The sequence below is a fragment of the Streptomyces sp. SP18CS02 genome (assembly GCF_036322365.1).
GTDB lineage: Bacteria > Actinomycetota > Actinomycetes > Streptomycetales > Streptomycetaceae > Streptomyces.
Window position 1 is genome coordinate 224374 of record NZ_JAQYXC010000295.1, and the last position, 227867, is coordinate 452240.

Annotated in this window: 207 protein-coding genes and 1 pseudogene (2 of these 208 only partly in view); 112 read left to right on the forward strand and 96 right to left on the reverse strand. The window is 72.0% G+C overall.

What is annotated here, in order from left to right:
- From PUR26_RS27755 to afsQ1, 4 genes are all read right to left on the reverse strand, one after another.
- Window positions 1–464: the 5' portion of a VanZ family protein gene (locus PUR26_RS27755; RefSeq protein WP_329876314.1), read on the reverse strand. It extends 118 nt beyond the left edge of the window; 464 of the gene's 582 nt are visible here — the first part of the coding sequence; its start codon is at window positions 462–464; its stop codon lies off the left edge, out of view.
- Window positions 465–527: 63 nt separating this feature from the next.
- The gene (locus PUR26_RS27760) at window positions 528–1148 is read right to left on the reverse strand and encodes a hypothetical protein (protein ID WP_329876316.1); all 621 of its coding nucleotides are present in this window, start codon (window positions 1146–1148) and stop codon (window positions 528–530) included.
- On the reverse strand, window positions 1145–2674 hold the full coding sequence (locus PUR26_RS27765; RefSeq protein WP_329876318.1) for a HAMP domain-containing sensor histidine kinase: 1530 nt from the start codon (window positions 2672–2674) through the stop codon (window positions 1145–1147). Before PUR26_RS27765 ends, PUR26_RS27760 begins: the two co-directional genes overlap by 4 nt.
- Window positions 2671–3351 (reverse strand): two-component system response regulator AfsQ1, encoded by a 681-nt coding sequence (afsQ1, locus tag PUR26_RS27770; protein WP_329876735.1) that lies wholly within the window; start codon window positions 3349–3351, stop codon window positions 2671–2673. The genes PUR26_RS27765 and afsQ1 overlap by 4 nt, the downstream gene beginning before the upstream one ends.
- Window positions 3352–3545: 194 nt before the next feature.
- Here afsQ1 and PUR26_RS27775 point away from each other — a divergent pair, with 194 nt between their 5' ends.
- Window positions 3546–4268, forward strand: coding sequence for a SigE family RNA polymerase sigma factor (locus PUR26_RS27775; protein ID WP_329876320.1), 723 nt, complete (start codon window positions 3546–3548; stop codon window positions 4266–4268).
- 146 nt (window positions 4269–4414) lie between these two features.
- Here the strand turns inward: PUR26_RS27775 and PUR26_RS27780 are convergent, their stop codons facing one another.
- The gene (locus tag PUR26_RS27780) at window positions 4415–5131 is read right to left on the reverse strand and encodes a uridine kinase (protein WP_329876322.1); all 717 of its coding nucleotides are present in this window, start codon (window positions 5129–5131) and stop codon (window positions 4415–4417) included.
- A gap of 54 nt (window positions 5132–5185) precedes the next feature.
- Here PUR26_RS27780 and PUR26_RS27785 point away from each other — a divergent pair, with 54 nt between their 5' ends.
- Complete coding sequence (locus PUR26_RS27785) at window positions 5186–5527, forward strand: hypothetical protein (RefSeq protein ID WP_329876324.1); 342 nt, start codon at window positions 5186–5188, stop codon at window positions 5525–5527.
- Window positions 5528–5622: 95 nt separating this feature from the next.
- Here the strand turns inward: PUR26_RS27785 and PUR26_RS27790 are convergent, their stop codons facing one another.
- From PUR26_RS27790 to deoC, 3 genes are read right to left on the reverse strand one after another with little or no spacing between them, the layout of a single operon-like run.
- Entirely contained in the window at window positions 5623–6531 is a 909-nt protein-coding gene (locus PUR26_RS27790) for an aldehyde dehydrogenase family protein (protein WP_329876326.1), read from the reverse strand.
- Complete coding sequence (locus PUR26_RS27795) at window positions 6524–7960, reverse strand: aldehyde dehydrogenase family protein (protein ID WP_329876328.1); 1437 nt, start codon at window positions 7958–7960, stop codon at window positions 6524–6526. The genes PUR26_RS27790 and PUR26_RS27795 overlap by 8 nt, the downstream gene beginning before the upstream one ends.
- 5 nt (window positions 7961–7965) lie before the next feature.
- Window positions 7966–8913: a deoxyribose-phosphate aldolase gene (deoC, locus tag PUR26_RS27800; protein WP_329876330.1), complete on the reverse strand. Its 948-nt coding sequence runs from the start codon at window positions 8911–8913 to the stop codon at window positions 7966–7968.
- A 278-nt stretch (window positions 8914–9191) separates the two neighbouring features.
- Here deoC and PUR26_RS27805 point away from each other — a divergent pair, with 278 nt between their 5' ends.
- The 3 genes from PUR26_RS27805 to PUR26_RS27815 all read left to right on the forward strand — a co-directional run bounded on the left by PUR26_RS27805 (window position 9192) and on the right by PUR26_RS27815 (window position 12219).
- Window positions 9192–10616, forward strand: coding sequence for a hypothetical protein (locus PUR26_RS27805; RefSeq protein ID WP_329876332.1), 1425 nt, complete (start codon window positions 9192–9194; stop codon window positions 10614–10616).
- Window positions 10617–10950: 334 nt separating this feature from the next.
- Entirely contained in the window at window positions 10951–11571 is a 621-nt protein-coding gene (locus PUR26_RS27810; protein ID WP_329876334.1) for a class F sortase, read from the forward strand.
- 15 nt (window positions 11572–11586) lie between these two features.
- Entirely contained in the window at window positions 11587–12219 is a 633-nt protein-coding gene (locus tag PUR26_RS27815; RefSeq protein ID WP_329876336.1) for a PH domain-containing protein, read from the forward strand.
- A 75-nt stretch (window positions 12220–12294) separates the two neighbouring features.
- Here the strand turns inward: PUR26_RS27815 and PUR26_RS27820 are convergent, their stop codons facing one another.
- From PUR26_RS27820 to PUR26_RS27835, 4 genes are all read right to left on the reverse strand, one after another.
- Window positions 12295–13491, reverse strand: coding sequence for a hypothetical protein (locus PUR26_RS27820; protein ID WP_443077188.1), 1197 nt, complete (start codon window positions 13489–13491; stop codon window positions 12295–12297).
- Between the two features lie 246 nt (window positions 13492–13737).
- Window positions 13738–15402 (reverse strand): phospho-sugar mutase, encoded by a 1665-nt coding sequence (locus PUR26_RS27825; protein ID WP_329876338.1) that lies wholly within the window; start codon window positions 15400–15402, stop codon window positions 13738–13740.
- A 236-nt stretch (window positions 15403–15638) separates the two neighbouring features.
- A complete protein-coding gene (locus PUR26_RS27830; protein WP_329876340.1) occupies window positions 15639–16472 on the reverse strand; it encodes a purine-nucleoside phosphorylase in 834 nt (277 codons plus the stop codon).
- Window positions 16473–16879: 407 nt separating this feature from the next.
- The gene (locus PUR26_RS27835; protein ID WP_329876342.1) at window positions 16880–17317 is read right to left on the reverse strand and encodes a gamma-glutamylcyclotransferase; all 438 of its coding nucleotides are present in this window, start codon (window positions 17315–17317) and stop codon (window positions 16880–16882) included.
- A gap of 183 nt (window positions 17318–17500) precedes the next feature.
- Between PUR26_RS27835 and PUR26_RS27840 the strand changes: the two genes are divergently transcribed.
- Complete coding sequence (locus PUR26_RS27840; protein ID WP_329876344.1) at window positions 17501–18940, forward strand: NAD(P)H-quinone dehydrogenase; 1440 nt, start codon at window positions 17501–17503, stop codon at window positions 18938–18940.
- Between the two features lie 254 nt (window positions 18941–19194).
- Window positions 19195–20148 carry a DeoR/GlpR family DNA-binding transcription regulator gene (locus PUR26_RS27845; RefSeq protein WP_329876346.1) on the forward strand — a complete coding sequence of 318 codons (954 nt, stop codon included), beginning with the start codon at window positions 19195–19197 and terminating at the stop codon, window positions 20146–20148.
- Window positions 20149–20440: 292 nt separating this feature from the next.
- Here the strand turns inward: PUR26_RS27845 and PUR26_RS27850 are convergent, their stop codons facing one another.
- Window positions 20441–21025 carry a TetR/AcrR family transcriptional regulator gene (locus PUR26_RS27850; RefSeq protein WP_329876348.1) on the reverse strand — a complete coding sequence of 195 codons (585 nt, stop codon included), beginning with the start codon at window positions 21023–21025 and terminating at the stop codon, window positions 20441–20443.
- Window positions 21026–21138: 113 nt separating this feature from the next.
- Window positions 21139–22893, reverse strand: coding sequence for an acetyl/propionyl/methylcrotonyl-CoA carboxylase subunit alpha (locus PUR26_RS27855; RefSeq protein WP_329876350.1), 1755 nt, complete (start codon window positions 22891–22893; stop codon window positions 21139–21141).
- Window positions 22894–23352: 459 nt separating this feature from the next.
- Between PUR26_RS27855 and PUR26_RS27860 the strand changes: the two genes are divergently transcribed.
- Window positions 23353–23856: a hypothetical protein gene (locus tag PUR26_RS27860; protein WP_329876352.1), complete on the forward strand. Its 504-nt coding sequence runs from the start codon at window positions 23353–23355 to the stop codon at window positions 23854–23856.
- Between the two features lie 7 nt (window positions 23857–23863).
- On the opposite strand, the gene PUR26_RS27865 is transcribed toward PUR26_RS27860, so the two are convergent.
- From PUR26_RS27865 to PUR26_RS27875, 3 genes are all read right to left on the reverse strand, one after another.
- Window positions 23864–24478 (reverse strand): Maf family protein, encoded by a 615-nt coding sequence (locus tag PUR26_RS27865; RefSeq protein WP_329876354.1) that lies wholly within the window; start codon window positions 24476–24478, stop codon window positions 23864–23866.
- 204 nt (window positions 24479–24682) lie between these two features.
- Complete coding sequence (mmpB, locus tag PUR26_RS27870; RefSeq protein WP_329876356.1) at window positions 24683–24811, reverse strand: morphogenic membrane protein MmpB; 129 nt, start codon at window positions 24809–24811, stop codon at window positions 24683–24685.
- Window positions 24812–24875: 64 nt separating this feature from the next.
- Window positions 24876–25517, reverse strand: a complete 642-nt coding sequence (locus tag PUR26_RS27875) for a TetR/AcrR family transcriptional regulator (protein WP_329876358.1) — start codon at window positions 25515–25517, stop codon at window positions 24876–24878.
- A gap of 100 nt (window positions 25518–25617) precedes the next feature.
- Here PUR26_RS27875 and PUR26_RS27880 point away from each other — a divergent pair, with 100 nt between their 5' ends.
- Window positions 25618–26859: an SGNH/GDSL hydrolase family protein gene (locus tag PUR26_RS27880; RefSeq protein ID WP_329876360.1), complete on the forward strand. Its 1242-nt coding sequence runs from the start codon at window positions 25618–25620 to the stop codon at window positions 26857–26859.
- Between the two features lie 160 nt (window positions 26860–27019).
- Here PUR26_RS27880 and PUR26_RS27885 read toward each other — a convergent pair whose 3' ends face one another.
- Both PUR26_RS27885 and PUR26_RS27890 read right to left on the reverse strand, forming a co-directional pair.
- The gene (locus PUR26_RS27885; RefSeq protein WP_329876362.1) at window positions 27020–27229 is read right to left on the reverse strand and encodes an acyl-CoA carboxylase epsilon subunit; all 210 of its coding nucleotides are present in this window, start codon (window positions 27227–27229) and stop codon (window positions 27020–27022) included.
- 23 nt (window positions 27230–27252) lie between these two features.
- Complete coding sequence (locus PUR26_RS27890; RefSeq protein WP_329876364.1) at window positions 27253–28854, reverse strand: acyl-CoA carboxylase subunit beta; 1602 nt, start codon at window positions 28852–28854, stop codon at window positions 27253–27255.
- 109 nt (window positions 28855–28963) lie between these two features.
- Here PUR26_RS27890 and PUR26_RS27895 point away from each other — a divergent pair, with 109 nt between their 5' ends.
- The 5 genes from PUR26_RS27895 (at window position 28964) to hutH (ending at window position 34887) form a co-directional block, all read left to right on the forward strand.
- Window positions 28964–29830, forward strand: coding sequence for a biotin--[acetyl-CoA-carboxylase] ligase (locus PUR26_RS27895; protein WP_329876367.1), 867 nt, complete (start codon window positions 28964–28966; stop codon window positions 29828–29830).
- Between the two features lie 109 nt (window positions 29831–29939).
- Complete coding sequence (locus PUR26_RS27900; RefSeq protein WP_329876369.1) at window positions 29940–31088, forward strand: adenylate/guanylate cyclase domain-containing protein; 1149 nt, start codon at window positions 29940–29942, stop codon at window positions 31086–31088.
- A gap of 63 nt (window positions 31089–31151) precedes the next feature.
- Window positions 31152–31940: an enoyl-CoA hydratase/isomerase family protein gene (locus PUR26_RS27905; protein ID WP_329876739.1), complete on the forward strand. Its 789-nt coding sequence runs from the start codon at window positions 31152–31154 to the stop codon at window positions 31938–31940.
- A 107-nt stretch (window positions 31941–32047) separates the two neighbouring features.
- Window positions 32048–33181: a GGDEF domain-containing protein gene (locus PUR26_RS27910; protein ID WP_329876371.1), complete on the forward strand. Its 1134-nt coding sequence runs from the start codon at window positions 32048–32050 to the stop codon at window positions 33179–33181.
- 164 nt (window positions 33182–33345) lie between these two features.
- Entirely contained in the window at window positions 33346–34887 is a 1542-nt protein-coding gene (gene hutH, locus PUR26_RS27915) for a histidine ammonia-lyase (RefSeq protein WP_329876741.1), read from the forward strand.
- Between the two features lie 151 nt (window positions 34888–35038).
- Here hutH and PUR26_RS27920 read toward each other — a convergent pair whose 3' ends face one another.
- Window positions 35039–35320, reverse strand: a complete 282-nt coding sequence (locus PUR26_RS27920; protein ID WP_329876373.1) for a hypothetical protein — start codon at window positions 35318–35320, stop codon at window positions 35039–35041.
- A 107-nt stretch (window positions 35321–35427) separates the two neighbouring features.
- Here PUR26_RS27920 and PUR26_RS27925 point away from each other — a divergent pair, with 107 nt between their 5' ends.
- Both PUR26_RS27925 and PUR26_RS27930 read left to right on the forward strand, forming a co-directional pair.
- On the forward strand, window positions 35428–35814 hold the full coding sequence (locus PUR26_RS27925) for a hypothetical protein (protein ID WP_329876375.1): 387 nt from the start codon (window positions 35428–35430) through the stop codon (window positions 35812–35814).
- Between the two features lie 199 nt (window positions 35815–36013).
- Window positions 36014–37282, forward strand: a complete 1269-nt coding sequence (locus PUR26_RS27930) for a L,D-transpeptidase (RefSeq protein WP_329876376.1) — start codon at window positions 36014–36016, stop codon at window positions 37280–37282.
- A gap of 105 nt (window positions 37283–37387) precedes the next feature.
- Here PUR26_RS27930 and PUR26_RS27935 read toward each other — a convergent pair whose 3' ends face one another.
- Window positions 37388–38245, reverse strand: coding sequence for a helix-turn-helix transcriptional regulator (locus PUR26_RS27935; RefSeq protein ID WP_329876377.1), 858 nt, complete (start codon window positions 38243–38245; stop codon window positions 37388–37390).
- Between the two features lie 128 nt (window positions 38246–38373).
- Between PUR26_RS27935 and PUR26_RS27940 the strand changes: the two genes are divergently transcribed.
- The gene (locus PUR26_RS27940) at window positions 38374–39417 is read left to right on the forward strand and encodes an NAD(P)-dependent alcohol dehydrogenase (protein WP_329876743.1); all 1044 of its coding nucleotides are present in this window, start codon (window positions 38374–38376) and stop codon (window positions 39415–39417) included.
- A gap of 83 nt (window positions 39418–39500) precedes the next feature.
- Here the strand turns inward: PUR26_RS27940 and PUR26_RS27945 are convergent, their stop codons facing one another.
- The 3 genes from PUR26_RS27945 to PUR26_RS27955 form a co-directional block, all read right to left on the reverse strand.
- Window positions 39501–41132 carry an ABC-F family ATP-binding cassette domain-containing protein gene (locus tag PUR26_RS27945; RefSeq protein ID WP_329876378.1) on the reverse strand — a complete coding sequence of 544 codons (1632 nt, stop codon included), beginning with the start codon at window positions 41130–41132 and terminating at the stop codon, window positions 39501–39503.
- Window positions 41133–41499: 367 nt separating this feature from the next.
- A complete protein-coding gene (gene msrA / locus PUR26_RS27950; RefSeq protein WP_329876379.1) occupies window positions 41500–42162 on the reverse strand; it encodes a peptide-methionine (S)-S-oxide reductase MsrA in 663 nt (220 codons plus the stop codon).
- Between the two features lie 99 nt (window positions 42163–42261).
- On the reverse strand, window positions 42262–43365 hold the full coding sequence (locus PUR26_RS27955; RefSeq protein WP_329876380.1) for a hypothetical protein: 1104 nt from the start codon (window positions 43363–43365) through the stop codon (window positions 42262–42264).
- Between the two features lie 70 nt (window positions 43366–43435).
- On the opposite strand from PUR26_RS27955, the gene PUR26_RS27960 reads away from it, so the two are divergent.
- Window positions 43436–44590 carry a cystathionine gamma-synthase gene (locus tag PUR26_RS27960; protein ID WP_329876382.1) on the forward strand — a complete coding sequence of 385 codons (1155 nt, stop codon included), beginning with the start codon at window positions 43436–43438 and terminating at the stop codon, window positions 44588–44590.
- A 141-nt stretch (window positions 44591–44731) separates the two neighbouring features.
- On the opposite strand, the gene PUR26_RS27965 is transcribed toward PUR26_RS27960, so the two are convergent.
- Genes PUR26_RS27965 through PUR26_RS27980 form a run of 4 tightly spaced genes read right to left on the reverse strand, consistent with a single transcriptional unit; the run spans window position 44732 to window position 46251 of the window.
- Window positions 44732–44923 (reverse strand): DUF1059 domain-containing protein, encoded by a 192-nt coding sequence (locus PUR26_RS27965; RefSeq protein WP_329876384.1) that lies wholly within the window; start codon window positions 44921–44923, stop codon window positions 44732–44734.
- A gap of 52 nt (window positions 44924–44975) precedes the next feature.
- Window positions 44976–45227 (reverse strand): hypothetical protein, encoded by a 252-nt coding sequence (locus PUR26_RS27970; protein WP_329876386.1) that lies wholly within the window; start codon window positions 45225–45227, stop codon window positions 44976–44978.
- Entirely contained in the window at window positions 45224–45703 is a 480-nt protein-coding gene (locus tag PUR26_RS27975; protein WP_329876388.1) for a sigma factor-like helix-turn-helix DNA-binding protein, read from the reverse strand. The genes PUR26_RS27970 and PUR26_RS27975 overlap by 4 nt, the downstream gene beginning before the upstream one ends.
- A gap of 35 nt (window positions 45704–45738) precedes the next feature.
- Window positions 45739–46251, reverse strand: a complete 513-nt coding sequence (locus PUR26_RS27980) for a MarR family winged helix-turn-helix transcriptional regulator (RefSeq protein WP_329876389.1) — start codon at window positions 46249–46251, stop codon at window positions 45739–45741.
- Window positions 46252–46397: 146 nt separating this feature from the next.
- Here PUR26_RS27980 and ilvA point away from each other — a divergent pair, with 146 nt between their 5' ends.
- Window positions 46398–47627, forward strand: coding sequence for a threonine ammonia-lyase (gene ilvA, locus PUR26_RS27985; RefSeq protein ID WP_329876391.1), 1230 nt, complete (start codon window positions 46398–46400; stop codon window positions 47625–47627).
- A gap of 215 nt (window positions 47628–47842) precedes the next feature.
- On the opposite strand, the gene greA is transcribed toward ilvA, so the two are convergent.
- The gene (gene greA, locus PUR26_RS27990; RefSeq protein WP_329876393.1) at window positions 47843–48340 is read right to left on the reverse strand and encodes a transcription elongation factor GreA; all 498 of its coding nucleotides are present in this window, start codon (window positions 48338–48340) and stop codon (window positions 47843–47845) included.
- 226 nt (window positions 48341–48566) lie between these two features.
- Window positions 48567–48968 carry a DUF4307 domain-containing protein gene (locus tag PUR26_RS27995; protein WP_329876395.1) on the reverse strand — a complete coding sequence of 134 codons (402 nt, stop codon included), beginning with the start codon at window positions 48966–48968 and terminating at the stop codon, window positions 48567–48569.
- A gap of 97 nt (window positions 48969–49065) precedes the next feature.
- Here PUR26_RS27995 and mca point away from each other — a divergent pair, with 97 nt between their 5' ends.
- Both mca and PUR26_RS28005 read left to right on the forward strand, forming a co-directional pair.
- Complete coding sequence (gene mca, locus PUR26_RS28000; RefSeq protein ID WP_329876397.1) at window positions 49066–49947, forward strand: mycothiol conjugate amidase Mca; 882 nt, start codon at window positions 49066–49068, stop codon at window positions 49945–49947.
- Window positions 49940–50173 carry a hypothetical protein gene (locus PUR26_RS28005; RefSeq protein ID WP_329876399.1) on the forward strand — a complete coding sequence of 78 codons (234 nt, stop codon included), beginning with the start codon at window positions 49940–49942 and terminating at the stop codon, window positions 50171–50173. The genes mca and PUR26_RS28005 overlap by 8 nt, the downstream gene beginning before the upstream one ends.
- 112 nt (window positions 50174–50285) lie before the next feature.
- On the opposite strand, the gene PUR26_RS28010 is transcribed toward PUR26_RS28005, so the two are convergent.
- A complete protein-coding gene (locus tag PUR26_RS28010; protein WP_329876401.1) occupies window positions 50286–50852 on the reverse strand; it encodes a Uma2 family endonuclease in 567 nt (188 codons plus the stop codon).
- A gap of 196 nt (window positions 50853–51048) precedes the next feature.
- Between PUR26_RS28010 and PUR26_RS28015 the strand changes: the two genes are divergently transcribed.
- From PUR26_RS28015 to PUR26_RS28035, 5 genes are all read left to right on the forward strand, one after another.
- Window positions 51049–53088 (forward strand): thioredoxin domain-containing protein, encoded by a 2040-nt coding sequence (locus tag PUR26_RS28015; protein ID WP_329876403.1) that lies wholly within the window; start codon window positions 51049–51051, stop codon window positions 53086–53088.
- A 268-nt stretch (window positions 53089–53356) separates the two neighbouring features.
- Window positions 53357–54613: a glycosyltransferase gene (locus tag PUR26_RS28020; RefSeq protein WP_329876405.1), complete on the forward strand. Its 1257-nt coding sequence runs from the start codon at window positions 53357–53359 to the stop codon at window positions 54611–54613.
- Window positions 54610–56229: an ArnT family glycosyltransferase gene (locus PUR26_RS28025; RefSeq protein WP_329876407.1), complete on the forward strand. Its 1620-nt coding sequence runs from the start codon at window positions 54610–54612 to the stop codon at window positions 56227–56229. Before PUR26_RS28020 ends, PUR26_RS28025 begins: the two co-directional genes overlap by 4 nt.
- Complete coding sequence (locus tag PUR26_RS28030; RefSeq protein WP_329876409.1) at window positions 56226–57512, forward strand: glycosyltransferase family 2 protein; 1287 nt, start codon at window positions 56226–56228, stop codon at window positions 57510–57512. The genes PUR26_RS28025 and PUR26_RS28030 overlap by 4 nt, the downstream gene beginning before the upstream one ends.
- Window positions 57509–59956 carry a galactose oxidase early set domain-containing protein gene (locus tag PUR26_RS28035; RefSeq protein WP_329876411.1) on the forward strand — a complete coding sequence of 816 codons (2448 nt, stop codon included), beginning with the start codon at window positions 57509–57511 and terminating at the stop codon, window positions 59954–59956. The genes PUR26_RS28030 and PUR26_RS28035 overlap by 4 nt, the downstream gene beginning before the upstream one ends.
- 47 nt (window positions 59957–60003) lie before the next feature.
- Here PUR26_RS28035 and PUR26_RS28040 read toward each other — a convergent pair whose 3' ends face one another.
- Both PUR26_RS28040 and trhA read right to left on the reverse strand, forming a co-directional pair.
- Window positions 60004–60660 (reverse strand): acyl-CoA-like ligand-binding transcription factor, encoded by a 657-nt coding sequence (locus tag PUR26_RS28040; protein WP_329876413.1) that lies wholly within the window; start codon window positions 60658–60660, stop codon window positions 60004–60006.
- Window positions 60661–60680: 20 nt separating this feature from the next.
- Window positions 60681–61358 carry a PAQR family membrane homeostasis protein TrhA gene (trhA, locus tag PUR26_RS28045; RefSeq protein ID WP_329876416.1) on the reverse strand — a complete coding sequence of 226 codons (678 nt, stop codon included), beginning with the start codon at window positions 61356–61358 and terminating at the stop codon, window positions 60681–60683.
- Between the two features lie 194 nt (window positions 61359–61552).
- Here trhA and PUR26_RS28050 point away from each other — a divergent pair, with 194 nt between their 5' ends.
- Window positions 61553–63376 (forward strand): phosphoenolpyruvate carboxykinase (GTP), encoded by a 1824-nt coding sequence (locus PUR26_RS28050; protein ID WP_329876418.1) that lies wholly within the window; start codon window positions 61553–61555, stop codon window positions 63374–63376.
- Between the two features lie 295 nt (window positions 63377–63671).
- Here PUR26_RS28050 and PUR26_RS28055 read toward each other — a convergent pair whose 3' ends face one another.
- Together PUR26_RS28055 and PUR26_RS28060 are read right to left on the reverse strand one after the other, a co-directional pair.
- The gene (locus PUR26_RS28055) at window positions 63672–64061 is read right to left on the reverse strand and encodes an SCO4983 family protein (protein WP_329876420.1); all 390 of its coding nucleotides are present in this window, start codon (window positions 64059–64061) and stop codon (window positions 63672–63674) included.
- A gap of 104 nt (window positions 64062–64165) precedes the next feature.
- Complete coding sequence (locus tag PUR26_RS28060) at window positions 64166–65377, reverse strand: pyridoxal phosphate-dependent aminotransferase (RefSeq protein ID WP_329876422.1); 1212 nt, start codon at window positions 65375–65377, stop codon at window positions 64166–64168.
- Window positions 65378–65537: 160 nt separating this feature from the next.
- Here PUR26_RS28060 and PUR26_RS28065 point away from each other — a divergent pair, with 160 nt between their 5' ends.
- The 3 genes from PUR26_RS28065 to mptB all read left to right on the forward strand — a co-directional run bounded on the left by PUR26_RS28065 (window position 65538) and on the right by mptB (window position 68858).
- Window positions 65538–66317 (forward strand): SDR family NAD(P)-dependent oxidoreductase, encoded by a 780-nt coding sequence (locus PUR26_RS28065; RefSeq protein WP_329876424.1) that lies wholly within the window; start codon window positions 65538–65540, stop codon window positions 66315–66317.
- A gap of 139 nt (window positions 66318–66456) precedes the next feature.
- On the forward strand, window positions 66457–67296 hold the full coding sequence (locus PUR26_RS28070; RefSeq protein WP_329876426.1) for a S1 family peptidase: 840 nt from the start codon (window positions 66457–66459) through the stop codon (window positions 67294–67296).
- A 47-nt stretch (window positions 67297–67343) separates the two neighbouring features.
- A complete protein-coding gene (gene mptB / locus PUR26_RS28075; protein ID WP_329876428.1) occupies window positions 67344–68858 on the forward strand; it encodes a polyprenol phosphomannose-dependent alpha 1,6 mannosyltransferase MptB in 1515 nt (504 codons plus the stop codon).
- Here mptB and PUR26_RS28080 read toward each other — a convergent pair.
- Window positions 68848–70470, reverse strand: coding sequence for an N-acyl-D-amino-acid deacylase family protein (locus PUR26_RS28080; RefSeq protein WP_329876429.1), 1623 nt, complete (start codon window positions 70468–70470; stop codon window positions 68848–68850). The genes mptB and PUR26_RS28080 overlap by 11 nt on opposite strands.
- An 11-nt stretch (window positions 70471–70481) precedes the next feature.
- Window positions 70482–71747, reverse strand: a complete 1266-nt coding sequence (locus PUR26_RS28085; RefSeq protein ID WP_329876430.1) for an amino acid deaminase — start codon at window positions 71745–71747, stop codon at window positions 70482–70484.
- A gap of 92 nt (window positions 71748–71839) precedes the next feature.
- Between PUR26_RS28085 and PUR26_RS28090 the strand changes: the two genes are divergently transcribed.
- The 5 genes from PUR26_RS28090 to PUR26_RS28110 all read left to right on the forward strand — a co-directional run bounded on the left by PUR26_RS28090 (window position 71840) and on the right by PUR26_RS28110 (window position 76821).
- A complete protein-coding gene (locus PUR26_RS28090) occupies window positions 71840–72973 on the forward strand; it encodes a sugar kinase (RefSeq protein ID WP_443077192.1) in 1134 nt (377 codons plus the stop codon).
- Window positions 72970–73737 carry an IclR family transcriptional regulator gene (locus PUR26_RS28095; protein ID WP_329876434.1) on the forward strand — a complete coding sequence of 256 codons (768 nt, stop codon included), beginning with the start codon at window positions 72970–72972 and terminating at the stop codon, window positions 73735–73737. Before PUR26_RS28090 ends, PUR26_RS28095 begins: the two co-directional genes overlap by 4 nt.
- Window positions 73734–74144 (forward strand): RidA family protein, encoded by a 411-nt coding sequence (locus PUR26_RS28100; protein ID WP_329876436.1) that lies wholly within the window; start codon window positions 73734–73736, stop codon window positions 74142–74144. The genes PUR26_RS28095 and PUR26_RS28100 overlap by 4 nt, the downstream gene beginning before the upstream one ends.
- A 110-nt stretch (window positions 74145–74254) precedes the next feature.
- The gene (locus tag PUR26_RS28105) at window positions 74255–75733 is read left to right on the forward strand and encodes a GntP family permease (RefSeq protein WP_329876438.1); all 1479 of its coding nucleotides are present in this window, start codon (window positions 74255–74257) and stop codon (window positions 75731–75733) included.
- Window positions 75734–75801: 68 nt separating this feature from the next.
- The gene (locus PUR26_RS28110) at window positions 75802–76821 is read left to right on the forward strand and encodes a hypothetical protein (protein ID WP_329876440.1); all 1020 of its coding nucleotides are present in this window, start codon (window positions 75802–75804) and stop codon (window positions 76819–76821) included.
- Window positions 76822–76898: 77 nt separating this feature from the next.
- Here PUR26_RS28110 and PUR26_RS28115 read toward each other — a convergent pair whose 3' ends face one another.
- Entirely contained in the window at window positions 76899–78242 is a 1344-nt protein-coding gene (locus tag PUR26_RS28115) for a M14 family metallopeptidase (protein ID WP_329876442.1), read from the reverse strand.
- 182 nt (window positions 78243–78424) lie between these two features.
- Between PUR26_RS28115 and PUR26_RS28120 the strand changes: the two genes are divergently transcribed.
- Window positions 78425–79873 (forward strand): Nramp family divalent metal transporter, encoded by a 1449-nt coding sequence (locus tag PUR26_RS28120; protein WP_329876443.1) that lies wholly within the window; start codon window positions 78425–78427, stop codon window positions 79871–79873.
- A 190-nt stretch (window positions 79874–80063) separates the two neighbouring features.
- Here PUR26_RS28120 and PUR26_RS28125 read toward each other — a convergent pair whose 3' ends face one another.
- On the reverse strand, window positions 80064–81773 hold the full coding sequence (locus PUR26_RS28125) for a chitinase (protein ID WP_329876445.1): 1710 nt from the start codon (window positions 81771–81773) through the stop codon (window positions 80064–80066).
- A gap of 321 nt (window positions 81774–82094) precedes the next feature.
- Between PUR26_RS28125 and PUR26_RS28130 the strand changes: the two genes are divergently transcribed.
- From PUR26_RS28130 to PUR26_RS28215, 18 genes are all read left to right on the forward strand, one after another.
- Window positions 82095–82976, forward strand: a complete 882-nt coding sequence (locus tag PUR26_RS28130) for a hypothetical protein (protein WP_329876447.1) — start codon at window positions 82095–82097, stop codon at window positions 82974–82976.
- 106 nt (window positions 82977–83082) lie between these two features.
- Window positions 83083–83805 (forward strand): Flp pilus assembly protein CpaB, encoded by a 723-nt coding sequence (gene cpaB, locus PUR26_RS28135; protein ID WP_329876449.1) that lies wholly within the window; start codon window positions 83083–83085, stop codon window positions 83803–83805.
- 7 nt (window positions 83806–83812) lie between these two features.
- The gene (locus PUR26_RS28140; RefSeq protein ID WP_329876451.1) at window positions 83813–85060 is read left to right on the forward strand and encodes an AAA family ATPase; all 1248 of its coding nucleotides are present in this window, start codon (window positions 83813–83815) and stop codon (window positions 85058–85060) included.
- A 129-nt stretch (window positions 85061–85189) separates the two neighbouring features.
- A complete protein-coding gene (locus PUR26_RS28145; RefSeq protein WP_329876453.1) occupies window positions 85190–85579 on the forward strand; it encodes a TadE/TadG family type IV pilus assembly protein in 390 nt (129 codons plus the stop codon).
- A 3-nt stretch (window positions 85580–85582) separates the two neighbouring features.
- Window positions 85583–85951, forward strand: coding sequence for a TadE family protein (locus PUR26_RS28150; protein WP_329876455.1), 369 nt, complete (start codon window positions 85583–85585; stop codon window positions 85949–85951).
- A 199-nt stretch (window positions 85952–86150) separates the two neighbouring features.
- On the forward strand, window positions 86151–87491 hold the full coding sequence (locus PUR26_RS28155; protein WP_329876457.1) for a CpaF family protein: 1341 nt from the start codon (window positions 86151–86153) through the stop codon (window positions 87489–87491).
- Window positions 87492–87625: 134 nt separating this feature from the next.
- The gene (locus PUR26_RS28160; RefSeq protein ID WP_329876459.1) at window positions 87626–88564 is read left to right on the forward strand and encodes a type II secretion system F family protein; all 939 of its coding nucleotides are present in this window, start codon (window positions 87626–87628) and stop codon (window positions 88562–88564) included.
- Window positions 88565–88578: 14 nt separating this feature from the next.
- Window positions 88579–89466 carry a DUF5936 domain-containing protein gene (locus PUR26_RS28165; protein WP_329876461.1) on the forward strand — a complete coding sequence of 296 codons (888 nt, stop codon included), beginning with the start codon at window positions 88579–88581 and terminating at the stop codon, window positions 89464–89466.
- A gap of 12 nt (window positions 89467–89478) precedes the next feature.
- Entirely contained in the window at window positions 89479–90816 is a 1338-nt protein-coding gene (locus tag PUR26_RS28170; protein WP_329876463.1) for a sensor histidine kinase, read from the forward strand.
- Window positions 90817–90838: 22 nt separating this feature from the next.
- Window positions 90839–91795, forward strand: a complete 957-nt coding sequence (locus tag PUR26_RS28175; protein ID WP_329876464.1) for a response regulator transcription factor — start codon at window positions 90839–90841, stop codon at window positions 91793–91795.
- Window positions 91796–92001: 206 nt separating this feature from the next.
- Window positions 92002–92238, forward strand: coding sequence for a hypothetical protein (locus PUR26_RS28180; RefSeq protein WP_329876466.1), 237 nt, complete (start codon window positions 92002–92004; stop codon window positions 92236–92238).
- The gene (locus PUR26_RS28185) at window positions 92235–92822 is read left to right on the forward strand and encodes a pilus assembly protein TadG-related protein (RefSeq protein ID WP_329876745.1); all 588 of its coding nucleotides are present in this window, start codon (window positions 92235–92237) and stop codon (window positions 92820–92822) included. Before PUR26_RS28180 ends, PUR26_RS28185 begins: the two co-directional genes overlap by 4 nt.
- Window positions 92823–92851: 29 nt before the next feature.
- Window positions 92852–93454: a hypothetical protein gene (locus tag PUR26_RS28190; protein WP_329876468.1), complete on the forward strand. Its 603-nt coding sequence runs from the start codon at window positions 92852–92854 to the stop codon at window positions 93452–93454.
- On the forward strand, window positions 93454–94128 hold the full coding sequence (locus PUR26_RS28195) for an OmpA family protein (RefSeq protein WP_329876470.1): 675 nt from the start codon (window positions 93454–93456) through the stop codon (window positions 94126–94128). The genes PUR26_RS28190 and PUR26_RS28195 overlap by 1 nt, the downstream gene beginning before the upstream one ends.
- A 148-nt stretch (window positions 94129–94276) precedes the next feature.
- On the forward strand, window positions 94277–96550 hold the full coding sequence (locus PUR26_RS28200; protein ID WP_329876472.1) for a Tox-REase-5 domain-containing protein: 2274 nt from the start codon (window positions 94277–94279) through the stop codon (window positions 96548–96550).
- Between the two features lie 277 nt (window positions 96551–96827).
- The gene (locus PUR26_RS28205) at window positions 96828–97511 is read left to right on the forward strand and encodes an Imm52 family immunity protein (RefSeq protein WP_329876474.1); all 684 of its coding nucleotides are present in this window, start codon (window positions 96828–96830) and stop codon (window positions 97509–97511) included.
- Window positions 97508–98026 carry a hypothetical protein gene (locus PUR26_RS28210; RefSeq protein WP_329876476.1) on the forward strand — a complete coding sequence of 173 codons (519 nt, stop codon included), beginning with the start codon at window positions 97508–97510 and terminating at the stop codon, window positions 98024–98026. Before PUR26_RS28205 ends, PUR26_RS28210 begins: the two co-directional genes overlap by 4 nt.
- A 16-nt stretch (window positions 98027–98042) precedes the next feature.
- Window positions 98043–99188 carry a hypothetical protein gene (locus PUR26_RS28215; protein WP_329876478.1) on the forward strand — a complete coding sequence of 382 codons (1146 nt, stop codon included), beginning with the start codon at window positions 98043–98045 and terminating at the stop codon, window positions 99186–99188.
- Here PUR26_RS28215 and PUR26_RS28220 read toward each other — a convergent pair.
- Window positions 99160–99531 (reverse strand): DUF192 domain-containing protein, encoded by a 372-nt coding sequence (locus PUR26_RS28220; RefSeq protein WP_329876480.1) that lies wholly within the window; start codon window positions 99529–99531, stop codon window positions 99160–99162. The genes PUR26_RS28215 and PUR26_RS28220 overlap by 29 nt on opposite strands.
- A 138-nt stretch (window positions 99532–99669) precedes the next feature.
- Here PUR26_RS28220 and PUR26_RS28225 point away from each other — a divergent pair, with 138 nt between their 5' ends.
- Both PUR26_RS28225 and PUR26_RS28230 read left to right on the forward strand, forming a co-directional pair.
- On the forward strand, window positions 99670–100452 hold the full coding sequence (locus tag PUR26_RS28225; RefSeq protein WP_329876482.1) for a prepilin peptidase: 783 nt from the start codon (window positions 99670–99672) through the stop codon (window positions 100450–100452).
- A 140-nt stretch (window positions 100453–100592) separates the two neighbouring features.
- Complete coding sequence (locus PUR26_RS28230; RefSeq protein ID WP_329876484.1) at window positions 100593–102161, forward strand: DUF2079 domain-containing protein; 1569 nt, start codon at window positions 100593–100595, stop codon at window positions 102159–102161.
- Here the strand turns inward: PUR26_RS28230 and PUR26_RS28235 are convergent.
- Both PUR26_RS28235 and mgrA read right to left on the reverse strand, forming a co-directional pair.
- Window positions 102139–103293 (reverse strand): winged helix DNA-binding domain-containing protein, encoded by a 1155-nt coding sequence (locus PUR26_RS28235; protein ID WP_329876486.1) that lies wholly within the window; start codon window positions 103291–103293, stop codon window positions 102139–102141. The genes PUR26_RS28230 and PUR26_RS28235 overlap by 23 nt on opposite strands.
- 631 nt (window positions 103294–103924) lie before the next feature.
- Entirely contained in the window at window positions 103925–104962 is a 1038-nt protein-coding gene (mgrA, locus tag PUR26_RS28240) for an L-glyceraldehyde 3-phosphate reductase (protein ID WP_329876488.1), read from the reverse strand.
- Window positions 104963–105149: 187 nt separating this feature from the next.
- Between mgrA and PUR26_RS28245 the strand changes: the two genes are divergently transcribed.
- From PUR26_RS28245 to PUR26_RS28265, 5 genes are all read left to right on the forward strand, one after another.
- Window positions 105150–105911, forward strand: a complete 762-nt coding sequence (locus tag PUR26_RS28245) for an isoprenyl transferase (protein ID WP_329876490.1) — start codon at window positions 105150–105152, stop codon at window positions 105909–105911.
- A 309-nt stretch (window positions 105912–106220) separates the two neighbouring features.
- Window positions 106221–107543 carry a PhoH family protein gene (locus tag PUR26_RS28250; RefSeq protein WP_329876492.1) on the forward strand — a complete coding sequence of 441 codons (1323 nt, stop codon included), beginning with the start codon at window positions 106221–106223 and terminating at the stop codon, window positions 107541–107543.
- 394 nt (window positions 107544–107937) lie between these two features.
- Window positions 107938–108645 carry a transglycosylase SLT domain-containing protein gene (locus PUR26_RS28255; protein WP_329876494.1) on the forward strand — a complete coding sequence of 236 codons (708 nt, stop codon included), beginning with the start codon at window positions 107938–107940 and terminating at the stop codon, window positions 108643–108645.
- 141 nt (window positions 108646–108786) lie between these two features.
- Entirely contained in the window at window positions 108787–110100 is a 1314-nt protein-coding gene (locus PUR26_RS28260; protein ID WP_329876496.1) for an AI-2E family transporter, read from the forward strand.
- Window positions 110097–110807 carry a hypothetical protein gene (locus tag PUR26_RS28265; protein ID WP_329876498.1) on the forward strand — a complete coding sequence of 237 codons (711 nt, stop codon included), beginning with the start codon at window positions 110097–110099 and terminating at the stop codon, window positions 110805–110807. Before PUR26_RS28260 ends, PUR26_RS28265 begins: the two co-directional genes overlap by 4 nt.
- Window positions 110808–110874: 67 nt before the next feature.
- Here PUR26_RS28265 and PUR26_RS28270 read toward each other — a convergent pair whose 3' ends face one another.
- Both PUR26_RS28270 and PUR26_RS28275 read right to left on the reverse strand, forming a co-directional pair.
- A complete protein-coding gene (locus tag PUR26_RS28270) occupies window positions 110875–111408 on the reverse strand; it encodes an alkyl hydroperoxide reductase (protein WP_329876747.1) in 534 nt (177 codons plus the stop codon).
- A 1-nt stretch (window position 111409) separates the two neighbouring features.
- Window positions 111410–111964: a peroxiredoxin gene (locus tag PUR26_RS28275; RefSeq protein WP_329876499.1), complete on the reverse strand. Its 555-nt coding sequence runs from the start codon at window positions 111962–111964 to the stop codon at window positions 111410–111412.
- 129 nt (window positions 111965–112093) lie between these two features.
- Here PUR26_RS28275 and PUR26_RS28280 point away from each other — a divergent pair, with 129 nt between their 5' ends.
- Window positions 112094–113056: a LysR substrate-binding domain-containing protein gene (locus PUR26_RS28280; protein WP_329876501.1), complete on the forward strand. Its 963-nt coding sequence runs from the start codon at window positions 112094–112096 to the stop codon at window positions 113054–113056.
- Between the two features lie 51 nt (window positions 113057–113107).
- Here PUR26_RS28280 and PUR26_RS28285 read toward each other — a convergent pair whose 3' ends face one another.
- From PUR26_RS28285 to PUR26_RS28305, 5 genes are all read right to left on the reverse strand, one after another.
- A complete protein-coding gene (locus PUR26_RS28285) occupies window positions 113108–115456 on the reverse strand; it encodes an FtsX-like permease family protein (protein WP_329876503.1) in 2349 nt (782 codons plus the stop codon).
- Window positions 115453–116142 carry an ABC transporter ATP-binding protein gene (locus PUR26_RS28290; RefSeq protein WP_329876505.1) on the reverse strand — a complete coding sequence of 230 codons (690 nt, stop codon included), beginning with the start codon at window positions 116140–116142 and terminating at the stop codon, window positions 115453–115455. The genes PUR26_RS28285 and PUR26_RS28290 overlap by 4 nt, the downstream gene beginning before the upstream one ends.
- A complete protein-coding gene (locus PUR26_RS28295) occupies window positions 116139–116663 on the reverse strand; it encodes a PadR family transcriptional regulator (protein ID WP_329876507.1) in 525 nt (174 codons plus the stop codon). The genes PUR26_RS28290 and PUR26_RS28295 overlap by 4 nt, the downstream gene beginning before the upstream one ends.
- 160 nt (window positions 116664–116823) lie before the next feature.
- Window positions 116824–117138, reverse strand: coding sequence for a hypothetical protein (locus PUR26_RS28300; RefSeq protein WP_329876509.1), 315 nt, complete (start codon window positions 117136–117138; stop codon window positions 116824–116826).
- Entirely contained in the window at window positions 117135–118079 is a 945-nt protein-coding gene (locus PUR26_RS28305) for an SPFH domain-containing protein (RefSeq protein ID WP_329876511.1), read from the reverse strand. The genes PUR26_RS28300 and PUR26_RS28305 overlap by 4 nt, the downstream gene beginning before the upstream one ends.
- Before the next feature lie 236 nt (window positions 118080–118315).
- On the opposite strand from PUR26_RS28305, the gene PUR26_RS28310 reads away from it, so the two are divergent.
- On the forward strand, window positions 118316–120550 hold the full coding sequence (locus PUR26_RS28310; protein ID WP_329876513.1) for a transglycosylase domain-containing protein: 2235 nt from the start codon (window positions 118316–118318) through the stop codon (window positions 120548–120550).
- Window positions 120551–120766: 216 nt separating this feature from the next.
- Here the strand turns inward: PUR26_RS28310 and PUR26_RS28315 are convergent, their stop codons facing one another.
- The 3 genes from PUR26_RS28315 to PUR26_RS28325 all read right to left on the reverse strand — a co-directional run bounded on the left by PUR26_RS28315 (window position 120767) and on the right by PUR26_RS28325 (window position 125267).
- Complete coding sequence (locus tag PUR26_RS28315) at window positions 120767–122857, reverse strand: SpoIIE family protein phosphatase (RefSeq protein WP_443077196.1); 2091 nt, start codon at window positions 122855–122857, stop codon at window positions 120767–120769.
- Between the two features lie 234 nt (window positions 122858–123091).
- Window positions 123092–123778, reverse strand: coding sequence for a cytidylyl-2-hydroxypropylphosphonate hydrolase (gene fomD, locus PUR26_RS28320; RefSeq protein WP_329876516.1), 687 nt, complete (start codon window positions 123776–123778; stop codon window positions 123092–123094).
- 94 nt (window positions 123779–123872) lie between these two features.
- The gene (locus PUR26_RS28325; protein ID WP_329876518.1) at window positions 123873–125267 is read right to left on the reverse strand and encodes a class II fumarate hydratase; all 1395 of its coding nucleotides are present in this window, start codon (window positions 125265–125267) and stop codon (window positions 123873–123875) included.
- 107 nt (window positions 125268–125374) lie between these two features.
- Here PUR26_RS28325 and PUR26_RS28330 point away from each other — a divergent pair, with 107 nt between their 5' ends.
- Complete coding sequence (locus PUR26_RS28330) at window positions 125375–126934, forward strand: ricin-type beta-trefoil lectin domain protein (protein ID WP_329876520.1); 1560 nt, start codon at window positions 125375–125377, stop codon at window positions 126932–126934.
- A 128-nt stretch (window positions 126935–127062) separates the two neighbouring features.
- Here the strand turns inward: PUR26_RS28330 and PUR26_RS28335 are convergent, their stop codons facing one another.
- Window positions 127063–128754, reverse strand: a complete 1692-nt coding sequence (locus tag PUR26_RS28335; protein ID WP_329876522.1) for a fumarate hydratase — start codon at window positions 128752–128754, stop codon at window positions 127063–127065.
- Window positions 128755–128931: 177 nt separating this feature from the next.
- On the opposite strand from PUR26_RS28335, the gene PUR26_RS28340 reads away from it, so the two are divergent.
- Both PUR26_RS28340 and PUR26_RS28345 read left to right on the forward strand, forming a co-directional pair.
- Complete coding sequence (locus PUR26_RS28340; RefSeq protein WP_443077198.1) at window positions 128932–129693, forward strand: DUF1707 SHOCT-like domain-containing protein; 762 nt, start codon at window positions 128932–128934, stop codon at window positions 129691–129693.
- A gap of 163 nt (window positions 129694–129856) precedes the next feature.
- Window positions 129857–130231: a WhiB family transcriptional regulator gene (locus tag PUR26_RS28345; RefSeq protein ID WP_329876524.1), complete on the forward strand. Its 375-nt coding sequence runs from the start codon at window positions 129857–129859 to the stop codon at window positions 130229–130231.
- Between the two features lie 139 nt (window positions 130232–130370).
- Here the strand turns inward: PUR26_RS28345 and glpX are convergent, their stop codons facing one another.
- Entirely contained in the window at window positions 130371–131402 is a 1032-nt protein-coding gene (gene glpX, locus PUR26_RS28350) for a class II fructose-bisphosphatase (RefSeq protein WP_329876526.1), read from the reverse strand.
- Between the two features lie 135 nt (window positions 131403–131537).
- On the opposite strand from glpX, the gene PUR26_RS28355 reads away from it, so the two are divergent.
- On the forward strand, window positions 131538–132071 hold the full coding sequence (locus tag PUR26_RS28355) for a DUF4245 domain-containing protein (protein WP_329876751.1): 534 nt from the start codon (window positions 131538–131540) through the stop codon (window positions 132069–132071).
- 230 nt (window positions 132072–132301) lie between these two features.
- Here the strand turns inward: PUR26_RS28355 and PUR26_RS28360 are convergent, their stop codons facing one another.
- The 4 genes from PUR26_RS28360 to PUR26_RS28375 all read right to left on the reverse strand — a co-directional run bounded on the left by PUR26_RS28360 (window position 132302) and on the right by PUR26_RS28375 (window position 136271).
- The gene (locus tag PUR26_RS28360; RefSeq protein WP_329876528.1) at window positions 132302–132892 is read right to left on the reverse strand and encodes a malonic semialdehyde reductase; all 591 of its coding nucleotides are present in this window, start codon (window positions 132890–132892) and stop codon (window positions 132302–132304) included.
- Between the two features lie 181 nt (window positions 132893–133073).
- Complete coding sequence (locus tag PUR26_RS28365) at window positions 133074–133304, reverse strand: exodeoxyribonuclease VII small subunit (RefSeq protein WP_329876753.1); 231 nt, start codon at window positions 133302–133304, stop codon at window positions 133074–133076.
- Window positions 133305–133506: 202 nt separating this feature from the next.
- Entirely contained in the window at window positions 133507–134712 is a 1206-nt protein-coding gene (xseA, locus tag PUR26_RS28370) for an exodeoxyribonuclease VII large subunit (RefSeq protein ID WP_329876530.1), read from the reverse strand.
- Window positions 134713–134837: 125 nt separating this feature from the next.
- Entirely contained in the window at window positions 134838–136271 is a 1434-nt protein-coding gene (locus PUR26_RS28375; protein ID WP_329876532.1) for an APC family permease, read from the reverse strand.
- Between the two features lie 64 nt (window positions 136272–136335).
- On the opposite strand from PUR26_RS28375, the gene PUR26_RS28380 reads away from it, so the two are divergent.
- Together PUR26_RS28380 and ppgK are read left to right on the forward strand one after the other, a co-directional pair.
- The gene (locus PUR26_RS28380) at window positions 136336–137325 is read left to right on the forward strand and encodes a 4-hydroxy-3-methylbut-2-enyl diphosphate reductase (protein ID WP_329876534.1); all 990 of its coding nucleotides are present in this window, start codon (window positions 136336–136338) and stop codon (window positions 137323–137325) included.
- Window positions 137326–137366: 41 nt separating this feature from the next.
- Window positions 137367–138107 (forward strand): polyphosphate--glucose phosphotransferase, encoded by a 741-nt coding sequence (gene ppgK, locus PUR26_RS28385; protein ID WP_329876536.1) that lies wholly within the window; start codon window positions 137367–137369, stop codon window positions 138105–138107.
- Window positions 138108–138188: 81 nt separating this feature from the next.
- Here the strand turns inward: ppgK and PUR26_RS28390 are convergent, their stop codons facing one another.
- Window positions 138189–138620 carry a DUF6542 domain-containing protein gene (locus PUR26_RS28390; protein WP_329876755.1) on the reverse strand — a complete coding sequence of 144 codons (432 nt, stop codon included), beginning with the start codon at window positions 138618–138620 and terminating at the stop codon, window positions 138189–138191.
- A gap of 426 nt (window positions 138621–139046) precedes the next feature.
- Here PUR26_RS28390 and ychF point away from each other — a divergent pair, with 426 nt between their 5' ends.
- Window positions 139047–140135, forward strand: coding sequence for a redox-regulated ATPase YchF (ychF, locus tag PUR26_RS28395; RefSeq protein WP_329876538.1), 1089 nt, complete (start codon window positions 139047–139049; stop codon window positions 140133–140135).
- 108 nt (window positions 140136–140243) lie between these two features.
- Here ychF and PUR26_RS28400 read toward each other — a convergent pair whose 3' ends face one another.
- From PUR26_RS28400 to PUR26_RS28430, 7 genes and pseudogenes are all read right to left on the reverse strand, one after another.
- A complete protein-coding gene (locus PUR26_RS28400; RefSeq protein ID WP_329876540.1) occupies window positions 140244–141047 on the reverse strand; it encodes a tyrosine-type recombinase/integrase in 804 nt (267 codons plus the stop codon).
- Complete coding sequence (locus PUR26_RS28405; protein WP_329876542.1) at window positions 141023–141361, reverse strand: hypothetical protein; 339 nt, start codon at window positions 141359–141361, stop codon at window positions 141023–141025. Before PUR26_RS28405 ends, PUR26_RS28400 begins: the two co-directional genes overlap by 25 nt.
- Window positions 141362–141385: 24 nt before the next feature.
- Window positions 141386–141871: pseudogene (locus tag PUR26_RS28410) on the reverse strand (helix-turn-helix transcriptional regulator).
- A complete protein-coding gene (locus tag PUR26_RS28415) occupies window positions 141868–142413 on the reverse strand; it encodes an HAD domain-containing protein (RefSeq protein ID WP_329876544.1) in 546 nt (181 codons plus the stop codon). Before PUR26_RS28415 ends, PUR26_RS28410 begins: the two are co-directional and overlap by 4 nt.
- 36 nt (window positions 142414–142449) lie before the next feature.
- Window positions 142450–143142, reverse strand: a complete 693-nt coding sequence (locus tag PUR26_RS28420) for a class I SAM-dependent methyltransferase (protein ID WP_329876546.1) — start codon at window positions 143140–143142, stop codon at window positions 142450–142452.
- A gap of 1 nt (window position 143143) precedes the next feature.
- Window positions 143144–144055, reverse strand: a complete 912-nt coding sequence (locus PUR26_RS28425) for a phosphotransferase family protein (RefSeq protein WP_329876548.1) — start codon at window positions 144053–144055, stop codon at window positions 143144–143146.
- 79 nt (window positions 144056–144134) lie between these two features.
- Entirely contained in the window at window positions 144135–144884 is a 750-nt protein-coding gene (locus tag PUR26_RS28430) for a hypothetical protein (RefSeq protein ID WP_329876550.1), read from the reverse strand.
- 223 nt (window positions 144885–145107) lie between these two features.
- On the opposite strand from PUR26_RS28430, the gene PUR26_RS28435 reads away from it, so the two are divergent.
- From PUR26_RS28435 to PUR26_RS28445, 3 genes are read left to right on the forward strand one after another with little or no spacing between them, the layout of a single operon-like run.
- A complete protein-coding gene (locus PUR26_RS28435; RefSeq protein ID WP_329876552.1) occupies window positions 145108–146463 on the forward strand; it encodes a tetratricopeptide repeat protein in 1356 nt (451 codons plus the stop codon).
- 1 nt (window position 146464) lies between these two features.
- Window positions 146465–147001, forward strand: coding sequence for an NUDIX domain-containing protein (locus PUR26_RS28440; protein WP_329876554.1), 537 nt, complete (start codon window positions 146465–146467; stop codon window positions 146999–147001).
- Entirely contained in the window at window positions 146998–147459 is a 462-nt protein-coding gene (locus tag PUR26_RS28445; protein ID WP_329876556.1) for a hypothetical protein, read from the forward strand. The genes PUR26_RS28440 and PUR26_RS28445 overlap by 4 nt, the downstream gene beginning before the upstream one ends.
- A gap of 18 nt (window positions 147460–147477) precedes the next feature.
- Here PUR26_RS28445 and PUR26_RS28450 read toward each other — a convergent pair whose 3' ends face one another.
- The 5 genes from PUR26_RS28450 to PUR26_RS28470 all read right to left on the reverse strand — a co-directional run bounded on the left by PUR26_RS28450 (window position 147478) and on the right by PUR26_RS28470 (window position 150930).
- Window positions 147478–147873, reverse strand: coding sequence for a hypothetical protein (locus PUR26_RS28450; protein WP_329876558.1), 396 nt, complete (start codon window positions 147871–147873; stop codon window positions 147478–147480).
- A 119-nt stretch (window positions 147874–147992) separates the two neighbouring features.
- The gene (locus PUR26_RS28455) at window positions 147993–148529 is read right to left on the reverse strand and encodes a hypothetical protein (RefSeq protein ID WP_329876560.1); all 537 of its coding nucleotides are present in this window, start codon (window positions 148527–148529) and stop codon (window positions 147993–147995) included.
- A gap of 389 nt (window positions 148530–148918) precedes the next feature.
- Window positions 148919–149650 carry a HEAT repeat domain-containing protein gene (locus PUR26_RS28460; protein ID WP_329876562.1) on the reverse strand — a complete coding sequence of 244 codons (732 nt, stop codon included), beginning with the start codon at window positions 149648–149650 and terminating at the stop codon, window positions 148919–148921.
- A 112-nt stretch (window positions 149651–149762) separates the two neighbouring features.
- Window positions 149763–150029, reverse strand: a complete 267-nt coding sequence (locus tag PUR26_RS28465) for a CPCC family cysteine-rich protein (RefSeq protein ID WP_329876564.1) — start codon at window positions 150027–150029, stop codon at window positions 149763–149765.
- A gap of 319 nt (window positions 150030–150348) precedes the next feature.
- Window positions 150349–150930, reverse strand: coding sequence for a Uma2 family endonuclease (locus tag PUR26_RS28470; protein ID WP_329876566.1), 582 nt, complete (start codon window positions 150928–150930; stop codon window positions 150349–150351).
- Between the two features lie 536 nt (window positions 150931–151466).
- Between PUR26_RS28470 and PUR26_RS28475 the strand changes: the two genes are divergently transcribed.
- Together PUR26_RS28475 and PUR26_RS28480 are read left to right on the forward strand one after the other, a co-directional pair.
- A complete protein-coding gene (locus tag PUR26_RS28475) occupies window positions 151467–153041 on the forward strand; it encodes a S8 family peptidase (protein WP_329876568.1) in 1575 nt (524 codons plus the stop codon).
- 389 nt (window positions 153042–153430) lie between these two features.
- Complete coding sequence (locus PUR26_RS28480) at window positions 153431–154465, forward strand: DUF4190 domain-containing protein (RefSeq protein WP_329876570.1); 1035 nt, start codon at window positions 153431–153433, stop codon at window positions 154463–154465.
- 34 nt (window positions 154466–154499) lie between these two features.
- Here PUR26_RS28480 and PUR26_RS28485 read toward each other — a convergent pair whose 3' ends face one another.
- Window positions 154500–155870, reverse strand: coding sequence for a glycoside hydrolase family 18 protein (locus PUR26_RS28485; RefSeq protein ID WP_329876572.1), 1371 nt, complete (start codon window positions 155868–155870; stop codon window positions 154500–154502).
- A gap of 472 nt (window positions 155871–156342) precedes the next feature.
- Here PUR26_RS28485 and PUR26_RS28490 point away from each other — a divergent pair, with 472 nt between their 5' ends.
- The 5 genes from PUR26_RS28490 (at window position 156343) to PUR26_RS28510 (ending at window position 161687) form a co-directional block, all read left to right on the forward strand.
- Window positions 156343–157095: a GntR family transcriptional regulator gene (locus PUR26_RS28490; protein WP_329876573.1), complete on the forward strand. Its 753-nt coding sequence runs from the start codon at window positions 156343–156345 to the stop codon at window positions 157093–157095.
- A 452-nt stretch (window positions 157096–157547) separates the two neighbouring features.
- Entirely contained in the window at window positions 157548–157727 is a 180-nt protein-coding gene (locus tag PUR26_RS28495) for an SPOR domain-containing protein (RefSeq protein WP_329876575.1), read from the forward strand.
- A 61-nt stretch (window positions 157728–157788) separates the two neighbouring features.
- Entirely contained in the window at window positions 157789–158214 is a 426-nt protein-coding gene (locus PUR26_RS28500; protein WP_329876577.1) for a (deoxy)nucleoside triphosphate pyrophosphohydrolase, read from the forward strand.
- Between the two features lie 355 nt (window positions 158215–158569).
- A complete protein-coding gene (locus PUR26_RS28505; RefSeq protein WP_329876757.1) occupies window positions 158570–158998 on the forward strand; it encodes an ATP-binding protein in 429 nt (142 codons plus the stop codon).
- A gap of 148 nt (window positions 158999–159146) precedes the next feature.
- The gene (locus tag PUR26_RS28510; protein WP_329876579.1) at window positions 159147–161687 is read left to right on the forward strand and encodes a SpoIIE family protein phosphatase; all 2541 of its coding nucleotides are present in this window, start codon (window positions 159147–159149) and stop codon (window positions 161685–161687) included.
- 165 nt (window positions 161688–161852) lie between these two features.
- On the opposite strand, the gene PUR26_RS28515 is transcribed toward PUR26_RS28510, so the two are convergent.
- The 6 genes from PUR26_RS28515 to PUR26_RS28540 form a co-directional block, all read right to left on the reverse strand.
- Window positions 161853–162563: a PspA/IM30 family protein gene (locus PUR26_RS28515; RefSeq protein WP_329876581.1), complete on the reverse strand. Its 711-nt coding sequence runs from the start codon at window positions 162561–162563 to the stop codon at window positions 161853–161855.
- 96 nt (window positions 162564–162659) lie between these two features.
- Window positions 162660–164837 (reverse strand): TPM domain-containing protein, encoded by a 2178-nt coding sequence (locus PUR26_RS28520; RefSeq protein WP_329876759.1) that lies wholly within the window; start codon window positions 164835–164837, stop codon window positions 162660–162662.
- A 399-nt stretch (window positions 164838–165236) separates the two neighbouring features.
- The gene (locus PUR26_RS28525) at window positions 165237–166010 is read right to left on the reverse strand and encodes a succinate dehydrogenase/fumarate reductase iron-sulfur subunit (RefSeq protein WP_329876583.1); all 774 of its coding nucleotides are present in this window, start codon (window positions 166008–166010) and stop codon (window positions 165237–165239) included.
- Entirely contained in the window at window positions 166007–167935 is a 1929-nt protein-coding gene (locus tag PUR26_RS28530) for a fumarate reductase/succinate dehydrogenase flavoprotein subunit (RefSeq protein ID WP_329876585.1), read from the reverse strand. The genes PUR26_RS28525 and PUR26_RS28530 overlap by 4 nt, the downstream gene beginning before the upstream one ends.
- 15 nt (window positions 167936–167950) lie before the next feature.
- Complete coding sequence (locus tag PUR26_RS28535; RefSeq protein WP_329876587.1) at window positions 167951–168784, reverse strand: hypothetical protein; 834 nt, start codon at window positions 168782–168784, stop codon at window positions 167951–167953.
- Between the two features lie 459 nt (window positions 168785–169243).
- Complete coding sequence (locus PUR26_RS28540) at window positions 169244–169477, reverse strand: hypothetical protein (RefSeq protein ID WP_329876589.1); 234 nt, start codon at window positions 169475–169477, stop codon at window positions 169244–169246.
- Between the two features lie 329 nt (window positions 169478–169806).
- Between PUR26_RS28540 and PUR26_RS28545 the strand changes: the two genes are divergently transcribed.
- The 12 genes from PUR26_RS28545 (at window position 169807) to PUR26_RS28600 (ending at window position 187312) form a co-directional block, all read left to right on the forward strand.
- Window positions 169807–172269 (forward strand): ABC transporter family substrate-binding protein, encoded by a 2463-nt coding sequence (locus PUR26_RS28545; RefSeq protein WP_329876591.1) that lies wholly within the window; start codon window positions 169807–169809, stop codon window positions 172267–172269.
- A 386-nt stretch (window positions 172270–172655) separates the two neighbouring features.
- A complete protein-coding gene (gene typA / locus PUR26_RS28550; RefSeq protein WP_329876593.1) occupies window positions 172656–174557 on the forward strand; it encodes a translational GTPase TypA in 1902 nt (633 codons plus the stop codon).
- 701 nt (window positions 174558–175258) lie between these two features.
- Entirely contained in the window at window positions 175259–176878 is a 1620-nt protein-coding gene (locus tag PUR26_RS28555) for a peptide ABC transporter substrate-binding protein (RefSeq protein ID WP_329876595.1), read from the forward strand.
- 174 nt (window positions 176879–177052) lie between these two features.
- Window positions 177053–177976: an ABC transporter permease gene (locus tag PUR26_RS28560; RefSeq protein ID WP_329876597.1), complete on the forward strand. Its 924-nt coding sequence runs from the start codon at window positions 177053–177055 to the stop codon at window positions 177974–177976.
- Window positions 177969–178922 (forward strand): ABC transporter permease, encoded by a 954-nt coding sequence (locus PUR26_RS28565; protein WP_329876599.1) that lies wholly within the window; start codon window positions 177969–177971, stop codon window positions 178920–178922. Before PUR26_RS28560 ends, PUR26_RS28565 begins: the two co-directional genes overlap by 8 nt.
- Window positions 178923–178933: 11 nt before the next feature.
- Window positions 178934–179992, forward strand: a complete 1059-nt coding sequence (locus PUR26_RS28570; protein ID WP_329876601.1) for an ABC transporter ATP-binding protein — start codon at window positions 178934–178936, stop codon at window positions 179990–179992.
- Window positions 179985–181145 carry an ABC transporter ATP-binding protein gene (locus tag PUR26_RS28575; RefSeq protein WP_329876603.1) on the forward strand — a complete coding sequence of 387 codons (1161 nt, stop codon included), beginning with the start codon at window positions 179985–179987 and terminating at the stop codon, window positions 181143–181145. Before PUR26_RS28570 ends, PUR26_RS28575 begins: the two co-directional genes overlap by 8 nt.
- Window positions 181146–181461: 316 nt before the next feature.
- Window positions 181462–183087, forward strand: a complete 1626-nt coding sequence (locus PUR26_RS28580; RefSeq protein ID WP_329876605.1) for a peptide ABC transporter substrate-binding protein — start codon at window positions 181462–181464, stop codon at window positions 183085–183087.
- Window positions 183088–183112: 25 nt separating this feature from the next.
- A complete protein-coding gene (locus PUR26_RS28585) occupies window positions 183113–184036 on the forward strand; it encodes an ABC transporter permease (RefSeq protein WP_329876607.1) in 924 nt (307 codons plus the stop codon).
- Window positions 184029–185057: an ABC transporter permease gene (locus tag PUR26_RS28590; protein WP_329876609.1), complete on the forward strand. Its 1029-nt coding sequence runs from the start codon at window positions 184029–184031 to the stop codon at window positions 185055–185057. Before PUR26_RS28585 ends, PUR26_RS28590 begins: the two co-directional genes overlap by 8 nt.
- A gap of 241 nt (window positions 185058–185298) precedes the next feature.
- Window positions 185299–186279, forward strand: a complete 981-nt coding sequence (locus PUR26_RS28595) for an ABC transporter ATP-binding protein (protein ID WP_329876611.1) — start codon at window positions 185299–185301, stop codon at window positions 186277–186279.
- The gene (locus PUR26_RS28600; RefSeq protein WP_329876613.1) at window positions 186266–187312 is read left to right on the forward strand and encodes an ABC transporter ATP-binding protein; all 1047 of its coding nucleotides are present in this window, start codon (window positions 186266–186268) and stop codon (window positions 187310–187312) included. Before PUR26_RS28595 ends, PUR26_RS28600 begins: the two co-directional genes overlap by 14 nt.
- Before the next feature lie 184 nt (window positions 187313–187496).
- Here PUR26_RS28600 and PUR26_RS28605 read toward each other — a convergent pair whose 3' ends face one another.
- Window positions 187497–189623, reverse strand: coding sequence for a prolyl oligopeptidase family serine peptidase (locus PUR26_RS28605; RefSeq protein WP_329876615.1), 2127 nt, complete (start codon window positions 189621–189623; stop codon window positions 187497–187499).
- Window positions 189624–189799: 176 nt separating this feature from the next.
- On the opposite strand from PUR26_RS28605, the gene PUR26_RS28610 reads away from it, so the two are divergent.
- The 4 genes from PUR26_RS28610 (at window position 189800) to PUR26_RS28625 (ending at window position 193536) form a co-directional block, all read left to right on the forward strand.
- Window positions 189800–189994, forward strand: a complete 195-nt coding sequence (locus PUR26_RS28610; protein WP_329876617.1) for a hypothetical protein — start codon at window positions 189800–189802, stop codon at window positions 189992–189994.
- Between the two features lie 98 nt (window positions 189995–190092).
- Window positions 190093–190983, forward strand: coding sequence for an N-acetyl-1-D-myo-inositol-2-amino-2-deoxy-alpha-D-glucopyranoside deacetylase (gene mshB, locus PUR26_RS28615; RefSeq protein ID WP_329876619.1), 891 nt, complete (start codon window positions 190093–190095; stop codon window positions 190981–190983).
- Complete coding sequence (locus tag PUR26_RS28620; RefSeq protein ID WP_329876621.1) at window positions 190980–191363, forward strand: DUF6113 family protein; 384 nt, start codon at window positions 190980–190982, stop codon at window positions 191361–191363. Before mshB ends, PUR26_RS28620 begins: the two co-directional genes overlap by 4 nt.
- A 160-nt stretch (window positions 191364–191523) precedes the next feature.
- Window positions 191524–193536 carry a hypothetical protein gene (locus PUR26_RS28625; RefSeq protein WP_329876623.1) on the forward strand — a complete coding sequence of 671 codons (2013 nt, stop codon included), beginning with the start codon at window positions 191524–191526 and terminating at the stop codon, window positions 193534–193536.
- 86 nt (window positions 193537–193622) lie between these two features.
- On the opposite strand, the gene PUR26_RS28630 is transcribed toward PUR26_RS28625, so the two are convergent.
- The 5 genes from PUR26_RS28630 to PUR26_RS28650 form a co-directional block, all read right to left on the reverse strand.
- Window positions 193623–193991 carry a DUF6193 family natural product biosynthesis protein gene (locus PUR26_RS28630; protein ID WP_329876625.1) on the reverse strand — a complete coding sequence of 123 codons (369 nt, stop codon included), beginning with the start codon at window positions 193989–193991 and terminating at the stop codon, window positions 193623–193625.
- A gap of 56 nt (window positions 193992–194047) precedes the next feature.
- The gene (locus PUR26_RS28635; RefSeq protein WP_329876627.1) at window positions 194048–194425 is read right to left on the reverse strand and encodes a DUF6193 family natural product biosynthesis protein; all 378 of its coding nucleotides are present in this window, start codon (window positions 194423–194425) and stop codon (window positions 194048–194050) included.
- An 8-nt stretch (window positions 194426–194433) separates the two neighbouring features.
- On the reverse strand, window positions 194434–199263 hold the full coding sequence (locus PUR26_RS28640) for an RHS repeat-associated core domain-containing protein (protein WP_329876629.1): 4830 nt from the start codon (window positions 199261–199263) through the stop codon (window positions 194434–194436).
- Between the two features lie 327 nt (window positions 199264–199590).
- Complete coding sequence (locus tag PUR26_RS28645; RefSeq protein ID WP_329876631.1) at window positions 199591–200610, reverse strand: MBL fold metallo-hydrolase; 1020 nt, start codon at window positions 200608–200610, stop codon at window positions 199591–199593.
- A gap of 84 nt (window positions 200611–200694) precedes the next feature.
- On the reverse strand, window positions 200695–201654 hold the full coding sequence (locus PUR26_RS28650) for a serine hydrolase (RefSeq protein WP_329876633.1): 960 nt from the start codon (window positions 201652–201654) through the stop codon (window positions 200695–200697).
- 262 nt (window positions 201655–201916) lie between these two features.
- Between PUR26_RS28650 and PUR26_RS28655 the strand changes: the two genes are divergently transcribed.
- The gene (locus PUR26_RS28655) at window positions 201917–202984 is read left to right on the forward strand and encodes a LysR family transcriptional regulator (protein ID WP_443077204.1); all 1068 of its coding nucleotides are present in this window, start codon (window positions 201917–201919) and stop codon (window positions 202982–202984) included.
- Between the two features lie 81 nt (window positions 202985–203065).
- Complete coding sequence (locus PUR26_RS28660) at window positions 203066–203869, forward strand: PepSY domain-containing protein (protein WP_329876637.1); 804 nt, start codon at window positions 203066–203068, stop codon at window positions 203867–203869.
- A 229-nt stretch (window positions 203870–204098) separates the two neighbouring features.
- On the opposite strand, the gene PUR26_RS28665 is transcribed toward PUR26_RS28660, so the two are convergent.
- Complete coding sequence (locus PUR26_RS28665; protein ID WP_329876639.1) at window positions 204099–204938, reverse strand: transglutaminase-like domain-containing protein; 840 nt, start codon at window positions 204936–204938, stop codon at window positions 204099–204101.
- A 5-nt stretch (window positions 204939–204943) separates the two neighbouring features.
- Window positions 204944–205951, reverse strand: coding sequence for a GNAT family N-acetyltransferase (locus tag PUR26_RS28670; RefSeq protein ID WP_329876641.1), 1008 nt, complete (start codon window positions 205949–205951; stop codon window positions 204944–204946).
- Window positions 205952–206064: 113 nt separating this feature from the next.
- On the opposite strand from PUR26_RS28670, the gene fdxA reads away from it, so the two are divergent.
- Together fdxA and PUR26_RS28680 are read left to right on the forward strand one after the other, a co-directional pair.
- Entirely contained in the window at window positions 206065–206385 is a 321-nt protein-coding gene (gene fdxA / locus PUR26_RS28675) for a ferredoxin (RefSeq protein WP_010474859.1), read from the forward strand.
- Between the two features lie 113 nt (window positions 206386–206498).
- Complete coding sequence (locus PUR26_RS28680; RefSeq protein ID WP_329876647.1) at window positions 206499–207593, forward strand: bifunctional succinyldiaminopimelate transaminase/glutamate-prephenate aminotransferase; 1095 nt, start codon at window positions 206499–206501, stop codon at window positions 207591–207593.
- A gap of 86 nt (window positions 207594–207679) precedes the next feature.
- On the opposite strand, the gene PUR26_RS28685 is transcribed toward PUR26_RS28680, so the two are convergent.
- Entirely contained in the window at window positions 207680–208102 is a 423-nt protein-coding gene (locus PUR26_RS28685; RefSeq protein WP_329876649.1) for an ATP-binding protein, read from the reverse strand.
- A 393-nt stretch (window positions 208103–208495) separates the two neighbouring features.
- Entirely contained in the window at window positions 208496–209425 is a 930-nt protein-coding gene (locus PUR26_RS28690; protein WP_329876651.1) for a hypothetical protein, read from the reverse strand.
- 39 nt (window positions 209426–209464) lie between these two features.
- Here PUR26_RS28690 and dapE point away from each other — a divergent pair, with 39 nt between their 5' ends.
- The gene (dapE, locus tag PUR26_RS28695; RefSeq protein ID WP_329876653.1) at window positions 209465–210544 is read left to right on the forward strand and encodes a succinyl-diaminopimelate desuccinylase; all 1080 of its coding nucleotides are present in this window, start codon (window positions 209465–209467) and stop codon (window positions 210542–210544) included.
- Window positions 210545–210623: 79 nt separating this feature from the next.
- On the forward strand, window positions 210624–211379 hold the full coding sequence (locus PUR26_RS28700; RefSeq protein ID WP_329876655.1) for a TIGR00730 family Rossman fold protein: 756 nt from the start codon (window positions 210624–210626) through the stop codon (window positions 211377–211379).
- 93 nt (window positions 211380–211472) lie between these two features.
- On the opposite strand, the gene folP is transcribed toward PUR26_RS28700, so the two are convergent.
- Window positions 211473–212333 (reverse strand): dihydropteroate synthase, encoded by an 861-nt coding sequence (gene folP, locus PUR26_RS28705; protein ID WP_329876657.1) that lies wholly within the window; start codon window positions 212331–212333, stop codon window positions 211473–211475.
- A 102-nt stretch (window positions 212334–212435) separates the two neighbouring features.
- On the opposite strand from folP, the gene PUR26_RS28710 reads away from it, so the two are divergent.
- Complete coding sequence (locus tag PUR26_RS28710) at window positions 212436–212912, forward strand: hypothetical protein (RefSeq protein WP_329876659.1); 477 nt, start codon at window positions 212436–212438, stop codon at window positions 212910–212912.
- Window positions 212909–213499: a DNA-3-methyladenine glycosylase I gene (locus tag PUR26_RS28715; RefSeq protein ID WP_329876661.1), complete on the forward strand. Its 591-nt coding sequence runs from the start codon at window positions 212909–212911 to the stop codon at window positions 213497–213499. Before PUR26_RS28710 ends, PUR26_RS28715 begins: the two co-directional genes overlap by 4 nt.
- An 89-nt stretch (window positions 213500–213588) precedes the next feature.
- Here PUR26_RS28715 and PUR26_RS28720 read toward each other — a convergent pair whose 3' ends face one another.
- Window positions 213589–214389 carry an enoyl-CoA hydratase/isomerase family protein gene (locus tag PUR26_RS28720; RefSeq protein ID WP_329876663.1) on the reverse strand — a complete coding sequence of 267 codons (801 nt, stop codon included), beginning with the start codon at window positions 214387–214389 and terminating at the stop codon, window positions 213589–213591.
- Window positions 214390–214701: 312 nt separating this feature from the next.
- Between PUR26_RS28720 and PUR26_RS28725 the strand changes: the two genes are divergently transcribed.
- The gene (locus PUR26_RS28725) at window positions 214702–214869 is read left to right on the forward strand and encodes a DUF3117 domain-containing protein (protein WP_003966491.1); all 168 of its coding nucleotides are present in this window, start codon (window positions 214702–214704) and stop codon (window positions 214867–214869) included.
- 283 nt (window positions 214870–215152) lie between these two features.
- On the opposite strand, the gene PUR26_RS28730 is transcribed toward PUR26_RS28725, so the two are convergent.
- Complete coding sequence (locus tag PUR26_RS28730; protein WP_329876666.1) at window positions 215153–215818, reverse strand: O-methyltransferase; 666 nt, start codon at window positions 215816–215818, stop codon at window positions 215153–215155.
- 143 nt (window positions 215819–215961) lie between these two features.
- Between PUR26_RS28730 and sigE the strand changes: the two genes are divergently transcribed.
- The 5 genes from sigE (at window position 215962) to PUR26_RS28755 (ending at window position 220924) form a co-directional block, all read left to right on the forward strand.
- Window positions 215962–216723, forward strand: a complete 762-nt coding sequence (gene sigE / locus PUR26_RS28735) for an RNA polymerase sigma factor SigE (protein WP_329876668.1) — start codon at window positions 215962–215964, stop codon at window positions 216721–216723.
- On the forward strand, window positions 216720–217694 hold the full coding sequence (locus PUR26_RS28740; RefSeq protein ID WP_329876670.1) for an anti-sigma factor family protein: 975 nt from the start codon (window positions 216720–216722) through the stop codon (window positions 217692–217694). The genes sigE and PUR26_RS28740 overlap by 4 nt, the downstream gene beginning before the upstream one ends.
- A 91-nt stretch (window positions 217695–217785) precedes the next feature.
- The gene (locus tag PUR26_RS28745) at window positions 217786–219522 is read left to right on the forward strand and encodes a S1C family serine protease (RefSeq protein WP_329876672.1); all 1737 of its coding nucleotides are present in this window, start codon (window positions 217786–217788) and stop codon (window positions 219520–219522) included.
- Between the two features lie 162 nt (window positions 219523–219684).
- Complete coding sequence (locus PUR26_RS28750; RefSeq protein WP_329876674.1) at window positions 219685–220140, forward strand: sec-independent translocase; 456 nt, start codon at window positions 219685–219687, stop codon at window positions 220138–220140.
- 115 nt (window positions 220141–220255) lie between these two features.
- Entirely contained in the window at window positions 220256–220924 is a 669-nt protein-coding gene (locus tag PUR26_RS28755) for a hypothetical protein (RefSeq protein WP_329876676.1), read from the forward strand.
- A gap of 245 nt (window positions 220925–221169) precedes the next feature.
- Here the strand turns inward: PUR26_RS28755 and PUR26_RS28760 are convergent, their stop codons facing one another.
- The 3 genes from PUR26_RS28760 to PUR26_RS28770 are packed head-to-tail and all read right to left on the reverse strand — an operon-like array spanning window position 221170 to window position 224169.
- Window positions 221170–222303, reverse strand: coding sequence for an Mrp/NBP35 family ATP-binding protein (locus PUR26_RS28760; RefSeq protein WP_329876678.1), 1134 nt, complete (start codon window positions 222301–222303; stop codon window positions 221170–221172).
- A gap of 44 nt (window positions 222304–222347) precedes the next feature.
- Window positions 222348–222893, reverse strand: coding sequence for a DUF1003 domain-containing protein (locus tag PUR26_RS28765; RefSeq protein WP_329876680.1), 546 nt, complete (start codon window positions 222891–222893; stop codon window positions 222348–222350).
- Window positions 222883–224169 carry a magnesium transporter MgtE N-terminal domain-containing protein gene (locus tag PUR26_RS28770; RefSeq protein WP_329876682.1) on the reverse strand — a complete coding sequence of 429 codons (1287 nt, stop codon included), beginning with the start codon at window positions 224167–224169 and terminating at the stop codon, window positions 222883–222885. The genes PUR26_RS28765 and PUR26_RS28770 overlap by 11 nt, the downstream gene beginning before the upstream one ends.
- Before the next feature lie 173 nt (window positions 224170–224342).
- Here PUR26_RS28770 and PUR26_RS28775 point away from each other — a divergent pair, with 173 nt between their 5' ends.
- Window positions 224343–225104: a hypothetical protein gene (locus PUR26_RS28775; RefSeq protein WP_329876684.1), complete on the forward strand. Its 762-nt coding sequence runs from the start codon at window positions 224343–224345 to the stop codon at window positions 225102–225104.
- 28 nt (window positions 225105–225132) lie between these two features.
- Here the strand turns inward: PUR26_RS28775 and PUR26_RS28780 are convergent, their stop codons facing one another.
- Window positions 225133–225642, reverse strand: a complete 510-nt coding sequence (locus tag PUR26_RS28780) for a hypothetical protein (protein ID WP_329876686.1) — start codon at window positions 225640–225642, stop codon at window positions 225133–225135.
- 61 nt (window positions 225643–225703) lie between these two features.
- Entirely contained in the window at window positions 225704–226846 is a 1143-nt protein-coding gene (locus tag PUR26_RS28785) for a magnesium and cobalt transport protein CorA (protein WP_329876688.1), read from the reverse strand.
- Window positions 226847–227282: 436 nt separating this feature from the next.
- Here PUR26_RS28785 and PUR26_RS28790 point away from each other — a divergent pair, with 436 nt between their 5' ends.
- Window positions 227283–227867 carry the 5' portion of a suppressor of fused domain protein gene (locus tag PUR26_RS28790; RefSeq protein ID WP_329876690.1) on the forward strand. 12 nt of this gene lie beyond the right edge of the window, so only the first 585 of its 597 coding nucleotides appear in the window; it begins with the start codon at window positions 227283–227285; its stop codon lies off the right edge, out of view.

A 227867-nucleotide genomic window follows, 5' to 3' on the forward strand; every position in this document is an offset into this window, starting at 1 on the left:
TGCTGCCTGCGGCGCAGCCGCGCCCGCCAGGCGGGAACCACGGCCAGATGGACGAGCGCCACACCGGCCGTGTTCAGCACCAGCGCGTCCACGTCCACGACCCGTCCCGGGACCACGGTCTGCAGGAGCTCGATCCCCAGCGACAGCAGCGCACCGGCCGAGACCGTACGGGCCAGCGACCCCCACGGGGACACATCCAGCCGGCCACCCGCCATCGGCAGCAGCACACCCAGCGGCGCCAGCAGCAGCACGCCCTCCCCGAGCCGTCTCGCGGCCTCGGCCGGACCGAGCGCGAGGTCGGCCTTGATCCCGGCGAACAGCTCCATGTTGGCGGCCGTCACCCACATCACATCCAGTGGCCGGAGCGTCAGCCACCCCACGAGCACCAGATGCACGAGGAGGAGGACGAGACCCGTCGAACGGAAGCAGAGGGCGGCACTGCCGCCCGAACCTTGACGCTGCACGCCCCCCAAGACGTCGTCGGCGGCAGGATCGGTTCCGCTCGTGCCCATGAGTGCCGGAACGGCTCAGGGGGCCTGCGTCGGCGCACCCGACTCCGGGCGCTCCTTGATGTCCCCCGTGCACCGGTAGGCGCGCGCCGCATAGGGGCCCGGGCCGCCCAGCACCGCCGTCCCGGCACTGGCCGTGGTGCTGTTCTCCGCGTACGTGCAGACGATCTGCGACAGCGCGGCGGGCGGCAGGTCCTCCGGCTGGCGGCTGAGCCGCAGCGTGTCCGCGGGATCGCCCTCGCGCGCCGCCGCCACGGTCAGCGGCCCCTGCACGTACGTGGTGAAGCCCGCCTCGCGCTCCGTCTGCGACAGCTCGGCCCCGAGCTGGTCGAGCAGCTCCTGGGCCACCTCGACCCGGCCGGCCCGCCCCTTGTCGCCGGGGGCGGGCGCCGACCGGTTCACCGCCTCCAGGCCGGAGGCGCACACCAGATAGACCCGCACCGGCACCTGAGGCACCTGGGGAGCCCGGGTGACCACCTCGTCGTCCGACAGGCTGCACGGCATCCGCGAGGGTGCCGCGCCCGCGTCGACCGGCACCGTCGGCCTGATCCCGCAGCCCGTGGCGAGCGCGGCGACCGCGGCGACACCCGCCAGTGCGGCCGCGCCCCGACGGTCACGGCGCCGATTGCGCACCCTCACTGTCCGCCACCCTCCCGGCCCAGGCCGTTCTCCTCGCCCTGACCGCCGCTGCCCGACGGGTCGCGCGGCAGCCTCAGCACGAACACCGCGCCGTCCCCGTCCGGCGAGTTGGCCGCGGTGATGCCACCGCCGTGGATCAGGGCGTTCTCCATCGCGATCGACAGACCGAGCCCGCTGCCCTCCGAGCGCGGCCGGGACGCGCTCGCCTTGTAGAACCGGTCGAAGACGTGCGGCAGCACCTCCTCGGGGATACCCGGGCCGTGGTCGCGGACCTCGATGACCAGGTCGTCCTCCACCATCCGCACGGAGACCCGCACCGGGGAGCCGCCGTGCTTCAGCGCGTTGCCGATCAGGTTCGCGAGGATCACGTCGAGGCGGCGCGGATCGAGCCGCGTCACGATGCCGCGCTCGGCGTCCAGGTCGACCGCGTCCAGCCACGCCCGCGCGTCGATACAGGCCGTGACCTGGTCGGCGACATCGACGTCGTCGAGGACCAGCCGGGCCGTGCCCGCGTCGAAACGCGTGACCTCCATCAGGTTCTCGACCAGGGTGTTCAGCCGCCGGGTCTCGCTCACCACCAGCGTGACGGCCGGCGCGATCATCGGATCGAGGCTCTCCACCTCCTCCTCCAGCACCTCCGTCACGGCGGTCAGGGCGGTCAGCGGGGTACGCAGTTCGTGCGACATGTCCGCGACGAAACGGCGGCTCGACTCCTCGCGGGCGCTCATGTCGGCGACCTTCTTCTGGAGGTTCTCCGCGGCGCTGTTGAACGTCCTGGACAGCTCGGCCAGTTCATCGGTGCCGGAGACCCGCAGCCGGGTGTCCAGCTCGCCCTCACCGAGCCGCCGCGCCGCCTCCCCGAGGCGGTGCACCGGCTTCAGGACGGTGGTGGCCGCCGCGTGCGCGAGCAGCGCGGAGCCCAGCAGGGCGAGCAGCGTGGCGACGCCCAGCGACCAGGCGAGCGAGTTGAGGTCCTGCCGCTCCTGGTCGAGCGACTTGAACATGTAACCGGTCGGCCCGCCGCCGGCGATCCGCGTCCCCGCCACCAGGTACGGCGTCCTGCCGTGCGTCGTGCGCTGCCAGAACAGGTGGTACGCGTGGCCGTTGCCGGGCGATATCTCCTGCTGCTCGTTGACCGCGACCCGCAGCGACTCCGGTACGTCGTCCAGGGTGAAGCGGTCGGGGTCCGACGCCCCCGCGATCGGCTTGCCCTCGTCCCGCTCGCCCAGCAGCAGCACGCCGTACCCGGCGCTGCCCGCCGCCATCTGCTCGGCGGTCCGGCGCAGCTCCTCCTCGGTGGGCCGCAGCGGCAGCGTGGCCGCGCGGTTCTGCATCTCCTGCCGGAAGTCGCCCAGCGCCGCGTCCTGGGTACGGGTCAGCACGGCCTCACGGTTGAGCCAGTACGCGATCGCGGACGCGGAGACGGCGGCGGTGAGCGCCACGAGGGCGAAGACCACGACGAGACGCAGCCTCAGGCTCGTCCACCGCAGCCCCGCGACGAGCGAGTTCTTGGCGGCACGGGTCACGGGGTCGGCACGTCCAGCCGGTAGCCCACGCCCCGTACGGTGCGGATCAGCGTCGGCGAGGACGGCACGTCCTCCACCTTGGCCCGCAGCCGCTGCACGCACGCGTCCACCAGACGCGAGTCGCCCAGGTAGTCGTGCTCCCACACCAGCCGCAGCAACTGCTGCCGTGACAGCGCCTGGCCCGGCCTGCGGCTCAGCTCCAGCAGCAGCCGCAGCTCGGTGGGCGTGAGCTGGAGGTCCTCGCCGTTCTTCGTCACGGTCATCGCCGACCGGTCGATGACCAGCGAGCCGAACGTCGCGGAGTCCGTCGACTCCCGCTCGCCCCGCCGCAGCACGGCGCGGATCCTGGCGTCCAGCACCCGCCCCTGGACCGGCTTGACGACATAGTCGTCCGCGCCGGACTCCAGCCCGACCACCACGTCGATGTCATCGCTGCGCGCGGTCAGCAGGATGATCGGCAACTGGTCCGTACGCCTGATCCGCCGGCACACCTCGAAACCGTCGATGCCGGGCAGCATCACATCCAGCACGATCAGGTCGGGCCGCTGCTCCCGCAGCAGTTTCAGGCCGTCCTCGCCCGTCGCCGCGGTGGCCACACGGTGGCCCTGGCGGGACAGGGAGAGTTCGAGGGCCGTGCGGATGGCGTCGTCGTCCTCGATCAGCAACAGGAAAGGCACGGACGTCATTCTGTCCCATGGTGGAAGGGAGTTCGACCTCCCCGTGGGCCCGGTGCGGGCGCGGCCCCGGCCGCCCCGGCCCCGCCGGCCCCTGTGACAGGTCTGTGACAGTCGGCGGACACCGCTATGAACTCCCCCGGGCAAGCTTTTTGCACACGGACCGAAGCAGACTCCACACCGACGGGGGGCGCGAGATGAACGCACTGCACAGCACCACGACAAGCGCAGTTGTCACGCGTCTCCATGACGTCACGAGGAGCACCGAGAAGTCCGGCGCGGTGAACGGGCGGGGGTGCGTTCGCAGCGCCGGGCGTCAGCACAAGGCGCCTTGCATGGTGGCCGTGACTGACGGGGGAGCGGCGTACAGGGAGGCCCCGGGGGAGCGGGCGAGCCTGTCGGAGGCGGAGTTCACCGCCTACGTACGGGAGCGACGTGCCTCCCTGTACGCCACCGCCTACCACCTGACCGGTGACCGCTTCGAGGCGGAGGACCTGCTCCAGAGCGCGCTGTTCTCCACGTACCGCGCCTGGGACCGCATCAGCGACAAGGCGGCGGTCGGCGGCTATCTGCGCCGCACCATGACGAACCTGCACATCAGCGCCTGGCGGCGCCGCAAGCTGAACGAGTACCCGACGGAGGAGCTGCCGGAGACGGCGGGCGACACCGACGCGATGCGCGGCACGGAGCTGCGCGCGGTGCTCTGGCAGGCGCTCGCCCGGCTGCCCGAAACGCAGCGCACGATGCTGGTCCTGCGCTACTACGAGGGCCGTACGGATCCGGAGATCGCGGAGATCCTGGACATCAGTGTCGGCACGGTGAAGTCGAGCATCTGGCGGTCGCTCCGCCGGCTGCGCGAGGACGACGTCCTCAGCTTCGGCCGTGACGAGGAAGAGTCCTTCGGCCAGTTGGTGGCCTGAGGGCGACGGGGGGCGGCCGCGCGTTTCGGGGGAGACGGCGGCCGGCACGGGGGAAAGCGGGATACGGGGAAGGCGCGGGGCCGGACAGGCCGGGGGGACCTGTCCGGCCCCGCGCCCGTTTCCGCGCCCGGAACCTCGCCGCCGGATCAGGCGGCCGGTTCCGGCGCGGGAGCGGCCGTCGGTGCCTGGCGGCGGCCCGCCGCCGCGGCGGCCAGGCGGCCCAGTGCCTCGGCCTTGCCGCACGGGTGGGCGCCCAGCGCGCTCTGGCGGGCGACGATGGAGCGTTCCGCGCGCATCAGGCGCCACCCCCTGCGCAGCAGGAACGGAACCGACTTGCGGCCCTCGCGGAGGTCGCGCAGCAGCCGGCGGCGGAAGGTCGTCGCGGGACTGCCGCGCAGGCACAGGGCGTCGGCCAGGACGCCGAGCTCCCGGCAGCGCGCGACGATGTCCGCCGCGAAGATGCCCTCCGCCACGAAGAGCGGGGTGCGCTCGATGTCGAGGGTCCTCGCGTCGACGCGCGAGCTGGTGGCGAGGTCGTAGACCGGGACGTCCGTCCGGCCCGTCGCGCACAGCTCGACGATCGCGGCCACCGCCGCGTCCGCGTCCCAGGACAGCGGTGAGTCCCAGTCGATGTCCTCACTGGCGGGGACCAGCGGAAGGGTCGGGTCGTCGGCCTCCTTGTAGAAGTCGTCCAGGCGCAGCACGGGCAGATCCGTGCGGGCGGCGAGGGAGGACTTGCCGGAACCGGAGGGGCCCGCGAGCAGCACGACGCGGGTCGGTATGGGTTGGGAACTCACGGGACACCAGTGTGAGGCATTGACCCGGTCGGGGGACCCCCTCCGGGGTCCGTTGGTATCGAGCATCACATGTCAAATACGCTGCGTGTCCGATCGATCACCTTCCCCGCAGGAGTCCCCATGGCACGTCGTACCTTGCTGAAGGCCGGGCTGACCGTCTCGGCCCTCGGGGCCGCCCTCGCCGCCGGCGGCGGCACGGCGCAGGCCGCCGGCGCGCCGGACGTCGACGCCGCTTCCGCCGTACGGGCCACCACGGGCGCCGTTCCGCACGCGGTCGGCGCGGTCAAGCACCTGAAGATCAACCCGCTCGCGCAGACCGGGGTCGACCCGCTGGACAACGGCGTCGGTACGCAGGTGGCCGACTTCCGGCCGGTCGACACGACCATGGTGACCGGCTCGCTGACCAGCGCGCCGAACCTGCCGGTGGCCGGGCCGCTGCTGGGCGGACTGCTTCCCGGCTGAACCCTCGCGCCGTGACCGGCGGTCGTGCCGGTACGGGAACGGCCCCGCTTCCCCCGGACGGAGGGGAGGCGGGGCCGTTCGGCGTGCGGGACCCGTCAGTACGCGGAACCCGAGGCGCCCAGGGAGCCGGTCGGGTGCCAGACCGTCTTGGTCTCCAGGAACGCCGTCATGCGGTGCGTGCCCGGGTCGGCGCGGAAGTCCACAGGCTGTGGACGCAGAACGCGCTTCAGGTTGTCCGCTGCGGCGACCTCCAGGTCGCGGGCGAGCTCCGCGTCCGCGCCCGTCAGGTCGATCGCGTTGACGTCCTGGTGGGCGGCGAGCGGCGCCGCGATCTCGGCCGTCCGGCCGGAGAGGATGTTGACCACGCCGCCGGGCAGGTCGGAGGTGGCCAGCACCTCGCCCAGGGACAGCGCGGGCAGCGGGGCCTTCTCGGAGGCGATGACGACCGCCGTGTTGCCGGTGGCGATCACCGGGGCGACGACGGAGACCAGGCCCAGGAAGGACGACTCCTGCGGCGCGACGACGGCCACGACGCCGGTCGGCTCGGGGGCCGAGAGGTTGAAGTACGGGCCCGCGACCGGGTTCGCCCCGCCCACGACCTGGCTGATCTTGTCCGTCCAGCCCGCGTACCAGACCCAGCGGTCGACGGCGGCCTCGACTACCTCCGCCGCCTTGGACTTGGACAGCCCCTCCGCGTGCGCCACCTCGTGCGCGAACTGGTTCTTGCGGCCCTCCAGCATCTCGGCGACGCGGTAGAGGATCTGGCCCCGGTTGTACGCCGTCGCGCCCGACCAGCCGCCGAACGCCTTGCGGGCCGCGACGACCGCGTCCCGCGCGTCCTTGCGGGAGGAGAGCGGGGCGTTGGCCAGCCACTTGCCCTTGCCCGCCGCGTCAGCGGCTGATGTCGCTGTGGTCACCTCGTACACCCGGCCGCTCTCGCTGCGGGGGAACTTGCCCCCGACGTACAGCTTGTAGGTCTTGAGCACACTCAAACGGTCAGACATCGAGGTATGCCTCCAGGCCGTGACGGCCGCCCTCGCGGCCGAAGCCCGACTCCTTGTAGCCGCCGAACGGCGAGGTCGGGTCGAACTTGTTGAACGTGTTGGCCCAGACGACGCCCGCGCGGAGCTTGTTCGCCACCGCGAGGATGCGGGAGCCCTTCTCCGTCCAGATGCCGGCGGACAGGCCGTACTGGCTGTTGTTGGCCTTGGCGACGGCCTCGTCGGGCGTACGGAAGGACAGCACCGACAGCACCGGGCCGAAGATCTCGTCGCGGGCGATCCGGTGCGCCTGGGTGACGTTGGTGAACAGCGTCGGGGCGAACCAGTAGCCCGAGGAGGGCAGCTCGCACGCCGGCGACCAGCGCTCGGCCCCCTCCGCCTCGCCCGTGTCGGCCAGCGCCGTGATCCGGGCCAGCTGCTCGGCGGAGTTGATCGCGCCGATGTCGGTGTTCTTGTCCAGCGGGTCGCCCAGGCGCAGCGTCGACAGGCGGCGCTTCAGCGCGTCCAGCAGCTCGTCCTGGATCGACTCCTGGACCAGCAGGCGGGAGCCCGCGCAGCAGACCTGGCCCTGGTTGAAGAAGATGCCGGTGACGATGCCCTCGACGGCCTGGTCGATCGGGGCGTCGTCGAACACGATGTTCGCGCCCTTGCCGCCCAGCTCCAGGGTGACCTTCTTGTCCGTACCGGCGACCTGGCGCGCGATGGCCTTGCCGACGGCGGTCGAACCGGTGAAGGCGACCTTGTTCACGTCCTCGTGCTCGACGAGCGCGGCGCCGGCGTCCCCGTAACCGGGCAGGATGTTGACGACGCCCTTCGGCAGGCCCGCCTGGCGGCAGATGTCAGCGAAGAACAGCGCGCTCAGCGGGGTCGTCTCGGCCGGCTTGAGCACCACCGTGTTGCCGGTGGCGAGCGCCGGGGCGATCTTCCACGCCAGCATCAGGAGCGGGAAGTTCCAGGGGATGACCTGGCCCGCGACGCCCAGCGGACGCGGGTCGGCGCCGTAGCCCGCGTGGTCGAGCTTGTCCGCCCAGCCCGCGTAGTAGAAGAAGTGCGCGGCGACCAGCGGGAGGTCCGCGTCGCGCGTCTCCTTGATCGGCTTGCCGTTGTCCAGGGTCTCCAGGACGGCCAGCTCGCGCGACCGCTCCTGGATGATCCGGGCGATCCGGAAGAGGTACTTGGCGCGCTCGGAGCCCGGCAGGGCCGACCACGGGGCGAACGCCCTGCGGGCGGCCCGCACGGCCCGGTCCACGTCCTCGGCACCGGCCCGGGCGATCTCCGACAGCACCTCTTCGGTGGCGGGGGAGACGGTCTTGAAGACCTTGCCGTCGGCGGCCTCGGTGAACTCACCGTCGATGAACAGGCCGTAGGACGGCGCGATGTCGACGACCGAGCGGGACTCGGGAGCGGGTGCGTACTCGAATGCAGATGCCATGATGATCAGTCCACCGTCACGTAGTCGGGACCGGAGTAACGTCCGGTGGCCAGCTTCTGACGCTGCATCAGCAGGTCGTTGAGCAGGCTCGACGCGCCGAACCGGAACCAGTGGTTGTCCAGCCAGTCGGCGCCGGCGGTCTCGTTGACCAGGACCAGGAACTTGATCGCGTCCTTGGTGGTGCGGATGCCGCCCGCGGGCTTCACCCCGACCTGTACCCCGGTCTGGGCGCGGAAGTCGCGCACGGCCTCCAGCATGAGCAGCGTGTTGGCCGGAGTGGCGTTGACCGCGACCTTGCCGGTCGAGGTCTTGATGAAGTCCGCGCCGCCGATCATGCCCAGCCAGGACGCGCGGCGGATGTTGTCGTACGTGGAGAGCTCGCCGGTCTCGAAGATCACCTTCAGGCGTGCGGCGCCCGAGGCCTCCTTCACCGCGCGGATCTCGTCCAGGACCTTCAGGTAGTCACCCGCGAGGAACGCCCCGCGGTCGATCACCATGTCGATCTCGTCCGCCCCCGCCGCCACCGCGTCGCGGACGTCCGCCAGCTTGACGGCGAGCGCGGCGCGGCCGGCCGGGAAGGCGGTCGCGACGGAGGCGACCTTGACGTCCGTGCCGGCGAGGGCCGCCTTCGCGGTGGCCACCATGTCGGGGTAGACGCAGACCGCGGCCGTGCGGGGGGTGGTGCGGTCGGTCGGGTCGGGATGGACGGCCTTGGCGGCGAGCGCCCGGACCTTGCCCGGGGTGTCCGCGCCTTCCAGCGTCGTCAGGTCGATCATCGAGATGGCCAGGTCGATGGCGTACGCCTTGGCCGTCGTCTTGATCGAGCGGGTACCGAGGGACGCGGCGCGCGCTTCCAGGCCGACGGAATCCACACCGGGCAGCCCGTGGAGGAAGCGGCGCAGTGTGCTGTCGGACGCGGTCACGTCAGCAAATGCAGTTGCAGTGGTGGGCATGGTCACCAGGGGAGCATATCTACGCGCGTAGCTGCCTGTACACCCCCGCTTCGCGAACCGGGGCGAAACCGCTGGTGGCCGGTGGGCCGTGATTGCTGTCACATGCCTGTGACGTGGAGCGGATCGCTCCTCCATACAAGATCCATACGTTGGTCCGTACAGCCCCGCCGACACTCACCGGCCCCACCCCCTCCCCACCGCCCTCGGCGGGGGAGGGGGCTCAGCGCAGGCGGCAAGCGGCTCTTCCCGTCCCACCTGTCCACACCACAGGAGTCGTTATGCGTACCGCCCTCCGCACCGCCGTCGCGACCGCCGCCCTCGCCGGTGCCGCCCTCGCGCCGGCCCTCACCGCGGGCACCGCCTTCGCGTCGGACGCCGCCCGGCCGGCCGCCGCGGAGGGTGGGGCCGCCGGGGCCGGCACCTCTGGTACCTCCGGGACCTCCGGCACCTCTGACACGGGCGGCGCCGGGACCACCGTCGAACGCGAACTGCTCCGTACCGAGAAGCTCGTCGACGGCCTGACCGGGAAGGTCTACCGGACCGGCGACGCGGCCTACGCGGCCGAGATCCTGCGCGGGGGGAAGCCGCTCGGCACCCTCACGATCGACAAGGCGAGCGGCAGGAAGCCCGTCCGGGGCCAGTACGGGCGGGTGAGCGTCCAGCTCCTCGCCAACGGTGACCTGGTCACCGCCCTCACCGGCGACGACGGCCCCCAGGGCCAGATCGTCGGCCGGTACGAGATGACGAACGGAGTGAGCGCCCTGGTCCACGGGGCCGGTGAAGGCGTCTTCACCGCCCAGGTCCTCAAGAAGGGCGCCGTGATCGGCACGCTCTCCGTCGACCCCGCGAAGGGCAGGACGTACGACCAGGGGAGCTTCGACGTCGTCCACGTCCAGCTCTTCCAGGACGGCAAACTCCTCTGGGTGCACGGCGGCGACGACGAGGACGGGAAGGGCAGGCTCGTCCGGACGGAGACGCTCTCCGACGGAACCCTGGTCAAGATCTACAAGGTCGGCTCCGGCCACTACCGCGCCGAGTCGTTCGTGGACGGCTACTCCATCGGTGTCCTGGACGCCGACGGACGCGCCGTCGCCGGCCAGAACAACGGCAGCTTCCTGGTCCTCCACCCGGACGGCACCATCCTCCACTGGATCGGCAACTCCACGTCCGACCGCAGGCCCGGCACCTACCGCCTGCCCGGCGGCCGTCTGGTCGAGCTGCACAAGAAGGACGGCCGCTACGGCCTGGAGCTGACCAAGGACGGTCACTCGCTCGGCATCGTCTACGCCGATGGCCCGCGGGTGGTCCTCCAGGAGGACGACACCGTGCTCGTGCTGGAGCAGGACGGTTCCTTCTCCCACCACATCGTCGGAGCCGCGAAGCAGACCCCGGCCGTCCTCGTCGACGGGGCCGGTGCCGGTCCCGGCACCGGGGCCGGTGCCGGTGCCGGGACCGGGACCGGTGGCACCACGCCGCAGGGGGGCTCCACCGGCACGGCGGCGCGGACGTCCGCCCAGACCACCGTCGTCCCCCGGGGCGGTGTGGCCGCCGGTGCCGAGATCGCCGGCACCGCCGAGACCGCCGAGACCGCCGAGGCCAACGAGAACGCCCTGGTCGCCGCAGGCGCGGGTGCCGCCGCCGTCACCGCCGCCGGACTCGGCTTCGTCGCGCTGCGCCGCCGTACCGCCGGCGACCGCGGCTAGGGGGTGTCTCGCCGATCTGGCCGGATCCGTGAGCGCGCCCCGCACCGCCGGCACCACGCTTGACCCGCACCGCCGGCCCCACGCTTGACCTGCACCGACCCGAGCAGGAGCACCACCCCACCCCAACGGGCGGGCCGCCGCGCCTTCCCGCGGCGGCCCGCTCACCCGCACCGTCACTCCCGTCACTCCCGTCACTCCCGTCACTCCCGTCACTCCTGTCACTCCCGAGCCGGCGCCCCGCCACCCCCGAATCCCGCCCTCCGCCGTAAGCCCCGTCGTCCCCGTACTCCGTACTCCCGCAGTCCCCGTATCTCCCGTCCCCTGGAGCCACGCCATGCCCGCCGCCCACCGCGCCGCCGCCACGCTGCTCGCCCTGGTCGCCGCGGCCGGACTCGCCGGATGCGGTGCCGGTGCCGAGGCGCCGGCCACCCCGCCCGCCCACGTCGAGCCCGCCTCCGCCGCGCCGAGGGCCGGCGCCCCGGCCGCCGCCCCCATGCCCAGGTCCGAGCCGGTGCGCGTGCGGGTGCCGGCCGCGGGCGTCGACACCGGCCCCGTGCTCGCCCTCGGCCTGGCCGCCGACGGCACCGTCGAGGTGCCCTCCGTCGCCGAGGCGGACCGGATCGGCTGGTACGACAAGGGCGTCACGCCCGGCGAGACCGGCCCCGCCGTCCTGATCGGCCACTTCGACACGGCGAAGGGCCCCGCCGTGCTCAAGGACGTCGCCAGGGTGAGGACCGGCGACGAGATCAGCGTCGATCGCGCCGACGGCACCACGGCCGTCTTCCGGGTGCGCGAGCTGGAACAGATCGGCAAGAACACCTTCCCGACGCGGAAGGTGTACGGCGACACCACCCGCCCCGAACTGCGTCTCGTCACCTGCGGCGGCGATCTGGTGAACGGTCACCGACCCGACAACATCATCCTGTACGCGGATCTCGTCGCCCGAGTCCCGTGAGGCAGAATCGGCCCCATGACGACCCCCCAGCCCTCCGAGCCGTCACAGCCGGGCTACGCCGACCGGGCCTTCCGCTCACCCCTCGGGATCGCGGGCGGTGTGCTGCTCCTCGGCTTCGCCGCCTGGATCGGCGGTGACGCGCTGATCCGGGGCGAGGGCCGGGTCCCCTGGATGGCCCTGGCCGGGCTGCTGTGCGTGGTGCCGCTCGTCGTCGCCTTCACCTTCCGGCCCGCGGTGTACGCGGGTGACGACCGGTTGCGGGTGCGCAACCCCTTCCGCACGATCGACCTGCCCTGGGCGTCCGTCGCGGACGTACGGGCCGGGTACTCCAGCGAGGTCATCACCCGGGAAGGCACCAAGTACCAGCTCTGGGCGGTCCCCGTCTCGCTGCGCGAGCGCAAGCGCGCGGCCCGCCGCGACTCCCGCGCCGCCCGGCACGGCCACACCCCCGCGCAGTCCGGCTCCGACGGCACGGGGGCCCGGCTGGCCGGCGCCGACCAGGCCATGGCCGACCTGCGGGAACTGGCCGAGCGCGGCGCGGCGCGCCCCACGGCCCAGGGCGACCCGCGGGTGCGCTGGGCGTACGAGATCATCGCGCCCGCACTGGCCGGTCTGATCGCCCTCGCGGTGCTCGTCGTCACCGGCTGAACCGGCGGTACGCGCCCCTCACCGGACGGGGCCCCCCTCCCCCGGGCCCCTTCGCCCCCCGGTCCTCCGCACCCGTCACGGCGGCCCGGGCCACACCAGCAGCATGTACGCGCCCAGCCACGCCGACGACAGGGCCGCCGCCCCCAGCACCAGCGCCGCCGCGCGGAGCCGGGCCCGGCACACCGCCAGGGCGATCGGCAGCAGCAGCGGGAAGCCGGGCAGCAGGAACCGGGCGCGCGGGAAGTAGACGCCGCCGCTGCCCAGGACCACCAGCAGCAGCACCCCCGTGAAGACCAGCAGCGCCACCGGCTGCCGGTCGGCCACGCTCAGGACGAACAACCCCGCCGACACCACCAGCACCAGCGACACCACCACCAGGAACAGGTGCGGCGTCCGGTCGTACGCCAGGTGCTGGCGCAGCTGGCGCAGGGTCACCGGTCCGCCGTCCCAGGCGTTGCGCCACAGCCGCTGCACGGCGAAGTAGCCGTCCCAGCGCCCGAGCCGCAGCCCCACCCATCCGACGTACCCCAGCCAGCCCAGCGGCGCGGCCAGCGCCGCCCAGAGCGCGGTCCGGTCCCGGCCGCGCCCCCGCGCCGCGAAGGCCAGCAGCCCGCTCACCGTGACCGCCGCCGCGAGCGCGACCCCCGTGGGACGGGTCAGACCGGCCAGGATCGCGAGGCCCGCGGCCCATGCCCAGCGCCTGGTCAGCACCGCGTACAGCGCCCAGGCGCAGAGGGCGGTGAACAGCGACTCGGTGTAGCCCATCCACTGGACCACCGCGACCGGCAGGGCGCCCCACAGCACGGCCAGCACGGTGCCGGCCGGACGGCCGTGGAGCCGGTCGCCCACCGCGAACACGCCCCACGCGGCGGCCAGCGAGCAGCAGACGGCGATGACCAGCCCCACGGAGGCGCGCGAGCCGGGCGTCACGGCGGCCACGGCCTTGATCAGAGCCGGATAGAGCGGGAAGAACGCCAGGTCGTTGGAGTCCATCGTGGTGCCGAGGGCGTCCTGGTAGCCGCGGTCCGCGATCCGCAGGTACCAGCGGGAATCCCATGAGGCGGCCAGCGTCGGCCAGACGCCGTGGTCCTTGAGGTGTGCCCAGCGGGCCAGGACCAGCAGCCCGACGAGCCGTACCGCGAGATAGCCGAGGAGCGCGGGCGCGGCGTGCCGCAGGGAGCGGGCCGTCCGGTCCCGTACCCGGCCGGCCACCGGGGATCGCGGCCGCCGGGAGGCGGGGACGGTCGGGCGCGTGGTGGTCACCGGCGGCACGGGGGCGCTCCTCGGCACTCGGCGTCGATCTACCGGGTTGACCCTGCTCGCAGGCCCGTGGAATCAACCGGAACGCTGCGTCAGGTGCCGTACGGGAATCACCCGCGCGAGGGAATCGCGCGGTCGTTCCCCTGCCCGCCCGCCCGCCCGACGGCCGGCGCGGGGCCGGAACGGCGCGTGGCCGGAAACACCGCGTGCCCGCACGGAGGGTTCCGTACGGGCACGCGGACCGCTGTCCGGGCCGGCTCAGATTCCGGCCGCGGCCGCCAGGTCCGTCTTGAGGGCGGCCAGGATCTCCGCGCCCCGGGCGCGCGCGTCGGCCAGGCCGGTCGCGTCGCCGACCGGCACGACGACCTCCAGGTAGCACTTGAGCTTCGGCTCCGTGCCACTGGGCCGGACGATCACCCGGGCCTTGAAGTCGCCCTCCAGGTAGTACCGCAGGCCGTCCGTCGGCGGCAGCGTGCCGGTGCCCCGCGTCAGGTCCTCGGCCACCGTGACGGTGAGGCCGGCGAGCGACGTGGGCGGCTGTTCGCGCAGCCGGCGCATGGCGTTCGCGATGACGCTCAGGTCCTCGACCCGCACCGACAGCTGGTCGGTGGCGTGCAGCCCGTGCTCGACGGCCAGGTCGTCGAGCAGGTCCTGGAGCGTACGGCCCCGCTCCTTGAGGTCGGAGGCAAGCTCGGTGACGAGCAGGGCCGCCGTCACGCCGTCCTTGTCGCGCACGCCCTCGGGGTCGACGCAGTAACCGAGCGCCTCCTCGTACCCGTACCGCAGGCCGTCCACGCGCGCGATCCACTTGAAGCCGGTCAGCGTCTCCTCGTACGCGACCCCGGCCGCCTCGGCGATCCGGCCGAGCAGCGAGGACGACACGATCGACTCGGCGAAGGTGCTGTTCCTCCCCTGACGCGACACCCCCTTGTGCACCAGGTGGGCGGCGAGCAGCGCGCCGACCTCGTCGCCGCGCAGCATCCGCCAGCCGCCGTCCACGGAGCCGTCGGGGACCGCCACGGCGCACCGGTCGGCGTCCGGGTCGTTGGCGATGACGAGGTCGGGCCGGGCCTCGCGGGCCGTGGCGAACGCCAGGTCCATCGCGCCCGGCTCCTCCGGGTTGGGGAAGGCGACCGTGGGGAACGCCGGGTCCGGCTCGGCCTGCTCGGCCACCAGGACGGGAGCGGGGAACCCGGCCCGCTCGAACGCGGCGAGCACCACGTCCTTGCCGACGCCGTGCAGGGCCGTGTAGACGACGTTCGCGGTCCGGGGCGAACCGGCGGTCAGGACGGCGTCCGTACGCGCCAGGTACGCCTCCAGGACCTCGTCCCCGAGCGTCTCCCAGCCGTCCGACGGGCGCGGCACGTCGGCCAGGGCCCGCACGGCGGCGATCCCGGCGGCGATCTCGCCGTCCGCGGGCGGGACGATCTGCGAGCCGTCGCCGAGATAGACCTTGTAGCCGTTGTCGCGCGGCGGGTTGTGACTGGCGGTGACCTCGACGCCGGCGACGGCACCCAGGTGCCTTATCGCGAACGCGAGGACCGGCGTCGGGAGCGGACGCGGCAGCAGGGCGGCGCGCAGTCCCGCGCCCACCATCACGGCCGCCGTGTCACGCGCGAAGTCCGCCGACTTGTAGCGCGCGTCGTACCCGATCACGACCGGACCGCCGGTCAGGCCCTTCGCCTTCAGGTACGCGGCGAGACCGGCGGCGGCCCGGATGACCACCGAACGGTTCATCCGCATCGGCCCCGCGCCCAGCTCGCCGCGCAGCCCGGCCGTACCGAACTGGAGCGTGCCCCCGAACCGGTCGGCGAGCTCGTCGAGGTCGCGCGACTCGATGAGCTTGGCGAGCTCCTCCCGGGTCTCGCCGTCCGGGTCCTCGGCCAGCCACGCCTGCGCCTGGGCGATGAGGTTCTGCTGCACGGTGGTCTCTGCCTCTCTGGATGTCGTACGTGTGTCCGGGTGTCCGGGTGTCCGGGCTGTCGAGCACCGGTGTACCGGTGTACCGGTGTGCCGGTGCACGGGTGCGCCGGTACACACCATGCCGGTGTCCTTCCCGGGACGTCCGCTCCCGGGCCGGATCGCCCGAGCGCCCCGCGCCGGCCGGCCGGGGCTGTCGCCCGGGGCCGGTGCCGTGCGCGGGGCGCGTCGGGGGTGGGTCAGATCCGCTCCAGGACGCGGGTGAGCAGCTCACCCATACGGGCGGCCGAGTCCCGGCCCGCCTGGAGGACCTCCTCGTGGTTCAGCGGCTCGCCCGACAGGCCGGCGGCGAGGTTGGTGACCAGTGAGATGCCCAGTACCTCGGCGCCCGCCTCACGGGCCGCGATGGCCTCCAGGACGGTGGACATGCCGACCAGGTCGCCACCGAGCACGCGGACCATGTTGATCTCGGCCGGGGTCTCGTAGTGCGGGCCGGGGAACTGGACGTAGACACCCTCTTCGAGGGTCTCGTCGACCTCCTGGCACAGCGCGCGCAGCCGCGGCGAGTACAGGTCGGTCAGGTCCACGAAGTTGGCGCCGACGATCGGGGAGGCGGCCGTCAGGTTGATGTGGTCGCTGATCAGGACCGGCTGGCCGGGGCGCATGCCCTCGCGCAGGCCGCCGCAGCCGTTGGTCAGTACGACCGTCTTGCAGCCGGCGGCGACGGCGGTGCGCACGCCGTGGGCGACGGAGGCGACGCCCCGGCCCTCGTAGAAGTGGGTGCGGCCGAGGAAGACCAGAGCGCGCTTCTCGCCGATCCGGTACGACCGGATCTTGCCGCCGTGGCCCTCGACGGCCGGGGGCGGGAAGCCGGGAAGCTCGGTGACCGGGAACTCGGCCTCGGGCGCGCCGAGCGCGTCGACGGCCGGCGCCCAGCCGGAGCCCATCACGAGGGCGACGTCGTGGGTCTCGGTGCCGGTCAGCTCGCGCAGGCGCGCGGCGGCGGCGTCGGCGGCGGCCAAGGGGTCGACAAGGGCGCCCTGGGAGTGGTCCGGGGTGGCAGTTGCGTTCACAGAGTCTCTCGCCTCGCGAAGGAACGTCGCCCCGGCCACGTCTGTCCGGCCGGGGGTCCGGGGGTCGCCCCGGATGAAAAGCAGTGACGTCCAGAGCGTAGCCCGAGAATTCCTACGCGCGTAGATGACGACGCGGACGGACATGCGATCGTTGTCTTGTCGTTTCCGACGAGAAGCCCCCCACACGTCGCGCGGGACCCGCCCAGCGGGGGGCGTCGCCGCAGGTGGGAGCCGTGGCGGTCGCAGGGCGACCGGTGGGCGCGCGGCCCGGGCGGAGGGCGCCGCGGCAGGCCGGGACCGGCCGGCGCGGCTGCGGGATGCCGTACGGGGCCGGGTCGGCGCGCGACAGCACCGCGGCGAGCGTGCGCGCGGGGCGTCGCGAGCCCGGCAGGACCGGCGGGACGCCCCTAGCAGGGACGCTTGCGGAGCTCCATCACGTAGTCGTGCGGGGCGCCCGCCGACTCGGCCGCGTCCGCGATCTCCCCCAGGTAGCGCGCGGAGGGCAGACCGCCCTCGTACCCGTTGAGCACGTACACCCAGGCGGGCTCCTCGCCGTCGAGGGTGTCGACCCTCACCCGCATGCGCCGGTAGATGTCGAGCCCGACGCCCTCCCAGCGGTCCATGGAGTCCTCGTCCATCGGGGCGATGTCGTAGAGCGCGACGAACACCTGGGAACGCGGTGCCTCCACGATGGTGGCCAGCGCCCCTTCCCAGCCCATCTGCTCGCCGCCGAAGGTGAGCCGCCAGCCGTTGAGCCAGCCGGTGCCGCGCAGCGGGGAGTGCGGGGCGCGGCGCGTCATCAGCCGCGCGTCGAGGTTGCCGGCGTACGCGGCGTAGAGCGACATGGGATCGAGGGTACGGGAGGGTCGCGGGTGAGCGCTGTTCCGCCGTTGGAGGGCCCCGGGGCGAACCACTTCCCGCGGTGCGGGACAATGGAGTACGTACTCCATCCATCGGGGGCCACCCCCGAACCCCCGGCCCACCAGTCCGCGGGGTTGCCGTGACGAGAGCGCGAGGCGTAAACCCCTGTGACCCGGATCGTGATCATCGGAGGCGGACCCGGCGGATACGAGGCGGCCTTGGTCGGCGCCCAGCTCGGCGCGGAGGTGACCGTCGTGGACTGCGACGGCCTCGGCGGAGCGTCCGTCCTCACCGACTGCGTCCCCTCGAAGACCCTCATCGCGACCGCCGAGGTGATGACGACCTTCGACTCCTCGTACGAGGAACTGGGCATCATCGTCGCCGACGACACCCCGCACGTCGAGCAGGCCGCCCGGGTCGTCGGGGTCGACCTCGGCAAGGTCAACCGCCGGGTGAAGCGACTCGCCCTCGCCCAGTCGCACGACATCACCGCCTCCGTCACCCGGGCCGGCGCCCGCGTCCTGCGCGGCCGCGGCCGGCTCGACGGCCGCCAGGCCATGGACGGCTCGCGCCAGGTGATCGTCACCGCCGCCGACGGCACCGAGGAGACGCTCACCGCCGACGCCGTGCTGATCGCGACCGGCGGCCACCCGCGCGAGATCCCGGACGCCCTGCCCGACGGCGAGCGCATCCTCAACTGGACGCAGGTGTACGACCTGGACGAGCTCCCCGAGGAGCTCATCGTGGTCGGTTCCGGCGTCACCGGTGCCGAGTTCGCGGGCGCCTACCAGGCCCTCGGCTCGCGCGTCACCCTCGTCTCCTCGCGCGACCGGGTGCTGCCCGGCGAGGACCCGGACGCGGCCGCCGTCCTGGAGGACGTCTTCCGCCGCCGGGGCATGAACGTCATGGCCCGCTCGCGCGCCCAGTCCGCCAAACGGGTGGGCGACCGGGTCGAGGTCACCCTCGCCGACGGCCGGGTCATCTCCGGTTCGCACTGCCTGATGGCGGTGGGCGCCATCCCGAACAGCGCGGGGATGGGCCTGGAGGAGGCGGGCGTACGGCTCAGGGAGTCCGGCCACATCTGGACGGACAAGGTGTCGCGCACCACGGCGCCCGGCGTCTACGCGGCAGGTGACGTCACCGGGGTCTTCGCGCTCGCGTCGGTCGCGGCCATGCAGGGCCGGATCGCGATGTACCACTTCCTCGGCGACGCGGTGACCCCGCTGAACCTCAAGACGGTCTCCTCCAACGTCTTCACCGACCCGGAGATCGCCACCGTCGGTTACACGCAGGCCGACATCGACGCCGGCAAGATCGACGCCAAGTCCGTCAAGCTGCCGCTGCTGCGCAACCCGCGTGCCAAGATGCAGGGCATCCGCGACGGCTTCGTGAAGATCTTCTGCCGCCCGGGCACGGGCATCGTGGTCGGCGGCTGTGTCGTCGCGCCGCGCGCCAGCGAGCTGATCCACCCGATCTCGATCGCGGTCGACAACAACCTGACGGTCGAGCAGATCGCGAACGCGTTCACCGTGTACCCGTCGCTGTCCGGCTCGATCGCCGAGGTGGCCCGGCAGTTGCACACCCGCAAGACGTCCGCCGAGGGTTGAGCCCCTCCGGGGGCGGTCGCGGGCAGCGCCCCGAACGCCCCCAAGTGGCGGAAAGCGGCGGGGAGTCGGGGCCGGCGGCGTCGGCCCGGCCGTCCGGAGCGGGCCCGTGCGAGCGGGCCGGGCGGCGGTCGCGAAGGGTCCCCGTACACTCGAACAGGGTCGTCCATACCACTGGGCGGCCCTGTTTGTTCGCATCTTCTCGAATTCGGCCCATAGCGCTGCAAGGAATCGTCACTCAGGTTACTGTCAGTTTCGTGTTCGCTGCAGAACGTCGTCAGTTGATCCTCGAAATGGTGCGCGCCAACGGAGCCGTGTCGCTCCGTGAGCTCGCCCGCGTAGTCCAGACCTCCGAAGTGACCGTACGGCGGGACGTGCGGGCGCTGGAGGCAGAAGGACTCCTCGACCGCCGGCATGGCGGTGCGGTACTGCCGGGCGGCTTTACGCGAGAGTCCGGCTTCCCGCAGAAATCCCATCTCGCGACCGCGGAGAAGACGGCCATCGCCGACGTCGCCGCGAGCCTCGTCGAAGAGGGCGAGGCCATCGTGGTCGGCGCCGGTACGACCACCCAGGAACTGGCCCGCCGGCTGGCCCGGGTGCCCGGGCTGACCGTGGTCACCAACTCCCTGCTGGTGGCCCAGGCACTGGCCCACGCCAACCGCGTCGAAGTCGTCATGACCGGCGGGACCCTGCGCGGCTCCAACTACGCCCTCGTGGGCAGCGGAGCCGAGCAGTCCCTCCAGGGGCTCAGGGTCTCGCGGGCCTTCCTCTCCGGAAGCGGCCTGACCGCCGAGCGCGGCCTGTCCACCTCCAACATGCTGTCCGCCAGCGTGGACCGCGCGCTGGTCCAGGCGGCCGCGGAGGTCGTGGTTCTCGCCGACCACACCAAGCTCGGCACCGACACCATGTTCCAGACCGTCCCCACGGACGTGATCACCCGTCTGGTCACCGACGAGCCGCCGGTGCACGACGACCGGGCGGGTACGGAGCTGCAGGCGCTGGCCGACCAGGGCGTGCAGATCACGGTGGCGGGCGCGGGCCCGGCGGCCGCGAGCGGCGACGGCGCGGCCCCCGGGCGGCAGTCCCGCCGGGACGTGCCGCTCCCCGGCCAGCGCGGCCGCCACCCGGGAGCCCCGCTGCGCAGCGCGGCCTCGCTGGCCGGGGAGGGGCCGGCGGACCGCCCCAGGGTCGCCGACCTCCGCCGGCGCTGACCCCGCGCGGCGGAGGCCCGTCCGACCGCGGCGGCCGGGAAGGGCGTACGCCGTGGAGCCCCGGGCGGTGCCGCCACGGGACGTGCCGACGGCCGGGAGCGGTGCCGGGCCCCTCGACGGCCCGTGCCGACGGCCGAGCGGTGCGGGGGCCTCACGGGCGTGCCGGGCGGGTCCGTGTCGCCCGGTGTGTCTCGGCGCGTCCTGGTGCATCTCGGCGCGTTTCGGCGGCGCGTTCCTGGTGCGCGCGGCCCCCGCCGGTGTCACCCGCGGTGCCGCCCGGCGGGCGGGGCGGTCAGGGCTTCAGGCCGCGTACCGTCAGGGTGAGCAGACGGTCGGCCAGCTCCGGGTCGTCCGGGGACTGTTCGGCGGCCAGCGCGATGGCGTTCGTCAGCTGCATGAGGTCGCCCATCGACACGTCCTCCCGGACCGCGCCCGCCTCCTGGGCCCGGCCCAGCAGCACCTGCCCGGCCGCGCGCAGCGGCACGCTGCACCCGGACAGTGCCGAACTGCGGTCGTGGGAGGCCGACATGAGGGCCCGCGCCAGCCCCCGGTACTCCCCGGCATGGGTCACATTGGCGCGCAGCCACATGACCAGGGCCGTACACGGCTCCTCCGATTCCGCCAGCTCGCGCGAGCGGTCGAGGAGCGCCGTCAGCGCCTCCTGGAAGACGGCGTTCATCAGCGCCTGCCGGTTCGGGAAGTGCCGGTACAGCGTCCCGATCCCCACCCCCGCCCGCCGTGCGATGTCCTCCAGCGACGCGTCGGTGCCGTGCTCGGCGAAGGCACCCCTGGCCTCGGCCAGCAGCCTTCCGTAATTGCGGCGGGCATCCGCGCGCATGGGGCGCGCCGCACCCTGTGCCGTACCGGTCGTCGCCATCGCGCTGTCCTCCCTCTGCCGCCCCCCGGGCCTCCAGGATGCCATCGAGGACGGACGAAGGGGCCCGCCGGGCATCATGCCGACGGGCCCCACGCTCGCGAAGAGCCTCCGCGTCAGTCCTTGATCTCGCAGATCGCGGCACCGGAGGTGATGGACGCGCCGACCTCGGCGGCGAGGCCCTTGACCGTGCCCGCGCGGTGCGCGTTCAGCGGCTGCTCCATCTTCATCGCCTCCAGGACGACGATGAGGTCGCCCTCCTTGACCTCCTGGCCCTCCTCGACGGCCACCTTCACGATGGTGCCCTGCATCGGGGAGGCGAGGGTGTCGCCCGAGGCGGCCGAACCGGCCTTCTTGGCGGCGCGGCGCTTCGGCTTGGCCCCGGCGGCCAGACCCGTCCGGGCCAGGCTCATGCCCAGCGAGGACGGCAGCGAGACCTCCAGACGCTTGCCGCCGACCTCCACGACGACCGTCTCGCGGCCCGCCTCGTCCTCGGCGTCGGCGTCGGCCGGGGCGGCGAAGGGCTTGATCTCGTTGACGAACTCCGTCTCGATCCACCGGGTGTGGATCCGGAAGGGGTCGCTGGTGAACGCCGGGTCGGCGACGACCGCACGGTGGAACGGAATGGCGGTGGCCATGCCCTCCACGGTGAACTCCGCCAGCGCACGCGCGGCACGCTGGAGGGCCTGCTCACGGGTCGCGCCGGTGACGATCAGCTTGGCGAGCAGCGAGTCCCAGGCCGGGCCGATCACGCTGCCGGACTCCACGCCCGCGTCCAGACGGACACCGGGGCCGGTGGGCGGCGCGAAGGTGGTGACGGTGCCGGGCGCCGGAAGGAAGTTGCGGCCCGGGTCCTCACCGTTGATGCGGAACTCGAACGAGTGACCTCGCACGGCGGGGTCGCCGTAACCGAGCTCCTCGCCGTCGGCGATGCGGAACATCTCGCGCACGAGGTCGATACCGGTGACCTCCTCGGTGACCGGGTGCTCGACCTGGAGACGGGTGTTGACCTCCAGGAAGGAGATCGTGCCGTCCACGCCGACCAGGAACTCGACGGTGCCGGCACCGACGTACCCGGCCTCCTTGAGGATGGCCTTGGAGGCGGCGTACAGCTCGGCGTTCTGCTCCTCCGAGAGGAACGGCGCCGGGGCCTCCTCCACGAGCTTCTGGTGGCGGCGCTGGAGCGAGCAGTCACGGGTCGAGACCACGACCACGTTGCCGTGCTGGTCGGCCAGGCACTGCGTCTCCACGTGCCGCGGCTTGTCCAGGTAACGCTCGACGAAGCACTCCCCGCGCCCGAACGCGGCCACGGCCTCGCGGACCGCCGAGTCGTAGAGCTCGGGCACCTCCTCCAGCGTGCGGGCGACCTTCAGGCCCCGCCCGCCACCACCGAAGGCGGCCTTGATCGCGATCGGCAGGCCGTGCTCCTCGGCGAACGCGACGACCTCGTCCGCACCCGAGACCGGGTCCGGCGTGCCGGCCACGAGCGGCGCGCCGGCGCGCTGCGCGATGTGACGGGCCGCCACCTTGTCACCCAGGTCGCGGATCGCCTGCGGCGGCGGGCCGATCCAGGTGAGCCCGGCGTCCAGGACGGCCTGGGCGAATTCGGCGTTCTCCGAGAGGAATCCGTAGCCCGGGTGGATGGCGTCCGCCCCCGAGTCCTTGGCGGCCTGGAGCACCTTGGCCATGTCCAGATAGCTGGCGGCCGGTGTGTCACCGCCCAGGGCGAACGCCTCGTCGGCCGCGCGGACGTGCAGGGCGTCCCGGTCCGGGTCGGCGTAGACGGCTACGCTCGCGATCCCGGCGTCCCGGCAGGCACGGGCGACACGGACAGCGATTTCGCCACGGTTGGCGATGAGCACCTTGCGCACGATGGCTCCCTCCTTGCTGATTTCCCGGGAGACGCTGCCCCCGATGAGCGGCTGCGCCGCGGGCCGGGCCCCCGACCGGATCCGCCCGGCCCCGGGTGCTCGACGGGTCACCGCGCCGAAGACTTCCCAAAACACGCTGAGTTTAGGGACTGCCGACACGGCCTTTCGACCCATCCCCAATGGTGAGCTTGCCCACACGGAGCGTGATACGGATCTTGGCCAAGTGGGAAAATCCCTTGTCGCACCACGTTACGCAGGATTTCTCCACCGCACAGTAACCCCATGATGTGGTCAAGGTCTCTGTCTGCCGGACCAGTGCCCCATGCCGTTTCTTTGTGGAGTCCCTACGAATGGGCGAATGATTCTTTGCGGCGGTGTCAGGAGTCTTGCCGAGAGGTTTACCGGTTAGTAACGTTCCCGCTGTCGTCATACCGCTGGTAACAGGCAGGGGGACCCGTGGTGGCCCGCAGACCGATAGCCCTGACGGCCGCGCTCGTGCTGCTCGGCGAGGCGGTGGGGATCGCGCTGATCCACCTCGTGCTCGCCACGGTGGTCGACAGCCAGCGCATGTCCCTGGCCGGTGTCGACCCGGGCCTCATGATCACCGGTACCTGGGTGATGGGCGGCGTCTTCGCCCTCTTCCTCGTGCTGTGCGCGGCGGCGCTGGTGCGCGCCGCCTGGCGCGACCGCGCACCCGGCCGGCCGGGCCGGGTGCTGCTGATCTCCTGCGCGATCGTCCACGGCGTGCTGGGGGCGCTGGCGGTGGGACTGGTGGGCTGGCCCGCGTTCGCCTTCATGATGGCGGTGCTGGCGCTGCTCGTGCTGGCGCTGCTGGTGTACGCGCCGGAGACGGGCACGGAGGCCGCGCCTCCCGAAGGCGGCGTTCCGGCCGGGCCCGCGGCCGGTTCCGTGTCCGCCGCCCCGTACGGCCGCCCGGCCGGGGAGGGCGCGACGCCCGTGTGACGGGCGGTCAGGAGGCGCCGGGCGTCCACAGGTCGGTGATGGAGACCCCCAGCTCGGCCAGCAGGCGGCGCAGCAGCGGGAGCGAGAGCCCGATGACGTTGCCCGGGTCGCCGTCGATGCCGTCGACGAACGGGGCCGAACGTCCGTCCAGCGTGAAGGCGCCCGCCACGTGCAGCGGTTCGCCGCTCGCGACGTACGCGGCGATCTCGTCGTCCGTCGGCTCTCCGAAGCGCACGACGGTGGAGGCGGTCGCGGAGGCGTACCGCTTGGCCGCCGTGTCGTACACGCAGTGCCCCGTCTGGAGGACGCCCACGCGGCCGCGCATCGCCTTCCAGCGGGCGGTGGCCTCCTCGGCGTCGGCCGGCTTGCCGAGGGCCTGCTTGTCGAGTTCCAGGACCGAGTCGCAGCCGATCACCAGGGCGCCCGCGACCTCGGGGCGGGCGGCCACCCTGGAGGCCTTCGCCTCGGCGAGGGAGAGGGCCAGTTCGGCCGGGGTGGGGGCGGTGACCTTGTCCTCGTCGACACCGCTGACGATCACCTCGGGCGCGAGTCCGGCCTGGCGGAGCAGGTTGAGTCGGGCGGGCGAGGCGGAGGCGAGGACGAGCCGGCGCTGAGCAGTCATGGGCGCCATCGTACGGAAGGGCGGGGAGCCGGCGGGGCGGTGCGCGCCCTGCCCCCGGGCCCCGTCCCCGCGCCCCGCCGCCGGGACTTCTTCCCCGCGCCCCGCCGCCGGGCTCCGCCGAGGTCCGCCCGGGCCGGGACGGGCCGCCCGGCGTGGCGGCGGTACGCGTCCGCCGCGACGGCGGCGGGCGGGGCCGGTGTCCGCTCAGTGCAGGCCCGTGACGAACATCGCCAGCACCATGGCGAGCGCCAGCAGGATCCCCGCGCGGCGGAGCATGGCCTGCATGTCCCGCATCTCCTTGGGGGGCTCGTTCTCGGGGTCGGACCACAGCATGCCTTCGATCCTGCTGTTCGCGGGGGCGCGGCGCCTGAGTACGCGTACTCAGGCCCCCTCCTGCCTACGGACTAGGCGTGTACCCCTCTTCCGCGCCGCGGGTGTACGCGCCCGCCGCCGTCGCGGCCAGCGCCGCCGTCACCGCCCGCTCCGCGTCCTCGGCGGCGAGGGGTTCACGGCTGACCGCGAAGCGGTAGTACAGCGGCGCGGAGACCGCGCGCAGCACCTCGGCGGGGTCGGTGCCGGCCGGCGCCTCGCCCCGGCCGGCCGCGCGCTCCACGACCGGCGCCCACTCCCGCAGACGGGTCGTGTAGAAGCCGTTCAGCGCGGTGGCGCACTGCTCGTCGCAGGCCGCCGCCGCGATGACGGCCCGGAAGACGGGGCCCATGCGCGGGTCGGTGAGGGTCGTGAGGACGAGTGCGGCGTTGGCGCGCAGATCGCCCTCCAGGGACCCGGTGTCGGAGCAGGGCAGGGACTGTTCGGCCATGTCCCGCAGGAGGTCGGCGATCAGGCCGACCGGGGAGCCCCAGCGGCGGTACACGGTGGTCCTGCCGACGCCCGCGCTCGCGGCGATCCGGTCCAGGTTCAGGGCGTGGAAGCCCTGGAACCCCTCTGCCGACAGGGCTTCCTGGGTGGCTTCGAGGACGGCGGCGCGGACCTTGGCGGTACGGCCGCCGGGGCGCACGGTGCCCGGCGTGGCTTCCAAATGGGCCTCCAGTTCCGTTAATGGCGGGGACTCTGCTACGGTCTGCCCATCTTAACGGAACCGGAAGCCCATTAGTGCTTCGGGAGCAGGGAGTCATGCCATGAACAAGCTCGTCAGCCGTGCCGCCGCCCCGCTCGCCGCAGGCGCGCTGGGGCTCACGCTCCTCACCGGCACCGAGTCCCACGCCCACCGCGCCGCCTGGACGGCCGCCTGGGCCGCCTCTCCGCAGCTTCCCGCCACCGGGTTCACCCCGAACTGGTCCCAGGAGGGCTTCTCCGGCCAGACCGTCCGCCAGGTCGTACGGCTCACCGGCGGCGGCGACCGCGCCCGCATCCGGCTCTCCAACGCCTACGGCACCTCCCCGCTCGACATCACGGGGGCCACCATCGCCCGTACGGACAAGGGGGCGGCCGTCCGGCCCGGCTCGGTCCGCCACCTCACCTTCGGCGGCCGGCGGTCCGTGACGATCCCCGCCCACGGGCAGCTCTCCAGCGACGCGGCCGCCCTGTCCCTGGCCAGACTCGACTCGGTGACGGTCACCCTCCACCTGGCCGGGACCACCGGTCCCGCGACCTTCCACTCCCAGGCGTGGGCCGACAGCTACCGGGCCGAAGGCGACCACCGGGCCGACACCGGCGGCGCGGCGTTCCAGGACAGGAGCCGGTCCTGGTACTACCTGTCCGGGGTGGACGTCAGCGGTACGCGTCCCGCCGGACGGGACGGAGTGGTGCTCTTCGGCGACTCCATCACCGACGGCTTCGGCTCCACCCCGAACGCGAACCGCCGCTACTCCGACGCCCTGGCCGAACGCGTCGACCGTCCCGTGCTCAACGCCGGCATCGGCGGCAACCTGCTCCTCAACGACTCCGCCTGGTACGGCGAGCGCTCCTCCGCCCGGTTCCGCCGCGACGCCCTCGACCTGCCCGGCGTCTCGACCGTCGTCCTCCTCCAGGGGGTCAACGACATCGGCTTCAGCGAGGCGCGTGACCAGCCCACCTACAAGCCGTCCCCGGTCCTCTCCGCCGCCGAGCTCATCGCCGGCTACCGCGAACTGATCCGTGCCGCCCACGAGCGGGACGTGGAGATCATCGGCTCCACGCTGCTGCCCTTCAAGGGCACCACCCACTGGGGCGCGCGCGCCGAGAAGGTCAGCGCCGAGGTCAACGACTGGATCCGGCACTCCGGCGAGTTCGACGCGGTCGTCGACTTCGACCGGCTGCTCGCCGACCCCGAGGACCCGCAGCGACTGAACCCCGCGTACGCGTACGAGGACGGCCTGCACCCCGACGACGACGGCTACCGCAGGATGGCCGAAATCCTGGCGCCCCTGCTGAGGGCCTGACTCCGGGGCCGGCACCCGGGGCCCGGCACTCCGAAGACCCCTCGACCCCCGGAGATCCCCCCGGGCCGGCGCCCGGCCCGGGACGCGCGGAGGCCGGGCTCTTCCCCGAAGAGCCCGGCCTCCGCGCGTGTGCGTTCCCGATCGCGTCCCGGGGGGCCTCCTAGAGCGGCCAGTAGGAGCGTGCCCACGACCGCGGACCGGGCTGCGGTCGCCTGGTTCGCGCGATCCGCGCGGGGTCCGACCAGCCCTCGGGCGGCAGCGGCGCGCCGTCCGTCCCGGCGGAAGCCGTCGCGGCGGCGCGCGCCCGGACCACCGCCAGTGCGGCGGCCAACTCCTCCGGAGTCGGGTTTCCTCGTACGACCTTGATCATCGCCAGGTCCCTTCCCAGACGTCCTACAGGGGGATGTTTCCGTGCTTCTTCGGAGGCAGACTTTCCCGCTTCGTGCGCAGCTGACGCAGGCCCTTGACGATCTGGACCCGGGTGTCGGAGGGCATGACCACGGCGTCGATGTAACCGCGCTCGGCCGCGGTGTAGGGGTTGAGCAGGGCGTCCTCGTACTCCTGGATCAGCCGGGCGCGGGTGGCCTCCGCCTCGTCCGCGTCCTTCGCCGCCTCGATGGCGCGCCGGTGCAGGATGTTGACCGCGCCCTGGGCGCCCATGACGGCGATCTGGGCGGTGGGCCAGGCCAGATTGAGGTCGGCGCCCAGGTGCTTGGAGCCCATGACGTCGTACGCGCCGCCGAACGCCTTGCGGGTGATGACGGTGATGAGCGGGACGGTGGCCTCGGCGTAGGCGTAGATCAGCTTGGCGCCGCGCCGGATGATGCCGCCGTACTCCTGGTCGACGCCGGGCAGGAAGCCCGGCACGTCGACGAAGGTGATCACCGGGATGTTGAACGCGTCGCAGGTGCGCACGAAGCGTGCGGCCTTCTCGGAGGCGTTGATGTCCAGGCAGCCCGCGAACTGCATGGGCTGGTTGGCCACGATGCCGACGGGGAAGCCCTCGACCCGGCCGTAGCCGGTCACGATGTTCGGCGCGAACAGGGCCTGGGTCTCCAGGAACTCCGCGTCGTCCAGCACGTGCTCGATCACGGTGCGGATGTCGTAGGGCTGGTTCGCCGAGTCCGGGATGAGGGTGTCCAGCTCCCGGTCCTCGTCGGTGAGCTCCAGGTCCGCCTCCTCGGGGAAGGCGGGGGGCTCGGAGAGGTTGTTCGAGGGCAGGTACGCCAGGAGGGACTTGACGTACTCGATGGCGTCCTTCTCGTCGCCCGCCATGTGGTGGGCCACACCGGAGGTGGTGTTGTGGGTGCGGGCGCCGCCCAGCTCCTCGAAGCCCACGTCCTCGCCGGTGACCGTCTTGATGACGTCGGGGCCGGTGATGAACATGTGGGAGGTCTGGTCGACCATGACGGTGAAGTCGGTGATGGCGGGCGAGTAGACCGCGCCGCCCGCGCAGGGGCCGACGACCAGGCTGATCTGGGGGATGACGCCCGAGGCGTGGGTGTTGCGGCGGAAGATCTCGCCGTACATCCCCAGCGCGCTGACGCCCTCCTGGATGCGGGCGCCGCCGGAGTCGTTGATGCCGACGACCGGGCAGCCGGTCTTCAGCGCGAAGTCCATCACCTTGATGATCTTCTGTCCGTAGACCTCGCCCAGGGCGCCGCCGAAGACCGTGAAGTCCTGCGAGAACACGGCGACCGGGCGGCCGTCGACCGTCCCGTACCCGGTGACCACGCCGTCACCGTAGGGGCGGTTGTTCTCCAGGCCGAAATTGGTCGAGCGGTGCCGGGCGAACTCGTCCAGTTCGACGAACGACCCCTCGTCCAGCAGCAGAGCGATCCGCTCCCGGGCCGTCAGCTTGCCTTTCGCGTGTTGCTTCTCCACCGCGCGCTCGGAACCCGCGTGTGTCGCCTGCTCGATACGGCGCTGCAGATCCGCGATCTTTCCCGCGGTGGTGTGAATGTCGATCTCGTGGGGCTTTGCCGGCTCGGACATCGGGATGCGGCTCCCTGACTGGTCACGGGGTCGTTGGCTACTGCCCCGTAGAGTATCGGCGGGAATACCGTTCGGCAGTGCGGTGTTTACCACACCTAGGCTGGCTTGCATGACGCCCTCACATGGTCCATCGCACGGTTCCGCCGGCCGCTGGAGCGACCTCGACCGCCCCCCGCTGAACGCGACCGCCCTGCGCCGGGCCCTGCTGCTCCCCGACGGCCTGTGGACCTCGCTGGAGATCGTGCCCGAGACCGGGTCCACCAACTCCGACCTGGCCGCCCGCGCCGGGTCCCTGCCCGAGGGCGCGGTGCTGATCGCCGAGGAGCAGACCTCCGGCCGGGGACGGCTCGACCGCTCCTGGTCCGCGCCCGCCCGGTCCGGGCTGTTCCTCTCCGTCCTGCTCAAGCCCGAGGACGTGCCGGTCGGGCGCTGGGGGTGGCTGCCGCTGCTCACCGGAGTCGCCGCCGCGACCGGTCTGGCCCGCGCGGGCGGGGTCGACCTTTCGCTGAAATGGCCCAACGACCTGCTGGTGACCGTGGCGGGCGCGGAGCGCAAGACCGGCGGCATCCTCGCCGAGCGGGCCGGGGACGACGGCATCGTCGTCGGGCTCGGGATCAACGTGACCCTGCGCGAGGACGAGCTGCCCGTCCCCACGGCCGGATCGCTCGCCCTGGCGAACGCCGTCTCCACCGACCGGGACACCCTGCTGCGGGCCGTCCTGCGCTCCCTGGAGCAGTGGTACCGCAGGTGGACCGCGGCAGGCGGCGACCCCATGCTCTGCGGGCTCCAGGAGGCCTACGCGGCGGGCTGTGCGACGCTGGGCCGGAGCGTACGGGCGGAGCTCCCGGGCGACCGCGCGCTCACCGGCGAGGCCGTCGCCATCGACGGCGACGGACGGCTGGTCGTCGCCGGCGCGAACGGCGGACGCGAGGCGGTGGGGGCGGGCGACATCGTCCATCTGCGCCCGGTGGACTGAACGCGCTGGCCCACCGGGACGTGAGCTAGGGCACACCTGCCGTATCGTTGAGGCGATCCAGGCGACAGATCGGCAGGACAGTGGGCAGGGAACGGGCAGGAGGCGGCCGGTGACCGTCGACGACGCGACTTCTGGCGGGGCGGAGCCGCCCTCGCATCCCACCCCCCACCATGTCGTCGACCATACGGTGGAGCCGACGGACGACCCGCTCGCCATCCGGCTGGAGCAGCTGATCCTGGGCGCGGAGCGGCGCTACACGCCCTTCCAGGCCGCCCGCACCGCCGGCGTCTCCATGGACCTCGCCTCCCGCTTCTGGCGCGCCATGGGCTTCGCCGACATCGGACAGGCCAAGGCGCTCACCGAGGCGGACGTGCTGGCGCTGCGCCGGCTGGCCGGCCTCGTCGAGGCGGGACTGCTCAGCGAACCGATGGCGGTGCAGGTGGCGCGCTCCACCGGCCAGACCACCGCCCGTCTGGCGGAATGGCAGATCGATTCCTTCCTGGAGGGGCTGACCGAGCCCCCCGAGCCCGGCATGACCCGCACCGAGGTCACCTACCCGCTGGTGGAGCTGCTCCTGCCGGAGCTGGAGGAGTTCCTGGTGTACGTGTGGCGGCGGCAGCTGGCCGCGGCCACCGGCCGGGTCGTCCAGGCCGCCGACGACGAGGAGATGGTCGACCGCCGGCTGGCCGTCGGCTTCGCCGACCTGGTCGGCTTCACCCGGCTGACCCGGCGGCTGGAGGAGGAGGAGCTGGGCGAGCTCGTGGAGGCGTTCGAGACCACCTGCGCGGACCTGGTCGCCGCGCACGGCGGCCGGCTCATCAAGACGCTCGGTGACGAGGTCCTCTACGCGGCCGACGACGCGGGCACGGCGGCGGAGATCGCGCTGCGGCTGATCGAGACGCTCACCCACGACGAGACGATGCCGGCGCTGCGCGTGGGCATCGCCTTCGGCACGGTCACGACCCGGATGGGCGATGTCTTCGGTACGACGGTGAACCTGGCGAGCCGGCTCACCTCGATAGCGCCGAAGGACGCGGTCCTGGTGGACGGGGCGTTCGCCGAGGAGCTGTCGCGTACGGGCGAGGCACCGGTCTCCGAGACGCAGGCGGCGGAGGAGGCCGCCCGCGCCGAGAAGGAGGGCGAGGAGCCCCCGTCGTACCGCTTCGCCCTCCAGCCCATGTGGCAGCGGCCGGTCCGCGGTCTCGGTGTCATCGAGCCCTGGCAACTGCGGCGGCGGGAACCTAGGATCCCCGGATAACGTTCGTTAACCGGGAGGGTGTCAGGCATGTCGGAGCAGGTGTCCGATCAGGTGTCCGGTCAGGTGGCGGAGCGGCGTTTCGGGGAGTTCGTCGCCGTGCGCCGTCACGGGCACGTCGCCGAGCTGGTGCTCGACCGGCCCAAGGCCATGAACGCCGTCTCCTCGGAGATGGCCCGCTCCATCGGCGCCGCCTGCGAGGCGCTCGCCGCCGACCGCTCGGTCCGGGTGACCGTGCTGACCTCGTCCCACGACAAGGCGTTCTGCGTCGGCGCCGATCTGAAGGAGCGCAACTCCTTCACCGACGCCGAGCTGGTGCGCCAGCGGCCCGTCGCGCGCGGCGCGTACACCGGTGTCCTGGAACTGCCCATGCCCACCATCGCCGCCGTGCACGGCTACGCGCTGGGCGGCGGGTTCGAGCTGGCGCTCGCCTGCGATGTGATCGTGGCCGACCCGACGGCCGTCGTCGGCCTGCCCGAGGTGTCCGTGGGCGTCATCCCGGGCGGCGGCGGTACGCAGCTGCTGCCGCGCCGGGTCGGGGCGGCCCGCGCCGCGGAGCTGGTGTTCTCCGCCCGGCGCGTGGAGCACGAGGAGGCTCGGCGGCTGGGACTGGTGGATCTGGTGGCCGAGGACGCCCGGACGGGCGCGCTGGAGATGGCCGGGCGGATGGCCGCCAACTCGCCCGTCGGGCTGCGGGCCGCCAAGCGGGCCATGCGGCTCGGGCAGGGCCTGGACCTGCGGGCCGGGCTCGAGGTCGAGGACGCGGCGTGGCGCTCGGTGGCGTTCTCCGGCGACCGGGCCGAGGGAGTGGCGGCCTTCAACGAGAAGCGCACGCCGCAGTGGCCGGGTGAGTAGCGGGCGGCGGGCCCCGGCGGCGGGCGTGTTCCGGGCGGCCGTCGCCGGGTGAGGTTCCCGGGCCATCCGATGGGTGGAAAGTCCGGAGAATTCCCTAAGCTTATGGGATGGGAGAGGATGTCCGGCTACGGGCGGTAGTGGCGCTGGCACAGGCGATGGCTTCGGCGCACACCCCCCGCGAGACCTGGCGGGCGGCCGCGCTGGGCGCGCGCGACGCGCTCGGCGGGACGTTCGCCGCGCTCTCGATGTGGGAGCGGGACCTCGGCCGGCTGAAGGTCCTGGTGAACGCGGGGGAACGGGCCCCGGGCGAGGAGGAGTTCCCCGACGCGGAGACGTACCCGGTGCACCAGTTCTCGGAGATCACGGAGTTCCTCCACGAGAAGTGGGCGGGGGGCGGTGAGCCCAACGCCTGGGTGGAGACGGCCCGGGGCCCGGACGCCGACGCGGCCCCGCACGGGCGGGTGGCCGCGCTGCGGCGGCGCGGGCGGGGCTGCTGCGTGGTCGCCCCGATCGTGCTGCACGGGCGGGCCTGGGGCGAGCTGTACGTGGCCCGCCCGGCCGGGGCGCCGGTCTTCGACCGGGCCGACGCCGATTTCGCGACCGTGCTGGCGTCCGTCGTCGCGGCCGGCATCGCGCAGACCGAGCGGCTGGAGGAGGTCCGCAAGCTCGCGTTCACCGACCCCCTGACCGGGCTCGCCAACCGGCGGGCGGTGGACATGCGGCTGGACGAGGCCGTCGAGCGCTTCCTGTCGGACGGCTCGGTGGTCAGTCTCGTCGTCTGCGACCTCAACGGTCTGAAGCGGGTCAACGACACCCTCGGGCACGCCGTCGGCGACCGGCTGCTGGAACGCTTCGGCTCCGTCCTGTCCTACTGCGGCGCGATACTGCCGGGTGCGCTGGCCGCGCGCCTGGGCGGGGACGAGTTCTGCCTGCTGTCCGTGGGGCCGACGGCGGACGAGGTGGTGGCGGCGGCCGACGAACTGTGCAGGCGGTCGGCCGAGTTGGAGCTGGGTGAGGGCGTGGCGTGCGGCGTGGCGTCGACCGGCGACCCGATCGGACCGCTCCGGTCGGCCCGGCGGCTGTTCCGGCTGGCGGACGCGGCGCAGTACCGCGCCAAGGCGGCGCGCTCGCCCAAACCGGTGGTCGCCGGGCGGGACGGCGCGGTGATCCGGCTGGCGGACGCGCCGCCGAAGGGCGCCCGCGACCGCCGCCGCTTCCGCGACGCCAGCCCCGGCCCCTGAGCCGCGCCGGCCCGGTGCCGGTTCCGCCGGCGATCCGTTGGGGGCCGTGTCTGGTCCGGGGCGAGTCGGCCCGGGGCCGGTGCGGCGGAACCGCGGGTAAGGGGCCGGTGCCGGGCGGGGTAGTGACACGTTGGGATTCAATCCGTACGCTGCTGAATATGGATATGCACACAGTCGTGGTGGGGACGTCCGGTACCACCGCACAGGACGTCATCGCCGTGGCCCGGGGCAAGGCCCGCGTCGAACTGTCGCAGGACGCGCTCGACGCGCTCGCCAGGGCCCGCGCGATCGTCGATGCCCTCGCCGCCAAGCCCGAGCCCGTGTACGGAGTGTCGACCGGGTTCGGGGCGCTCGCCACGCGGCACATCAGCCAGGAACTGCGCGCCCAGCTCCAGCGCAACATCGTCCGGTCGCACGCGGCCGGCATGGGCCCCCGCGTGGAGCGCGAGGTCGTGCGCGCCCTGATGTTCCTGCGGCTCAAGACCGTGGCCTCGGGCCGTACCGGGGTGCGCCCGCATGTCGCGCGGACCATGGCGGACGTACTCAACGCCGGGATCACCCCGGTCGTCCACGAGTACGGCTCGCTGGGCTGTTCCGGCGACCTGGCGCCGCTGAGCCACTGTGCGCTGACCCTCATGGGCGAGGGTGACGCCGAGGGCCCCGACGGCGTCGTCCGGCCCGCCGGCGAGCTCCTGGCCGCCCACGGCATCGAGCCCGTCGAGCTGCGCGAGAAGGAGGGCCTCGCCCTCCTCAACGGCACCGACGGCATGCTCGGCATGCTGATCATGGCCCTGGCCGACCTGGACAAGCTCTACACCTCGGCGGACATCACCGCGGCCCTCTCGCTCGAAGGGCTGCTCGGCACCGAGAAGGTGCTCGCCCCCGAGCTGCACGCCATCCGCCCCCACCCCGGCCAGGGCGCCGCCGCCGCGAACATGCTCGCCGTCCTCCACGGCTCCGGCCTCACCGGCCACTTCCAGGAGGACGAGGCGCCCCGCGTCCAGGACGCCTACTCGGTGCGCTGCGCCCCCCAGGTCGCGGGCGCCGGACGCGACACCCTGGCCCACGCCCGGCTCGTCGCCGAGCGGGAGCTGGCCTCGGCCGTCGACAACCCGGTGGTGCTGCCCGACGGCCGCGTCGAGTCCAACGGCAACTTCCACGGGGCGCCCGTCGCGTACGTCCTCGACTTCCTGGCGATCGCCGCCGCGGACCTGGGCTCCATCGCCGAGCGCCGCACCGACCGGCTGCTCGACAAGAACCGCAGCCACGGCCTGCCGCCGTTCCTCGCGGACGACGCCGGCGTCGACTCGGGCCTCATGATCGCCCAGTACACCCAGGCCGCCCTGGTCAGCGAGATGAAGCGGCTGGCCGTACCGGCCTCCGCCGACTCCATCCCCTCCTCGGCCATGCAGGAGGACCACGTCTCCATGGGCTGGTCGGCCGCGCGCAAGCTGCGGACCGCCGTCGGCAACCTCAACCGGATCATCGCCATCGAGCTGTACGCCGCGACCCGCGCCATCGAACTGCGCGCCGGTCTCACCCCGGCGCCCGCCTCGCGCGCCGCCATCGACGCCCTGCGCGCGGCAGGCGTCCAGGGGCCGGGGCCGGATCGTTTCCTCGCCCCCGACCTGGAGGCGGCCGACGCCTTCGTACGCGACGGAGAGCTGGTCGCGGCCGTCGAGCGGGTCACCGGCCCGCTGGCGTGACCGCCTGAGCGCAGGACATGTCGAGGGCCGTCCCCCGCCGGGGGCGGCCCTCGGCGTTTCCGGGGCGTGCTCACCGGGGGTGCCCGGGGCTCCCGGCCCGGAGCCCCCGCTCCGGAATCCGGGCGGGGCCGCGGACCGGCCGGCGGCGCGCTCAGAGCGCGGCGCGCGCCCCTCGCCGGACCGCGAAGGTCACCAGTCCCGCACCGATCCCGAGGAACGCCGAGCCACCCAGCAGATACGGGGTGGTGTCCACGCTGCCGGTGGCGGCCAGCACGAGGTCCTCACCGGGCCGCGCGGGCTCGGCGGCCGCTCTGGCCTGCTGCTTCGCCGCCGGCTGTTCACCGGTGGCATTCGCCGAGGGGACGAACCACAGCGCACAGAGCAGGGTGCCCGCGGCGGTGGCGGTCAGGAGCGGTCGGCGTGCGACGGACACAGATTCAGATCCCCTTGCGGCAACCGAGAATTGACGTGTGCACCGATGCTAATGAACACAGCGGGTCGTGGGAAAGTCGCGGGGTCCGGCAGCTTACGCTCCGTCATATGGGCACTTCTGAGACAGCACGGTATGTACGACTTCGAGTGGACCTGGTGGTGGAGATCACCGACACCGACGACCTGACGGGCGCCGCGCTGGAGCGGATCGACGCCGACGAGTTCATGCCGGACGAGGAACGCGCGCACGCCCGGTCCGCGGTGCGCGAGGACGAGGCGGAGGCCCTTGCCTACCTCGTCGAGCCGTTCGACCTGCTGGGCGAGGTGCCGGGGATCGATCTCGCCCAGGCGTCCTGGAGCAGCGAGCAGGTCGACTACGACCCCGACGCGGACGAGTGGGACCTCGACGAGGAGGATGATGAGGAGCTCGGCGGCATCGACGGCGCCGGCGCGCAGACCGCCGGCCGGGCCGGCGACGGTGCCGCGAGGCCGTAGCGCGCACCTGTGAAACGCTTCGGGCCCCAAGCCTGCGCGCGCGACCGCGCGGAGGCCCGGGGCCCCTCCGTGCGGGCGGGGAACCGGAGCCCGCCCGGGAGCGTCGATGATCAGTGTTGTTCCCCACATCCTCTTCGTATGGGGAACCGGACGGGCTGTTATGGGTGTTGTTGCAATTGTTGGCAGGGAATCGGCGACGATGGAGAAGCGTGTGATGACGGACAGCAAGCGGCGCAGGGGCCTCATGGCCGCGTCCGCACTGCTCGGCGGCGTGCTGGTGCTCACGGGCTGCACCGATGGCGACAGCCAGGCGGCCGAGAACGCCGACGGTGCCAAGAAGTCACAGGCGCAGGTGGACGCGGCGGCGGCGAAGGACGCCTCCCAGGCCCGAATAGCGATCTCGCCGAAGAACGGCGCGCAGAACGCGGGCATCAACAAGGACACCAAGGTCACCGTCAGCGACGGCACGCTCACCGAGGTGACGATGGCCACCGCGGACGGCAAGAGCGTCAAGGGCGAGATCTCCGCCGACGGCAAGAGCTGGGCGCCCTCCGAGCAGCTCGACCGGGCGACCACCTACAAGATCGCCGTCTCCGCCAAGGACTCCGAGGGCCGCGAGGCCCACGAGAACTCCTCGTTCACCACCGTCTCGCCCTCCAACAGCTTCATCGGCAACTTCACCCCCGAGGACGGCTCCACCGTCGGCGTCGGCATGCCGGTCTCGATCAACTTCAACAAGGCGATCACCGACCGCAAGGCCGTCCAGTCCGGGATCACCGTGACGTCCAGCACCGGCCAGGAGGTCGTCGGCCACTGGTTCAACGGGCAGCGCCTGGACTTCCGGCCCGACCAGTACTGGACCGAGGGCTCGACGGTCACCCTGAAGCTGAACCTCGACGGCGTCGAGGGCGCGAAGGGCGTCTTCGGCGTCCAGCAGAAGACCGTCACCTTCAAGATCGGCCGCAACCAGGTCTCGACCGTCGACGTCGCCACCAAGACCATGAAGGTCACCCAGGACGGCAAGACGATCAGGACCATCCCGATCTCCGCCGGCTCGCCCGACAACCCGACCTACAACGGTCAGATGGTGATCTCCGAGAAGTTCAAGGAGACCCGGATGAACGGTGCCACGGTCGGCTTCACGGACGACGACGGCAAGGGCGAGTACGACATCAAGGACGTGCCGCACGCCATGCGGCTGTCCACCTCGGGCACCTTCATCCACGGCAACTACTGGGGCTCCGACTCGATCTTCGGCAGCACCAACACCAGCCACGGCTGCGTGGGTCTCAACGACGCCAAGGGCGCGAACGACCCGAGCCAGCCCGGTGCCTGGTTCTACGACAACTCGATCGTCGGAGACGTGGTCGTCGTCAAGAACTCCAAGGACACCACCATCAAGCCGGACAACGGTCTGAACGGCTGGAACATGAGCTGGTCGGAGTGGAAGGCCGGCTCGGCGGTCTGAGCCACGGACGAGGCGGCGGTACCCCCACGGGGTGCCGCCGCCTTCGCGTGTCCGGGACGGCCGCACGTTTGGGCCGCCCGGGGGTCCGGGCCGCCGGCCCGCCGGTCACCGCCTCCCGACGACCTCGTCCACACCCCAGTTGGCCAGCAGCCGCAGCGACTCGGCCGACGCCGACCCCGGCTCCGCCGTGTACGTCACCATGCTCACGTCGTGCTCGTCCGCCACCCGCAGCGTCTCGTACGTCAGGGACATCTCGCCCACCAGCGGATGGTGCAGCCGCTTGGCGCCGTGGCCCTTGTCCTGCACCGTGTGCGCCGCCCACAACGAGCGGAACTCGGGGCTGTGCACCGACAGTTCGCCGACGAGCGCCGAAAGCCGGGGATCGTCCGCCGAGCACCCCGCGTACAGCCGCAACAGGCTCACCACGTCGGTCGCCTTCGTCTCCCAGTCGACATACAGATCACGGGCGCCGGGGGAGAGGAAGACCTGCCAGGCCATGTTCCGCTCGCCCGGCGGCATCGCCTCGAAGTCGCCCAGCAGCACCCGCGCCATCCTGTTCCAGCCGATGATGTCCAGCCGCCGGCCCACGAGGTACGCGGGCACCCCGTCCATGGCGTCCAGCAGATGCTGGAGCGCGGGCCGCACCGTCTGCGGGCGCAGCGGCGACGTCCGCTTCTTCTTCTTGGTCGGCTTGGCGAGGTGCGTCAGATGGGCGTGCTCCGCGTCGGTCAGCCGCAGCGCCCGCGCGATCGCGTCGAGCACCTCGGAGGAGACGTTCTGGCCGTTTCCCTGCTCCAGACGCGTGTAGTAGGCCACGGACACCCCGGCGAGCTGCGACAGCTCCTCGCGCCGCAGCCCCGGGACGCGGCGACGGCGGCCGAACTCGGGCAGACCGACGTCCTCCGGCTTCAGCCGGGCCCTGCGTGAGCGGAGGAATTCGCTGAGTTCGGCGCGCTGGTCCATACGATGAATTATTCCTGGTCCTCCGCCCGAACCCCCGGACCTGCCTGTCCCTGCCAGTGGTACGCACGCTGGGCGTACGCAGAACAGAGGCCTGGGTGAACCGCGCGAACGACGGCAGGGTGGAGACCATGACCACCAACGTCCACGCCTACGCAGCCCCCGCCGCCCACGCTCCCCTGGAGCGCACCACCGTCCCGCGCCGGGCGGTCGGAGAGCACGACGTGCTCATCGAGATCAAGTACGCGGGCATCTGCCACTCCGACATCCACCAGGCGAAGAACGGCTGGGGCGAGGGCATCTTCCCGATGGTCCCCGGCCACGAGATCGCCGGAATCGTCACCGAGGTGGGCTCCGGCGTCACCCGGCACAAGGCCGGCGACCGGGTCGGCGTCGGCTGCTTCGTCGACTCCTGCCGCCAGTGCGAGTACTGCCTCCAGGGCCTGGAGCAGTACTGCACCCAGGGCATGACCGGCACGTACAACGCCCTCGGCAAGGACGGCGAGCCGACCTACGGCGGCTACTCCACCCACATCGTCGTCGACGAGAACTACACCCTCCGCATCCCCGAGGGTCTGCCCCTCGACACCGCCGCGCCGCTGCTCTGCGCCGGCATCACCCTGTACTCGCCGCTCGCCCACTGGAAGGCGGGCCCGGGCAAGAACGTCGCCATCGTCGGCCTCGGCGGCCTCGGCCACATGGGCGTCAAGATCGCCCACGCGCTGGGCGCCGAGGTCACCGTCCTCAGCCAGTCCCTGCGCAAGCAGGAGGACGGCTTCAGGCTGGGTGCCGACCACTTCCACGCGACCGGCGACCCGGAGACCTTCGAGAAGCTGGCGGGCACCTTCGACCTGATCGTCTCCACGGTCTCGGCCCCGCTGGACCTCGGCGCCTACCTGGGCCTGCTCAGGACCGACGGCGCACTGGTGAACGTGGGCGCCCCCGAGGAGCCCGTCTCGCTGAACCTCTTCTCGGTGATCGGGGGCCGCAAGACCCTCGCCGGCTCGATGATCGGCGGGATCGCCGAGACCCAGGAGATGCTCGACTTCTGCGCCGAGCACGGGCTGGGCGCGGAGATAGAGCTGATCCGCGCCGACCAGATCAACGAGGCGTACGAACGGGTGCTGAAGAGCGACGTCCGCTACCGCTTCGTGATCGACGCCGCCACGATCTGAGCCGCGCCGCGCCCCGGCCGCCTGCGGACATCCGTCACCGGATCCGCCGCGACCGGGGCGCCCGCGCGTCCGGCCGGGGCCGCTCAGGCCGCCCGGCCCCCGCGCAGTTCGAGACGCCGGCCCCTGAAGGCGCTCCGGAAACGCCGGTCGTGCGAGACCACCACGACCGCGCCCTCGTACACCGCCAGAGCGGCCTCCAGGTCCTCCACCAGACCGGGTGCCACATGGTTCGTCGGTTCGTCGAGGACGAGCAGATCGGCCGGGAGCGTCACCAGCCGCGCGAGCTCCAGACGCCGCCGCTGGCCGGCCGAGAGCGCCGCGACCGGCACCGCCAGATCCTCCTCGCGGAACAGCCCCAGGCCCAGCAGCTCGTCCGCGTGCTCCTCGGGCGCTCCCGGCCGGCCCGCCGCGTACGCCGAGAGCAGCGGCCGCCGGGAGGGCCGTACCGGCAGCTCCTGCGGCAGATAGCCGACCCGCCCCGGCCGGTGCACCGTCCCCGCGTCGGGCCGCAGGTCCCCGGCGACGACCCGGAGCAGCGTCGTCTTCCCCGCCCCGTTCGGCCCGGTCACCAGCAGCCGGTCGCCCGCCTCCACCCGCAGGGCCGCCAGCCGCAGCCGGTCGCCGACCGCCACGTCCGTCAGCTCCGCCAGCACGGCCGGACCCGCCGGGTCCCGCCGGCCTTCCGCCGTCACGGACAGCCGGGCCGTGAACCGCAGCGGCACCGGGGGCGCGGCCACCGGCTCGCGCTCCAGCCGCTCCAGCCGCCGGCGCGCCGCCCTGATCCGCCCCGAGAGCTTCGCCTCGTGCGACCGCCGGTGCTTGCCCCAGCCCTCGCGCGGATCCTTCCCGCCGGCCGCCAGCCGCTGCCCCGCGCCGGCGAGCTCCAGGCGGGTACGCGCCAGGTCGTCCAGCCACTCCTGATGGTCCAGCGCCCAGCGCCGCCGGGCGGCTGCCTTCGCCGCCCGGTAGCCCGCCCAGCCGTCCCCGTACCGGGTCACCGCACGCGTGTCCCGGTCGACCTCCAGGATCGCCGTCGCGAACGACTCCAGGAACTGCCGGTCGTGGGTGACCGCCAGGACCGTGCCCCGGTGGTCCCGCAGCTCCCGCTCCAGCCACTCGGTTGCCTGCCGGTCGAGATGGTTCGTCGGTTCGTCGAGGAGCAGCAGCTCCGCCCCGGAGGCCAGGACGCAGGCCAGCGCCAGCCGGGAGCGCTCCCCGCCGGACAGCGAGCCGAGCGTCCGCTCCCTGCCGATCCGGCCGATCCCCAGGCCCTGGAGGGCGGCGTCGACGCGGGCGCCGGCCACGTAGCCGCCGCGCTCCTCGAAGACGGACAACAGATCGCCGTAGGCGTCGAGTTCGGCCGGGGAGGCGTCCGCCAGGCACTCCTCGGCCGCCCGCAGCCGCCGCTCCATGGCGCGCAGCTCCGCGAGCGCCGCGTCGACCGCGTCCCGCACGGTCGCCGACGGTTCGAGGTCCAGCGTCTGGCCGAGGTGGGCGATGCCACCGGGGAAGCGGACGCCGACCTCCCCGCCGTCCGGCCGCTCGGCCCCGGCCAGCAGCCGCAGCAGCGTCGACTTGCCGGAGCCGTTCTCCCCGATGACGCCGGTCTTCTCGCCGGGCCGGACGGTGAAGGTGACCTGGTCCAGTACGGACCTGTCGCCGTACGCCTTGGACACGTCCTTGAAGGTCAATTGGGCATGGGTGCGTTCGCGCATGGTTCTTTCCCTGGGATGCGGGTTCGATCCGGACCGTGCGGAAGGGACGCCGAGGCCCGCCCACGCGCCGGTGCGTCAGTGGGCCGGGCCGCGTCCACGGCCGGTATCAGAGAAAGAAGTAGTGCAGGTGCGAACCCATGCGGTCGAGTGTAGGACCGCACCCCGGTGACGGCGCGGTCCTTTTCCGCCGCCGTCCGCGTGAGGGCCGCGCGGCCCCGGCACGCGAAAGCGCCGCCCGCCGGGCCTTCGGCCGGCGGGCGGCGCTGCTACGGGCGCTGGGGCGTCCGGTCGTCTCCACGGGCGTCCCACCGGGCGGGCGGCGCCCCGGCCGGCGATCTCGCGCCGGCCGGCCCCGGGCCGGGGAGGGTCAGCCGTCGGCCTTCGCGACACCGATCGGGCAGCTCACGCCCGTGCCGCCGATGCCGCAGTAGCCGCCCGGATTCTTGTCCAGGTACTGCTGGTGGTACGGCTCCGCCACGAAGAAGGCGCGGCCCTCGGCCGGGAGGATCTCCGTCGTGATCGTGCCGTACCCCGAGCCCTCCAGGACCCGCTGGTACGCCACCCGGGAGGCGTCGGCGCGCTCCGCCTGCTCGGGGGAGTGGGTGTAGATCGCCGAGCGGTACTGGGTGCCCACGTCATTGCCCTGGCGGAAGCCCTGCGTCGGGTCGTGGGACTCCCAGAAGAGCTTCAGCAGGGACTCGTACGGGACGACGGACGGGTCGAAGACCACGCGGACCGCCTCGGTGTGGCCCGTCATGCCCGAGCAGACCTCCTCGTAGGAGGGGTTCTCGGTGTGACCGCCCTGGTAGCCGACGAGCGTGGTCCACACGCCCTCGGTCTCCCAGAACTTGCGCTCGGCGCCCCAGAAGCAGCCCAGCGCGAAGTCGGCGACCTCGAACCCGGCGGGATAGGGACCGACGAGGGGGTTGCCCAGGACGGTGTGGCGGTCGGGGACGGGGAACCCCGGCTCCGGGCGGCCCCGCAGCGCCTGGTCGGGGGTGGGCAGAACCGGCGTACGGCCGAACAGCATGACTCGGTCTCCTTCGCGGTGGCAGCACCCGGCACAACGCTCGGGGACCGCCGCGCATTCCGCCGCCCGCGCCCCGCCGGGCCGCCCTGCGGCAGCCGCTCAGTGCGGCAGGGTCGCCGGGCTGCCGCCGTTCGCCTCGTACCCCGCCACCGCCAGGGCCCGGTACACCGCGTACTCCGCCGCCGGGTCCTCGCTCATCGTCCACGGCAGCGCGCCGATGTGACCGTCCACGCGGACCAGCTGGTGCATCGCCTCGGTCCAGCGCTCGGCGCGCACCAGGAAGTGGACCAGCAGATGCCGCACGTGCGCGAGCATCGGGTCGTCGGGGCGGGCGGCGTGCACCGCGAACAGGGCGCCCTCCATGGCCCTGGATACCACTTCGGTGCCGTAGAAGTCGCGTACCAGCGCGATGTCGGGCAGGTGCTCCCAGACCGCGAACAGCGGCAGCGCGGCCAGCAGCGACCCCTGAGGGGCGCGTGCGGCGGCGCTCATGGCGAACCGGTCCGCGTCCCGGCGCGAGCCGTGCCACTTCTCGCACCAGTAGTGCAGCGCGGCGAGATGCGCCCCCATGTGCTGCGGCGCACGGTCGATGATCTTCGCCCACACCTGGTCGAACTGCTCGTGCGAGTAGCCGAGCCCGCGCGCCACGGCCAGCTCGATCACGTACGGGACCGGGTCGCCCGGGGCGAGCAGGGCCGCCTCGCCGCACACCGTACGGGCCTCTTCGAGGATGATCCGGAAGTCGTCGGTCCCGGCCGACGACGAACGCCACGCCTGCTGCACCAGGAACTCGGCGTGCACGGCCGCCCCGCCCGCGTCCTTCGGCTTCTCCGCCCGCCAGGCCCGCAGCCAGGCCCCCCCGACACCGGGCCGCTGCTGGAGCTCCAGCGACGCCGCGCCCGCGAACGCCTGCACCCGCTGCCAGCGCACCTCGCCGTCCTTGTCGGTGCCGGCGAGCAGCTGCGACGCGGCCCGCCAGTCCTGGGTGCGCTGCACCACGTCGAGGACGTCGAGCAGGTCCTGGTCGGGGCCGGGCATCCGGACGTCGAGCTGTTCCTGGCGCACGAATCCGTACGCGCCGGGGTCGGCGGCGTCCGGCGAACCGGGCTCGGCCAGACGGATACCGGAACGGCGGCGCAGCAGCCACGGCGCGACGACAGCCGCGATCACGCCGACCGCGAACAGGATCCAGAGAATCTCCATTGAGCCATTGTCCCGGATGCCCCGGCCGGGCAACCTCCCGCCGGTCCCACCCGGACTACGCTCGGGCCTCATGAACGCTCAGCACACCCATGAGAACTTCGAGACCCGCGCCATCCACGCGGGCAACACCGCCGACCCGCTGACCGGCGCGGTCGTCCCGCCCATCTATCAGGTGTCCACGTACAAGCAGGACGGCGTGGGCGGCCTGCGCGGGGGCTACGAGTACAGCCGCAGCGCCAACCCGACCCGCACCGCGCTGGAGGAGAACCTCGCGGCGCTGGAGGGCGGCCGTCGTGGCCTCGCCTTCGCCTCCGGCCTGGCGGCCGAGGACTGCCTGCTGCGTGCGCTGCTGTCGCCGGGCGACCACGTCGTCATCCCGAACGACGCCTACGGCGGCACCTTCCGGCTGTTCGCGAAGGTCGCCTCCCGGTGGGGTGTCGAGTGGTCCGTGGCGGACACCTCCGACCCGGCCGCCGTGCGGGACGCGGTCACCGACCGTACGAAGGCGATCTGGGTCGAGACCCCGTCGAACCCGCTGCTCGGCATCACCGACATCGCGGCCGTGGCGGACGTGGCGCGGTCGGCGGGCGCGAAGCTGGTCGTCGACAACACCTTCGCGAGCCCCTACCTCCAGCAGCCGCTGGCGCTGGGCGCGGACGTCGTCGTGCACTCGCTCACCAAGTACATGGGCGGTCACTCGGACGTCGTGGGCGGCGCGCTGGTGACGGCCGACGAGGCGCTGGGCGAGGAACTGGCCTACCACCAGAACGCCATGGGCGCGGTGGCCGGTCCGTTCGACTCGTGGATCGTGCTGCGCGGGATCAAGACGCTGGCCGTGCGGATGGACCGGCACAGCGAGAACGCGACCCGGGTCGCGGAGATGCTGAGCGGGCACCCGAAGGTCACGCAGGTCCTCTACCCGGGGCTGCCCGAGCACCCGGGCCACGAGATCGCGGCCAAGCAGATGAAGAGCTTCGGCGGCATGATCTCGTTCCGCGTCGAGGGCGGCGAGGAGGCGGCGGTCGAGGTCTGCAACCGCGCCAGGCTCTTCACGCTGGGCGAGTCCCTCGGCGGCGTCGAGTCGCTGATCGAGCACCCGGGGCGGATGACGCACGCCAGCACGGCCGGTTCGCTGCTGGAGGTGCCGGGGGACCTGGTGCGTCTGTCGGTCGGCATCGAGAACGTCGAGGACCTGCTGGCGGACCTCCGCCAGGCGCTGGGCTGACCGGGGCGGCCCGCCCCGCCGGACGTCGGGCCGGCGCCGGACGGGCCACCACCGGGCGGGGCCGGCCGGGCGGGCCCGGTGTCGGCCCGCCCGGTGGGGACCCTGCCCGGCCGGGCGGGGCGCTGCCCGGCCACCGCCCGGTCAGGCGGGAATCCTCTCGTCCTCCAGGAACGCGCGGACCTGGGCGCGCAGCTCGGGGGTGTCCTCGTGCTGGTGGACCGAGACGGCGTGCTCCGTGGCGGCCCGGACCACTTCCTCTTCCTCACCCGTGATGGTGAGCGTGCAGTTCATCTCGCTCGGGTACTTGCGGCAGTCGGCGACTTTCCTGGTCATGGCGGCCTCCTCGACGTGCGCGTTACGCCGCTTCCTCCAGCGTAGGCCGCTCTCACCACCCCTCGAACGGTGGCGTGAGACCGGACGGCGGGGCCTGCCAGGGCTGTGCCACCGACGCCCACACCACGAAAGCGAGCATCCCGGCGGCCAGCGTCAGCCACATCAGCCGACGCCGTGCGCGGGCCCGGAGGAGCGCGCGGGTGCCGCGGGCGAGCGCCCGGGGCAGCAGGTCCGGCGGCACCTGCGGCCGGGGCGTGTCCAGCATCCGCCGGACCTCGTCCTCCTTGCGGTCATGGCGGCTCACGGGGTCACCGGCCCGGCGGGGGCGGCCGGTGCGGGCCGGCGCCGGCCGCCGCGCAGCGCCGCGACCGACCGGGTGCAGATCGCGCGCACCCGGTCCACCGGCAGCCCGAGGAGCGCCGCCACCTGCTCCTCGGCGACCCCCTCGTACAGGCGCCACACCACGACGAGCCGTTCCCGGGGGGTGAGCGGGGACAGGACGCCGCCCCGGCCCCGGCGGAAGCGCCAGGCGGAGCGGGCGAACCGGGCGGCCAGCTCCTGGCGGGCGCGGTCGTACGGATCCTCGCCGGGCGGCCGGTCCCAGCGCGCGTACGCCGCGGCCAGGGCGTGGCACAGCAGCCGCTGCGCGGCCGGGGCGCGCCCCGGGTGCTCGGTGGTCAGCAGTGTCGCGGCATGCAGCAGTCGGCCCGCCGCGCCCGTGACGAACACCTCGAAGTCCCGGTCGCGGTGGCGCTGCCGCACCGGTTGCCGCTGACGCACCACGTCCTCATATGAGGCCAGACACGCGGCCCGGGTCAAGAGGCCGGCGTGGCCTCCGTGTCCGCGGGCGGCAGACCCGCCTGCCGGGCGGAGAGCGCGGTGTTGAAGCGGGTCAGCAGGGAGCAGAACGACTCGCGCTCGTCCTCCGTCCAGCCGTCCGTCACCTGCGCCATCAGATCGCGGCGCGAGGAGCGGACCTCCTCCAGCCTGGCCTGGCCCCGTGGCGACAGCTGGAGGACGACCGCGCGGCCGTCCTCGGGGTGCGAGGTCCGCTTGACCAGGCCGGTGTCGACGAGCGGGGCGACCTGGCGGGTGACGGTGGAGGAGTCGATGCCCATCCCCGCCGCCAGCGCCTTCACGCCCATCGGCCCTTCCTGGTCGAGCCGGTTGAGCAGCAGGTAGGCGGCTCGGTCCATCGAGTTGCGCAGCTGACCGGTGCCGCCGAGGCGGGTCTGCTCCGCCCGCCGGGCGAAGACGGCCACCTGGTGCTGGAGGGCATCGAGGAGACCGGCATCAAGATCAGTCGTCATGTCCTGTGATGTGGGCATGGCTACAGGGGCTCTCTCGTGCGGTGGTCGGTTGGTGGGGGACAGAGTACGCGGACCTGTGCGGGTCCGTACCGGCCCTGCGCAAACGTGACGGGCGTCCACGACGCCCGGCGGCCCCGCCCCGGTGAGCTGCGAGACTTGCCGTCATGAGCTTCCGTACGCATCACCCCTTGCACCCGCTCATCCTCGATGACGTCCGCGGGGCGCAGAAGATGCTGTCCGGGGTCGCCCGGATGACCGCGATGGAGGGCAGCCGGCACCTGTCGCAGCTGGTCGGCGCGCCGGTGCACCTCAAGTGCGAGAACCTCCAGCGGACCGGCTCGTTCAAGCTGCGCGGGGCGTACGTGCGGATCTCCTGCCTGCGCCCGGAGGAGCGGGCGGCCGGTGTCGTCGCCGCGTCCGCGGGCAACCACGCGCAGGGCGTCGCGCTGGCGTCCTCGCTGCTCGGGGTGCGTTCCACGGTGTTCATGCCGGTCGGCGCCCCGCTGCCGAAGGTCGCCGCGACCCGCGAATACGGCGCCGAGGTGCGGCTGCACGGGCACGTGGTCGACGAGACGCTGGCCGCCGCGCAGGAGTACGCGGAACGGACGGGCGCGGTCTTCATCCACCCCTTCGACCACCCGGACGTCATCGCGGGGCAGGGCACGGTGGGCCTGGAGATCCTCGAACAGTGCCCGGAGGTCCGCACGATCGTCGTCGGTGTCGGCGGGGGCGGCCTGGCCGCCGGCATCGCCGTCGCGGTGAAGGCGCTGCGGCCCGATGTGAAGGTGATCGGCGTGCAGGCCGGGGCCGCCGCGGCCTATCCGCCCTCGCTGGCGGCCGGCCGGCCGGTCACCGTCGACTCCGCCGCGACCATGGCCGACGGCATCAAGGTGGGCCGCCCCGGCGACGTGCCGTTCGGGATCGTCCGGGACCTCGTCGACGAGGTGCGCACGGTCTCCGAGGACGCCCTGTCCTCGGCGCTGCTGCTCTGCCTGGAGCGGGCGAAGCTGGTGGTGGAGCCGGCCGGGGCGAGCCCGGTGGCCGCGCTGCTGAGCGCGCCGGAGTCGTTCGAGGGGCCGGTGGTGGCGGTCCTGTCCGGCGGGAACGTGGATCCGCTGCTGACGCAGCGCATCCTGCGCCACGGCATGGCGGCGGCCGGCCGGTACCTGAGCCTGCGGCTGCGGCTGACGGACCGGCCCGGGGCGCTCGCGACGATGCTCGCGGTGCTGTCGGTGGCCGACGCCAACGTGCTCGACGTGGGCCACGTACGGACCGATCCGCGTCTGGGACTCACGGAGGCGGAGGTGGAGCTCCACCTGGAGACCAAGGGCCCCGAGCACTGCCGTGAGGTGGAGGCGGCGCTGCGCGACGCGGGGTACACGGTCATCCCCTGAGCCCCTGGGCCTCCGGCCGGGCTGTGCCCCTGTGCCCCTGATCCCGGCGCGCCGGTGGCCGCGCGGGCGGTGCGAGCACGGTACGGGAAGCACGAAGGGCCGGGTCGCGTGGTGCGACCCGGCCCCTGGGCCGTGGGACCGTGCGCAGGCGGCCCGGCGCGGCGCCGGGCGTCCGGCCGGGGCCCGCGGCTCACGTCCGCGGCCCCCGCCAGGTCTCAGCCCTGGTACGGCTTGGCGTCGAGGATCCGCACGGAGGCCTTCTTGCCGTTCGGCAGTTCGTACTCGGCGTCCTCACCGGTCTTCTTGCCGCTGACGCCCACGCCGAGCGGGGACTGGGGCGAGTACGTCTCGATGTCGGAGCTCGCGTACTCGCGGGAGGCGAGCAGGAACGTCATGGTGTCGTCCTCATCACCGTCGAAGGCGATGGTCACCACCATGCCCGGCGCCACGACACCGCTCTCGGTGGGCGCCTCGCCCACCTTGGCGTGCTCCAGCAGCTGGGTCAGCTGCCGGACGCGCAGCTCCTGCTTGCCCTGTTCCTCCTTGGCCGCGTGGTACCCGCCGTTCTCCCGCAGGTCGCCCTCCTCGCGCGCCGCTGCGATCTTCGCGGCGATCTCGGTTCGCGCGGGACCAGACAGGTACTCCAGCTCGGCCCTGAGCTGGTTGTACGCCTCCTGGGTGAGCCAGGTGACGTTTTCGCTGGTCTGGGTCACAGGTGCTCCTCGTCGGTACTGGGAATACAAAGCATCGCCCTACCCAGAAGGATGTGCCTTCCTGGATGGGCGAAACCACGAGCCTAACAATTACGGGGCGGAAGGGGGAGGACGAAAGCCATGGAATTTCCGTCTCCGCAGGTCAGCGCCGCGCGGAGAGGCGCGGCCGGGCGCGGCCGTATGTCGCGCGCGGCGCCGCGCGCGCCCACCGCGGGCGGCCGCCCGGTTACTCCGAGGTGCAGCCCATCAGCTCGCTGCTGGTCGCCTTCTGCGTGACGCGGACGGTGACGACCTGGTCGATCCGGTCCACGGGCTGGTCGAAGCGGACGTCCTTGCGGCCCACCTCGGCACCGTCCTCCGCCAGGGCGCGCAGGGTGCAGTACCCCTTGGCGTCCTCGTCCTTGCGGACCTCCAGGTGCACCTTCACCTGGTCCTCCGCGGAGACGTCGAACTTGATCATCTCGGCGCTGACCTTCTGGCCGGCGATGTAGTCGTAGCCGAACCAGCCGACCATCGCGACCAGCCCGACGCCCAGCACGGCCCCGACAACCTTGAGCCTGCGGTCGGCACGCTCGTCCTCGGAGCGGCCGTACCGGCCCTCTGGGAGCTGCTCGCGCACCGCGCTCATGATCGTTCCTTTCCCGCGCCGGACGGCGGAATTTTCCGCGCACCGATTCCGTCACTATAGAAGCCGCACGACGCGACGAATCATTGAGGATCGAGTCTTGACTGAGCAGCTTCGACTGATGGCCGTTCACGCCCACCCCGACGACGAGTCGAGCAAGGGCGCGGCCACGATGGCCAAGTATGTGTCCGAGGGGGTGGACGTGCTGGTCGTGACCTGCACGGGGGGCGAGCGTGGCTCCATCCTCAATCCGAAGCTCCAGGGCGACGCGTACATCGAGGAGAACATCCACGAGGTCCGCCGCAAGGAGATGGACGAGGCGCGCGAGATCCTCGGGGTGGGACAGGAGTGGCTCGGCTTCGTCGACTCCGGGCTGCCGGAGGGCGACCCGCTGCCGCCGCTGCCCGAGGGCTGCTTCGCCCTGGAGGACGTCGACAAGGCGGCCGGTCGCCTGGTGCGCTCCATCCGCGCGTTCCGTCCGCAGGTCATCACGACCTACGACGAGAACGGGGGGTACCCGCACCCCGACCACATCATGACCCACAAGATCACCATGGTGGCCTTCGAGGGCGCGACCGACGCCGAGAAGTACCCGGAGTCGGAGTTCGGCCCGGTCTGGCAGCCGCTGAAGGTCTACTACAACCAGGGCTTCAACCGTCCGCGCACGGTCGCGCTCCACGAGGCGCTGCTGAGCCGTGGACTGGAGTCCCCGTACGGCGAGTGGCTGGAGCGCTGGGAGGAGTTCGAGCGCGCCGAGCGCACGCTGACCACGCATGTTCCGTGCGCGGACTTCTTCGAGACCCGCGACAAGGCCCTGATCGCGCACGCCACGCAGATCGACCCGGACGGCGGCTGGTTCCGCGTCCCGATGGAGCTCCAGAAGGAGGTGTGGCCGACCGAGGACTACGAGCTCGCCAAGTCCGTGGTCGGAACCTCCCTCCCCGAGAGCGACCTGTTCGCGGGCATCCGCGACAATGCCTGATATGAGCGCACACCAGGCACTGACCCAGCTCGCCCCTCTCGCCAAAGAGCTCGACGAGAACAAGGTGACCCCCGGCGTCCTCGGTTTCGTCGTCTTCGCGGTGATGGCCGTGGGCGTTTGGCTGCTGATGAAGTCGATGAACCGCCACATGGGCAAGGTCGACTTCGAGGAGGCCCCGGAGCCGGCCCCGGCGGGAGCCTCGCCCAAGGGCGCGCCCCGGGAGTAGGCAGGGCTCTCCCTCCCCTACGGGCTCTCCGCCGGGGAGGGAGGGAACGCCGCGGCGGGCAGCCGGCCGGACGTCTCCGGCCGGCCCCCCGGGCTGACGTCTCCCAGCGCTGTCAGACGGCTCCCAGGTCGACAGTGACGGGGAAGGGCGCGGCAGTCTTGATCACGCCGGTGAACATTTCGCCGTCCCTGTACGCCTTGGTGGCGGGGTCGGGGACGTAGGTGTGGATGATGGGGACACCGGTGGTGGCCTGCTCGACCCGCCAGTAGAAGGGGATGCCGGCCTTGGCGTACTGGTCGACCTTCACGATCCGGTCTGTGGTCTCCGAGCCGGGCGACACCACCTCGACGACCAGGAGTACGTGCTCGGGGCGGGTAGGCGTGAGGTCGATGGTTTCCGTCCGGTAGACGATGACGTCAGGACGGCGGTTGGTGAGTGGAACGTCCTGCAGGCGGACGTCGAAGTCCGTGTCCGCGTTCCAGTCCGCGCCCGCGGCGGCGTCCAGGGCGTTGGCCAGGATTCGGGTCAGCCGGTTGTGGCGCTTGGAGGCGCTCGGCCTCACGACGACCATCCCGTCGACGATCTCGATACCGGCGCACTGCTCCTCGGACCAGGAGTCGTACTGCTCCGCGCTGATCTGCGTACGCATCCACGCGGGCGCCACCATCCCGGCGGTCATGGTGTACCTCCTTCGAGAGGCCTCGGCAGGTCCGGCGCTGCTGCGCCAAGCCCACTGTTTCGAGGTGCCGGGCTGCCCGACTCGGAAGGGAAGGAGCCGCCCGCGACGTGATGGCTCACAAGCGCAATTCGGCCGGGCGGGCAGGGCCCGTGAGGGTTCCGCCGGACGGGCCGGGCGCTGTGAGAGGCTGGGGTGTATGAACCGGTTGGCTGATGTGACCTCGCCTTATTTGCTTCAGCACGCTGATAATCCGGTCGACTGGTGGCCGTGGGGACGTGAGGCGTTCGAGGAAGCGAAACGGCGCGATGTGCCCGTTCTGCTATCGGTCGGATACTCTGCGTGCCACTGGTGTCATGTCATGGCGCACGAGTCCTTCGAGGACGGGGCCACCGCCGCGTACCTCAACGAGCACTTCGTGTCCGTCAAGGTCGACCGCGAGGAGCGGCCGGACGTCGACGCCGTCTACATGGAGGCCGTCCAGGCGGCGACCGGACAGGGCGGCTGGCCCATGACCGTCTTCCTGACGTCCGAGGCCGAGCCCTTCTACTTCGGAACCTACTTCCCGCCCGAGCCCCGGCACGGCATGCCCTCCTTCCGCCAGGTGCTCCAGGGCGTGGCGTCCGCCTGGACCGACCGGCGCGACGAGGTCGGCGAGGTCGCCGCCAACATCGTCCGGGAGCTGTCCGGACGCTCCCTCGCCCACGGCGGCGAGGGTCCTCCCGGTGACCAGGAGCAGGCGCAGGCGCTGCTCGGGCTGACCCGCGACTACGACGAGCGGTACGGCGGCTTCGGCGGGGCGCCCAAGTTCCCCCCGTCCATGGTGATCGAGTTCCTGCTGCGCCACCACGCCCGCACCGGGGCCGAGGGCGCCCTGCAGATGGCCGCCGACACCTGCGAGGCGATGGCGCGCGGAGGGATCTACGACCAGCTCGGCGGCGGGTTCGCCCGCTACTCGGTGGACCGCGAGTGGGTCGTGCCGCACTTCGAGAAGATGCTCTATGACAACGCCCTGCTGTGCCGTGTCCACGTCCATCTGTGGCGGGCCACCGGCAGCGACCTGGCCCGCCGGGTAGCCCTGGAGACGGCCGACTTCATGGTGCGTGAACTGCGCACCTCCGAGGGAGGGTTCGCCTCGGCCCTGGACGCCGACTCCGACGACGGTACGGGCAGGCACGTCGAGGGCGCCTACTACGTGTGGACGCCCGGTCAGCTGCGGGACGTCCTGGGCGAGGACGCCGCGTACGCCGCGCGGTACTACGGCGTCACCGAGGAGGGCACCTTCGAGGAGGGCGCCTCCGTGCTGCGACTGCCGCGGGACACCGGGCCGGGGACACCGGACACCCCGGACGCCGAGCGCGTCGAGCGGATCCGCCGCCGGCTGCTCGCCGCCCGCGACGAGCGCCCCCGCCCCGGCCGCGACGACAAGATCGTCGCCGCCTGGAACGGGCTCGCCATCGCGGCGCTCGCCGAGACCGGCGCCTGCTTCGACCGGCCCGACCTGGTGGAGCGTGCCACCGAGGCGGCCGACCTGCTGGTCCGGGTGCACATGGACAGCGGGGCGCGGCTGGCGCGTACGTCCAAGGACGGGCACGCCGGTGCCAACGCCGGGGTGCTGGAGGACTACGCCGACGTCGCCGAGGGGTTCCTGGCGCTCGCGGGCGTCACCGGCGAGGGCGTGTGGCTGGAGTTCGCCGGATTCCTGCTCGACATCGTCCTCGACCAGTTCACCGGTGAGGGCGGGTCGCTGTACGACACGGCGCACGACGCCGAGCCGCTCATCCGCAGGCCCCAGGACCCCACGGACAACGCCACCCCCTCCGGCTGGTCGGCCGCCGCCGGAGCGCTCCTGTCGTACGCGGCGCACACCGGCTCCGAGGCCCACCGCACCGCCGCCGAGGGTGCCCTCGGCGTGGTGAAGGCCCTCGGTCCGCGCGCCCCGCGCTTCATCGGCTGGGGCCTGGCCGCCGCCGAGGCGCTGCTCGACGGGCCGCGCGAGATCGCCGTGGTCGGGGACCAGGCCGATCCGGTGGCCGCGGAACTGCACCGCACCGCGCTGCTCGGCACGGCTCCCGGGGCGGTCGTCGCCTTCGGCGAGCCGGACAGCGGCGAGGAGTTCCCGCTGCTCAGGGACCGGCCGCTGGTGGACGGGCGGCCCGCGGCCTACGTCTGCCGCCACTTCGCCTGCGACGCGCCTACCACGGACGCATCCGAGCTTGCCCGGAAACTGTCCAACTGACTCGGGAAACACACTTTTTATCGGGACAGCTCCTGACTGTCACCTTCCCCCTCTATTCTCTTCGAACGAAGGAGTGGGAGCGCCGCACACGTTCTGGGGAGGGGTGCGCGGCGTTGACCGAGGGCGTCGTCGGCCAGGGGGGTCCTGCCGCGGTCCGCCCCTGATGTGCCTTTCGCTTTTGGGGAACGATCCGTGCTGCGGCGGTGTGTCGCGTTCGTGGGTTCGTGCGTGTCCGCTCCGCCGCGGCAGGTCCGAGGGGGGACCTTCCGTGTTCGTATCGGTGTTCATCGCCGCCGTTTCACTGGCGCTTTTCTGGATGGCCGCGTTCACGCTGTGGTGGCAGATGCACGCCTGGCGAACGCCCGAGGTATACGCGTCCACCCGTTTCGCGCGCCCGGACGGCACGCAGGGACGGTCCTTCTCCCTGCTGCTGCCCGCCCGGCACGAGCAGCTCGTGCTGGAGCACACGATCGACCGGCTGCTGGAGTCGACCCACCGCGACTTCGAGATCATCGTGATCGTCGGGCACGACGACCCGGAGACCGCCGAGGTCGCCGAGCGGGCCGCCGCCCGTGACCCCGCGCGGGTGCGGGTCGTCGTGGACACCCACGAGACCAAGAACAAGCCCAAGGCGCTCAACACCGCCCTGCCGCACTGCCGCGGCGACATCGTCGGGGTCTTCGACGCCGAGGACCAGGTCCATCCGGAACTGCTCGCCCACGTCGACCACGCGTTCACCGCCAGCGGCGCCGATGTCGTGCAGGGCGGCGTCCAGCTGATCAACTTCCACTCCAGCTGGTACTCCCTGCGCAACTGCCTGGAGTACTTCTTCTGGTTCCGCAGCCGCCTCCACCTGCACGCCGCCAAGGGCTTCATACCGCTCGGCGGCAACACCGTCTTCGTCCGCACCGACGTGCTGCGCGACGCGGGCGGCTGGGACGAGAACTGCCTGGCCGAGGACTGCGACCTGGGCGTGCGCCTGTCCTCCGCCGGCAAGAAGGTCGTCGTCTCCTACGACGCCGACATGGTCACCCGGGAGGAGACCCCCGGCTCGCTGGTCAGCCTGCTCAAGCAGCGCACCCGCTGGAACCAGGGGTTCCTCCAGGTCTACCGCAAGCAGGACTGGCGCCGGCTGCCCACCCTGGGCCAGCGGATGCTCGCCCGTCACACCCTGATGACGCCCTATATGCAGGCGTTCACCGGGCTGATCATCCCGGTGAACGTGGCGATCGCGCTCTTCCTCGACGTCGGCGTCGGCGTCGCGGTGATCACCTTCCTGCCGATGCTCACCGCGATGGTCACCTTCGTCTTCGAGCTGGTGGGGCTGCACGACTTCGGCAAGCAGTACGGCCTGCGGGTGCGGCTCGTCCACTATCTGAAGCTCATCGTCGGCGGCCCCTTCTACCAGGTGCTCCTGGCGGGCGCGGCGGTCCGGGCCGTCTGGCGCGAGCAGCGCGGGCGCAACGAGTGGGAGCTCACCAGCCACGTCGGCGCGCACCTCGTCGAGAAGGCGGCCACCCGATGACCTCCACGCTGACCCCGCCCGAGCGGACCGCCCCCGCGTCCGGCCCCGCCACGCGCAGGCCGCCCGTCCCGCAGGGGCCGCTGCGGCTGCGGTCCTCCCGGCCCGACCAACTGGTGTGCCTGGCCCTGCTGCTCGCCATCGGCGTCGTCCAGGGCGTCAACATCGCCGGTTTCCCGTCCTTCAGCGACGACGAGGGCACCTACCTCGCCCAGGCGTGGGCCGTCCAGCAGGGCGAGGGCCTCGCCCACTACACGTACTGGTACGACCATCCGCCGCTCGGCTGGATCCAGCTGGCCCTGCTGACCTGGATACCGGCGTGGATCGCCCCCGAGTCGATGACCGTCGGCGCGATGCGCTCGGTGATGCTGCTGGTCACCCTGGTCACCGCGGTCCTGCTGTACGTCCTGGCCCGCCGCCTGGCGCTGCCCCGCTGGACGGCCGCCCTGGCCGTCGGCCTGTTCGGGCTCTCCCCGCTCTCCGTGGAGCTGCACCGGGAGATCTTCCTCGACAACATCGCGGTCGCCTGGATCCTGGCCGCCTTCGTCCTCGCCGCCTCGCCCAGCCGTCATCTGTGGCACCACTTCGCGGCCGGGATGTGCGCGGCCGTCGCCGTGCTGTCGAAGGAGACGATGCTGCTGGTGCTGCCCGCCGTCCTGTTCACCCTGTGGCGGCACAGCCACCGGGACACCCGCAAGTTCGCCGTGAGCGGCGCGCTGACCTCCTGTGCCCTGATCGGTCTGCTGTATCCGCTGTTCGCTCTGCTCAACCATGAGCTGCTGCCGGGCAGGGGCCATGTGTCACTGTGGGACGGCGTCGTCTACCAGCTGTCGCGGCCCGGGTCGGGTTCGGTCTTCGTGGACGGCAGCGGAGCCGACAAGGTCGTGGACTCCTGGCTGTACTACGACCGGGTGCTGCCGCTCGCCGGGCTCGCCGCCGCGCTGCTCCTGGCGGCCTGCCACCGCTGGTCGGTGACGGCCCGCGCGACGGCCGGGCCCGCCTTCGTGGTGGTCCTGCTCGGGGCGGTCGCCGCCTTCCGCACCTCCGGATACCTGCCCGACATGTACATCATCCAGGCGCTGCCCTTCCTGGCCCTGTGCCTGGCCGCCGTCGCCGCTTCCGTGCGCGGACTGCTGGCCCGGCGGCTGCCGAGGACGGCCGGGGCGGCCGTCTTCGCCGCGCTGCTGCTGACCGGCGCGTTCCATACCGTGCCGCAGTGGTACGAGGGCGGTCGCACCGCCATGACCGACGACCCCAACGCGAGCTTCCGCGCCGCCGCCGCGTGGATGGACCCCGCCGCCGGCCACGTCAGCGACCCGGCGGGGACCCGGGTGCTGGTCGACGACTCGCTCTGGCTCGACCTGGTGCACCACGGGTACCGGCCCGGCACCGGGGCCATCTGGTTCTACAAGGCCGACCTCGACCCTGCCGTCACCGAAGTGCTGGACCGCGGCTGGCGGGACGTCGACTACGTCATCTCCACGCCCACCGTCCGGCGTGACGCCAAGGACCTGCCGACCGTCGCCGACTCCCTGCGCAACTCCGAGGCGGTCGCCACCTTCGGCGAGGGCGCGCAGCGCGTCGAGATACGCCGGACGACCGGTGGTGATCGCCGGTGACCAGCCCGCTGACCCGGCCCTCGGACATCCGGCCCGCCGGCCCGCGGGTCGCCGCCCCGGCCGCCGTCACCGTCGTCGTACCGACCTTCAACGAGTCGGCGAACGTACGTGAACTGCTCGCCCGCATCGAGGCGTCGCAGCCGGCCGGTCTGCCGTACGAGGTCCTCTTCGTCGACGACTCGACCGACGACACGCCGGCCGTGATCCGGGAGGCCGCCCCCGGTTTCCCCTTCCCGGTCACGCTCATCCACCGGGAGCGGCCCGAGGGGGGCCTCGGCGGCGCGGTCGTCGAAGGGGTCAGGGCCGCCGGTGCGGACTGGGTGGTCGTCATGGACGGCGACCTCCAGCACCCCCCGGAGCTGATCCCCGGTCTGGTCGCACGGGGCGAGGCCACCGGGGCCGACCTGGTGGTCGCCAGCCGGTACGCCCGGGGCGGCAGCCGCGCCGGACTCGCCGGCGGCTACCGGCTGCTGGTCTCGGGCGTGTCCACGATGCTGACCAAGTCGCTCTTCCCGCGCAGGCTGCGCGGCATCAGCGACCCGATGAGCGGCTTCTTCGCCGTGCGCCGGCGGACGGTGGAGGCCGGGCGGCTCGCGCCGCTCGGCTACAAGATCCTGCTGGAATTGGCCGTGCGCTGCCGTCCGGACGGCATCCGGGCGGTCGCCGAGGTCCCGTTCCGCTTCCAGGAGCGGTTCGCGGGCCGGTCCAAGTCGACCGCCGCCGAAGGGCTGCGGTTCCTGCGCCACCTTGCCGGGCTGCGCACCGGCACGGAACTGTCCCGCCTGGTGGTCTTCGGTCTGATCGGACTCACCGGCTTCCTGCCGAACCTGGCGGCGCTGTACGCGCTGACCGGCGCCGGCCTGCACTATCTGCCGGCCGAGGTGCTCGCCAACCAGTTCGGCGTGGTGTGGAACCTGCTGCTCACCGAGGCACTGCTGTTCCACCGGGAGCGGGCGCACCGGCACTGGGCGGACCGCTGGGGGCGGTTCACCCTGCTCGCCAACGCCGATCTGCTGCTGCGGATTCCGCTGATCGCGCTGATGGTGGGCCGGCTGGGCATGACGGTCCTGCCCGCCACCGCGCTGGCGCTGGTCGCGACGTTCGTCCTGCGGTTCGCCGCGACCCGCGCCCTGATCTACGTACCGAGGAGAAGCCGGACGGACAGCCGGACGGACAGCCGGACGGACAGCCGGACTGACAGCCGGACGGACCGCGGGTCAGGAACCGTCGCGGGCGGTTCCGCGCCGGGAGCCGCGCCGGGCCGGGGGAAGGACGCCTCATGACACGTACACGTACACGCGCACGCGTCCGCAGACCGTGGCGGCGGACGCTCGCCGTCTCCACCCTGCTGGCCCTGGTGGGCGGCGGCCTGTCGCTCTCCACCGCCCAGGAGGCGGAAGCCGGGGTGAACCTCCTGGTCAACCCCGGCTTCGAGAGCCTCAAGTGGGAGGGCACGCCCCGGTGCTGGGACATCTACGGCTGGGGCGACAACGACCACTCCTTCAAGGTCACCGACCGGGCGCACAGCGGCGGGCGGGCCATGGAGCTCACGCTGACCCGCCGGGCCGGCGGCGACCGCAAGGCGATGATGTACGAGACCCCCTCCTGCGCGCCGAACGTGACACCGGGCCACCAGTACGACCTCTCCGTCTGGTACACCTCCACCAGTCCGGACATCGCCGTCACCCTCTTCCGCCACGACGTGCGGGAGGGCTGGGTGTACTGGACCGATGTGATGAGCCCGCCGATGAGCACGGAGTACCGGCGGGCCGAGGTGCGCACCCCGGCCGTCCCGCCCGGCACCGACCAGATCAGCTGGGGCGTCTCCCTCTACGGCACCGGCACCCTCACCACCGACGACTACGCGATGCGGGACGCGACCCTCCCGGCGGCCGGTGAGGTGTGCACCGCCGGGCGGGCCTGTACCGAGGGCGCGTGGGAGGTGCTGCCGTTCCGCAACCCGGTCCGCTCCATGCACGCCGTCGTCCTGAGGACCGGAAAGGTGCTGCTGGTCGCGGGTTCGGGCAACGACCCGGAGCGGTTCGCCCGGGGGACGTTCGAATCGGCCGTGTACGACCCGGCCGACGGCTCGTTCAAGGAGATCCGGACGCCCATCGACATGTTCTGCGCCGGCCATGTGCAGCTGTCCGACGGCAAGGTGCTGATCATGGGAGGCAACAAGGGCTACCCGTCGGCCGACGGCCGGGTCGGCTACCAGGGCTACAAGGACTCGTACCTCTTCGACCCGGGGACCGAGACCTACACCCGCACCAACGACATGAACGACGGCCACTGGTACCCCTCGGCGACGGTCCTCGGCAACGGCGACGTGATCTCCTTCGGCGGGCTGCGCGAGGACTCCACCGGCTCGGTCACCGCCGAGAAGTGGTCCGCAGCGCGCAACGCGTGGCTGCCGATGGGCGAGGTCAAGCAGACCTGGTCGTACTGGGGGCTGTACCCGTCCATGATCCTGATGCAGGACGGCCGGCTCTTCTACTCCGGCAGCCATGTCTTCGGCGGCGGGACGCCCGGCACCGGCGCCTCGGTGTACGACTACGAGGCCAACACCGTCACCGACGTACCCGGGCTGCGGAACAAGGACGAGCGGGACCAGTCGGCGAGCGTGCTGCTGCCGCCCGCCCAGGACCAGCGCGTGCTGACCATCGGCGGCGGCAACAACGAGACCAACCCGGACGCGAACCGGCTCACCGACATCATCGATCTGAAGCGCCCCAGCCCGTCGTACGAGCCGGGCCCGCCGCTCCCGCAGGGCACCCAGTCGCTCGGCGGGGCGGCGCCTGTGCCGCAGACCGGCGCGCAGGGCAAGATGTACGTCTCCGCGGTGCTGCTGCCCGACGGAAAGGTCTTCGAGACGGGCGGCGCCCTGCACAACCGGGCCGACCCGGTCTACGAGGCGTCGATGTTCGACCCGGCGACCGACACCTGGCAACCGGGCATGGCCACCGATCCGGCCGACCGGGGCTACCACTCGGCGTCCTTCCTGCTGCCCGACGGCCGGGTGATGTCGGTGGGCGACAACCCGGGCGACGGGTCCTACACCGACAAGGTGTCCGTCTACACGCCCCCGTACCTCTTCAAGGGGCCCCGGCCGCAGATCACCTCCGTTATCGACAACCGATGGCGGTACGGGGACACCCAGCGGATCACCGTCGACCGGCCGATCGCGCGGGCCGAGCTGATCCGTCCCTCGGCGGTCACCCACTCGTCCGACCCCAACCAGCGGTTCGTGGACCTGCCGATGAGCGTGCTCGACGACCGGACGATCGACCTGAACGTCACCAGCAACCCCGACCTCGCCCCGCCGGGCTGGTACATGCTCTTCGGGGTCGACGCGGCCGGTGTCCCGACGGTCGCCGAGTGGGTCCACCTCGGCGGTCCCGCCGCGTCGGACGCGCCGTCACCGCATGTCCACGACTTCGCCGGTGAGCTCGAACGGCAGCCGCGGAAGGCGGAGCACCGGCGGGCATCGGCGCCGGTGAGCCCCCGGATCGCGGGGTGCGACCGGCACTACGGCACGGCCGACGTGTGCGTTCCCACGGCCTTCCCCCGGCCGGTCCGGGCGACGACGAAGGCCCGCTGCGACTGGCTGGCGTCCCACGGCTACGCGCGGCTGAAGGTCAACGGCGAGGACGACCCGCTGCGCCTCGACCCGGACCGGGACGGCCGGGCGTGCGGAAGGGGGGACCTGCGCGGGGGGAGCCGCTAGGCCGTGTCGGTCAGGCCGGATCAGCCCGGCAGGACCGGGAGACTCCGCTAGGGCCCGACGGCCCCCGCCCGTCCACCTGCCGGGGCGGGCCGCAGGGCGAGACCGCCCTTGAGGACGTCGAGGGTGCGGTCGACGAGGGCGACCAGATCGTCCCGCTGGCCGTGCTCCGCCCAGTGGATCGTCACCTCGCGCAGGGCGCCCATGACGGCGGCGGTGACGATCCGTACCTCCAGGTCGTCCGCCGCCCGCCCGGACCGGGCGGCCAGGGCGCGCGACAGCAGCCCGGACGTCTCGGCCATGGTCTCGGTCATCCGGGCCCGGACGGCCGGGACCTCCACCATCAGCCGGGTGCGCTGACGCATCTCCTCGGGATCGTCCGCGAGGACCGCCCGTACGGACTCCACGAGGAGGTGCCGCAGCGACTCCAGGGGCTCCTCGTCGGCGGGACGGGAACGCAGCACCGACTCCACGACCAGTTCGTGCTCACCGGTGAGGACGATGTCCTCCTTGGCGGGGAAGTAGCGGCAGACGGTGCTCGGGGACACCTCGGCCGCCTCGGCGATCTGCTCGACGGTGGTGGCCTGGTACCCCTGCTCGGCGATCAGCCGGTGCGCGGCCCGGCGGATGGCGAGGCGGGTCTTGCGCTTCTTGCGCTCGCGCAGCCCCATCCGGGGCTGTCCTGCGAGCAGGGGGTCGGCGGCCATGTGTCCATTGTCGGTGAGGCTCAGCCGTGCCGGTACGCCACGAGCGAGATCCCCACGTAGTGCACGACGAAAGCGGCCAGGGTGAGGGAGTGGAAGACCTCGTGGAAGCCGAACCAGCGCGGTGAGGGGTTGGGGCGCTTGAAGCCGTAGACCACCCCGCCCGCGCTGTAGAGCAGGCCCCCGGCGATCACGAGGACGAGCACCGCGATGCCGCCCTTGTGCATGAAGTCGGGCAGGAAGAAGACGGCGGCCCAGCCCATCGCGATGTAGCAGGGGGTGTACAGCCAGCGCGGGGCGCCCACCCAGAACACCCGGAAGGCGATTCCCGCCACCGCTGCGGCCCATACCGCCCACAGCAGCACCCGCCCGGTGGAGTCCGGGAGGAGCAGCAGGGTCAGCGGGGTATAGGTGCCCGCGATGATCAGGAAGATGTTCGCGTGGTCCAGCCGGCGCAGCACGGCGGTGGCCCGCGGACCCCAGTCGCCCCGGTGGTAGAGCGCGCTCACACCGAAGAGCAGGCAGGCGGTGAGGACGTAGATGCCGCAGGCGATCCGGCCGCGCGTCGAGTCGGCGAGCGCGGTCAGCACGATGCCCGCTATGAGCACCGCCGGGAACATGCCCGCGTGCAGCCATCCCCGCAGTTTCGGTTTCACCGGCGGAGGGTCGATCTCGGTCACTTCGGGCGCGGCTGACGTCATGGCGGAATGCTACCTACGGCTCCGTAATCTCCGGAGATGAGTGGCAATGCTCACGTGAGAGGCCCCCTGGACATATGGGCAAAGGCCACGGATGATCAGATGAGTGAGGTCGGCACCGGATGAGCGGCTACGAAGCATCCGGGTCGCAGCCCCCACGGGGCAGACAACAACAAACCCCTCAACAAGGAGCAATCGTGGCGCGCGACAACGCGGCTCCCACCACCGTCCCCACCCGTCACCAGGAGCTGATCTCCTGGGTGGACGAGATCGCAGCCATCACCCAGCCGGACAGGGTTGTCTGGTGTGACGGTTCCGAGGCCGAGTACGAGCGCCTGTGCGAGGAGCTCGTCGCCAAGGGGACGTTCAAGAAGCTCGACCCGGTCAAGCGCCCGAACTCCTACTACGCCGCCTCCGACCCCTCGGACGTGGCGCGGGTCGAGGACCGCACCTACATCTGCTCCGAGAAGGAGGAGGACGCGGGCCCGACCAACCACTGGAAGGCCCCCGCCGAGATGCGGGAGGTCTTCGCCGGTGAGAAGGGCATCTTCCGCGGGTCGATGAAGGGCCGCACGATGTACGTCGTGCCCTTCTGCATGGGCCCGCTCGGCTCGCCGCTCTCCGCGATCGGCGTCGAGATCACCGACTCCGCGTACGTCGCCGTCTCCATGCGCACCATGACCCGCATGGGCCGGCCGGTCCTCGACGAGCTCGGCGACGACGGCTTCTTCGTCAAGGCCGTCCACACCCTGGGCGCGCCGCTCGCCGAGGGCGAGGCCGACGTGCCGTGGCCGTGCAACACCACCAAGTACATCTCGCACTTCCCCGAGTCGCGCGAGATCTGGTCCTACGGTTCGGGCTACGGCGGCAACGCCCTGCTCGGCAAGAAGTGCTACGCCCTGCGCATCGCCTCCGTCATGGCGCGCGACGAGGGCTGGCTCGCCGAGCACATGCTGATCCTCAAGCTGACCCCGCCGCAGGGCGAGTCGAAGTACGTCGCCGCGGCGTTCCCGTCCGCCTGCGGCAAGACCAACCTCGCCATGCTGGAGCCCACGATCTCCGGCTGGACCGTCGAGACCATCGGCGACGACATCGCCTGGATGCGGTTCGGCGAGGACGGCCGCCTGTACGCGATCAACCCCGAGGCCGGCTTCTTCGGCGTCGCGCCCGGCACCGGCGAGCACACCAACGCCAACGCCATGAAGACCCTCTGGGGCAACGCCGTCTTCACCAACGTCGCGCTCACCGACGACAACGACGTCTGGTGGGAGGGCATGACCGAAGAGCTGCCCGGGCACCTCACGGACTGGAAGGGCAACGACTGGACGCCGGAGTCCGGGACCCCGGCCGCCCACCCCAACGCCCGCTTCACCGTCCCGGCCTCGCAGTGCCCGATCGCCGCGCCCGAGTGGGAGGACCCCAAGGGCGTGCCGATCTCGGCGATCCTCTTCGGCGGCCGCCGCGCCTCGGCCGTCCCGCTGGTCACCGAGTCCTTCGACTGGCAGCACGGCGTCTTCCTGGGTGCGAACGTCGCCTCCGAGAAGACCGCCGCCGCCGAGGGCAAGGTCGGCGAGCTGCGCCGCGACCCGTTCGCCATGCTGCCGTTCTGCGGCTACAACATGGGCGACTACATGGCGCACTGGATCAAGGTCGGTGCCCAGGCCGACCAGGCGAAGCTGCCGAAGATCTACTACGTCAACTGGTTCCGCAAGAACGACGCGGGCAAGTTCGTGTGGCCCGGCTTCGGTGAGAACAGCCGCGTCCTGAAGTGGATCGTGGAGCGGCTGGAGGGCAGGGCCGAGGGCGTCGAGACGCCGATCGGCATCCTGCCGACCGCCGAGTCCCTCGACACCGACGGCCTGGACCTGCCGGCCGAGGACCTGGAGTTCCTCCTCAAGGTCGACCGTGACGTGTGGCGCGAAGAGGCCGCTCTCGTCCCCGACCACCTCAACACCTTCGGCGACCACACGCCCCAGGAGCTGTGGGACGAGTACCGCGCGCTGGTCTCCCGACTGGGCTGACCCTCCGCCCCAAGGACCCGCGGCCGGTCAGCACGACCCGCCCTGACCTGTGAGTCATCCCGGCCGGCCGTGGTGGGACGACCCCCGGAGCGGCATCGACGTCGCTCCGGGGGTCTTCACCGTTCGTGTCCGGTGGGGCCGCGGGGGTGCAAGGGGTGCGGTGGGGGTGCGGTGGAGCGCCCGGGCCGGTGCCGCCGGTGCGGCGGGGGTCGCGGAGGCCCGTGGGGGCCCGAAGGCGATGAGGGGGTGGGTGGCACCCGGTCCGCGCGCCCGGAGCGTCGCGGACCGGGGCCCGTCAGAGGGCGCCGACCGGCCGGAAGACGGCCAGGGCGGCGGTGTGGGCGTCCATCCGCTCGGCGGCGAGGATGGCGGCGGCGGTGTCGGCCCGGGAGGCGGCGACCACCAGCGCGCGGCCCGCGAGGGCGTGGGCGCGCCGGTGCAGGGCGGACGGACCGGCGCCGGTCAGCCCGGCGTGCCGGGCGGGCGGGGCGCCGCGCAGCCGGGCGACCTGCTGGGCGATGCGGTCCGCCGCCGCGTCGTCCCCGAGCTCGTCGGTGACGGCGAGCAGCGCGGCGAGGTGGCCGGCGAGCTGGATGTCCAGCTCCTCCTCGCGGGAGCGGTGCGGGTAGGGAGCCTGCTCGTCGGCCACCCGGTGGACCGACTTGGTGCGGATCGGTTCGTACATGGGATGGCCTCCTGCCCTGGTTCAGGAGACCATCTTACATTGGATCCAGTCTAAAGTTGACTCGGGCCGAAGAAGCGGCTTCGAGGGGGCGGGGGCGGGGCGGCTCAGGGCTGGCTGTAGCCGTCCAGGAAGTTGCCGATCCGGGTCACCGCGTCCGTGAGGTCCGCCGCGTTCGGCAGCGTCACGATGCGGAAGTGGTCGGGCTCGTGCCAGTTGAAGCCCGTCCCGTGCACGACCATGATCTTCTCGCTCCGCAGCAGGTCAAGGACCATCTGCCGGTCGTCCTTGACCTTGTAGACGTTCGGGTCGAGCCGGGGGAACAGGTACAGGGCGCCCTTCGGCTTCACGCACGTCACGCCCGGGATCTGCACCAGCAGGTCGTACGCCGCGTCCCGCTGCTCCAGCAGCCGCCCGCCCGGCTGGACCAGCGCCTCTATCGACTGCCGTCCCTGCAGTGCGGCGGCGATGGCGTGCTGGGCCGGCATGTTGGCGCACAGTCGCATGTTGGCCAGGATCGTCAGGCCCTCGATGTACGAGGTGGCGTGCGCCTTCGGGCCGCAGACCGCCAGCCAGCCGCTGCGGTAGCCCGCCACGCGGTAGTTCTTCGACATCCCGTTGAACGTCAGGACGAGCAGATCGGGGGCGATGGCCGCGGTGGGGGTATGGGTCGCGCCGTCGTAGAGGATCTTGTCGTAGATCTCGTCCGAGCAGACGACCAGGTTGTGCCGGCGGGCGATCTCGGTGAGGTCGCGGAGCATCTCGTCGTCGTACACCGCACCCGTCGGGTTGTTCGGGTTGATGATGACGATGGCCTTGGTCCGGTCGGTGATCCTGCGCTCGATGTCGGCCAGGTCCGGCATCCAGTCGGCCTGCTCGTCGCAGCGGTAGTGCACCGCCGTACCGCCGGCGAGGGAGACCGAGGCCGTCCACAGCGGGTAGTCCGGCGCCGGTACGAGCACCTCGTCGCCGTCGTCGAGGAGGGCCTGCATCGACATCTGGATCAGCTCGGAGACGCCGTTGCCCAGATAGATGTCCTCGACGGAGAGCGGGATGCCCTTGGTCTCGTAGTGGCTCATCACCGCGCGCCGTGCCGACAGCAGGCCCTTGGCGTCCCCGTAACCATGGGACTCGCCGAGGTTGCGGAGGATGTCCTCCAGGATCGCGGGCGGACACTCGAACCCGAACGCGGCCGGGTTGCCGGTGTTGAGTTTGAGGATGCGGTGACCGGCAGCCTCCAGCCGCATCGCCTCCTCGAGCACCGGGCCCCGGATTTCGTAACAGACGTTGGCGAGCTTCGTGGACTGGATCACCTGCATAGCGCGAGCTTACGGCGGCGCTTCGCGGGGCGCCTCGTGTTTTGTGCCACTTCGCCCGCCGGCGGGGGGCGCGCGGGCCGGACGGGCGCGGTTGCCGGCGGGGCGCGGACCGGCCGCGGGACCCTGGTGCCGGCCCCGGGGGCGGGGTCATGATCGCCCGATGAATCCACTGCAGCGCTTCGACGGCCACGGCGTACTGATCACGGGGGCGGCCCGTGGCATCGGCGAGGCCACCGCCCGCAGGCTCACCGCCGAAGGCGCCCGCGTGCTGATCGCGGACATCGACGAGGAGCACGCCGTGCGGACGGCCGCCACCATCCCGGGAGCCGTGGCGTTCGGGTGCGACGTGGGCGACCGCACGGCCGTCGAGGCGGCCGTCGCCCACGCCGTCGCGGCCTTCGGCCGGCTCGACGTCCTGGTCAACAACGCTTTCTCGTGCAGCCCCGACGCCGCGCGCTTCGAGGACGAGCCCGACGAGAACTGGGGGCGGGATCTGGACATCACCCTGGGCGGGGCCTTCCGCTGCGCCCGGGCCGCGCTGCCCCACCTCGCCGCGTCGGGACGGGGCGCGATCGTCAACATCGGCTCGGTCAACGGCGAGCAGGACTTCGGCAACCACGCCTACAGCGCGGCCAAGGCGGGGCTCGCCTCCCTCACCCGCACCCTGGCGGGCGACGCCGCCGCCCGGGGCGTGCGGGTCAACCAGGTCAACCCCGGCACGGTCCGCACCGGCAACTGGGCGGGCCGGGAGCGCGAGCTGGCCGCGCTCGCCGAACGTGTCTACCCGTTGGGCCGGGTGGGTGAACCGGCGGACATCGCGGCGGCGGTCGCGTTCCTGGCGTCCTCGGACGCCGCCTGGATCACCGGGACGACCCTGCGGGTCGACGGCGGGCTGCTGGCTGTCAACGCCGGCTTCGCGCAGGTCCTCCGGAAGGACTGAACGCCGCGTTCCCGGACGAATGGGCGGGCGTCCGCGCGGCCGAAAAGGATCTCTTGTCGCACCTCTCCGGGCCCCTAACAATGCGCATGACAAAGCCGAGCTCCTTCGGCCACATCAGTCGCAAGAGGGGACCCCCCACATGAGAAAGCCTCTCGCCGGCGCGCTGCTCGCCCTCGCCCTTCTCGGGGCGGGGGCCGCCCCCGCGGCCGCCGCCGCTCCGGGAAGCACCGAGGCGCCCGCGGTCAAGGCCGTCGACTTCGCCGGGACAGTCGCGCTCAGCAACTGTTCCGGCTCCGTCGTGCGCGTACCGGACTCCCGGCCCGAGGACCCCGCCCTCGTGCTCTCCAACGGCCACTGCCTGGAGACCGGCATGCCCGCCGCGGGCCAGGTCGTCGTCGGCCGGGCCTCCACCCGGACCTTCGGCCTCCTGAACTCCGCGGGCACCAAGGTCGCGACCCTGCGCGCGGCCAGGATCGCGTACGCGACGATGACCGACACGGACGTCTCGCTGTACGAGCTGACCAGCACCTACGCGCAGATCCAGAGCCGCTACAACATCAAGGCCCTGGACCTGGACACCGTCCGTCCCGCGCAGGGCCGCGCCATCAAGGTGGTGTCCGGCTACTGGAAGCGGATCTACGGCTGCAACGTCGACGGCTTCGCGTACCGCCTGAAGGAGGGCGACTGGACCTTCAAGGACTCGGTCCGCTACACCGCCGCCTGCGACACCATCGGAGGCACCTCCGGCTCGCCCGTGATCGACGATCTGACCGGCAAGGTCGTCGCCGTCAACAACACGGGCAACGAGGACGGCCAGCGCTGCACGCTGAACAACCCCTGCGAGGTCGACGCCAACGGCACCGTGACCGTACGGCAGGGCATCAACTACGCCCAGCAGACATACACCCTCGTCCCGTGCGTGGGACCCGGCAACAAGATCGACCTGAACCGGGCGGGCTGCGCGCTGCCCAAGCCGTAGCCGGCCGTTTCGGAACCCGCGGGGCGCGCCCGATAGGTTGGCGCGTCATGTGGTCTTCGAGTGTCGACGGGTACCGCCGGCTGGGTGCGGCCGGATCGGTCGCGGTGGCGGCGGGCGGCTGGGCCGCCGGCACGCTGCCCGCCCGCGACCCGTGGGGGATCTGGGTCCCCCACGGGTCCGCGGCGACCGTCGCGGCGGCCGTGCTCGCCTACGCCGGGCTGACGCTCCTGGTCGTCGCCTGGTGGCGGTACGGCCGGCTGATCGCCGAGGGCGCCCGCACCGGCGTGCGCGACACCCTCGTCACGCTCGGCTGGTGGGCCGGCCCGCTGCTGCTGGCCCCGCCCCTGTACAGCGCGGACGTCTACAGCTACATCGCGCAGGGGGCGATGGTCCTCGAAGGCCACGACGTCTACAGCGCGGGGCCCTCGGTGCTGGACCCCCAGGGCATCGGCGCCGACGCCGCGGCGAGCGTCGGCGGCCACTGGCGCGACACCCCGGCGCCGTACGGGCCGGTCTTCCTCGTCCTGGCGCAGGCGGTGACCTGGGTGACGGGCGGGCGGATCGTGCCCGCCGTGATCGGGATGCGGCTGATCGCCGTGGCCGCGGTCGTCCTGATCGTCTGGGCGGTACGTCACCTGGCGCGCCACGGCGGGCGGAGCGAGCCGGGCGCCCTGTGGCTGGCCGCGCTCAATCCGCTGCTGCTGACGCACGTCGTCGGCGGCATGCACAACGACGGCCTCATGGCCGGGCTGATGCTGGCGGGCGTGGTGTGGGCGGTGCGGGGGCGATGGCTGGCGGGGAGCGCCCTCGTCGGCCTCGCCATGATGATCAAATCGCCCGCCGCCCTGGCGCTCCTCTTCATCGGTGTGCTGGTCGGCCGCGCGGCCGACGGCCCGCTCGTGCGGCGCGTCGCCAAGGGGCTGTTCGGCCCGGGCCTGGTGGCCGGCGCGGTCGCCGTGGTGGCGACGGTGGCGGGCGGGACCGGCTTCGGCTGGCTGGGGACCCAGAGCGTCGCGGGCACCATCCACACCGCGCTCTCCGTCACCAGCGACGTGGGCCTGGCGCTCGGCGAGCTGCTGCGGCTCCTCCTGGGCGCCGACCCGGCCCCGGTCAAGAGCGCCGTCCAGAACCTGGGCCTGGCAGCGGCCCTCGCGCTCATCGGGTACCTGGCGTGGCGGGCGGTGCGCTCGCGCACGGAGCCGGTGCACGCGCTGGGCCTGGGCCTGCTGGCGCTGGTCGCGCTCTCGCCGATGGTGCAGCCCTGGTACCTGCTGTGGGGCACGGTGGTGATCGCCGCCACGGACCGGGACGGCCGCGCCGGGCGGATCGTGACGGTGCTGTGCGCCGCTCTGGTGTACGAGACCCAGCCCTCGGGCCACACCCCGGCGTACGGCTTCGTCCTCGCGGGCCTCGCCGGTCTGGCGGGCGCCCTGCTCATGCGCCGCGGGGCGGCCGCGTTCCCGCCGCGGGCCCCTGTGCCCGGCCCCCGCCGCGAGCGGCGGGAACCGGCCGCGGAAGGAGCCGCGGAGCCCTTCAGCGGGCCCGGGCCGCTCAGCCGGTAGGCGTCCGGCGCACCGACCGGCCCGCCAGGACGTCCGTGCGCCGGCCGTCCTCGATGACGAAGCGGCCGTCGATCAGCACGTGCGGGATGCCGGTCGGCAGGGTGCGGGGCGCCTCGAAGGTGGAGCCCGCCGCCACCGTCAGCGGATCGAAGAGCACCAGGTCGGCGCGGTAGCCCTCGCGGACCAGGCCCCGGTCGGGCAACCGCAGCCGCGCGGCCGGCCGGCCGGTGAGGTGCGCGACCGTCTCCTCCAGCGAGAGCACGCCCAGTTCCCGCGCGTACCGTCCGAGGTAGTGCGGGAAGGTGCCGTACGCGCGGGGGTGCGGCTTGGCGCCCTGGAGGATGCCGTCGGAGCCGCCGGTGTGCACCCGGTGGCGCATGATCGCCCGGACGTTCTCCTCATGGCCCACGTGCTGGAGGATCGTGGAGCCCAGCCGGTCCTCGATCAGCAGCCTGCGGGCGGTCGCCCAGGGGGCCTCGCCGCGCAGCCGCGCGGACTCCTGGACGGTCCGGCCGACATGGGCGGCCAGTTCCGGGGCGCCGACACCGGAGATCTCGATGGTGTCCCACTCGATGGGCACGCCGTGGCAGCCGTCGGAGCCGGTCACCTCCAGGTGGTGGCGGATGCGCTCCGCCGTGGCGTCGTCCTGGAGCCGGGCCAGGACCGCCTCGGGCCCGCCCTCGTTCGCCCAGCTCGGCAGCATCGCGACGAGCGTGGTGCAGCCGGGGGTGTAGGGGTAGGTGTCGAGGGTGATGTCGGCGCCGTCGGCCAGCGCCTTGTCGAGCAGCGTCAGCAGCTCGGGGGCCCTGCCCTTGTTCACGCCGAAGTTCATGGTGGCGTGCGCCAGGTGCAGGGCGCAGCCCGCCTCGTGCGTGAGGGTCACCATCTCCTCGTACGCCTGGAGGGCGCCGGCGCCGTAGGAGCGGTGGTGCGGGCAGTAGTAGCCGCCGTACCGGGCGACGACCCGGCACAGCTCGGTGAGCTCCGAGCCGCTCGCGTACATGCCGGGCGTGTAGGTGAGGCCCGACGACATGCCGACCGCGCCCTCCTCCAGGCCCTGGGCGACCAGCCGCTTCATGTGGGCGAGTTCGGCGTCCCCCGCCGGGCGGTCCTCCCAGCCGACCGCGTACATCCGTACCGTCCCCTGGGGGATCAGGTACGCGGCGTTGACGGCGATGCCCTGGCCGCCGAAGTTCCGGTCGAGGCGGTCGAGGTACTCGCCCACGGTCCGCCAGTCGAAGTCGACGGAGCCGTCCCCGGGCGCCCCGCCGTTCCAGCCGCTGATGGTCCTGCGGACCTCGGCGAGGGTGCGGTCGTCGGCCGGCGCGTACGACAGACCGTCCTGGCCCAGGACTTCGAGGGTGACGCCCTGCGCGGCCTCCGCCTCGTGCGCGGGGTCGCGCAGCAGGGCGAGGTCGCTGTGGGCGTGCATGTCGATGAAGCCGGGGGAGAGCGCGAGCCCGTGCGCGTCCAGGACGCGCCTGCCCGTGAGCGCGGGCTCGCCCTCACGGCGTATGCCGGTGATCCGGCCGCCGGTGAGGCCGACGTCGGCCCGGTAGGAGTCGCCGCCGGTGCCGTCGACGACCCGTACGTCGCGGATGACGAGGTCCATGTCGCCGGCTCCTAGAAGAAGGTGCGGATGTAGTCGGTCACCGTGCCGTCGGCCTCGACCAGCGGGATCAGCGGCCACTTGTCGAAGATCGTGCACGGGTGCGACAGACCCAGGCCCACCCAGTCGCCGACCTCCAGCTCGGCCTCCTCGGTCGTGCGCAGCCAGCCGTGCTGGTCCGACAGCCCGGTCACGCCGATCCCCGTCGCCGGGCGGACCGAGCCGTCCCGCGCCGAGCGGACGACCTGGGCCACCGGCAGGTGCAGGTCGTAGGCCGCGTCCCGCTTGCCGGCGTTGAAGAACGCCTGCTCCCGCGTCGGGCGGGACACCACCTGGGCCCACAGCCGGAACGCGGGCCGCAGCGCGCCCTCCTCCGGGACCCGGTTGAAGGGGGTCAGGTCACGGTAGTGGCCGTCGTCGTGCGAGACGTAGGCGCCCGAGCGCAGCAGCTTCAGCACCGGCCGGGAGAGCGCCGGCAGTTCCGCGAAGACCTCGGCCACACTGTCGAACCAGGCGCTGCCGCCCGCGCTCACCACGATCTCGTCCAGGTCCGGGGGGAAGCGGCCCGCCTTGTCGAACTCGGCAGCCAGCGCGGTCAGCCGGCGCAGCCAGGCCCGGACGGAGTCCGGCGTGGCCTTCGGCACCTCGCCCTCGTATCCCGCGACGCCCACCAGCCGCAGGGTGCGGGTGGCGGCCACCGCGTCCGCGACGGCGGCGCAGTCCGCCTCCGTGCGCGCCCCGGTGCGCGCGCCCTCGCCCGCTCCCAGCTCGACGACGACCTCGACGGGGCGGGAAGAGCCCTCCAGGGCCTGGTCCATCAGCTCGACGCCCCGCACGGAGTCGACGTAGCAGACGAAGCGGAAGTCCGGGTCGGCGGCGAGCTGGCCGGCGACCCACCGCAGGGCCGCGGCGTCCACCAGTTCGTTGGCGAGGAAGATCCGCCGCACGCCGAACGCGCGGTACACGCGCGCCTGGTGGGGGACGGCGGCCGTGATGCCCCACGCGCCGTACTCCAGCTGGCGCGCGAACAGCTGCGGTGCCATGGAGGTCTTGCCGTGCGGGGCGAACGCGAGGCCGTGCCGCTCGGAGTACGTCTCCAGGAGCGCCAGGTTGTGCTCCAGCGACTCGGCGGAGAGGGCGAGCACCGGGGTCGTGAAGCCGCCGGTGAAGAGGGAGCGGCGCTGTGCCGCCAGCTCGCCCACGGTCAGCCCCTCGGCGTCCGCCGGGAGCCCCTTGAAGCGGTGGTCGACACGCTCGTCCTTGAGGTGATCGGCGGCCATCGCGCCTCCTCCGTTTCTGGTGTTGCACCATATGCAACACCCATTGCGTATATCGCTCACTGCTGTCTAACATCCGGCGCAGCGCCGGGTCAATGGATCCGGGAGAGCCAGTGAGGAGCCCCAGCGTGACCGGTACCGCGGCCGAACCCGACGTCGTGGACGTCGTCTGTCTCGGCGAGTCCATGGTCACCTTCCTGCCCTCCCGGGCGGGCCGCCTCGCCGACGTCCCGTCCTTCACCCGCGGCATCGGGGGCGCCGAGTCCAATGTCGCCTGCGCGCTCGCCGCCGCCGGCCACCGGGCCCGGTGGGTCGGACGCGTCGGCGCCGACGGCTTCGGCGACCACCTGATCGAGGCCATCACCGCGTACGGGGTGGACACCGGCGCTGTCCGGCGCGACCCGCACCGCCCCACCGGCGTCTACTTCCGCACGGCCACCGACCGCGCCGCCGACGCCCACGAGGTGGTCTACTACCGGGCCGGATCCGCCGCCTCCGCGATGTCGCCGCGGACCGTCCCGTACGACGCCCTGCTGGCCGGCCGGTTCCTGCACCTGTCCGGCATCACCGCCGCGCTCTCCGCCGACTGCCTCGCCCTGATGCGCGACCTCACCACCCCGCGCCCCGGGCGCCCGCTGCTGTCCTTCGACGTCAACCACCGGCCGGGGCTGTGGCGCGACGCGTCCGGCGCCGGGGTGCTGCTCGACCTGGCCCGCGGCGCCGACCTGGTGTTCGTGGGCGAGGACGAGGCCGAGGACGCCTGGGGGCTGCGCGGCGCGGCCGCGATCCGGGCGGCGCTCCCCGAACCGGAGGTGCTCGTGGTCAAGCAGGGCGCCGCGGGCGCCACGGTGTACGCCCGCCACGCCGGTCCGGCCGCCCCCGCGGGCCCCGGGACCGGTGGCGCCACGGACACCACCACCGCCACCGACACCGTCACCGCGGTCCCCGCGCCCCGGGTGGACGTCGTGGCACCCGTCGGCGCCGGTGACGCGTTCGCCGCCGGATTCCTCTCCGCGACCCTGCGCGGGCTGGACGTCCGCCACCGGATCCGGCACGGGCACCTCATGGCCGCCGCCGCGCTCACCGTCCCCGGAGACCTCGGCACCCCACCCGTCCGCGCCCACGCCGACCGGCTCGCGGGCCTCGACGACCCGGCCTGGGGGAAACTGCACCTCGGCCCCGGCTGGACCGCGGCCGTGGACGCCACCGAGGAGGTACGTACGCCATGAGCCAGACCGTCGACCGTGCGCTGAGCATCCTGCCGCTGCTCGCCCAGGGTCCCGCCGACCTCGGACAGGTCGCCGACCGGCTCGGCGTCCACAAGTCCACCGCCCTGCGCCTGCTGCGCACCCTGCACGAGCACGGACTCGTCTACCGCCAGCAGGACCAGCGCTACCGCCTCGGCGCGCGCCTCTTCGCGCTCGCCCAGGAAGCCGTCGAGAACCTCGACATCCGCGAGATCGCCCACCCCCACCTCGCCCGGCTCAACGAGCAGATCGGCCACACGGTCCACCTCGCCGTCCACGAGGAGGGCGAGGTCCTCTACATCGACAAGGTCGAGAGCCGCTACCCCGTACGGATGTACTCGCGCATCGGCAAGCCCGTCGCGATCACCGTCGCCGCGGTCGCGAAACTGCTCCTCGCCGACCTCGCCGAACCCGAGCGCCGCGCACTCGCCGCCAAGCTCGACTTCCCCATGTACACGTCCCGTTCGATCCCGAACGCCGCCGCCTTCCTCAAGGAGCTGGCGACCGTACGCGAACAGGGCTGGGCCACCGATCTCGGCGGCCACGAGGAGTCCATCAACTGCGTCGCGGCCCCCATCCGCGGCGCGGACGGCAGGGTCGTCGCCGCCATGTCGGTGTCCGCGCCGAACGTCGTCGTCACCGCCGAGGAACTCCTCACCCTCCTCCCGCTGGTGCGCCGCACCGCCGACGCCATCAGCCGGGAGTACTCAGGAACACCCACGAAGGGCCCGAAGGACATCGCATGACCGAGAAGACCGCACTCACCCCCGCCACCCACACCACCCCGCCCGCCAGGTTCTCCCACGGCGTCAGGAAGGGCAACATCCTCCAGGTCGCCGGCCAGGTCGGCTTCCTGCCCGCGGTCGAGGGCCAGGCCCCCACCCCGGCCGGCCCGACCCTGCGCGAGCAGACCCTCCAGACCTTCGCCAACGTCAAGGCGATCCTCGAAGAGGGCGGCGCGACCTGGGACGACGTGATGATGATGCGCGTCTACCTCACGGACACCGCGCACTTCGCCGAGATGAACGAGATCTACAACCAGTACTTCGAGGAGCAGGGCCTGAAGGCCCCGGCCTCGGCCCGTACGACGGTCTACGTCGGCCTCCCCGCCGGGCTGCTCATCGAGATCGACGCGCTGGCGGTCCTGGGCTGATTCCCCTGCACCAGCCGCTTCCCCACGGCACGGCGCTCACCCCCGGAGCGCCGTGCCGCGCTCCGCCACACCCGAAAACCCCCGCCCCGCGAAACAGAGGCTCCCCTGCCATGCTCCTCGCCGCCGCGTCACCGCCCGTCGAAGCGCCACCCCACACCGGAGGGCTGCTCCTCCTCGTCGACGGCACCGCCGGGCTGCTCACCGTCGCCGCCCTCGGCATCGCCCTGCTGCTCTTCCTGATCATCAAGGTCAGGCTCCAGCCGTTCGTCGCCCTGCTCGCCGTCTCCATAGCCGTCGGCCTCGCGGCCGGCCTGTCCGTGACCGAGCTCTTCGGCACGGTGCAGAAGTCCGCCGCCACCTCCGTCATCGAGACCGGCATGGGCGGCATCCTCGGCCATGTCGCGATCATCATCGGCCTCGGCACCATGCTCGGCGCGATCCTTGAGGTGTCGGGCGGCGCCGAAGTGCTCAGCTCGCGCCTGCTGGGCCTCTTCGGGGAGAAGCGGGCCCCGCTCGCCATGGGCCTGACCGGCCTGATCTTCGGCATCCCGGTCTTCTTCGACGTCGGCATCTTCGTGCTCGCGCCGATCGTGTACGCCGCCGCCAAGCGCTCCGGCAAATCGGTCCTGCTGTACGCGATGCCACTGCTGGCCGGCCTGTCGATGACCCACGCGTTCCTGCCGCCCCACCCCGGCCCGGTCGCCGCCGCCGGACTCCTCCACGTCTCGCTCGGCTGGGTCATCCTGATGGGCGTCGTCGTGGGCCTCCCGGCGGTCCTCGCCGCCTGGGCCTACGCCGCCTGGATCGGGAAGCGGATCTTCGTAGCGGTCCCCCAGGACATGCTGGAGGCGGCCGAGGACGCGAAGGCCGCGGTCGCGGCCGAGCAGTCCGCCGCGGGCCGCGCGCCCCAGGAGTCCCCGGTCTCCCTCGCGACCGTCCTCACCATCATCGGCACGCCGCTGGTCCTCATCCTCGCCGCGACGTTCTCCTCCATCGCCCTCGACGAGTCCACCCTCCGCTCGGTCGTCGAGTTCTTCGGCAACCCGTTCGTGGCCCTCACGATCGCCCTCGTGATGGCGTACTGCCTGCTGGGCATCCGGCGCGGCTGGTCGCGCAAGTCCCTGGAGTCGGTCTCCACGTCGTCCCTCAAGCCGGTCGGCAACATCCTGCTCGTCGTCGGAGCGGGCGGCGTCTTCGGCGCCGTCCTCAAGGCGAGCGGCGTCGCCCAGGCCCTCTCGGACACCTTCAACGACGTGGGCCTGCCGGTCATCGTCCTGGCCTACCTGATCTCGCTGGTCCTGCGGGTCGCCCAGGGGTCGGCGACGGTCGCCATCGTCACGACCGCCGGCATCGTGCTGCCGCTGGTCGAGGGCGGGGACCACTCGCAGGCCTTCCTGGCGCTGGTCATCATGGCGATCTCGGCCGGATCGATCTTCGCCTCGCACGTCAACGACGGCGGGTTCTGGATCGTCGCCAAGTACTTCGGCATCTCCGAGCGGGACACCCTGAAGTCCTGGACGGTCCTGGAGTCGGTCCTCTCGCTCGCCGGCTTCGCCGTCGCGGCGGTCCTGAGCCTGCTCGTGGGGTAGGGGAACGCCGGCGGTGAACTGAGCCCTCCGGGACGCGCGTTGACGGCCCGGAGGGCTACAGTGCTGGAATGCGGGGAGAGGCGTCCGACGACGGCCAGGTGTACCAGTCGCAGCGAGACCAGCGGATCACCCAGTACACGGTCAATCTCCATCTGGCGCGGGGCGCCGACGCGGAGCAGTACCGCGGCCAGGCTGACGCGATCATCAAAGCGCTGATGCACACGGTCGGTTCGCTGCAGGAGCGCTGCGAGGCGCTGGAGGACAAGGCGGAGCGGGCCCGCGAGGCCGGCCGGGCGGAAGCGCTCGCCGGGATCCAGGCGGAACTGGAGGCCTCGGGACTCCGGCTCATCCAGGTCCAGAGCCGCCTGGAGGAGGCCAGACACGACCGCGAGAGGGCCGAGCAGCTGCTCATCGAGGCGCGCCGGGCGGCGGAGGCGTACCGCAGGGAGGCGGAGGAGCTCCGCCACCGGAGCGAAACGGCCCCGGGCCCGGCCGTGGCCCCGGCCGCCCTCCAGGGCGGCCCCGAGCTCGCCGACTACGACCGCGTCATGGCGACCGCCGACGCCGAACTGGCCGATCTGCGGGCGTCGTTGCAGCGCCTGACGACCGAGATGGTCCAGGACGACTCCGGTGTGGTGCCCGGCGAGGTGATATCCCGGTCCGGCGGGGAGCAGGTCCCCGAAGAACCGGGCACCGGGCCGGCCGCTACCCCGGCGGCGGTCGCGGGCCCCGGCCGGGAGGGCGCCGCCGGTCTCCTGTCGACGCTCGCGGGCCTGGGCGTCTCCGTGGTCCCGTTCCTCGCCGTCGGGGTGAGCATCCGCGAGATGTACGGGCAGGACCCGGCGGTGTTCTGGATGCTCCTCTACACCTTCTGCGTCCCCCTGGCCGTCTTCGCCCTGACGTACTTCGTCAAGGGTGTGGTGCTCATCGTGGGCGGCTGGGACGGCAAGCGCAGGGAGAACGAGGTGCTGGGGTGGCACGCCGTCAACTCGGTCCTCGCGTTCGCCTACGCGCTCGTCCTGCCCGACACTCTCGGCGGCTTCGTGCAGGCCACCGGCATGTTCCTCGCGGAGCTCGGCCCCCTGTGACGCACCGCCGCGGCACGGCGGCGAAGGCCGGGCCGCGGCGGCCGGGGCGTCACGGCGTCACGCGCCGGACGGCCCGCTCACGCGCAGTACTGCTGCTCCTTGCCGATCGAGCGGTACATGCAGTCCGCGTTCTCGATCAACTGGAGCACCGCGTCGCGGTTCCGGCTGGTCTCGCGCTCGATCACCTCGTCGGGCGGGTAGAAGCCGCCCCCGCCGGCGCTGCCGGGGTACATCTCGAAGGTGTACCCGAAGATCTTCTGGTTGCCCCACAGCCAGTCGTCGATGGACCCGTCGGTGACGTAGAGGTCGCTCGACTGCTCCGGGGTGTAGCCGTTGCTGGCGGCCATCTTCCGGCCCACGGTGGCGAAGGCGTCGCGGTCGTCCTGCGTCAGGCCGGGCGCGGTGTCGGCGCTGGTGTAGCCGTACGGCCAGAGGACCAGCTCGCTGTACGTGTGGAAGTCGATGCCGGCCTTGATCTGCTGCTTGCCCCCGACCACCCGGGAGCGTACGAAGTCGGCGACGACCTTCACCTCGGGGGCGGACTCGGCGGACGTGCCGCGGTAGGTCTCCGAGCTCGTCGAACCCGAGGAGCCGCCGCAGCAGCCCCACTTGAAGTTCCAGTTGCGGTTCAGGTCGGTGCCGACGTACGACGAGCCGGCGTTGGGCTGCCGGTTCTTGCGCCAGCTGCGGTAGGAGCCGGAGGCGATGTCGTACTCGCCGCCGTCCGGGTTGAGGTCCGGCACGATCCACAGCTCGCGGCCGTTGACGGCGTTGGTGATCCGCGTGTCGGAGCCGTAGCCCGCGCCCAGTTCGCGCAGCAGGTACAGCGCCATCTCGACGGTGAGGTGCTCGCGCGCGTGCTGGTGGTGGGTGAAGAGGACCTCGGGCTCGTTCTCGTCGGTGGCCACGTTGTCGCTGACCTTGACGGCGATGATGTCCCGGCCCTGGTACGTCTTGCCGATGACCCGCTTGCTCATGATGTTCGGGTACTGCTGGAGCCGCTGGTCGATCTCCGCGTTCATCTCCGCGTGGTTGTGGTAGCGGGAGTCGGCGGAGGGGAAGTCCATCGGGCGCACGGCCCGCCCGCCGGTGCGGTCGGGCGGCGCGGGCAGCGCCTTCAGGGTGTGGCCGAGCGCCCTCAGACGGGCGGCCTGTCCGGCGTTGGCGCTGACGACGACCGAGTGGCCGTCCGCCTCGTCGACGGAGGCGCCCGTGGCGGTGAGGGCGGTCCGTTCGGCGGCGGTGTCGGGGCCGTGGATCTCGTACTGCCGGATGACCTCCTCGCCGGCCGCGGCCGGTGCGGTGGCGGGGGCGGCGGGCGCGCTCGGGGTGGTCGCGGTGGCGGTGAGCGGTACCGCGACGGCGAGCGCCAGCAGGGCCGTGAGGGTGGCGGACCTTCTGCCGCGTATGCGAAGTCGCATGCTGTCTCCTGGGTGGGGGGTACGGGGGCTTCCCGTGCGACGCATGGTGCGGCCATGGCATGGACTCGTCAAGAGGGCCACTCGGGCCACGACCCGCCCTGCCGCGCCCCTTGCGCGATCACCGTGCACCCGCTTTGGTGACGTGACGTTGTGATCAGTGGGCGAGCGGGAAGGCAACGGGGATGGCAGACACCACGGACACGGCGGGCGGCCCGGGCGACTCGGGCGGCCCAGGTGCCTCGGGCACCACGGGCACGGCGGGCACCGCGAGTGCGTCAGGCACCACCGGCACGGCGGGCACCGCGAGTGTGTCAGGCACCACCGGCACCACCGGCACCGCGAGGAGCGGCGCGGCAGGCCCGGCACCCGCTCTGCGCAAGGCGAGTTGGCGCCAGATCGGGCCCGGAATCGTCGTCGCGGCGACCGGCGTCGGCGCGGGCGACCTGGTAGCGACGCTCATCGCGGGCAGCAAGTTCGGCTACACGCTCCTGTGGGCGGCCCTCGTCGGCTGCCTCGTCAAGATCTCGCTCGCCGAGGCGACCGGCCGCTGGCACCTCGCCACCGGACGCACCATGTTCGACGGCTGGCGCAGCCTGGGCCCCTGGACCTCGGTCTACTTCGGCGTCTACGTCGTCATCTGGGGCTTCCTCTACGGCGCCACGGCGATGTCGTCCACCGCGCTGCCCCTGGCCGCGCTCTTCCCCGGCATGCCCGGCGGTCTGAAGACCTTCGCGATCGCCGCGGGCCTCATCGGCCTCGTCCTGGTGTGGTTCAACCGCTACGCGCGGTTCGAGAAGCTGATGACGGTCCTCATCGGGATCAAGTTCCTGATCGTCGTCTACGTCGCCATCCGCGTGGTGCCCGACCTGCCGGCCGCGTTCGCCGGACTGGTGCCCGTGCTGCCGGACGGCTCCTTCTTCTACACCCTGGGCCTCATCGGCGGTGTCGGCGGCACGATCACCATGGCGGCGTACGGCTACTGGATCAACTCCAAGGGCTGGACCGACTCGTCCTGGATGAAGATGATGCGCCTGGACAACCGGGTCGCCTATCTGACCACCGGTGTCTTCGTCGTCGCCATGCTCATCATCGGCGCCGAGCTGCTGCACGCCTCCCACATCGCCCTCGCCTCCGGCGACAAGGGTCTGCTCGAACTGGGCGGCATCCTGGAGGACCGCTTCGGCGCCTTCACGGCCAAGCTGTTCCTCATCGGCTTCTGCGCCACCTCGTTCTCCGCCCTCGTCGGCGTCTGGCACGGGGTGAGCCTGCTCTTCGCGGACTTCACCGAGCGGATCGTACGCGGCCGCAAGGGCGTCGCGGAGAACGCGGTCGAGGAGGTGGCCGAGGGCCGCCGCGAGCGCTCATGGCCCTTCCGCGCCTACATGCTCTGGCTGACCTTCCCGCCCATGGGCCTGCTCTGGCTGGACGAACCCTTCGGGCTGGTGATCGCGTACGGCGTCCTCGGCGCGTTCTTCATGCCGTTCCTCGCGCTGACGCTGATCTGGTTGCTGAACTCCTCCCGCACTCCGCGCGAGTGGCGCAACAGCTGGCTGAGCAACGGCATGCTGGGCGCCGCCGGTCTGCTGTTCGTCGTGCTGTGCGTCCAGCAGGTGCGCGACCTGCTCCGGTAGGGCGCGGTCGCGGCGCCTCGGGAAGCGGGGCGGGCGGCCGCCGGTCCCCGGGGCCCGCGGGCGGGCGGGGACGGCACGGTCACGGCCCCGTCCCGTTCCCGGCCCTGCCGGCCTCCCTGCACATGGCGGACCGCCCGCCGGCGTACCTCCTACGCCGACGGGCGGTCCGTGTTCGTGGTGACCCCCCGCCCTACGGCAGGTTGTGGACGTGCGGTCCGACCGCGTTGGACCAGGCGTTCCCGGCGGTCGCGTCCCAGTTCGTGGACCAGGTCATCGCACCGCGCAGCGCGGGGTACGTCTTCGCGGGCTTGAAGGCCCCGCAGCCGGTGCCCCGGGTCAGGCAGTCCAGGGCGTTCCTCACGATCGACGGGTCGACGTATCCGCTGCCCGCGCCGCGGGTGGAGGCGGGGACGCCGAGGCCGACCTGGGAGGCGTCGAGCCCGCCCTCCAGCTGGATGCAGGCCAGCGCGGTCAGGAAGTCCACCGAGCCCTGCGAGTAGACCTTGCCGTCGCAGCCGAGCATCGAGCCGCTGTTGTAGTACTGCATGTTGACGACCGTGAGGATGTCCTTCACGTTCAGCGCCGTCTTGAAGTACTCGGTCGACGTGGACTGCATGTCGATCGTCTGCGGAGCCATCGTCAGCACCAGGGACGAACCGGCCTTCGCCGAGAGCTGGCGCAGCGCCTTCGTCAGGTACGTCGAGTTGATGCCGTGCTCCAGGTCGATGTCGACCCCGCTGAAGCCGTACTCCTGCATCAGGGCGTAGGCGCTGTTCGCGAAGGCGGTCGCCGACGCGTCGCTGTTGATGGTGACGTTGCCCTTCTCGCCGCCCACCGAGATGATCACGGACTTGCCGGCGGCCTTCTTGGCCGCGATGTCGGCCTTGAAGTCGGCGGTCGAGGCGTATCCGACGGCCGGGTCGAGGTTGAACACGATCTCGCCGGCGGTGGTGGTCGAGTCGGCGAACGACACCGCGATGATGTCGTACTGCGCCTGCACGTCCCGCAACTTCTGGACGGCGGCCCCGTTGTTGAAGTTCTGCCAGTAGCCCGTCAGCGCGTGCTTGGGCACCACCGGGTTCGGGTTGTTGCCGCCGGGGGCGGTCCTGCCGCCGACCGCCGCGGACTTCGCCGATTCACCGGCCGCGTTGACCGCCGTCACCTGGAAGGAGTACGACGTGTTCGCCGCCAGCCCCGTCACGGTGGCCGAGGTGCCGCTCGCCGACTGGACCTTCGCACCGTCCCGGTAGACGTTGTAGCCGGTGGCGCCCGGCACCGCGTTCCAGTGCAGCGCCACGGACGACGAGGTCACCGCGCCGGTCGCGAGCCCGGCGGGCGTCGCGGGGACCACCGGGTCGGGGTCGCCGCCACCGCCCCCGTCCGGACCGAAGACCGAGACGTCGTCGGCGTGGTAGGCGGCCTGGCCGTACCAGCCGTGGGTGTAGACGGTCACCGACGTCGTCGTGGCACCGGTGGTGAAGCGGGTGGTCAGCTGCTGCCAGCCCGTGGAGCCGGGGCTCCAGGTGGCCACGTCGGTGGTGCCGGTGCCGCTGGCCCCGAGGTAGGCGTAGCCGCCCTGCACCCAGGCGCTCAGCGTGTACGAGGAGTTGGGCTTCACCGCCACGACCTGCGAGCACCTGGCGTTGTCCTGGCCGCCCGGCGTGGCCTTGAGCGCGGCGGTGCCACCGTGCACGGGGGAGGAGACGGTGGCCCCGCTGCCGGCGGAACACGTCCAGTTCGCGAGCCCGGACTCGAAGCCCGCGTTCTTCGCCACGTTGATGTCGGCGGCCTGTGCGCTGCCGGCCCCGCCGACCAGCGCGAGCCCGGACCCGACGGCGAGCGCCAGGGTCCCGCCGAGCCATCTGCGTCTGCGTACGCCCTTGGGCGTGATGCGGTCCACTTGCTGCCTCCGGTGGGGGAGTCGGGGGGTGCTACGGGGATGTGATGCGGACGGTGGCCACCGTTGGGCGACAAAACTGGTCCAGACCAATCGAGTTGTCAAGACCTCTGGCATGAAACGGGAGTTAACTGCTGACGTCTTCGTCCGCCTTTAGGTGCGAACTGGTCCGGCCGGCTCCGTGCGCGGGGTTCCGAAAGCTGTTCTCTGCCCCCGCAGACGTGGCTAAAGTGCGGGTGCAGGAGTGAGTGCGGAGGAGTAGCCAGCAGCAGGTATCTGCGGTTCGCCGGGATTCCGGCGACCGGAGCCGAACGGGGAACCAGCGTGCCGACCGCGATTGCCGTCACCAGTGCTGATCTGGTGCTGCCGCCGACCGATCACCAGACACCGACGGCGGCCCTGCTGCACGCCCCCGACGCACAGCCGCTGGAAGCCGCGCTCGCCGACATGCAGGTCCTGGTCGAGCAGCACGGCTACGTCGTCGCGCTCTACCCGGCCTCCCTGCCCCCCGTGCACGAGCGCCGGCTGCACACCGTCCGCTCCGTCCTGGAGAGCGACCGCATCGCCCTGCTGAAGCTCGACCTCCCGCCGCTGGGCGTCTCCGTACTCGTCCGCCAGCTACGGCAGTTATCGGTCTGCGACTTCAGCGCGGGCGTCGTCGCCTCGGCGGCCCGGCTGCTGTCCCACTACATCTACGCGGGCGCGCTGCTCAACACGGTCACCCGGCTCGACCGCGTACCGGTGACGCTCAGGTCCCACGCGAAATCATGGGTCCCCGGCTCGCAGTTCGGCGTCCTGGCCACCCCCGAACCCCAGCTGATCAGGATCGGCACGGACGAACGGCTCACGGGCCCCGCGTTCGGCACCCGGCTCGTCGTGGCGAAGGGCCAGCTGCCGTCCGACTGGGTCACCGGGACGCTGGCCCCGGCCTGGCGGGTGCAGGGCGTCCAGGAGGCGGCGCTGCCGGCGTACTCACCGAAGTGGTGGGGTACACCGAAAATGATCGAGTTCGCCGCCTACCTCCCCGACGTGTCGGTCCTCTACCAACTGGTCGCGTCCGTGCGCCGGGAGAACTGCTCCTGGTGCGGACTCGACCTGATAGGCGACCGTTGCGGATTCTGCTCGGCTCCCCTCGTGCCCCCCGAGAACCCGACCCGCGGCCCAGGTGTCCTCACCCGGGGAACACCGACACCCCACGGGTCGTGAACGGCCGCCGGGTCCCACCGGTGGCGCTCCCCGGCGCTCGCCCGGCCCTGCCCGCACCACTCGTCCCGCTCGCCGGCCCACGTCTCCCAACGAGGTTGTCCCGCCCATGAACTCACGTCAGCGCCGCGGTGTCCTTCTCCTGTGCCTCTCGATCCTGTGCGCCCTCGCCGCGGTCGCGGGCGTGATCACGTTGATCGGCGACGTGAACTCCAAGGTCGGGCCGGAAGTGGAGGCGTACCGGGTGAAGGCGGACGTGGCGGCGTACACCGCGCTCCAGCCCGGCCAGTTCGAGAGGATCACCATGCCGGAGCGCTGGCTCTCGGAGAACGCCGTCACGGACCTGTCGGTCGTCAAGGACAAGATCGCGGTGACGGACCTGAAGAGGGGGTCGCTGCTCCAGGAGGACATGGTCGCCAAGCGGCCCGCCCTGGAGAGCGGCCAGCAGGAGATCGCCATCATGATCGACGCCGCCACCGGCGTGGCCGGCAAGATCACGACCGGCTCCCTGGTCAACATCTTCGCCACCTTCGACGACGACGGCCGGGAGAAGGGAGCCGTGGCCGAGTCCCGGATCATCGTCGCCAACGCCCGCGTCCTGGACGTGGGCCGGCTCACCCCCCTGGACCCGAAGAAGGACGACAACCGGGGGATCGGCATCCGGGAGGCCGTGCCGATCACCTTCGCCCTCAGCACCACGGACGCGCAGCGCGTGGCCTACGCCGAATCGTTCGCCGAGCACGTACGGCTCGCGCTGCTGCCCAAGAACAGCCCCACCGTTCTCCGGCCCGGTGAGGGCAGCTACACGCTCGACGAAGACAAGAACAAGTGAGGGCCGGATGACCACACGCATCCTCCCGGCGGTCGGGGAACCCGACGCCGCCCGATCCATCGCCCACCTGCTCAGCCAGCTTCCCGACGCGGAGCCGGCCGGCCCGGTCGGCGACTCCACCTCCCTGATCGACACTCTCGCGCGGCTCGCCGCCGAATCGCTCGACGAGCTCCCGGAGGTCGTGCTCGTCCACGAGCGGATCGGCCCCGTGCCGGCCCTCGAACTGATCCGGGAGGTCGCCCTGCGCTTCCCCGCGGTAGGCGTCGTCCTGGTCACCGCGGACGCCGGTCCGGGCCTCTACTCGGCCGCGATGGACTCCGGTGCGCGCGGCCTGGTGGGCCTGCCCCTCTCGTACGAGGAGCTCGCCCAGCGCGTCCAGTCGGCCGCCGGGTGGTCCGTGGGGGTACGCCGTCACCTGGGCGCGGGCGGAGACGTCTTCACCGGGCCGGGCGGTACCGTCGTCACCGTCAGCGGTGCCAAGGGCGGCGTCGGCACGACCGTCACCGCCGTCCAGCTGGCCCTGGCCGCCCGCGCCTCCGGAATGACCGTCGCCCTCGCCGACCTGGACCTCCAGTCCGGCGACGTCGCCTCCTACCTGGACGTGCAGTTCCGGCGTTCCATCGTGGACCTGGCCACCATCCAGGACATATCGCCCCGGGTGCTCCAGGACGCCCTCTACTCCCACCAGTCGGGCGTCGGGCTGCTGCTGGCCCCGGGCGAGGGGGAGCGCGGTGAGGACGTCAGCGACCGGTCGGTGCGCCAGATCGTCAGCGCCCTGCGCAACCGCTACGAGGTGGTGATCATCGACTGCGGTACGCAGATGACCACGGCCAACGCCGCCGCCATCGAGATGGCCGACACCACGCTGCTCGTGGTGACGCCGGACGTGGTCGCCGTCCGCGCCGCCAAGCGCATGGTCAGGCTCTGGGACCGGCTCCAGATCCGCAAGGCGGAGGAGACGGTGTCGGTGGTCAACCGCTACACCCGTAACACGGAGATCCAGCCGCAGCTCATCGAGAAGATCACCGGCACGCGCGTCTCACGGACCGCCGTGCCCGCGAACTTCAAGGAGCTCCAGTCCGTCGTCGACGCGGGCCGGATGCAGGACCTGGAAGCCAGGTCCACCGTCAAGCAGGCGCTGTGGGGCCTGGCCGGGGAACTGGGACTGGTGAAGGCGACCGAGGGGGCGGAGAAACAGGGCAGGTTCCGCGGCGACCGGGGTTCGGTGGGCCTGCGGCGCGGCCGGGGCGGATAGGCCGAACGTCGCGGACGCCGCCGGGACGGCGGGCACGGGGGCCGGCCGGGGGACACCGGCCGGCGGACAGCGGACAGCGGACAGCGGACACACGGAGACGGACACCGGACCGAGGGGGCACGTTGCGTCATGGAAGACCACGGGACAGCACAGGCACGTCACGGGAGGCTGTGCCCACGGGATGACCGGGGGCAGGCCGCGGTGGAGTTCACCGGGATGGTCCCGGTCATCCTGGGCACCCTCGTCCTGCTGTGGCAGGCCGCGCTGGTCGGCTACACGTACTCGCTCGCCGGGAACGCGGCGGACGTGGCCGCGCGGGTCGGCGCGGTGTCCGGCGCGGGCGCCTGCCAGGCGGCGGCGCAGGAGCATCTTTCGGGGGCCTGGACCGCCAGCGCCGCCTGCGGGGAGGCGGGCGAGCTGTACTCGGCCGACGTCGAACTGAACGTACCGGTGCTCTTCCCCGGCTTCGACATCCCCGTCCCGGTCCGCGGGCACGCGTCCGCCGCCAAGGAGGGCTGAACCGTGCGCGCGTCGGGAGTCCGACGGAGGGACGACGGCCAGTCGGCCGTGGAGTTCGTCGGCTGGATCACCCTGCTGCTCTTCGTCGCCCTCGCGGCGATCCAGCTCGGCCTGGTCGCGTACGCCGTACAGCAGGCGGGCACGGCGTCCCGGGCGGCGGCGCGGGTGGCGTCCCAGGGCGGCGACGGACAGTCGGCCGGGCTGAACGCCATGAGCGGCTGGCTGGCCGACGGGGCGCAGGTCGACCCGCAGGTCGGCGGCGACGCGGTCAGCGCGACCGCGCGCGTACCGATTCCGGCGCTGCTGCCGGCCTTCGACTTCGGCACGGCGGAGAGGACCACCACGATGCCCGTGACGACCCCGGCCGACTGACCGGCCTGCCGACCGGCGGGCGGCGGCCGGCAGCGGGCCGACTACCGGCCACCGACGGGCGACAGCGGACAACCTGCCGCCGACAGCCGACAGCCGACAGCCGACAGCCGACAGCCGACAGCCCGGCAACCGACGCCGACCGGCCACCGACGACGACCGTCCGACAACCGTCCGACGCCACCGATGGGGAGGAGAACAGATGAGTCTGCGGGCACGCGTCAGCAGTCCCGAGCCGGCCGACGGGAGGGGTGAGGAGAACCACCTCGTCGGCGTCTACCGGGTCAAGCTGCTGGAGGAGATCGACCTCGCGGAGATGTCCGCTCTGGCCGCGGCCGAGCGCCGCGCCCGCCTGGAACGGGTCCTGGGCCACATCATCAGCCGCGAGGGCCCGGTCCTCTCCTCCATGGAACGCTCGCAGCTCATCCGGCGCGTCGTCGACGAGGCCCTGGGGCTCGGCATCCTGGAACCCCTCCTGGAAGACGCCTCCATCAGCGAAATCATGGTGAACGGACCGGAACAGGTGTTCGTGGAGCGCCGTGGCCGCCTGGAGCAGCTGCCGATGCGCTTCTCCTCCACCGAGCAGCTGATGCAGACCATCGAGCGCATCGTCTCCACCGTCAACCGCCGCGTCGACGAGTCGAATCCGATGGTCGACGCCCGGCTGCCGTCCGGTGAGCGGGTCAACGTCATCATCCCGCCGCTCTCCCTCAGCGGCCCCATCCTCACCATCCGGCGCTTCCCCCGGGCGTTCACGCTCCAGGAGATGGTGTCCATCGGCTCGCTCGACGAGCACATGGTGATGCTGCTGGCCGGACTGGTCCGCGCCAAGTTCAACGTGATCGTCTCCGGCGCCACCGGCACCGGCAAGACGACCCTGCTCAACGCGCTCTCCGGGCTGATCCCCGAGGGCGAGCGCATCGTCACCATCGAGGACTCCGCCGAGCTCCAGCTCCAGCAGTCGCACGTCATCACGCTGGAGTCCCGCCCGGCCAACGTGGAGGGCAAGGGGCGGATCACCATCCGCGACCTGGTCCGCAACTCCCTGCGCATGCGGCCGGACCGGATCATCGTCGGCGAGGTCCGAGGCGGCGAGACCCTCGACATGCTCCAGGCGATGTCCACCGGCCACGACGGCTCCCTGGCCACCGTCCACGCCAACAGCGCGGAGGACGCCCTGATGCGCCTCCAGACCCTCGGCTCCATGTCGGAGGTGGAGGTCCCGTTCGCGGCGATCAAGGACCAGATCAACAGCGCGGTCGACGTCATCGTCCAGCTCACCCGGCACGCCGACGGAGCCCGCAGGATCACGGAGATCGCCGTCGTCGACTCGCACGGCCGGGAGGAGTACCGGATCGTCACCGTCTGCCGTTTCCACGCCCTGCCGATGTCGTCCGACGGCCGGATCCACGGCGACTTCGCGTACTACCCGCTGCCGCGCCGGGTCGCCGAACGCCTCCACATGAAGGGCGAGGCGATCCCCCAGGCCTTCGGCGTCGCCCAGACGGAGGGGCAGCTGGCCCTGCGGGGAACCCCCGCCTGACCTCCGCCCCCTGCCCCCGGCCAGACGTCCGACCCCGACCGCCCGACCGCCCGACCGCCCCCGGCAACGCCCGACCGCCCCCGTCCCCGGCAACGCCCGACCGCCCGACCGCCCCCGGCCTCTGTGGAACTGACATGGACAATCTCCCGCTGCTGACACTCGGCGTCACCCTGCTCGCCTGTGTGCTGGGCATCGTCGGCCTGCACATCTACGCCTCGGGCAACGCCCAGCGGCAGGCCCTCGTGGCGCGGATGACCCAGACGGGGCAGGTGCACCCCGACGGCAGGCGGCGCCGCTTCGTACGGATCGACCGGCGGCTGCGCGCGACCGGTCCGGGCCGCCGGATGGAGCGCAGGATCGCGGCGACCGGCCTCGACCTCACCCCCGGCGAGTACACCGTGTACGCCGTGACCGCCCTGCTCGGCGTGTACTTCACCATCGGCGCGGTCTTCGCCCCGTTCTTCGGGGTGCTGGGGGCGCTGGCCGGTCTGTGGGGTGCCAACGCCTTCCTCAACTGGCAGCGTCAGAAGCGCACCGAGGCGTTCATCAACCAGCTGCCCGAGCTCACCCGTGTCCTGGCCAACGCCACCCAGGCCGGACTCGCCCTGCGCACGGCGATCGCGATGGCCGCCGAGGAGCTCGACGACCCCGCCGGGGAGGAGCTGCGCAAGGTGGCCGACCAGCTCGCCGTCGGGCACAGCCTCGACGACGCCCTGGGCGACCTCGCCGACCGGCTCCCCTCGCGGGAACTGGTCGTCCTCGTCTCCACCCTCGTCCTGTCCAACCGGGCCGGCGGGCAGGTCGTCAGCTCCCTGCGCAACCTCACCGGAACCCTCGACGAGCGCAAGGAGACCCGTCGCGAGGTCACCACCCTGCTCTCCCAGGTCAAGGTGACCGCCTTCGCCCTGCCGCTGCTCGGCCTCGGCTTCCTGCTGATGATCAACGGCATGAGTCCTGGCGCGCTGGACAAGATGACCGGATCGGTCGTCGGCCAGATCGGCTCCGTCCTGGCCTTCGGCCTGTACGCCGTCGGCTTCTTCCTCATCCGCCGCCTGTCGCGGATCAGGGTCTGAGGAAGGGAAGACACATGGGACTCCTGTACGCCGCCGTCATCGGCCTCTCCGTGTACGGCATCTTCCACGGCATCCGGATGTACCGCGCCGACGCCAGACTCCCCGGCGATCTCGCCCTCGCCCTCGAAGTGGGCGCCACCCGCACCACGGCCGTCGGCTCGGGCGTCGACCGGCTCGGCATGCGCTACGCCCCGTCCGTCCTGCGCGCGATGGGGCCGAAGCGGGTCGACGCCCTGCGCCGCCGGCTGGACATGGCGGGCAACCCCGGCGGCATGACCGTCGACCGCTACGCCGCCCGGCGCGCCGTCTACGGCTTCCTCGGCGTGCTCGCCGCCCTCGCCATGCTGGCCCGGGGCCAGACCGTGGTCGCCGTCGTCATCCTGCTGTACGGCCTGACGTGGACCGACGTACTCCTGCGGATCGCCATCCGCAGGCGCCGGGACGACATCGAGCGCACCCTCCCCGACTTCCTCGACGTCCTCGCCGTCGTCGTCTCCGCCGGACTGGGTTTCCGTCAGGCCCTGGAACGCGTCGCCGAGAAGTACTCCGGCCCCTGGGCCGACGAGCTGCGCATCACGCTCCGCCAGATGGACATGGGCGTCAGCCGCCGCGAGGCCTTCGACCAACTGCGCAGGCGCAACGCCTCCGAGCAGGTCTCGATGTTCGTGACCGCCCTCCAGCAGGGCGAGGAACTCGGCGCCCCGATCGTCGACACACTGATCCAGATCGCCAACGACATGCGCCGCACCGACGCCCAGAACGCCCGCCGCAGCGCCGCCAAGGCCGTCCCCAAGACCACCCTGGTCGTCACCATGGTGATGCTCCCCGCCACCATGATCCTCATCGCTCTGAGCTTCTACTACGGCTCCGGGGTCGACTTCGCGGACATCCTCGGCGGGTAGGGGGCGAGCGCGATGAACCTGCGACCGGCCGCCCTCACCGGCGGCATCGGCGGCGAACCGTCCCATGTCCCCTCGCTGCCGATCCAGATCAACGCCCTCCAGGCGCTCTGCCGCCAGGTGTTCGGATTCCGCCTCGCGATGATCGTCCTCGCGTCGCCGTTCGCCCTCGACGGGGCCGCCCCGGGCCTCGGCACCTGGCTGGTCGGCGCGGCGGTGCTGGTCACCTTCATGGTCTCGTACGTCCTGCTGCGCGACTGGGAGCGCTTCGGCCGCATCCTGCTCCGCCACCCCACCGTGCTCGCGGCCGACATGCTCTTCGGTGCGCTGCTGCTGGCCACGGCGTCCCCCGAGTCCACCCTCGCCTACGTCACCATCTGCACCCCCCTGCTCGCCGGCCTGCTCTACGGCTGGCGCGGCGCCGCCTTCTTCGCCGTACTCCAGTCGCTGCTGCTCCTCCTCTCGTACGGCGTGAGCACCGAGGTGTCGGTCGACCCCGCGTCGCTGCTCTTCCCCGGCCTGTGCGTGATCGCCGGAGCGGGCGGCTCGTCCCTGCGCAACCTCGTGCTGGGCTTCGGCGCGGCCGGCCAGGCCCTCACCGAGGCGCGGGCGCGTCTCGCGGTCACCGGCGCCGTCGAGGAGGAACGCGCCCGGCTGGCCCGGGAGATGCACGACTCGGTCGCCAAGACCCTGTACGGCCTGGCGCTCGCCGCCGACGGCCTGGCCGGCACCGCCGACCGCATGGACCCGGCCGCCCTCAGACAGCAGGCGGAACTGGTGGCCCGCTCGGCCCGCAGAGCGGCCGCCGAGTCCCGCGAGCTCCTCTCCGACCTGCGCCGGGAATCCGGCCTCGACGGCGGAGTGGACGTCGGGGCCGAACTGGCGATCCGCACGGCCGACTTCTCCCGACGACACGATCTGCGGGCCACCTATCGGCTCCTCGGCGACGCCCCGCCCCGCATCCCGCAGGTCGTCGCCCGCCAGCTCCTGTCCATCGCCTCGGAGGCGATGGAGAACGCCCATCGTCACGCCCGCCCGACGTACGTCGACGTGTCGGCGGGCGTGGTCGGGGACGTGCTGCGGATGAGCGTCTACGACGACGGGACCGGCCTGCCGCCCGGCACCACCCTCGACGACCTCCGCCGCGCCGGGCACTTCGGTCTCGTCGGCATGGTGGAGCGCGCCGCGTCGATCGGCGCCCGCATCCGCATCGGCCGGGGCCGGGCCACCACGGGCACCGAGGTCCGGCTGGAACTCCCGGTACGCGCGCTCGCGCCCCCCGCCGACCCCCTGCCCGCGATACCTCGGCAGCCCGCTCCCCGCGACAGGACCACCAGCCCCCATACCCCCTGAGCCTCTGAGAGGAGGCCGCACCATGCCGGACAACAGGCGACCCCCCGCCGGTCAGCACGTTTCGCAGCACACCTCCGCGCACCCCACCCCGCTCAGTTCGACCCCCCGGACGCCCACGGCACCAGGAGACCTCCCGCCCCTGCCACCGGCGCCGCCCTCCCCGGTGCTGAGGGTGGTCGTCGCCGACGACAACCCCGTCGTCCGGGCCGGTCTGAGCGCGCTGCTCTCCGGCCGCGCGGACATCGAGGTGGCCGCCGAGGCCGCCGACGGCCGCCAGGCGTACGAAGAGACCCTGCGGCACCGGCCGGACGTGGTGCTGCTGGACGTCCGGATGCCGGGTGTGGACGGCATCTCCGCCCTGCCGCACCTGGCGCGCCTGGCGCCGGTGCTGATGATGACGTACAGCCGGGAGAGCGAGATCGTCCACGAGGCGCTGCGCCTGGGCGCGGGCGGGTACCTCGTCCACGGGGAGTTCACCGCGGACCAACTGGTCGAGGCGGTCCGGGACGTCAAGCAGGGCAGGGCCCACTTCACCCATACGGCGTCGAGCGCCCTGCTGGCGTCGTTACGCGGCCGGGACGCCGGCCCCGGCGGGCTGCCGGACGGGCTGGGCACGGCGTTCCCGTATGCGTCTGCAACCGCATACATTCCGGTCGAGCGGTGCGGTCCTTCATCAGCAAGTCCCGTTGAAGCAGGGGTTGATGAGGGAAGGTCACCTGCGCAACGATTTGCTCAAACGCCTTCGCTTCCGCAAGCAGGTGTGGCACATTCATTGCTGAGCCAACGGGAGGTGGAGGTGATGGACCTGATCGCGTCGGGCATGTCCAATCAGCAGATCGCCGCCACCTGCTTCATCAGCCCGAAGACCGTCAAGAACCACATCAACCGGATCTTCGCCAAGCTGAACGCGGAGAGCCGTGGCCAGGCGATCGCGATCTGGCACGGCCTGAGCCGAGGGGGCCCGGTACGCCATGGCTGAACACCACCTTCCGGTCCGCCGAAGGGCCCAGGCTTCCCCATGGGCCCGCGGTTGGGCCCTGAGGCCCATGCTCCGCCGCCCCCTCCGGGCGTACCTTCTCGATGTCGCCAGCGGAACCGGCCGCGAGGAAGCCGGAAGCGCGAACGGCACCGAAGACTCGCACGCGTCGGCCGCCCACCGGTCGGCCGAGCCCGGAGGAGACCGCCATGCCGAACGTCACGCTGAAGGCCGCGTCCCACGCCAAGGTCTACGTGGGCACATGGGCCAAGACCACCGCGACCGCCCTGCGCCGCCGGGGCGACCGGGGCCAGGGGGCCGTCGAGTACGTGGGGATCATCATCCTGGTGGGCGTGATCATCGCGGCGGTGGTGGGATCGGGCGTCGGCAACACGATCGCGACCGGTCTCGTAGCGCGTGTCACCGCGATCGTCGGCGGTGGCTGACGGACGGCACGCGCAGTGCGCGTGAGGCAGGGCAGGCTTCGCCACTCTATGTATTCATGGTGGCGGGCCTGCTCTTTCTCGCGCTCGCGTTCTTCGCGGTCGGACAGGCGGGGGCGACCCGCAACGGTGCCCAGTCGGCGGCCGACGCCGCCGCACTGGCGGCGGCCAGGGAGTCCAGGGACCAGTTCGACCTGGAAGGTCTGGGCCTGGACGCCCTGAGCGACCTCTTCAGCGGCGACTTGATCGGAACGGTCAACGGCTGCGGCATCAGTCACTCCTACGCAGGCCAGAACGGTGCCGAGGTCAGAAGCTGCGATTGGGTGGCCGACGGCCGTTGGGGGTTCACGGTGGGCGTCGAATCGTCGAATCCGGTCGGGGACACGATCCTGCCGGGCACCGAGGACCAGCACGCGGTGGCGAAGGCCACGGCGATCGTCGAACCCCGATGCAGTTTCACGCCTGCGGAGGACGGCGATTCGCCGTCTCCCGGCTGGTTGGACTGCGAGGGTGTGGACCTGGATCTGGACCCTGCCCGTCTCCCGGACCCGTCCGACCTCTTCACCGTTCGGCTCGCCGAGGACTGACCGCGATGGAACGCAAAGGAATGACACTCATGAGTATTCGACACGGAATGCTGACGCGCAGATGGGCGACCGGGGTTACCGCCGCCGCGATGGCGGCGCTGCTCGCAGCCTGCGGTGGTGACGGCGGAGGGGGCAAGAGCGACGGCGCCAAGCAGCCGGCAGGCAGCGCATCGTCCGTTCCGGCCAGCCAAGGCAGCCCCAAAGAGGGCAGCGGACCCACGGTTCCGGATACGAGTAGCACCCTGGCCACCATCAACGGCACCAACGGATTCCAGATCGTTCTTCATAGCGCGGCCAGGGACCAGGGTGGGTTCTTGACAGTGACAGGCACCGTCAAGAACACGACCGACAAGACGCTGATCGCCCCTATCAACTGGAACGGCGAAGAACTGAACGTCAAGCGAACGGGTCCGTCTCTTGCCGGAGCCACGCTCGTCGACAAGACGGACAAGAAGCGCTACTACGTCCTTCGCGACACTGAGGGTTTTCCCCTGACGACCACCGGCATCAGTGCGGTCAAGGCGGGTGAGACCATCTCCATCTTCGCCCAGTTCCCCGCGCCGCCCGCCACGACAACCCAGGTCGACTTCCAGTTGCCGCTCATGCCGGTCGCCACGATCGAGATCTCCTGATGCGTGCCACCACACCCTGCGTGCGCAGGACTCCCGCGCGTCGCCCCGGGGCGACTGTTCTCGCCGCCCTGGTGCTCTTCGCCGGTGTTCAGGTCACCGGTGCCGCCGGGGCGCGGGCCGATGAGGTGCCCAGTACGCCGCCGGGCACCGAGTCCACGGTGCCGCCACCCGAGGTGGACGGGAACTCTCCCGGGCTCAAGATGCGTGACGGTGCCACGCTCGCGGCCGCCAAGGTGCTGCCCCTCATCTCCATCGTGGAGTCCGAGGGCGGCGAGGAGCGGCGGGAGGAGACCAGCTCGAACCTCAAGTTCGCCCTCCAGGCCGAGGTCCTCTTCGGCAAGGACAGCGCCAGGCTGACCCCTTCGGCCAACGCCCGTATCGCCGCGATCGCCGAGGAGATCAAGAAGCAGAGCGCGGCCAAGGTCCGCATCTTCGGTTTCACCGACAACCTCGGCTCCTCGGCCCACGGCGACGTCCTGTCCAAGCAGCGGGCCGACGCCGTGCACAAGGTGCTGTCGCCGCTGCTCACGGCCGCCGGGATCACGTACGAGATCCGGGGGTACGGCGAGCAGTACCCGATCGCCGACAACAGCACCGAGGAAGGCCGCAAGAAGAACCGTCGTGTGGAGGTCTCCTTCCCGCGCGGTGGGGGAGGCGGCGGCTCCCAGGGCTGAGACACGCACCGGTACGGGCGGGGGCGGGTGAACGGCCGAGGCCGGGAGCCCGCCCCCGTCGCGTGACCGGCAGCGCTGGGACCGCGACGGCGAAGGTTGGGCCCTGGGGCCCAAGACCCGGGGCACGCGGCCGCCCTAGCTTCGGGCCATGTCTGCGACAGGGGCCAACAGCGGCGGAGCCGACCCGGACGGTACGGCGGGACGGCTGCCCATGCCGCCCGCGCTCCAGGCCGTACTGCTCCTGGTGCACCTCGTGTTCGGGGTCACCGTGCTCGGCGCCTTCGGAGTGCTGCTCCTCGCCGCGTCGCTGGACGGTGTCGACGGCGGGCTGCTCGCCTGGGTGCTGTACGCGGCACTGCCCGGCACCGCCGGCCTCCTGCTCGGCCGGCGCGTGGGGACCGGCGGCATAGGGACACGGCGCGGGCTCCTCGCCGTGCAGGGCTGGTTCGTCGCCGGGGCCCTGGGAACGCTGAGCGACGGCAGCGGCCGGGGCGTCACACAGCTGGTGGTACCGCTCGTCGTCCTCGTACTCCTGCTCCGGCGGTCGTCGCGCGACTGGTTCCTGACGGCCGCGCACCACCGCGTGCCGCAGCGCTCGTTCCGGCTCGCGCGGATGATCAAGTGGCGCACGGAGGGTGGACAGACGACCACCGAGTACGTGGGGCTCGTTCTGCTGGTCGCCGCGATAGTCGGCGCCCTCGTGGTGTCGGGTGTCGGGGCCCAGGTGGCCGGGGGGCTGCGGGCCGCGGTCTGCGCCGTGACCGGGGCGGGCTGCGAGGCCGGCTCCGGCGGCGACGGTACGGGGGTGGAGGCGGGTGACGGCGTCCGGCCCGGAGACGGCATACGGCCGGGCGACGGCGTCCGGCCCGGGGACGGCGTGGACACGGGCCAGGGGCCCGAAGGGCAGGACCACGGTCTCGGCGACGACAGCGGCGCCCCGGAGCCGGACGGGCCGGACGGCGACGAAGGCCATGAAGGCGACCAGGGCGACGGCGGCGGCGACGAGGAGAGCTGCACCTCCGGGATCGGGGCGTTCCTCTCCTGCGGCGCCCGTCAGGTCGGCGGCTTCGTCGAGGGCGTGTTCAAGGACGGCCTCTGGGGCGACATCACCGGCACCTTCGAGACCATCCTCCACCCCGTCAAGGCGTGGGAGGGCCTGAAGGACTACGGCAGGAGCCTCGGCGACCAGTGGCTCAAGGACTCCCAGGGGGCCGGTGACAAGTGGGAGAAGGGCGATTACCTCGGTGCCGTCTGGGACTGGGGCAAGGCGTCCGTCACCACGGGCGTGAAGGTCCTCGACGACGTCTTCGTCGGTGACGACGTCCGCGACATGTGGAAACGCGGGGACTACGGCCAGGCGATCGGAACGGTGTTCTGGAACGTCGGTTCCCTCTTCATCCCGGGTTACGGCGAGGCCAAACTCGTCGGCAAACTCGGGAAACTGGGAAAGCTGGGGAAGCTCGGCGAGCTGGGTGAACTGGCGCAGAAGGCCACCGAGGCGGCGGGCAAGGCCCGCAAGGCGGCCGACGCCGGTGACATCGGCGCCGCGGAGAAGGCCGCGCGGGAGGCCCGCCGGCACGCCGACGAAGCCGCGGAGAAGGCCGGACTCCAGGGCTGCACGCTCGGATGGGGCGGCCGCCCCCGGGTCCGGGAGGGGACGGACCCCACCGGTCGCGTCGCGGCCTCCGGATCCGGTACCGCCGTCCTCGCCGCCCCGCCCGCGGCCCTCCCCGTGATCGTCCTCGCCGGCAAGTGCGAGGGCGACGACCCGGAGAAGACGGAGGCCGCCAGGCAGGCGGACCGCGAAGCGGACGCGGCGGAGAAGGCCGTCGAGGACGCCAAGAAGAAGCAGAAGGGTCCCAAGGAGTGGCCGCCGCCCACCCCGGGCGACCGGAACGACCCCCGCAACTACGAGCCGCCGAAGTGGGCCGAGGACCTGAAGGACCCGGAGCTCGGTGACGCCGACAAGGGCGACGGAACCTGGAAGAGCCGCAACCGCAACCCCGAGCCCACCTGGTTCAACGAGGCGTGGCTGCGCTACCAGGAGCAGATCAGCGGCACCGTGCGCGGCAAGGAGTACGTCGTGCCGCACCCGGAAGCCGGGAAGCGGCCGGTCGAGTACGACGGCTGGGACGCGGACCGGCAGACGTTCCTGGAGGCCAAGCTCGGCTACCAGAGCTATCTGGCCAAGCAGGACGGGAAGCCGATCGCGCAGCTGACGGAGTCGGGCAAGGCCAGGTTCCTGGAGGAGGCGCGGGGGCAGGTGGCCGCCTCCGGTGGCCGCGCCATCGAGTGGCACTTCTCGGACCCGATGGTCGCGCGGGCGGCGCGCCTGGCGTTCCTCGACGAGGACCTTCCGGTCAAGGTGGTGCACACGCCCCAGCAGCAGCCCCTCTCCGGCCCGGTGAAGCCCGGCCGGTGACCGTCCCATCCCTAGGATGCGAACGGAGCGGCGGCGCGTGCCGAGGGAAAGGCGGGCCCGCGGGACCAGCGGCACCCACCGGGCACCGGAACGGCCGGGTACCAGAACGACACCGGATCACCGCGACACCGGATCACCGCGAAAGATCACCGCGACATCAGAACGACACCGCAGCACCACAACACCACAACACCGGAACCGGAGTGAACGGCGTGGACCGCGTGGACCGCGTGGTCTCCGTGACCCGTGCCGTCACCCTGAGCGGAGGAGAGGCGTCATGAGGCGAGTCGTACGGGGCTTCTGGGGGCCCAGGCGGGAGACGGACCAGGAGCTGGCCGCCCGTTGGAGCGCGCTGCTCACCCGGCTGGAGGAGCTCCACCCCGAGGTGTTCGGCGCCTGGCAGGAGGTCCCGGGCCCGGGGCCCGACGTCCTCGCCGCGTATCTGAGGGAACGCAACGCCGACGACGACTGGTCGGACCGCAAGGGGTACGCCATGGCGCTGTCCACACCCGAAGCCGCCCCGGTCAAGGTCTCCGTGAGCGGTACCGGCGGCGGGGTGTCGGAGCACCTGGCCATGAGTGTGGTCCTCACCCTCACCTCGCCGGACGCGGGACCCGTCCTCGCGTACGCCGAGATCCTGCGCGCCGTCGCCGAGACCTGGGACGTCGACTGGGGCGAGGTGACGGAGACCGCCCTGCAGCTCGCCCTGGAGGACGACGGCCGCGTGCCCGGACAGGCGTGTGTCGGCTGGGCGGGCTACCTCTCCGAGCGGCGCGCGGCCCTGCTCGCGGCAGGGGCGCCCGATCTGCCGGGGAAGGCGGAGCCGGCCGGGGACGGCGGAGTGCTCCTGGACCTGAGCGGGACCGGGACGGTCGAGGACCTCGTCGCCCTCAATCGCGACATCCGCGCCACCGGAGCCCTGGAGGCGCTGCCCCGCCCGATGCGGCGGCCCAGGCTGTGACGGCGACCGGCACCCCCTTCGCCGTCACCGACGCCCTCGCCGCCGTCGACGCGCTGCTCGTCCGGCCCGTGCCTGCCGCCGGCCCGACCGGGTGGGACCCGGACCCGCCGGACGGGGAGTGGACCGGCAGCCTCGGCGCCGGGTTCCGGCTCGTCCCGCTGTGGCGCAGCCGCGACCACTTCGGCGTACCGGCCCGTGAGTGGGACGCCGCCCAGGAGGAGGCGGGCGCGAACCTGGCCGCGCTGGCCGCCGCGCTGGACGCGCGGTGGGGTCCCCACCGGACCGTGGGCATGCGCCCCTTCCTCCTCCGCGGGACGGCCGGCCGGCCGATGCCGCCGCTCCTCGCCGAGCTGTGCGCGTTCGACCTCTACGGCGACCTGCGGGTCTGGGGCCCCGTCGGCACGCCCCACGGCCCGCGCTGGGCCGCGGTGAGCGTCGGCCAGTGCGACGACGACGCCCCGCACCTCATGGTGGCCGCCCTCAGCGACGCCCCGCTCATCGAGCCGGACGACTGACGCGATAATCGACCGCATGTCCCACCAGCAGGACCTCGAAGCCGGCCCGGCCCCCGCCCCGGCCGCGGCGCACCGTGCCGCGCCCGCCCTGTGGGGGTACGCGGCGGTGCGGCTGGTGGGCCTCGCGGTCCTCGCGGTCGCCGCGGCCGTCGTCGGGGAGGACGCCCTGCACCGGCTGAAGGGGCGCTGGGACTCCGTCTGGTACGTCCGCGTCGCCGAGCACGGCTACGGCCACGAGGTCCGGCTCCCCGACGGCGGCGTCCACTCCGACCTGGCCTTCTTCCCGCTGCTGCCGGCGCTGGAGCGCGGCCTGTCGGAGGCGCTGCCCCTGAGCGCCGCGACCGCCGGACTCCTGGTCTCCTGGGCCGCCTCCCTCGCCGCCGCCTGGGGGATCTACGCGGTCGGTGCCCGGTTCGCCGGACCCCGCGCCGGGGCGGTCCTCGCCGTGCTGTGGGGGGTGTACCCGACCGCGTTCGTGCAGTCGATGGCGTACACGGAGACCCTGTTCACGGCGTTCGCCGCCTGGTCCCTGTACGCGGTGCTGCGCGAACGGTGGATCTGGGCGGGCGTCCTCGCCGTGCCGGCGGGACTGACCCGGCCCTCGGCCGCCGCTCTCATCGCCGCGATCGGCGTCACGGCGGTCGTGGCCGTCGTCACGGAACGGCGGCTCCCGGCGCGGATGGCCGTCGGGGTGCTGGTCGCGCCCCTGGGCTGGCTGGCGTACGTCGTCTTCGTCGCCGTGCGGCAGGGCAGCGCGACCGCGTACTTCGACGTCCAGGCGGCGTGGGGGAACAGCATCGACGGCGGCGTGGCGCTCGCCCGGTTCGTGGGGAGGAACCTCACCGGGCCGAACCCGCTCGCCGGAGTGGCGCTGTGCGCGGTGCTGGTGTTCCTGGCGTGGGTGGTGTGGCTGTGCGTGAAGCAGCGACAGCCCCTGCCCGTGCTGGTCTACTGCGTCGCGATGGTCGTCGTCTCGCTGGTCGGGGCCGCCTACTTCGGCTCCCGGCCGCGTCTGATGATGCCCGCCTTCCCGCTGCTGCTGCCGGCCGCGGTGGCCCTCGCGCGGCTGAGGGATCGCCGGCTGGTCCTGGTGCTGGCCGGGCTGGCCCTCGCGTCGGGGGCGTACGGCGCCTTCACCCTTCTGGGCCCCGGCCCGCCGTGATCCCGAGCGGGACTCCCGCCCGCAGACCCCACCCCTCCATCGCCCCGGCCCGCGCCTCCAGTACGTGACGGGCGCGCGGGCGCGGCAGACCGAGCCGCCCCGGTGGCATCGTCCGTACGGCGACGACGTTCAGCCGCCGGTCGAGGTAGGCGACGTCGATGGCGAAGCGCATCCCGAAGCTGTGGACGCTGTTGCACGGCGTCAGCAGGAGCGCGCCGTCGATGCCGTCGCGGCCCAGCAGACCGCGCCGCCGGGTCCCGTACGAGGCGGCGATCTCCACGGCCACCGGCTCGGCGCGGCCGGGGACCGTCAACAGGCCGGTGCCGTTACGCCATTTCCCCATGGGTGACGACCGTAGCGGGCGGCGCGCCGCGATGGGCCCGGTCCGGCGAAGCGGGGCCGGGTCCGGCGACGGGCCCGGTCCCGGAAGTGGGCCCCTGGGCCCAAGACCAGGGCCCGGCGGGACCCTAGGGTCGGTGACGTGCATGCCACGCTGATCGCCGTCGCAGCCCTGTGGGGCGCCGCCACCGGGCTGCTCGTGCCGCGTGCCGCGTACCGGCTGTCCGTCGAACCGGACGAGGCGTGGCGGGACGCCTGTCCGGCCGGGCACCGCTTCACCGGCCCCGCGCGCGGCTGGCTCGGCGGCCCCCGCTGCCCGGCGTGCGCGGTGGCCGTACCGGTGGGCGCCGCCGACTCCGGCCCCCCGGCTCCCGGCCCGGCCCCTTCGCCCGCATCGCCCGTCGTCACCGCGCTGGCCTGCGCGGCGCTCGCCTGGGCCACCGGGCCGCGCCCCGAGCTGGCGGTGTGGCTGCTCGTCGCGCCGTTCGCCGTCCTCCTCGCCGCAGTCGACCTGGCAGTGCACCGGCTGCCCGACCGGCTGACGCTGCCGCTGGCCGTCGCGACGGCCGTCCTGCTGGGCGTGGCGGCGCTGCTGCCCGCGCACGCCGGGTCCTGGCCGTCCGCGCTGCTCGGCGCGGCCGTTCTCGGCGCCGCCTACTTCGTACTGTTCCTGATCAACCCGGCCGGCCTGGGCTTCGGCGATGTGAAGCTGGCCCTCTCCCTGGGCGTCGCCCTCGGCTGGTACGGCTGGGGGGTGCTCCTCCTCGGCGCGTTCGCCGGCTTCCTGTTCGGCGCGCTGTACGGGCTCGGCCTGATCGCCCTGCGGCGGGCGAGCCGCAAGAGCGTCATCCCGTTCGGGCCGTTCATGATCGGCGGCGCCCTGGCCGGCCTGCTGCTGGGCGGGCTGTCGGCCGTCCCCTCGTGAGCGCGCCGCCGACGCGCGTACGGTTCCGGGACGCTGTCGACGGGTGACCGCCACGAGGGGGAGGACCCGGACCGAGGGGAGGGCACCACGGGCCGCGACCTCACCTGACCCGGCCGTCCACCCGCCTACCATGCGGGCGTATGCGGACATTTCCAGGCAATGGGTCTCATGGGTCGCAAGGGCCGCACGGTCCTCGGGGAACACGCCCCATCATCCCGGCCCCCGCCAAGGACCCCACGGCCCCTCGCCCCGCCCGCCGCCTCCCCTCGGCCCTCCCCTGGGGATGGGCCGCGGGACTCTTCACGCTGTACGCCATCCTCGCCCTGCGCCGCCATGTGCTGCTGCGCACCACCGGCTACGACCTCGGCATCTTCGAGCAGGCGGTACGCGCCTACTCCCGGCTCCGCGCGCCGCTCGTCCCGTTGCGCGGCGACGATTTCAACCTGCTCGGCGACCACTTCCACCCGCTCCTCGCGGTGCTCGCCCCGTTCTACCGGCTCTGGCCCTCCCCGGTGTGCCTGCTGGTCGCCCAGTCGGCGCTGCTCGCCCTCGCCGTGGTCCCGCTCGCCCGCTGGGCCCTGGGGGCACTGGGCCGCCGGGCCGCCCATGTCGTCGCCGCCGGGTACGGACTGAGCTGGGGCATCGCCTCGGCCGCCGCGTTCGACTTCCACGAGGTGGCCTTCGCCGTACCGCTGCTCGCCTTCGCCCTCGAAGCCCTGGCGCACGGACGGTGGGCGGCGGCGGTCGTCTGGTCGGCGCCGCTGCTGCTCGTCAAGGAGGACCTGGGCCTGACACTGGCCGCCATCGGCGTGTACATCGCCGTCAAGGGGCCGCGCCGTCTGGGCGCCGCCACCGCCGTCGGGGGGCTGGCCGGCTCGCTGATCGAGTTCACGGTGCTGCTGCCCGCCCTCAACCCCGGTGGCGCGTACGCCCACGGCGGCAACCTCGCCGAGGGGTACGGCTCGCTGCTCAGCACCCTCGCCCACGCGCCCCTCGACGCCCTGCGCCCGGACATCAAGGCCATGACCCTGGTGCTGGTCTTCGCCCCGTCCGCCCTGCTGGCCCTGCGTTCGCCGCTCTCGCTGATCGCCGTGCCGACACTCGCCTGGCGGATGATGTCGCAGAACGCCTTCCACTGGGGCACGGCCTTCCACTACAGCGCCGTACTGATGCCCGTCGTCCTCGCGGGACTGATCGACGCGCTCGGCCGCTGGCGGCGCACCGACCATCCGCTCGCCGCGCGCCACGTCCGCGCCTCGCTCGCGACCGTCCTCGCCGTGACGCTGGTGATGCTGCCGTCCTTCCCGCTCGCCCAGCTCTTCCAGCGGGCCACCTGGCGGACCACGGTCCACATCGAGGCGGCCAGGGCGCTGCTGGCCCGCATCCCGGACGGGGCGACCGTCGCCGCCTCCAACCGTCTGGTCCCGCAGCTCACCTCACGCTGCACGGTGGTCGTCTTCCCGACCTTCCCCGTCGAGGGCAGGCTGTACGAGTACGACAGGAAGCGCCTCCCGCCGCCCACCGCCGAATGGATCATCCACGACCGGCAGGCGCCCGAGGCGTGGCCGTACCGGACCGGGCACTGGCCCTATCCCATCGAGCGGCAGGAGGCCGAACTGGCCGCCGCCCGGGACACGTACGGCTACCGGGTCGTCGCCCGCCGGGACGGCGTCACTCTGCTCCGGCTCACGCGTGCGGCCCGACGGTGACCTGCCCGACCGCCAGCTCCGCCCTGCCCTCCAGCACCTCACCGGTCCGCTCGGCCTGCTCGGCCAGCTCCCGGCGGTGCGCGGCTCCCAGCGGGCCGACCGGCTCGACCGTCACCACGATCCGCCGCCCCGCCCGGCGCTGGTGCCACACCCCCGCCACCTCGCCGTCCACCAGCAGGACGGGGAAGTTGCCCGCCTGCCCGCGCGCCAGGGCCCGCCCGCCGGCCGCCCCGGGAAAGAGCAGTTCCCGCGGCTGTGAGGCGATCGTGAACGCGTCGAAGTACGGCAGCAGACGCACCCCCCGTACGGGCTCCCGCGGGAACGAGGTGTCACCCCCGGCCACCCACGCCGGGCCGCCCGCGAAAGCCACCTCCTCGATCACGCCGTCCGCCGCCAGCTCCCCGAACAGCGCCGTCGCCCAGGCCCTCGGCGCCGCCAGCCACCGGGCGTAGTGCGCCGGGGTCGCGGGCCCGTAGGCCCGCAGATAGCGGCGGACCAGTTCGGCCGACGCGGTCGGTCCGTCCAGCGGGACCACGCCCGGGTTGGTGAAGGTCACCCTGCGGCCCCGGTCGCGCCCGAAACGCAGCACCCCCCGGTGGGCCGCCGTATGCGTCACCTGCCGCCAGCGCGGCCACTTGTCCTGGAAGGCTTCCATCACCCGCTCGCCCGCCCAGGGGCCGGTCCGCGCCACGATCGCCTCGGTCAGCTCGTCCACGGTCAGCTCCTCGCCCGTCAGGGCGTCGGCGATCGCGGCCAGCACCTCGTCGGTCTGCCGGGCCGTCATCCGCACCTCGGCGGGCATCGGGTTCGGACCCGGCGGGACCGCCGACAGCGCGCCCGTCCACAGCGCCAGATCGGCCGCGGGCAGCAGATGCACGGTGCCGCGCGGCCCGTACGTCCTGACCAGGCCGCCGTCCGCCCCGAGGGCGCCCCGTACGTCGGTGCGCGTCGCCCCGGACATGCGCAGCGCCACCGACAGTTCGGCGGCCGGCCGCACCTGCGCGTGCGCCGCCAGCATCGCCCCGGTGACGGCGGCGGGCGAGGAGCCGGGCCCCGCCGGGCCGGCCAGGTGCTGTCGTGCGATGCGCCGGGCGTTCGCCTCGGTCCAGGTCACCTGCCGTGTGGTCGTCATGTCGCGACCGTAGGGGGGAACGAGGTCGGAACCTGTCCGCTTTCCGCTGTCCCTCTCTCCCTCTTCCCCCCTTCCCCCCTTTCCCCCTTTCCCTCTTTCCCTCTTTTCGCTTTTCCGCGCGACGGCCGGGGTACCGCGACGGCCGGGGTACGGCGTGCGCGCCGGACACCGCGCCGCCTGCGCTGCCGCTGCCGGCGCCGCCCGGCGCGCGTCGGCACCGGCCGGACCGCCGCCCGCCGGCACGACGGCTGGGCCGCCCGGGTGAATCACCGGCGCGTCGCGCCGGCCCCCGGGCGGGGCCCGGGCGCGCGCGGGGTGCGGGACTCCGGGCGAGGTGCGCGGGTGCTGCCGGGGCGCGGGTGGACGGAGGTGCCCCCGTGCCGCAGCGTCAACCGGGCGCCTCTCCCACCGGGTCACCCGTGGGAGTTACCCGCCCCGGCTCGAGGGGAGCGGCGCGACCGCCCTCCCACCTGCTGCGACGGTGCGGCCCCGCGGGCTGCCGCTTTTCGGGGCGCGGCCACGGCCTGTCGTGGCGGGCAGCATCGCTTACGAAGGGTTATGGTGGAAACCCCCCCTCGGGCCGGTCCGTATCCCCCCCACGGACCGGCCCGTTTTCGTGCGCGGCCTCCGGTCAGCTCCGCGCGGCCCAGATGTTGGTACCCGCGGTGTCCACCGCGAAGGAGTCGATCTCCTTGAGCTCATCGGCGCCCAGCGGCGGCCCCGCCAGCGCCGCCACGTTCTGCTCCAGCTGACGGACGCTCGACGCCCCGATCAGCGCGGACGTCATCCGCTCGTCCCGCAGCACCCAGGTGAGCGCCAGCTGCGCCAGCGACTGGCCGCGCCGGCGGGCGATCCCGTCCAGGCCGCGCAGCCGCCGCAGGACGTCCTCGGAGAGCAGACCGGGGTCGAGCGACTTGCCCTGGGTGGCCCGGGAGCCCTCGGGGATGCCCTGCAGGTACTTGTCGGTGAGCAGCCCCTGGGCGAGCGGCGCGAAGGAGATGCAGCCCATCCCGGCCGCCTCCAGGGTGTCGAGGAGCCCGTCCTCCTCGGTCCAGCGATTGATCATGGAGTAGGACGGCTGGTGGATCAGGGCCGGCACGCCCATCTCCTTCAGCAGCCGGGCCGCCTCCGCGGTCTGCTCGGCGGTGTACGACGACACCCCCGCGTAGAGCGCCTTGCCCTGCTGCACGGCGGTGGCGAGGGCACCCATGGTCTCTTCGAGCGGGGTGTTCCGGTCGAAGCGGTGCGAGTAGAAGATGTCGACGTACTCGACGCCCATCCGCTTGAGCGACGCGTCGAGCGAGGACAGCAGGTACTTGCGCGACCCCCACTCCCCGTACGGGCCGGGGTGCATGTAATAGCCCGCTTTGGTGGAAAGGATCAATTCATCACGGTAAGGGGCGAAATCCTGAGCGAAGATCTTGCCGAAGTTCAGCTCGGCGGACCCGGGCGGCGGGCCGTAGTTGTTCGCCAGGTCGAAGTGCGTCACGCCGAGGTCGAAGGCGCGGCGCAGGATCGCGCGCTGGGAGGCGAGCGTCCGGTCGTCGCCGAAGTTGTGCCACAGGCCCAGGGAGACGGCGGGCAGCTTGAGCCCGCTGCGGCCCGTACGGCGGTACTCCATGGAGTCGTAGCGGTCGTCGGCCGCGCGGTAGGAGGGGGAATCAGTCACGTCTCCCTCCTTATCACGGACTTGTGACAGGCCGGGTTGGGCCGCCGTGACCCCCGCGCAGTAATGTGGCGGCTTCGGGGTCGGCCGCCGCGCTCAGGAGTCGAGCTGTGCCGCATCCCCCGGGGCCGGCGTCCGGCACCCCCGCTCGGGGGCGGGCGGGCCCGTAGGCAATCGAGAGGTGAGATCGGTGAACTTGCGCGACCTGGTGTACAGGCTCTACGCACGCCGGGTGGAAGGCCGCCTCGATCACGCCCAGGTGCCCAAGCACATCGGCGTCATCCTCGACGGCAACCGGCGCTGGGCGAAGGCTTCCGGCGGCACGCCCGAGCAGGGTCACAAGGCCGGGGCGAGCAAGATCCAGGAACTGCTCGGCTGGTGCGCCGAGACCGACGTCGAGGTCGTCACGCTCTGGATGCTCTCCACGGACAACCTGAACCGGCCGGAGGAGCAGCTCGTCCCGCTGCTCGGGATCATCGAGGACGCCGTCCGGGCCCTCGCCGCCGACGGCCGCTGGCGGGTGCACCACGTGGGCACCCTGGACCTGCTGCCGGCCCGTACCCAGGCGGTGCTGAAGGAGGCCCAGCAGGCGACCCACGGCAACACCGGAATACTGGTCAACGTGGCCGTCGGCTACGGAGGCCGTCAGGAGATCGCCGACGCGGTCCGCTCGCTGCTCCTGGAGCACGCGGACAAGGGGACGAGCTTCGAGGAGCTCGCCGAGATCGTGGACGTCGAGCACATCTCCGAGCACCTCTACACGCGCGGCCAGCCCGACCCCGACCTGGTGATCCGCACCAGCGGCGAGCAGCGTCTGTCCGGCTTCATGCTCTGGCAGAGCGCGCATTCGGAGTACTACTTCTGCGAGGTCCATTGGCCGGCCTTCCGGAAGGTCGACTTCCTGCGCGCGCTGCGCGACTACGCCGCCCGCCACCGGCGCTACGGCACCTGAGGAACCCGTCGAGGCGGGAGCGGGGGGCGCACCCGGCCCTGGTCACCGGGTGTTCATCAACGCGTCGTCATATGCCATGGCATGGTGGCGCTCGTTGAAGGGAATACCCCTCTCAGACTGAGCGGCACGTCAGACCGCTCGCCCGGGAGGCCCTTTGCACCAGGACGACCGTGCAGGACGTGTACGGGCGGCGCGGGGGGCCGGGGCCCGGCCCGCGCATCGTGGCCCGATGCCGGCCTCATACCCGCGCGACGCCGCCGCAGTCGCACCCCGACCTCATGTGCCTCTATCTGAGGGGGTCTGTCCTCCGTGGTGACCAGCACTAAGCGCCGCATGCCCGACAGGCGCACCTACGTTCTCGACACCAGCGTCCTGCTGGCCGACCCCAACGCCATGACGCGTTTCGAGGAGCACGAGGTCGTGCTCCCGATCGTGGTCGTCACGGAGCTGGAGGCCAAGAGGCACCACCCGGAGCTGGGCTATTTCGCCCGTCAGGCCCTGCGCCTGCTGGACGACTTCCGGATCCGGTACGGCCGCCTCGACGCCCCCCTCCCCGTCGGAGACCTCGGCGGCACGCTCCGGGTGGAGCTCAACCACTCGGATCCCGGTGTCCTGCCGGCCGGCTACCGCCTCGGTGACAACGACTCACGCATCCTGGCGGTCGCGCGCAACCTCCAGGCCGAGGGGTACGACGTCACGGTCGTGTCGAAGGACCTGCCCCTGCGCATCAAGGCGTCCTCCGTGGGCCTCCTCGCCGAGGAGTACCGCGCGGAGCTCGCCATCACCGACTCCGGCTGGACCGGAATGTCGGAACTGTCCCTCGCTGCCGACCAGGTGGACCTGCTCTACGGCGAGGAGACGCTGTACGTCCCCGAGGCGGCCGAGCTGCCGGTCCACACCGGCCTGGTCCTCCAGTCCGAGCGCGGCAAGGCGCTCGGCCGGATCACCGCCGAGGGCAGCGTGCGGCTGGTGCGGGGGGACCGGGAGGCGTTCGGCATCCGCGGCCGCAGCGCGGAGCAGCGCATCGCGCTCGATCTGCTGCTCGATCCGGACGTCGGGATCGTGTCGCTGGGCGGCCGTGCGGGCACGGGCAAGTCCGCGCTGGCGCTCTGCGCCGGCCTGGAGGCGGTCCTGGAGCGCCGCCAGCACCAGAAGGTGATGGTCTTCCGGCCGCTGTACGCGGTCGGCGGCCAGGAGCTCGGCTATCTGCCGGGCACCGAGGCCGAGAAGATGAGCCCGTGGGCGCAGGCGGTCTTCGACACGCTCTCGGCGGTGGCGAGCCGCGAGGTCATCGAGGAGGTGCTGGGCCGCGGCATGCTGGAGGTGCTGCCGCTCACCCACATCCGGGGCCGCTCCCTGCATGACGCGTTCGTCATCGTCGACGAGGCCCAGTCCCTCGAACGCAACGTCCTGCTGACCGTGTTGTCCCGTATCGGGGCGGATTCCCGGGTCGTCCTGACGCATGACGTGGCCCAGCGCGACAACCTGCGCGTGGGGCGCTACGACGGAGTCGTGGCCGTGGTCGAGAAACTGAAGGGGCATCCGCTCTTCGCCCACGTCACCCTGACCCGTTCCGAGCGCTCGCAGATCGCCGCGCTCGTGACCGAGATGCTGGAGGACGGGCAGATCTAACGCGTCTGTCCTGATATGGGAGTTGGTGCCGCCCGGTGAGCGCGAGAGCGTAGCCGGGCGGCACCGTGCTGTGCGGCGCTTTCCGTAAAACTGCCGTGACGGACGGGGTGTGAGCTTTCACACGCAACGATTAATTGCCTTGCGGCGTCGCCTTCGGGCAGAGTCTTGCTTCCGTCAGGCCCCGCATACGGCACACGTGCATCTCCAGGGATGCCGCACCACACAACTCAACAACTGTCCGCCGTATGCCGCCCGCAGCACCACGCGGCACTCCCGCAGGGGAGTTGCCCACCGGGCCCGTGTCCCCCGTGACCCAGTTAGTGGGGGGATCAGCGACAGGGGCACGATTTCGCCCGTGAGGTCACCTGTGCGGGCGATGCTGGAAGGAAACCGTGTGAGCCGGATCTCGGTCCGGGGATTCGCGGTGGCATCTGCCACTGCGGTCACCACCGTAGGTGCCGTCGTCGGCGTGGCATCGGGCAACACCCAGCCCGCGAACGACAACTTCGAGGCGACCGCCGCCGACACCACGCTCCTGGCGGACATCCCTGTCGGCCAGCAGGCCCAGGTACAGGTCTCGTCGCTGACGCAGCAGGCCGAGGCGCAGGCCGCCGCGGCCGACTCGGCGGCGCAGAAGTCCGCCGAGGAAGCCGCCCGCATCCAGGCCGCCAAGGACGCGAAGGCCAAGAAGGACGCCGCGGACGAGGAGGCGGAGCGCGAGCGCGAGGCCAAGGAGGCCAAGGAGGCCGAGGAGCGCGCCAGCCGGTCCGCCGTGCGCGACGCCTCCAGCTTCTCGACGCAGAGCTCCTACAGCGTCGCCGAGGTCCAGGCGATGGCTCGCCAGATGATCCCCGGCGACCAGTTCCAGTGCTTCAGCAACATCGTGGACCACGAGTCCACCTGGAACTACCGGGCCCAGAACCCGTCCTCGGGCGCGTACGGCCTGGTCCAGGCGCTCCCGGGTTCCAAGATGTCGTCGGCCGGCGCCGACTGGCAGACCAACCCGGCCACGCAGATCAAGTGGGGCCTGAACTACATGAACGACCGCTACGGCAGCCCCTGCGGCGCCTGGGACTTCTGGCAGGCCAACCACTGGTACTAGCGCGTCCTGCGGGTACCCGGTACCCGCCCGCGCCACAGCTCGACTTCGCGGAGCCCCTCGCCGACCGACGGCGAGGGGCTCCGTGCGTGTACCGTCGAGGGCCGGAACTCCTGGCGGGAGTGCGGGGGAAGAGAGAAGAACATGTCGAAAGTGCCAGGTTGGCTCGGCCGCTTCGGGTCCGGTCTGTCCCGGATGAACGAGCGGATCGACGAGCGTCGCGCGGAGGCCGAGTCCGGCGACCCCGTCGTCGTCACGCCGGAGCCCGAGAGCGTGCCGGCGCCCCCCACCTACGCCCCCGCCGTCGCCGCGCGGCCCGATCCCGTCGCCGCCATCCCCTGGGGGATGCGGGTGGCGGCCGAGGCGGGCTGGCGACTGCTCGTCCTGGCGGGCACACTCTGGGTCCTGATGAAGGTCATCAGCACCGTGCAGCTGGTGGTCCTCGCCTTCGTCGCCGCCCTCCTGATCACCGCCCTGCTCCAGCCCACCGTGGGCCGGCTGAGGGGGATGGGGCTGCCGCGCGGGCTCGCCACCGCGGTCACCGCCGTCCTCGGCTTCGTCATCATGGGGCTGGTCGGCTGGTTCGTGGTCTGGCAGGTGATGGACAACCTCGACAACCTCTCGGACCGGGTCAGGGACGGTATCGAGGAGCTCAAGCGCTGGCTGCTCGACAGTCCCTTCCATGTGACCGAGCAGCAGATCAACGACATCGCCAAGAACCTCAGCGACACCATCGGCACCAATACCGAGGAGATCACCTCCGCGGGCCTCCAGGGCGTGACCGTCATGGTCGAGGTGATGACCGGCATACTGCTCACGATGTTCTCGACCCTCTTCCTGCTGTACGACGGGCGGAAGGTCTGGGAGTGGGTGCTCAAGCTGGTGCCGGCGCAGGCCCGCCCCGGTGTCGCGGGCGCGGGCCCGCGCGCCTGGCGCACGCTCACCGCCTACGTGCGCGGGACGGTGATAGTCGCTCTGATCGACGCGATCTTCATCGGTCTCGGGATCTGGTTCCTCGATGTGCCGATGGCCGTGCCGCTCGCCGTCTTCATCTTCCTGTTCGCCTTCATCCCGCTGGTCGGCGCGGTCGTCTCGGGCGCCCTCGCGGTGGTCGTCGCGCTGGTGACCCAGGGCGTGTTCACCGCGCTGATGGTGCTGATCGTGGTCCTCGCCGTGCAGCAGATCGAGGGACACGTGCTCCAGCCCTTCATCCTGGGCCGGGCGGTCCGCGTCCACCCGCTCGCCGTCGTCCTCGCGGTCGCGGCCGGCGGTCTGACCGCCGGGATCGGCGGCGCGGTGGTGGCCGTACCGCTGGTGGCGGTCACCAACACGGTCGTCGGCTACCTGCGGGCCTACAGCCACGAGCAGGCGCTGCGTCAGGCGCCCTCGCCGCACGGCGCCACCGCGCCGGACACGGCTCCCACGACGGCGGCGGGAGCGTCGAAGGGCACGCGGTGATATCCGAACCCGAGCTGATCGGCGGGCCGGACGTGCCGCCCCAGCGCGGTCCGGACGGTCCCGTCGACGTGATCGTCGACACCGGCCCGGCGCCCGACGGGCCGCCGCGCCCGCGGCGATCGTGGTTGTGGGCGCTCGGCGGAGCGGTCGCCGCGTCCGCGCTGTGGGCCGGCGGGCTCTGGGCCTACCAGGCCGGCGGACCCGATCTGCGGGGCTACCGCGCCAGCGACGACCTGTGCGCGGACGCGAAACTGCCCGCGCTGGTCGCGGCCCTCGGGAAGCGGGGCGAGGACGCGCCGGGCCTGAGCGACAGGCACCCGGCCCTGGACCGGGCCCAGTGCACGGTGACCCTGGGCGAGCAGGAACCCTGGCACACCGTCGACGTCACCTACGAGCTGCACAGGAGGACCGACCCGGGCCCGGAGTTCGAACCGCTGGTCAGGGCGCAGGGCTGGGACGACACGTCCGTACGGCCCCTCCCGGGGGTGGGGGAGCGGGCCTTCGTCATGCAGGAGGAGGGCTTCGCCTGGCTGACGGCCGTGGACGGGCCCGCCGTGGTGACGGTCTCCGTCGGCGTGGAGATGGCCGGCGACCCCGAGACGGGGGAGAGCCGTCCGCCGGACACCTCGGCCCTGGCGGGTATCGAGGAGTTCCTGGCCGAGGACGTGAAGACGCTCATGGCCGGCCTCCGCGAACCCGCCCAGTGACAGCACAAGGGGCCCACCGACCATGTGTCGGTGGGCCCCTTGCCGTGTCGCGTGGGGACGCGGGGTACTACTGGGCCAGAACGGCTTCCGCGTCCAGCGTCGCGCCGACCGCCTGGATCACCGCGGCGATCTTGAACGCCTCCTGGATCGTCTCGCGGTCCACGCCGGCCTTGCGGAGCACCTGCTCGTGGGAGTCGAGGCACTGGCCGCAGCCGTTGATCGCGGAGACGGCGAGCGACCACAGCTCGAAGTCGACCTTCTCCACGCCCGGGTTGCCGATGACGTTCATCCGCAGACCGGCGCGCATCGTCCCGTACTCCGGGTCGGAGAGCAGGTGACGCGTGCGGTAGAAGACGTTGTTCATCGCCATGATGGCGGCGGCCGACTTGGCGGCCGTGTACGCCTCGGGCGCGAGCTTCGCCTTGGCCTCGGGCTCCAGCTCCGCCAGGACCTTGGGCGACCGCGAGGCGATCGCGCAGGCCAGGACGGTGCCCCACAGCTGCTGCTGCGGGAGCTCGCTGTTGCCGATGACCGAGCCGAGGTTCAGCTTCAGGTCCTTGGCGTAGTCCGGTATGGCGGACTTCAGCTCGTCGAGGGCCATGTCACTCACCGGCCAGGAGCTTGACCGGGTCCAGGGTCTCTTCGCCGGACTTCCAGTTGCACGGGCACAGCTCGTCGGTCTGCAGGGCGTCGAGCACCCGCAGGACCTCCTTGGGGTTACGGCCGACGGAGCCGGCGGTCACCATGGTGAACTGGATCTCGTTGTTCGGGTCGACGATGAACACGGCGCGCTGCGCGAAGCCGTCCTCGCCCTCGACGCCGCACTCGCGCATGAGCTCGTGCTTCGAGTCCGCGAGCATCGGGAAGGGCAGGTCACGCAGGTCGGCGTGGTCCTTGCGCCAGGCGTGGTGCACGAACTCGGAGTCGCCCGAGGCGCCGAGGATCTGGGCGTCACGGTCGGCGAACTCGTCGTTCAGCTTGCCGAAGGCGGCGATCTCGGTGGGGCAGACGAAGGTGAAGTCCTTCGGCCAGAAGAACACCACGCGCCACTTGCCCTCGTAGGACTTGTGGTTGATCTGCTCGAACTCCTTGCCGCTCTCCAGCGACACACAGGCGGTCAGGTCGTACGTGGGGAACTGGTCACCGACAGTGAGCACGCGCTCTCCTTGCAGTAGGAATTCCCTTTTGAGGTCTTCCGTGGGGGTTGGACGGGTTCCAGCATGGCACGGAGTGCATTGATCAGTGAAATAGCTAGACTGGGTCGTGTTGATCGAGGGTGGTTATCAGTGGTGTCCATATATAGGGCCAAGCAGCCCAGTCTGGCCCAGCTGCGCGCGTTCGCGGCGGTGGCCGAGCATCTGCACTTCCGCGACGCGGCGGCGGCGATCGGGATGAGTCAGCCCGCCCTTTCGGGCGCGGTTTCGGCTCTCGAAGAGGCACTCGGTGTCCAGCTGCTGGAGCGTACGACACGCAAGGTGCTGCTCTCGACCGCGGGGGAGCGGCTCGCGGTGCGGGCCAGGGCCGTGCTGGACGCGGTGGGCGAGCTGCTGGAGGAGGCCGAGGCGGCGCGGGCCCCGTTCACCGGCGTCCTGCGGCTCGGCGTCATCCCCACCGTCGCCCCCTACCTCCTGCCGACCGTCCTGCGGCTGGTCCACGAGCGCTACCCCGAGCTGGACCTCCAGGTGCACGAGGAGCAGACCTCGTCGCTGCTCGACGGCCTCGCGGCGGGCCGGCTCGACCTGCTGCTGCTCGCGGTCCCGCTGGGCATACCGGGCGTCACCGAACTCCCGCTCTTCGACGAGGACTTCGTCCTGGTCACGCCGGAGGGCCACCGGCTGGGCGGCCGCACCGACATCCCGCGCGAGGACCTGCGGGAACTGCGCCTGCTCCTCCTCGACGAGGGCCACTGCCTGCGCGACCAGGCGCTGGACATCTGCCGGGAGGCCGGCCGCGAGGACGGTGCCGAGGTCACCACCACCGCGGCCGGCCTGTCCACCCTGGTCCAGCTCGTCGCGGGCGGCCTCGGCGTGACGCTGCTGCCGCGCACCGCCGTCAAGGTCGAGACCGGGCGCAACTCCCAGCTGATGACCGGGTACTTCGCCGACCCGGCCCCCGCCCGGCGGGTCGCCCTCGCGATGCGCGCGGGGGCGGCGCGGCAGGCCGAGTTCGAGGAGCTGGCGCAGGCGATGCGCGAGGCGATGGCCGCCCTCCCCGTCCGGGTGCTCCCCGCCCGCGACGGGGAGCACTGACCCGGCCCACCCGGCGCCCCCTGCCTCCCGCTCGGGCGGGGCGCCGTCGCCTCACTCCGTACGCAGACCGTCCGGGCGCATCACCCGCCACAGGGCGGGCAGGCTGAGCACCGTCACGCCCAGGATCAGCGCGGCCCCGACACCGGTCACCGGCAGGAACACCCACCAGTCCTCGACCCGTTTGCCGATCAGCCGCAGCAGGGCCACGCCCAGCCCGAGCCCGCCGGCCACCGAGAGCGCCAGGCCCAGACCGATCGGCACGGCCGTCTGCCACAGCACCGACCAGCCCAGTGTGGTGCGGCGCGTCCCGAACGCCACCAGCATCGCCAGCAGCCGCTTGCGGTCGCGCAGCTGCTCCAGGGTGGACACCAGCAGGGACAGGGCGATCAGGACCATCGTGGCGGTCGCCGCGACGAAGATGCCCTTGCGCACGCTGCTGTACTGGGCGTCGCGCTCGAAGTCCAGGAGCGTCCGGACCCGGAGCGCGGGATCGATGTGCGCCGCCGTGTTGCGTACGTACTCCGCGGCGTCCGGCATCCCCGGATCGACGCGGATCATCGCCCGGGCCTGGGGGACGTCCAGCTGTGTGGTGTCGATCGAGGAGGGCGTGGCCAGGATGCCGAACCGGTGGAGGCCCATCGGGTCCGGCCGTGCGTCGACCGTGCGGGCCGTGGCGGGGATCCGCCACACCAGGGGGCCGGCTTCCGGGCTCCCGTCGGCCCTGCGCAGATCGACCGGTGCCCCGGCCCTCGCCGTCTTGCGGACGTAGTCGTCGTCGGGGCCGCCCGCGCCGTGCGACAGGGCGATGAAGACGTCACCGTCCGTACAGGAGGGCAGGTCCGCCAGCTCGGCCAGCGAACGGCAGTCCCCCACCGTCAGGGCCGTGGTCGGCACGAACGGCTCGTCCGCGCGGGGCGGGCCCGGCCGCTGCGCGCCGGACTCGATCGTGCCGATCACGCCCACGACGCCCTTGGTCGCCGAGAACCGCTCGATCATCTCGCGTGCCTCACCACCGCTGCGCGCCCTGACGACCGCCTCCAGCTGGGCCCGCGCCGAGTCCATGCCCGTCGGCCGCATGAAGTCGTTCTGCATGGCCTGGAACAGCATCTGGAGCGCGATGGCCCCCGCGGCGGCCACGACGATCCCGCTGACCGCCCGCGCCGCCGTGCCACTGCTCAGCTGGAGCCTGCGGACAGCCAGCTGCCAGGGCACCGGGCCGCCCCGCAGCCGCTTGACCGCGGCCTCCACCAGCCAGGGCAGCAGCGTCGTGAGACCGGTGAGCGCCAGCAGGGCGCCCGCCGCGATCTGGTACGTGCCGATGGAGGCGTCCATCATCCCGATGTCCCCGGCCATCGGGATCAGCAGCGCCCCGCCGGCCGCGACCATGAGCAGCCGCCACCACAGCCGGCGCGGGCGCGGCGCTGCCTCGCGTACGACCCCCAGGGGCTCGATCGAGATGCCGCGGAGGGAGAAGACGGTGACCACGACCGCGCAGGCGGGCACGATCACCGCGATCACCGCGGCCAGCCCGGGGGAGGGCACCAGGTCGGCCGGGAAGACATTCACGTTCCAGACGGTCACGCGGCCCAGGACCTCCCTCAGGAGGATCAGGAAGCCGGCCCCCGCGACCAGGCCGAACAGGGCCCCCGCCAGGGACTCTCCCGCGGCGATCCGCCGGGCCGTGGCGCCGTCCGCGCCGACCAGGCGCAGGGCGGCCAGGCGCCGGTCGCGCTGTTCGCCGCCGAAGCGCACGGCGGTGGCGATGAAGACGAGGACGGGCAGCAGCAGCACCACGCAGGTGATGACGATGATCAGCAGCAGGAATCCGCCCAGGTCCCGGCCCCGCGGCTGGTCGTAGCCGAAGGCGTCGCCCCGGCGCGCCCTGTCCTCGGTGAGGGAGGAGTCGCCCGCGTAATAGGTGAGCTCGCCCGGCCCGATCAGGCCGGCGTCGCCGATGGTGCCGATGTCCCGGTACGGGAAGCGGTCCCTCAGCAGCGCGCCCTCGGGGGATTCGAGCAGCTCCCTGAGGGCGGAGGAGACGACCATCTCGCCGGGCCCCGGCAGCCTCTTTGTGCCGGGCGGCTCCGGGGCGTCGTCGCCCTCGGCCCGGACGACCACCCCGTGGATGGTCTCCCCGCGGAACGCGGTCTCGGGGGTGATGTAGAGGAACGAGCGCGCGGAGCGCGCGGCGTCGTCCCCGCCCGTGAAGATCGCCCGCGCGTCCGAGCGGTCGCCTCGGCTGTCGAGCAGGTTGGGTATGGAGGCGGCGATCAGCAGCAGGGCGACGCCCAGGCCCACGCCGACGCCGGTCAGCAGGGTGCGGGTCCAGCCCCGTGGGCCGCCGGTGACGGCGAGACGCGCGCCCAGGGCCAGGTCACGGGCCCAGGAACGCGGGCTCACAGGGCGCCCGCCGTGTCCCGCACCGAGCCGTCGCGCACGACGACCTCCCGGTCCGAGTAGGCGGCGACGCGGGCCTCGTGGGTGACCAGGACGACGGCGGCGCGGGTGTCGCGCGCCGCTTCGGTGAGCAGCCGCATCACCCGCTCGCCGTTGAGGGAGTCGAGGGCTCCGGTCGGCTCGTCGGCGAAGATCACCCGGGGCGAGGTGACCAGGGCCCGGGCGACCGCGATGCGCTGGCCCTGCCCGCCCGACACCTCGCCGGGCCGCTTGCCGGCGGCATCGGCGACCTCCAGGCGCTCCAGCCACTCCATGGCCCTGCGCTCGGCGGCCTTGCGGCGCTCGCCGTTCAGGCGCAGGGGAAGGGCGACGTTCTCCGCCCCGGTCAGCTCCGGGACGAGCTGGCCGAACTGGAAGACGAACCCGAAGTCGGTGCGGCGCAGCGCGCTGCGGCCCGCGTCGGACAGGGACGTCAGGTCCCGGCCGTCGTAGGAGACGGTCCCGGCGTCGGGCCGGACGATCCCGGCCAGACAGTGCAGCAGGGTGGACTTCCCGGAGCCGGAGGGACCCATGACGGCGACGACCTCGCCGGCCCGCAGCGAGAAGGAGGCGTCCGCGAGCGCGGCGGTCCGCCCGTACGTCTTGCCGAGGCCGGAGGCGGCCAGGAGGGGCGGGGCGGAGGCAGTCATCGGGTGATCTCCTTCGCCAGCTGGTCGAGCCGGGCGGCGGTCAGTTCCAGCCAGCGCAGATCGGCTTCCAGATGGAACAGCGCGTGATCGCAGATCAACTGGTCCGCGAGGTCGCCGGTCTGCTTGCGCCGGGTCAGGTCGCGCATCAGACGCAGGTGCTCGGCCCGCTGGGCGTCCAGCAGCCCGGCTGCGCCGCGGCCGGTGAGCAGGGCCAGGACGACCTTGGTGTAGAGGGTCGACTGGAGGTACGGCTCCGGCTTCTCGGGGGTGTGGAGCCACTGCTCGACATCGGTCACCCCGGCCTCGGTGATGGCGTACCGCTTGCGTTCGGGACCGCCGCCCGCCTCGATGCCGTCGACCTCGACGAGTCCGTTCCTCAGCAGCCGGGACATCGTCGAGTACACCTGGCCGTAGTGGAGCGGGCGGTCGTGCCCGAACCTCTCGTCGAAGGCGCGCTTGAGGTCGTATCCGTGCCGCGGGCCGGACTCCAGGAGTCCGAGAAGGGTGTGACCGATTGACATGGCGGCCACTGTACATCGTGCGTATACATACGATGTATAGCTGTCTGAAAAGAGACCGCCTGCCCCGGGTGGGGCAGGCGGTTCGGAGGGTGTCGGTGTCCATGACCGGCGGGGCGCGTGCGACCGGTGCTCCCACCGGCCCCGGAGGGCCGCCCGGGTCCTACGAGGGGCCCCGGGGCGCGTCCGGCCCGGATCCCGGTCCCGCGTCCGGCCGCGCGCCGCCCGGTCCGGATCCCGGTCCGGCACCCGGTGGAGCGTCCGGCGTCGCGGGACGCGCCTTCGGCGGGCGGCCACGGCGGGGGAGGGGGCCGGGGGCCGAGGGGAGGCGGCCCGCCTCCGACAGGGCCTTGCGCAGCAGGAACTCGATCTGGGCGTTCGCGCTGCGGAGCTCGTCCGAGGCCCACCGGGCGAGCGCCTCGTACACCACGGGGTCGAGGCGCAGGAGTACCTGCTTGCGCTGCCGGCTTTCGGTCACTGGTACAGGGTGCCCGTGTTGAGGACCGGCTGGGCCGCGCGGTCACCGCACAGCACCACCATCAGGTTCGACACCATCGCCGCCTTCCGCTCCGAGTCGAGCTCGACGATGTCCCGCTCGGTGAGCCGGTCGAGCGCCGCCTCCACCATGCCGACCGCGCCGTCCACGATCTGCCTGCGGGCCGCCACCACCGCGCCCGCCTGCTGGCGCTGGAGCATCGCGGAGGCGATCTCCGGGGCGTACGCGAGGTGGGTGAAGCGCGACTCGATGATGTGCACCCCGGCCGCCTCCACACGTGCGTGCAGCTCGACCGCCAGCTTCTCGGTGATCTCCTCGGCGTTGCCCCGCAGCGACAGGCCTTCCTCGTCGTGGGCGTCGTAGGGGTACTCGATCGCGATGTGGCGCACGGCCGCCTCCGTCTGCGTCGAGACGAACTCCAGGAAGTCGTCGACCTCGAACATCGCCTGCGCGGTGTCCTCGACCTTCCACACCACGACGGCCGCCAGCTCGATCGGGTTGCCGTACGCGTCGTTGACCTTCAGGACCGCCGTCTCGTGGTTGCGCACCCGCGTCGAGATCTTCATCCGCGAGGTGAACGGGTTGACCCAGCGCAGGCCGTCCGTGCGGATCGTGCCGCGGTAGCGGCCGAAGAGCTGGACCACCCGCGCCTCGCCCGGCGCCACCATGTTCAGCCCGCACATGGCGAGGAAGGCACCGAAGGCGATGAGGACGCCGACGATGATCAGGGCCGCCTTCACGCCGGTCGCGGCCGCCGCGACACCCGCCACGACCAGGCAGACGCCCGCGGCCAGGCCGCCCAGGCCCAGCAGCAGCGCCAGGCCGCCGCCGATGCTGTGCGCCGCGAACTCCCGGACCTGTGGCGCCGGCATGGTGGGCACCTCGGGAAGGTCGCCGGTGGTGTTCCTGCTGGTCTCGGACATGTTCGTCCCCCGTTCATCCCTGGCTCCGCAGTCCCGCGAAGCTCTAGCAAAGTGATATCACTTTATCGTATGTCGCAACCCTGCGCCCTCCTCGTGAGTCGGTTCCCTTGAAGGCGGGTGCTGATTGTCACGTCCGGAAAAGAAGGGATCCGTTGACGTTTGTCGGTACCAGCGGTGTTAGTTTGCTGAGCTGATCTGGCCGTGACCGAAGAGACGAAGAGCGGAGCAACGAAGCGATGGGCCGAGCGGAAGCGCGACAACCCCGGCAGCGCGATCCGCGCCGGGCGAAGAGCGAAGGCGCGGGCATACGCCGCTTCTTCACCCTGAGGAAGCTGCTGGGCGGCTTCCTCCTGTGCTGCCTGCTCGCCATGGGCGCGTTCTACGTGGTCTATCTGCTCGTCCCGGTCCCCACGGCCAATGCGCAGGCGACGATGCAGAGCAACGTCTACAAGTACAGCAACGGCAAGATCCTGGCCCGGACGGGCGAGATCAACCGGGAGATCGTCGGCCTGGAGAAGATCCCGGTGGACGTGCAGAAGTCGTTCGTCGCCGCCGAGAACAAGACCTTCTACGAGGACTCCGGCGTCGACATCAAGGGCACCGCCCGCGGTGTGCTGAACACCGTCACCGGCAAGGGCAAGCAGGGTGGCTCGACCATCACCCAGCAGTACGTCAAGAACTACTACCTGGACCAGGACCAGACGGTCTCCCGCAAGCTCAAGGAACTGGTGATCTCGCTCAAGGTCGACCAGCAGATGAAGAAGCCCGAGATCCTGGCGGGCTACATGAACACCAGCTACTACGGCCGGGGCGCGTACGGCATCCAGGCCGCCGCCCAGGCCTACTACCGGGTCGACGCGGACAAGCTGAACGTCGCGCAGGGCGCCTACCTCGCCGCGCTCCTCCAGGCCCCCAACCAGTACGACTGGTCCATGGCGTCCGGCACCGGGAAGAAGCTGGTCACCGAGCGCTGGAACTACGTCCTGGACAACATGGTCGAGGAGGGCTGGCTCCCGCAGTCCGAGCGCGCCGGGCTCACCTTCCCCGAGCCCAAGGCGCCGAAGGCGGCCCCGGGCATGGAGGGCCAGACCGGCTACCTCGTGGAGGCCGCCAACCAGGAGCTGATGCGCCAGGGCGTCAGCGAGGAGGACATCAAGGCCGGCGGCTGGACGATCACCCTCAACATCGACGAGGGGCGCCAGAAGGACCTCGTGAAGGCCGTCGACCGGCAGCTGGAGGAGAAGCTCGACCGCAAGGGCGACAAGGCGGACGCCACCGTCCAGGCCGGGGCGACCTCCGTCGATCCCAAAACCGGCCGGGTCGTCGCGCTCTACGGCGGCATAGGCGCCACCGAGCACTGGATGTCCAACGCCACCCGCCGCGACTACCAGCCCGCCTCGACCTTCAAGCCGATCGTCCTCGCCTCCGCGCTGGAGAACGACTCGGAGACGCAGGACGGCCGCGCCATCGGCCTCGGCACCATCTACGACGGCACCAGCAAGCGCCCGGTCCAGGGCGGCGACACCGAATTCGCGCCGGAGAACGAGGACGACCGGGACTACGGCCCGGTCACCGTCCAGCGCGCCACCAACAAGTCCATCAACTCGGTGTACGCCCAGATGATCGTGGACGTGGGCCCGGACAAGGTGAAGAAGACGGCGCTCGACCTGGGCCTGAAGGACAGCAAGGACTGGCCGGAGCAGCCCGCGATGTCCCTGGGCACGATGGGCGCCTCCCCCTGGGACATGGCCGGCGCCTACGCGACCCTCGACAACCACGGCAAGAAGGTCACGCCGTCGATCGTGAAGTCCGCCGAGCACAAGGACCGCAGGGCCGAGCTCCAGGACCCGATCGGCGAGCAGGTCCTCAGCCGGGAGTCGGCCGACACCGTGACCCAGGCGATGACCGGTGTGGTCGAAGAGGGTTCGGGGGTGAACGCGGCCGGTGAGTACGAGGCGGCCGGCAAGACCGGCACGTCGGAGAACAACCGCTCCGCCTGGTTCGTGGGCTACACCCCCGAACTCGTCACCGCCGTCGGCCTCTTCGGCGAGAAGACCGACGGCACCGGGCAGGTCACCCTGACCGACACCATCAACCCGGGCCGCGCCAACGGTGGTGGCGTCCCCGCCAGGATCTGGCGGGCGTACACGACCGGTGCCCTGGACGGGGGCTCCGACGCCCAGTTCGACCTGGAGGTCGACGAGAGCGCCGATGTCGGCGCGGAACCGGCGCAGACGCCCACCGAGGAGCCGACCGAGAGCGAGTCGCCCAGCGAGGAGCCGACGGAGAGCGAGTCGCCCAGCGAGGAGCCGACCCCCACCCGGACACCCACCCGGACGCCCCCGTCGACGCCCCCCACCCCGACCGCGACGCCGACCGGCGATCCGACGGGCGACCCGGGCGACACCGGCGCCACGGGCGGCGAGCCGGAGGACCCGACGGGCAACGGGGAGAACCTGCTCAGGCCATGACCCGGCGGGCCCGGCGGGCCCGGCGGGGTCGTGCCCCGGTTCATGGCACCCGGTGACCCGGTGACCCGGTGACCCGGTGACCCGGTGACCTTTTGGCCCTGTGACCCCGGGGCCACAGGGGCACGGGACTCCCGGCGCGGTACGAGAAAGGTGGCCGGCCCCCTCGGGGACCGGCCACCTTCGTCGTGTCACGCCGTCGGACGACGCGCTACGGCGTCACGCGCGGGTGGGCAGTTCGAACCAGACCACCTTGCCGGTCGAGAGCCGGGTGGCCCCCCACCGCCTGGCCAGCCGGTTCACCAGGAAGAGGCCCCGCCCGCCTTCGTCGGTGTCGCGGGCACGCCGCTGGCGCGGCAGCTGGGGCGCGTCGTCACCGACCTCGCAGCGCAGCACGTCCGTCCGCAGCAGCCGCAGGGTCACCGGCCGCTCCGCGTACCGCACGGCGTTGGTGACGACCTCGCTGACGAGCAGCTCGACGCTGTCCGAGAGCTCCTCCAGGTCCCACCGGGCCAGCGCCCGACGGGCGAGCCTGCGGGCCCGGCCGGGCGCCGCGTCCTCCGGCTCCAGGAACCAGTAGGCGACATCGCTCGGTGCGATCCCGTCGAAGCGGGCGGCGAGCAGGGCGATGTCGTCGTCCCGGTCGCCCGGGCCGAGCATGTCCAGGACGTCGTCGCAGAGCGCCTCCAGCGGCGGGGAGTGGTCGGGGCCGGTCAGCTGGGCGGTGGCGGCCAGCCGCTCGCGCAGCTGCTCTATACCGGTCCACACGTCCCTCAGCCGGGACTCGACGAGCCCGTCGGTGTAGAGCAGCAGCGTGGCGCCCGCGGGGGCGTCCAGCTCGACCGCCTCGAAGTCGACGCCGCCCACGCCGATGGGCGCCCCCGGCGGCACCCGGAGCACCTCGGCCCGGCCGCCGAGATGGAGCAGTATCGGCGGCGGATGGCCCGCGTTGGCGATGGTGATCCGGTGCGCGACCGGGTCGTACACCGCGTACATGCAGGTGGCCATGCGGTTCTCACCGAGCCGCTGGGCCTGCTCGTCGAGGTGGTGCAGCACCTCCTGCGGAGGCAGGTCGAGCCCGGCCAGGGTCTGCGCGGTGGTGCGCAGCTGGCCCATGATGGCGGCCGACGTCATGGAGTGGCCCATGACGTCGCCCACGACCAGCGCCACCCTGCTGCCGGGCAGCGGGATGGCGTCGTACCAGTCCCCGCCGACGCGGGCCGTCTCGGCGGCCGGCAGATACCGGGAGGCGAGCTTCACGCCGGTCGGCTGCGGCAGGTTCTCCGGCAGCATGGTGCGCTGGAGCTCGTCGGCGATGTACGCCTCGCGCCCGTAGAGCACGGCCTTGTCGATGCCGAGCGCCGTATGGGTGGCCAGCTGCGCCGCCACCAGGAGGTCGTTGGGTTCGAACGACGGCCGGTCGGGGCGGCGCAGGAACACCGCGGCGCCGATCACCCGCCGACGCCCGCGCAGCGGCGCGAGGATCGCCCGGTGCCCGGACGGTACGGAGCGGCCGTCGCCGAGGAGCTCGGGCAGCGCCGCGCGGGCGGCGGCCGAGTCGCCGAAGACCGGGCGCACGCCCCGCAGGACCTCGGCGAGGGCGCCTCCGGGGCGGACCTCGCACAGTTCCGCCGCGGGCCCGGGTTCGGCCTCGCCGCCCGCCGGCCCGGCCGTGGCCAGGCCGAGTTCGCAGTCGTCATCGGTTAAACGCAGCCGGTCCGTGCGGCGCAGCCGCAGGACGAAGGGGTCGACGGGCCGTTCGTCGCCCACCGGCAGCGGGTCGCGCAGATAGACCAGGATCGCGTCGGAGAAGGTCGGCACGGTCGCCCGGCACAGCCCCAGCACGATCTCGTCCAGGTCTATCCCCCGGGCGATGCGCCGGGTCGCGGCGCCGACGAAGCGCAGCCGGTCGCCCTCGCGGCGGGCGGTGCCCACCGGGTCCTGGGGGCCGGCCCCGGACGGCGCGGACACGGCGCCCACGGCGGGCACGGACCCCGGTGCCGCCCCGGAGGCGGATGTCGTCGTGGAGGTGGGCGGGGGACCGCCCAGACCGCCGTTGCCGGGCCCGGCCGGGCCGCGCCCGGGCGCCGGTACGTGGCCCGCGCCGGCCGTGTGCGCGGCGGCCGGTCCGTGCCCGGGTCCCGGCGCGTGACCGCAGCACGGGCCGCGTCCGGGCGCGGAGGCCGGCCCCGACGCGGCCGCGGTCGACGCGGCGGGTGCCGGGGGCGTCTCCTGCCGCGGCCGGGTGCGTTCCTGCGGTCGGGCAGCGAGGGGCTGCCGGCCTTCGTGGGAGGTGGGATGCTCCGTCACGCGTGGGATTCCGTCCGTCCGGGCCGGTTGGGCGATGCAGTCGCTCTGTCAGGCGCTATACCCGCTGTGAGGGGGGCGTCGACAAGGGGCGCGGGATCCGGGCACACATCCAGCACGGCTCCACTCCCTCGTTGATGACTTACGGTCAGGTCCTGCTCTGTACTCAGTCGTTACTGCTTCGCGGCCTTGCGGAGGACGATCCTACGTTTGCCCCCCTGGGGCGCATCAAGGGTCTCACGGAGCCGTGTGCGCCGGAGTGCGATCCCAGTCCGCCGGCAGCTCCGGAACGGGCCAGTGCGGCTCCGGCCGCCAGTTCTCCCAGCCGTCGGAGAACGGCGGCCCCCACGAGCGGACGACCTCGATCGCGGCCCGCCCGGCCTCGCGGACCCGCGCGGCCTGGGCCGCGTCCATCAGGCCGCTGCGCTGGGCCTGCGCGAACTCGTCCTCGTCGCGCCACAGCCACGTACGGTCCGGGAAGACGGAGATGTCCAGGAAGTGGTCCTCGGAGTCCACGCCCCCGGACCACCGGGTGTGCGGCTCCTCCAGGTTGACGTACCAGCTGCGGAACTCCCAGTCGTCGTCCCAGAAGAGCCAGACCGACCACGGCTCACCGGGGCGGACGAGCTTCAGCACCCCCGTACCGCTCCAGCGGGCGCGCCGGGTGGTGCGGGGGGCCGTGTAACGGGTCGCCAGCGGCTCCTCGTGGACGGGGGTGCCGTCGGCGAGGACGGGTTTGACGCACTCGGTCCCCGGCGCCATCCACACGGCGAGCAGATCGGGGGAGTCCCGCACCACGGTCACGGGCCGGCAGATATGGACGTGGTCGCCGCCGTTGTCCCTGTACCGCCACAGAATCTGCGCACCCGGCGCCCAGCGCGCGCCCTCGGCGCACGCCCCGGTTCCCGTCGTCTCGGCTGTCATGCGCAGATCTTACGGGCGCGCATTCCGGCCCTCACCGTGACGGAGGCCACCGCGGGGGACGGGTGTGCGCCCGGAACCGGCGTGGGGACGAGGGTCACGGACGCGTCATGCGCAGGACGTCCAGGGCCTCGTCGAGTTGTTCCAGCGTCAGGTCGCCCCGCTCCACATACCCCGATTCCAGCACCACTTCGCGGATCGTCCTGCGTTCGGCCAGGGACTTCTTGGCGACCTTCGCCGCCTCCTCGTACCCGATGTACTTGTTGAGCGGGGTCACGACGGACGGCGACGACTCGGCGTACTCGCGGGCCCGCTCGGCGTTGGCGGTGATCCCGTCGACCGTGCGGTCCGCGAGCAGTCGCGAGGCGTTGGCCAGCAGCCGGATGGACTCCAGCAGGTTCCTGGCGATCACCGGAAGCATCACGTTGAGCTCGAAGTTGCCGGAGGCGCCGGCCGTGGCGACCGTGGCGTCGTTCCCGACGACCTGGGCGGCGACCATCAGGACGGCCTCCGGGATCACCGGATTGACCTTGCCGGGCATGATCGACGAACCCGGCTGGAGGTCCGGGAGATTGATCTCGGCCAGCCCGGTGCGCGGTCCGGAGGCCATCCAGCGCAGATCGTTGGAGATCTTGGTGAGTCCCACCGCGATGGTGCGCAGCTGCCCGGAGGTCTCCACCAGCCCGTCCCGCGCGCCCTGGGCCTCGAAGTGGTCCCTGGCCTCGGTGAGCGGCAGCCCGGTGGCGCGCGCGACCTCGGCGATCACCGCGGCGGAGAAGCCGGGCGGGGTGTTGATGCCGGTGCCGACCGCCGTGCCGCCGAGGGGAAGTTCGGCCAGGCGCGGAAGCGAGGCACGGAGCCGCTCCACGCCGTAGCGCACCTGCGCCGCGTACCCGCCGAACTCCTGGCCCAGCGTCACGGGCGTGGCGTCCATCAGATGCGTACGGCCGGACTTCACGACGTCCGCGAACGCGGCCGACTTCCGCTCCAGCGCGGCGGCCAGGTGGTCCAGCGCCGGGATCAGGTCATGGGTGACGGCGGCCGTCGCCGCGATGTGGATGGAGGAGGGGAAGACGTCGTTGGACGACTGGGAGGCGTTCACGTGGTCGTTGGGGTGGACGTCCCGGCCCAGGCGCTCCCCGGCGAGCGTGGCGAGCACCTCGTTCGTGTTCATGTTGGACGAGGTGCCGGAGCCGGTCTGGAAGACGTCCACCGGGAAGTGCTCGTCCCAGCGGCCCTCGGCGACCTCGGCCGCCGCCTCGCGGACGGCTCCGGCGATGTCCGCGTCGAGGACTCCCAGTTCCGCGTTGACCTTGGCGGCGGCGGCCTTGATGTGGGCCAGTGCCTCGATGTGGGCGCGTTCCAGGCGCTGCCCGGAGATGGGGAAGTTCTCCACCGCCCGCTGGGTCTGGGCCCGCCACTTGGCATGGGCGGGGACCCTCACCTCGCCCATGGAGTCGTGCTCGGTCCGGTACTCGCTCGCGTCGCTCATGGTTCTCCAACCTCCCGTGAAAGTTGAGCACTTGTCTTGTTCTGTGTATTCCCAAGACTCGTACCGGCCAGTAAAAACCGTGGGTAACCCCACTTCCAGGAGGCGCAATGACGCGCACCAGAACCGGACCCGGACGCGGGCCGGTACGCAGGCTCGGGCTCCGGTGCACGGTCGCGGCGGCCGCCGCGCTCGCGGCCGCCATCGGCGCGACGACCGCCGCCACCGCCGCTCCGGCGGGCACCGAGGCCCCTCGCACCACCGCGTCCGTCCCGCTCCCGCCCGAGCTGGAGAAGATCCGCGCGGCCGAGGCCACCGCACTGTACGGCAGCCCCGCCGAGCGTCCGCCCGCCGAGCGCAGGTCCGGCCTGATCTCGCTGGGCGACAGCGAGATCTCGGGCGAGGGCGTCGGCACCTACGAGCCGGGCACCAACGGCCCGGACAACTGGTGCCACCGCTCGCCCGACGCCGCCATCCACCGCACCGGCATCCCCGCGGACGTCACCTACAACGTCTCCTGCTCCGGGGCGTACAGCGGAAACATCCGCATCGGCGGTACGAAGCAGTACGCCGACGAACTCGTCCAGAGCGACAATCTGGCCATCAAGGCCCGCAACACCCGCATCAAGATGGTCCTCCTGGTCGCCGGCGCCAACGACGACCTGCAGTTCGGTCCGGTGATGACCGACTGCGTCACCCGTTACCTGACGCTCCAGGGCCCCTGCGAGCCCACGTACGCGGGCGGCTGGCAGGCCCGCGTCGACGCCCTCGTTCCCAAGGTCGAGCAGACCGTGCGCGACCTGCGCACCGTGATGCGCGACGCCGGATACGCCGACGGCGACTACCGGATGGTCGTCATGGGCTACCCGAGCCCCATCGGCCCGGACTTCCCCGACAACCCCTCCTTCCCCGGCAAACTGATCTGCGGCGGCCTCGGATACGACTCCGACACCGTCTGGGGCCGCAACACCGCCGTCCCCGCCTTCGAACGCGGCATGCGCGAGGCGGCCAGGGCCACCGGCGCCACCTACCTCGACAACTCCCGGCTCTTCCACGGGCACGAGGTCTGCATGGAGAACACCTGGGCGCGCGGTCTGTACATCGACCTGTCCAAGCCCGGCACGCCGGACGCCAACTCCGTACGCCAGTCCTTCCACCCGAACGCGGCCGGGCACGCCGCCTTCGCCTCCTGCCTCACCCAGCTGTACGACTCGGGCCTGCGCGAGGGGAGCTGCGCCGACCCCGCCTCCACCGGCAGGCCGGTGCTGCAGCCCGGGGCGTGGGACGACCTGTTCAAGCCCCTCAGGAACGAGGCCACCGGGACCTGTCTGGACGTCACGGCGTCCGTCACCCGCAACGGCACGGCCGTCGGCGGCTGGGACTGCCACGGCGGCCGCAACCAGGACTGGTGGTACGACCCCGCCCAGCAGGCGGTGCGCACCGGACTGACCCATGACCGCTGCCTGGACGTGCCCGCCGCCAGGTACCAGGCGGGCGTCGATCCGGTCCTGTGGAACTGCTCCGGCGCGGCGAACCAGAAGTTCGTCCGCCAGGCGGGCACCATCCGCCCGGCGGCGGCGACCGGGCTCTGCCTGACGCTCGGCGCGGCGAAGGCGCCCGTGGAGCTCCAGCCCTGCGACGGCTCGCCGAAGCAGCGCTTCACCGCCTGACCGCCGGCATCGCCGCGGGCCCTGCCGGGGCCCGGCCACCGGAAGGGTGACCGGGCACCGGCGCCGGACCGGCGACGGCCCCGGACCGGGCCCCTCACGGGGCTCCGTGCCGGGGCCGTGCGGCCGGGTTACGCCTGGCCGGGGCCGCGCACCGGGATGTTCAGGAACGTCGGCGGCTCGGCCGGCGCCTGGAAGAAGTCGTTCCCCTTGTCGTCCACCACGATGAACGCCGGGAAGTCCTCGACCTCGATCTTCCAGACCGCCTCCATGCCGAGCTCCTCGTACTCGACGACCTCGACCTTCTTGATGCAGTCCTGGGCGAGGCGTGCGGCCGGGCCGCCGATGGAGCCCAGGTAGAAGCCGCCGTGGCTGCCGCACGCGTCCGTGACCTGCTTCGAGCGGTTGCCCTTGGCCAGCATGACCTTGGAGCCGCCCGCCGCCTGGAACTGCTCGACGTAGGAGTCCATCCGGCCGGCCGTCGTCGGGCCGAAGGAGCCGGAGGCGTACCCCTCGGGGGTCTTGGCCGGGCCGGCGTAGTAGACCGGGTGGTCCTTCAGGTACTGCGGCATCTCCTCGCCCGCGTCCAGCCGCTCCTTGATCTTGGCGTGCGCGATGTCACGGGCCACGACCAGCGGGCCGGTGAGCGAGAGCCGGGTCTTGACCGGGTACTTGGTCAGCTCGGCGAGGATCTCGTCCATCGGCTGGTTGAGGTCGATCTTCACGACGTCACTCTCGGTGGAGAGGTGCTCGTCGGTGGTCTCCGGCAGGAAGCGCGCCGGGTCGGTCTCCAGCTGCTCCAGGAAGACGCCCTCGGCGGTGATCTTCGCGACGGCCTGGCGGTCGGCCGAGCAGGACACGGCGATGGCCACCGGCAGCGAGGCGCCGTGGCGCGGCAGCCGGACCACGCGCACGTCGTGGCAGAAGTACTTGCCGCCGAACTGCGCGCCGATGCCGATCTTCTGCGTCAGCTCGAAGACCTTCTTCTCCAGCTCCTCGTCACGGAAGCCGTGGCCCAGCTCCGAACCCTCGGACGGCAGCGCGTCCAGGTAATGCGCGGAGGCGTACTTCGCGGTCTTCAGGGCGAACTCGGCGGACGTGCCGCCGACGACGATCGCCAGGTGGTACGGCGGGCAGGCCGCCGTACCGAGCGAGCGGATCTTCTCCTCCAGGAACTTCATCATGCTCGCCTCGTTGAGGACGGCCTTCGTCTCCTGGTAGAGGAAGGACTTGTTGGCCGAGCCGCCGCCCTTGGCCATGAAGAGGAACTTGTAGGCGCCGCCGTCGGTCGCGTACAGCTCGATCTGGGCGGGGAGGTTCGAGCCGGTGTTCTTCTCCTCCCACATGGTGAGCGGAGCCATCTGCGAGTACCGCAGGTTGAGCTTGGTGTAGGCGTCGAAGATGCCGCGCGAGAGCGCCTCCTCGTCGCCGCCGGAGGTCAGGACATTCTGCCCGCGCTTGCCCATGACGATCGCCGTGCCGGTGTCCTGGCACATGGGCAGCACGCCGGCGGCCGCGATGTTGGCGTTCTTCAGCAGGTCCAGCGCGACGAACTTGTCGTTCGACGACGCCTCGGGATCGTCGATGATCTTGCGGAGCTGGGCGAGGTGCGCCGGCCGCAGGTAGTGCTGGATGTCGTGGATCGCCTCGGCGGCCAGCGTGCGCAGCGCCTCCGGCTCGACCTTGAGGAACGTACGGCCGTCCGCCTCGAAGGTGGAGACGCCCTCGGCGGTCACCAGGCGGTAGGGCGTGGTGTCCGCTCCCAGCGGGAGCAGATCGGAGTACGCGAACGCGGGGTTGGTCGGGCGGGAGACAGGGGGCATTACGGCCATTCCTCACTCGGCAGACGGCGGCGCGGCCTCCATTGGCAGCGCGCTCACAAGCGTAAGACGCGGCACCGGCGCCGGACCTGTGAGGTAAGGCTCAGTTCCCGGCCGCTTCCCGCCGCGCGTCGTCGCGCCCCCTGGTCGCGATCTATCGCGTTTCGCTAGGCTGGTTGCGTGGACCTCGAAAAGCAGCCCGAGAAGCAGGCCGGTCAGCAGCCCGAGCGGCTGCTGGAGGAGCAGGCCCGGCCACGGGCGGATCACCGGGCCGACCAGCGGTTCCACGAGCCGGCCGCGGCGCCCGCCGCGGGCATCCGGGCCTCGGACGCCGACCGCGACCGGTTCGCGGACATCCTCCGGGACGCCCTCGCCGAGGGGCGGATCGACGCCGAGGAGCACTCCGAGCGGATCGACGCGGTCTACCGGGCCAAGACCGTCGGAGAGCTCGAACCGCTCGTGCGCGACCTGCCGGCCACCCGCGGGTCCACCGACGCCGCGCGCGGCCACGCCTTCGAGCCGGGCCGTCCGGACGGCGGGGACGGGACCGCGGAGGCGGCGGAGAACCTGATCGCGGTCTTCTCCAGTTCGACCCGCAAGGGGCGCTGGCGGGTGGGCCGGCGGACCAACGCCTTCTCCCTCTTCGGCAACATCGAGATCGACCTCACCGAGGCGATCTTCGCCCAGCGCCTGACCACCATCAACGTCACCTCGATCCTCGGCAACGTCGAGGTGCGCGTCCCCGAGAACATCTCCCTGCGCGGCAGCGGGACCGGGATCTTCGGCAACTTCGAGGTCGTGAACCTCGAATCCGCCGACCCCGAGGCCCCGGTCGTCGTCGTCAACGGCTACTCCGTCCTCGGCAACATCGAGGCCAAGCCGAAGCGCGGCAAGCTCATCGCCGATCTTCAGCACAAGCTGCGCAAACACCTCGGCATGTGAGGGGCGGCACGCCCCAACTCCCTTGCGGCTCAAGGGTGTCCGGTTCACTCCGTGCGCGTCCCGCGCTTCGGAACAGGCTGACACTCAGTGCATAGGCGCGCGCACAGCGGGTAGGCCTTGCTGCATCGTCTCTCGCTCGCGAAGCCGTCGTCAGGAGTAGACCGTGCTGCAACTGCCGCATCAGCCCCTCCAGGTCGCCGCCATGCCCTCCCAGCGGAATCCTCCGCGCGAGGACCAGGCCGGGCCCTGGCACACGGAGGCGGTGTGCCGTCGGGATGAAGCAGGGCTGTTCTTCGCCCCGTCGAAGGAGCCCACGGCCGCCCGGCTCGCCCGCGAGGAGGCCGCGAAGCGGGTCTGCGCCCGCTGTCCGGTCATGGTCGAGTGCCGGGAGCACGCGCTGCTCCAGCCCGAGCCGTACGGCGTGTGGGGCGGCCTGACGGCGGCCGAGCGCCGTGTCGTGCTGGCCCGGCGACGGCGTCGCGACGTGGAGCTCAAGAAGGCGGCTTCGACGGGCCAGCAGATCGCCGCCGCGGGCTGACCCGCCCCGGCCCGTACGGGAAGGGGCGCCCCCACCGCACATGGGGGCGCCCCTCTTCGTATCCGTCCGTCCGCCCGTACCGCACCGAGCGCACCCGCGCACCCGCGGGATTGGGGGCCGGCGGCCCGGCCGACCGGGCCTACTTGGCGCGGTCGAAGTCGATCTGGCTGTACGCGCGCAGCTTCGAGAGCCGGTGCGTCGAGTCGATCCGCCGGATCGTGCCGGACTTGGACCGCATCACCAGCGAGGAGGTGGTGGCGGTCTCGGAGCGGTAGCGGACGCCGCGCAGGAGCTCGCCGTCCGTGATGCCGGTGGCGACGAAGAAGACGTTGTCGCCGCTGACCAGGTCGTTGGTGGACAGCACCCGGTCGAGATCGTGGCCCGCGTCGATCGCCCGCTGGCGCTCGGCGTCGTCCTTCGGCCACAGCTTGCCCTGGATGACACCGCCGAGGCACTTGATCGCGCAGGCCGAGATGATGCCCTCGGGCGTGCCGCCGATACCGAGCAGCAGGTCGACGCCGGTGTCCTCGCGGGCGGCCATGATCGAGCCGGCGACGTCGCCGTCGGAGATGAACTTGATGCGGGCGCCGGTCTCGCGGATCTCCTTGACGATGCCCTCGTGGCGGGGGCGGTCCAGGATGACCACGGTGACGTCCTCGGGGGACATGTTCTTCGCCCGGGCGACGCGGCGGATGTTCACCGGGACCGGGGCGTTGATGTCGACGAAGTCGGCGGCTTCCGGCCCGGTGACCAGCTTGTCCATGTAGAAGACCGCGGACGGGTCGAACATGGTGCCGCGGTCGGCGGCGGCGAGCACGGCGATGGCGTTCGGCATGCCCTTGGCGTTGAGGGTGGTCCCGTCGATCGGGTCGACCGCGATGTCGACCTCGGCGCCGGTCCCGTCGCCGATGTGCTCCCCGTTGTAGAGCATGGGGGCTTCGTCCTTCTCGCCCTCACCGATGACGACGACGCCGTTCATCGAGACGGTGGAGACGAGGGTCCGCATGGCGTTGACCGCAGCGCCGTCGGCACCGATCTTGTCGCCGCGGCCGACCCAGCGGCCGGCGGCCATGGCGGCGGCCTCGGTGACCCGGACGAGCTCAAGGGCCAGGTTGCGGTCGGGAGCCTCGGGGGAGACCTCGAGTTCGGACGGCAGATGATGCTCGGTCATCGGAGCGCACCTTTCTGTACGGCGATGCCGGAAGTGAAGAGGGTGCTGCGACTCTATCGGTACATCGACAAATTGAGCAGAGGGGCCCACGTTTGAGCAGGATGCCCTGATGCGACCATAGGGGGCGTGGCAGGTATGCGAGGCAAGCAGACAGTGCGCGGGATGTTCCAGTCGATGGCGGTCATCTGTGCCGCCGGGGGCGTGATGTACCTCTTTATCCCGCACGACGACACGGCGGACCCGATCAAGCCGGTCGACTACCGGGTCGAGCTGCTGACGGCACAGCGTGCGGCGCCCTATGCCGTCGTGGCGCCCGAGGGGCTGGCCGGCGAGTGGAAGGCGACTTCCGTCTCCTATGAGCGCCAGGAGGCCAATGCCTGGCACCTCGGGTTCCTCACCCCGGAGCGCGAGTACGTCGCGGTGGAGCAGTCCACGGCGGCCCGGCCCGACAAGTACATCGGCCAGGTCACCCACGAGGCGTCGGCCACCGACCGGACGCAGCAGGTGGCGGGGCAGGCCTGGCAGCGCTGGGAGGGCCCCAAGTACGACGCGCTGGTGCGCCGCGACAAGGGCGTGACGACCGTGGTGACGGGCACGGCCTCGTGGGAGCGGCTGGGCGAGATGGCGGCGGCCCTGCAGTCGAAGAAGCCGGCCGGGGCACGGGCCTGACGGTCCCCTCCGGGCCGGGAGGCCCGGTGGCCCGGGCGGGGCGGGGACGGCGGGCCGGGGGGTCGGCGGGTGCGGAACCCGCGGCGGCCCGTCGTGGCCTTCGCCGGGTGCGGGCCGTGCCGGCTCCCGGGCCGTGACGACCCGGCCGTCGGCCCGGGGGATTCACCGCCGGAACGGCGACGGCCCCGGGCACCTGGGGGGAGGTGTCCGGGGCCGTCGGTCCGGGGGCGTCAGACGGTCTTGATGACCTCGTCGTACGCGAGGCGCGGGGAGCGCGGGAACCAGGCGTCCTCGCCGGGCTTGCCGATGTTCACGACCATGAGCGGGGTGTGGTCGTCGTCCAGGAACTCCTTCTGGACGCCGGCGAAGTCGAAGCCGGTCATCGGGCCGGCGGCGAGGCCGGCGGCGCGGACGCCCACGATGAAGTAGGCGGCCTGGAGGGTGGCGTTGACCAGCGCGGCCTGCTCACGGGCGGGGCGCTCGCTGAAGAACATGTCCTTGGCCTGCGGGAAGTGCGGCAGCAGGGCCGGGAGCTCCTCGTGGAACTCGTTGTCGGCGGCCAGGATCGCGACCAGGGGCGCGGAGGCGGTCTTGGGCCGGTTGCCCTCGGCCATGTGCGCGACCAGGCGCTCGCGGGCCTCGGGGGAACGCACCAGGACGACACGCAGCGGCGACTGGTTGAAGGCCGTCGGCCCGAACTTGACCAGGTCGTAGATGGCCTGGACCTGCTCCTCGGTGACCGGCTCGTCGGTGAACGTGTTGGCGGTGCGCGCCTCACGGAAGAGAAGGTCCTGGGCGGCGGGGTCAAGAGCGAGGGACATGCTGCGTACCTTTCGGACAAGCTGCGATTCAGGCGATGGATCAACCGTACGACCGAGATAGGTTAATTTTCAACTAAAGCGCCGCGCGGGTGATCCATGTCACCCGGCGCCGGCTTCCCGCTCTTGACAGCGGGGCGGGGCGTCAAGGAACGGGCCGCCGCCGGAGCGCGGGATCCGCTCGCTACGGAGCGCCGTCCTCCGGGTCCGCCAGGGCCGCGTCGAGGCGGGCCCGGGCGCCCTCCAGCCACCGGCGGCACACCCTGGCCAGTTCCTCGCCCCGCTCCCACAGGGCCAGGGACTCCTCCAGCGTCGTGCCACCGGCCTCCAGCCGGCGTACGACCTCGATCAGCTCGTCCCGCGCCTGCTCGTACCCGATCGCCGTACCCTCGGCCGTCGTCGTCGCCGTGTCCATCGCCGCGTCCGTCGTCTTGGCTGCCATGCGCACCAGCCTAAGGGCGGGCCATGACAGTGCCGCCGGGCGGAGTGACAGTGCCGCCGGGCGGAGTGACAGTGCCGCCGGGCGGAGCCGGGCCCCGCTGTCGCGCCGGTCCCCGGCGCCACCGGTCCACACAACCGTCAGGGCGTGGCGCCGGAGCCGCGGGGCCTGTACGCGGTCAGTCCGCGCGCACCGTGAAGGCGCCCTCCGCCACCCTGGCGCGCAGCTCCTCGCCCGCCGAGACGTCGTCGGGCGAGCGCACGACCGCGCCGTCGGACCGCTGGAGCACCGCGTACCCCCGCTCCAGCGTCGCGGCAGGGGAGAGCGCCACCACGCGCGCGCGGGTGTGGGACAGCTCCGAGTCGGCCCGGTCCAGCAGGTGCCCCAGCACCCGCCTGCTGCGCGCCAGCAGGGCGTCGACCTCGGCCTCCCGCTCGTCCACCATGCGCTGCGGGTGCTCCATGACGGGCCGGGCGAGCGCGTGCGCCAGGCCCCGCTCCTCCCGGTCGAGCAGACCCCGCACGGTCCGCAGCGCGCGATCGCGCAGGGACCGCACCCGGTCCAGCTCCTCGCCCACGTCCGGGACCACCTTCTTCGCGGCGTCCGTCGGTGTGGACGCCCGCAGGTCCGCCACCAGGTCGAGCAGCGGTGAGTCCGGTTCGTGCCCGATCGCCGACACCACCGGCGTACGGCAGGCGGCGACCGCCCGCACCAGCTGCTCGTCGGAGAACGGCAGCAGGTCCTCCACGCTGCCCCCGCCCCGCGCCACGATGATCACGTCGACCTCGGGCACCCCGTCCAGCTCCTTGACGGCCTGGACGACCTGGGGCACGGCGTGCACGCCCTGCACCGCCACGTTCCGCACCTCGAACCGGACGGCGGGCCACCGCCTGCGCGCGTTCTCCAGCACGTCCCGCTCGGCCGCCGACGCACGCCCGCAGACCAGGCCGACCAGCTGCGGAAGGAAGGGGACCGGCTTCTTCCGGTCGAGCGCGAACAGCCCCTCCGCGCCCAGGGTCCGCTTCAGCTGCTCCAGGCGGGCCAGCAGCTCGCCGATCCCGACCGGCTTGATCTCGGCGGCCCGCAGCGACAGCTGGCCGCGCGGCGCGTACCACTCGGGCTTGGCGTGCACGACGACGCGCGCCCCCTCGGAGACCACGTCCGCGACCGCGTCGAAGACCTGGCGGTAGCACGTCACGCCCACCGAGATGTCGTACGACGGGTCGCGCAGCGTCAGGAAGACGACCCCGGCCCCCGGACGCCGCGACAACTGCGTGATCTGTCCCTCGACCCAGACGGCCCCGAGCCGGTCGATCCAGCCGCCGATGAGCCGCGACACCTCACCGACGGGCAGGGGGGCTTCGGCAGACGTATTCAGACCCATGGAGGCGAGCGTACGCGCCACGTCCGACAACGCCCCGGCCCGCGCGGAGATCCCCCGCCCCGCCGTGCGGCCCGGGTGCCGCCGCGAGCCGCTGTGCAGCCGCCCCGCGCCCGTACCGGCTCCCGCTAACCGGCTCCCGTTCCCGGGCCCGCTGCCGCCGACGCCTGCGGGCCGGCCGGGCCCGCGCCCGTCCCCGTACCGCCCCCGGGCGGGCCGGGCCGGCCACGCTGGGCCGTCAGCACCACCAGGCCCGCCGCCAGCCACACGACGCCCACCAGCTGGGCCGGGGCCGACGCCTCCACGATCACCGCGACCAGGATCGCCGCGCCCACCACCGGCATCACCACGTGCTTCAGCCAGTGCGGAGGCCCCCCGCCACCCCTCCGTACCGCGAACCACCCCACCACGCTCGCGTGCAGCAGGACGAAGGCGGTCAGCGCCCCGATGTCCACCACCGACACCAGGTGGTCCATCCCGTCGTCGCGCCGTGCCGCCCACACCGCCGCCACCATGGTGATCGTCGCCGCCACGAGCAGCGCCACACGCGGCACCCCCGAATCGGTCCGCGACAGCACATGCGGCAGCCGCCGTTCGCGGGCCATCGCGAACAGCAGCCGCCCTGCCGCCGCCTGCCCGGCCAGCGCCGCGAACGCCGCCCCCACGGCCTTGCTCGCCGCCACCAGATCGTGCAGCCACGCCCCGACCGACGCGTCCACCGCGTCGTAGAACGCCGACCCCTGCCGAACGGGCTCCGCCGCCAGCTCCGCCGACGACAACGGCTCCAGCAGGGCCACCAGCCAGGTCTGCGCCACGAACAGCACGCCCGCCAGCGCCAGGCAGAACAGCACCGCCCGCGCGACCTTCGCCGAGCCGCCCGTCACCTCCTCCGCGAACGAGGCGATCGCGTCGAAGCCCAGATACGACAGCACGGCCACGGACACCGCGCCCAGCACCGCCGCCACGGAGAAGGTCACGTCCCCCGTGAACGGGGACCACCAGTCGCGCCGCGCCCCGTCCCGTACGAGCACCACCGCCGCCGACACCAGGAACACCAGCAGCACCACGATCTCCATCGCCAGCACGGCGAAGCCGACCCGGGCGGCCGCCCGTACGCCCCACAGGTTCAGCAGGGTCGTGACCACCACGGCGAGCGCCGTCCAGATCCACCGGTCGACGGACGGCACCAGCGCCTCCATGGCGATACCGGCGAAGAGATAGGCGACGGCCGGGATCAGCAGATAGTCGAGCATCGCCATCCACCCGGCGACGAACCCCGGCCCCTCGCCCAGCCCCTTGCGCGCGTACGCGAAGACGGAGCCCGCCTGCGGAGCCACCCGCACCATCTGGGCGTAGCTGAACGCGGTGAAGGCCATCGCCACGGTCGCCACCAGGTAGACCAGCGCGACCGCGCCATGGGACCTGGCGTCGAGCGTGCCGAACACGCCGACCGGTGCCATGGGGGCGATGAACAGCAATCCGTAGACCACGAGGTCCCGGAACCCCAGGGTCCGTCGCAGTCCGCCCGCCGCTTCCGTCGTGTGCGTCACCCTGCCGGCCATGTGCCACAGTCTCGGCCACCCGGCGGATCTTTCGGCTCCGCGGCACGGCCTTACGATGGGGAACATGACTGCTACGCCTCCTGCCGCCCGACGCGTCCTCCTCGCCGCTCCCCGCGGCTACTGCGCGGGCGTGGACCGCGCTGTGATCGCCGTGGAGAAGGCGCTGGAGCAGTACGGCTCGCCGATCTACGTCCGGCACGAGATCGTCCACAACAAGTACGTCGTGCAGACCCTGGAGAAGAAGGGCGCCATCTTCGTCGACGAGACGGCGGAGGTGCCCGAGGGCTCGATCGTCATGTTCTCGGCGCACGGCGTGGCGCCGACCGTCCACGCGGAGGCCGCCGAGCGCCGGCTCGCCACGATCGACGCGACCTGCCCGCTGGTCACCAAGGTCCACAAGGAAGCGGTCCGCTTCGCCAACGAGGACTTCGACATCCTGCTGATCGGCCACGAGGGCCACGAGGAGGTCATCGGCACCTCGGGCGAGGCCCCGGACCACATCACGCTGGTCGACGGCCCGGACGACGTGGCCAACGTCTCCGTGCGCGACGAGTCCAGGGTCGTCTGGCTCTCCCAGACCACGCTGTCCGTCGACGAGACCATGGAGACCGTCGACAAGCTGAAGGAGAAGTTCCCGCAGCTGATCTCGCCGCCGAGCGACGACATCTGCTACGCCACGCAGAACCGCCAGATCGCGGTCAAGCAGATGGGCGTGGAGGCGGACCTGGTCATCGTGGTCGGCTCCAAGAACTCCTCCAACTCCGTCCGGCTCGTCGAGGTCGCGCTGGGCGCGGGTGCCGGCGACGCCCACCTGGTCGACTTCGCCGACGAGATCGACGAGGCGTGGCTGGAGGGCGTGTCGACGGTCGGTGTCACCTCGGGCGCGTCCGTGCCGGAGGTCCTGGTCGAGGGCGTGCTGGAGTGGCTGACCGAGCGGGGTTTCGAGGACGTGGAGATCGTGAAGGCGGCGGAGGAGTCGATCACCTTCTCGCTCCCCAAGGAACTCCGCCGCGACCTGCGCGCCGAAGCCGCCGCCCTGGTGGAGAAGCGGTAGAGAAGCGGTGACCGCCGGCCTCGCCCCGTAACGTTGCGACCATGAACGTCTTCGGAGTTGATATCGGCGGGTCGGGGATCAAGGGCGCTCCCGTGGATCTGGAGCGCGGTGAACTGATCGAACCCCGCCACAAGGTACTGACCCCGCACCCCGCGACGCCCGACGGTGTCGCGGAGTGCGTCGCCCAGGTCGTCGACCACTTCGGGTGGTCGGGGCCGGTCGGCGCCACCTTCCCCGGTGTCGTCACCGGCTCCACCATCCGCACGGCCGCGAACGTGGACAAGGCGTGGGTCGGCGTCGACGCGGGCGCACTGCTCGGCGAGCGGCTGGGAGGCATGGGCGTCACGGTCCTCAACGACGCCGACGCGGCCGGGGTCGCCGAGATGACCCACGGCGCGGGGCGCGGCCGCAAGGGCACGGTGATCATGCTGACCTTCGGTACGGGCATCGGCAGCGCCGTCTTCATCGACGGCCGCCTCGTACCCAACACGGAGCTGGGCCATCTGGAGCTGCACGGCCACGAGGCGGAGAAGTACGCGTCGACGAAGGTCAAGGAGGACAAGGACCTGAGCTGGCAGGACTGGGCGCACCGGGTGCAGAAGTACCTCGCCCACGTCGAGATGCTCTTCTCGCCCGAGCTCTTCATCATCGGCGGCGGGGTCAGCCGCAAGGCGGACAAGTTCCTGCCCCTGATCGAGGGCATCCGGGCCGAGATGGTCCCGGCGGAGCTGCGCAACGACGCGGGCATCGTGGGCGCGGCCATGGCGGCCGGGGGCCGCTGAGCCCGTACCCGGTCCTTCATCCGGTCCCGCACATCCCGGTCCCGCACGCCGTCGGCACCCGGGGCTCCGGCCCCGGGTGTCTCAGGGCGCCGTACGGCGCCGGGCGACCCGGACGGGGGCCGGTTGCCGCCGCCCCATCAGCCGTACCTTGCGTACGGAGGAGATGAGGCCGGCCACCAGGGTCCCGCCGTACAGCCACCCCGCCTGCACGGCGAGCGCCGTCACCACGGCCATGGTCTGACCGCCGATGCCTCCGGTGCCGCCCGCGATCGGGACCACGCCCGCGGCGAACGCGATGGGCACACCGATCGGCGCGGTGACCAGGTCGGCGTCCCGCACCCAGAGCGCGGTCAGGGCGCTGACCGGCAGGAACAGCAGCCCGAACACCAGCGGCGACCCGTCGAACAGCAGCTGGTCGAGGCAGCCGAGCAGGAACATCGCGGTCGCCGCGAACAGTCCGCCGCCCAGACCGGTCAGCCGGGGGTTGGGCAGCCTGCGCAGGGCCGCCACCACAGGGGGGACCGGTCGCCGCCCGGGACGGCCGCCCGGGTGTCCCTGGCGGCTGCCGGACCGGACTCCCGGCCCGCTGCCGGGCTGGACTCCCGGCCTGCCGCCGGGCCTGCTGAAGGGGCGCCCCGGCCGTGGGCCGACCGGATGGACGGCCGAGCCGTCCGGAGCGGCGCTCTCGACGAGCGCGCCCTGCGGCAGGGCGGTGGGCTGCGGTGGCCGACGACGGCGAGGCGGACTGTTCCTGGGCTGCTCCACCTGGACAACGTAGGTCGCGAGGAGGGGTGGATCGGGCACGGGACACGCCCTTTGGCCGACGTTGCGGTCGAGATCACCGCCGGGCCGCCGTCCGGCATACGTCGCTGCCCGCCTCGACACGCCCGTAAACTGGGGGATCGGCCCACCATCCACAGTTCTAGGGAAGTCGCCAACGTGTCGCTCACGATCGGAATCGTCGGTCTGCCGAATGTCGGCAAGTCGACCCTGTTCAACGCCCTGACCAAGAACGACGTGCTGGCGGCCAACTACCCGTTCGCCACGATCGAGCCGAACGTGGGCGTGGTCGGTGTCCCCGACGCCCGCCTCACCAAGCTCGCCGGCATCTTCGGCTCGCAGCGCGTGCTCCCGGCGACGGTCGACTTCGTCGACATCGCCGGCATCGTGCGCGGCGCCTCCGAGGGTGAGGGTCTGGGCAACAAGTTCCTCGCGAACATCCGCGAGTCGGACGCGATCTGCCAGGTCATCCGCGCCTTCAAGGACGAGAACGTCGTGCACGTGGACGGCAAGGTCTCGCCGAAGGACGACATCGAGACGATCAACACCGAGCTGATCCTCGCCGACCTCCAGACGATCGAGAAGGTCCTGCCGCGCCTCCAGAAGGAGTCCCGGATCAAGAAGGACGTCGCGCCGAAGGTGGCGGCGGTCGAGGCGGCCCAGAAGATCCTGGAGACCGGCGAGACGCTCTTCTCCCAGGGCATCCTCCAGGGCAGCGAGAAGGCCGAGCTGCTGCACGACCTCCACCTGCTCACCACCAAGCCGTTCCTCTACGTCTTCAACGTCGACGAGGACGAGCTGACGGACGACGCCTTCAAGGAGGAGCAGCGCGCCCTGGTCGCCCCGGCCGAGGCGATCTTCCTGAACGCCAAGCTGGAGCAGGACCTCGCCGAGCTCGACGAGGAGGACGCCATGGAGCTCCTCCAGTCCGTCGGCGCCGAGGAGCCGGGCCTGGCGACGCTGGCCCGCGTCGGCTTCGACACCCTGGGCCTCCAGACCTACCTGACGGCCGGTCCGAAGGAGTCCCGCGCCTGGACGATCAAGAAGGGCGCGACGGCTCCCGAGGCGGCCGGTGTGATCCACACCGACTTCCAGAAGGGCTTCATCAAGGCCGAGGTCATCTCCTTCGAGGACCTCGTCTCCACGGGCTCCGTCGCCGACGCCCGCGCTGCGGGCAAGGCCCGCATGGAGGGCAAGGAGTACGTGATGCAGGACGGCGACGTGGTGGAGTTCCGCTTCAACGTCTAATACGTTCGGCGAAAGGCCGTCTGACCTGCGGCGGAGCGGGTTGGGCGGCCTTTGCGGTCCGCACAGAGTCCGCAGCGTGCTGACTTCGGTCAGCGCGCGGGGGAGCGGCTACGCCGCTTCGTCGACCGGTGGCCGGGCATCGGCGGACTGGTCCGCGTACGCCTTGTCGACGGCGGCCCGGGTCCGCTCCTCGGAGTCGGGCCACAGGTGGGTGTAGATGTTCAGCGTCATGGCCGCGTTGGTGTGGCCGAGGCGCTCGGAGACCGTCTTCACGGACTCGCCGTGCTTGATCAGCAGGCTGGCGTAGTGATGCCGGAGGGCGTGGGGTCCGGTGCCCTTCGGTATGCCGGCCTTCGCGCAGGCGGGCCGCCAGGACCCGTCCATGAAGTGCGTGTAGACCACGGGTCCGCCTTGCGGCGCCGTGAAGATCCAGCCCTCGGGCCCATCGGCAGGGAAGTCCCGCAGGTGGGCCTTCATCGCATCCACCGCCATGCGGGGGAGCGGGACCGTGCGGTGCGAGCGAGCGGTCTTGGGCGGGCAGACGTACACGCCGTGCTTGGCGGTCTGCTGGATCTGCTGCTCGACCGAGACGGTCGCGTGCAGCAGGTCGAGGTGGCGGACCTGGAGGCCGAAGAGCTCGCCGGGGCGGAGTCCGGTGGCCGCGCCGAGCAGCACGAGGCCCTTGTATCGGGCGGGTATCTCCTCGGACAGCGTCCGCACCTGCTCGACGGCCAGCGGCACGATCTTCTTCCGGGGCACCGAAGGCAGTTTCGCCTCGGCGCACGGGTTGTGGGGGATCATCCGGTCACGAACGGCCGCCCGGAAGACGGCGTTGACCGTGTTGAAGACCGTCCGTGAGGTGCTGGCGGCCAGCCCGTGCGTGGTGGTCAGGCCGGTGACCCAGCTCTGCACGTCACCGGCCTGATGGCGCCGAGTGCCCGCCTCTCCCAGGCGGGGTAGACGTAGCAGCGCAGGTGCTGTGCCACCGCCTTGGCCGTGGAAGGCCGGTGGGGCTGGATGACCCGCCATTCCTCCGCGTACTCCTTGAAGGGCTTCTTCGCCGACCGTGGGTCGACGTACTGGCCGGTGACCATGCTGGCCGTGACCTCGTCGATCCATCGCTGGGCGTCGACCTTGCGGTCGAAGTGGCGGGCGTGCTCCTTGCCGTCGAGGTCGCGGTAGCGGGCCCGCCATTTGCTGTTGGGGCGCTTCTGGATGTTGGCCAAGTGGCCTCTCCTTCGTGTCGGTTGTCAGTAGTGGCCGCCATCCTCGATGTCGCCGCTGAGGGTGCGAGCGTCCCGCTCGTCGCCCATGAGGCGGAGGCACTGCTCGTGGATCGCCCGCGAGCTGTCGGGATGGGCCTTGATGTGGTCGGCGATGGCGACCACGGCGTGATGGAGGCGGTCGCGCGCGTCTCGGGCCTCGTAGAACGCCTCGACGGCTTCCTGGACGAGGCGCCGGCTGTCGATGTCGAGCCCCTCCAGGGGCGGGGACATCAGCTATTCCAGGGGAAGCTCGAAGACGCGGGAGAAGGCGAGGGCCTCGTCGAGGTTGATGCGCCGGCGAGGGGTGCCGTTCTCGATGCGCCAGACCGCTGTCTGAGTCATCTTGACGCCGGCTCTGGTCACCCGATCCGCCAGCTCGGTCGTGCTCCACCCTCTGACTTCGCGCTCCAGGGCCACGCGCGCGGCCACGTTTCCCTCGCTGTCCGTGGCAGCGAGGGCAACAGTCGTCAGGCGGCTCGGGCTACGGGTAACTGCGCGACCCACGTCGTGACCTCAGTCAGGTGTTCGGGCTGCAGCCCGAGGTGCGGGTCGGGTTGAACGAGGAGAGTCGGCGTTCCCTTGGCGGTGCGCTCCGCCGCCCAGGCACGGTCGAGGCTGGTGAAGTCGTCGTCGATCCAGACGGCGGGGGCGTCGCCCAGCCAGGCGTCGACGTGGTCGCGCTTCCAGAGGTAGCCGTTGGGGTGGCTGGTGGTGATCTGGGGACGTGGCAGGTCGACGTGCGGCAGGGCCGGGAGGTCGAGAAGGGGCCCGATGAGGGTGGTGGCGTCCTGGCGCCAGCTGGTGCACCAGACGGGGGCGACCAGGCCGGTGCGGATGACGTCCATGAGCATGGGGCCGTGGTCGGGGTTGAGCCAGACGGTGACCGGGTTGTCGGCGCTCCGGCCGGTGGGGACGACGTCGTGGCGGGCGTGGGTGGCCGGGGCCGAGCCCGCTGCATCGGGGAAGGGTATGAGGACGCCGTCGATGTCGATGAGCAGGTAGGGCGGGCGCATCGGTTCCTCCAGGGGGAAGCCAGGGCAAATGGCTGGTCAGAGCTTGCGGGCGCGGATCAGCAGGGTGGTGGGCCAGTGGCCCATGCGGGGGTCGTGGAACTCCTGGGCCGAGGTGAGCCAGAAGCCCGCCTGGCTGAGGCGCTTCTCCCACCGGTCGGTGTCGAACTCCCAGCGGGCGATGGGGATCCGGGTGCGGTCGGGAAGAGTGACGTGGTCGCGGCGAGGATGGTCGTCACCGGAGGGGCTTCGGCCGCCACGCTGCGGGTGGGGGACGGAGAAGGCGAGCACCCGGCCGGGCGTGAGGCGCTGGGCGATGGCCGGGAGCAGGAGCTCGGGGGCGACGAGGCCGACAGCGCCGAAGACGGAGTAGATCGCGTCGAACTGCTCGTCGGAGGCGTGCAGGTAGTGCAGGGCGTGGCCGGCGACGAAGGTGAGGTTGTTCAGCCGTCCGTAGTGGGAGCGGGCGCGGCGGACCTGGAGGCCGACCAGGTCGACGCCGGTGACGTGGGCGCCGTGGCGGGTGGCGAGGTGGGCGGCGTTGTGGCCGGGGCCGCAGCCGAGTTCCAGGAGTCGTTTGCCGCGCAGGTCGGGGTCGAGGACGTCGGCGCCGGGACCTTGGCCGGGTCTCGTGGTCCATGCCATCCGTGCGGGTACGGACAGGGGTTCGGCGAGTCCGGCGGCCGTGCGCTGGGAGGCGTGGGCGTGCCAGGGGGATGCCTGGGCGAGCACGTCAGATCTCCAGGAGGTGGAGGACGTCGGTGAGGTGGCGGCGGACGGCCTTGATGTAGGCGGGGTCGGTGGCCGGGTCGTTGATCCAGCGGATGGACTGTTCCATGAACCACTCGACGGCCCACATGCGGTGCCAGCCCAGGGCCCAGTGTTCGGCGGTGAGCCCGCCGCGCGGGGCGAGGGCGTCGGGGGTGCCGCCGGTGGTGACGTACTGCTCCAGGAAGACGCGGAGGCGGATGGGTTGCGGGGGCTCGATGGTGCCGTGCCAGCTGGCGAGGTCGAGCAGGCCGGGGCCGGTGAAGGCGCGGGCGAAGTCGAGCAGCCGCCAGCCGCGCTTGCCGATGTGGAGGCTGGTGGGGTGGAACTCGGAGTGCACCCAGCCGAACGGTTCCAGCGTCGCTCCGGCCGAGCGGGCTTCGGCGGCCTGGGCGATACGGTCGAGCGCGTCCTCGATGTCGTCGGTGTCCTGCCACCGGTCGGCCTTGCGCAGCCGTTCGAGGTGTTCCAGCGCCCGGGCCGGCAGTGTTCGCAGCCGGTCCTGGTCGAGGACGGGCAAGGGCGGAGCCGTACGGGTGCCGTGCAGGACCACGGCCGCGGCGACGCCGTCGAGGTCGTCGGCCTCGCGGACGGAGGGTCCGAGGTCCTCCATGAGCATGCCGAGCCAGCCGTCCAGGACGGCGGAGGCGTGGACCTGGGGGACGGGTACGCCGAGGGTGTGGGCCAGGCGGAGGGCCTGATCCTCGCTGTCGAAGGGCTTCTTGGCGTACTTGAAGATGGCCGTGGAGCCGTCGGGGAAGGTCACGCGCTCGACGCCGGACATGGACCACACGCGTACCTCCTTCCGTGCGGCGGTGGTCTGGCCGGTTGCGGTGAGCAGGTTGTCGAGGAGTTCGGCGCTGGGGTTCGTGGTCACGGGAGGGCTCCGGGGATGGGTGGTGGCGTCCGGGGCGGGCGAGGGATGCCGGCCCGCCCCGGAGCCTGATCGGGTGGGGTTACGCGGCGGGGTTCACGCGGTGGGCGTAGACCTGCTCGATCCAGCCCGCCTTGAACGCGGCGAGGTCGTCGCGGAAGTTCGCCATCGAGGCACCGTAGGGCGCGACCACGCCGCCGGACTGGTCCGGCACGGACTGGCACCCATGCACGAGCCGGCCGCCGAGCGCCGCGTGGGCCTTGATGGACTCGATCCGGCGGTGCTCGTTGAACCAGCCGCCGTGGTAGACCTCGTCGAGCATCCCGCCCACCTCGTCGTCCAGGTCGAAGACGACGGAGGTGGCGGCGGGGAAGAACCAGCACGGGCCGACGTTGGAGATGTGCCCGTCGAGCTCGACTTTGTTGAGCGCCATGAGCGTGGCCGCCTCGCGGAGCATCCGCAGGTGGTCGGCGGTGATCTGCGGCAGGCCAAGGCCGGCCAGATGCTCGTCGCGGAAGAGGTACGCGTACACCTCGTACGCGGTGGCCAGGACACGGGCCGCGTCGGACGTGGATTCGCCGTGCTGCTTGATGAAGTCGAGCGCGAGCTGCTCGACCGAGCTCTCGGTCGTCTCGTCCACACCGAGGAGCTGGGCCTTGACCAGCTCCCAGTCGGCGACGAGCCAGGTGTTCGACTCGAAGCGGAAGAAGTACTCGGCCGGGTCGATCGTGATGCGCCGGCCGTCGACCTGGATGCCGGGCAGGCGGCCCCAGCGCGGGTCGAACGCCTCGGGCAGCTCGACCGTGATGGCCGTGGTGTCGATGATGGTCACCGTGTCTCCGTCTCTGATCGGCCAGGTTCGGGCACAGGAATGCCCGAGCCCGGTGTGGGCGTACGGAACTTCGGGGTGCCGCCCGGACCAAAGGGGAGCCTGGATCACGGTCGCGCCGTTCCGGGCGGCTGCTGATAAGTGAACCGTTGGTCACGCTCAGTGGGTACGGTGGAAGGCAGTTGAAGCGGTATACGCGGTTTACAGCTCCGGAGTGGAGGCGATCGTGGCGGCGCAGAGAGAACCCAACTCCCGTCTGCGCGACGTCATCGATGCGGTCGACTGCACCTACGAGGCCCTCGCCAGAGACGTGCGGCGCATCGCGGCCGAGAACGGCGAGATCCTCCAGACCAACAAGTCGGCCATCTCGCACTGGGTGAACGGCACCCGCGCCCCGTCGGGCCGGGTAGGTCAGTACCTGGCCGAGGCGCTGTCCCGCCGAGCGAGGCGCACGGTCACCCAGACCGAGATCGGCCTCCGCTCCGACGAGGCCGAACAACAGGCGGAATCCGACCCTGTCCTCGCCGCCACCGACCTGGGCCGCGCCGACGTCGAGCGCCGCCGCTTCCTCGCCATCGCGGCCTTCACCACCGCCGGCGTCGCCATGCCGCTCGGATACGACCACGAAGCCACCGCCCGCATGCTCCGCGCCCGCACCGGCACGTCAGTGGTCGGGGCAGAGGACGTGGACGTCGTACGGCAGATCACCGCGGCCTTCAGCGCCGCCGACGAGCGCCTCGGCGGCGGCCACGGCCTGACCACCGTCACCGCGTACCTCGCCGACACAGCCGCCCCCATGCTCCGCGGACGCTTCCCCAGCGAAGCCTTACGCCGGGCCGCCTTCGGAGCCGTCGCCGAACTCGCCTACCTCGCAGGCTGGAAGCACCACGACCTCGGCCACGAAGGCGCCGCCCAGCGCTACTACCAGGTCGGCTACAAGCTCGCCTGCGAAGCCGACCCCCACGGCCACGCCGCCTGGATGATGCGCGCCCTCGCCCACCAGGCCCTGAGCCTCAAGCAGCCCCACCACTGCGTCGACCTCGTCGAAGGCGCCCTCCGGGCCGCGCTCGGCCACGTCGACGGCCAGACCGAGGCACTCCTCCACATCACCCACGCCCGCGCCTACGCCGCAGTCAACGAGAACCCCTCGGCCGCACGCGCGCTGCTTGCCGCCGAAGACGCCCTCCTCCGCGACGACGGCCCCCAACCCAGCTACTCCCGCGTCAGCGGCCCCGCCGCTGGCACCGTGGCCAGCCACACCGCCCGCACCCTGACCGACCTCGCCGACCACATCGGCACCGAACAGCAGCACCGAGACGCCCTCACCCGCTGGGACCCCGACAAGTACAAGCGCGTCCACGCCCTCACCCACGCCGACCTCGGCGACAGCCTCGCCGCCCAGGCCCGCGCCGACGAAGCCGTCGCCGCCTGGACCCAAGCCCTCGTCCTCATGGAGGGCATGACCTCCGACCGGACCCGCAAGGCGATCACGTCGATCCGCTCCACCCTCGTGGTCTACCAGAGGCGCAAGGTACCGGGTGCCGCAGATCTCGCCCGCCGCGCCCGCGAGGCCCTCGCCTAACATGCCCAACAACCCGCCCGACGAAGGGAACCCCGTGGCCCAGCAGACCGACGACCGCTCCCAAGCCCTCAAGCCGGCGCTCGAATCGATGACCCTGCTGGTCGCGGCCGTCATCGTCCACGACAAGGCGACCAACCGCGTCGTCCTCCTCCAGCGCAGCGAAAACGCCAAGTTCGCCCAGGGCCTGTGGGACCTCCCAGTCGGCAAGAGCGAGCCGGGCGAACCCATCACCGAAACTGCGGTGCGCGAGCTCTACGAGGAGACGGGCCTCACCGTGAAGCCCGAGTCCCTCAAGGTCGCCCACATCATCCACGGCGCCTGGGGCGTCGAGGCCCCCAACGGCTTCCTCACGGTCGTCTTCGCCGCCCACGAATGGACCGGCGAACCCGAAAACCGCGAACCCCGCAAGCACTCCCGGGTCCGCTGGGTCGATGCCAACGCCATCCCCGAGGCGTTTGTGGATACCACTGCCAGCGCCCTCCACCACTACCTCAATGACAGCTCGGAGGTCTCGCTGGATGGGTGGTCGGCAGCGTGAGCATCACGCTGCTTCACCTCATACCAAAGGATCCGCACTTTTCGCCTGCGTCGGCCGCGAGCGAGGCTGCGCAGGCCCAGCTACGGCAACTGGTTCCTGAAGCGTTGGGCGGTTATGACGTCTGGGACATCCCCGGCACAGCCTTCATCGACCCCGGGGAGAACTGGTGCGGTGTTCGGTGCCCCGTGTGCAGCTCCGACATCCAAGACTGGTGGGGCAACGCGATGGACACGGCAGCCCTTCCGGACGGCTATTTCGACTCACTTGCCGTGACGGTGCCCTGTTGCTCTGCCCAGACGGACTTGAACGCCCTCGACTACGTCTGGGCTGCGGGTTTCGCCAGGTACAGCCTCGTAACCACAGATCCAGAATGCGAGCTACCGCTACCGTCAGCCAGCGTCCAGGCGCTGGAGGACCTCCTGGGCACGGACCTGCGACAGGTCATCGCCCGGTACTGACGTCAAGCGCTGGCTTCGCTAAACAGGGCCGCTCGGAAACAGAAGCTCGTAAGGCAAGTAATCGTCGTCCGGCACGCGCGGCACGTAGTCCGGGGTCGTGCGTGCGGCCACAGCTAGCAGGCGAGCGGCAGCCTCCTCCTCGGAGAGGGAGGCAAGTCCAAGGGCCTGCAGAAGGCGGTCGCGCTCGGCGTCGAAGTCCGGGTGGTCGACCCGAAGGTCCGAGCCGAGCTCGCTGATCGCGAAGCCCTTCGCCAGGTCGCGCCAGAAGGGCAGCACCACGATGAGAGTGATGGCCTCGACGAGGTCGGCGCCGATCAGTGTCGCCTGGCCCTCTGAGTCGGCGTACAGGACGGGCCTCTCCTCGGCCCCGGCGTTCGATGTCGAAATCGCCAGGCCAGGCGAGCGCGGTGGCAAGGGAAGACTCCTGCTCGATCCGGCGGAGTAGATCGTCTGATGCGGTCATGGGACGGAACGTAAGGGCCTGCGCTGGCACTGCACAAGAATGGAGGTCGCGGCGACCTGCACCTGAGCGCTCAGGCTGCTGCTTCGCCCGGGTCCTCGTCCTCCGGGGAATCATCCGCACCCGGGGCCTCGCCTTCCGGGGAATCGTCCGCATCGGACTTTGGAGAGACCCAGGTGGTGCCGGGAGGTAGATCTTCCCCTGTCTCCTCCTTGTACTGCGCCTTCTTCTCCTCGCTGGCGTTCCAGCCGGGGTGGAGATTCCGCAGGTGGTTCTTGGCGGAGTCGCGAGGAATGCTCGTCCTGTCGGAGGCGGAGGGCTGCTCCTGGTCAGCGACACCCTCGACTTCCGCGGCACCCTCAGCATCCTCAACGTCCTCGGCGTTTGCGGAACCCTCGGCATAGCTGGGGAACTCGTCTGCGTCCTCATCCATGCTGCGCGGCGCGAGGACCACAACAGCGACCATGCCCGCAGCCACGCCCGCAACTTTGACGAAGCGGATCGTCCTCGGGTGCTTCTCGGCCCAGCCCTTGCCCTTCTCGACCCAGTCCTTGGCCTTCTCGCGGAGGGAAGTGGGCTCGCCGTCATCGGGGGGCATGGAGTCAGTCACGGGCACAGATCTACCGGACCCATCCCTCGCCTGTCAGGCAATCACCTGACATCGCCCGATGCGTTACGGCGGCGCTCGCCAGACTGAAGTACGTCTTCGCGTCTTCACGAAGGGGCGGCCTCCGGCCGCCACAGCCGCTTGCCGTCATCGCTCTGCCCGCCCTCCAGGCGGCCTCCGTGCTGGTGGTGCCGGGCACGACGACCCTCATCGAGCTCGGCCGCTTCAGACGCGGTTTACAGCTCCAGGGCGGAGGCGATCGTGGCGGCGCAGAGAGAACCGCGCCCGCCGTTCAATTACGAGGTAGCGCGGGAGGCCCGCGTACACCCTCGTCACGTAGCTTTCGACCACATGGCCGTAGCCGATCTCCTGGGGTGCTGGGACGACATCGGTCACCTTTCCGGGTACAGGTCGGTACGGTCGATCCAGGTGGGGGCGACGAAGATGTTGTTGCCGGCGGGGGCTTCGGATGTTTCGAGCAGGGACCAGGTGCGGGACTCCTCGACCAGGTGCCCCCACGGTGCGGTCCAGTCGAGTTCCCAGTCCAGGCCGGTGCCGGAGATGCCGTAGGTGCGGCCGTCGTCCACGCGCCAGAACTGGGAGTAAAGGATCACCTGGGCGTGGTCGGCCAGGTCGTTGATGATCTCGGTGAAGCGGGCCGAGGGCCAGCCCGGGCCGTCGGCTGCCACGGTGGCGCGTAGGTGCGCGGTGAGCGGCGGGACGACGGGGGTGCGGGCGCCGAGTTCGGTCAGGGCCCAGCGGATGCCTTCCGGCTCGCTCCAGTCCGGTGGGGTCGCCCGTTCCAGGCAGGCGCGGTAGGCGTGGCGCACGGCCTCGATCGCGCCGTCGATCTCCAGGCTCGCCAGAGCCATGGCCGCCCATTCGCGGACGGTCGGGTTGTCGCTGTCCAGCAGGCCGATGAGAGCAGGGCCGCAACGGGGATCGCCCACCTCCTCGAAGACCTCAATGGCGGTCAGCTGACCGAAGCCGCCGAGGGAAGGCAGGCCGTTGATGACGGCGGGTATGGCGTCGGCGCCGATCCAGATCAGTTCCGCGCGGGCGTCGTAGGACTCGTCGGCCTTGCCGTCGAGCTGCTGGACGAGTTTCTCGATGGGGGAGGTCATGACGCGGAGTGGTCCCGGCGCCAGAAGGTGGGGAGCCACCAGCAGAGCACCGAGGGGTCGTCGGGCCACGGGGCGCGGTCCTCGGCCGCCCAGTCTTCGAAGGAGTCCCGTGTCAGGTCGATGGGGCGCCAGGCGTGGTCGAGCGGCTCGTCCTCGGCCGGCGGACGAACCGGCGGCCGTGCTCATCGCAGGCGCCGAAGTCCTGGTAGTTCCGCTGGGCCTCGATCAAGGAGACCTTGTTCGCCCCGCCTGCCATGGTCGGCCAGCGGAACTGGACCCCGTCGTCCTCCCAGAAGCAGACAGGGCAGATCTCGAACGAGCCGGGCATCTCGTCCAGCACGCGGTGCCCGCAGCAGGGACAGGGGTAGGAGTTGCTCACCTGCGCAGTCTCCTTGCAGGCCCAGCCGGTGTGCCAGGGATTTCGTCGCCTCGGAGCCTCCGGCCAGTCCGCAGTCAGTCCGCAGGACACCCGTAAACGGCCGTTGGGAGCCAACGCATGCCAACAAGGAAATCCCAGGTCAGAGCCCTGGACGGGGCTCCGCCGCAGGTCAGGAGCGGGGCTCAGACATCCCGCTTCAACGTGTAGTCATCTCGTTACTGCGTTTTGAATAGTTTGGTCAAGCGTGCAGGCCAGAAGGAGTTGGGCTCTGACGGGTCCGACCCCTTCCGCATTCCCGTGCTGACTTGGTGCCGACTTTTCAGCTGCTTCGGGGCGGCGTGAGCTTGTCGAGGTCCAGGCTCACCTCGAAGGGCACCGGGCGCTGGAGGGTGCCCCGGAAAATCCCGGCGGGCGCGTACGCGCCGGTGGGTTCGTCGAGCTCGTAGACGTGGACGAAGGGTGCCCCGTTTTCGTCCTCGACGCACCAGTAGTGCGGGATGCCGGCCTCCGCGTACTTGCGGAGTTTGACCGTGCGGTCGCGGTGGGCGGATTCGGGGGATACGGCCTCCACGACGAGCTTCACGTCCTCCGGGGCGTACCAGGTGCGGTCGGGGTCGTAGGGCAGGTCCGTCAGCAAGAGGTCCGGTTCGGGGCGGTTGCGGGCGTCGAGGCGGATGGTCATCTCCCGCTCGACCTCGAAGCCGGCCGGCGCCTGCGCCATCAGCGTTGTGGTCAGGGCGGTGACGAGGCGGCCGCGCCAGGACCGCTGGGGCGACATCATGAAGACGAGGGCTCCGTCGATGAGCTCGGTGTGGCGGGGCGCCTCGGGGAGGCGGTCGAGGTCCTCCGCGAACCAGCCTTCCGCACGCGGCGGGCGCATCCAGTCGGGAAGTGCGGTCATGGCTTCACGGTAGCGGCCCGCAGCTCAAGCTGGAGAGCCAACGATCCCGGCTGAAGGTCTCTCGGCGACTTGCCGCGCCATAGCCGGCCACCCACCCAGCATCCGACGTGCCGCGTCCGGTGAGCATCCTGTGAGGGCAGAGGGCAGAGGGCAGAGGGCAGAGGGCAGAGGGCAGAGGGCAGAGGGCAGAGGGCAGGGATCGGGCGGGGGGATCAGGGGTCGGAGGGCGGCGTGGTGGGGTCGTCGAGGTCTTCACCGGCCTCGGCATCCGGGCAGTGCCAGGTCAGCGAGGAAACGGAAGGCCGACCGCCGAATGCCGGGTGTCCATAGGCCGATCCGGCATTCGGCGGCCCGGCATGGCGGCCGTGTGGCGCTCTTGTTGCCGCCGTGCCGGGACCCTTGTGTGATTCCTATGGATCGGTCAATCTTTCGCTGGCGGCCGGGCACGGGAAACGCCGCGTACACCGCACCGTGGTTTGTCATGCCCATGCCGCAACCCCCACAGCAGCGCACCACCAATGAGGAGGACCCCTCACATGTCAGTGATGCGTACTTCGCAGCGAAGACTCGCCGCGGCCAGCGCCATAGCCGTCGCCGCCCTCGCGCTCGGCACCGCGTCCGCCCTGCCGGCCGCCGCGGCCCCGGCGGCTCCGGAAGGCACGATCCAGTACGCCGGTGCCCCCGGCGCCATCGCGGGCAGCTACATCGTCACCCTCGACGAGTCGGCCGCCGACGCGGAGTCGAAGGCGGGCAAGGCGGTCGCCGCGCGCTATGGAGCGAAGATCGCGAAGACGTACACCTCGGCCCTCAACGGATACGCCGTCGAGCTCTCCGAGGCCCAGGCGAAGAAGCTGGCCGCCGACCCGGCCGTCGACTCCGTCGTACAGAACCGCGTCTTCACCGCCTCGGGCACCCAGACGTCCCCGCCCTCCTGGGGCCTGGACCGCATCGACCAGCGGGCCCTGCCGCTCAACCAGAGCTACACCTACCCCGAGCCCGCGGGGGAGGGCGTGACCGCGTACATCATCGACACCGGTGTGCGGATCACCCACGGCGACTTCGGCGGGCGTGCCACCTACGGCTACGACGCGATCGACAACGACAACACGGCGCAGGACGGGAACGGTCACGGCACGCATGTCGCCGCCACCGTCGCCGGGTCCTCCTACGGCGTGGCCAAGAAGGCCAAGGTCGTCGGCGTGCGCGTGCTGAACAACTCCGGCTCCGGCACCACCGCCCAGGTCGTCGCCGGCATCGACTGGGTGACGCGCAACGCCGTCAAGCCCGCCGTCGCCAACATGAGCCTCGGCGGAGGCGCGGACTCCGCGCTCGACACCGCCGTACGCAACTCCATCGCCTCCGGCGTCACCTACGCCATCGCGGCCGGCAACGACGGGGCCAACGCCTCCAACACCTCGCCGGCGCGTGTCGCCGAGGCCATCACGGTCGGCTCCACGACCAGCACCGACGCCCGCTCCAGCTTCTCCAACTACGGCAGCGTGCTGGACATCTTCGCCCCGGGCTCCTCCATCACCTCCGCCTGGAACACCGGCGACAGCGCGACCAACACCATCTCCGGTACGTCGATGGCCACCCCGCACGTCGCGGGCGCCGCCGCGCTGTACCTGGCCAACAACCGTACGGCCACCCCGGCGCAGGTCTCCACGGCCCTGACGACCGCGGCCACCAGCGGTGTCGTCACCAACCCGGGGACCGGCTCCCCGAACCGCCTGCTGTACGTCGGCGACGGCTCCACCCAGCCGCCCGGCAAGCGCTTCGAGAACACCGCCGACTACGCGATCGCCGACAACGCCACCGTCGAATCGCCGGTGACCGTCAGTGGCGTCACGGGCAACGCCCCGTCCGCCCTCCAGGTTCCCGTGAGCATCGTTCACACCTACGTCGGTGACCTGCAGGTCCAGCTCATCGCCCCGGACGGCACGGCGTACACGCTGAAGGCGTACGGGACCGGCGGCAGCGCCGACAACATCAACACCACGTACACGGTCAACGCCTCGTCCGAGGTCGCCGACGGCACGTGGAAGCTGCGCGTCAGCGACAACGCCAACAACGACATCGGCAGGATCGACTCCTGGGCCCTGCAGTTCTGAGACGGTCCCGAGTCACCGCTGTCCCGAATCGCCGAGGTTGTGAGTCACCTCTGTCCTGAGTCACCGCGGTCCTGAGCCGGCGTCGAGCCGGTCCGGACGGGAGGGGCGGTCGCCGTACACGGCGGCCGCCCCGCCGGCGTTCCGCCCGGTCTTCCGCCGGGCCTTCGCCCGAGGTGTCCGCGACATCCGGATCGTCGTGTTCGTCGCCCGCTTTCCGCCGTCCGACGCCGACCGCGTACGATGCGCCCGCCCGTTCGCACAGCCGTCCGCGCGGGCTCGTATGTTCGTTTCGTTCCGCCCCGACAGGAGCACCGCAACCCGTGGAACCGTCCCCCCAGGGCTGGCCGCCGCCCCAACAGCCATACCCGCCGGTGCCCCCGCCGTACGGCATGCCTCTGCCCCCGCCCCCGCAGGCGAACGTCAACGGGCTCGCCATCACCTCTCTCATCACCGGCATCGTGTGCTGTGTGCCGCTGCTCGGTCTTGTGCTGGGCGGGTTCGCGCTGGCACAGATAAAGAAGAAGGGGGAGCGCGGCAAGGGGCTGGCCGTGGCCGGCATGACCGTGTCCCTGGTCGGCGCGCTGCTGATGGCGACCGGGTTCGCGACCGGAGTGTTCCGCGACGCCTACGACGGCTTCCAGGAGGCGGCGGACGAGTCGGCCCGCACCCGCTCCACCCTCGACCTGCGCAAGGGGCAGTGCTTCGACATGCCCGGTGGCGTCGCCGAGACGGAGACCGCAGACGTCGAGATCGTGAAGTGCTCCGAGCCGCACGACGGAGAGGTGAGCGGTTCCTTCAAGCTCACCGAGTTCGACAAGTGGCCCGGTGACAAGCCGATCGAGCCGATCGCCGAGGAGCGCTGCGAGGCCGTCAACAACCAGTACGCCCTGGACACCTGGGCCGTCCCGGGCGACACCTGGACGTACTACTACCAGCCGAGCAAGGAGAGCTGGCGACTGGGAGACCGCGTCGTCACCTGTTCCTTCGCGGCCGAGAAGGGCAAGATGACCGGATCCGTCCGGGCGGACGAGAGCACGCTCGACGCGCACCAGCTCGCGTTCCTGAAGGCGGTCAACCCGGTCGACATCATCCTCGCCGAGCAGCCGGAACCGGATGCCGACGAGGACCTGGACGCCAATGTGAAGTGGGCCGGTCAGGTCACGTCGACCATCGGGGAGACGGTACGGCAGCTGCGCGCGCACCAGTGGCCCGCCGCGTCCGCGAAGCCCGTCGCCGGCCTTGTCGAGGAGCTGGAGGCCGCCGACGAGCACTGGTCGAAGGCGGCCGAGGCGTCGGACCCCGATGTGTTCTGGGAGCACTACGACCCCGGCTTCGACGCCCTGCCGAACGACCTGGGGGCGAAGGCGCGCGGCGCGCTCGGGCTCGCGGACGAGCTGGAGGACACGGGCGGGACCGACGTCTGAGCGACGGTACCGCCCGCGCCCACGGGCGGGTGGATCAGCGGCGGCCGAGGACGCGGTCGACGGCGGTGATCAGTTCGCCGTCGGCCGTGTCGCCGTCCAGGGACCAGAACATCGCGCCGCCCAGGCCGTGTTCCCGCACGTAGGCCGACTTGGTGCGGAGCACCTGAGGATCGTCGTACGTCCACAGGGTGGTGCCGTCGAAGAGCCAGGCGTGGCCGCCCCGCCGGTCCCGGTGGACCGTGTACGCGCCGGAGCCGGCGAGCTTCTTGAGGGCCTTGTAGTCCTCGTAGCCGTCCGCGTAGGTCGCGGGCGCCGGCCCGGTCGCCGGCCGGCCGAGGCCGTCACCGCCGCCGGTCACGCCCGTCCAGCCCTGGCCGTAGAACGGCATGCCGACCACGAGCTTGTGCGCGGGGGCGCCCCGGAGCAGCCAGTCGCGGACGGTCCGGTCGACGCTGTAGTCGTTCTTCGCCGCGCGCAGCGCGGACTGCTGTGCGGTCGTCCGCTCACCGGAGACGTGGAAGTCGTAGCCCTGGAGGTTGACGAAGTCGAAGTCCCGCATGATCTTGCGGACCTCGAAGCCCGCGTCGATCTTGTCGGGCGCGGCCGGCACGTACGCGCTCAGGTCGTAGTGCTTGCGCTGCTTCAGGGACCTGCCGTACGCGTCGAGCTGCGTACGGAACTCGTGGACCAGGGCCGTGAAGTTCCGCTTGTCCTCCGGGCGGAAGACGGTGTCCGCGTCGCCCGCCGAGCCCGGCCACTCCCAGTCGACGTCGATGCCGTCGAAGAGGCCGGCCGCCGCCCCCGCTCCGCCCCTGGCGCCGTCCACGGGCAGATCGCCCTTGATGTAGAGGTCGATGCAGGAGGCGACGAGGGCCTTCCGGGAGGCGGGGGTGCGCACCGCGTCGGAAAAGTGGGTGGACCAGCTCCAGCCGCCCAGCGAGATGAGCACCTTGAGGCCGGGGTGCTTGGCCTTGAGCTCGCGCAGCTGGTTGAAGTTGCCGGCGAGCGGCTGTCCGGCGGTGTCGGCGACACCGTCCACCGAGTCCGCGGCGTCGAGGGGGCGGACGTAGTCGGCCCAGGCGTCCGCCTCGCCGGGGACGTTGCCGGTGAAGCACTTGCCCTCGGGGCTGACGTTTCCGAAGGCGTAGTTGATGTGTGTCAGCTTGGCTGCCGTGCCGCTGGTGTCCAGGTCCTTGACCTGGAAGTCCCGGCCGTAGACGCCCCATTGGGTGAAGTAGCCGACGCGCTTGTACGACGGCCGGGCGCTGTGCGACGCGGCCGTCCGGTCGGCCCCGTCGGTGGGGTGTGCCGCGTCGCCGTCGGCGGTGGCGGCCGGGGCGAGCGCGGCCAGGAGGGAGAGGGAGCAGGCGGCGATGGTCAGCCGGGAAAGGGTTCTTCGACGCATGAGGCTCTTCCTGTGCGTGAGGTTTCCGGGAGCCGTGCTGGGTGATGCCGGGTGCGTGCGCGCCTGAGGTGCTGTCGCCTCCGTGGCGGGTACCGGGGGCCGGGAGGCGCGGGGAGCCGGCGGGTTTCCGGGGCGTCGCACGGGCGCCAGGGCGTCGCGGTCCCGAAGACGCTGGGGTGCTCGGGGGTGCTCGGGGGTGCTGGGGTGCTCGGGCCCCGAGGTGCCGAGGCGGCTGGTTTCGGTCGCGGGGGTGGCGGTGGGGTGGGCGCTGGGGGCGCCGGACGTGCCGACTGGGAAGGTATTGGTCTGTACCATTGAGGTCAAGGGGTTCGCGCGAATTCACGGATCCGTCCGCGCCGGGACGCCGCCTCGCTGCACTTCATCACTTCGAGTGAAACTCTGGCCCATGCTTGCGATGCGCAACCGAACGTTGCGACGCTGTAGCTGTCTGTCAACCTGATGGGAGTGGCCAGTGTCGTTCGGTGAGCAGCCCGCCTATTTGCGCGTTGCGAGCGATCTCCGCCAGAAGATCGTCGATGGTTCACTGCCGCCGCACACCCGGCTCCCCTCGCAGGCCCGTATCCGTGAGGAGTACGGGGTCTCGGACACGGTCGCCCTGGAGGCCCGCAAGGTGCTGATGGCCGAGGGCCTCGTCGAGGGGCGGTCGGGCTCGGGGACGTATGTGCGCGAGCAGCCCGTGCCGCGCCGGATCGCCCGTTCCGGGTACCGGCCCCCGGCCGGCACCAATCCCTTCCGTCAGGAGCAGGCGGCCGAAGGCGCGCGCGGCACCTGGGAGTCCAGCAGTCAGCAGGAGCCCGCGAGCGCGGTGATCGCCGAGCGGCTCGGCATCGGTCAGGGCGAGCGGGTGATGCGCACGCGGTACGTCTTCCGGGACGCCGGGGAGCCGATGATGCTCTCCACCTCCTGGGAGCCGCTCGCCGTCACGGGGCGCACGCCGGTCATGCTGCCCGAGGAGGGGCCGCTGGGCGGTTGCGGGGTCGTCGAGCGGATGGCCGCCATCGACGTCGTCGTGGACAACGTGGTGGAGGAGGTCGGGGCCCGGCCCGGCCTCGCCGAGGAGCTGGTGGCCCTCGGTGGGGTTCCGGGCCATGTGGTGATGGTGGTGGAGCGTACGTACTTCGCTTCGGGGCGCGCGGTGGAGACGGCCGATGTGGTCGTGCCGGCCGACCGTTACCGGATCGCGTACCACCTGCCGGTCAGGTGACCTGCCGGGCGCGCGGTGCGACCGGTGCCGTGGGCGCCCCGGTCGGGTGACCTGCCGGGTGGCCCGCTCGCCCGGTTGCCGTGAAGCGGGGCCGGGGGGCGGCGGCGGGCTGACGCGGGCTCAGGTTCCGTTCCGGGCGCCGCCCGGGGCGGCCTCCCACCGCTGACGCGCCGCAGCGGCGGCCGGCCGGGCGGGCGGGGCGAACCTCGTACGGGGCGGGCGGTGCACGGGGCGGGCGGCGCGGAGGGAGTATGGCGGCGGCGGCCCGAGGGGGCAAGGGGCGCACTCGGTCGAGTGCGCCCCCTGTTTGTGCCGGTCCCGTGGCCGGATGCGTATCTCTTTGTGAAAACGCGTATCCGCACAGTAAAGGTCAGGCGTAGGCTCGGGCATATGCGGAGTGCGGTTTCCTGGGCATCCTTGAAAACGGGCAGGCCGGTGGAGGGAGAAGCTGGATGAACGAGAGCGGCGTGGTCCTCCCCTGGCTCGTGATTCGTCAGGACGACAACGGCAATCACTATCGGGTCGGCAGGTACGCGACCAGGGACGAGGCGCAGAAGATCGCCGACAGTCTCGACCGGCGCGGACGCGAGCAGCTCTATTGGGTGGAGCAGATCACCCAGTCCGCGAACTGAACGCCCGGGCGGGCGGCCCGCGGTCGCGGGAGCCCGTCCGAGGCGCGTTACGCTCCGGCGCATGACAGATCGTGTGGTGGTGGCCGGGGCCGTACTCGCCGAAGGGCGGCTGCTGGCCGCGCGCCGTAGCGCCCCTCCCGAGCTCGCCGGCCGCTGGGAACTGCCCGGCGGCAAGCTGGAGCCGGGTGAGACGGCGCAGCAGGCTTTGGTGCGCGAGCTGCGCGAAGAGCTGGGCGTCGAGACGGAGCCGCAGGAGCGCATTCCCGGCGAATGGCCGCTCAAGCCCGGCTATGTGCTCCAGGTCTGGACGGCCCGGCTGATCTCCGGCGAGCCGCAGCCGCTGGAGGACCACGACGAATTGCGCTGGTTGTCCCGCCATGAAATGGACAGTGTCGACTGGCTGGAACAGGACCGCCCTGCCGTGGCCGAGGCCGCGCGCCGACTCCCCGCCCGCTCCGTCTGGACCGACGCAGGCGGGACGACATGAGCGGGGCGGGGCGAACGGGACGACATGAGCGAGGCGGGTGAGCGGGGCGACGTGAGCGAGGCGCGTGTGCGAGGCGACGCGGGCGGGACGACGTGAGCGGGGCGGGGCGAACGGGACGACGTCAGCGGGGCGTCGCGGGCGGGGCGAACGGGATGGCAAGGGCGGTACGGGGTCCGGAGGAGGTCCTTCCGGCGGAGCCCTCGCCGTCGTGAGGCGCCCGTCGGAGGGAGTGTGCGGCCGGGGAGTACGCCGTTCGTGCCACGATGCGCCCTCCATCGCGATAGTCCGCCCTAAATATCGGGTATGTGCTGATTAATCCCCCGATACTGGACGTGCTCCGCAGGTGGCCTGGGAAGTGGTCGACGTGATCGACACGGAAGGCGAGTGTGCCGAATGGACCTTTCCGGCTGAGCTCGGCACCGTACGGACGGCCCGTCACGCCGTCCGTGACGCCCTGCGGACCTGGCAGCTCGACGCGGACGTCGGCGACGTGACCGTCCTCCTGGTCAGCGAGCTGGTGACCAATTCCCTTCGGTACGCCTCCGGGCCGGTCGGGGTCCGGATCAGCCGTCTCCATCCCGACGGCAACGCCTTTGCGCCACACTCGGCCCTCCTCGTAGAGGTCTCCGATCCGCTTCCGGATCCACCCAGGGAACGCCCCGCAGGCCCTGATGACGAGGGGGGTCGCGGTCTGCAACTGGTGGCCTGTACGGCCCGTCGCTGGGGGACGCGAAAGGGCAGGTCGGGCAAGACGGTGTGGTTCGAGCTGTCCCTACCTGGTTAGAAGAGTGAAGGGACAACGATCATTTACGGGGGCGGCTCAAAACGAACGAGACCACCCTGTGATCGTGAACGGCGTGCCGCCGGGGGCCGTAGTGCTGAATACTGCGGGAATGGCCGGTCCGGTGCGGTGAGCTGGAGGGGACGGTCGCGTGAGCGAGATACCTGAGACGGCGAGCGGCGTCATGTGGCAGAGCAGTCCGCCTGGCTCGATCTATGACTACATACGGGTCGCGTCCTTCTCGATCGGACCCGACGGGCTGGTCGATCAGTGGAGTCTGCGCGCCGCCGACCTGTTCGGGCTCTCGGCCGCGCAGGTCAAGGGCAAGGACCCGGTCGAGGCCTTCATGCCCGCCGAGCTGCGCACGCGCGGTCACCGCAGGGTCGCGGAGATCCTCGACGGCAAGGAGTGGACGGGTCTCGTCCCCTTCCGTGTCCCGGGCGAGAACAGGACGCGCGGGGTCGCCGAGCTCTATGTGATGCCCAGTGAGACGGAGGACGGTGAGCGGGCGGCGCTCTGCATCGTCGTCGACGTCCGCGCACTGCGGCGAATAGAGACCGACCTGGCCGCCTCTGAGGCGATATTCGGCCAATCCCCGTTCGGCTTTCTCCTGTTCGACACCGATCTGACCGTCAAGCGGGCCAACCAGCGCTTCGCCACCGTCTTCGGCGGCACCGCCGAGGACCACCGGGGCCGCACGGTCCACGACTACCTCTCCCGGTCCGAGGCGGACCGGCTGACCGCGGCCCTCCAACGGGTCCTGGAAACCGGGGAGTCCGTCACCGACCTCCAGATCGTCGGCACGGTGCCCGGCGGTTCGGACCGCAGGCACTGGTCCATCAACCTGTACCGGGTGCACGGCGGATCCGGCCGGCCCGTCGGCGTCGCCAGTCTCGGCACCGATGTCACCCGGCGCCAGATCGCCGCCCGCGAGGCCGCCAGCGCCCGCCGCAACCTGGCCCTGCTGAACGAGGCCAGCGCGCGGATCGGCAACTCCCTCGACCTGGAGACCACCGCCCGCGAGCTCCTCGACGTGGCCGTCCCCGGCTTCTGCGACCTCGCCTCCGTCGACCTCTACCAGGGCCTGCTCACGGGGGAGGAGGCACCGCCGGGACGGGCCGACGGCGCCGCCGAGCTGCGCCGCGTCGCCTTCGCCAGCGCCGTGGCCGACGCCCCGCTGGTGAACCGGGCCGTTCCGGGACAGGGCGAGCCCGCACCGATCGACGTCGGGGCCGTGCACCGTTACCCGTTCACGTCGCCGTGCGCGGCCGCGCTGCGCACCGGGCGCGTCCAGGCCGTACCGCCCGCCGAGGGCGGACTCGTGCAGTCCACCCTCGCCGTGCCGATGGTCGCCCACGACACCGTCGTCGGCCTGGTCCAGTTCTCGCGCGCGAAGGGCAGCGAGCCCTTCGGCGAGCGCGACCGGGCCCTCGCCGTGGAACTGGCCGCCCGCGCCGCGGTCTGTATCGACAACGCCCGCCTCTACCGCCGCGAGCACGAGCGGGCGTTGATACTGCAGCGCAGCCTGCTGCCGCCCGGCGACCCCGAGGCCGCGGGCCTGGACATCGCCTGTCGCTATCTCCCCGGCAACGCCGCCACCGAGGTCGGCGGCGACTGGTTCGACGTGATCGAACTGCCCGGCCACCGCACCGCCCTGGTCGTCGGGGACGTGATGGGCCGGGGTCTGCGGGCGGCCGTCGCGATGGGCGAACTCCGCACGGCCGTGCGGACGTTGGCCCAGCTCGACCTGGAGCCGGCGGAGGTCCTCTCCCACCTCGACGAGATCGCCCGCGGACTCGGCGCCCCCGGCGGCCCGTCCGCCCGGCAGTCCTCGCGCGCCGCCCACAAGTCACGCGGCCCCGAACTCTCCGAGGTCTACCTCGCGACCTGCGTGTACGCCGTGTACGACGCGGTCACCCGCCGCTGCACGTTCGCCAACGCCGGCCACCTGCCGCCGGTGCTCGTCGAGCCCGGCGAAGAGGCGCTGCTGCTCGACGTGCCGCCCGGCATGCCGCTCGGCGTGGGCGGCGAGCCCTTCGAGGAGGTCGAGATCGACCTTCCCGAGGGTGCCCTGCTCGCCCTCTACACGGACGGGCTCGTCGAGTCGCGGGACCACCCGCTGGAAGAGGGCCTCCAGGCCCTGCGCAACGCGCTGACCGGCCCCGGGCGCCCGCTGGAGGACGCGTGCGACCAGGTCCTGAACACCCTCGACACCCGGCACGGCGAGGACGACATCGCGCTGCTGATGGCCCGCGTCCAGGGCCTTCCCGCCGAGGCGGTGGGTGATTGGCGGCTGCCCCGCGAGCCCCGGTCGGTGGGCCGCGCACGGGAGCTGACGCGGGCCCAGCTCGTCGCCTGGGACCTGGAACCGCTGGTGGACACGGTCGAACTGCTGGTCAGCGAGCTGGTCACCAACGCCCTCCGGTACGGCGAGGGCGAGATACGGCTCCGGCTGCTGCGCGACCGCAGTCTGGTCTGCGAGGTGTGGGACGCGGGACTGGTCCAGCCGCGCCGGCGCCGGGCCCGCGACACCGACGAGGGCGGCCGCGGCCTCCAGCTCGTCGGTCTGCTCAGCGCGGGCTGGGGCTCGCGCCGCACTCCGCGCGGCAAGACGGTCTGGTTCGAGCTGCCGCTGCCGGACGGCGAGGCCGCGGCGGAACCGACCGTGGAACAGCTGCTGAGCATGTTCTGACGCGTGGCGGCAGGACCCGCCCGCCGGGCCGCCCGGCCGTGGGCCTGCGCGCGGCTGCCGGCCCGTGGGTCCCCGCCGTGGGCCTGCGCGCGGCTGCCGGTTCCCGCTGCTCGTCGCGGCCGGCCGGGGGCCGCAGGGCCGGCCCCGGCCCGGTCCGGCGGGCGGTCACGCCGCCTTGAGCGCGGCCAGCCGCGCCTCGATCTCGGCGCGGTCACCCAGGCTGTCCAGCTGCTCGAACTGGGCGTCCAGCGAGGAGGCGGCAAGCTCCTGCTTGCCCAGCGCCTTCGCCTCCTCGCGCCGTACCTTGTCCTCGAAGCGGCTGAGCTCGCTCGTCGGATCCAGGACGTCGACGCTCTTCACCGCGTCCAGCATCCGGGTCCGCGCCTGGGCGGACGCGGACCGCGCCACCAGCTCGTCGCGCCTGGTCCGGAGCTCGGCCAGTTTCGCCTTCATCCGTTCCAGGCCGTCCTTCAGCGTGCCCACGACCTCCGTCTGGGCGGCGATGGCCGGCTCGGCGGTCCTGGCCTCCTTCTCCGACCGGAGCTGCCGTTCCAGCGCCACCTTCGCCAGGTTGTCGAACTTGTCGGCGAGCCCGGTGCGGTCCGAGGCGCGCAGTTCGTCGGCCTTCCCGCTGGCCGCCCGGGCCTTCTCGCCCCATTCCCGGGCCGCCTCGACGTCCTCCTGATGGTCCTGCTCCAGCAGCCGCAGATTGCCGATGGTGCTCGCCACGGCCTGCTCGGCCTCGCCGATGTTGGACGCGTACTCGCGGATCAGCTGGTCCAGCATCCTCTGCGGGTCCTCGGCCTGGTCCAGCAGGGCGTTGACGTTGGCCTTCGTCAGCTGGGCGACGCGGCCGAGAATGGTCTGCTTGGTCATGGCACCTCTCCTTGTACCGTGTGGCACTCCCTTGTGGCTCCGACGGTGGCCCTGAAAGTGGCCCCGGAGGTGGCCCCGACGCGGCAGGGGGCCCGGTCAGAACCTGCCGCCTCCGCCCAGCCGCCCGCGTGTTCCCCCGCCGCCGAAACTGCCGGGCCCGCCACCGAAGCCGCCGAAGCCCCCCGCACCCCGGCCGGCGCCAGGCCCGCCGCCGAACCCCCGGCCGCCCCCGCCGAGCAGCCCGCCGAGGATGATGCCGCCGAGCACCGCGCCACCCAGCCCGCCGCCTCCCGCGCCCGCCACCCCACCGCCCAGCCCGCCGCCTCCCGCGCCCGCCACCCCACCGCCCAGGCCGTCGGGGTTCCCGTAGGCCCGTACGTCCTGCTCGGCCAGGGCTTGGGCCTGCCGGGCGAGCGCGTCCGCCTGCTGGGCCTCGCCGAGCGCGGCCTGCGGATCGCCGCCCGAGCCGGGGCCGGGTGCGGCACCCGAGCCGCCGGGGCCGGTGCCCTCGACGGCGTCCCGGCCCCCCGCCCGCCGGGCCCGCTCCAGTCGGCGCCTCGCCTCCGCCAGACGCGTACGGGCCTGGCTGCCGACCGCCCCGCGATGAGTGGTGATGTAGTCGTCGGCCGCGCCGACGGCCGAACGCGCCGTGAGCATCGCCTGTTCCAGCAGCGCCGACGCGCGTCGCGTGCCCTGCTCCCGCTCCCGCGCGCCCGCCAGGGCCTCGTCCAGCGCGGAGTCGGCCTCCTCGACCCGGCGCAACGCGTCGATCGGGTCGTACCTTCCCGCAGCAGACGCCCGGCGGACGTCCCCCACGACCGATTCGGCGCGGGCGATCCGGCCCCGCAGCCCAGCGGTGGACACCTCCGGTGGCGTGCCCTTCAGCAGTCCCCACGCGTCGGCCAGATCCGTCTCCGCCTCGGTGAGGGCACCGGGCAGCCGGTCCGCCGCCCGCGCCAGCTCGACCGCGCGGCGGTCCACCGCGTCGATGAGCCTGGCCGCCTGGTCGAGGGCGCCCTCCGCCGCCCGTACGTGGACCGCCGCGGCCCCGCTGTCCCCGCCGTCGACGGCCCGACGGGCCCGGTCCAGGTGGGTGGAGGCGAACAGCAGACGTTCGCCGGCCTGCTCCGGACCGCTCGCCACCGGCGCGGCGGCCGACTCCGCGTACCGCTCGCGCAGGGTCGTGAGGGCCCGCCGCGCCGCGCCGGCCCGGCCGGTCAGGTCCCGGAAGGCGGTCTCCGCGGCGCGGAGCGCCTCAGGAGCGGTGCGTTCCAGCGCGCGCAGCCGGTCGAACGCCTCGGACTCGGCGTCCAGCCGCCGGTCCGCCCTGGCGCAGCGAGCCATGATCTCCTCCAGCATCCGCCGGCGTGTCGCGTCGTCCTCCGGGTGCGCGTCGTCCAGCTGCTGCCGCAGCCGGAACGCGGTGGTCAGTTCGCTCCGGGCGTGGTCCACCGCCTCGGTGAAGGGCCGCGCGGCCTCCTCGCCGAACTGGGCGACGGCGAAACCCAGCTCCTCCCGGCTGGTGCTCACGGCGTCGTCCGTCTCGACGAGGGCCGTGCGCGCCCGGGCGTCGAGCTCGGTGAGAGGCACCTCGCCCCGCCCCTTCGCGGGACCCCGTCCCCGGTCGCCCTGCGGGGTGGTCCGCGTCCCGCCGCGCCTGCGGCGCTTGGTGTACGCGTACGCGGCCGTCGCGGCGGCCCCGCCGATCAGGACGACCGGCAGGATCAGGTCGGTGGCCCGGCTCCCGCCGCCACCGGGGTCCGCCTCGCCGGGAGTGATGGCGGGGGTGGGGACGGGGCGCCCCGCCAGGATCGCGCCGTAGCCGTCGGCGGCCCCGGCAGCCGCGCCCGCCCAGTCGTCGGCGCGCAGGGCGGGCTCGATCGCGGTCCGCGCCACCTCGTCGAGCTGCGGCTGGGTCAGCCGCGAGCCGACCGTGGCCGAGCAGGCGTACCGGCGGTCGTGGGTGGCGACGGCGAGCAGTACGTCGTCTCCGCCCAGGCCGTTCCGGGTCGCGGTGGAGTCGGCCCAGTCCTGCGCCGGGCGCCCGGCGAAGTCGCGTACGTACACCACGAAGAGCTGGACGCGCTGGTCGTCGTAGAGGGCGTCGAGCGCCCGGGCGACCTCCTGCTCGCGCTCGCCGAGTGCGCCGACCCGGTCGGTGATCTGCCCCTGCCGGGACAGCGGGACCGGTTCCTCCGCGGGGGCGTCCCGGGCGGCGGGCACGACCAGCCACCACGCCGCCACCAGCACGGCGAGGAGTACCCGGGCGGCCATACGCGTCACATAAGCGAGGCTATGACCCCGTTTGGCGACCCGCGACCGGAGTGCGAACGTCACTCACTGTCAGTGGCGCGGTCCACCATGGAGACGGTTGCGGTACCGACGACGGGGGTTGCGGTGAGCGTACGGATGAGGGGCGTGCGGCGAGGTGCCCGTGCGGGGTTCCGGAGGGCCTGGCCGGTCCCGGGAGAGGGCGACCGGCCGCGGCCGGAGCGGCCCGGAGCCGAGGGGGCGGCCCGGCCCGGTGGACCACCGGGCCGGGGAGGCACCCCCACCGCGTCGCCTCCCTCCTCCGCCCCGCGCTCCGTCCCCTCGTCCCCGGGGGGCCTGGGGAGGCCCCAGGCGAGGCACCGGACCCCGCTCACCGAGCCGGCCGGACCCGAACGGAAGGCACTACCCGTCGCCCCGGCGGCGGATCTTGTCGCCGAGCCACACCAGAGGGTCGTACTTGCGGTCCACCGTCCGCTCCTTCAGCGGGATCAGCGCATTGTCCGTGATCTTGATCTGTTCGGGACAGACCTCCGTGCAGCACTTCGTGATGTTGCAGTAGCCGAGTCCGTGCTCGTCCTGCGCCGTCCGCCTGCGGTCCAGACCCGCTTCCGCCGCCGCGTCCAGCGGGTGCATGTCCAGTTCGGCCACGCGCATCAGGAACCGCGGCCCCGCGAAGGCCCGCTTGTTCTCCTCGTGGTCACGCACCACATGACAGGTGTCCTGGCACAGGAAGCACTCGATGCACTTGCGGAACTCCTGGGAGCGGTCGACGTCGACCTGCTGCATGCGGTATTCGCCGGGGCCCAGCTCCGCCGGCGGCACGAAGGCCGGCACCTCCCGCGCCTTCTCGTAGTTGAAGGACACATCCGTCACCAGGTCCCGCACCACCGGGAAGGCCCGCATGGGCGTCACCGTGATGACCTCCTCGCGCGAGAACACCGACATCCGCGTCATGCACAGCAGACGCGGCCGGCCGTTGATCTCCGCGCTGCACGAGCCGCACTTGCCGGCCTTGCAGTTCCAGCGCACCGCGAGATCGGGGGCCTGGGTCGCCTGGAGCCGGTGGATGATGTCGAGGACCACCTCGCCGTCGTGCACCTCGACCGTGAAGTCCTTCAGCCCGCCCCCGTCCGCGTCGCCGCGCCACACCCGGAAACTCGCGTCATACGTGGTCACTCGTGGAGCTCCTCTTCGGCGAGGTACTTGACCAGCTCCTCCTTGTCGAACAGCGAGAGCAGGTCCGGACGGATGGGCTCGGACGTGGTGCGTTCCAGGGCGATCTGGCCGCGTACCGGATCGGTCGCCGCGAGCTCGCCCGTCGTGTCGGTGAGGCGGCACAGCAGGTTCACCCGGCGCCACTCGCGCTCCATGGCCGGGCAGTCCTCCCGGGTGTGCCCGCCCCGGCTCTCCGTGCGCTCCAGTGCCGACCGCGCCACGCATTCGCTGACCAGCAGCATGTTGCGCAGGTCCAGCGCGAGGTGCCAGCCCGGGTTGAACTGCCGGTGTCCCTCGACGCCCGCCCGCCGGGCCCGCACCCGCAGCCCGGCCAGGGTTTCGAGCGCCTGCTCCATCTCGGGGCCGCGCCGGATGATGCCGACCAGGTCGTTCATCGTCTGCTGGAGTTCCTGATGGAGCGCGTACGGATTCTCCGGGCGGCCGCCCGGCTCGGGGCCCTCCGCGCTGAACGGGCGCAGCGCCTCCGCCGCCGCCGCGTCGATCTGGGCCTCGTCCACCACCGGACGGGAGCCGAGCCCCGTCGCGTACGCGGCCGCGTGCAGCCCGGCCCTGCGGCCGAAGACCAGGAGGTCGGACAGGGAGTTGCCGCCGAGCCGGTTGGAGCCGTGCATCCCGCCGGCGACCTCACCGGCCGCGAACAGCCCCGGTACGCCGGGCGCGGCGGCCGAGTCGGAGTCGACAGCGACACCGCCCATCACGTAGTGGCAGGTCGGGCCCACCTCCATGGCCTCCGCCGTGATGTCCACGTCCGCCAGTTCCTTGAACTGGTGGTACATCGACGGCAGCCGGCGCCGGATGGTCTCGGCGGGCATCCGCGTCGACACATCGAGGAAGACCCCGCCGTGCGGCGACCCGCGACCGGCCTTCACCTCGGAGTTGATCGCGCGGGCGACCTCGTCGCGTGGCAGCAGCTCCGGTGGGCGCCGGTTGTTGTCCGGGTCCTCGTACCAGCGGTCGCCCTCCTCCTCCGACTGCGCGTACTTCTCCTTGAAGACGTCGGGGATGTAGTCGAACATGAACCGCTCGCCCTCGGAGTTCCGCAGCACCCCGCCGTCACCGCGCACGGACTCGGTGACCAGGATCCCCTTCACCGACGGCGGCCAGACCATGCCGGTGGGGTGGAACTGCACGAACTCCATGTTCATCAGGGGCGCGCCCGCGAGCAGGGCCAGCGCGTGCCCGTCGCCGGTGTACTCCCACGAGTTCGACGTCACCTTGAACGACTTGCCGACGCCCCCGGTGGCGAGCACGACCGAGGGGGCCTCCAGGACGAAGAAGCGCCCGGTCTCCCGCTCGTAGCAGAAGGTGCCCGACACCCGGGCGCCGTCCTTCAGCACCCGGGTGACCGTGCACTCCTGGAAGACCTTCAGCCGGGCCTCGTACGAGCCGAACTCCTCCTTGTCCTGCTGCTGAAGTGCCACGATCCGCTGCTGGAGGGTGCGGATCAGCTCCAGGCCGGTCCGGTCCCCGACATGGGCGAGACGCGGATACTCGTGCCCCCCGAAGTTGCGCTGGGAGATCCGGCCGTCCTTCGTCCGGTCGAAGAGGGCGCCCCAGGTCTCCAGCTCCCACACCCGGTCGGGTGCCTCCCGCGCGTGCAGCTCCGCCATGCGCCACTGGTTGAGGAACTTCCCGCCGCGCATGGTGTCGCGGAAGTGCACCTGCCAGTTGTCCCCGGCGTTCGCGTTGCCCATCGAGGCGGCGATGCCGCCCTCCGCCATCACCGTGTGGGCCTTGCCGAACAGCGACTTGCAGATGACCGCCGTACGGGCGCCCCTCTCCCGCGCCTCGATGGCCGCCCGCAGTCCCGCGCCACCGGCACCGACCACGACGACGTCCCACTGCTGCCGTTCCGCCTGCGTCATCAGAGGGCACCTTTCCTAGAAGAAGCGCGGATCGTCGAAGGCGCCGGTGGCGAGCAGATACACGTAGAGGTCGGCGAGCGCGACGCTGAGCAGGGACGCCCAGGCCAGCTGCATGTGCCGCTCGTTCAGCTTCCCGACCCACCCCCACAGCCGGTAGCGGACCGGGTGCTTCGAGAAGTGCTTGAGGCGGCCGCCGACGATGTGCCGGCAGGAGTGGCAGGAGAAGGTGTACGCCCAGATCAGAACGATGTTGACGAGAAAGACCAGCGTTCCGAGGCCCATGTGGCCCCACGCGTACGAGGCGTCCCGGAAGGCGAGCACGGTGTCGTACGTGAGGATGCCGGCGACGGGCACGGCGGCGTAGAAGAAGTACCGGTGGATGTTCTGCACGATGAGCGGGAAGCGGGTCTCACCGGTGTACTTCCTGTGCGGCTCGGCGACGGCGCAGGCGGGGGGCGAGGCCCAGAAGCCCCGGTAGTACGCCTTGCGGTAGTAGTAGCAGGTCAGCCGGAAGCCCAGCGGGAAGACCAGGATCAGCAGGGCGGGGGACAGGCCCCACCAGCTGCCGAAGATCTCCCAGTTGGGACCGCCCTTCATGGGCACGCAGTTCTCGGCCAGGCAGGGCGAGTAGAACGGCGACACGTACGGCGCGGCGTAGTAGTCGGCGTTGGCGAAGGCCCGCCAGGTGGAGTAGACGACGAACGCGAACAGTCCGGCGGCGGTGGCGGCGGGCGCGAGCCACCAGCGGTCGGTCCGCAGATGGCGGGCGGTGATGGCGGCGCGCGTCGGGCCGCGTACGCCGCCGGGCTGGGCGGTCTCGGTGTCGGGTGGTTCGGTGCCTGTGGCCAACGAGGTCTCCTGGGGCCCGGGCCGTGAGGCCCGTGCCGGTCGGTTCCGGTCGGAGCGTGGCGTGCGTGTCCGGCGTGCCTCCGTCCACCCCGGGCGGGGGCGGGCCCCGCGCGTGGGCGACGGAAGACGCCTGCGGAGCGGAGGGGGAACAGGGCGTACGGCGGACGGAGGGGGACAGGGTGCACGGCGGACGGTGGGGCCCTGAGTACGAGGCCCGAGGTCGCGAGACCCGAGGGCGCGGGCCCCGGCGAGTCCCGCTCCTGCCCCCCCGTCCCCCGCGGCCCGGGGTGGCCGCGGTCCCGCCACCCGCGCCGTGCGGCCCGTACCGCCCACAGAGCCGCCGGCCGCGGTACGGGCCGGAGCGGCCGTGCGAGCGAGGTCCGGGGCGACGACTCGCGTCGGCGTTCGGCAGGGGCGGGTCGGGGCGGGTCAGGGCGGGTCGGGGCAGGTCGGGGCGGGTCAGGGCGCGTGCCGGTCGCGGACGCCGAGCCCCTCGTCGTCGGAGTCCGTCCACAGCGAGCCGTCGTACGGAGCGTCGGTGATGGTCACCAGACCGTCGGGGCGGCGCCCCTCCGTCATGGGGACCGGCGCCTGGGGCCGCTGTTGCGCGAGGCTCCGTTCCAGCTGTCCGACCGAGCGGACCAGGTCGTCGAGGCAGCGTCTGACCGCTACCACATCGTCCTGAAGTGACATGAGTTGCCCTCACTTCCGCGATCGCGGGTGGCAAACACGCGCCTGCGAGTGTCGCGCTTCACATCCCCCGTTGTGAAGCCGTCTGCACGGATTCCACTCGTCCGGGCGCCCCGCGTACCACCGGTTCCCGCCACGCCCGCGGCCCGTGCGAGTGGCGCGGCCGCGCCCCGGGGCCGAGCGCCGAGGGCCGGGCTGTTGGGCCGCACGGGTGGGTTCGCGATCCGCGTCGCCGTGTCGCCGCCACCGGGCCCGTTCCGTCCTTTTCAGTGTATGGGCAATAGGTGTGATCATCGCCAAATTCTCGGAACAGGACGTAAGGGGTACAAGTCATGTCCCACGTCGGCGCCCCCAGCGGGAGGACATGCTCCCGGAGCCCCCGCTCCCGCGCGGCCCGGTCCGTCGCGCTGCTCACCGGCGGTGCCATCGCCGTCTCCCTCCTGGCCGGCTGCAGCTCGGCCGAGGAGGACGGGGGGAGCGTCGCCACGGCGGTCCCCCAGGACATCGCCCCGGCCGCCCGGCCCGAGATCGCCGACGGCGGGACATTGCGCTGGGCCGTCGACGCGATGCCCGCCACCCTCAACGCCTTCCAGGCCGACGCCGACGCCACCACCGCCCGCATCACCGGGGCCGTACTGCCCCACCTGTTCACCCTGGACGACCGCGGCCGTCCGCAGCCCAACCCCGACTACCTGGAGTCCGCCGAGGTCGTCGAGCGCGAACCCAAGCAGGTCGTCCTCTACAAACTGCACCAGCAGGCCGTGTGGAGTGACGGCCGCGAGATCGGCGCACCGGACTTCGTCGCCCAGTGGCGGGCGCTCAGCGGCAGGGACAGCGCGTACTGGACCGCCCGCAACGCCGGGTACGAGCGCATCGAGAAGATCGAGCGCGGCGGTGACGACCTGGCGGTCCGGGTCACCTTCAACAAGCCGTACGCGGACTGGCGCGCCCTCTTCTCGCCGCTCTACCCCAAGGAGGTCATGGGGACGCCGGACGGCTTCAACGACAGCGCCCGTACCGAGCTGAAGCGGACGGCCGGCCCCTTCCAGCTGGGCGGGATCGACACCGGGGAGGGCACGGCGACGCTGGTGCGCAACCCCCGCTGGTGGGGACAGCAGGCCAAGCTCGACTCGCTCGTCCTGCGCGCCGTGCCCCGCGAGGAGCGCGCCGCCGCGCTCGCCGCGGGCACCGTCGATCTGGCCGAGATCGACCGTGCCGCGGCGGACCGGATCGCCCTGGCGGTGCGGGACGCGGGCGCGAACGGGCCCGCTGCCCACCGGCGGCCCCTGGCGCACGGCCCCGGCTCCGCCATCACCCCGTCCTCGGCGCTCAAGTCCTGGGCGCTGGCCCACGGTTCCGACGAGGAACAGGCGGAACTGGTCCGGGCCATGCGGAAGAAGAACCAGCAGGCGATCGCCGCCTACGCGACCGAGCAGAACGCGCTGCGCGGTCTCGTGGTCCGCAAGTCGCTGGAGCCGGTGTACACCCAGCTGGCGCTGAACGGAGAGTCGGGCCCGCTCGCCGACGAGCGGGTCCGCCGGGCCGTGGCCCGGGCGCTGGACCGCCAGGAGCTCGCCGAGACCGTGCTGAAGCCGCTCGGGCTGCCGGCCCGGCCGGTGGGCAGCCACCTGGCGCTCGCGGGCCAGCACGCGTACGCCGACAGCAGCGGCGCGCTCGGCGGCCAGGACACCGCGGAGGCGCTGGCCCTGCTGGCGGACGCGGGCTGGACCCGGGGCGGCGCCCGCCCGGTCGCCACACCGACGGACGGGACGAAGGCGGGCAGCAAGCCGTCCGCCTCCCGGTCCGCCTCCGCCCCCGCGCGCAGGTCCGCTCCCGCCTCCGCCGCGGCGGGCGCGTCCGCGTCGGCCGCGGCCGCCGGGAAGGCCGCGGCCGAGAGCGACCGGGCCTCCGACGAGGGCATGTACATCGTCGGCGACGACAGGCCCGGCGACGACAGGCCCGGCGTCGGCGGACCGGGACCGGAGGGGACGTACGTCCTCGCCCCCGCCCCCGGCGCCGCGGTCCAGAGCATGGCGCTGGCACGCCAGGCCTCCGCCCTCGGCAGGGCCGACACCAGCGGGAAGAACGACGGCGACGATCAGCCCAAGGCCAAGGGGGGCGTGCCCGGTGCCTACGCCCCGCGCGGCACCGCCGCCCCGGGACCCGGCTCCGGCGCGGCCTCCGCCCCCGCGCCCGCCGCCGGACCGGTCGGCAAGGACGGCAAGCAGCTCACCCTGCGCTTCGTGCTCCCCTCGGGCTCCGGCTCGGAGTCGCTGCGCGCCGTCGGGGACAAGATCGGCCGCATGCTCGACCGCGTGGGCATCCGTACCGAGATCACCAAGGTCTCCGACGACAGCTACTTCAAGGACCACATCGCCGCGGGCGACTACGACCTCGCCCTCTACTCCTGGCCCGTCTCCGCCTACCCCGCCACCGACGGACGGCCGATCTTCGCCAAGCCGCAGCCGGCCACCGACGGCTCGCTGCTGGTGGAGCAGAACTACACCCGGGTCGGAACGGACCACATCGACCAGCTCTTCGACCAGGCGGCCGGCGAGCTCGACGAGGCCGCCGCCCGTGAACTGATGAAGCAGGCGGACGCCAGGATCTGGGCCGCGGCCGGTTCCATCCCGCTGTACCAGCGGCCCCAGCTGGTGGCCGCCAAGCCGTCGGTGGTCAACGCGGGCGCGTTCGGGTTCGCGACCCCGCGCCACGAGAACATCGGGTTCCGGAAGCCGTCGGCCGGCGGGCGCAACGCCTCCTCGTCGCCCAGCGTCCCCGATTCCCGCGATTAGCGGAGAAACAGCAGGTCACAACCTCAGAATCAGCTCAAGTCACTTGCCCGCCGGCCCGGCCGGCGGGCAAGCTCGCGTGCGGACCCCGACCCGGGCCGATCATGAACCCCGCAGTGCCCCTCCCCGCTTTCCCCAGGCGACCATCCAGTGGTCGTCCGACGCTCACCCGGCGTTCCTCCCCCACTTCCCCAGCACGTGCCCAGCACCTCCCGCAGACCGCCCGCAGTGCCCCATCTCACGCACGGATCAGGCTTCTCCCCACGGGCTGGCAAGCCCCTCGCGCGCAAGGCCCGTACCATGGACATAGCCGTGGCGCGTCCGCCCGGCGGGCGTACGAGGAACAAAGAGACGCCGCACCCACGATCCGAGAGAAGCGCCAGCCACCCATGCCCACGCGCCACGACATCCGTAACGTCGCCATCGTCGCCCACGTCGACCACGGCAAGACGACCATCGTCGACGCCATGCTCAAGCAGGCCGGTGCCTTCGCCGCCCACCAGCACCTCGACGACCGCATGATGGACTCGAACGACCTGGAGCGTGAGAAGGGCATCACGATCCTCGCCAAGAACACGGCGGTGAAGTATCACCCCAAGGACGGCGGGGCCCCGATCACGATCAACATCATCGACACCCCCGGCCACGCCGACTTCGGCGGTGAGGTCGAGCGCGGCCTGTCGATGGTGGACGCGGTCGTGCTCCTCGTCGACGCCTCCGAGGGCCCGCTCCCGCAGACCCGCTTCGTGCTCCGCAAGGCGCTCCAGGCCCGTATGCCCGTCATCCTCTGCATCAACAAGACGGACCGTCCGGACTCCCGCATCGACGAGGTCGTCAACGAGACGTACGACCTCTTCCTGGACCTGGACGCGGACGAGGACCAGATCGAGTTCCCGATCGTCTACGCCTGCGGCCGCGACGGCGTCGCCTCGCTGACCAAGCCGGAGGACGGCACCGTCCCGGCCGACTCCACCAACCTGGAGCCGTTCTTCTCCACCATCCTGGAGCACGTCCCGGCCCCGACGTACGAGGAGGACGCGCCGCTCCAGGCCCACGTCACCAACCTCGACGCCGACAACTTCCTCGGCCGCATCGCGCTGCTCCGCGTCGAGCAGGGCGAGCTGCGCAAGGGCCAGACGGTCGCGTGGATCAAGCGTGACGGCTCGATCTCCAACGTCCGCATCACCGAGCTGATGATGACCGAGGCGCTCACCCGCAAGCCGGCCGAGGTGGCGGGCCCGGGCGACATCTGCGCGGTCGCCGGTATCCCGGACATCATGATCGGCGAGACGCTGGCCGACCCGGAGAACCCGGTCGCCCTGCCGCTGATCACGGTCGACCAGCCGGCGATCTCCATGACCATCGGTACGAACACCTCGCCGCTCGTCGGCCGTGGCGGCACCGGCAAGGGCGCGGACGCCAAGTCCGCCGTGAAGGACCGCAAGGTCACCGCCCGCCAGGTCAAGGACCGTCTGGACCGCGAGCTGATCGGTAACGTCTCGCTGCGCGTCCTGGACACCGACCGTCCGGACGCCTGGGAGGTCCAGGGCCGTGGTGAGCTCGCGCTCGCCATCCTGGTCGAGCAGATGCGCCGCGAGGGCTTCGAGCTCACCATCGGCAAGCCCCAGGTCGTCACCAAGGAGATCGACGGCAAGACGCACGAGCCGGTCGAGCGCCTGACGGTCGACGTCCCCGAGGAGCACATGGGTGCCGTCACCCAGCTCATGGGCATCCGCAAGGGCCGTATGGACAACATGTCCAACCACGGCTCGGGCTGGGTCCGCATGGAGTTCGTCGTCCCGTCGCGTGGCCTCATCGGCTTCCGTACGGAGTTCCTGACCAACACCCGCGGTACGGGTATCGCCCACTCGATCCACGAGGGCTTCGAGCCGTGGTTCGGTCAGCTGGTCACCCGTAACAACGGCTCCCTGGTCGCCGACCGCGCGGGCGCGGTCACGCCCTTCGCCATGATCAACCTCCAGGAGCGCGGTGTCCTCTTCACCGAGCCCGGCACCGAGGTGTACGAGGGCATGATCGTCGGTGAGAACTCGCGCTCCGACGACATGGACGTGAACATCACCAAGGAGAAGAAGCTCACCAACATGCGTGCGGCTTCCGCGGACAACACCGAGAACGTGGTGCCGCCGCGCAAGCTGTCGCTGGAGCAGTCGCTGGAGTTCTGCCGCGACGACGAGTGTGTCGAGGTGACCCCGGAGGCGGTCCGCATCCGCAAGGTCGTCCTCGACCAGAAGGAGCGCGGCCGCACCGCCTCGCGCGCCAAGCACGGCTGATCCGACGCCCGCGCCCGCGCGGGTGGTACGACATGGCGACGGCCGCCGGGTCCCCGACCCGGCGGCCGTCGGCGTTCCCGGCGAGCGCCGGCGCCGACGGACGGACGCCCTGCCCTCCGACGAGCGGCCGGCCCGGCGGCCCGGCCCGCCCCGGCCCCCGCACCTGTACCGCACCCGTAGCGGCTGTCCGCCGACCGTCCTACGCCAACGGCGGTACCGCGCCCGTACCGCGCTCGTACGGCCCCCGCGCCCGCGCCGTCGTGCCCGGTCTGCCCGGGAACGTGTAGAGTCGCCCCGCCCCCGTACCGCCGCCCACGAGGCCGTGCCGGAGCGGGTTTTCATTGAGCGTTGACTGACCCGCCGTCAAAGCCTTTTCGACGACGATGCGTCCGGATATCGACCGTCGCTCTCCGGAACATGTGTTAACGGTCCGTTTCGCGGGTGTCTGTCTGTGATCGCTTTGTCCGGATTTCGATCTTAGACCCCTTGGTGATGTTGCCAAAACGAGACCCTTTAAGTGTGGTTTACGGCTCGGACGTACTTAATAGTTGGCTCCATTGAGCTCGGGTCAATGGGTCAAGCGCTGTGGGGAGCGCCGACTCACGAGCACACTCGGGGCACTTGGTCATCGCCGTCAGGGGTGTCGGCGAACCTCTCCGTGCCCTTCTTGTAGTGACAAGTGGACTCATGAGGAGGAACCCATGCGCGGTGCCAAGAGCGCCAAGTGGGTCGCGGGCGCGATAGTCGTCGCCCTGGCAGCTACCGCTTGCGGTGGCAGTGACAGCGGCAGCAAGGGCGGGGGAGCCCGTCAGGTCGTCATGGAGCTCGGCGAGCCCCAGAACGGTCTGATCCCGTCGAACACGTACGAGTCCGAGGGCGGCGAGGTCATGAACGCCCTGTTCACCGGCCTCGTCAAGTACGACGAGAAGAACGAGGCGCAGCTGGACCTCGCGGCTTCGATCGAGACCAAGGACAGCAAGGTCTGGACGATCAAGCTCAAGGACGGCTACACCTTCCACAACGGTGAGCCCGTCACCGCGCAGTCCTTCGCCGACGCCTGGAACTACGGCGCGAACCAGAAGAACACGCAGGAGACCAACCCGCTCTTCTCGAAGATCGACGGGTACGCGGACCTGAACCCGGGGGCGGGCAAGGAGCCCACCACCGACAAGATGAAGGGCCTCAAGGCCCTCGACGAGAAGACCCTTGAGGTCACGCTCGCCGCTCCGTTCAGCGCGTTCAAGACGATGCTGGGCTTCAACGCGTTCTACCCGCTGCCGAAGGCGTTCTTCAAGGACCCGAAGGGGTTCGAGACCGCCCCGGTCGGCAACGGTCTGTTCAAGATGGACGGCAAGTTCGTCCGCAACCAGCAGATCAAGACGGTCAAGTACGACAAGCACCCCGACGCGGGGCAGCTGAAGATCTCGGGCGTCACCTTCAAGATCTACACCAGCCAGGACACGGCCTACCGTGACCTGATCGGTGGCCGCGTCGACATCATGGACACGATTCCGCTGTCCGCGATGCCCACCGCCTCCAAGGACCTGGGCGAGCGCTACATCCAGGGCACCGACTCCGGCGTCGGCTACATCGGCTTCCCGCTGAAGTACAACAAGACGTACGAGAAGCCGGAGATCCGCAAGGCGATCTCCATGGCGATCGACCGCAAGGCGATCACCGAGAAGATCTTCGTCAACACCCGTACGCCCGCGGACGACTTCATCAACCCGCTGGTTCCGGGCTACCGCCAGGGCGCGTGCGGCCCCGCCTGCACGTACAACCCGGCCGAGGCCAAGAAGGCCTTCGACGCCGCGGGCGGCGTCCCGGGCAACACGATCGAGCTCGGTTACAACGCCGACGGCGGCCACAAGGACTGGATGCAGGCCGTCGCCGGGCAGCTCGAGAAGAACCTCGGCATCAAGGTCACCGTCAAGCCGTTCGAGCAGTTCCAGGCCATCCTGAACGACCTGGGCGACAAGAAGTACGGCGGCGGCTTCCGTATGGCGTGGTCCATGGACTACCCGGCCGCCGAGAACTACCTGCGCCCGGTCTTCTCGAAGATCGCCATCGAGAACGGCTCGAACTACTCGGGCTACATCAACGAGGACGTCGAGAAGCTGCTCAACCAGGGCGACACGGCTGCCACCGAGGACGCGGCGGTCAAGGCGTACCAGCAGGCCGACGACATCCTGCTCAAGGACATGCCCTACATCCCGGTGTACTTCTACAAGCTGAACGCCGGCGTCAGCAAGAACATCAAGCCGGGCGTGCGGATCGACAACATGACCCAGGTGGACTGGACCACGGTCAACCCCGCCTGACGGTACGAAGGTTCCCCATGGGCCGCTGAGGCCCGGGGATCCTGACAGCAGTGGGGGTGACGGGGGTCTGACCCCGTCGCCCCCCTTCTGCCGTCTCCTTGTCGATTACCCCTCACCCGGGCGGGCCGCCGAACGAAGCGGGCCCTCCCCGGTATCCGTACAACTGGAGACCTGATGGGTCGTTATGTGATCAGGCGTCTTCTGCAGGCGATACCCGTACTGCTCGGCGCGACAATTCTTCTGTACTGCCTCGTCTTCCTGCTGCCCGGTGACCCGATCCAGGCATTGGCGGGTGAGAAGAGGGCGGACCCGGCCATCGCGGCGATCCTGCGGGAGCAGTACCACCTCAATGACCCGCTCTACGTGAGGTACTGGTACTACATCTCGGGTGTGCTGACCGGTGACTTCGGCTCGGACTTCACCGGTCGTCCGGTGTCCGAGATCATGGGCGAGACCTTCCCGGTGACGCTCAACCTGGCCGGCATCGCCTTCGCGGTCGAGGCCGTCGTCGGAGTGGTCGCCGGTGTCTTCGCCGCGCTCGGCCGCGGCAAGTTCCTCGACAACGTCGTGCTGCTGTCGACCCTTCTGCTGGTCTCCGTTCCCGCGTTCGTCCTCGGCAACGTCCTGCAGCTGGTGCTCGGCGTGAAGTGGGCGCTGGTGCCCGTCTCGTACGACTCCGAGGACATCACCACGCTGATCCTCCCCGGCATCGTGCTGGCCTCGGCGTCGCTGGCCTACATCACCCGGCTCACGCGGACCAGCATGATGGAGACGATGCGCGCCGACTACGTGCGCACCGCCACCGCCAAGGGCCTCAGCCGCAGCCGGGTCATCGTGCGCCACGCGCTGCGCAACGCGATGATCCCGATCGTCACCTTCCTCGGCGTCGACCTCGGCGCCCTGATGGGCGGCGCCATCATCACCGAGCGGCTCTTCAACATTCCGGGCATCGGCGGCACGCTCTACCAGGCCGTGTATCTGCGCCAGGGCACCGTCGTCGTCGGCATCGTCACGACGCTCGTCCTCGTGTACATCGCCGCCAACCTGCTCGTGGACCTGCTCTACGCCGTGCTCGACCCGAGGATTCGCTATGCCTGAGAACACCTCCACCGCCATCGAGGAGAGTGCGGCCGTCAAGACGGCCGCACCCGGCAGCGACGTGAGCACCACCAAGAAGCAGAAGCCCGAGCGGGCCGCCAGCATCTGGAGCGACGCCCGTCGCGACCTGATGCGCAACTGGGTCTTCCTGGTCTCCGCCTTCCTGATCCTCTTCCTGCTGGTGATGGCGCTCTTCCCGCAGCTGTTCACCAGCAACGACCCGTACGCCAAGGGCTTCTGCGACCTGTCCAACTCGGTCGTCCCGCCGAGCGGCGCGCACTGGTTCGGTTACGACGTCCAGGGCTGCGACATCTACACGCGCACCATCTACGGCGCCCGCAACTCGATCATCGTCGGTGTCCTCACCTCGGTGCTCACCACGCTCGCCGGCTGTGTGCTCGGCATGGTCGCCGGTCTGCGCGGCGGCTGGCTGGACTCCCTGGTCTCCCGCTTCACGGAGATCTGGTTCGCCATCCCGACCACGCTGGGCGGCCTGCTCGTCCTGGCGATGCTCGGCACCGGCAACGTCTTCACCGTCTCGCTGATCATGGCGGTGCTCGGCTGGCCCCAGCTGTTCCGCATCATGCGCGGTTCGGTGATCACCAACAAGCAGAACGACTACGTGATGGCCGCCAGGGCGCTCGGCGCCGGTGGCCGGCGGATCGCGATGCGTCACATCCTGCCGAACGCCCTCGCCCCGGTCATCGTCATCACCACGATCAACCTCGGCGTGTACATCGCGGCCGAGGCGGCGTTCTCGTACCTCGGCATCGGCGTCCAGTCCCCGAACATCTCCTGGGGCCTGATGATCAGTGATGGACAGGACCGCTTCCTGAGCTCCCCGCACATGGTGCTCTTCCCGTCGCTGTTCCTGAGCCTCACGGTCCTGGCGTTCATCATGCTCGGCGAAGCGGTTCGCGACGCCCTCGACCCCAAGCTGCGCTAGGAGGGCGTACGTTGACCACCATCGACAAGACCAGTGAGGTCCCCGCCCAGCGCGGGGGCGGCCATGACAAGGCCCCGCTCCTCGAAGTGCGGGACCTGCACGTCGAGTTCCACACCCGTGACGGTGTCGCCAAGGCGATCAACGGCGTGAGCTACAGCGTCGAAGCGGGCGAGACCCTCGCCGTGCTCGGCGAGTCGGGCTCCGGCAAGTCGGTCACCGCCCAGGCGATCATGGGCATCCTCGACATGCCGCCCGGCCGGATCCCCAAGGGCGAGATCCTGTTCCACGGCGAGGACATGCTCAAGATGTCCAACGACGAGCGGCGCAGGATCCGTGGCCGCCGGATCGCCATGATCTTCCAGGACGCGCTCTCCGCCCTGAACCCGGTGCTGACCGTCGGCTACCAGCTCGGCGAGATGTACCGCGTCCACCTCGGCCTGTCCCGCAAGGAGGCCAAGGCCAAGGCGATCGAGCTGATGGACCGGGTGAAGATCCCGGCCGCCGCCGCCCGGGTGAACGACTACCCGCACCAGTTCTCCGGCGGTATGCGCCAGCGCATCATGATCGCCATGGCGATGGCGCTGGAGCCGGACCTGATCATCGCGGACGAGCCGACCACCGCGCTCGACGTCACCGTCCAGGCCCAGGTCATGGACCTCCTCGCGGAGCTCCAGCGCGAGGAGAACATGGGCCTGATCCTGATCACCCACGACCTCGGCGTGGTCGCCGACGTCGCGGACAAGATCGCGGTGATGTACGCGGGACGGATCGTGGAGACCGCCCCGATCCACGAGCTGTACAAGCGCCCCGCCCACCCGTACACCCGGGGTCTGCTCGACTCGATCCCGCGCCTGGACCAGAAGGGCCAGGAGCTGTACGCGATCAAGGGCCTGCCGCCCAACCTGCTGAAGATCCCGACGGGCTGCGCCTTCAACCCGCGCTGCCCCAAGGCGGACGACATCTGCCGTACGGACATCCCGGCCCTGGTGCCGGTGACCGAACGGGACGGCGGCGAGCTGCCCGGCCGCGGCAGCGCGTGCCACTTCTGGAAGGAGACCATCCATGGCTGAGCTCAAGAAGACCGACGCCACCGCGTCGGACGCCGTGGACGCGACCCCCAACGTCACGGCGGTCGAGACGGTCGCCCCGGCCACCGAGTCGGCGGCCGTCGCGGCCATCGAGGCCCCGGTGGAGCGCGGTGAGCCGATCCTCCAGGTGCGCAACCTGGTCAAGCACTTCCCGCTGACCCAGGGCATCCTGTTCAAGAAGCAGGTCGGCGCGGTCAAGGCCGTCGACGGGGTCTCCTTCGACCTCTACCAGGGCGAGACGCTCGGCATCGTGGGGGAGTCCGGCTGCGGCAAGTCCACGGTCGCCAAGCTGCTGATGATGCTGGAGACCGCCACCGCCGGTGAGGTCTTCTTCAAGGGCCAGGACATCACCAAGCTGTCGGGGCGGGCGCTGAAGGCGGTCCGCCGCAACATCCAGATGGTGTTCCAGGACCCCTACACCTCGCTGAACCCGCGGATGACGGTCGGCGACATCATCGGGGAGCCCTTCGAGATCCACCCCGAGGTGGCCCCGAAGGGCGACCGGCGGCGCAAGGTCCAGGAGCTGCTCGACGTGGTCGGGCTGAACCCCGAGTACATCAACCGCTACCCGCACCAGTTCTCCGGCGGTCAGCGCCAGCGCATCGGCATCGCCCGCGGCCTGGCGCTCAACCCCGAGATCATCATCTGCGACGAGCCGGTCTCGGCGCTGGACGTGTCCGTCCAGGCGCAGGTCATCAACCTGATGGAGAAGCTGCAGGACGAGTTCAACCTCTCCTACATCTTCATCGCCCACGACCTGTCGATCGTCCGGCACATCTCCGACCGGGTCGGCGTGATGTACCTCGGCAGGATCGCCGAGATCGGTACGGACACGCAGATCTACGACCACCCCACGCACCCCTACACCCAGGCGCTGCTGTCGGCGGTCCCGGTCCCCGACCCGGAGGCCCGTGAGGGCCGCGAGCGGATCATCCTCACCGGTGACGTCCCCTCGCCGGCCAACCCGCCCTCCGGCTGCCGCTTCCGCACCCGTTGCTGGAAGGCGGAGGAGAAGTGCTCCACCGAGGTCCCGCTGCTGGCGATCCCGGAGCGCTTCAAGGCGAGCGACACCCCGGCGGCACACGAGTCGGCGTGCCACTTCGCCGAGGAGAAGGACGTCGTCCACGCCGCCTGACCGCCCCGTGGACCCGGCGGGCGCGGGCCGGCCGGCCCGCGCCCGCGGTACGCCCACGCCGGTACGCGCACCAAGCGCCCCGGACCGTTCTCGGTCCGGGGCGCTTCGCGTGCGCGGGGCGGCGTGCGCGGCGCGACCGTCCGGCCACCGGCCACGCGGGGACCGCCGGCCCGCGCGCCGTGGGCACCGGCTCCGCGCGCATGCGGGTGGCGCGGCACGCGGACGGCGGGTGTAAAGGTGCGTCAGGAGATGACATGGGGTGATATGTGGGGACCAGGGAGTCCGTAGCGCGACCGAGGACCGAGGGAGGCACTCCATGCCCGGAGGCAGGCACGCCCGGTGGACCGCGGGTGCGGTGGCCGTCGCCCTCGCGGTGAGCGCCTGCGGTGGCGGGCCCGGCGACAGGGGCAGTGGCGCCGACGGGATCGTGAGCTCCTCCTGGGGAGACCCCCAGAACCCGCTGGAGCCGGCCAACACCAACGAGGTCCAGGGCGGCAAGGTCCTCGACATGCTCTTCCGGGGGCTCAAGCGGTACGACCCCCGGACCGGCGAGGCCAGGGACATGGTCGCCGAGCGGATCGAGACCACCGACTCGCGGCACTTCACCATCACCCTCAGAACCGGCTGGAAGTTCAGCGACGGCGAGCCGGTCACCGCCCGGTCGTTCGTCGACGCCTGGAACTACGGCGCGCACGTCGACAACACACAGAACAACGCGCCGTTCTTCAGTGACATCGTCGGCTACGACGACGTACACCCCGCCTCGGGCAGCCCCCGGGCCCGGACCATGAGCGGCCTGGTCGTCAAGGACGAGCGGACGTTCACCGCGACACTGAAGGACACCTTCTCCAGCTGGCCCGACACCCTGGGCTACCAGGCGTTCGTGCCGCTGCCCCGGTCCTTCTTCGAGGACCACGCCGGCTGGCTCGACAAACCCGTGGGCAACGGCCCGTACACCGTCGAGTCGTACGCCAAGGGCAGCGGTATGAAGCTGCGCCGGTGGGACGGCTACCCGGGGCCGGACAAGGCGCTGAACGGCGGAGTGGACCTGACCGTCTACACCGACAACAACACCGCCTACACCGACCTGATGGCCGGCAACCTCGATCTCGTCGACGACGTCCCGGCCCAGCAGCTGAGGAACGTCGCCCATGACCTCGGCGACCGCTACATCAACCAGCCCGCCCTCATCATCCAGACCCTCGTCTTCCCGATGTACCAGCGCGGGTGGAACAAGCCGGGCATGGAGAAGGTCCGCCGCGGCCTGTCCATGGCGATCGACCGCGACGAGATCACCCGGCAGATCTACCAGCGGACCCGCACCCCGGCCGAGGACTGGACCTCGCCCGCCCTCGGTGACCAGGGCGGTTACAAGGCGCTGTGCGGCGCCGCCTGCACCTTCGACCCCGCCGAGGCGAGGAGACTCATCGACGAGGGCGGCGGCCTGCCCGGCGGCAGGGTGACGCTCACCTCCAACGTCGACACCGGCTCCCACCGCGCGTGGATGGACGCCGTCTGCAACAGCGTCAACAACGCGCTGGGCAGGGGCGCGGTGTGCACGGTCAACCCCGTCGGCACCTTCGCGGACTTCCGGAACCAGACCACCTCGTACCGGATGACGGGCCCCTTCCGCTCCGGCTGGCAGGCCGACTACCCGCTCATCCAGAACTTCCTGGAGCCGCTCTACTCCACCGGCGGCTCCTCCAACTACGGCAAGTTCAGCGACAAGCGGTTCGACGGCCTCGTCGACAAGGCCAACCGCGAGACCGAGCAGGCCACGGCGGTCGGGGACTTCCAGGCCGCCGAACGGATCCTCGCCGAGCAGATGCCCGCCATCCCGCTCTGGTACCAGAACGGCAGCGCCGGCTGGTCGGAGCGGCTCTCCCAGGTGAGCCTCAACCAGTTCAGCGTCCCCGTCTACGACCAGATCAAGGTCGCCTGACACCCCACGATCCTCAGGAGCCACCATGGGACGCTATGTGATCCGGCGGCTGCTCCAGATGATCCCGGTGTTCATCGGCAGCACGTTCCTGATCTTCTTCATGGTGTACGCGCTCGGCGACCCGGTCGCGGCGCTCTTCGGCGACAAGGCGCCCGACCCCGCCACGGCGGCCCGCATCCGCAAGGAGCTGTACCTCGACCAGCCGCTGTGGAAGCAGTACCTCCACTACATGGGGCAGATCTTCCAGGGCGACTTCGGCACCGCCTTCAACGGCCAGCCCGTCACCGAGCTGATGGCGTCGGCCTTCCCGGTGACCCTGCGGCTGACGATCGTGGCCATCGTCATCGAGATCGTCGTCGGCATCACCCTCGGTGTCGTCAGCGGCCTCAAGCGCGGCCGCCCCCTCGACACCGGCCTGCTCGTCCTCACGCTCGTCGTCATCTCCGTCCCGACCTTCGTCTCCGGCTACCTGCTCCAGTTCCTCTTCGGCGTGCGCTGGGGGATCGTCCGCCCCTCCGTCTCGTCCGGCGCGGGCTTCGGCGAGCTGCTCCTGCCGGGCGTCGTCCTGGCGCTGGTCTCGCTCGCCTACGTCACCCGGCTCACCCGCACCTCCATCGCCGAGAACGTCCGCGCCGACTACGTCCGCACCGCCATCGCCAAGGGCCTGCCGCGACGACGGGTCATCGGCCGCCATCTGCTGCGCAACTCGCTCATCCCCGTCGTCACCTTCATCGGAGCCGACATCGGGGCCCTCATGGGCGGCGCCATCGTCACCGAGCGGATCTTCAACATCCACGGCGTCGGCTACCAGCTCTACCAGGGCATCCTGCGCAACAACGCGCCCACCGTCGTCGGCTTCGTGACCATCCTCGTCATCGTCTTCCTGGTGGCGAACCTGCTCGTCGACCTGCTCTACGCGGTCCTGGACCCGAGGATCCGTTATGCCTGAGCCGCACGACGCGACCGAGCCGTACGCCGTACGCGTCCCGTACGACAACCCCAAGGAGGCGGTCGCCCCGACGGGCGCGGGCGGGGGGATGGACCTCGCCGTGAGCGAGGCCGAGACCCTGGAGGGCCGAAACGGCGAAGCCGGGGGCGGCGAAAGCCCCCGGGGCCCGGACGAGAAGGCCCGCAGTCTGTGGACCGACGCCTGGCGGCAGCTGCGCCGTGACCCCGTCTTCGTCGTCTCCGCGCTGCTCATCGTCTTCCTCGTACTGATCGCCATCTGGCCCGGCCTCATCGCCGACGGCGACCCGCTCCACTGCGACCTGGCCGAATCGCAGGAGGGCTCCTCGCCCGGACACCCCTTCGGCTACGACACCCAGGGCTGCGACGTCTACACCCGCACCGTCCACGGCGCCCGCGCCTCCATCACCGTCGGCGTCTGCGCCACCGTGGGCGCCGCCCTCATCGGGGGCCTCCTCGGCGGGCTCGCCGGCTTCTACGGCGGCTGGTGGGACGGACTGCTCTCACGGGTCGCCGACGTGTTCTTCGGCATCCCCGTCGTCCTCGGCGGGCTGGTCTCCCTCTCCGTCGTCACCAGCTCCACGGTGTGGCCGGTGGTCGGCTTCATCGTGCTCCTCGGCTGGCCCCAGCTCGCCCGGATCTCCCGGGGCGCGGTCATCACCGCCAGACAGCACGACTACGTGCAGGCCGCACGGGCGCTGGGGGCGGGCAGCGGACGGATGCTGCTGCGCCATGTCGCGCCCAACGCGGTCGCACCGGTGATCGTCGTGGCGACCATCGCGCTCGGTACGTACATCGCGCTGGAGGCCACGCTCTCCTTCCTCGGCGTCGGCCTGCGGCCCCCCACCGTCTCGTGGGGCATCGACATCTCCAACGCCGCCCCGCAGATCCGCAACGCCCCGCACATGCTGCTGTGGCCCGCCGGCGCCCTGAGCATCACGGTGCTCGCGTTCATCATGCTCGGCGACGCGGTGCGCGACGCCCTCGACCCGAAGCTGCGTTAGGTGGTGTCTCCCCGGTCCTGCCGGGCTCGCGGCGCCCGGCACCGCCCCTCGCCGCGTTGTCGTCGGTCTTCGACGTCCCCCGTGGCCCTCCGGGCACGGGAGGTGCCCCCACCGCGTCGCCTCCCTCCTCCGCCGTGCGATGCCGCCCCCTCGGCCCCGGAGGGCCTGGGGAGGCCCCAGGCACCCAACGCCGCTCACCGATCCGGCCCGATCGACAAGACACCCTCTAGGAGCCGCCGCCATGTTGCTCGAAGTGCGTGACCTCCAGGTCGAGTTCCGTACCCGGGACGGGGTCGCCAGGGCCGTCAACGGCGTCACCTGCTCGGTCCGGGCGGGCGAGACCCTCGCCGTGCTCGGCGAGTCGGGCTCCGGAAAGTCCGTCACCGCCCAGGCGATCATGGGCATCCTCGACTCGCCGCCCGGCCGGATCACGGGCGGCGAGATCCTCTTCAAGGGCCAGGACCTGCTCAAGCTCAAGGAGGAGCAGCGCCGGGGCATCCGCGGCGCCGGAATGGCGATGATCTTCCAGGACGCGCTGTCCGCCCTGAACCCCGTCCTGAGCGTCGGCGAGCAGCTCGGCGAGATGTTCGTCGTCCACCGGGGCATGTCGAAGAGGGACGCCCACGCCAGGGCCGTGGAGCTGATGGACCGGGTCCGCATCCCCGCGGCCGCGGAACGCGTGGGCCAGTACCCGCACCAGTTCTCCGGCGGAATGCGCCAGCGCATCATGATCGCCATGGCGATGGCGCTGGAGCCGGACCTGATCATCGCGGACGAGCCGACCACCGCGCTCGACGTCACCGTCCAGGCCCAGGTCATGGAACTCCTCGCGGAGCTCCAGCGCGAACTGGACATGGGCCTGATCCTGATCACCCACGACCTCGGCGTGGTCGCCGACGTCGCCGACAGGATCGCGGTGATGTACGCGGGCCGGATCATCGAGACCGCCCCGGTCCACGAGATCTACAAGGCGCCCGCCCACCCGTACACCCGGGGCCTGCTCGACTCGATCCCGCGCCTGGACCAGAAGGGCCAGGAGCTGTACGCGATCAAGGGCCTGCCGCCCAACCTGATGAGGATCCCGCCCGGCTGCCCCTTCAACCCGCGCTGCCCGCGCGCCCGCGATCTGTGCCGGACCGACCTTCCTCCGCTGGAGCGGGTCTCCGCGGACAGACGCAGCGCCTGCCACTTCTGGAAGGAGACCGTCGATGCGGCGCGGTGAACCCGTCCTCCAGGTGCGCGAGCTCGTCAAGCACTACCCCCTCACCCGGGGCGTCCTGTTCAAGAGGCAGATCGGCGCGGTCAAAGCGGTCGACGGGGTCTCCTTCGACCTCTACCAGGGCGAGACGCTCGGCATCGTGGGGGAGTCCGGCTGCGGCAAGTCCACGGTCGCCAGGATGCTGGTGAACCTGGAACGGCCGACGAGCGGGCGCATCCTCTACAAGGGCGAGGACATCACCGCGCTGTCGGGGCGGGCGCTGAAGGCGGTCCGCCGCAACATCCAGATGGTGTTCCAGGACCCCTACACCTCGCTGAACCCGCGGATGACGGTCGGCGACATCATCGGGGAGCCTTACGAGATCCACCCCGAGGTGGCCCCGAAGGGCGACCGGCGGCGCAGGGTCCAGGAGCTGCTCGACGTGGTCGGGCTGAACCCCGAGCACATCAACCGCTACCCGCACCAGTTCTCCGGCGGTCAGCGCCAGCGCATCGGCATCGCCCGCGGCCTCGCCCTGCGGCCCGAGATCATCGTGGCGGACGAGCCGGTCTCGGCGCTGGACGTGTCCGTCCAGGCACAGGTCATCAACCTGATGGAGAGGCTCCAGGACGCCTTCGGCCTCGCGTACCTCTTCATCGCCCACGACCTGTCGATCGTCCGGCACATCTCCGACCGGGTCGGCGTGATGTACCTCGGCAGGATCGCCGAGATCGGCACCGACGCCGAGATCTACGACCATCCCACGCACCCCTACACCCAGGCGCTGCTGTCGGCGGTCCCGGTCCCCGACCCGGACGCCCGCGAACACCGCGAACGGATCCTGCTCGCCGGTGACGTGCCCTCGCCGGCCAACCCGCCCTCCGGCTGCCGCTTCCGCACCCGCTGCTGGAAGGCGGAGGAGCGCTGCGCCCAGGAGGTGCCGCTGCTCGTGGTCCCCGAGGCGTTCCGGACCGCTCCGACGCCCGCGCGGCACGCTTCGGCCTGCCACTTCGCCGAGGAGAAGCGGGTCGTTCCGGCAGAGGGTGAATTGACCTGACCGACGGACATATGTGTCGATCAGCTGTCAATTCCGTTAACACGTCGGCAACTTGACCGACGCGATACCGATATACGGACGCGCCAGGCTGAACAGCGTACGGCCGTGCGGGTGCCGTGGACCGGCCGGGGAGCCTTGTCTCCCCGGCCGGTCGCCGTAGCCGCGACCGCCTCTGCGCCGGCCGTCAGGACAGGCCCAGCGACCGCTTCAGGAACTCCACCTGGAGGAGCAGCAGATTCTCGGCCACCTGCTCCTGCGGCGTCATATGCGTCACCCCGCTCAGCGGCAGCACCTCGTGCGGGCGGCCCGCCGAGAGCAGTGCCGACGACAGCCGCAGGGTATGGGCCATCACCACATTGTCGTCCGCGAGGCCATGGATGATCATCATCGGTCGCACCGGTTCCTCCGGTGCCGACAGGCCGTCGTCCGTGACCAGGCTGTTGGCCGCGTACACCTCCGGAGCCTCCTGCGGCAGCCCCAGGTACCGCTCGGTGTAGTGGGTGTCGTACAGCCGCTGATCGGTCACCGGCGCCCCGACCACCGCCGTATGGAACACGTCGGGCCGCCGCAGTACCGCCATCGCGGCCAGATAGCCGCCGTAGGACCAGCCGCGGATCGCCACCCGCCCCAGATCCAGCGGGAACCGTTCCGCCAGGCCGTGCAGCGCCTCGACCTGGTCGTCCAGCGTCAGCGTCAGCCTGCCCTTGATCGCCTTCTCCCAGCCGGGCGAACGTCCCGGAGAACCCCGGCCGTCCGCCACGATCACCGCGAAGCCCTGCTCGGCGAACCACTGCGACGTCAGGTGCGGATTGTGCGCCGCCACCACCCGCTGCCCGTGCGGCCCGCCGTACGGGTCCAGCAGCACCGGCAGCGGCCCGTCGCCCTCCTCGTACGTACTCGGCAGCAGCACGGCACACGGGATCCGGTGCTCGCCCGACTCGGTCAGCAACAGCCGCGGCGAGAGCACAGGCTGCTCGGCATGGGAAACAATTTCGGCCAACTGCTTGCCGTCCCGCAGCACCCGCACGGCGGTCCCCGCGGTACCGGGCCGCGCCGACGCCAGGACCGTCACCGCTCCGCCGCGCACGGCCGAGTGGATCCCCGGGCCCTCGGAGACGCGCTCGACGCCCAGCTCGTTCACCCGGTACACATGGATCTCGCCGATCTCCGGGTCCTCGGCCTCCTCGCCCGCCGACGCCGACACCAGGATGTCGTCGTCGCCGACGTCCAGCACCGCCCGCAGCTGCGTCTGCGCCCCCGTCAGCGTCCGGTCGCCCACCGCCAGCACACGCGCCCCGCCCTCGTCCGCGATCCGCACCAGGCGCCCGTCCGGGGCCCAGGCCGGCACCCCCGGCAGCAGCTCCAGCCACGCCGGGTCCTCGTCCACGTGCACCGTCCGCGTCGCCCCGGTCCCGGTGTCGACCGCCAGATAGAGCTGGACCCGCTGGTCGCGGGCCTGGACGAGCAGGAGCGGCGCACCCGCCGACGACCAGTGCACCCGCGCGAGATACGGATAGCGGGCCCGGTCCCACTCGATCTCCGTACGCGAACCGTCCAGCCCCAGCAGGCTCAGCCGTACCTCCGCGTTGGCCGTACCGGCCGCCGGGTACCCGACCTCCGCCGGCTCCCGGTCCGGGTGCGCCGGATCGGCGATCCACCACCGCCGCACGGCGCTGTCGTCGGCCCGCGCCACCAGCAGCCGGTCCGACTCCGGCGACCACCAGAAGCCACGCGAGCGGCCCATCTCCTCGGCCGCGATGAACTCCGCCAGGCCGTAGGTGACATGGGCGTCCTCGGGCTCCGCCAGCGCCCGGTCCTCCTCGCCCTCGGCGCCGATCACCCGCAGCGCGCCCCGCGCCACATAGGCGATGTGCCGCCCGTCGGGCGAGGGACGGGGGTCGACCACAGGTCCCGGCGCGGGCAGTTCACGGGCGGTCCCGGCCCTCAGCTCCGCCGTGAACAGCCGCCCGGACAGGGTGAACGCCGCCAGCTCGACCGCCGCGTCCACCGCGTACCCCACGATGCCGCCCGAGCCCTCCCGGCTGCGCTCACGGCGGGCCCGCTCCTCCGGCGACAGCGTCTCCTCCGCACCGCCCAGCAGGCCCTCGGGGTCGGCCGCCACCCGCTCGCGCGCCTCTCCCTCCAGATCCAGCACCCACAGCCGGTTCGAACGCCCGGTACCGGAAGGGGAGCGGAGGAAGACGACACGGGAGCCGTCGGGAGCCACGGTGAACGCGCGGGGGGCGCCGAGAGTGAAGCGCTGCGTCCGGGCGTGCTGACGGGGGAAGGAGAGCTGCTGCCTCAGGGTCATGTGACCGAAACTAGCGTGCGTGCGCCCCCATGTGCTGCCGTGCACCGATCGATGCGTTGCGACGGATAGTTATGATCCGTAGCGCGAAGTGGGTATGAAGCCTCTGGCACATGCACGCACGAGCACGCACATGCACGCTGCCCGGTCCGACCGAATATGTATGGAGGTGAACCGCCGTGGCACTCTCGATTTCGGCGGTGGTGCTGCTGGCGATCGTCGTCTTCCTGCTGGTCCGGAAATCCGGGCTGAAGGCCGGACATGCGGCGGTCTGCATGCTGCTCGGCTTCTACCTGGCGAGTTCCTCCATCGCCCCCACGGTCAGCCAGCTGACGACCAGCGTGGCGGGCATGATCGGCGGCCTGAAGTTCTGACCCGGCCCGCCGTCCCGCGCCCTGCCCGCACCCTCTCCCGGCGCCGTGTCCCGGCGCCGCGTTCCAGGGTCCCGGGCGACGCCTCGTAGGGTGTCCGTATGACGGATCTCCCCGCCCGTCGTCTGCTCCTGGTGCACGCGCACCCCGACGACGAGTCGATCAACAACGGCGCCACCATGGCCAAGTACGCGGCCGAGGGCGCCCAGGTCACGCTGGTGACCTGCACACTCGGCGAGGAGGGCGAGGTCATCCCGCCCGGCCTCGCCCATCTCGCACCCGACCGGGAGGACCGGCTGGGCGCCCATCGCGTCGGCGAACTGGCCCACGCGATGAAGGAGCTGGGCGTCACCGACCACCGCTTCCTGGGCGGACCCGGCCGCTTCCGCGACTCCGGGATGATGGGCGTCGAGCAGAACCACCGCCCCGGTGCCTTCTGGCACACGGACGTGGACACCGCCGCCGCCCACCTCGTCGAGGTGATCCGCTCGACGCGCCCGCAGGTGCTCGTGACGTACGACCCCGACGGCGGCTACGGCCACCCCGACCACATCCAGGCCCACCGGGTCGCCACGCGCGCCGCCGAACTGGCCGCCGACCCGGACTTCCGGCCGGACCTGGGCGCGCCCCACGTCATCGCGAAGATCTACTGGAACAGGGTGCCGCGCACGGTCGCCGAGGCGGCCTTCGCCGCTCTGCGGGACGCCGGCGGCGCGGGATTCCCCGGGATCGCGGCGATCGACGACGTACCGGGTGTCGTCGACGACGAACTGATCACGGCGGAGATCGACGGCACGGCGTACGCGGAGCGGAAGAAGGCCGCGATGCGCGCCCACGCGACCCAGATCGCCCTGGACGGCCCCTTCTTCGCGCTCTCCAACGATCTGGGGCAGCCCGTCTTCGAGCGGGAGTACTACCAGTTGGCGAGCGGCACGTCCGGCGCACCCGCCGGTGAGCGCGAGTACGACCTCTTCGCGGGAGTCATGACATGAGTGGAACCGGTTCCTGGCCGGCCCGGCCGCCCAAGCCCGGCCGAATCGCCGCCTACCTCGGCCTCGGGGTGCTCGGGGCGCTGGTCGGCCTCGCCGGCTCGCTGGTCCAAAGCGGCTGGTTCCCCGCGGGGTTGCTGCTCGCCCTCGCGGGCAGCGCCGGCCTGTTCTACGGCGGGCTGCGCGCCACCGGCACCCAACTGGGCGTGGTGGCACCGGGCGCCGGATGGCTGGTCGCCGTCGTCGTGCTCAGTTTCGGCCGCCCGGAGGGGGACGGCGTCTTCGGGGGAGGCATCGGCGAGATGGTGTACCTCCTGGGCGGCATGGCCGTCGCTGTGATGTGTGCCACCATGTCGCGGACGCCGCAACCGGGTGGCCGCTGACGCCGACTTGGCACATGACCTGGCCGGACTTCGGCCGGAATGACCGTTCCCAATCCCCCGGTCGCGGGATGCGCCCGGACGGCGGCCAGTATGGTGGTGCGCGCCGCCGAGCGCCCGTACGTGTAAGAGCGGGCAGCGGAGCCAACCGGGAGAACCTGCTTTGAGCCGTGAAACTGACAGTTCGTCCTCCGGGCCCCAGGGGCGCGGTGGAGCCGCGTACCCCTCGGGGACACCGCCGTACGGATCGCGCCAGTATCCGTCGCTGCACCCGGCGCAGGACGCTCCGGAGGAGCCCGCCGGAGCCGCAGCCGAGCCGGAGGAGCGGCGGACCGAGACCACCCTGACCACCCGCATCCGGATCAACATCCCGGGTTCGCGGCCCATCCCGCCGGTCGTCATGCGTACGCCCATGAGCGACGTGGACGCCGCGCCGGCGGCCGCCGAGCGGAAGGCCGAGCGGGAGGCCGAGCGGACGGGCGACATCCCGCGCCCGGCGCCCGAGGCGCCGGAGCCCGTCGAGGAGCCGGCGGAGGACAAGCCGACCAGCGACTGGTTCGCCCCGCGCAAGGCGGCGGCGCCGGCGGCGCCCGCCGTGCCCGCACCGGGCGCGCCGACGCCGCCCGCCGGCGGGCCCGGCACCGACGGCGGGGGCTTCCCGGGCGGTGGCCGCGCCCCCGTACCCGGCCAGGCCGGGCTGCCGTACTTCTCGGACGCCCAGGACGCGCCCCGTTCGCCCCAGGCGCCCGGCGCCCCCCGCCCCGGGGGCTCGCTCCAGGACCTCGCCGCGCACGCCGACGGCCAGGCGCGGCCGGGCGGCCCCGCGGGCCCCAGCGGACCGACCACCGGCCCGGTCACCGGCAGCAGCCCGGTGGTCGGACCGCCGGCGGGTACCCCGCCGCACGGGACGCCCCGCATGGGCGGCGTCCCGCGGATGTCCGACGACACCGCCGTGCTGACCCCGCAGAAGCCCGCGCCCGGCCCCGGCCCGGCCGGGCCGCCGCCGGGCGGGGGACACGTCTCCGGTGACACCCTGACCAGCGGCATCCCCGTCGTCCCGCCGCAGCACCGCTCCCCGTCGCCGTTCGCGCCGACGGGCCCGGCGCAGGGACCCGGCCGGAACCCGGGCCCGCGCCCGGAGGACGACCCCGGAGCCGACTTCGACCGGGCGGCCCCCGTCCCGGCCCCGGCCCCGGCCCCCGCGCCCGCCGCCGCGAAGCCGGCCAAGAAGGGCCGCTCGAAGCTGGTCCTGCTGGGTGCCGCGGCGGTCTTCCTGGCCGGCGTGGCCTACGGCGCCGGGCTGCTCCTCAACCACTCCGAGGTCCCCAAGGGCACCACCGTCCTGGGCGTCGACATCGGCGGGGGCACCAAGGAGGAGGCGGTCGGCAAGCTCGACGCGGCCTTCGGCAAGCGCGCCTCCACGCCGCTCCAGCTCAGCGTGGGCGGCAAGAAGGAGCAGCTGGCCCCGGACAAGGCGGGGCTGTCCCTGGACAGTCAGGAGACCGTGCGGGCCGCCGCCGGCGCCGACTACAACCCGGTCTCGGTGATCGGCACGCTCTTCGGCGGGACCCGTGTCGCCCAGCCGGTGATCCCGGTCGACGAGGAGAAGCTGGGGGTCGCGCTGACCGACCTGGCGGGCGTCTCGGGCTCGGCCACCGACGGCACGATCAGGTTCGAGCCGGGCAAGGCCGTCGCCGTACCGGGCAAGGCGGGCAAGGGGCTGGACGTCCAGCGTTCGATGATCTCGGTCAAGGACGCGTACCGCGCCCAGGTCGAGACGGGCGCGGTGAACGTCGTCGAGCTGCCCGTCGTGACCAAGGCGCCGACCATCACCCAGGCCGAACTGGACCGGGCGATGAAGGAGTTCGCCGAGCCGGCGATGTCGGGCCTGGTGACCATCAAGGCGGGCGGCAAGGAGATCCAGTTCGGCCCGTCCCGGTCGCTGCCGAAGATCCTCTCCATGAAGCCGGTCAACGGCCGGCTGGTCGAGGTCTACGACCGCAAGGCGATCGACGAGCTGCTGGACGGTGTGTTCGACGGCGTCATGATCACCAAGGGCGACGGCAAGAAGCACCAGCTCTCCTCGTCCGACGTGGCGCAGGCGATGCAGACGGCGCTGCTCGGCAAGACCCCGGCCGAACGTACCGAGACGATCGAACTCGACCCGCAGGGCTGACCCCGCGAGCCGTACGACAGGAGCCCCCGCCCGGGAACGGGCGGGGGCTCCGTGCGTGCGGGGCTGAGGGCGGTTGGGCGGTCCGGTCACAGGTCGTCCGCCGTACTGAGGACGGCGGGGCCGCACCCTTCGGGGAGGTTCGCCACGACCAGCGCGAACGCCTCCTCCAGCGTGTCGGCCTCACCGAGCGTGCCCACCCCGAGGGGCCCGCGAATCCAGAAGCGCTCCCCCCGGGGATACACGTAGCCCCCGACGCGTGTGGCATCCGGTCCCGTGCCCTTGCTGAAGAACATGATTCCGTGGCTGACTCCGGGGGACAGCTCCCGCAGCCGTGGCCGCGCGTACGCGGCCCGGACCATGGCCGGGTCGACCACGTCCGCTCCCTCCTCGATGAGGAGGCGCCATGCGGCGGCCACGGCATCCGCGGCCCCCCGGGAGCTCTCGCGGCCCGTCATGCGGACTGGTCACCTGTCATGCGGAAGTACGCCCGTGCGCGGCTCGATCCCGGCCTTCATGAGGGCAGGTCGTCCGCCGTGCCGTCGATGGCCGGTCCGCAGCCGGCCGGAAGGTTGGCCGCGATCAGATCCACCGCCTCCCGCACGGTCTCCGCCACACCGAGAACCGTCCTGTCGGACCCGCGACGTACGCGGTAGCCGCCACCGGCCTGCTTGTGCAACGTGCCGACATCGTGGGTCCACGGAAAGTGGATGCACCGGCTCAGCAGGAGGGTGCCGTGACTGACCACGGGATAGAGCTCTCGCAGCCGCGGGTTCGCGTACATGGTGCGGGGTACGACCGGGTCGATGAGGTCCTGGCCCATGTCCAGGATGTCCTGCCATTCCGCGGCCACGATCTCCGCGGCGCTCCGGGGCGACTCAGGCTTCGTCATATCAGGGGTCACTTCTTCTTCGGCAGGGAAGGCGGCTGTATTTCCGGGATATCCGGCTTCGGTACGTCGATTCTTTCATTGTTCGAGTACCAGTGGATCTCTTCCCACGGCCGTCCCGGGCGCTCGTCCTCCGGATCTCCCCACGCTGCGGCACCGTCGTAGTTCCGCACCGCGTACGCGACCTGGCTCATCTCCCAGGCCGTGCCGTCGCCGGTGAGGGGATAGTTGTCCTCGTGCCTCGAGTTGAACTGGGCCCCGTGCCGAGCTGCGTGCTGGAACGCGTCCACAATGGTCTCGGGCGTATTCCAGTTGCCGATTTCACCCCTGCTGTTGGGCATTCCGTCGAGTGTGATGGACAAGGTGGTGTTCCGGTCACCGATGGCTGCCATGACGTTGGTCATCCATATCGGTCCGCCCTCCTCCTCACCGGCGTAGTCGGGGCCGTTGTAGGTGTGGGCACCCGGGTCACCGTTCTTGCGCAGGTGTTCGGCCAGCGACTCCGACGCGTGTGCGGGCTTCTGGTTCACGCCGAGCACCACACTGTGCTTGTGCTCGCCCTTCCTGTGCGGGCACCCCGCCAGCCCCAGCGGGTCGATCCATCGCGTGGGGTTGTCCACGTACGCCACCGCGTTCGGTGCCGGGGCCAGGCCCAGGGGGTCCGGGGAGACGTACCGCCCCGACTCCGGGTCGTAGTGGCGGTGCCGGTTGTAGTGGAGCTGCGACTCGGGGTCGAAGTACTGGCCCGGGAAGCGCAGGGGGGTGTACGCCGTCGCGTCGCGGTTCCAGGTCGTCGTGCCCCACACGGTGGCCCTGGTGTGCCACGCCACGTCGCCCCGCTCGTCGACGAGTTCGCGGGGCGTGCCGATCAGGTCCGTGACGATCGCGAAGAAGCGGCTGTCGACCTCCGACTCGTCCAGGAGCCTGCGCTCGACCTGGGTGACCGGCTTCACCCCGTCGTGGTCCCAGGTCAGGGCGACCGTCTCCGGGGATCCCGGCGTACGGGCCGACTGCTCGCACAGGGTGTCGCCGTCCCAGGTGAAGGTGGTCTCCTCGGCGACCGACGTCCCGTCCGGTGACAGGCGCTGCTTGGCGGTGCGGCGGCCCAGCGGGTCGTACACGTACCGCCACCGCGTGCCGTCCGGGGTGGTGACGGAGACCAGACGGTCCTCCGCGTCCCAGCCGTAGCGCCAGGTGTCCGGCTTGCGGGACAGCCGGGTCTTCTGGCGCAGCACCACCCGCCCCTGGGCGTCGTGTTCGTAGCGGACCGAGCCCGCGCGGCCGATGCGCGTGCCCGTGTACTCCCGGTGGCCGGCCGCGCCGCCGGCCGCCGGCCAGGAGGCGTCCGTCTGGTTGCCCGCCTCGTCGTACGCGTACCGCTCGCTCCAGTTCGCGGCGGTGACACCCGTGACCCGGCCCTCGCGGGTCAGGTCGAGCCGACGGAGGCCGCCGAGGTGGTCGTCCACCGCTGTGAGGTGGCCGTCGGGGCGGTAGGTGTACGAACGGTGCTGGACGGTGCGTTCGTCGGCGCCCCGCACCACCTGTTCGGTGAGGCGGCCCCGCGCGTCATAGGCGTGGTCGATGGTCAGCGCCTCGCCGATGCGGCGGGTGGTCTCCCGGCCCGTCTCGTCGAACTCGAACACCACGTGGTGCCCCGACGCGTCCAGCCGGGCGCTGCGCCCGGCCGGGTACGTCCACGAGCTGACCGCCCCGGAAGGGGTGGTACGGCGGATGCGGCGACCGGCCTCGTCGTAGACGTGGGTCAGCTCGCGCCCGTCGCAGATCTCCCGGACGGTCCGGTTCGCCTCGTCGCGCAGGTACGTGAGCGACGTGTCGGGGCCGACGGCCGAGGCGAGCCGGCCGGAGGCGTCGTACGTGAAGCGCGTCACCGCGCCGTCGGCGTCCTTGAGGACCACCCGTCCGGCCATGTCGCGTGCGAAGCCGATCGTCTGGCCGAGACCGTTGGTCCGGGAGGCCAGGCGGCCGAGGGCGTCGTGCGTGTACGCGAGGGTACGGCCGTCGAAGTCCGTCTCGGAGACCAGGCGGCCGCCCTGGTCGTACCGGTAGCTCCAGGTGAGTCCCTGGGGGTTGGTGACGAGCGAGAGGCGCAGCTCGCTGTCGTGCGTGAACTCGTGGCGTGCCCCGTCGGGCGTGGTGCGTGCCGAGACCAGGTCGAAATGGGTGTACTCGAAGCGCGTCTCACCGCCCATCGCGTCGGTGTGGACGAGGCAGTTGCCCTCCCCGTCGTACGTCCATGACTGCCGCGAGCCGTCCGGGTCGGTCCGCCGCGCGAGCCTGCCCTCGACGGTCCACTCCAGCTCGGTGCTGTTGCCCTGGGCGTCGGTGATCCTCGCTGCGCGGCCGAAGGCATCGCGTGTATAGCGGGTGACGGTGCCGAGCGGGCCGCGTACCGCCAGCGGGAGGCCGGCCGCGTCGCAGTGCAGCCGGTCCAGCACGCCGAGGGCGTCGCCCACGGCGACCAGATGGCCGCGCTCGTCGTGGACGAGCCGGGTCGTCGTCCCGTTGGGGCGGGTGAACAGGGCCGGGTTGCCGCGCTCGTCGTACTCCTGCCGGGACACGGCGCCGTCCGGGCCGGTGACGACGGTGAGCTGGTTCCGCTCGTTGTACTCGACCGTGACCGTGCTGCCGTCCGGGTGCGTGACGACGGTGGGATTTCCCCGCTCGTCGTACGTGTACGCGGTGGTCCGTCCGAGCGCGTCGGTGCGCGACAGCAGGTGGTCGTGACGGTCCCAGGTCTGGCGGACGGTGTTGCCGAGCGCGTCCGTCACCGACAGGACCTGGAGGCGGTCGTTGAGGACGTAGAGCTTCGTCGCGCCCGTGGAGTCGGTGAACCGGGTGATGCGGTCGCCGGTCTCGGGGTGGGCGTCGTAGGCGAACGCGGAGGACAGGAAGCCGTCGGGGCCGATGGTGCGGACGACCCGGCCCGCTTCGTCGTAGACGTAGCGGTAGGTGGAGTCGTTGCGGTCCGTCCACGAGGTGATGCGGGCGTCGGGGTCGTAGGTGAAGCGCAGGGGGAGGCCGGAGGAGTTGATGACCTGGGTGAGGTCGCCCAGCTCGTCGTAGCCGTAGCGCATGACCGTGACGGGTCCGTCGGGGGTGCGCAGGGCCAGCTCGCGGACGCGGGCGTCCTCGGTGGTGATCTGGACGGTGTAGCCGCCGTCGTGGGTGACGGAGGTGGGGGTGCCGTCGGGGCGGCGGTGGTAGGTGATGCGGTGGTGGTTGCGGTCGGTGAGTCCGGTGAGCCAGTAGCCGATCGAGGGCCGGTAGGGGCTGCCGGTGAAGGAGCGGATGAGGCCGGTGTGCGGGTCGGTGACCGTGTAGGTGGTCGCGTCGTCGTGCTGTCCGCCGTGGACCAGGGGGAGGCGGGGGCCTTCGAGGGGGAGGACGGGTTCGCCGCCGGGGAGGGGCAGGCTGGGGTAGACGAGTGAGGAGCCGTCCTCGCGGGCCCAGACGGCGCCCATGCCCAGGGGGTCGAGTTCAAGGCGTTCGTCGAGGGTGGAGGCCCAGCTGCGGCCGAAGAAGTGGCCGTAGCGGTACTCCGACAGATGGGTACGGGTCAGGGTCAGCGGCAGCGTCCCCGGAAGCGACAGATCGGTCTGCGCCAGAGTCATCTCACCGGTGGCGACGTCGACCGGGTCGGTCTCGCAAATCTTCTTGTTCAGCTCGATGCCATGACGGCGCGGGTCGGACTTGACGTCCTTCAGTGACTCCGGCTTCACATGTGTGTCGCTGCGGTCGCCGCCCTTGCGGTTGCCGGTGCCCGGCTTGCCGTTCCCGCCGTGTCCGTTGTCGTCCTTCTTGTTCTCCTTGGCGAGGCGGGCGCGGATGTCGTCGTCGTTGTTCTTGTGGTCCTTGGAGATCTGTTTGACGGCTTTGGGGAGGGTCTTGCCGACGTGGTCGCCCATGGTCCTGGCCGACTTCACCAGGGCGCCCATGGCTTTCTCGATGACGGGGTCCAGGGCGTCGGCGATGTCGTCGCGCCCCTTGTTGCGGCCCTGGGCGGTCTTCGCCTTCGTCAGCTTGCCGGTGGTCTTGCCGTGGATGCCGACGCTCACGCCGTTCAGCTTGGTGCCGGCGTTGTCGTGCTCATCGTGCTCGATGTGGAAGCCCTTGCCCCCGCCCTTCGCCCCGCCGCCACCGCCGGCGGAGGCGAGGTTGAAGCCCTCCTTCGCGCCCTGGACACCCTGGTCGAAGCCGTCCTTCCCGGCCTGCTTCGTCTGGTCGAGGTCCACACCGTTCTGGACGCCCAAGGCGTCCATGCCGACCTGCACCACCAGGTCCGCGGCCATGTTCTCCAGCGCCGACACGGCCGGCTCGGTCATCACCGCCACGATGTGACCGACCGCCTCCTCCATCGCGCCCGTGATGAGCTTCAGCAGCTGTTTCTTCGTGAAAGCGATCGCACCGGCGCCGAGCAGTGCCGACAGGCCACCGGTCACCGGGATCAGTGCCATGGCGAGACCCGTCTGACCGGCCAGGATGCCGAGCTCCGCGACCGCCTTCCACTTCATGGTCTCGATCGCGCCCGCCGCCATGTCGAGTGCGCCCGCGATCGTCCGGGCCGCGGACACCATGTCCTTCAGGTGCTTGCCCTTGACCTTGCCCCAGTGCTCGTTCAGCGCGTCGATCGCCTCGCCGTGACCCGAGGACAGCAAACGCTCCATATGGTTGTTGGCGAGCTGGCCGTCGTCCGAGAGATCGTCCGCGAACTCCCGCAGGGCGTCCGCCATCTCGCGGTAGGCGTCCTCGTCCACGTTGGGCCAGTTCACCCCCACCAGGTCCAGCAGCGTGTCCGCCCAGTCCGGCACCGTGACAGCCATACTCGTAAAACCCCCCGTACGAACAGCACTTCGCAGAATGCTTGTGTGAACGAGATTTTCACGGCTGTACGGGGAAGATCAATGTGATGTCCCGGGCACCCGGACCACCCGGTGCGGGGCGGGGCGGCGGCTCCGCCTGCGCCGGGGCGGAGGTGCCGACCGGTGCCCCTGCGGCCCGCTGCCGGGGATCCGTGCCGTCGGCCCCCGGTGGTGCCGAGGAGAGTTCCCGAGGGCGAACCCCCGTCGGGGAATGCCGAAGGCCGTCTCCTCGCACCCTGCCGGGCCCGGCCGCGCGGTGACGGGGCGCACCGGGGGACGGGCACGGTTTCAGCGCAGGGGCCGCATGTCCGCCCCGTACACCGTCCGGTAGTCGGGCACCACGACGCGCGACGCCGGGCTGTACGTCCGCACGTCCTCCAGGAGGGCCTCCAGGCGGGTCGACGGGTCGCGGCGCGGCGGGGACGACAGCGGCTCCTCGAAGTCGTCCCAGTGGACCGGGACGATCGTGGCCGGGTTGCCGAGGGCCCGCAGCAGCCGGGGCGCGTAGCGGTGGGTCGCCGTGCTCGTCGGGACGGCGACCGTCGCGATGTCCGGCCGCAGCCCCTCGGCGGCACGCTCCGAGAAGTCGCTCGCGCCCATCAGGAAGACCGAGGGGCCGCCGCCGATGGTCAGCTGGAAGGCCAGGGTGTCGCCCTCCGGGAGATCGGAGATGGTCCTCGGGGCGTGGGCGGGCGGGGCGTTCAGGGAGCCGGGGGCGAAATAGGAGTGACGGGCGTTGCGGCTGTGGAGGCTGGAGACGACGTCGACGGTGCAGCCGTCGAAGTCCAGCACCTCGCCGCCCTTGACCACGGAGATCTGCCCGGGGTCCACCCCGAGCGCGCACAGCAGGTGGTACGTCGTCTCCGTCCCGACGACCCGGGCGCCGGTCGTGCGCGCCAGATGCGGCACGTCGTTGATGTGGTCCCAGTGGCTGTGGCTGACCAGGATCAGCTGCGGACGTCCGGCGTGACGGGCGACCAGCTCGCCATCGGTGACCAGTTCGGTCCGCTCGTCGAAGCCCGCCGGGCCACCTGGCACCTTCGGTCCGAACAGGCCGGTACGGAAACGGGTGATGTACGGGTCGAAGAGCACCGTCCGGCCGTCGAAGTCGAAGCGCCAGCCCGAGGTGCCCAGCCAGCGCAGCGACGCCGCGTCCGGCCGTATGCGGCGCCCGGTCGCGGGTGCCGGAGCCGTGGTGCGGGCCGTCGCGGCGGTCGGGGTCGTCAGGAGGGGCAGGGCGACGCCCGCCGCCGCGGCGCCGCGCAGCACCGTACGGCGCCCGGAGAGGAATGCTTCGGTCTCGGTCATGGCAGGCAGGAGACCAGGCCCCGGCCCGCGGCGTCCAAGACCAGAACGCCGCGGCCCCGATACCGGACGGCATATACGGCCAGGTCAGACCGTACGCAGATGGTCCACGGCGATCCGCGCCGCCCGGCCGATCGCCGCGTCCGTGCCGGTGCGGCTGGTGGCGAGATCCGGCGTACGGGCGAAGACGGCCACCGCGTACCGGCCGCCGTCCGGGTACGTCACCACCCCCGCCTCGATGTGCAGTCCCGGCAGCGTACCCGTCTTCGCCGCCACCGACGCCTCGTCCGGGAATCCGGACACCAGCCGGTGCCGGAACACCTGGCGGGCCATCAGGTCCCGGACGAAGGCGCAGGCGTCGGCCGGGCCCGCAAGGTCGCACCAGATCAGCCGGAGCAGGCGGGTGATGTCGCGCGGGGTGCTCGCGTTCGTACGGGCGGGATCCAGCACGCTCAGCCGCCCGACCTGACCGGCGGTGAGCGCCGGGTACACGGCGGCGAACTCCGTCTCGTCGCGTGCCCCGACCTCGGCGAGCATCGCCTCCAGCACCTGGCGGGGGCCGCCCGTCAGGCGCGTCGCGGCGAGGCCCAGCTCGGCCGCGAGCATCCTGACCGTGTCCAGCCCCACCCGCTCCATCAGCAGGTCGGCGGCCGTGTTGTCGCTGACCGACAGGGCGAAGAACGCCAGGTCGCGCAGCGACAGTTCGGCGTCGTCCGCGCAGCCCGCCGTACCCCACCCGCCAAGCCGGTGCTCGGCCCGGATCCGTACGCGCTCCCGGGGGTCGAGCTGGCCCGCCGAGACCTGCCGGGCGAACTCCAGCACCAGCAGCACCTTGAACACCGACGCGATGACGACCGGGTCGTCCGCCCCGAGGCCGACCCCGTATCCCCGGCCGGAGCCCGCTTCAGGGCCCTGCCGGCGGCCGGCCCCGGCTCCGCCACCTCGGCCCATGGGTTCCGGCGGGCACGGCCCGTCCACGTCCACCGCGTGCAGACGACCCTCCGCCCCCGCCGCCGCGAACACCGCGCCCAGCCGTTCCTCGATCACCGCCCCGCCCCTTCCGTTCCCCCGGCTCCCCGGGAGCCCTGGGGGTGTCTCGCCGATCTCGCCGATCTTGCCTGGCTCGCGGCACCTGGCACCGCGCTCCCCCGTAGCCCTTCGGCCACGGGAGGTGCCCCCACGCCGCGTTGTCGTCGGTCGCCGACGTCCCCCGTGGCCCTCCGGGCACGGAAGACACCCAGGCACCAGACACCGCTCACCCATCCGGCCCGACCGGCAAGACACCCCCTAGAGTCAACCCGTGGATCTCTTGCGCCACTTGCGCATCTTCGTCGTCGTCGCGGAGGCACTGCACTTCAGCCGGGCGGCGGAACTGCTCGGCATGGCCCAGCCCCCGCTCAGCCAGGCCGTGCGGCGGCTTGAGAAGGACCTCGGGGCGGAGCTCTTCGACCGTTCGCGCCGACAGGTCCGGCTCACGGCCGCCGGCACGGTCCTGCTGGACGAGGCACGGGAGCTGCTGGCCCGCGAGGACCGGGCGAGAGCCCTGGTGCGGCGGGCCCGCGACGGGGACCTCGGCACGCTCAGGGCGGGCGTCCCGCCGGACACCCCCGCCCCGGTGCTCCACGCGCTGCTCGCCGCCTGCGGGGAGCGCCTGCCCGGCCCGCGCGTGGACCTCCAGGAGGTCACCACCGAGGAGCAGCTGCGCCTCCTGGCGTCCGGCCGGCTCGACGTGGGGCTCGTCCACCAGCCGGTGGACACCACCGATCTCACCGTCGGTACCCACGTGCCGCTGGAGCTCGGTGTCGTCCTGCCCCGTACCTCGCCGCTCGCCCGGCTGCCGGAGGTCGAGCTCGCCGACCTGGCCGGGCACGATCTGGTGCTGTTCCCCCGGGCGAGCGCGCCCGGCTGGTACGACGCCACCCTCGACCTGTGCCGCCGGGCGGGGTTCGCACCCCGTCGCGTCCGGCACGCCCGCAACCCGGAGTTCCTGATCGGCCTGGTCACCGCGGGATGCGGCGTCGCCTTCGACCAGGGGCCGGTGGCCCGCAAGGAGCCCCGCGTGGCCTGGCGGCCGCTGGTGGGACGGCCCCTCGTCCAGCGGACCGCCCCGGTGTGGCCGGCCCGGGGCGCCCACCCGGCAGCCCGGCATTTCGCGGAGATCGCTGCCGGGGTCCTCTCCCGGGACCGGACCTCAGTGTTCCGCGGCGACGGTCACGGAGACGACGGAGGTGACGGTCGGGGCGACGTCCGGCGTGACGGTCACGGAGACGTCCGGGGCGACGGCCGTGGCGGCTTCCAAGGAGGCTCGCCGGGCCATGCCGGGGCCTCCGCCCGGGGCGGCCTCCCGCCCCGGCCCTGGACGGTCGTGTACGGCTGACGCCACGCCGGGCGCCGACCGATCGGGTGGTAGTCCGCGCAGGCGGCATGACCGGAGCGCCGAAGGGTTACGCGTGCGGACATGACCCCTCAGTCCCGCCCCTTCCGTCTCCGTGCCGTCGTCGCCGCCTGCGCTCTCGCCGGGGCCTGCCTGTCCCTCACCGCCTGCGGGAGCGACGGGGAGTCCCGTGTCACCGCGGCCGCCCCGACGTACGCCACGCCCAGCGGATCCGCCACGAGCCCCGCGCCCCTGACGACCGACCAGGCGGAGCGCAAGAGTCTCCTCTCCGAGACCAAGATCACCTGGGACAAGGCCGCCGGCACGGCGGTCGCCGAGGTGCCCCAGGGCAAGCTGACCCACATCGAGCTGAAGCGCTACGGCGTGGACGACGGCGCCAGCCCCTCCGGCTCACCGACCGGCTCCCCGACCGGTTCTCCGAGCCCCTCCGGCTCCCCGAGTCCGTCAGGATCCCCGGCCGGCTCCGCCAGCCCGGCCCCCACCCCCGGCACGCCCGAGTGGGTCACCTGGGTCGTGGCCCCCGACGGCACCCAGCACACCGTGCGCGTGGACGCCACCACCGGCCGGGTGACCGAGTCGAAGGCCGACCCCGACCAGGACGCCGAGGACAAGAAGGAGAGGCTCGACCGGCTCGGCAAGGCCACCTGGACGCCGGAGCAGGCGGCCAAGGCGGCCACCGACAAGCGGAAGGGCACGGTCACCGCCGTCGAGCTGGAAGAGGAGGAGACCGGCACCGGGGCGACCGGACAACCCGACACGGTCTTCTGGTCCGTCGACGTCGTGACCGAGAACGACTGGAACAAGGCCACGATCGACGTCAACGCCGCCGACGGGAAGATCGTGGGCGAGGAGCTCGACACCGACTGACCGCCGGCGCGCCACCGCGTGCCGGCCCGCCCCATGACCCCATGACCGACCCCATGACCTCCTGACCGGACGACAGGAGGGCCGGCCGCCGCCCCCGCGCCGCTGGGGGCGGCGGCCGGCCCGCACTGTCCGTCCACAGGGATACCGGCCCGACGGTCCACCGGTTGTCGCCGGGCTCTCCCGCCCGTCGCGGCCGGCCCCGCCCGCCCCGGCCCTGGCCTCCCGGCCCTCAGTTGAGCATCGCGCGGGCGGCCCGCGCCCGCTCGCGGATCGCCGTGGCCGCCGTCGGCTCCACCGCGTCCACCACCTCCGCGTACGCGTCCAGCTCCGCCGCACCCGCCAGGAAGTCGCCCCGCTGCACCAGCAACTGGGCGCGTTCGTAGCGGAGCCGGGCCGGATGGGCGGGCAGCAGCAGCGACAGCTCGACCGCCCACAGCCCCACGTCCGAGCGTTCGGGGCGGGCCGACGCCCAGACCCGGATGTTGTTGAGCACGCGCACCACGGTGCTCAGCGGATCGGCGGGCGTCAGCATCGACGGGGTCAGCGGCTGCCCGGTCGCGCCGGCCACCAGGAGCTCCGCGTCCGTCGTGCTCAGCGGCCTGCCCCCGTCGAACGGGTCCGCGAGGACGCGCTCCTCCGGATCGCCGAAGCCGACCACGAAATGGCCCGGCAGCGCCACCCCGTACACCCGGCCGCCGGCCCGCCGCGCGACCTCCATCCAGACGACGGACAGCAGGATCGGCAGACCCCTGCGCCGCCGCAGCACCTGGGGCAGCAGCGACGACTCCAGCCGCTGGTAGTCCCCGGCCGTCCCGTGGAAGCCGCACCGGGTGCCGAGCAGTGCGGAGAGCGCGGCGGCCCAGGCGCGCGGCCCGGTCAGCCCGAAGGGCAGCAGCCCGGCCAGCCGGTCCAGTTCGACCTCTGCGGCGTCCAGTCCGGTCTGTCCCAGCGCCGGGTCCGCCTCCGCGCCGATCAGCAGGCACAGCGTGGCGAGGTCGGGCCGCTCCTCGCGGGCCTCCTCGGCGAAGCGCCGCCGCCAGGCGGTCGGGTCGGGGTGCTGCGGGTGCATACCGGTCACGTACCCGGGTCCGGGGCTCGGAAATGGTGGTAGTGGTGATGGGTGGTGAAGCCCAGCCCGTCGTACAGGGCCCGCGCCGCGTCGTTGCCGGACTCCACCTGGAGCCACGCGGCAGAGGCGCCCTCCTCCAGCGCCCGGCGGGCCAGTGCCCCCATCACCGCCGTGGCCAGGCCCTGGCGACGGTACTCCGGGTCGACCTCGACCGCCATGAAGCCCGCCCAGCGCCCGTCGACCACGCACCGTCCGATGGCGGCGGGCACCTCGCCGTCACCCGGCACCGTGGCGAACCAGACGGAAGGCCCGCCGTTGAGGACCGCGGTCACGTGCGGCCCCGGGGCGCCGGACCGCCGGTAGCGACGCAGCCACGGGTCGGACCGGCCGACGGTCCGCCGCAGCTCCACCTCCCGCGTCTCCAGGTCCCCGATCGGCGCCAGCGCCCCGATCCGGACCTCCGCCGACACCTCGCGCCGCCAGTCCCGCTCCTCCAGCGCGGCGCAGAGCTGCTCCTGGGTGCCCCGCGCACCGGTCGCGGCCTGGACGTACGCGGGCAGCCCCCGCTCCCCGTACCAGGCCCGCACCCGCGCGAGCGCCTCGTCCAGCGGCAGCCCGGGGTCGCCGAGCGGCAGCACCGAGTTGGCCCGCCGGGTGAACCCGCCGGACGCGCGCAGCGTCCACTCCCCGAGTGGTTCGCTCTCCACCGGCGGCCAGGCGCGGCCCACTGCCCGCGCCAGCTCGCCGAACCCCGCCGCCGGGCCCCGCCTGCGGGCCGGTTCGGCGGGCACGACCTTCCCCGCCACCAGTGCGGATTCGGGAATCCGAACGGTTTCCCCGGTGCGCCGTGTGATCAGCAGCACACCCTCGTTCCAGGATGTGAGAACACCGACGGCGTCCGTGAACCCCGGGGTCCCGGAGGCCGGGTCCCCCAGGCGGCGGACGGACACTCGTTTTCCCACATCAACCGGGGTGATGCGGACCTCAAGCCGTCCGCCGGCAGTGAATTCCACAGCTCTGTCCGCCCCTCCTGTTCGGATCGACCCCAAGAACGGAGATACTAGGTGCGGGCATCGACGACGCCGCGCTCCCGCGCAAGCCAGCCCTACCGAGGAGGAACGACAGCGTGACCTACGTCATCGCGCAGCCTTGTGTCGACGTCAAGGACAAGGCGTGCATCGAGGAGTGCCCCGTCGACTGCATCTACGAGGGCCAGCGGTCCTTGTACATCCACCCGGACGAGTGCGTCGACTGTGGTGCTTGTGAACCGGTCTGCCCGGTCGAGGCGATCTTCTACGAGGACGACACTCCTGAGGAGTGGAAGGACTACTACAAGGCGAACGTCGAGTTCTTCGACGAGCTCGGTTCGCCCGGCGGTGCCTCGAAGCTCGGCCTGATCGAGCGCGACCACCCCTTCATCGCCGCGCTGCCGCCGCAGAACGGCTGACAGCGCGCCCCCGGTCCCGTACGGCCTCACCGCTGTACGGGACCGACGCGTTTGCCGACGCGTTCTTTCGTACGGACGCGTCTTTCGCACGTACGAGAAAGTGAGCCCCGCCCGTGAGCGCAGTCTCCTCACGTCTCCCCGTCTTCCCCTGGGACAAGCTCGAGCCGTACAAGAAGACGGCCGCCGCCCACCCGGACGGCATCGTCGACCTGTCCGTCGGCACGCCGGTGGACCCGGTTCCCGAGCTGGTCCGGCAGGCCCTGGTCGCCGCGGCGGACTCGCCGGGCTATCCGACGGTGTGGGGGACCTCGGAGCTGCGTGACGCGCTCACCGGCTGGTGCGAGCGGCGCCTGGGCGCGCGCGGAATCGAGCACACCAACGTCCTGCCCGTGGTCGGCTCGAAGGAGCTGGTGGCCTGGCTGCCGACCCAGCTGGGCCTGGGCGCCGGCGACACGGTCGCCTACCCCCGGCTCGCGTACCCGACGTACGAGGTCGGCGCGCGGCTGTGCGGCGCGCGGCCCGTCGTCTACGACGACCCGACGGAGCTGGACCCGGCCGGGCTCAGGCTGCTCTGGCTGAACTCGCCGTCCAACCCCACCGGCAAGGTCCTCCCCAAGGCGGAGCTGACCCGGATCGTCGCCTGGGCGCGCGAGCACGGCGTGCTCGTCTTCAGCGACGAGTGCTACCTGGAGCTGGGCTGGGAGGCCGACCCCGTGTCCGTCCTGCACCCGGACGTCTGCGGCGGTACGTACGAGGGCATCGTCGCCGTGCACTCGCTGTCCAAGCGCTCCAACCTGGCCGGCTACCGGGCCGCCTTCGTCGCGGGTGACGCCGGCGTCCTGGGCGAGCTGCTGCGGATCCGCAAGCACGGCGGCATGATGACGCCCGCCCCGGTGCAGGCGGCCACCGTCGCGGCGCTCGGCGACGACGCCCATGTGGCGGAGCAGCGGGCCCGGTACGAGGCCCGGCGCGCCGCGCTGCGCACGGCGCTGCTGTCGCACGGTTTCCGGATCGAGGACAGCGAGGCGAGCCTGTACCTGTGGGTGACCCGGGACGAGCCGTGCTGGGACACCGTGGCGTACCTCGCGGAGCTGGGCATCCTGGTGGCGCCCGGGGACTTCTACGGCGAGGCGGGGGACCGCTTCGTCCGCGTCGCCTTCACCGCCACCGACGAGCGGGTCGAGGCCGCGGTCAAGCGCCTGGGCTGAAGCGGACGCGCGGAAAGGGCCCGGGGAGCGGATGCTCCCCGGGCCCTTCGGCGTGCTGCGGGGTGGTGCGGGGTGCGGCGGGGTGATCAGCCGACCGGCAGGCCCGTCTTCGGCAGGCCGCCGCCGAGCGCGTCGGTCGGGGCGGCCTCGGTGGCCGCGCCGGCGGCGCCCCCGACGAGCTCGCCGGTGGTGCCCGCGGTCTCGCCGGCGGCCTTCTGGGCGACCGGGGTGGCGGTCTTGCCCGTCTTGCCGACGGTCTGGCCCGCGGCCGGGACGGCCTTCTTCACGGTCGTGCCGCCCGTGTCGCCCACGGCGCCGGTGACGTTCTCGGAGGCGCCGCCGACGGTGTCGCCGGCCGCACCGGTGTCCAGGGCGGAGACCCCGCCGAGGTCGGTGGACCGGGGGAGGTCCACGGCGCTCGCGGAGCCGGCCGCACCGACCACGGGAGCTGCGCCCGCTGCGATCAGCAGCGCGGCACGGGCGATCCGACGGGTCAGGGGGAGGGACATGATGCTCCTTCGACGGGAGAGGACGTTTTCTGTGGTGCCTGTCCGACGATCGGACGCTGTGACAACCGCTCGAAGGGCAGGGGAGGTTGCGGTGGCCGAAGGTAAAGAGTGTGCAATGCGTCGCATTATCGGCTCCGCCTAAAAGCGGGCAAACGAGCCACCCATCGCTTGCCCGCAGAACCGTCACTGCCCAGTGGCCGCAAGGGAGGGGCACGGAAGGGCGAGGGGCGTGCCCGGGCGGACGGGGAAGGGCGCCGCGGCGGCCCCGGGTGCCCCGGACGGGTGAACGTCCGCACTCCCGCCCGGCCACCGTGCGAACGGCTTCGGTCACGGTGAGCTGATGAGTGGTCACTGTGCGGTCGCCGCCGAGGACGTGATCACCGGCGGCGGGGGCTACCGCGCGACGCGGATGCGGACCTCGCCGCCGGAGGCGGGGTCCGCGGCCGGCCGCTCACGCCAGCCCTCGTCCGACTCGCCCGCGCTCCAGACCCGGTCCCCGTACGCGACCTCCTCGATCCCCAGCTCGTCGGCCTGCGCCACCGCCCACTGCGCCAGCTCCCAGCCGCGCCGCGCGGAGCCCACCGCGCCCTCGGGGCCCGCCGACTCCGCCGCGACCGTCACCGGCACGGGGATCTCGGCGCCGCCGGCACCGCGATCGCGCGGCAGCACCCCGGCGCCGAACGACCGCACCAGCTCCGCCCGCACCTTCGCGGGGTCGCCCGCCGCCCGGGGCGCGCTCCCCGCCGTACAGGTCAGCGAGGCCTCCGACCGCCCGGTGAGGGCGGCGGCCAGCAGCGTGGCGTCCGGCTCGTGCTTGGCGTACGCCTGGGGGTAGCCGCTGCGCTGGACGCGCTGCGCGGCGACGGTCAGGGGAAGGCGCGAGTAGCCGGGGACCTCGGCGAGGTGCTCGTAGAACCGGCTCGCGGAGACGACCGGGTCCAGGATCTCCTTCCGGGTGCCCCAGCCCTGCGAGGGGCGCTGCTGGAACAGCCCCAGCGAGTCGCGGTCGCCGTGCCGGATGTTGCGCAGCGCGGACTCCTGGAGGGCGGTGGCCAGGGCGATGGTGACCGCGCGCTCCGGCATCCCGCGCGTGGTGCCGACCGCCGAGATCGTCGCGGCGTTCGACGCCTGTTCGGGGGTGAGGGTGTACGTGCGGGAACCGCTGCCGACGGTGCACTGCGGAACGCCGCGGCCACTCGTCACGTACTGCACCACCACGTACGCGACCAGCGCCACGAGGACGGCGAGTGCGGCCGCGATCCTGGCGCGGCGGCCGCGACGGCCCGGGCGGCCGGGGAGGGAGGAGGGTACGGGCTCGGACACGCAGCCAACCGTACTGGAGGCCGGGATAGGGTCGGGAGCATGTCCGAATCAGTGCTCGATCTCAGCCAGGACGGCCCGGCGCTGACTGCCGCGCTCGTCGACTTCCCCTCGGTCAGCGGCGGTGAGAAGGCGCTCGCCGACGCGATCGACCAGGCGCTGCGCGCGCTCCCGCACCTCACGGTGGACCGGCACGGCAACAACATCGTGGCCCGGACCCACCTCGGGCGGGCCGAGCGGGTCATCCTGGCCGGGCACATCGACACCGTCCCCATCGCCGACAACGTCCCCTCCCGGCTGGACGGCAACGGCGTGCTGTGGGGCTGCGGGACGACGGACATGAAGTCGGGCGTCGCCGTCCAGCTGCGGATCGCCGCGACCGTCCCCGAGCCCAACAGGGACCTCACCTTCGTCTTCTACGACAACGAAGAGGTCGCCTCCCACCTCAACGGCCTCGGACATGTGGCCGACGCGCACCCCGACTGGCTCGCCGGCGACTTCGCCATCCTGCTGGAGCCGTCCGACGGCGAGGTGGAGGGCGGCTGCCAGGGCACGCTGCGGGTCCATCTCCGTACGAAGGGCGAGCGTGCCCACTCCGCACGCGGCTGGATGGGGTCCAACGCCGTCCACGCCGTCGCCCCGATCCTGGCCAGGCTGGCCGCCTACGAGCCGCGCCGGCCCGTCATCGACGGCCTCGAGTACCGCGAGGGCCTCAACGCCGTGGGGATCGAGGGCGGCGTCGCCACCAACGTGATCCCCGACGAGTGCACCGTCGTCGTGAACTACCGCTACGCGCCCGACCGCTCGATGGCCGAGGCCGAGGCGCACGTGCGTGAGGTCTTCGCGGACTGCGGCGTCGACGAGTTCGTCGTGGACGACCACACCGGCGGTGCCCTGCCGGGCCTCTCGCACCCCGCCGCGGCGGCCTTCATGGCGGCGGTCGGCGGGACCGCACGCCCCAAGTTCGGCTGGACGGACGTCTCGCGTTTCAGCGCGCTGGGCGTGCCCGCGGTCAATTACGGCCCGGGTGACGCGTTCTTCGCCCACAAGCGCGACGAGCACGTGGCGATCGGGAAGATCACCCACTGCGAGGAGCGGCTGCGCGACTGGCTCACTGCCTGACGCCCGTAATTTCGCCGTTCGTCACGTTCCCCGTCCTACTCTGGGCCAAGGAAACGATGTTCAGCGGAGGGAGCAGGTCATGGGCAACCCCGAGGCCGAGGGACTGCGGGCGCTGGCGGAGCAGCGGCTTGGGCCGGTGCTGCGCCGCAGGGACCAGGTGCAGCCCGGCACCACCGATCAGCGGCTGCTGGACACCGAGGGCGACTCCGAGTGGGTCCACACCGACCCCTGGCGGGTCATGCGGATCCAGTCGGAGTTCGTGGAGGGCTTCGGCGCGCTCGCCGAACTGCCCAGCGCGATCAGCGTCTTCGGCTCCGCCCGCACCAAGCCGGGCACTCCCGAGTACGACGCGGGCGTACGGATCGGCAGGGCGCTGGTCGAAGCCGGCTTCGCGGTGATCACCGGCGGCGGCCCGGGTGCGATGGAGGCGGCGAACAAGGGCGCCCGGGAGGCCAAGGGCGTCTCCGTCGGCCTCGGCATCGAGCTCCCCTTCGAGCAGGGACTGAACCAGCACGTCGACATCGGGGTGAACTTCCGCTACTTCTTCGTACGGAAGACGATGTTCGTGAAGTACGCGCAGGGGTTCGTCGTCCTGCCGGGCGGTCTCGGCACCCTGGACGAGCTGTTCGAGGCGCTCACGCTCGTCCAGACCGGCAAGGTGACCCGCTTCCCGATCGTGCTCTTCGGCTCCGAGTACTGGGCCGGTCTGGTCGACTGGCTGCGCGACACGGTGATCGCCCAGGGCAAGGCATCGGAACACGACATGCTGCTGTTCCACGTGACGGACGACGTGGAGGAGGCCGTCACCCTGGTGACCAAGGAGACCGGGCACTAGGGAGTGTCTTGTCCCAGGGAGTGCCCTCGCCGGTCGGGCCGGGCTCGCCCGGGGCCGCCGGGGCCGACGCGAGGCGCTGCCCGCCGGTGCCGGCTACGCCAGGCCCCGGCGGGCGACCGCGGGAGGCCGGTGGCCGGCGATCGAGGCGACCATGTCGAGCACCTGCCTGGTCTCCGCCACCTCGTGGACGCGGTAGACCCGCGCGCCGAGCCAGGCCGAGACCGCCGTGGTCGCGAGGGTGCCGAGCACCCGCTCCTTGACCGGCTTGTCCAGGGTCTCGCCGACGAAGTCCTTGTTGGAGAGCGAGACCAGGACCGGCCAGCCGGTCTCCGCCATCTCGCCCAGCCTGCGCGTCGCCTCCAGGCTGTGCCGGGTGTTCTTGCCGAAGTCGTGACCCGGGTCGATCATGATCGCGTCACGGCGCACCCCCAGCGACACGGCCCGCTCGGCCAGCCCCAGCGTCACCGCCAGGATGTCGGCCATCACGTCGTCGTACACGACCCTGTGCGGCCGGGTACGCGGCTCCGCGCCCCCCGCGTGCGTGCACACCAGGCCCGCGCCGTACCGCGCGGCAACCTCCGCGAGTCGCGGGTCCACGCCGCCCCAGGCGTCGTTCAGCACATCGGCGCCCGCCTCGCACACCGCCTCGCCGACTTCGTGCCGCCAGGTGTCGACGCTGATCACCACGTCCGGGTGCCTGCGCCGGACCTCGGCCACGAACCCGACCGTGCGACGCGCCTCCTCCTCGGCCGAGACCTCCTCACCGGGACCGGCCTTCACCCCGCCGATGTCGATGATCGCGGCGCCTTCCGCCACCGCCTGCTCGACACGGGCGAGCGCCGGCTCGTCCTGGAACGTGGCGCCCTGGTCGTAGAAGGAATCCGGGGTCCGGTTCACGATGGCCATGATGACCGGCTCGTGCTCGTCGAATTCACGCCGTCCCAAGCGCAGCATCCCGTTCGTCCTCCTCGCGTTCGGTCGCCTGCGACCTTAACCGTCGGCGGGTCATGGCACGATCGGCACCGGCACGTTTTCCGCTCCGGGGAGAGGCACGCTGTGTTCTGGTTCTTGCTGATCGCGATGGTCGTGGTCGTCGCCGCGGTCACCCTCGCCGTGGTCGGTGGCGGGGAGAGCGACGTACTGCCCGAGGCCGCGCCCGAGCAGCCGGTGGACCCGCTGCCGCCGACCCGGCCCGTGGGCCGCGCGGACATCGAGGCGCTGCGGCTGCCGCTGGCCCCCCGCGGCTACCGGATGGGGGACGTCGACGACGTACTGGGCCGGCTGGGTGCCGAGCTCGCCGAGCGCGACGCCCGGATCGCCGAGCTCGAAGCGGCCCTGGCGGGGGCGCAGGCGACGGCGGTCGGCGGCCAGGACCTCTTCGACAGGGCCGACCCGTACGGCAAGGCCGACCCGTACGACCACGCCGATCCGCTCGACGCGGCCGAGCCGTCCGACGAGCCCGGGCAGGGCGGGCCGTCCCCCGAGCCCGGCGGTCCCGGTGCGGCCCGCCCCGGAGAGGAGGGCGGCCGGTGAGCGTGGGAGCCGTGCCCGGTCCCGACGGCGGACTGCGCTGCCCGTGGGGCCTGTCCACCGAGGACTACATCGCCTACCACGACGAGGAGTGGGGCCGACCCGTCCACGGCGACGACGCCCTCTTCGAAAGGCTCTGCCTGGAGGCGTTCCAGTCGGGCCTGTCGTGGATCACGATCCTGCGCCGCCGCGAGGGCTTCCGCCGGGCCTTCGACGACTTCGCGATCGCCAAGGTCGCCCAGTACACGGAGGCCGACAAGGAGCGCCTGCTCGCCGACGCCGGGATCATCCGCAACCGGGCCAAGATCGAGGCGACCCTCGCCAACGCCCGCGTACTGGCGGGCTGGCCGCCGGGCGAACTGGACGCCCTGATCTGGTCGTACGCGCCCGACGCGGCGACCCGGCCGGCCCCGCGCACGATCGCCGACGTCCCGGCGGTCACCCCGGAGTCCACCGCTCTCTCGAAGGCCCTCAAGAAGCGCGGCCTGCGGTTCATCGGCCCCACCACGGCGTACGCGCTGATGCAGGCGTGCGGCCTCGTCGACGACCACCTGGCCGACTGCCGGGCCCGGGGCGGCGCCCGGCCCTAGGGAGTGTCTCCCGGGCCCGGAGGCGGGCCCGGAGGCGGGCCCGGGAGCGGACGCCCCGGTTCCGCACCGCCACCGGGGTCCGGCCCCGCTCAGCGGCCCAGGTACCGGGGCTTCTCCTTCGCCAGGAACGCCTGGACCGCGATCGCGTGGTCCTCGGAGGACCCCGCCCGCGACTGGAGCTCGTCCTCCTTCTCCAGCGCCTCGTCCAGCGTGTGCCCGGCGCCGTACGCCAGGGACTCCTTCAGCGCCGCGTAGGCCAGCGTCGGGCCCTGCGCCAGGGTGCGGGCCACCGCCGCCGCCTCGGCCGCGAGGTCGGCCGCCGGGACCAGCTTGTTGACCAGGCCCAGCTCGTACGCCTCCGAAGCGGGGAGGGAGCGAGGGAAGAGCAGCAGGTCGGCGGCGCGGCTCGGGCCGATCAGACGCGGCAGCGTCCACGACACCCCCGAGTCGGCGGTCAGCGCGACGCCCGCGAACGAGGTGTTGAACGCCGCGGTGTCCGCCACCACCCGGTAGTCGGCCGCCAGGGCGAAACCGAAGCCCGCCCCCGCCGCCACGCCGTTGACGCCGGCCACGACCGGCTTCGGCATACCGGTGATCGTCCGCACGATGGGGTTGTAGTGCTCCCGGACCGTGCTCATGGTGTGTTCCGTGCCGGACTCGCGGTCGGCGGCCAGCAGGGAGATGTGCTCCTTGAGGTCCTGCCCCACGCAGAACGCGCGCCCGGTGGCGGTCAGCAGCACCGCGCGCACGGCCTCGTCCCCGGCGGCGGCCAGGAGCGCGTCCCGCAGGGCGACCTTCGCCTCGACGTTCATCGCGTTCATGGCCTCGGGCCGGTTGATCGTGATGGTCGCGAGTCCGTCGCTCACCTCGTACAGAACGGTGTCGGCCATGGCACTCCCCTTTTGCGGCTCCAGCGATGATGTCCCGCCCAGCATGGCGGAGATCGTCGGGCCGGGACATGTGACCTGCGTCAAAGAAAGTCGGCCCCCTCCGCCATCTGCGGCGGCGAAGTATCGCAGGCGGATCGCCGAAATAGGCGGTTTTGCGAGAGCGCGTTGCGCAAGCGATGCCGACTGATGTTGGTCATCGGGTCCCGCCATGCGGGATAATGACCTGGAAGCAATGTGTTCGATGCCGGTGAGGTGTGCCCATCCAGAGGGCCGTCGGCTGACGATGAGCTGGTTTCAGGAAGGGGAACGAGCATGGCGGCCATGAAGCCGCGAACGGGCGACGGCCCGCTCGAGGTGACCAAGGAGGGGCGGGGCATTGTCATGCGCGTTCCGCTCGAAGGCGGCGGTCGGCTTGTCGTCGAGCTGACTCCGGACGAGGCCGACGCGCTCGGCGACGCACTCAAGAAGGTCGTCGGCTGACGCGGTAACGCCCGAACTCTTCCGATCGCCCCGGCACAGCAGGACCGTGCCGGGGCGATCGTCTGTTCCCGGGCTGCCCGGGACGCGGCGCGTGGCCCGCGTGACGGCGCGGGTGCGCGGCCGGTGGCACGGGGTGCGGCCTCGCGGCCCGGCCGGGGCAGGGCGCCGCCGGGGCAGGGAGCGGCCGGCGGCTCGGGGTGGTACGGCGTGAGCGGCAAGGCCCCGCGGGCCTGTACGGACACGGGGCCGGACCGCCGTCGGCGGGGTACGGCGTGGGCCGTCCTCAGCCGCGGCGCACCGCGCACAGGAGTCCGTCGCCCACCGGCAGCAGCGAGGGCAGCAGTTCCTGGCTCTCCCGTACCGTCCGCAGCAGCTCGCGCAGCTTCAGCACCTCGGCCGGCTGCGCCGCCGAGTCGACCGTGCGGCCGTCGGCGAAGACACCCTCGAAGCAGACCAGGCCGCCGGGGCGCAGCAGGCGCAACGATTCAGCGAGGTATTCGAGGCACTCGGTGCGGTCCCCGTCGCAGAACACCAGGTCGTAGCCGCCGTCCGCGAGCCGCGGCAGCACGTCGAGCGCACGTCCTGGGATGAACCGCGCCCGGTTCCCGGCGAAACCGGCCTCCCGGAAGGCCTGCCGGGCGAACTGCTGGCGCTCCGGCTCGGGGTCGACGGTCGTCAGGACGCCGTCGGGCCGCATGCCGTGCAGCAGATAGATGCCGGACACGCCGGTGCCGGTGCCGATCTCGGCGACCGCCTTGGCGTCCGCCGTGGCCGCCAGCAGACGCAGTGCGGCGCCGGTGCCTGGCGACACCGAGGGCAGCCCCGTCTCCCGGGCCCGGTCACGGGCCCAGCGCAGTGCTTCGTCCTCGGCGACAAAGGCGTCGGCGAACGCCCAGCTCGTCTGCCGGTTGGCGGTAATGACCCTCTCCTGTCCCCGTAGTTGGCGCAACGGTGACTGTATCCGTTCGGGGCCGGGAACCCGCAGATGGGACCGGGCGTTGTGGAGGGGTGGGGACCTGCGTGGCGCAAGCGCAGAAGCCGTTCCCAAATTCGCGTAAAGATTCTTATCCGGAGCTAACGGGCGAGGTGGCTATGGTAGGGGCTCCACTGGACACCACCAGAGCCGACAGGGGAGGTGCGGCTGCGCCTGTGGATCGGGGAGGAGCGCTGCGGCGCTTTCTCAGGTCGGCGGGTGAGCCGAAATCCGTGACCGACACCGCTGACCGTTCCCGCGCCACCGACTCCGCACCGACCACCGCGACCTTCGCATCGGATGCGGAAACGCAGGCGTGGTCCCCTCCGTCCTGGGAGGAGATCGTCAGCACGCACAGTGGCCGCGTCTACCGCCTCGCGTACCGCCTGACCGGTAACCAGCACGATGCCGAGGACCTCACGCAGGAGGTCTTCGTCCGGGTGTTCCGATCCCTCTCGACGTACACGCCGGGCACCTTCGAGGGCTGGCTGCACCGCATCACCACCAACCTCTTCCTGGACATGGTGCGCCGCAAGCAGCGCATCCGGTTCGACGCGCTCGGCGACGACGCGGCGGAGCGGCTGCCCAGCCGTGAGCCGTCCCCGCAGCAGGTCTTCCACGACACCCACTTCGACGCGGACGTCCAGCAGGCGCTGGACACCCTCGCGCCGGAGTTCCGCGCGGCCGTCGTGCTGTGCGACATCGAGGGACTGTCGTACGAGGAGATCGCCGCGACGCTCGGCGTCAAGCTGGGCACCGTCCGCAGCCGCATCCACCGCGGCCGCTCGCACCTGCGCAAGGCGCTCAAGCACCGATCGCCCGAGGCCCGGGCCGAACAGCGCACGTTCGCGGCCGTGGGCGGGGAGGTCGGGCTGGCGTGAGTGGGACAAGCCCGACCCCCGCGGAACAGCATCTGGGGGACCGGCTCGCTGCCCTGGTGGACGGCGAGCTCGGTCACGATTCCCGCGAGCGTGTGCTCGCCCACCTGGCGACCTGCGCCAAGTGCAAGGCCGAGGCCGACGCCCAGCGCCGGCTCAAGAGCGTCTTCGCGCAGGCCGCCCCGCCCCCGCCCTCCGAGGGCCTTCTCGCGCGCCTCCAGGGGTTGCCCGGGGGTGCTCCGGACGATGACGACGACCGGGGCGGAACCTTCGGCTCCGGACGCTTCGGTGACGGGGTCTTCGGAATGAGGACCGAGGGCTTCGGCTACGTGCCGTTGGGCGGTACGGCCGGAGCAGCGCTCCCCGGTGGACCGGGGACCTTCCCGATCCACGAGGTGGGGCGGCCGGGTGCGGAGCGTTCGCCCTGGCGCGGACGGAGGTTCGCCTTCGCTGCCGCCAGCGCCGTGTCCTTCGCCGCGATCGCCCTGGGCGGCGCGCTGCCCGCGACGGTGACGATCGACGCGCGGGGCGAGGGCCGGGGCAACAACGTGACCCCGCTGGGCGCCCCGAGCCAGACCCCGGCCGGCAGCGAGGGCAATCGCCGCCGAAGCGGCAACGGCACTCCGGCCAGGTCGGCCGACAGACCCGCCGGGCCGGTGACGGGCGCGCCGGTCCAGGCCCGGCGGACCGGAGCCCCGCCCCTCTTCGCCGTGGCCACCGCCGCGCCGGCGGGCTCGCCGGCACCCATGATGCCCGCGACCGCCCTGAGCGGGCTGCACGGGCTGCACGGGCTGCACGGGCTGAGCCATCTCAGCGCGCTGAGCCGCGATGCGGTGCCGCTGCCGCTGATACGTCCCACGGGCTCGGCGTCCGGTCTCGCCACCGCCACCGGGCTCACCCCCACCGCCACCCCGTCCCCCAGCCGGCTCGTGGCCCCCGCCCCCGGCGGATCACCGGTCGCCGGGCGGCGCTGACAGTCCCCTGCGCGAGGGTCGCCGGACCTGGTTGAATCCTTGGGCAGGGGCGCCCCGCAGGGGGCGCGGAGCGGCCAGTTGCGGGGAGAGCATGGACGACGGGAAGAGCACCGGACCGAAGCCGAAGTGGTGGAGCCGGCCCACGCGGCCGGACGCGGCGACGGAGCAGCCGCCGGTCGCTCCCGCCCCCACGGACGGACATCCGACGATGACCCCGGCGTCCGCGGAGCCGGCCCCGTCGGCCGACGCGGCCCCCGCACCCGGCGCGGCTCCCGCACCCGACGTGGCCGGGGTTCCCGCCGACGCGGGCCCCGAGCCCGCCGTTGTCCCGGGGCCCAGGGCCGTCCCCGAGCCGGCGCCCGGACCGGAGCACCCGTCCGCGCCCCCGGCCGGGGCGCCCGCCGCCGGGTCACCCCGGGCCGCCACCCGGCCACAGCCCCTGCACCAGCCCGACGAGTACCGCACCCCTCCCTACGGCGAGCCCGGTCCCTGGGCGCCCGCCCCGCCCGTACAGCGCCCCGTGCCGACCCCGGCGCACGGCACCACCGTCCCGCCCGTACAGCCCCCCGCCTACGCGGCCCCACCGCCCCAGCAGCCGCACCAGCCGCATCCGCAGCCGCACCCCGGGTCCTCGCAGTGGATGCAGTACGACCCCTGGAGCAGCCCCGGCGACCGCCGGCCGTTCACCTCGCCGGGCGACCGTCCCGGCGAGAAGAAGCGCGGCCGCCGCCTCGGTGTCGTCGCGGCACTGCTGTTCGCGCTGCTCACCGGAGTGCTCGGCGGCGCCGTCGGCGCGTACATCGAGCGCAACGGCGGCCTGACCACCGTCGAGCTGCCGCAGGCGGGCCGGGAGGACGACGGGCGCGCGCCCGACTCGGTCGCGGGCATCGCCGCCAGCGCCCTGCCCAGTGTGGTCACGCTCCACGTCAGCGGCAGCGGGGAGCAGGGAACGGGTACCGGCTTCGTCCTCGACGAGCGGGGCCACATCCTCACCAACCACCATGTCGTCGACCCGGCGGGCACCTCCGGCGACATCACCGTCACCTTCAGCGGGGGCGAGACGGCGCGCGCGGAGCTCGTCGGCAAGGACAGCGGCTACGACCTCGCGGTCGTCCGGGTCACCGGCGTCTCCCACCTCACGCCGCTGCCGCTCGGCAACTCCGACAACGTCCGGGTCGGCGACCCGGTCGTGGCCATCGGCGCGCCCTTCGACCTCCAGAACACCGTGACCTCCGGCATCATCAGCGCCAAGGAGCGGCCCATCACGGCCGGCGGCGAGAAGGGCGACGGCAGCGACATCAGCTACGTGGACGCCCTGCAGACCGACGCGCCGATCAATCCCGGGAACTCGGGCGGACCGCTGGTCGACTCCAAGGCCCGGGTGATCGGCATCAACAGCGCCATTCGCGCCGCCGACAACGGGTCGGCGCTCGACGGCGGGCAGTCCGGCTCGATAGGACTCGGCTTCGCCATTCCCGTCAACCAGGCCAAGCGGGTGGCCGAGGAGCTCATCAACACCGGGAAGGCCGACCACCCCGTCATCGGCGTCAGCCTCGACATGAAGTACACCGGCGACGGCGCCCGGGTCGGTGACAAGGCCCAGGACGGCAGCCCGTCCGTCACCGCGGACGGCCCGGCCGCCAAGGCGGGCGTCCGTCCGGGCGACGTCATCACCAAGGTCGACGGCCAGCGGGTGCACAGCGGCGAGGAGCTGATCGTGAAGATCCGCGCCCACCGCCCGGGCGACCGGCTGAAGCTGACGCTGGAACGCGGGGGCAGTGAGCAGCGGACGCTGACCCTGACCCTCGGTTCGTCGGCGGGCGACTGATCATGCCGACGGGCCCGCCCCGGGCCCGTCGCCGGGGCGGCCCGCGATCGTCGCCGGGAGCTCGCCCGATGGTCACCGCGAGGTACCGCCTCCGCAGCCCGGGCGGGTACCGTGGAGCGGGCCCCGGGCCCTGGGAACCGGACCCTGTGAAGGAGCAGCAAGGTGTTCAATGACATAGGCGCGCTCGAGCTCGCGGCGCTCGTGGTCCTCGCCGTGCTCATTTTCGGTCCGGACAAGCTGCCGAAGGTCATCCAGGACGTCACCCGCTTCATCCGGAAGATCCGTGATTTCTCGGAGAGCGCGAAGGAGGACATCCGCAGCGAGCTCGGCCCGGAGTTCAAGGACTTCGACTTCGAGGACCTCAATCCCAAGACGTTCCTCCGCAAGCAGCTCGCGGAGAACGAGGACCTCAAGGAACTGAAGGAACTGAAGGAGCTCCGCAGCAGCTTCGATCTCAAGAAGGAGATCCACGACGTCGGGGACGCCGTGAACGACCGTGACACCGATGTGTCCGTCCCGGCCGCCGTCAACGGTTCGTCCGGGACCCCTGACCTGCTGAAGAAGCGCGACAAGCCCGAGCCGGGCGAGCGCCCGCCGTTCGACGCCGACGCCACCTGAGGCCGCCTTTCCCGGCGAGCCCCGGCCGGATGGATATCCTCTCCACCTGTCCGGTTGTGAGGATGCCCGTGGGGCTTCCGAGCCGGACTCCACGATCGAGGAGGCGGCCGGGCAGATGGAGACGACGAGTCGGGTAGGGGCGCAGGACGCCGAGTCCGGTACCTCAGCCACGTCCGGGGGGGTGTCCGCGACCCGGCGCACGGTCGACGGCTTCCTCCAAGCGACCTTCCCCTGGTACGGGCTTGACGAGGCGTTCACGGGACCGCGCTGGCTGATGCAGGTCGGCACGGCCGCGGACGGCACGGTCCAGCACGGCTCCATCGGGCACGGCGACGAGCCGACGATACGGCCGGACGGGACGGGGGCCGAGAAGGAGCGCTTCGCGATCGTCGTCACGATCGCCGCGTCGCCGGTGCGCCGCAGCGGCGACGGTACGGGCGTCCTCGACGCCACCACCGTCTCCTCCGCGGCGTGGCTGGCCGGCTCGGGCCTGCTCGCCTACACCTGGCCGGCCCAGCTCGACCACTCGCTGCGCAACGACTGGCTGGACCAGCAGACCGAGACCGCCTTCGAGCTGGCCGACACCCTGACGGGTCCTGTCTGGAGCACGCTCTCGCTGCCCGTCGACGGTGTTCCGATGCCCTTCCACTACCGCGAGTCCGAGTTCGGCTGGGTGCTGGCGGGCACGACGGGCGCCGGGGTGCACGTGGGCGCGTACGGACGCGGGATGAGCGCCTACGGCCTGGGCTTCTCGGCGGTCGGGGACATCAGGGCGTACGTCTGATCCGGTAGGCGCGTCCCCGCGCGTCCCGCGCACACCGGGACGCGAGCCGGGGGCGTGGAACCGGCGCGGATCTCGAACCCGGCGCGGCGCGACCGCGGCGCGGGCCGGACGCGAACCCGGGCACGGATCCCGGCGCGGCGCGAGAGCCGGGCGCGTGGGCCGGAGAGCGGGCGGGAGCAGCGGAAAGGGGCGGCCCGAGGGCCGCCCCTTCTCCGTCCGCCCGCGCCCGGCGGCGCGTCGCGGACTCAGAACTTGTTGCGCGGGGTGATCCCCAGAGACATGCCCGACAGGCCGCGCTGACGGCCGCCGAGCTTGCCCGCGATCGCCCGCAGGGCCGAGCCGGCCGGCGAGTCGGGGTCGCTGAGCACGACGGGCTTGCCCTCGTCGCCGCCCTCGCGCAGGCGCACGTCGATGGGGATGGAACCCAGGACCGGGACCGTGGCGCCCGTCGTCCTGGTGAGCCCGTCGGCGACCCTCTGGCCACCGCCCGAACCGAAGACGTCGACCATCTCGTCGCAGTGCGGGCAGGGCAGGCCCGACATGTTCTCGACGACGCCCACGATCTTCTGGTGGGTCTGTACGGCGATGGAACCGGCCCGCTCGGCGACCTCGGCCGCCGCCTGCTGCGGGGTGGTGACGACCAGGATCTCGGCGTTCGGCACCAGCTGGGCCACGGAGATGGCGATGTCGCCGGTGCCCGGCGGGAGGTCGAGCAGCAGCACGTCCAGGTCGCCCCAGTACACGTCCGCGAGGAACTGCTGGAGTGCGCGGTGCAGCATCGGGCCCCGCCACACCACCGGCGCGTTGCCGGGCGTGAACATCCCGATGGAGATGACCTTCACGCCGTTCGCCGACGGCGGCATGATCATGTTCTCGACCTGCGTCGGCCGGCCGTCCGCGCCCAGCATCCGGGGAACCGAGTGCCCGTAGATGTCGGCGTCCACGACGCCGACCTTGAGCCCGTCGGCCGCCATCGCGGCCGCCAGGTTCACGGTCACCGACGACTTGCCGACACCGCCCTTGCCGGACGCCACCGCGTAGACGCGGGTCAGCGAACCGGGCTTGGCGAACGGCACCTCGCGCTCGGCCGTGGTGCCGCGCAGCGCCGCCGCCAGCTCCTTGCGCTGCGCGTCGCTCATCACGTCGAGGTCGACGGAGACGGAGGTCACGCCCTCGACGCGGGAGACCGCCGCACGCACGTTCGTGGTGATCGTGTCGCGCATCGGGCAGCCGGAGACCGTGAGGTAGACGGCGACGGCCACCGCCCCGTCCGCGTCGATCCCGACTGACTTGACCATGCCGAGTTCGGTGATCGGCCGGTTGATCTCGGGGTCGTTCACTGTCGCCAGTGCTTCGCGCACCGCGTCTTCCGTAACCATACGGACGATGGTACGGCGCCGGACCGGGGCCCCGGAAAGACCCGTCAGCGGTCGGCTTCGTCACTTCGGTGGGAGCCGGTGTGCGGGAATAGATCGCGGCGCTCGTCGAGATCCCTGACCAGGTCCTCCAGTTCGGAGCGGATCCAGTCACGGGTGGCCACCTCGCCCAGGCCGATGCGCAGCGCTGCGATCTCCCGGGTGAGGTACTCGGTGTCGGCGATCGACCGCTCGTTCTGCTTGCGGTCCTGTTCATGGGTGACCCGGTCGCGGTCGTCCTGCCGGTTCTGCGCGAGCAGGATGAGGGGCGCGGCGTACGACGCCTGGAGCGAGAGCATCAGCGTAAGGAAGATGAAGGGGTAGCGGTCGAAGCGCAGGTGCTCGGGGGCGGAGACGTTCCACACCACCCACGCGATGATCACGAACGTCATCCAGACGATGAACCGCCCGGTCCCCAGGAAGCGCGCGATCCGCTCGGAGAGCCGCCCGAAGGCCTCGGGGTCGTACTCCGGCAGCAGCCGGGGCCGCCGCACGCGCGGCTGGTCCAGCCGGATCCTGGGAGTGGTCCGCTCGGGGGCGCGCTCAATCGCCATGCGGGACCTCCTCCGCCGGCGCCGACGGGACGTGGAACTCCGTCTCGCGCCAGTCCTCCGGCAGCAGGTGATCGAGGACGTCGTCGACGGTGACCGCGCCGAGCAGCGAACCGCTCTCGTCGACCACCGGCGCGGCGACCAGGTTGTAGGCGGCGAGGTGGCTCGTGACGAAGGGCAGCGGGGTGTCGGGGGACAGCGGCTCCAGGTCGCTGTCGACGATCGCCGAGACGAGTGTGAACGGCGGGTCGCGCAGCAGCCGCTGGAAGTGCACGGTCCCCAGGAACTTGCCGGTGGGCGTCTCGTCGGGCGGCCGGCACACGTACACCTGGGCGGCCAGCGCGGGGGAGAGGTCCTGCTGGCGTACGCGCGCCAGGGCGTCCGCGACGGTCGCGTCGGGGCGCAGCACGATCGGTTCGGTGGTCATCAGACCGCCCGCCGTCCGCTCCTCGTACGACATCAGCCGCCGTACGTCGGCCGCGTCGTCCGGCCGCATCAGGGTCAGCAGGCGCTCCTTGTCCTCCTCGGGCAGCTCCGAGAGCAGGTCCGCGGCGTCGTCCGGGTCCATCGCCTCCAGGACGTCCGCCGCCCGTTCCTCCTTCAGCTTGCCGAGGATCTCGATCTGGTCGTCCTCGGGCAGCTCCTCCAGGACGTCGGCGAGCCGGTCGTCGTCCAGGGCGGCAGCCACCTCCGCGCGGCGCTTGGGCGACAGATGGTGCAGGACATTGGCGAGGTCGGCCGGCCGCATCCGCTCGAAGGTCGCGACCAGGTTCTCCGCTCCCTGCCCCTCCTCCTCCAGCGAGAAGCCGGTGACGGCGGACCACTCGACGGTCACCGTCTCGCCCTTGCGGCGCAACGCCCCGCCGCCGCCCCGGCGTACGAAGACCTTGTCGATCTCCCAGTCACGGCGGGCCGGCAGCTGCTGGATGGCCACGTCGAGGACGGTCACCTCCTCCGCGGTGTCGACCAGCCGGACGCGCCGGTCGAGCAGCTCGCCGAGGACCAGCCGCTCGGTGGGGCGCTGCTCGAAGCGGCGCACGTTGAGCACCCCGGTCGTGATCACCTGGCCGGACTCGATGCCGGTGATACGGGTCATGGGCAGGAAGATCCGCCGCCGGCCGATGACCTCGACGACCATGCCGAGCAACCGCGGCGGGCGGCGGCCCACCCGCAACATGGCGACCAGGTCGCGGACGCGTCCCACCTGGTCGCCGTTCGGGTCGAACACGGGGACGCCGGCCAGGTGCGAGACGAAGATCCGGGGAGCGCCTGCCACCATGCCGCGGGCCTCCTCCATATCCGGAAATAACGCCTCTGTGACGATTCAGGCTAGCCCGTCCCGATGCGGGTCGCCCAGGCAGGGCGTCCGTCCGGCTCTCTTCCGAAGCGTGCGGACGGCACGGGTACGCTGCGGTCTGCCACCCCCCACAGGTAACGAGAGGCAGTGTGCTGGTGACCGCTCTCCCCCCGGCTCCGCGCGCCCGCCGGGCCGCCCTCCCCGTCGCGCTCTGTGTGGCGCTGGCAGCGGTCCTCACCGCCTGCGGCGAGGATCCGGACGAGGGAACGAACGGGGTGGGCAAGCTGTCCGCCTCCGACATCGAGTCCCGGGCCAAGGCGGCCGCGGACGGTGCGGCGGCGGTACGGCTGGCCGGGAACCTGGTCAGCAAGGGCGGCACGTACAAGCTGAACATGCGGCTCAACGGGACCGGCGCGGTCGGCTCGGTCGTCACCAGGACCACCACGTTCGAACTGCTGCGGGTCGGCGACGCGCTCTACCTCAAGGCGGACGCCGGCTTCTGGAGCCACGGCGAGAGCACGGCCGAGCCCACCGAGTCGGACACCGAGGCGGCGGACAAGCTCGACGACAAGTACGTCAAGGTGCCGCAGGACGACCCCTCGTACAAGCAGTTGCGCGGCTTCACCGAGATGAACACGCTGCTCGACGGTCTGCTCGACGTGCACGGCGAGGTCAGCAAGGGCGAGCGGGACAGGATCGGCGGCATCCGCACCATCAAGGTCGTCGGCGGTGCGCAGGGCGAGGGCGGCACACTGGACGTCGCGCTGGAGGGCACGCCCTACCCGCTCCAGCTGGCCCGCGGGGGCGGTGCCGGGGTCGTGGTCCTGTCGGACTGGAACCAGGACTTCCCGCTGGCGGCGCCCTCGAAGGGGGAGATCGTCGACTACGGCCGCCAGCTCCCCCGTACGAGCGACTGACGGGCCCGGGCGAAGGGCCCCGCGGGCCCTACCGGCGCTTCTTGCGCCCCAGCAGCAGACGCGGAAGCGCCGCCGGGGCCGGGCGGCGGGTGGTGGCCGCCGTCGGCAGCGGCGCCGCGGCCAGTGAGCCGGTCGGGTGGTCGGTCCTCGCGTCGCGCGGCGTCAGCCGCAGGACGCGGCACTCGCGCGCCCACCGTTCGGTCATCGTCTCGGCGTCCGGCGCGTTCAGCCGCTTGCCCTTGAGCTCGCCGACCGCCGACTCCCACTCCGGTGAGCCCGGCGCCAGCTCGCCGACCGTCGCGGTCCACGCCACCAGCCGGCCGCCCTTGTCCTTGCTGCGCAGGGTCACCTCGGCGGTCGACCCGTCCGCGAGGCCGGGCAGCGGCTGCTCCCCGGGACCGTCGCCGACGACATGTGCCGCACCCTCGTGCCACACATGCCACAGCGCCCGCGCGGGACCGTCGCCGCGCACCCAGATGAGACCGGACTTCTTGGTGGCCTCCTCGACGAGGGCCTGGCCGAGCAGCGTGTCTGTCATGCCCGCAGCTTAGGGCCTCCCGTCCGGATCCCGCCGGCCCGCGCGCCCCGGCGCAGCGCCCCTACAGCCAGCCGTTGCGCTTGAGCGTGCGGTGGATGGCGAGGCAGACGCCGATGATGCCGGTCAGCACCATCGGGTAGCCGTACTTCCAGTGCAGCTCCGGCATGTGGTCGAAGTTCATGCCGTACACCCCGCACACCGCCGTCGGTACGGCGACGATGGCGGCCCAGGACGTGATCTTGCGCATGTCCTCGTTCTGCGCGACGGTCGCCTGTGCCAGATTGGCCTGGAGGATCGAGTTGAGCAGCTCGTCGAAGGCGATGACCTGCTCCTGGACCCGCGCCAGGTGGTCGGCGACGTCGCGGAAGTACTTCTGGATGTCCGGGTCGACGAGACGCATCGGCCGCTCGCTCAGCAGCTGCATCGGCCGCAGCAGCGGGGTGACGGCCCGCTTGAACTCCAGCACCTCGCGCTTCAGCTGGTAGATCCGCCCCGTCTCGGTGCCGCGCGTGCTGCCCTTGGTGGGCGGGGAGAACACATCGATCTCGATCTGGTCGATGTCGATCTCCACCGCGTCGGCGACCGCGATGTAGCCGTCCACCACGTGGTCGGCGATGGCGTGCAGGACCGCCGACGGTCCCCGCTCCAGGAGTTCCGGCTCGCCCTCCATCCGCTGCCGCAGATTGCGCAGCGAGCCCTGCCCGCCGTGGCGGACGGTGATGACGAAGTCCCGGCCGGTGAAGCACATGACCTCACCCGTCTCGACGACCTCACTGGTCGCCGTGAGCTCGGCGTGCTCCACGTAGTGGATGGTCTTGAAGACGGTGAAGAGGGTGTCGTCGTACCGCTCCAGCTTGGGCCGCTGGTGGGCGTGGACCGCGTCCTCCACCGCGAGCGGGTGCAGCCCGAACTCGGCCGCGATACCCGCGAATTCGGCCTCGGTCGGCTCGTGCAGCCCGATCCAGGCGAAGCCGCCGCCGTCCCGCACCTGGCGCATGGCCTCGCGCGGGGTCAGGCACACCGCGCCCGTCGCGCCCGTCACGTCCTTCACCCGGCGGCCGTCGCGGTAGACGGCGCAGTCGACGACGGCGGTGGACGACGACGGATCGCGGGTCGCGTCGTACGAGTTGTACGTGTTGTAGGGGGCACTGCTCTTGCGCAGGGAGGGGCGGACCACTGCGCGCAGGTCACGAATCATCGACATGGCAGGCTCCTTCACGGAGAAGCCGTCGGCGAGGCGTGGCACAGCCCGGAATGAGGACGTGGCGTTGCTTACGTCCGCAAAGCGGGCGGCACCGCGGGGTCGCGGTGACGGCGTTCGCTACAGACAGGCAAAAACGATGTGCTCTTCCGCCGTGCGCGTGGCCGTGTACCCCGTGCGGGACGCCTCAGTTCACAGAGAGAATCGCGGAGCGGAAGAGCGGGTGGTACTGCACGGTCGACTTCGATCCACCGCGGCCCCACCTCCTCCTGCCGGTCCCCCGTGGGGGATGACGTGTCGTCGGGACCGGAAAGCAACTTCCCCGGCCGCCGCTGGGTGATGCCCCCAGCCTGCTGTCCCGACCAGCGGCCAAGACTATCAGCCGACTGAGGGTCAATCTTTTACTTTGCCCGTTCCATACGCGCTTTATGCTCGCTGCATGGGAGAAGTTCTTGCTCTGGTCGAATCCCGGCTCCGTTCGGTGTTCGGTGAACCGGACGCGCGTGCCGCGGTGACGTTTCTCGGCACCGATCGCGTCGAGGTGCTGCGCTTCATGGACAGCGACCCCGACGGCGTCCTCGTGCGCTACGCCACCCTCGGGATGTCGGCCCAGCCGATGACGGATCCCACGGCGTCGCTCGCCGATCCGGTCAAGGGCCCGCGCGCGGAGCTGGTGCTGTCGGTGCGCGCCGGGCTGGCCGACACCGACAAGGTGCTGCGCCCGCTCGCGGTCCTCGCCGCCTCGCCGCAGGTCGAGGGGGTGGTCGTGGCCCCGGGGGCGTCCCTGGACGTCGGCGAACCCCTGTGGCCCGGGGCGCCGTTCACCTCGGTCCTGGTCGCCGAGTCGGGTGGTCTGATCGAGGATCTGGAGCTGGGCGAGCCCATGGACCCGGTGCGCTTCCTGCCGCTGCTGCCGATGACGCCCAACGAGGCGGCGTGGAAGCGGGTGCACGGCGCCCAGGCGCTGGAGGAGCGGTGGCTGACCGGCGGAGCGGACCTGCGCGATCCGCTGCGCAGGTCCGTG

What these genes read in the sequence shown, in the direction of transcription:
- PUR26_RS27775 (WP_329876320.1), top strand. Translation starts at nt 3,546, where the DNA reads ATGAACGCACTGCACAGCACCACGACAAGCGCAGTTGTCACGCGTCTC.
- PUR26_RS27780 (WP_329876322.1), bottom strand. Translation starts at nt 5,131, where the DNA reads ATGCTCGATACCAACGGACCCCGGAGGGGGTCCCCCGACCGGGTCAAT.
- PUR26_RS27785 (WP_329876324.1), top strand. Translation starts at nt 5,186, where the DNA reads ATGGCACGTCGTACCTTGCTGAAGGCCGGGCTGACCGTCTCGGCCCTC.
- PUR26_RS27790 (WP_329876326.1), bottom strand. Translation starts at nt 6,531, where the DNA reads ATGTCTGACCGTTTGAGTGTGCTCAAGACCTACAAGCTGTACGTCGGG.
- PUR26_RS27795 (WP_329876328.1), bottom strand. Translation starts at nt 7,960, where the DNA reads ATGGCATCTGCATTCGAGTACGCACCCGCTCCCGAGTCCCGCTCGGTC.
- deoC (WP_329876330.1), bottom strand. Translation starts at nt 8,913, where the DNA reads ATGCCCACCACTGCAACTGCATTTGCTGACGTGACCGCGTCCGACAGC.
- PUR26_RS27805 (WP_329876332.1), top strand. Translation starts at nt 9,192, where the DNA reads ATGCGTACCGCCCTCCGCACCGCCGTCGCGACCGCCGCCCTCGCCGGT.
- PUR26_RS27810 (WP_329876334.1), top strand. Translation starts at nt 10,951, where the DNA reads ATGCCCGCCGCCCACCGCGCCGCCGCCACGCTGCTCGCCCTGGTCGCC.
- PUR26_RS27815 (WP_329876336.1), top strand. Translation starts at nt 11,587, where the DNA reads ATGACGACCCCCCAGCCCTCCGAGCCGTCACAGCCGGGCTACGCCGAC.
- PUR26_RS27835 (WP_329876342.1), bottom strand. Translation starts at nt 17,317, where the DNA reads ATGTCGCTCTACGCCGCGTACGCCGGCAACCTCGACGCGCGGCTGATG.
- PUR26_RS27850 (WP_329876348.1), bottom strand. Translation starts at nt 21,025, where the DNA reads ATGGCGACGACCGGTACGGCACAGGGTGCGGCGCGCCCCATGCGCGCG.
- PUR26_RS27865 (WP_329876354.1), bottom strand. Translation starts at nt 24,478, where the DNA reads ATGACTGCTCAGCGCCGGCTCGTCCTCGCCTCCGCCTCGCCCGCCCGA.
- mmpB (WP_329876356.1), bottom strand. Translation starts at nt 24,811, where the DNA reads ATGCTGTGGTCCGACCCCGAGAACGAGCCCCCCAAGGAGATGCGGGAC.
- PUR26_RS27880 (WP_329876360.1), top strand. Translation starts at nt 25,618, where the DNA reads ATGAACAAGCTCGTCAGCCGTGCCGCCGCCCCGCTCGCCGCAGGCGCG.
- PUR26_RS27885 (WP_329876362.1), bottom strand. Translation starts at nt 27,229, where the DNA reads ATGATCAAGGTCGTACGAGGAAACCCGACTCCGGAGGAGTTGGCCGCC.
- PUR26_RS27890 (WP_329876364.1), bottom strand. Translation starts at nt 28,854, where the DNA reads ATGTCCGAGCCGGCAAAGCCCCACGAGATCGACATTCACACCACCGCG.
- PUR26_RS27895 (WP_329876367.1), top strand. Translation starts at nt 28,964, where the DNA reads ATGACGCCCTCACATGGTCCATCGCACGGTTCCGCCGGCCGCTGGAGC.
- PUR26_RS27910 (WP_329876371.1), top strand. Translation starts at nt 32,048, where the DNA reads ATGGGAGAGGATGTCCGGCTACGGGCGGTAGTGGCGCTGGCACAGGCG.
- hutH (WP_329876741.1), top strand. Translation starts at nt 33,346, where the DNA reads ATGCACACAGTCGTGGTGGGGACGTCCGGTACCACCGCACAGGACGTC.
- PUR26_RS27925 (WP_329876375.1), top strand. Translation starts at nt 35,428, where the DNA reads ATGGGCACTTCTGAGACAGCACGGTATGTACGACTTCGAGTGGACCTG.
- PUR26_RS27930 (WP_329876376.1), top strand. Translation starts at nt 36,014, where the DNA reads ATGGAGAAGCGTGTGATGACGGACAGCAAGCGGCGCAGGGGCCTCATG.
- PUR26_RS27935 (WP_329876377.1), bottom strand. Translation starts at nt 38,245, where the DNA reads ATGGACCAGCGCGCCGAACTCAGCGAATTCCTCCGCTCACGCAGGGCC.
- PUR26_RS27940 (WP_329876743.1), top strand. Translation starts at nt 38,374, where the DNA reads ATGACCACCAACGTCCACGCCTACGCAGCCCCCGCCGCCCACGCTCCC.
- PUR26_RS27945 (WP_329876378.1), bottom strand. Translation starts at nt 41,132, where the DNA reads ATGCGCGAACGCACCCATGCCCAATTGACCTTCAAGGACGTGTCCAAG.
- msrA (WP_329876379.1), bottom strand. Translation starts at nt 42,162, where the DNA reads ATGCTGTTCGGCCGTACGCCGGTTCTGCCCACCCCCGACCAGGCGCTG.
- PUR26_RS27955 (WP_329876380.1), bottom strand. Translation starts at nt 43,365, where the DNA reads ATGGAGATTCTCTGGATCCTGTTCGCGGTCGGCGTGATCGCGGCTGTC.
- PUR26_RS27960 (WP_329876382.1), top strand. Translation starts at nt 43,436, where the DNA reads ATGAACGCTCAGCACACCCATGAGAACTTCGAGACCCGCGCCATCCAC.
- PUR26_RS27965 (WP_329876384.1), bottom strand. Translation starts at nt 44,923, where the DNA reads ATGACCAGGAAAGTCGCCGACTGCCGCAAGTACCCGAGCGAGATGAAC.
- PUR26_RS27980 (WP_329876389.1), bottom strand. Translation starts at nt 46,251, where the DNA reads ATGCCCACATCACAGGACATGACGACTGATCTTGATGCCGGTCTCCTC.
- ilvA (WP_329876391.1), top strand. Translation starts at nt 46,398, where the DNA reads ATGAGCTTCCGTACGCATCACCCCTTGCACCCGCTCATCCTCGATGAC.
- PUR26_RS27995 (WP_329876395.1), bottom strand. Translation starts at nt 48,968, where the DNA reads ATGAGCGCGGTGCGCGAGCAGCTCCCAGAGGGCCGGTACGGCCGCTCC.
- PUR26_RS28005 (WP_329876399.1), top strand. Translation starts at nt 49,940, where the DNA reads ATGCCTGATATGAGCGCACACCAGGCACTGACCCAGCTCGCCCCTCTC.
- PUR26_RS28010 (WP_329876401.1), bottom strand. Translation starts at nt 50,852, where the DNA reads ATGACCGCCGGGATGGTGGCGCCCGCGTGGATGCGTACGCAGATCAGC.
- PUR26_RS28015 (WP_329876403.1), top strand. Translation starts at nt 51,049, where the DNA reads ATGAACCGGTTGGCTGATGTGACCTCGCCTTATTTGCTTCAGCACGCT.
- PUR26_RS28025 (WP_329876407.1), top strand. Translation starts at nt 54,610, where the DNA reads ATGACCTCCACGCTGACCCCGCCCGAGCGGACCGCCCCCGCGTCCGGC.
- PUR26_RS28035 (WP_329876411.1), top strand. Translation starts at nt 57,509, where the DNA reads ATGACACGTACACGTACACGCGCACGCGTCCGCAGACCGTGGCGGCGG.
- PUR26_RS28040 (WP_329876413.1), bottom strand. Translation starts at nt 60,660, where the DNA reads ATGGCCGCCGACCCCCTGCTCGCAGGACAGCCCCGGATGGGGCTGCGC.
- trhA (WP_329876416.1), bottom strand. Translation starts at nt 61,358, where the DNA reads ATGACGTCAGCCGCGCCCGAAGTGACCGAGATCGACCCTCCGCCGGTG.
- PUR26_RS28055 (WP_329876420.1), bottom strand. Translation starts at nt 64,061, where the DNA reads ATGTACGAACCGATCCGCACCAAGTCGGTCCACCGGGTGGCCGACGAG.
- PUR26_RS28060 (WP_329876422.1), bottom strand. Translation starts at nt 65,377, where the DNA reads ATGCAGGTGATCCAGTCCACGAAGCTCGCCAACGTCTGTTACGAAATC.
- PUR26_RS28065 (WP_329876424.1), top strand. Translation starts at nt 65,538, where the DNA reads ATGAATCCACTGCAGCGCTTCGACGGCCACGGCGTACTGATCACGGGG.
- PUR26_RS28070 (WP_329876426.1), top strand. Translation starts at nt 66,457, where the DNA reads ATGAGAAAGCCTCTCGCCGGCGCGCTGCTCGCCCTCGCCCTTCTCGGG.
- mptB (WP_329876428.1), top strand. Translation starts at nt 67,344, where the DNA reads ATGTGGTCTTCGAGTGTCGACGGGTACCGCCGGCTGGGTGCGGCCGGA.
- PUR26_RS28080 (WP_329876429.1), bottom strand. Translation starts at nt 70,470, where the DNA reads ATGGACCTCGTCATCCGCGACGTACGGGTCGTCGACGGCACCGGCGGC.
- PUR26_RS28085 (WP_329876430.1), bottom strand. Translation starts at nt 71,747, where the DNA reads ATGGCCGCCGATCACCTCAAGGACGAGCGTGTCGACCACCGCTTCAAG.
- PUR26_RS28090 (WP_443077192.1), top strand. Translation starts at nt 71,840, where the DNA reads ATGGATCCGGGAGAGCCAGTGAGGAGCCCCAGCGTGACCGGTACCGCG.
- PUR26_RS28095 (WP_329876434.1), top strand. Translation starts at nt 72,970, where the DNA reads ATGAGCCAGACCGTCGACCGTGCGCTGAGCATCCTGCCGCTGCTCGCC.
- PUR26_RS28100 (WP_329876436.1), top strand. Translation starts at nt 73,734, where the DNA reads ATGACCGAGAAGACCGCACTCACCCCCGCCACCCACACCACCCCGCCC.
- PUR26_RS28105 (WP_329876438.1), top strand. Translation starts at nt 74,255, where the DNA reads ATGCTCCTCGCCGCCGCGTCACCGCCCGTCGAAGCGCCACCCCACACC.
- PUR26_RS28110 (WP_329876440.1), top strand. Translation starts at nt 75,802, where the DNA reads ATGCGGGGAGAGGCGTCCGACGACGGCCAGGTGTACCAGTCGCAGCGA.
- PUR26_RS28115 (WP_329876442.1), bottom strand. Translation starts at nt 78,242, where the DNA reads ATGCGACTTCGCATACGCGGCAGAAGGTCCGCCACCCTCACGGCCCTG.
- PUR26_RS28120 (WP_329876443.1), top strand. Translation starts at nt 78,425, where the DNA reads ATGGCAGACACCACGGACACGGCGGGCGGCCCGGGCGACTCGGGCGGC.
- cpaB (WP_329876449.1), top strand. Translation starts at nt 83,083, where the DNA reads ATGAACTCACGTCAGCGCCGCGGTGTCCTTCTCCTGTGCCTCTCGATC.
- PUR26_RS28140 (WP_329876451.1), top strand. Translation starts at nt 83,813, where the DNA reads ATGACCACACGCATCCTCCCGGCGGTCGGGGAACCCGACGCCGCCCGA.
- PUR26_RS28145 (WP_329876453.1), top strand. Translation starts at nt 85,190, where the DNA reads ATGGAAGACCACGGGACAGCACAGGCACGTCACGGGAGGCTGTGCCCA.
- PUR26_RS28155 (WP_329876457.1), top strand. Translation starts at nt 86,151, where the DNA reads ATGAGTCTGCGGGCACGCGTCAGCAGTCCCGAGCCGGCCGACGGGAGG.
- PUR26_RS28160 (WP_329876459.1), top strand. Translation starts at nt 87,626, where the DNA reads ATGGACAATCTCCCGCTGCTGACACTCGGCGTCACCCTGCTCGCCTGT.
- PUR26_RS28165 (WP_329876461.1), top strand. Translation starts at nt 88,579, where the DNA reads ATGGGACTCCTGTACGCCGCCGTCATCGGCCTCTCCGTGTACGGCATC.
- PUR26_RS28170 (WP_329876463.1), top strand. Translation starts at nt 89,479, where the DNA reads ATGAACCTGCGACCGGCCGCCCTCACCGGCGGCATCGGCGGCGAACCG.
- PUR26_RS28175 (WP_329876464.1), top strand. Translation starts at nt 90,839, where the DNA reads ATGCCGGACAACAGGCGACCCCCCGCCGGTCAGCACGTTTCGCAGCAC.
- PUR26_RS28180 (WP_329876466.1), top strand. Translation starts at nt 92,002, where the DNA reads ATGCCGAACGTCACGCTGAAGGCCGCGTCCCACGCCAAGGTCTACGTG.
- PUR26_RS28190 (WP_329876468.1), top strand. Translation starts at nt 92,852, where the DNA reads ATGAGTATTCGACACGGAATGCTGACGCGCAGATGGGCGACCGGGGTT.
- PUR26_RS28195 (WP_329876470.1), top strand. Translation starts at nt 93,454, where the DNA reads ATGCGTGCCACCACACCCTGCGTGCGCAGGACTCCCGCGCGTCGCCCC.
- PUR26_RS28200 (WP_329876472.1), top strand. Translation starts at nt 94,277, where the DNA reads ATGTCTGCGACAGGGGCCAACAGCGGCGGAGCCGACCCGGACGGTACG.
- PUR26_RS28205 (WP_329876474.1), top strand. Translation starts at nt 96,828, where the DNA reads ATGAGGCGAGTCGTACGGGGCTTCTGGGGGCCCAGGCGGGAGACGGAC.
- PUR26_RS28215 (WP_329876478.1), top strand. Translation starts at nt 98,043, where the DNA reads ATGTCCCACCAGCAGGACCTCGAAGCCGGCCCGGCCCCCGCCCCGGCC.
- PUR26_RS28220 (WP_329876480.1), bottom strand. Translation starts at nt 99,531, where the DNA reads ATGGGGAAATGGCGTAACGGCACCGGCCTGTTGACGGTCCCCGGCCGC.
- PUR26_RS28230 (WP_329876484.1), top strand. Translation starts at nt 100,593, where the DNA reads ATGCGGACATTTCCAGGCAATGGGTCTCATGGGTCGCAAGGGCCGCAC.
- PUR26_RS28235 (WP_329876486.1), bottom strand. Translation starts at nt 103,293, where the DNA reads ATGACGACCACACGGCAGGTGACCTGGACCGAGGCGAACGCCCGGCGC.
- PUR26_RS28260 (WP_329876496.1), top strand. Translation starts at nt 108,787, where the DNA reads ATGTCGAAAGTGCCAGGTTGGCTCGGCCGCTTCGGGTCCGGTCTGTCC.
- PUR26_RS28270 (WP_329876747.1), bottom strand. Translation starts at nt 111,408, where the DNA reads ATGGCCCTCGACGAGCTGAAGTCCGCCATACCGGACTACGCCAAGGAC.
- PUR26_RS28290 (WP_329876505.1), bottom strand. Translation starts at nt 116,142, where the DNA reads ATGACTGCCTCCGCCCCGCCCCTCCTGGCCGCCTCCGGCCTCGGCAAG.
- PUR26_RS28295 (WP_329876507.1), bottom strand. Translation starts at nt 116,663, where the DNA reads ATGTCAATCGGTCACACCCTTCTCGGACTCCTGGAGTCCGGCCCGCGG.
- PUR26_RS28305 (WP_329876511.1), bottom strand. Translation starts at nt 118,079, where the DNA reads ATGTCCGAGACCAGCAGGAACACCACCGGCGACCTTCCCGAGGTGCCC.
- PUR26_RS28310 (WP_329876513.1), top strand. Translation starts at nt 118,316, where the DNA reads ATGGGCCGAGCGGAAGCGCGACAACCCCGGCAGCGCGATCCGCGCCGG.
- fomD (WP_329876516.1), bottom strand. Translation starts at nt 123,778, where the DNA reads ATGACAGCCGAGACGACGGGAACCGGGGCGTGCGCCGAGGGCGCGCGC.
- PUR26_RS28325 (WP_329876518.1), bottom strand. Translation starts at nt 125,267, where the DNA reads ATGAGCGACGCGAGCGAGTACCGGACCGAGCACGACTCCATGGGCGAG.
- PUR26_RS28330 (WP_329876520.1), top strand. Translation starts at nt 125,375, where the DNA reads ATGACGCGCACCAGAACCGGACCCGGACGCGGGCCGGTACGCAGGCTC.
- PUR26_RS28335 (WP_329876522.1), bottom strand. Translation starts at nt 128,754, where the DNA reads ATGCCCCCTGTCTCCCGCCCGACCAACCCCGCGTTCGCGTACTCCGAT.
- glpX (WP_329876526.1), bottom strand. Translation starts at nt 131,402, where the DNA reads ATGACCGAGCATCATCTGCCGTCCGAACTCGAGGTCTCCCCCGAGGCT.
- PUR26_RS28355 (WP_329876751.1), top strand. Translation starts at nt 131,538, where the DNA reads ATGCGAGGCAAGCAGACAGTGCGCGGGATGTTCCAGTCGATGGCGGTC.
- PUR26_RS28360 (WP_329876528.1), bottom strand. Translation starts at nt 132,892, where the DNA reads ATGTCCCTCGCTCTTGACCCCGCCGCCCAGGACCTTCTCTTCCGTGAG.
- PUR26_RS28365 (WP_329876753.1), bottom strand. Translation starts at nt 133,304, where the DNA reads ATGGACACGGCGACGACGACGGCCGAGGGTACGGCGATCGGGTACGAG.
- xseA (WP_329876530.1), bottom strand. Translation starts at nt 134,712, where the DNA reads ATGGGTCTGAATACGTCTGCCGAAGCCCCCCTGCCCGTCGGTGAGGTG.
- PUR26_RS28375 (WP_329876532.1), bottom strand. Translation starts at nt 136,271, where the DNA reads ATGGCCGGCAGGGTGACGCACACGACGGAAGCGGCGGGCGGACTGCGA.
- PUR26_RS28380 (WP_329876534.1), top strand. Translation starts at nt 136,336, where the DNA reads ATGACTGCTACGCCTCCTGCCGCCCGACGCGTCCTCCTCGCCGCTCCC.
- ppgK (WP_329876536.1), top strand. Translation starts at nt 137,367, where the DNA reads ATGAACGTCTTCGGAGTTGATATCGGCGGGTCGGGGATCAAGGGCGCT.
- PUR26_RS28415 (WP_329876544.1), bottom strand. Translation starts at nt 142,413, where the DNA reads ATGCGCCCGCCCTACCTGCTCATCGACATCGACGGCGTCCTCATACCC.
- PUR26_RS28440 (WP_329876554.1), top strand. Translation starts at nt 146,465, where the DNA reads ATGCCCAACAACCCGCCCGACGAAGGGAACCCCGTGGCCCAGCAGACC.
- PUR26_RS28460 (WP_329876562.1), bottom strand. Translation starts at nt 149,650, where the DNA reads ATGACCTCCCCCATCGAGAAACTCGTCCAGCAGCTCGACGGCAAGGCC.
- PUR26_RS28470 (WP_329876566.1), bottom strand. Translation starts at nt 150,930, where the DNA reads ATGACCGCACTTCCCGACTGGATGCGCCCGCCGCGTGCGGAAGGCTGG.
- PUR26_RS28475 (WP_329876568.1), top strand. Translation starts at nt 151,467, where the DNA reads ATGTCAGTGATGCGTACTTCGCAGCGAAGACTCGCCGCGGCCAGCGCC.
- PUR26_RS28480 (WP_329876570.1), top strand. Translation starts at nt 153,431, where the DNA reads ATGCCTCTGCCCCCGCCCCCGCAGGCGAACGTCAACGGGCTCGCCATC.
- PUR26_RS28485 (WP_329876572.1), bottom strand. Translation starts at nt 155,870, where the DNA reads ATGCGTCGAAGAACCCTTTCCCGGCTGACCATCGCCGCCTGCTCCCTC.
- PUR26_RS28495 (WP_329876575.1), top strand. Translation starts at nt 157,548, where the DNA reads ATGAACGAGAGCGGCGTGGTCCTCCCCTGGCTCGTGATTCGTCAGGAC.
- PUR26_RS28500 (WP_329876577.1), top strand. Translation starts at nt 157,789, where the DNA reads ATGACAGATCGTGTGGTGGTGGCCGGGGCCGTACTCGCCGAAGGGCGG.
- PUR26_RS28515 (WP_329876581.1), bottom strand. Translation starts at nt 162,563, where the DNA reads ATGACCAAGCAGACCATTCTCGGCCGCGTCGCCCAGCTGACGAAGGCC.
- PUR26_RS28520 (WP_329876759.1), bottom strand. Translation starts at nt 164,837, where the DNA reads ATGGCCGCCCGGGTACTCCTCGCCGTGCTGGTGGCGGCGTGGTGGCTG.
- PUR26_RS28530 (WP_329876585.1), bottom strand. Translation starts at nt 167,935, where the DNA reads ATGACGCAGGCGGAACGGCAGCAGTGGGACGTCGTCGTGGTCGGTGCC.
- PUR26_RS28540 (WP_329876589.1), bottom strand. Translation starts at nt 169,477, where the DNA reads ATGTCACTTCAGGACGATGTGGTAGCGGTCAGACGCTGCCTCGACGAC.
- PUR26_RS28545 (WP_329876591.1), top strand. Translation starts at nt 169,807, where the DNA reads ATGTCCCACGTCGGCGCCCCCAGCGGGAGGACATGCTCCCGGAGCCCC.
- typA (WP_329876593.1), top strand. Translation starts at nt 172,656, where the DNA reads ATGCCCACGCGCCACGACATCCGTAACGTCGCCATCGTCGCCCACGTC.
- PUR26_RS28555 (WP_329876595.1), top strand. Translation starts at nt 175,259, where the DNA reads ATGCGCGGTGCCAAGAGCGCCAAGTGGGTCGCGGGCGCGATAGTCGTC.
- PUR26_RS28560 (WP_329876597.1), top strand. Translation starts at nt 177,053, where the DNA reads ATGGGTCGTTATGTGATCAGGCGTCTTCTGCAGGCGATACCCGTACTG.
- PUR26_RS28565 (WP_329876599.1), top strand. Translation starts at nt 177,969, where the DNA reads ATGCCTGAGAACACCTCCACCGCCATCGAGGAGAGTGCGGCCGTCAAG.
- PUR26_RS28575 (WP_329876603.1), top strand. Translation starts at nt 179,985, where the DNA reads ATGGCTGAGCTCAAGAAGACCGACGCCACCGCGTCGGACGCCGTGGAC.
- PUR26_RS28580 (WP_329876605.1), top strand. Translation starts at nt 181,462, where the DNA reads ATGCCCGGAGGCAGGCACGCCCGGTGGACCGCGGGTGCGGTGGCCGTC.
- PUR26_RS28585 (WP_329876607.1), top strand. Translation starts at nt 183,113, where the DNA reads ATGGGACGCTATGTGATCCGGCGGCTGCTCCAGATGATCCCGGTGTTC.
- PUR26_RS28590 (WP_329876609.1), top strand. Translation starts at nt 184,029, where the DNA reads ATGCCTGAGCCGCACGACGCGACCGAGCCGTACGCCGTACGCGTCCCG.
- PUR26_RS28595 (WP_329876611.1), top strand. Translation starts at nt 185,299, where the DNA reads ATGTTGCTCGAAGTGCGTGACCTCCAGGTCGAGTTCCGTACCCGGGAC.
- PUR26_RS28600 (WP_329876613.1), top strand. Translation starts at nt 186,266, where the DNA reads ATGCGGCGCGGTGAACCCGTCCTCCAGGTGCGCGAGCTCGTCAAGCAC.
- PUR26_RS28605 (WP_329876615.1), bottom strand. Translation starts at nt 189,623, where the DNA reads ATGACCCTGAGGCAGCAGCTCTCCTTCCCCCGTCAGCACGCCCGGACG.
- mshB (WP_329876619.1), top strand. Translation starts at nt 190,093, where the DNA reads ATGACGGATCTCCCCGCCCGTCGTCTGCTCCTGGTGCACGCGCACCCC.
- PUR26_RS28620 (WP_329876621.1), top strand. Translation starts at nt 190,980, where the DNA reads ATGAGTGGAACCGGTTCCTGGCCGGCCCGGCCGCCCAAGCCCGGCCGA.
- PUR26_RS28630 (WP_329876625.1), bottom strand. Translation starts at nt 193,991, where the DNA reads ATGACGGGCCGCGAGAGCTCCCGGGGGGCCGCGGATGCCGTGGCCGCC.
- PUR26_RS28635 (WP_329876627.1), bottom strand. Translation starts at nt 194,425, where the DNA reads ATGACGAAGCCTGAGTCGCCCCGGAGCGCCGCGGAGATCGTGGCCGCG.
- PUR26_RS28640 (WP_329876629.1), bottom strand. Translation starts at nt 199,263, where the DNA reads ATGGCTGTCACGGTGCCGGACTGGGCGGACACGCTGCTGGACCTGGTG.
- PUR26_RS28645 (WP_329876631.1), bottom strand. Translation starts at nt 200,610, where the DNA reads ATGACCGAGACCGAAGCATTCCTCTCCGGGCGCCGTACGGTGCTGCGC.
- PUR26_RS28660 (WP_329876637.1), top strand. Translation starts at nt 203,066, where the DNA reads ATGACCCCTCAGTCCCGCCCCTTCCGTCTCCGTGCCGTCGTCGCCGCC.
- PUR26_RS28665 (WP_329876639.1), bottom strand. Translation starts at nt 204,938, where the DNA reads ATGCACCCGCAGCACCCCGACCCGACCGCCTGGCGGCGGCGCTTCGCC.
- PUR26_RS28685 (WP_329876649.1), bottom strand. Translation starts at nt 208,102, where the DNA reads ATGTCCCTCCCCCTGACCCGTCGGATCGCCCGTGCCGCGCTGCTGATC.
- dapE (WP_329876653.1), top strand. Translation starts at nt 209,465, where the DNA reads ATGTCCGAATCAGTGCTCGATCTCAGCCAGGACGGCCCGGCGCTGACT.
- PUR26_RS28700 (WP_329876655.1), top strand. Translation starts at nt 210,624, where the DNA reads ATGGGCAACCCCGAGGCCGAGGGACTGCGGGCGCTGGCGGAGCAGCGG.
- folP (WP_329876657.1), bottom strand. Translation starts at nt 212,333, where the DNA reads ATGCTGCGCTTGGGACGGCGTGAATTCGACGAGCACGAGCCGGTCATC.
- PUR26_RS28720 (WP_329876663.1), bottom strand. Translation starts at nt 214,389, where the DNA reads ATGGCCGACACCGTTCTGTACGAGGTGAGCGACGGACTCGCGACCATC.
- PUR26_RS28725 (WP_003966491.1), top strand. Translation starts at nt 214,702, where the DNA reads ATGGCGGCCATGAAGCCGCGAACGGGCGACGGCCCGCTCGAGGTGACC.
- sigE (WP_329876668.1), top strand. Translation starts at nt 215,962, where the DNA reads ATGGTAGGGGCTCCACTGGACACCACCAGAGCCGACAGGGGAGGTGCG.
- PUR26_RS28745 (WP_329876672.1), top strand. Translation starts at nt 217,786, where the DNA reads ATGGACGACGGGAAGAGCACCGGACCGAAGCCGAAGTGGTGGAGCCGG.
- PUR26_RS28755 (WP_329876676.1), top strand. Translation starts at nt 220,256, where the DNA reads ATGGAGACGACGAGTCGGGTAGGGGCGCAGGACGCCGAGTCCGGTACC.
- PUR26_RS28760 (WP_329876678.1), bottom strand. Translation starts at nt 222,303, where the DNA reads ATGGTTACGGAAGACGCGGTGCGCGAAGCACTGGCGACAGTGAACGAC.
- PUR26_RS28765 (WP_329876680.1), bottom strand. Translation starts at nt 222,893, where the DNA reads ATGGCGATTGAGCGCGCCCCCGAGCGGACCACTCCCAGGATCCGGCTG.
- PUR26_RS28770 (WP_329876682.1), bottom strand. Translation starts at nt 224,169, where the DNA reads ATGGTGGCAGGCGCTCCCCGGATCTTCGTCTCGCACCTGGCCGGCGTC.
- PUR26_RS28780 (WP_329876686.1), bottom strand. Translation starts at nt 225,642, where the DNA reads ATGACAGACACGCTGCTCGGCCAGGCCCTCGTCGAGGAGGCCACCAAG.
- PUR26_RS28785 (WP_329876688.1), bottom strand. Translation starts at nt 226,846, where the DNA reads ATGTCGATGATTCGTGACCTGCGCGCAGTGGTCCGCCCCTCCCTGCGC.